This window comes from Isoptericola nanjingensis (genome assembly GCF_050311635.1).
GTDB classification, from domain to species: domain Bacteria; phylum Actinomycetota; class Actinomycetes; order Actinomycetales; family Cellulomonadaceae; genus Isoptericola; species Isoptericola nanjingensis.
Genome location: NZ_JBNOZL010000001.1, coordinates 281258 through 506352, shown reverse-complemented (window position 1 = coordinate 506352; position 225095 = coordinate 281258). Strand labels below are relative to the sequence as shown.

At 74.5% G+C, this 225095-nt stretch carries 218 protein-coding genes, 5 tRNA genes, 1 other RNA gene and 1 pseudogene (2 of these 225 running past the window's edge); 149 read left to right on the top strand and 76 right to left on the bottom strand.

Annotated features, from left to right (window positions below; translation table 11 throughout):
• Both ACQP6G_RS02455 and ACQP6G_RS02450 read right to left on the bottom strand, forming a co-directional pair.
• On the bottom strand, positions 1 to 364 hold the 5' portion of the coding sequence (locus ACQP6G_RS02455) for a 3-hydroxybutyrate dehydrogenase (RefSeq protein ID WP_429762579.1). 416 nt of this gene lie to the left of the window's left edge; the window shows 364 of its 780 coding nt (coding positions 1-364); its start codon is at positions 362 to 364; its stop codon lies off the left edge, out of view.
• Complete coding sequence (locus tag ACQP6G_RS02450; protein ID WP_429762578.1) at positions 361 to 1746, bottom strand: MFS transporter; 1386 nt, start codon at positions 1744 to 1746, stop codon at positions 361 to 363. The genes ACQP6G_RS02455 and ACQP6G_RS02450 overlap by 4 nt, the downstream gene beginning before the upstream one ends.
• A 148-nt stretch (positions 1747 to 1894) precedes the next feature.
• On the opposite strand from ACQP6G_RS02450, the gene ACQP6G_RS02445 reads away from it, so the two are divergent.
• Together ACQP6G_RS02445 and ACQP6G_RS02440 are read left to right on the top strand one after the other, a co-directional pair.
• The gene (locus tag ACQP6G_RS02445) at positions 1895 to 2812 is read left to right on the top strand and encodes a LysR family transcriptional regulator (protein WP_429762577.1); all 918 of its coding nucleotides are present in this window, start codon (positions 1895 to 1897) and stop codon (positions 2810 to 2812) included.
• Positions 2813 to 2908: 96 nt separating this feature from the next.
• The gene (locus ACQP6G_RS02440) at positions 2909 to 3676 is read left to right on the top strand and encodes a DedA family protein (RefSeq protein WP_429762576.1); all 768 of its coding nucleotides are present in this window, start codon (positions 2909 to 2911) and stop codon (positions 3674 to 3676) included.
• Here ACQP6G_RS02440 and nhaA read toward each other — a convergent pair.
• Together nhaA and ACQP6G_RS02430 are read right to left on the bottom strand one after the other, a co-directional pair.
• Positions 3642 to 4937: a Na+/H+ antiporter NhaA gene (nhaA, locus tag ACQP6G_RS02435; RefSeq protein ID WP_429762575.1), complete on the bottom strand. Its 1296-nt coding sequence runs from the start codon at positions 4935 to 4937 to the stop codon at positions 3642 to 3644. The two genes, ACQP6G_RS02440 and nhaA, sit on opposite strands and share 35 nt — an antisense overlap.
• Before the next feature lie 124 nt (positions 4938 to 5061).
• Complete coding sequence (locus tag ACQP6G_RS02430; protein WP_429762574.1) at positions 5062 to 5646, bottom strand: DUF1697 domain-containing protein; 585 nt, start codon at positions 5644 to 5646, stop codon at positions 5062 to 5064.
• Between the two features lie 345 nt (positions 5647 to 5991).
• Here ACQP6G_RS02430 and phoH2 point away from each other — a divergent pair, with 345 nt between their 5' ends.
• Complete coding sequence (gene phoH2 / locus ACQP6G_RS02425; RefSeq protein ID WP_429762694.1) at positions 5992 to 7275, top strand: RNA 5'-3' helicase PhoH2; 1284 nt, start codon at positions 5992 to 5994, stop codon at positions 7273 to 7275.
• A gap of 51 nt (positions 7276 to 7326) precedes the next feature.
• Here the strand turns inward: phoH2 and ACQP6G_RS02420 are convergent, their stop codons facing one another.
• The gene (locus tag ACQP6G_RS02420; RefSeq protein WP_429762573.1) at positions 7327 to 8649 is read right to left on the bottom strand and encodes an FUSC family protein; all 1323 of its coding nucleotides are present in this window, start codon (positions 8647 to 8649) and stop codon (positions 7327 to 7329) included.
• Positions 8650 to 8718: 69 nt separating this feature from the next.
• On the opposite strand from ACQP6G_RS02420, the gene ACQP6G_RS02415 reads away from it, so the two are divergent.
• Positions 8719 to 9207 (top strand): MarR family winged helix-turn-helix transcriptional regulator, encoded by a 489-nt coding sequence (locus ACQP6G_RS02415; protein WP_429762572.1) that lies wholly within the window; start codon positions 8719 to 8721, stop codon positions 9205 to 9207.
• Between the two features lie 191 nt (positions 9208 to 9398).
• On the opposite strand, the gene ACQP6G_RS02410 is transcribed toward ACQP6G_RS02415, so the two are convergent.
• On the bottom strand, positions 9399 to 10835 hold the full coding sequence (locus tag ACQP6G_RS02410) for a class II fumarate hydratase (protein ID WP_429762571.1): 1437 nt from the start codon (positions 10833 to 10835) through the stop codon (positions 9399 to 9401).
• 94 nt (positions 10836 to 10929) lie between these two features.
• On the opposite strand from ACQP6G_RS02410, the gene ACQP6G_RS02405 reads away from it, so the two are divergent.
• Positions 10930 to 11484 carry a DUF1697 domain-containing protein gene (locus ACQP6G_RS02405; protein ID WP_429762570.1) on the top strand — a complete coding sequence of 185 codons (555 nt, stop codon included), beginning with the start codon at positions 10930 to 10932 and terminating at the stop codon, positions 11482 to 11484.
• A 25-nt stretch (positions 11485 to 11509) separates the two neighbouring features.
• Here the strand turns inward: ACQP6G_RS02405 and ACQP6G_RS02400 are convergent, their stop codons facing one another.
• Genes ACQP6G_RS02400 through ACQP6G_RS02390 form a run of 3 tightly spaced genes read right to left on the bottom strand, consistent with a single transcriptional unit; the run spans position 11510 to position 13391 of the window.
• Positions 11510 to 12151, bottom strand: a complete 642-nt coding sequence (locus ACQP6G_RS02400) for a carbonic anhydrase (protein ID WP_429762569.1) — start codon at positions 12149 to 12151, stop codon at positions 11510 to 11512.
• A complete protein-coding gene (locus ACQP6G_RS02395; RefSeq protein WP_429762568.1) occupies positions 12148 to 13110 on the bottom strand; it encodes a carbohydrate kinase family protein in 963 nt (320 codons plus the stop codon). The genes ACQP6G_RS02400 and ACQP6G_RS02395 overlap by 4 nt, the downstream gene beginning before the upstream one ends.
• The gene (locus tag ACQP6G_RS02390) at positions 13107 to 13391 is read right to left on the bottom strand and encodes an exodeoxyribonuclease VII small subunit (RefSeq protein ID WP_429762567.1); all 285 of its coding nucleotides are present in this window, start codon (positions 13389 to 13391) and stop codon (positions 13107 to 13109) included. The genes ACQP6G_RS02395 and ACQP6G_RS02390 overlap by 4 nt, the downstream gene beginning before the upstream one ends.
• A 102-nt stretch (positions 13392 to 13493) precedes the next feature.
• Between ACQP6G_RS02390 and ACQP6G_RS02385 the strand changes: the two genes are divergently transcribed.
• Positions 13494 to 15113 carry an ABC-F family ATP-binding cassette domain-containing protein gene (locus tag ACQP6G_RS02385; protein ID WP_429762566.1) on the top strand — a complete coding sequence of 540 codons (1620 nt, stop codon included), beginning with the start codon at positions 13494 to 13496 and terminating at the stop codon, positions 15111 to 15113.
• Positions 15114 to 15116: 3 nt separating this feature from the next.
• On the opposite strand, the gene ACQP6G_RS02380 is transcribed toward ACQP6G_RS02385, so the two are convergent.
• A complete protein-coding gene (locus tag ACQP6G_RS02380; protein ID WP_429762565.1) occupies positions 15117 to 16265 on the bottom strand; it encodes an epoxide hydrolase family protein in 1149 nt (382 codons plus the stop codon).
• Between the two features lie 73 nt (positions 16266 to 16338).
• On the opposite strand from ACQP6G_RS02380, the gene ACQP6G_RS02375 reads away from it, so the two are divergent.
• Positions 16339 to 17301 carry a helix-turn-helix transcriptional regulator gene (locus tag ACQP6G_RS02375; RefSeq protein WP_429762563.1) on the top strand — a complete coding sequence of 321 codons (963 nt, stop codon included), beginning with the start codon at positions 16339 to 16341 and terminating at the stop codon, positions 17299 to 17301.
• On the opposite strand, the gene xseA is transcribed toward ACQP6G_RS02375, so the two are convergent.
• Positions 17267 to 18562: an exodeoxyribonuclease VII large subunit gene (gene xseA / locus ACQP6G_RS02370; RefSeq protein ID WP_429762562.1), complete on the bottom strand. Its 1296-nt coding sequence runs from the start codon at positions 18560 to 18562 to the stop codon at positions 17267 to 17269. The genes ACQP6G_RS02375 and xseA overlap by 35 nt on opposite strands.
• 63 nt (positions 18563 to 18625) lie before the next feature.
• Between xseA and ACQP6G_RS02365 the strand changes: the two genes are divergently transcribed.
• Positions 18626 to 19669 (top strand): 4-hydroxy-3-methylbut-2-enyl diphosphate reductase, encoded by a 1044-nt coding sequence (locus ACQP6G_RS02365; RefSeq protein ID WP_429762561.1) that lies wholly within the window; start codon positions 18626 to 18628, stop codon positions 19667 to 19669.
• 10 nt (positions 19670 to 19679) lie between these two features.
• Here the strand turns inward: ACQP6G_RS02365 and ACQP6G_RS02360 are convergent, their stop codons facing one another.
• The gene (locus ACQP6G_RS02360) at positions 19680 to 21254 is read right to left on the bottom strand and encodes a DNA recombination protein RmuC (protein ID WP_429762560.1); all 1575 of its coding nucleotides are present in this window, start codon (positions 21252 to 21254) and stop codon (positions 19680 to 19682) included.
• A 72-nt stretch (positions 21255 to 21326) separates the two neighbouring features.
• On the opposite strand from ACQP6G_RS02360, the gene ACQP6G_RS02355 reads away from it, so the two are divergent.
• The 6 genes from ACQP6G_RS02355 (at position 21327) to ACQP6G_RS02330 (ending at position 27307) form a co-directional block, all read left to right on the top strand.
• A complete protein-coding gene (locus tag ACQP6G_RS02355) occupies positions 21327 to 22151 on the top strand; it encodes an ABC transporter ATP-binding protein (protein ID WP_429762559.1) in 825 nt (274 codons plus the stop codon).
• On the top strand, positions 22121 to 23722 hold the full coding sequence (locus tag ACQP6G_RS02350) for a hypothetical protein (protein ID WP_429762558.1): 1602 nt from the start codon (positions 22121 to 22123) through the stop codon (positions 23720 to 23722). The genes ACQP6G_RS02355 and ACQP6G_RS02350 overlap by 31 nt, the downstream gene beginning before the upstream one ends.
• Before the next feature lie 79 nt (positions 23723 to 23801).
• The gene (locus tag ACQP6G_RS02345) at positions 23802 to 24842 is read left to right on the top strand and encodes a GNAT family N-acetyltransferase (RefSeq protein WP_429762557.1); all 1041 of its coding nucleotides are present in this window, start codon (positions 23802 to 23804) and stop codon (positions 24840 to 24842) included.
• A gap of 29 nt (positions 24843 to 24871) precedes the next feature.
• On the top strand, positions 24872 to 25672 hold the full coding sequence (locus ACQP6G_RS02340) for a DinB family protein (RefSeq protein ID WP_429762556.1): 801 nt from the start codon (positions 24872 to 24874) through the stop codon (positions 25670 to 25672).
• 25 nt (positions 25673 to 25697) lie between these two features.
• Positions 25698 to 26783 (top strand): redox-regulated ATPase YchF, encoded by a 1086-nt coding sequence (gene ychF, locus ACQP6G_RS02335; protein WP_429762555.1) that lies wholly within the window; start codon positions 25698 to 25700, stop codon positions 26781 to 26783.
• Positions 26784 to 26878: 95 nt separating this feature from the next.
• Positions 26879 to 27307 (top strand): hypothetical protein, encoded by a 429-nt coding sequence (locus ACQP6G_RS02330; protein WP_429762554.1) that lies wholly within the window; start codon positions 26879 to 26881, stop codon positions 27305 to 27307.
• Between the two features lie 6 nt (positions 27308 to 27313).
• Here ACQP6G_RS02330 and ACQP6G_RS02325 read toward each other — a convergent pair whose 3' ends face one another.
• Positions 27314 to 27655 (bottom strand): YciI family protein, encoded by a 342-nt coding sequence (locus tag ACQP6G_RS02325; RefSeq protein WP_429762553.1) that lies wholly within the window; start codon positions 27653 to 27655, stop codon positions 27314 to 27316.
• A gap of 43 nt (positions 27656 to 27698) precedes the next feature.
• A complete protein-coding gene (locus tag ACQP6G_RS02320; RefSeq protein WP_429762552.1) occupies positions 27699 to 28319 on the bottom strand; it encodes an ArsR/SmtB family transcription factor in 621 nt (206 codons plus the stop codon).
• A gap of 70 nt (positions 28320 to 28389) precedes the next feature.
• Between ACQP6G_RS02320 and ACQP6G_RS02315 the strand changes: the two genes are divergently transcribed.
• From ACQP6G_RS02315 to ACQP6G_RS02295, 5 genes are all read left to right on the top strand, one after another.
• Positions 28390 to 28965, top strand: a complete 576-nt coding sequence (locus tag ACQP6G_RS02315) for a dienelactone hydrolase family protein (protein WP_429762551.1) — start codon at positions 28390 to 28392, stop codon at positions 28963 to 28965.
• Between the two features lie 172 nt (positions 28966 to 29137).
• Entirely contained in the window at positions 29138 to 29557 is a 420-nt protein-coding gene (locus tag ACQP6G_RS02310) for a globin domain-containing protein (protein WP_429762550.1), read from the top strand.
• A 34-nt stretch (positions 29558 to 29591) separates the two neighbouring features.
• The gene (locus tag ACQP6G_RS02305; protein ID WP_429762549.1) at positions 29592 to 30047 is read left to right on the top strand and encodes an SRPBCC family protein; all 456 of its coding nucleotides are present in this window, start codon (positions 29592 to 29594) and stop codon (positions 30045 to 30047) included.
• A gap of 80 nt (positions 30048 to 30127) precedes the next feature.
• Positions 30128 to 30895 carry a phosphatase PAP2 family protein gene (locus tag ACQP6G_RS02300; protein WP_429762548.1) on the top strand — a complete coding sequence of 256 codons (768 nt, stop codon included), beginning with the start codon at positions 30128 to 30130 and terminating at the stop codon, positions 30893 to 30895.
• An 86-nt stretch (positions 30896 to 30981) separates the two neighbouring features.
• The gene (locus ACQP6G_RS02295; protein WP_429762547.1) at positions 30982 to 31356 is read left to right on the top strand and encodes a hypothetical protein; all 375 of its coding nucleotides are present in this window, start codon (positions 30982 to 30984) and stop codon (positions 31354 to 31356) included.
• Here the strand turns inward: ACQP6G_RS02295 and ACQP6G_RS02290 are convergent.
• Complete coding sequence (locus ACQP6G_RS02290) at positions 31320 to 32018, bottom strand: LysE family translocator (RefSeq protein WP_429762545.1); 699 nt, start codon at positions 32016 to 32018, stop codon at positions 31320 to 31322. The two genes, ACQP6G_RS02295 and ACQP6G_RS02290, sit on opposite strands and share 37 nt — an antisense overlap.
• A gap of 89 nt (positions 32019 to 32107) precedes the next feature.
• Here ACQP6G_RS02290 and ACQP6G_RS02285 point away from each other — a divergent pair, with 89 nt between their 5' ends.
• Positions 32108 to 32539, top strand: coding sequence for a GNAT family N-acetyltransferase (locus ACQP6G_RS02285; RefSeq protein WP_429762544.1), 432 nt, complete (start codon positions 32108 to 32110; stop codon positions 32537 to 32539).
• 141 nt (positions 32540 to 32680) lie between these two features.
• Here the strand turns inward: ACQP6G_RS02285 and ACQP6G_RS02280 are convergent, their stop codons facing one another.
• Positions 32681 to 32836 carry an NUDIX hydrolase gene (locus ACQP6G_RS02280; protein WP_429762543.1) on the bottom strand — a complete coding sequence of 52 codons (156 nt, stop codon included), beginning with the start codon at positions 32834 to 32836 and terminating at the stop codon, positions 32681 to 32683.
• 97 nt (positions 32837 to 32933) lie between these two features.
• Here ACQP6G_RS02280 and ACQP6G_RS02275 point away from each other — a divergent pair, with 97 nt between their 5' ends.
• The 18 genes from ACQP6G_RS02275 to ACQP6G_RS02190 all read left to right on the top strand — a co-directional run bounded on the left by ACQP6G_RS02275 (position 32934) and on the right by ACQP6G_RS02190 (position 57938).
• Positions 32934 to 33743: a GNAT family N-acetyltransferase gene (locus tag ACQP6G_RS02275; protein WP_429762542.1), complete on the top strand. Its 810-nt coding sequence runs from the start codon at positions 32934 to 32936 to the stop codon at positions 33741 to 33743.
• Positions 33744 to 33753: 10 nt separating this feature from the next.
• Positions 33754 to 33969 (top strand): hypothetical protein, encoded by a 216-nt coding sequence (locus ACQP6G_RS02270; protein ID WP_429762541.1) that lies wholly within the window; start codon positions 33754 to 33756, stop codon positions 33967 to 33969.
• A 37-nt stretch (positions 33970 to 34006) separates the two neighbouring features.
• A complete protein-coding gene (locus tag ACQP6G_RS02265) occupies positions 34007 to 36973 on the top strand; it encodes an FtsX-like permease family protein (RefSeq protein WP_429762540.1) in 2967 nt (988 codons plus the stop codon).
• Complete coding sequence (locus ACQP6G_RS02260; protein ID WP_429762539.1) at positions 36973 to 39711, top strand: FtsX-like permease family protein; 2739 nt, start codon at positions 36973 to 36975, stop codon at positions 39709 to 39711. Before ACQP6G_RS02265 ends, ACQP6G_RS02260 begins: the two co-directional genes overlap by 1 nt.
• An 82-nt stretch (positions 39712 to 39793) precedes the next feature.
• Entirely contained in the window at positions 39794 to 40738 is a 945-nt protein-coding gene (locus tag ACQP6G_RS02255; protein ID WP_429762693.1) for an ABC transporter ATP-binding protein, read from the top strand.
• Positions 40735 to 41460 carry an ABC transporter ATP-binding protein gene (locus tag ACQP6G_RS02250; protein ID WP_429762538.1) on the top strand — a complete coding sequence of 242 codons (726 nt, stop codon included), beginning with the start codon at positions 40735 to 40737 and terminating at the stop codon, positions 41458 to 41460. Before ACQP6G_RS02255 ends, ACQP6G_RS02250 begins: the two co-directional genes overlap by 4 nt.
• A gap of 211 nt (positions 41461 to 41671) precedes the next feature.
• Complete coding sequence (locus ACQP6G_RS02245) at positions 41672 to 43354, top strand: peptide ABC transporter substrate-binding protein (RefSeq protein ID WP_429762537.1); 1683 nt, start codon at positions 41672 to 41674, stop codon at positions 43352 to 43354.
• Positions 43355 to 43559: 205 nt separating this feature from the next.
• Entirely contained in the window at positions 43560 to 44486 is a 927-nt protein-coding gene (locus tag ACQP6G_RS02240; RefSeq protein WP_429762536.1) for an ABC transporter permease, read from the top strand.
• Complete coding sequence (locus ACQP6G_RS02235) at positions 44479 to 45456, top strand: ABC transporter permease (RefSeq protein WP_429762535.1); 978 nt, start codon at positions 44479 to 44481, stop codon at positions 45454 to 45456. The genes ACQP6G_RS02240 and ACQP6G_RS02235 overlap by 8 nt, the downstream gene beginning before the upstream one ends.
• Positions 45453 to 47234: a dipeptide ABC transporter ATP-binding protein gene (locus tag ACQP6G_RS02230; RefSeq protein ID WP_429762534.1), complete on the top strand. Its 1782-nt coding sequence runs from the start codon at positions 45453 to 45455 to the stop codon at positions 47232 to 47234. The genes ACQP6G_RS02235 and ACQP6G_RS02230 overlap by 4 nt, the downstream gene beginning before the upstream one ends.
• 51 nt (positions 47235 to 47285) lie before the next feature.
• Positions 47286 to 49031, top strand: coding sequence for a BCCT family transporter (locus ACQP6G_RS02225; protein ID WP_429762533.1), 1746 nt, complete (start codon positions 47286 to 47288; stop codon positions 49029 to 49031).
• A 57-nt stretch (positions 49032 to 49088) separates the two neighbouring features.
• Positions 49089 to 50999, top strand: coding sequence for a translational GTPase TypA (typA, locus tag ACQP6G_RS02220; RefSeq protein ID WP_429762532.1), 1911 nt, complete (start codon positions 49089 to 49091; stop codon positions 50997 to 50999).
• A gap of 10 nt (positions 51000 to 51009) precedes the next feature.
• A complete protein-coding gene (locus ACQP6G_RS02215) occupies positions 51010 to 52155 on the top strand; it encodes a PIG-L family deacetylase (RefSeq protein WP_429762531.1) in 1146 nt (381 codons plus the stop codon).
• Positions 52152 to 52568: a DUF6113 family protein gene (locus tag ACQP6G_RS02210; RefSeq protein ID WP_429762530.1), complete on the top strand. Its 417-nt coding sequence runs from the start codon at positions 52152 to 52154 to the stop codon at positions 52566 to 52568. The genes ACQP6G_RS02215 and ACQP6G_RS02210 overlap by 4 nt, the downstream gene beginning before the upstream one ends.
• A 210-nt stretch (positions 52569 to 52778) precedes the next feature.
• Positions 52779 to 55049, top strand: a complete 2271-nt coding sequence (locus ACQP6G_RS02205; RefSeq protein ID WP_429762529.1) for a VanW family protein — start codon at positions 52779 to 52781, stop codon at positions 55047 to 55049.
• On the top strand, positions 55049 to 55951 hold the full coding sequence (locus ACQP6G_RS02200) for a hypothetical protein (RefSeq protein WP_429762528.1): 903 nt from the start codon (positions 55049 to 55051) through the stop codon (positions 55949 to 55951). Before ACQP6G_RS02205 ends, ACQP6G_RS02200 begins: the two co-directional genes overlap by 1 nt.
• 11 nt (positions 55952 to 55962) lie before the next feature.
• Positions 55963 to 56922, top strand: coding sequence for a prephenate dehydratase (locus ACQP6G_RS02195; protein WP_429762527.1), 960 nt, complete (start codon positions 55963 to 55965; stop codon positions 56920 to 56922).
• Complete coding sequence (locus ACQP6G_RS02190; RefSeq protein WP_429762526.1) at positions 56919 to 57938, top strand: prephenate dehydrogenase; 1020 nt, start codon at positions 56919 to 56921, stop codon at positions 57936 to 57938. Before ACQP6G_RS02195 ends, ACQP6G_RS02190 begins: the two co-directional genes overlap by 4 nt.
• A gap of 34 nt (positions 57939 to 57972) precedes the next feature.
• Here the strand turns inward: ACQP6G_RS02190 and ACQP6G_RS02185 are convergent, their stop codons facing one another.
• Entirely contained in the window at positions 57973 to 58269 is a 297-nt protein-coding gene (locus ACQP6G_RS02185) for a putative acetyltransferase (protein WP_429762525.1), read from the bottom strand.
• A gap of 73 nt (positions 58270 to 58342) precedes the next feature.
• Between ACQP6G_RS02185 and fdxA the strand changes: the two genes are divergently transcribed.
• The 3 genes from fdxA (at position 58343) to ACQP6G_RS02170 (ending at position 61327) form a co-directional block, all read left to right on the top strand.
• Positions 58343 to 58660, top strand: coding sequence for a ferredoxin (fdxA, locus tag ACQP6G_RS02180; protein ID WP_429762524.1), 318 nt, complete (start codon positions 58343 to 58345; stop codon positions 58658 to 58660).
• Complete coding sequence (gene dapC, locus ACQP6G_RS02175; protein ID WP_429762523.1) at positions 58660 to 59811, top strand: succinyldiaminopimelate transaminase; 1152 nt, start codon at positions 58660 to 58662, stop codon at positions 59809 to 59811. Before fdxA ends, dapC begins: the two co-directional genes overlap by 1 nt.
• Positions 59812 to 60004: 193 nt before the next feature.
• Positions 60005 to 61327 (top strand): citrate synthase, encoded by a 1323-nt coding sequence (locus tag ACQP6G_RS02170; protein WP_429762522.1) that lies wholly within the window; start codon positions 60005 to 60007, stop codon positions 61325 to 61327.
• A gap of 61 nt (positions 61328 to 61388) precedes the next feature.
• Here the strand turns inward: ACQP6G_RS02170 and ACQP6G_RS02165 are convergent, their stop codons facing one another.
• Together ACQP6G_RS02165 and dapD are read right to left on the bottom strand one after the other, a co-directional pair.
• Entirely contained in the window at positions 61389 to 62306 is a 918-nt protein-coding gene (locus ACQP6G_RS02165; RefSeq protein WP_429762521.1) for a hypothetical protein, read from the bottom strand.
• A 1-nt stretch (position 62307) separates the two neighbouring features.
• Positions 62308 to 63276 (bottom strand): 2,3,4,5-tetrahydropyridine-2,6-dicarboxylate N-succinyltransferase, encoded by a 969-nt coding sequence (gene dapD / locus ACQP6G_RS02160; protein ID WP_429762520.1) that lies wholly within the window; start codon positions 63274 to 63276, stop codon positions 62308 to 62310.
• Positions 63277 to 63307: 31 nt separating this feature from the next.
• On the opposite strand from dapD, the gene dapE reads away from it, so the two are divergent.
• From dapE to ACQP6G_RS02140, 4 genes are all read left to right on the top strand, one after another.
• Positions 63308 to 64534: a succinyl-diaminopimelate desuccinylase gene (gene dapE, locus ACQP6G_RS02155; RefSeq protein WP_429762692.1), complete on the top strand. Its 1227-nt coding sequence runs from the start codon at positions 63308 to 63310 to the stop codon at positions 64532 to 64534.
• Positions 64531 to 65412 (top strand): LOG family protein, encoded by an 882-nt coding sequence (locus tag ACQP6G_RS02150; protein WP_429762519.1) that lies wholly within the window; start codon positions 64531 to 64533, stop codon positions 65410 to 65412. The genes dapE and ACQP6G_RS02150 overlap by 4 nt, the downstream gene beginning before the upstream one ends.
• Positions 65409 to 66392 carry a dihydropteroate synthase gene (gene folP, locus ACQP6G_RS02145; RefSeq protein WP_429762518.1) on the top strand — a complete coding sequence of 328 codons (984 nt, stop codon included), beginning with the start codon at positions 65409 to 65411 and terminating at the stop codon, positions 66390 to 66392. The genes ACQP6G_RS02150 and folP overlap by 4 nt, the downstream gene beginning before the upstream one ends.
• A 183-nt stretch (positions 66393 to 66575) precedes the next feature.
• Positions 66576 to 66743, top strand: a complete 168-nt coding sequence (locus ACQP6G_RS02140; RefSeq protein WP_111249454.1) for a DUF3117 domain-containing protein — start codon at positions 66576 to 66578, stop codon at positions 66741 to 66743.
• 65 nt (positions 66744 to 66808) lie between these two features.
• Here ACQP6G_RS02140 and ACQP6G_RS02135 read toward each other — a convergent pair whose 3' ends face one another.
• Positions 66809 to 67381 carry an O-methyltransferase gene (locus ACQP6G_RS02135; protein WP_429762517.1) on the bottom strand — a complete coding sequence of 191 codons (573 nt, stop codon included), beginning with the start codon at positions 67379 to 67381 and terminating at the stop codon, positions 66809 to 66811.
• Positions 67382 to 67572: 191 nt separating this feature from the next.
• On the opposite strand from ACQP6G_RS02135, the gene sigE reads away from it, so the two are divergent.
• From sigE to ACQP6G_RS02100, 7 genes are all read left to right on the top strand, one after another.
• The gene (gene sigE / locus ACQP6G_RS02130) at positions 67573 to 68214 is read left to right on the top strand and encodes an RNA polymerase sigma factor SigE (protein WP_429762516.1); all 642 of its coding nucleotides are present in this window, start codon (positions 67573 to 67575) and stop codon (positions 68212 to 68214) included.
• Positions 68211 to 69254 (top strand): zf-HC2 domain-containing protein, encoded by a 1044-nt coding sequence (locus ACQP6G_RS02125; protein ID WP_429762514.1) that lies wholly within the window; start codon positions 68211 to 68213, stop codon positions 69252 to 69254. The genes sigE and ACQP6G_RS02125 overlap by 4 nt, the downstream gene beginning before the upstream one ends.
• Positions 69251 to 70588, top strand: a complete 1338-nt coding sequence (locus tag ACQP6G_RS02120; protein ID WP_429762513.1) for a S1C family serine protease — start codon at positions 69251 to 69253, stop codon at positions 70586 to 70588. Before ACQP6G_RS02125 ends, ACQP6G_RS02120 begins: the two co-directional genes overlap by 4 nt.
• Before the next feature lie 9 nt (positions 70589 to 70597).
• Entirely contained in the window at positions 70598 to 70981 is a 384-nt protein-coding gene (locus tag ACQP6G_RS02115) for a twin-arginine translocase TatA/TatE family subunit (protein WP_429762512.1), read from the top strand.
• A 61-nt stretch (positions 70982 to 71042) separates the two neighbouring features.
• Complete coding sequence (trpS, locus tag ACQP6G_RS02110; RefSeq protein ID WP_429762511.1) at positions 71043 to 72110, top strand: tryptophan--tRNA ligase; 1068 nt, start codon at positions 71043 to 71045, stop codon at positions 72108 to 72110.
• Positions 72107 to 72661: a 2'-5' RNA ligase family protein gene (locus ACQP6G_RS02105; protein ID WP_429762510.1), complete on the top strand. Its 555-nt coding sequence runs from the start codon at positions 72107 to 72109 to the stop codon at positions 72659 to 72661. The genes trpS and ACQP6G_RS02105 overlap by 4 nt, the downstream gene beginning before the upstream one ends.
• A 9-nt stretch (positions 72662 to 72670) precedes the next feature.
• The gene (locus ACQP6G_RS02100; RefSeq protein WP_429762509.1) at positions 72671 to 73756 is read left to right on the top strand and encodes a YihY/virulence factor BrkB family protein; all 1086 of its coding nucleotides are present in this window, start codon (positions 72671 to 72673) and stop codon (positions 73754 to 73756) included.
• On the opposite strand, the gene ACQP6G_RS02095 is transcribed toward ACQP6G_RS02100, so the two are convergent.
• From ACQP6G_RS02095 to sdhC, 4 genes are read right to left on the bottom strand one after another with little or no spacing between them, the layout of a single operon-like run.
• Positions 73740 to 74507 carry a succinate dehydrogenase iron-sulfur subunit gene (locus ACQP6G_RS02095; RefSeq protein WP_429762508.1) on the bottom strand — a complete coding sequence of 256 codons (768 nt, stop codon included), beginning with the start codon at positions 74505 to 74507 and terminating at the stop codon, positions 73740 to 73742. The two genes, ACQP6G_RS02100 and ACQP6G_RS02095, sit on opposite strands and share 17 nt — an antisense overlap.
• Positions 74507 to 76342, bottom strand: coding sequence for a succinate dehydrogenase flavoprotein subunit (gene sdhA / locus ACQP6G_RS02090; RefSeq protein WP_429762507.1), 1836 nt, complete (start codon positions 76340 to 76342; stop codon positions 74507 to 74509). Before sdhA ends, ACQP6G_RS02095 begins: the two co-directional genes overlap by 1 nt.
• Before the next feature lie 16 nt (positions 76343 to 76358).
• Positions 76359 to 76823 carry a succinate dehydrogenase hydrophobic membrane anchor subunit gene (locus ACQP6G_RS02085; RefSeq protein WP_429762506.1) on the bottom strand — a complete coding sequence of 155 codons (465 nt, stop codon included), beginning with the start codon at positions 76821 to 76823 and terminating at the stop codon, positions 76359 to 76361.
• Positions 76823 to 77206, bottom strand: a complete 384-nt coding sequence (sdhC, locus tag ACQP6G_RS02080) for a succinate dehydrogenase, cytochrome b556 subunit (RefSeq protein WP_429762505.1) — start codon at positions 77204 to 77206, stop codon at positions 76823 to 76825. Before sdhC ends, ACQP6G_RS02085 begins: the two co-directional genes overlap by 1 nt.
• 179 nt (positions 77207 to 77385) lie before the next feature.
• Between sdhC and ACQP6G_RS02075 the strand changes: the two genes are divergently transcribed.
• The 15 genes from ACQP6G_RS02075 to ACQP6G_RS02005 all read left to right on the top strand — a co-directional run bounded on the left by ACQP6G_RS02075 (position 77386) and on the right by ACQP6G_RS02005 (position 93387).
• Positions 77386 to 78519, top strand: coding sequence for a mannose-1-phosphate guanylyltransferase (locus tag ACQP6G_RS02075; protein WP_429762504.1), 1134 nt, complete (start codon positions 77386 to 77388; stop codon positions 78517 to 78519).
• Positions 78516 to 79706 (top strand): amidohydrolase, encoded by a 1191-nt coding sequence (locus ACQP6G_RS02070; RefSeq protein WP_429762503.1) that lies wholly within the window; start codon positions 78516 to 78518, stop codon positions 79704 to 79706. The genes ACQP6G_RS02075 and ACQP6G_RS02070 overlap by 4 nt, the downstream gene beginning before the upstream one ends.
• 181 nt (positions 79707 to 79887) lie before the next feature.
• Positions 79888 to 80985, top strand: coding sequence for a BMP family lipoprotein (locus ACQP6G_RS02065; protein WP_429762502.1), 1098 nt, complete (start codon positions 79888 to 79890; stop codon positions 80983 to 80985).
• 175 nt (positions 80986 to 81160) lie between these two features.
• Positions 81161 to 82705 carry an ABC transporter ATP-binding protein gene (locus ACQP6G_RS02060; RefSeq protein WP_429762501.1) on the top strand — a complete coding sequence of 515 codons (1545 nt, stop codon included), beginning with the start codon at positions 81161 to 81163 and terminating at the stop codon, positions 82703 to 82705.
• On the top strand, positions 82702 to 84123 hold the full coding sequence (locus ACQP6G_RS02055; protein WP_429762500.1) for an ABC transporter permease: 1422 nt from the start codon (positions 82702 to 82704) through the stop codon (positions 84121 to 84123). Before ACQP6G_RS02060 ends, ACQP6G_RS02055 begins: the two co-directional genes overlap by 4 nt.
• Positions 84120 to 85418: an ABC transporter permease gene (locus ACQP6G_RS02050; RefSeq protein WP_429762499.1), complete on the top strand. Its 1299-nt coding sequence runs from the start codon at positions 84120 to 84122 to the stop codon at positions 85416 to 85418. The genes ACQP6G_RS02055 and ACQP6G_RS02050 overlap by 4 nt, the downstream gene beginning before the upstream one ends.
• A gap of 2 nt (positions 85419 to 85420) precedes the next feature.
• The gene (locus ACQP6G_RS02045; RefSeq protein WP_429762498.1) at positions 85421 to 85846 is read left to right on the top strand and encodes a cytidine deaminase; all 426 of its coding nucleotides are present in this window, start codon (positions 85421 to 85423) and stop codon (positions 85844 to 85846) included.
• Positions 85843 to 87150, top strand: a complete 1308-nt coding sequence (locus ACQP6G_RS02040) for a thymidine phosphorylase (RefSeq protein ID WP_429762497.1) — start codon at positions 85843 to 85845, stop codon at positions 87148 to 87150. Before ACQP6G_RS02045 ends, ACQP6G_RS02040 begins: the two co-directional genes overlap by 4 nt.
• A gap of 29 nt (positions 87151 to 87179) precedes the next feature.
• Positions 87180 to 88019 carry a hypothetical protein gene (locus tag ACQP6G_RS02035; protein WP_429762496.1) on the top strand — a complete coding sequence of 280 codons (840 nt, stop codon included), beginning with the start codon at positions 87180 to 87182 and terminating at the stop codon, positions 88017 to 88019.
• Positions 88020 to 88143: 124 nt separating this feature from the next.
• A complete protein-coding gene (locus ACQP6G_RS02030) occupies positions 88144 to 88398 on the top strand; it encodes a hypothetical protein (protein ID WP_429762495.1) in 255 nt (84 codons plus the stop codon).
• Between the two features lie 19 nt (positions 88399 to 88417).
• Positions 88418 to 89533, top strand: a complete 1116-nt coding sequence (locus tag ACQP6G_RS02025; RefSeq protein WP_429762494.1) for an adenosine deaminase — start codon at positions 88418 to 88420, stop codon at positions 89531 to 89533.
• Positions 89530 to 90261 carry a deoxyribose-phosphate aldolase gene (gene deoC / locus ACQP6G_RS02020; RefSeq protein WP_429762493.1) on the top strand — a complete coding sequence of 244 codons (732 nt, stop codon included), beginning with the start codon at positions 89530 to 89532 and terminating at the stop codon, positions 90259 to 90261. The genes ACQP6G_RS02025 and deoC overlap by 4 nt, the downstream gene beginning before the upstream one ends.
• Positions 90262 to 90271: 10 nt before the next feature.
• Positions 90272 to 90922, top strand: coding sequence for an ABC transporter ATP-binding protein (locus ACQP6G_RS02015; protein WP_429762492.1), 651 nt, complete (start codon positions 90272 to 90274; stop codon positions 90920 to 90922).
• A gap of 7 nt (positions 90923 to 90929) precedes the next feature.
• A complete protein-coding gene (locus tag ACQP6G_RS02010; protein ID WP_429762491.1) occupies positions 90930 to 92483 on the top strand; it encodes a hypothetical protein in 1554 nt (517 codons plus the stop codon).
• A gap of 73 nt (positions 92484 to 92556) precedes the next feature.
• Positions 92557 to 93387 (top strand): siderophore-interacting protein, encoded by an 831-nt coding sequence (locus tag ACQP6G_RS02005; RefSeq protein WP_429762490.1) that lies wholly within the window; start codon positions 92557 to 92559, stop codon positions 93385 to 93387.
• Between the two features lie 7 nt (positions 93388 to 93394).
• On the opposite strand, the gene ACQP6G_RS02000 is transcribed toward ACQP6G_RS02005, so the two are convergent.
• A complete protein-coding gene (locus ACQP6G_RS02000) occupies positions 93395 to 95242 on the bottom strand; it encodes a phospho-sugar mutase (protein WP_429762489.1) in 1848 nt (615 codons plus the stop codon).
• Between the two features lie 40 nt (positions 95243 to 95282).
• Entirely contained in the window at positions 95283 to 96134 is an 852-nt protein-coding gene (locus tag ACQP6G_RS01995) for a purine-nucleoside phosphorylase (protein WP_429762488.1), read from the bottom strand.
• 185 nt (positions 96135 to 96319) lie between these two features.
• Here ACQP6G_RS01995 and ACQP6G_RS01990 point away from each other — a divergent pair, with 185 nt between their 5' ends.
• A complete protein-coding gene (locus tag ACQP6G_RS01990) occupies positions 96320 to 97723 on the top strand; it encodes an NAD(P)H-quinone dehydrogenase (RefSeq protein ID WP_429762691.1) in 1404 nt (467 codons plus the stop codon).
• A 33-nt stretch (positions 97724 to 97756) separates the two neighbouring features.
• On the opposite strand, the gene ACQP6G_RS01985 is transcribed toward ACQP6G_RS01990, so the two are convergent.
• The gene (locus tag ACQP6G_RS01985; protein ID WP_429762487.1) at positions 97757 to 98281 is read right to left on the bottom strand and encodes an NUDIX domain-containing protein; all 525 of its coding nucleotides are present in this window, start codon (positions 98279 to 98281) and stop codon (positions 97757 to 97759) included.
• A gap of 29 nt (positions 98282 to 98310) precedes the next feature.
• On the opposite strand from ACQP6G_RS01985, the gene ACQP6G_RS01980 reads away from it, so the two are divergent.
• Positions 98311 to 99678 (top strand): MFS transporter, encoded by a 1368-nt coding sequence (locus ACQP6G_RS01980; protein WP_429762486.1) that lies wholly within the window; start codon positions 98311 to 98313, stop codon positions 99676 to 99678.
• A gap of 32 nt (positions 99679 to 99710) precedes the next feature.
• Here the strand turns inward: ACQP6G_RS01980 and ACQP6G_RS01975 are convergent, their stop codons facing one another.
• From ACQP6G_RS01975 to ACQP6G_RS01960, 4 genes are all read right to left on the bottom strand, one after another.
• Positions 99711 to 101501, bottom strand: a complete 1791-nt coding sequence (locus ACQP6G_RS01975) for an acetyl/propionyl/methylcrotonyl-CoA carboxylase subunit alpha (RefSeq protein ID WP_429762485.1) — start codon at positions 101499 to 101501, stop codon at positions 99711 to 99713.
• 176 nt (positions 101502 to 101677) lie between these two features.
• Positions 101678 to 102355 (bottom strand): Maf family protein, encoded by a 678-nt coding sequence (locus tag ACQP6G_RS01970; protein WP_429762484.1) that lies wholly within the window; start codon positions 102353 to 102355, stop codon positions 101678 to 101680.
• A gap of 17 nt (positions 102356 to 102372) precedes the next feature.
• On the bottom strand, positions 102373 to 103299 hold the full coding sequence (locus ACQP6G_RS01965) for an AEC family transporter (protein ID WP_429762483.1): 927 nt from the start codon (positions 103297 to 103299) through the stop codon (positions 102373 to 102375).
• Positions 103300 to 103323: 24 nt separating this feature from the next.
• Positions 103324 to 105066, bottom strand: a complete 1743-nt coding sequence (locus ACQP6G_RS01960; RefSeq protein ID WP_429762482.1) for a DUF885 domain-containing protein — start codon at positions 105064 to 105066, stop codon at positions 103324 to 103326.
• A 71-nt stretch (positions 105067 to 105137) separates the two neighbouring features.
• Between ACQP6G_RS01960 and ACQP6G_RS01955 the strand changes: the two genes are divergently transcribed.
• Positions 105138 to 106340 carry a glycerate kinase gene (locus tag ACQP6G_RS01955; RefSeq protein ID WP_429762481.1) on the top strand — a complete coding sequence of 401 codons (1203 nt, stop codon included), beginning with the start codon at positions 105138 to 105140 and terminating at the stop codon, positions 106338 to 106340.
• 4 nt (positions 106341 to 106344) lie between these two features.
• On the opposite strand, the gene ACQP6G_RS01950 is transcribed toward ACQP6G_RS01955, so the two are convergent.
• From ACQP6G_RS01950 to ACQP6G_RS01935, 4 genes are read right to left on the bottom strand one after another with little or no spacing between them, the layout of a single operon-like run.
• Positions 106345 to 106917: a hypothetical protein gene (locus tag ACQP6G_RS01950; RefSeq protein ID WP_429762480.1), complete on the bottom strand. Its 573-nt coding sequence runs from the start codon at positions 106915 to 106917 to the stop codon at positions 106345 to 106347.
• Positions 106914 to 107156, bottom strand: coding sequence for an acyl-CoA carboxylase epsilon subunit (locus tag ACQP6G_RS01945; RefSeq protein WP_429762479.1), 243 nt, complete (start codon positions 107154 to 107156; stop codon positions 106914 to 106916). Before ACQP6G_RS01945 ends, ACQP6G_RS01950 begins: the two co-directional genes overlap by 4 nt.
• Complete coding sequence (locus ACQP6G_RS01940; RefSeq protein WP_429762478.1) at positions 107153 to 107737, bottom strand: hypothetical protein; 585 nt, start codon at positions 107735 to 107737, stop codon at positions 107153 to 107155. Before ACQP6G_RS01940 ends, ACQP6G_RS01945 begins: the two co-directional genes overlap by 4 nt.
• A gap of 45 nt (positions 107738 to 107782) precedes the next feature.
• The gene (locus ACQP6G_RS01935; RefSeq protein WP_429762477.1) at positions 107783 to 109435 is read right to left on the bottom strand and encodes an acyl-CoA carboxylase subunit beta; all 1653 of its coding nucleotides are present in this window, start codon (positions 109433 to 109435) and stop codon (positions 107783 to 107785) included.
• An 88-nt stretch (positions 109436 to 109523) separates the two neighbouring features.
• Here ACQP6G_RS01935 and ACQP6G_RS01930 point away from each other — a divergent pair, with 88 nt between their 5' ends.
• Entirely contained in the window at positions 109524 to 110402 is an 879-nt protein-coding gene (locus ACQP6G_RS01930) for a biotin--[acetyl-CoA-carboxylase] ligase (RefSeq protein ID WP_429762476.1), read from the top strand.
• Between the two features lie 11 nt (positions 110403 to 110413).
• Here the strand turns inward: ACQP6G_RS01930 and ACQP6G_RS01925 are convergent, their stop codons facing one another.
• Positions 110414 to 111244, bottom strand: a complete 831-nt coding sequence (locus ACQP6G_RS01925) for an LLM class flavin-dependent oxidoreductase (protein WP_429762475.1) — start codon at positions 111242 to 111244, stop codon at positions 110414 to 110416.
• Positions 111245 to 111373: 129 nt separating this feature from the next.
• Between ACQP6G_RS01925 and ACQP6G_RS01920 the strand changes: the two genes are divergently transcribed.
• A complete protein-coding gene (locus ACQP6G_RS01920) occupies positions 111374 to 112435 on the top strand; it encodes an adenylate/guanylate cyclase domain-containing protein (protein ID WP_429762474.1) in 1062 nt (353 codons plus the stop codon).
• Positions 112436 to 112460: 25 nt separating this feature from the next.
• Here the strand turns inward: ACQP6G_RS01920 and ACQP6G_RS01915 are convergent, their stop codons facing one another.
• Positions 112461 to 113345 carry a helix-turn-helix transcriptional regulator gene (locus ACQP6G_RS01915; protein WP_429762473.1) on the bottom strand — a complete coding sequence of 295 codons (885 nt, stop codon included), beginning with the start codon at positions 113343 to 113345 and terminating at the stop codon, positions 112461 to 112463.
• A gap of 149 nt (positions 113346 to 113494) precedes the next feature.
• Between ACQP6G_RS01915 and ACQP6G_RS01910 the strand changes: the two genes are divergently transcribed.
• Positions 113495 to 114250, top strand: coding sequence for an SDR family NAD(P)-dependent oxidoreductase (locus ACQP6G_RS01910; RefSeq protein WP_429762472.1), 756 nt, complete (start codon positions 113495 to 113497; stop codon positions 114248 to 114250).
• A gap of 7 nt (positions 114251 to 114257) precedes the next feature.
• Here the strand turns inward: ACQP6G_RS01910 and ACQP6G_RS01905 are convergent, their stop codons facing one another.
• A complete protein-coding gene (locus ACQP6G_RS01905) occupies positions 114258 to 115070 on the bottom strand; it encodes an SOS response-associated peptidase (protein ID WP_429762471.1) in 813 nt (270 codons plus the stop codon).
• Between the two features lie 92 nt (positions 115071 to 115162).
• Here ACQP6G_RS01905 and ACQP6G_RS01900 point away from each other — a divergent pair, with 92 nt between their 5' ends.
• Complete coding sequence (locus tag ACQP6G_RS01900) at positions 115163 to 116392, top strand: multidrug effflux MFS transporter (protein WP_429762470.1); 1230 nt, start codon at positions 115163 to 115165, stop codon at positions 116390 to 116392.
• A 48-nt stretch (positions 116393 to 116440) separates the two neighbouring features.
• Here the strand turns inward: ACQP6G_RS01900 and ACQP6G_RS01895 are convergent, their stop codons facing one another.
• Both ACQP6G_RS01895 and ACQP6G_RS01890 read right to left on the bottom strand, forming a co-directional pair.
• The gene (locus ACQP6G_RS01895; protein WP_429762469.1) at positions 116441 to 117793 is read right to left on the bottom strand and encodes a permease prefix domain 1-containing protein; all 1353 of its coding nucleotides are present in this window, start codon (positions 117791 to 117793) and stop codon (positions 116441 to 116443) included.
• Positions 117793 to 118173 (bottom strand): PadR family transcriptional regulator, encoded by a 381-nt coding sequence (locus tag ACQP6G_RS01890; RefSeq protein ID WP_429762468.1) that lies wholly within the window; start codon positions 118171 to 118173, stop codon positions 117793 to 117795. Before ACQP6G_RS01890 ends, ACQP6G_RS01895 begins: the two co-directional genes overlap by 1 nt.
• A gap of 174 nt (positions 118174 to 118347) precedes the next feature.
• Here ACQP6G_RS01890 and ACQP6G_RS01885 point away from each other — a divergent pair, with 174 nt between their 5' ends.
• Positions 118348 to 120657 (top strand): esterase-like activity of phytase family protein, encoded by a 2310-nt coding sequence (locus ACQP6G_RS01885; protein WP_429762467.1) that lies wholly within the window; start codon positions 118348 to 118350, stop codon positions 120655 to 120657.
• A gap of 81 nt (positions 120658 to 120738) precedes the next feature.
• The gene (locus ACQP6G_RS01880) at positions 120739 to 122013 is read left to right on the top strand and encodes an LCP family protein (protein WP_429762466.1); all 1275 of its coding nucleotides are present in this window, start codon (positions 120739 to 120741) and stop codon (positions 122011 to 122013) included.
• A 24-nt stretch (positions 122014 to 122037) separates the two neighbouring features.
• Here ACQP6G_RS01880 and ACQP6G_RS01875 read toward each other — a convergent pair whose 3' ends face one another.
• On the bottom strand, positions 122038 to 122988 hold the full coding sequence (locus tag ACQP6G_RS01875) for a LysR family transcriptional regulator ArgP (RefSeq protein WP_429762465.1): 951 nt from the start codon (positions 122986 to 122988) through the stop codon (positions 122038 to 122040).
• Between the two features lie 84 nt (positions 122989 to 123072).
• Here ACQP6G_RS01875 and ACQP6G_RS01870 point away from each other — a divergent pair, with 84 nt between their 5' ends.
• A complete protein-coding gene (locus tag ACQP6G_RS01870) occupies positions 123073 to 123702 on the top strand; it encodes a LysE/ArgO family amino acid transporter (RefSeq protein WP_429762464.1) in 630 nt (209 codons plus the stop codon).
• Positions 123703 to 123798: 96 nt separating this feature from the next.
• Here the strand turns inward: ACQP6G_RS01870 and ACQP6G_RS01865 are convergent, their stop codons facing one another.
• Complete coding sequence (locus ACQP6G_RS01865) at positions 123799 to 125022, bottom strand: pyridoxal phosphate-dependent aminotransferase (RefSeq protein WP_429762463.1); 1224 nt, start codon at positions 125020 to 125022, stop codon at positions 123799 to 123801.
• A gap of 95 nt (positions 125023 to 125117) precedes the next feature.
• Here ACQP6G_RS01865 and ACQP6G_RS01860 point away from each other — a divergent pair, with 95 nt between their 5' ends.
• The 12 genes from ACQP6G_RS01860 (at position 125118) to ACQP6G_RS01805 (ending at position 133793) form a co-directional block, all read left to right on the top strand.
• Positions 125118 to 125822 carry a TetR/AcrR family transcriptional regulator gene (locus tag ACQP6G_RS01860; RefSeq protein ID WP_429762462.1) on the top strand — a complete coding sequence of 235 codons (705 nt, stop codon included), beginning with the start codon at positions 125118 to 125120 and terminating at the stop codon, positions 125820 to 125822.
• Positions 125819 to 126730, top strand: coding sequence for an alpha/beta fold hydrolase (locus ACQP6G_RS01855; RefSeq protein WP_429762461.1), 912 nt, complete (start codon positions 125819 to 125821; stop codon positions 126728 to 126730). The genes ACQP6G_RS01860 and ACQP6G_RS01855 overlap by 4 nt, the downstream gene beginning before the upstream one ends.
• 114 nt (positions 126731 to 126844) lie before the next feature.
• A complete protein-coding gene (locus ACQP6G_RS01850; RefSeq protein WP_429762460.1) occupies positions 126845 to 128107 on the top strand; it encodes a TadA family conjugal transfer-associated ATPase in 1263 nt (420 codons plus the stop codon).
• Positions 128107 to 128964 (top strand): type II secretion system F family protein, encoded by an 858-nt coding sequence (locus ACQP6G_RS01845; protein WP_429762459.1) that lies wholly within the window; start codon positions 128107 to 128109, stop codon positions 128962 to 128964. Before ACQP6G_RS01850 ends, ACQP6G_RS01845 begins: the two co-directional genes overlap by 1 nt.
• A complete protein-coding gene (locus ACQP6G_RS01840; protein ID WP_429762458.1) occupies positions 128961 to 129902 on the top strand; it encodes a type II secretion system F family protein in 942 nt (313 codons plus the stop codon). The genes ACQP6G_RS01845 and ACQP6G_RS01840 overlap by 4 nt, the downstream gene beginning before the upstream one ends.
• Positions 129903 to 129961: 59 nt before the next feature.
• Positions 129962 to 130162 carry a hypothetical protein gene (locus ACQP6G_RS01835; RefSeq protein WP_429762457.1) on the top strand — a complete coding sequence of 67 codons (201 nt, stop codon included), beginning with the start codon at positions 129962 to 129964 and terminating at the stop codon, positions 130160 to 130162.
• Between the two features lies 1 nt (position 130163).
• A complete protein-coding gene (locus tag ACQP6G_RS01830) occupies positions 130164 to 130568 on the top strand; it encodes a VOC family protein (protein ID WP_429762456.1) in 405 nt (134 codons plus the stop codon).
• A complete protein-coding gene (locus ACQP6G_RS01825) occupies positions 130565 to 130975 on the top strand; it encodes a TadE/TadG family type IV pilus assembly protein (protein ID WP_429762455.1) in 411 nt (136 codons plus the stop codon). The genes ACQP6G_RS01830 and ACQP6G_RS01825 overlap by 4 nt, the downstream gene beginning before the upstream one ends.
• On the top strand, positions 130972 to 131469 hold the full coding sequence (locus tag ACQP6G_RS01820) for a pilus assembly protein (RefSeq protein ID WP_429762454.1): 498 nt from the start codon (positions 130972 to 130974) through the stop codon (positions 131467 to 131469). The genes ACQP6G_RS01825 and ACQP6G_RS01820 overlap by 4 nt, the downstream gene beginning before the upstream one ends.
• Positions 131466 to 131951, top strand: a complete 486-nt coding sequence (locus ACQP6G_RS01815) for a hypothetical protein (protein WP_429762453.1) — start codon at positions 131466 to 131468, stop codon at positions 131949 to 131951. The genes ACQP6G_RS01820 and ACQP6G_RS01815 overlap by 4 nt, the downstream gene beginning before the upstream one ends.
• A gap of 106 nt (positions 131952 to 132057) precedes the next feature.
• Positions 132058 to 132501, top strand: a complete 444-nt coding sequence (locus ACQP6G_RS01810; RefSeq protein ID WP_429762451.1) for an RrF2 family transcriptional regulator — start codon at positions 132058 to 132060, stop codon at positions 132499 to 132501.
• A 77-nt stretch (positions 132502 to 132578) separates the two neighbouring features.
• Positions 132579 to 133793, top strand: coding sequence for a globin domain-containing protein (locus ACQP6G_RS01805; protein WP_429762450.1), 1215 nt, complete (start codon positions 132579 to 132581; stop codon positions 133791 to 133793).
• A gap of 9 nt (positions 133794 to 133802) precedes the next feature.
• On the opposite strand, the gene ACQP6G_RS01800 is transcribed toward ACQP6G_RS01805, so the two are convergent.
• Positions 133803 to 134351 carry a putative glycolipid-binding domain-containing protein gene (locus ACQP6G_RS01800; protein WP_429762449.1) on the bottom strand — a complete coding sequence of 183 codons (549 nt, stop codon included), beginning with the start codon at positions 134349 to 134351 and terminating at the stop codon, positions 133803 to 133805.
• 73 nt (positions 134352 to 134424) lie between these two features.
• Here ACQP6G_RS01800 and ACQP6G_RS01795 point away from each other — a divergent pair, with 73 nt between their 5' ends.
• The 8 genes and pseudogenes from ACQP6G_RS01795 to ACQP6G_RS01760 all read left to right on the top strand — a co-directional run bounded on the left by ACQP6G_RS01795 (position 134425) and on the right by ACQP6G_RS01760 (position 142560).
• Positions 134425 to 134808 carry an ankyrin repeat domain-containing protein gene (locus ACQP6G_RS01795; protein ID WP_429762448.1) on the top strand — a complete coding sequence of 128 codons (384 nt, stop codon included), beginning with the start codon at positions 134425 to 134427 and terminating at the stop codon, positions 134806 to 134808.
• A gap of 71 nt (positions 134809 to 134879) precedes the next feature.
• Complete coding sequence (prfB, locus tag ACQP6G_RS01790) at positions 134880 to 135995, top strand: peptide chain release factor 2 (RefSeq protein WP_429762447.1); 1116 nt, start codon at positions 134880 to 134882, stop codon at positions 135993 to 135995.
• A 208-nt stretch (positions 135996 to 136203) separates the two neighbouring features.
• Positions 136204 to 136881, top strand: a pseudogene (ftsE, locus tag ACQP6G_RS01785) (cell division ATP-binding protein FtsE); the annotation flags it as partial.
• Between the two features lie 371 nt (positions 136882 to 137252).
• On the top strand, positions 137253 to 138164 hold the full coding sequence (ftsX, locus tag ACQP6G_RS01780; RefSeq protein WP_429762446.1) for a permease-like cell division protein FtsX: 912 nt from the start codon (positions 137253 to 137255) through the stop codon (positions 138162 to 138164).
• An 8-nt stretch (positions 138165 to 138172) separates the two neighbouring features.
• Positions 138173 to 139636: a peptidoglycan DD-metalloendopeptidase family protein gene (locus ACQP6G_RS01775; RefSeq protein WP_429762445.1), complete on the top strand. Its 1464-nt coding sequence runs from the start codon at positions 138173 to 138175 to the stop codon at positions 139634 to 139636.
• Between the two features lie 102 nt (positions 139637 to 139738).
• Positions 139739 to 140239, top strand: a complete 501-nt coding sequence (gene smpB, locus ACQP6G_RS01770; RefSeq protein ID WP_429762444.1) for an SsrA-binding protein SmpB — start codon at positions 139739 to 139741, stop codon at positions 140237 to 140239.
• A gap of 131 nt (positions 140240 to 140370) precedes the next feature.
• Positions 140371 to 140738, top strand: a transfer-messenger RNA (tmRNA) gene (gene ssrA / locus ACQP6G_RS01765).
• 103 nt (positions 140739 to 140841) lie between these two features.
• Complete coding sequence (locus ACQP6G_RS01760; RefSeq protein ID WP_429762443.1) at positions 140842 to 142560, top strand: beta-N-acetylhexosaminidase; 1719 nt, start codon at positions 140842 to 140844, stop codon at positions 142558 to 142560.
• Between the two features lie 21 nt (positions 142561 to 142581).
• Here the strand turns inward: ACQP6G_RS01760 and ACQP6G_RS01755 are convergent, their stop codons facing one another.
• Positions 142582 to 143583 (bottom strand): DUF4349 domain-containing protein, encoded by a 1002-nt coding sequence (locus tag ACQP6G_RS01755; protein WP_429762442.1) that lies wholly within the window; start codon positions 143581 to 143583, stop codon positions 142582 to 142584.
• A gap of 224 nt (positions 143584 to 143807) precedes the next feature.
• Here ACQP6G_RS01755 and ACQP6G_RS01750 point away from each other — a divergent pair, with 224 nt between their 5' ends.
• The 9 genes from ACQP6G_RS01750 (at position 143808) to ACQP6G_RS01710 (ending at position 153847) form a co-directional block, all read left to right on the top strand.
• On the top strand, positions 143808 to 144959 hold the full coding sequence (locus tag ACQP6G_RS01750; protein WP_429762441.1) for an ROK family transcriptional regulator: 1152 nt from the start codon (positions 143808 to 143810) through the stop codon (positions 144957 to 144959).
• A gap of 85 nt (positions 144960 to 145044) precedes the next feature.
• Positions 145045 to 146394, top strand: coding sequence for an extracellular solute-binding protein (locus tag ACQP6G_RS01745; protein WP_429762440.1), 1350 nt, complete (start codon positions 145045 to 145047; stop codon positions 146392 to 146394).
• A 106-nt stretch (positions 146395 to 146500) separates the two neighbouring features.
• Positions 146501 to 147430: a carbohydrate ABC transporter permease gene (locus tag ACQP6G_RS01740; RefSeq protein WP_429762439.1), complete on the top strand. Its 930-nt coding sequence runs from the start codon at positions 146501 to 146503 to the stop codon at positions 147428 to 147430.
• The gene (locus ACQP6G_RS01735) at positions 147427 to 148368 is read left to right on the top strand and encodes a carbohydrate ABC transporter permease (RefSeq protein WP_429762438.1); all 942 of its coding nucleotides are present in this window, start codon (positions 147427 to 147429) and stop codon (positions 148366 to 148368) included. The genes ACQP6G_RS01740 and ACQP6G_RS01735 overlap by 4 nt, the downstream gene beginning before the upstream one ends.
• A 1-nt stretch (position 148369) precedes the next feature.
• The gene (locus tag ACQP6G_RS01730; protein ID WP_429762437.1) at positions 148370 to 149377 is read left to right on the top strand and encodes an ROK family protein; all 1008 of its coding nucleotides are present in this window, start codon (positions 148370 to 148372) and stop codon (positions 149375 to 149377) included.
• Positions 149374 to 150705: an extracellular solute-binding protein gene (locus ACQP6G_RS01725; RefSeq protein ID WP_429762436.1), complete on the top strand. Its 1332-nt coding sequence runs from the start codon at positions 149374 to 149376 to the stop codon at positions 150703 to 150705. The genes ACQP6G_RS01730 and ACQP6G_RS01725 overlap by 4 nt, the downstream gene beginning before the upstream one ends.
• Before the next feature lie 114 nt (positions 150706 to 150819).
• The gene (nagB, locus tag ACQP6G_RS01720; RefSeq protein WP_429762435.1) at positions 150820 to 151602 is read left to right on the top strand and encodes a glucosamine-6-phosphate deaminase; all 783 of its coding nucleotides are present in this window, start codon (positions 150820 to 150822) and stop codon (positions 151600 to 151602) included.
• A gap of 74 nt (positions 151603 to 151676) precedes the next feature.
• Positions 151677 to 151994: a DUF3039 domain-containing protein gene (locus ACQP6G_RS01715; RefSeq protein WP_380244530.1), complete on the top strand. Its 318-nt coding sequence runs from the start codon at positions 151677 to 151679 to the stop codon at positions 151992 to 151994.
• Between the two features lie 38 nt (positions 151995 to 152032).
• Complete coding sequence (locus tag ACQP6G_RS01710) at positions 152033 to 153847, top strand: DEAD/DEAH box helicase (RefSeq protein WP_429762690.1); 1815 nt, start codon at positions 152033 to 152035, stop codon at positions 153845 to 153847.
• Positions 153848 to 153860: 13 nt separating this feature from the next.
• Here ACQP6G_RS01710 and ACQP6G_RS01705 read toward each other — a convergent pair whose 3' ends face one another.
• Complete coding sequence (locus tag ACQP6G_RS01705) at positions 153861 to 155294, bottom strand: nicotinate phosphoribosyltransferase (protein ID WP_429762434.1); 1434 nt, start codon at positions 155292 to 155294, stop codon at positions 153861 to 153863.
• 95 nt (positions 155295 to 155389) lie between these two features.
• Here ACQP6G_RS01705 and clpS point away from each other — a divergent pair, with 95 nt between their 5' ends.
• The 5 genes from clpS (at position 155390) to ACQP6G_RS01680 (ending at position 158628) form a co-directional block, all read left to right on the top strand.
• On the top strand, positions 155390 to 155773 hold the full coding sequence (gene clpS, locus ACQP6G_RS01700; protein ID WP_429762433.1) for an ATP-dependent Clp protease adapter ClpS: 384 nt from the start codon (positions 155390 to 155392) through the stop codon (positions 155771 to 155773).
• Positions 155770 to 156477, top strand: a complete 708-nt coding sequence (locus ACQP6G_RS01695) for a DUF2017 family protein (protein WP_429762432.1) — start codon at positions 155770 to 155772, stop codon at positions 156475 to 156477. Before clpS ends, ACQP6G_RS01695 begins: the two co-directional genes overlap by 4 nt.
• A 119-nt stretch (positions 156478 to 156596) precedes the next feature.
• Entirely contained in the window at positions 156597 to 157400 is an 804-nt protein-coding gene (gene murI / locus ACQP6G_RS01690) for a glutamate racemase (RefSeq protein ID WP_429762431.1), read from the top strand.
• Positions 157397 to 158203, top strand: a complete 807-nt coding sequence (locus ACQP6G_RS01685; RefSeq protein WP_429762430.1) for an MBL fold metallo-hydrolase — start codon at positions 157397 to 157399, stop codon at positions 158201 to 158203. The genes murI and ACQP6G_RS01685 overlap by 4 nt, the downstream gene beginning before the upstream one ends.
• Positions 158204 to 158220: 17 nt before the next feature.
• Positions 158221 to 158628, top strand: a complete 408-nt coding sequence (locus tag ACQP6G_RS01680) for a DUF3054 domain-containing protein (protein ID WP_429762429.1) — start codon at positions 158221 to 158223, stop codon at positions 158626 to 158628.
• 74 nt (positions 158629 to 158702) lie between these two features.
• On the opposite strand, the gene rdgB is transcribed toward ACQP6G_RS01680, so the two are convergent.
• On the bottom strand, positions 158703 to 159374 hold the full coding sequence (gene rdgB / locus ACQP6G_RS01675) for an RdgB/HAM1 family non-canonical purine NTP pyrophosphatase (RefSeq protein WP_429762428.1): 672 nt from the start codon (positions 159372 to 159374) through the stop codon (positions 158703 to 158705).
• 2 nt (positions 159375 to 159376) lie between these two features.
• Complete coding sequence (rph, locus tag ACQP6G_RS01670) at positions 159377 to 160147, bottom strand: ribonuclease PH (protein WP_429762427.1); 771 nt, start codon at positions 160145 to 160147, stop codon at positions 159377 to 159379.
• A 37-nt stretch (positions 160148 to 160184) separates the two neighbouring features.
• Between rph and ACQP6G_RS01665 the strand changes: the two genes are divergently transcribed.
• A complete protein-coding gene (locus tag ACQP6G_RS01665) occupies positions 160185 to 161840 on the top strand; it encodes an ATP-binding cassette domain-containing protein (protein WP_429762426.1) in 1656 nt (551 codons plus the stop codon).
• 40 nt (positions 161841 to 161880) lie between these two features.
• On the opposite strand, the gene ACQP6G_RS01660 is transcribed toward ACQP6G_RS01665, so the two are convergent.
• Positions 161881 to 162522 (bottom strand): Pr6Pr family membrane protein, encoded by a 642-nt coding sequence (locus ACQP6G_RS01660; RefSeq protein ID WP_429762425.1) that lies wholly within the window; start codon positions 162520 to 162522, stop codon positions 161881 to 161883.
• Entirely contained in the window at positions 162519 to 163091 is a 573-nt protein-coding gene (locus ACQP6G_RS01655) for an NUDIX hydrolase family protein (RefSeq protein WP_429762424.1), read from the bottom strand. Before ACQP6G_RS01655 ends, ACQP6G_RS01660 begins: the two co-directional genes overlap by 4 nt.
• Before the next feature lie 111 nt (positions 163092 to 163202).
• On the opposite strand from ACQP6G_RS01655, the gene trxA reads away from it, so the two are divergent.
• Together trxA and ACQP6G_RS01645 are read left to right on the top strand one after the other, a co-directional pair.
• Positions 163203 to 163580: a thioredoxin gene (gene trxA, locus ACQP6G_RS01650; RefSeq protein ID WP_429762423.1), complete on the top strand. Its 378-nt coding sequence runs from the start codon at positions 163203 to 163205 to the stop codon at positions 163578 to 163580.
• Between the two features lie 87 nt (positions 163581 to 163667).
• Positions 163668 to 163749: transfer RNA gene (locus tag ACQP6G_RS01645), tRNA-Leu, on the top strand.
• Between the two features lie 19 nt (positions 163750 to 163768).
• Here ACQP6G_RS01645 and ACQP6G_RS01640 read toward each other — a convergent pair.
• The gene (locus ACQP6G_RS01640) at positions 163769 to 164269 is read right to left on the bottom strand and encodes a MarR family winged helix-turn-helix transcriptional regulator (RefSeq protein WP_429762422.1); all 501 of its coding nucleotides are present in this window, start codon (positions 164267 to 164269) and stop codon (positions 163769 to 163771) included.
• Between the two features lie 30 nt (positions 164270 to 164299).
• On the opposite strand from ACQP6G_RS01640, the gene ACQP6G_RS01635 reads away from it, so the two are divergent.
• The gene (locus tag ACQP6G_RS01635) at positions 164300 to 165385 is read left to right on the top strand and encodes a GNAT family N-acetyltransferase (protein ID WP_429762421.1); all 1086 of its coding nucleotides are present in this window, start codon (positions 164300 to 164302) and stop codon (positions 165383 to 165385) included.
• Positions 165386 to 165414: 29 nt separating this feature from the next.
• On the opposite strand, the gene ACQP6G_RS01630 is transcribed toward ACQP6G_RS01635, so the two are convergent.
• Positions 165415 to 165921 (bottom strand): peroxiredoxin, encoded by a 507-nt coding sequence (locus ACQP6G_RS01630; RefSeq protein WP_429762420.1) that lies wholly within the window; start codon positions 165919 to 165921, stop codon positions 165415 to 165417.
• Between the two features lie 167 nt (positions 165922 to 166088).
• Here ACQP6G_RS01630 and ACQP6G_RS01625 point away from each other — a divergent pair, with 167 nt between their 5' ends.
• From ACQP6G_RS01625 to ACQP6G_RS01580, 10 genes are all read left to right on the top strand, one after another.
• On the top strand, positions 166089 to 166385 hold the full coding sequence (locus tag ACQP6G_RS01625) for a GroES family chaperonin (RefSeq protein WP_429762689.1): 297 nt from the start codon (positions 166089 to 166091) through the stop codon (positions 166383 to 166385).
• Between the two features lie 40 nt (positions 166386 to 166425).
• Positions 166426 to 167619, top strand: a complete 1194-nt coding sequence (locus tag ACQP6G_RS01620) for an acyl-CoA dehydrogenase family protein (protein ID WP_429762419.1) — start codon at positions 166426 to 166428, stop codon at positions 167617 to 167619.
• An 81-nt stretch (positions 167620 to 167700) separates the two neighbouring features.
• Positions 167701 to 167776, top strand: a tRNA-Lys gene (locus tag ACQP6G_RS01615).
• A gap of 77 nt (positions 167777 to 167853) precedes the next feature.
• A tRNA-Lys gene (locus ACQP6G_RS01610) sits at positions 167854 to 167929 on the top strand.
• A 256-nt stretch (positions 167930 to 168185) separates the two neighbouring features.
• Positions 168186 to 172094 (top strand): metallophosphoesterase, encoded by a 3909-nt coding sequence (locus ACQP6G_RS01605; RefSeq protein ID WP_429762418.1) that lies wholly within the window; start codon positions 168186 to 168188, stop codon positions 172092 to 172094.
• Positions 172091 to 173362 carry a HupE/UreJ family protein gene (locus tag ACQP6G_RS01600; RefSeq protein WP_429762417.1) on the top strand — a complete coding sequence of 424 codons (1272 nt, stop codon included), beginning with the start codon at positions 172091 to 172093 and terminating at the stop codon, positions 173360 to 173362. The genes ACQP6G_RS01605 and ACQP6G_RS01600 overlap by 4 nt, the downstream gene beginning before the upstream one ends.
• Positions 173363 to 173379: 17 nt before the next feature.
• Positions 173380 to 173811: a pilus assembly protein CpaE gene (locus ACQP6G_RS01595; RefSeq protein ID WP_429762416.1), complete on the top strand. Its 432-nt coding sequence runs from the start codon at positions 173380 to 173382 to the stop codon at positions 173809 to 173811.
• A 91-nt stretch (positions 173812 to 173902) separates the two neighbouring features.
• On the top strand, positions 173903 to 174682 hold the full coding sequence (gene trmB / locus ACQP6G_RS01590; RefSeq protein ID WP_429762415.1) for a tRNA (guanosine(46)-N7)-methyltransferase TrmB: 780 nt from the start codon (positions 173903 to 173905) through the stop codon (positions 174680 to 174682).
• Positions 174683 to 174834: 152 nt separating this feature from the next.
• On the top strand, positions 174835 to 175182 hold the full coding sequence (locus ACQP6G_RS01585; RefSeq protein ID WP_429762414.1) for a DUF485 domain-containing protein: 348 nt from the start codon (positions 174835 to 174837) through the stop codon (positions 175180 to 175182).
• An 8-nt stretch (positions 175183 to 175190) separates the two neighbouring features.
• Positions 175191 to 176831: a solute symporter family protein gene (locus tag ACQP6G_RS01580; protein ID WP_429762688.1), complete on the top strand. Its 1641-nt coding sequence runs from the start codon at positions 175191 to 175193 to the stop codon at positions 176829 to 176831.
• 63 nt (positions 176832 to 176894) lie between these two features.
• Here ACQP6G_RS01580 and ACQP6G_RS01575 read toward each other — a convergent pair whose 3' ends face one another.
• The 3 genes from ACQP6G_RS01575 to ACQP6G_RS01565 all read right to left on the bottom strand — a co-directional run bounded on the left by ACQP6G_RS01575 (position 176895) and on the right by ACQP6G_RS01565 (position 179448).
• Positions 176895 to 177938: a glycine betaine ABC transporter substrate-binding protein gene (locus ACQP6G_RS01575; protein WP_429762413.1), complete on the bottom strand. Its 1044-nt coding sequence runs from the start codon at positions 177936 to 177938 to the stop codon at positions 176895 to 176897.
• A 119-nt stretch (positions 177939 to 178057) separates the two neighbouring features.
• Positions 178058 to 178771 (bottom strand): ABC transporter permease, encoded by a 714-nt coding sequence (locus ACQP6G_RS01570; protein ID WP_429762412.1) that lies wholly within the window; start codon positions 178769 to 178771, stop codon positions 178058 to 178060.
• Positions 178768 to 179448: an ABC transporter permease gene (locus tag ACQP6G_RS01565; RefSeq protein WP_429762411.1), complete on the bottom strand. Its 681-nt coding sequence runs from the start codon at positions 179446 to 179448 to the stop codon at positions 178768 to 178770. The genes ACQP6G_RS01570 and ACQP6G_RS01565 overlap by 4 nt, the downstream gene beginning before the upstream one ends.
• A 96-nt stretch (positions 179449 to 179544) precedes the next feature.
• Here ACQP6G_RS01565 and ACQP6G_RS01560 point away from each other — a divergent pair, with 96 nt between their 5' ends.
• Positions 179545 to 180621 carry an ABC transporter ATP-binding protein gene (locus tag ACQP6G_RS01560; RefSeq protein WP_429762410.1) on the top strand — a complete coding sequence of 359 codons (1077 nt, stop codon included), beginning with the start codon at positions 179545 to 179547 and terminating at the stop codon, positions 180619 to 180621.
• A 9-nt stretch (positions 180622 to 180630) separates the two neighbouring features.
• Complete coding sequence (locus ACQP6G_RS01555) at positions 180631 to 181536, top strand: ATP-grasp domain-containing protein (protein WP_429762409.1); 906 nt, start codon at positions 180631 to 180633, stop codon at positions 181534 to 181536.
• 25 nt (positions 181537 to 181561) lie between these two features.
• On the opposite strand, the gene ACQP6G_RS01550 is transcribed toward ACQP6G_RS01555, so the two are convergent.
• The 7 genes from ACQP6G_RS01550 to ACQP6G_RS01520 form a co-directional block, all read right to left on the bottom strand.
• Complete coding sequence (locus ACQP6G_RS01550; protein ID WP_429762408.1) at positions 181562 to 182173, bottom strand: ankyrin repeat domain-containing protein; 612 nt, start codon at positions 182171 to 182173, stop codon at positions 181562 to 181564.
• Positions 182174 to 182271: 98 nt separating this feature from the next.
• Complete coding sequence (locus tag ACQP6G_RS01545; protein ID WP_429762407.1) at positions 182272 to 183552, bottom strand: MFS transporter; 1281 nt, start codon at positions 183550 to 183552, stop codon at positions 182272 to 182274.
• A gap of 79 nt (positions 183553 to 183631) precedes the next feature.
• Positions 183632 to 184027 carry a DUF1801 domain-containing protein gene (locus tag ACQP6G_RS01540; protein WP_429762406.1) on the bottom strand — a complete coding sequence of 132 codons (396 nt, stop codon included), beginning with the start codon at positions 184025 to 184027 and terminating at the stop codon, positions 183632 to 183634.
• Between the two features lie 102 nt (positions 184028 to 184129).
• Positions 184130 to 184205: transfer RNA gene (locus tag ACQP6G_RS01535), tRNA-His, on the bottom strand.
• Positions 184206 to 184276: 71 nt separating this feature from the next.
• Complete coding sequence (gene orn / locus ACQP6G_RS01530) at positions 184277 to 184915, bottom strand: oligoribonuclease (RefSeq protein ID WP_429762405.1); 639 nt, start codon at positions 184913 to 184915, stop codon at positions 184277 to 184279.
• 165 nt (positions 184916 to 185080) lie between these two features.
• Entirely contained in the window at positions 185081 to 185260 is a 180-nt protein-coding gene (locus tag ACQP6G_RS01525) for a hypothetical protein (protein WP_429762404.1), read from the bottom strand.
• Positions 185261 to 185461: 201 nt separating this feature from the next.
• Positions 185462 to 185535 (bottom strand) — tRNA-Arg (locus ACQP6G_RS01520).
• A gap of 98 nt (positions 185536 to 185633) precedes the next feature.
• On the opposite strand from ACQP6G_RS01520, the gene ACQP6G_RS01515 reads away from it, so the two are divergent.
• Positions 185634 to 186068 (top strand): group I intron-associated PD-(D/E)XK endonuclease, encoded by a 435-nt coding sequence (locus ACQP6G_RS01515; RefSeq protein ID WP_429762403.1) that lies wholly within the window; start codon positions 185634 to 185636, stop codon positions 186066 to 186068.
• 4 nt (positions 186069 to 186072) lie between these two features.
• Here the strand turns inward: ACQP6G_RS01515 and ACQP6G_RS01510 are convergent, their stop codons facing one another.
• Positions 186073 to 186453: a winged helix-turn-helix transcriptional regulator gene (locus tag ACQP6G_RS01510; RefSeq protein WP_429762402.1), complete on the bottom strand. Its 381-nt coding sequence runs from the start codon at positions 186451 to 186453 to the stop codon at positions 186073 to 186075.
• Between the two features lie 127 nt (positions 186454 to 186580).
• On the opposite strand from ACQP6G_RS01510, the gene ACQP6G_RS01505 reads away from it, so the two are divergent.
• From ACQP6G_RS01505 to ACQP6G_RS01475, 7 genes are all read left to right on the top strand, one after another.
• Positions 186581 to 187477 carry an NAD(P)-dependent oxidoreductase gene (locus tag ACQP6G_RS01505; RefSeq protein WP_429762401.1) on the top strand — a complete coding sequence of 299 codons (897 nt, stop codon included), beginning with the start codon at positions 186581 to 186583 and terminating at the stop codon, positions 187475 to 187477.
• The gene (locus ACQP6G_RS01500; RefSeq protein ID WP_429762400.1) at positions 187474 to 188340 is read left to right on the top strand and encodes an NAD(P)-dependent oxidoreductase; all 867 of its coding nucleotides are present in this window, start codon (positions 187474 to 187476) and stop codon (positions 188338 to 188340) included. The genes ACQP6G_RS01505 and ACQP6G_RS01500 overlap by 4 nt, the downstream gene beginning before the upstream one ends.
• Positions 188341 to 188400: 60 nt before the next feature.
• Positions 188401 to 190077, top strand: coding sequence for a GTPase (locus tag ACQP6G_RS01495; RefSeq protein WP_429762399.1), 1677 nt, complete (start codon positions 188401 to 188403; stop codon positions 190075 to 190077).
• A complete protein-coding gene (locus tag ACQP6G_RS01490; RefSeq protein ID WP_429762398.1) occupies positions 190074 to 191663 on the top strand; it encodes a GTPase in 1590 nt (529 codons plus the stop codon). Before ACQP6G_RS01495 ends, ACQP6G_RS01490 begins: the two co-directional genes overlap by 4 nt.
• Positions 191664 to 191711: 48 nt before the next feature.
• Positions 191712 to 192140, top strand: a complete 429-nt coding sequence (locus ACQP6G_RS01485) for a single-stranded DNA-binding protein (protein ID WP_429762397.1) — start codon at positions 191712 to 191714, stop codon at positions 192138 to 192140.
• A 128-nt stretch (positions 192141 to 192268) separates the two neighbouring features.
• Positions 192269 to 193951, top strand: a complete 1683-nt coding sequence (ettA, locus tag ACQP6G_RS01480; protein ID WP_429762396.1) for an energy-dependent translational throttle protein EttA — start codon at positions 192269 to 192271, stop codon at positions 193949 to 193951.
• Positions 193952 to 194081: 130 nt separating this feature from the next.
• Positions 194082 to 195053 carry a phosphotransferase gene (locus ACQP6G_RS01475; RefSeq protein WP_429762395.1) on the top strand — a complete coding sequence of 324 codons (972 nt, stop codon included), beginning with the start codon at positions 194082 to 194084 and terminating at the stop codon, positions 195051 to 195053.
• A 12-nt stretch (positions 195054 to 195065) separates the two neighbouring features.
• Here ACQP6G_RS01475 and ACQP6G_RS01470 read toward each other — a convergent pair whose 3' ends face one another.
• Entirely contained in the window at positions 195066 to 195851 is a 786-nt protein-coding gene (locus tag ACQP6G_RS01470; RefSeq protein ID WP_429762394.1) for an SDR family NAD(P)-dependent oxidoreductase, read from the bottom strand.
• Positions 195852 to 196006: 155 nt separating this feature from the next.
• Between ACQP6G_RS01470 and ACQP6G_RS01465 the strand changes: the two genes are divergently transcribed.
• The 3 genes from ACQP6G_RS01465 to ACQP6G_RS01455 are packed head-to-tail and all read left to right on the top strand — an operon-like array spanning position 196007 to position 200364.
• On the top strand, positions 196007 to 198070 hold the full coding sequence (locus ACQP6G_RS01465) for a dynamin family protein (RefSeq protein ID WP_429762393.1): 2064 nt from the start codon (positions 196007 to 196009) through the stop codon (positions 198068 to 198070).
• The gene (locus ACQP6G_RS01460) at positions 198067 to 199806 is read left to right on the top strand and encodes a GTPase (protein ID WP_429762392.1); all 1740 of its coding nucleotides are present in this window, start codon (positions 198067 to 198069) and stop codon (positions 199804 to 199806) included. The genes ACQP6G_RS01465 and ACQP6G_RS01460 overlap by 4 nt, the downstream gene beginning before the upstream one ends.
• A gap of 54 nt (positions 199807 to 199860) precedes the next feature.
• Positions 199861 to 200364, top strand: coding sequence for an acyl-CoA thioesterase (locus ACQP6G_RS01455; RefSeq protein ID WP_429762391.1), 504 nt, complete (start codon positions 199861 to 199863; stop codon positions 200362 to 200364).
• A gap of 70 nt (positions 200365 to 200434) precedes the next feature.
• Here the strand turns inward: ACQP6G_RS01455 and ACQP6G_RS01450 are convergent, their stop codons facing one another.
• The 3 genes from ACQP6G_RS01450 to ACQP6G_RS01440 form a co-directional block, all read right to left on the bottom strand.
• Positions 200435 to 201412 (bottom strand): DNA topoisomerase IB, encoded by a 978-nt coding sequence (locus tag ACQP6G_RS01450; RefSeq protein WP_429762390.1) that lies wholly within the window; start codon positions 201410 to 201412, stop codon positions 200435 to 200437.
• Positions 201413 to 201471: 59 nt separating this feature from the next.
• Positions 201472 to 202395: an acyl-CoA thioesterase gene (locus tag ACQP6G_RS01445; RefSeq protein ID WP_429762389.1), complete on the bottom strand. Its 924-nt coding sequence runs from the start codon at positions 202393 to 202395 to the stop codon at positions 201472 to 201474.
• A gap of 61 nt (positions 202396 to 202456) precedes the next feature.
• Positions 202457 to 202864, bottom strand: a complete 408-nt coding sequence (locus ACQP6G_RS01440; RefSeq protein ID WP_429762388.1) for a globin — start codon at positions 202862 to 202864, stop codon at positions 202457 to 202459.
• A gap of 104 nt (positions 202865 to 202968) precedes the next feature.
• On the opposite strand from ACQP6G_RS01440, the gene ACQP6G_RS01435 reads away from it, so the two are divergent.
• Positions 202969 to 203217: a PTS sugar transporter subunit IIB gene (locus ACQP6G_RS01435; RefSeq protein ID WP_429762387.1), complete on the top strand. Its 249-nt coding sequence runs from the start codon at positions 202969 to 202971 to the stop codon at positions 203215 to 203217.
• 1 nt (position 203218) lies between these two features.
• Here ACQP6G_RS01435 and ACQP6G_RS01430 read toward each other — a convergent pair whose 3' ends face one another.
• Positions 203219 to 204280, bottom strand: coding sequence for a mechanosensitive ion channel family protein (locus ACQP6G_RS01430; RefSeq protein WP_429762386.1), 1062 nt, complete (start codon positions 204278 to 204280; stop codon positions 203219 to 203221).
• Positions 204281 to 204530: 250 nt separating this feature from the next.
• On the opposite strand from ACQP6G_RS01430, the gene malQ reads away from it, so the two are divergent.
• Positions 204531 to 206624 carry a 4-alpha-glucanotransferase gene (gene malQ, locus ACQP6G_RS01425; protein ID WP_429762687.1) on the top strand — a complete coding sequence of 698 codons (2094 nt, stop codon included), beginning with the start codon at positions 204531 to 204533 and terminating at the stop codon, positions 206622 to 206624.
• A gap of 204 nt (positions 206625 to 206828) precedes the next feature.
• Positions 206829 to 207800 carry a type IV toxin-antitoxin system AbiEi family antitoxin domain-containing protein gene (locus ACQP6G_RS01420; protein ID WP_429762385.1) on the top strand — a complete coding sequence of 324 codons (972 nt, stop codon included), beginning with the start codon at positions 206829 to 206831 and terminating at the stop codon, positions 207798 to 207800.
• 148 nt (positions 207801 to 207948) lie between these two features.
• On the opposite strand, the gene pepN is transcribed toward ACQP6G_RS01420, so the two are convergent.
• Complete coding sequence (gene pepN, locus ACQP6G_RS01415) at positions 207949 to 210513, bottom strand: aminopeptidase N (RefSeq protein WP_429762384.1); 2565 nt, start codon at positions 210511 to 210513, stop codon at positions 207949 to 207951.
• 234 nt (positions 210514 to 210747) lie between these two features.
• Between pepN and ACQP6G_RS01410 the strand changes: the two genes are divergently transcribed.
• Positions 210748 to 211854 carry a hypothetical protein gene (locus ACQP6G_RS01410; protein ID WP_429762383.1) on the top strand — a complete coding sequence of 369 codons (1107 nt, stop codon included), beginning with the start codon at positions 210748 to 210750 and terminating at the stop codon, positions 211852 to 211854.
• A gap of 100 nt (positions 211855 to 211954) precedes the next feature.
• Here ACQP6G_RS01410 and ACQP6G_RS01405 read toward each other — a convergent pair whose 3' ends face one another.
• Positions 211955 to 213967, bottom strand: a complete 2013-nt coding sequence (locus tag ACQP6G_RS01405; protein ID WP_429762382.1) for a M13 family metallopeptidase — start codon at positions 213965 to 213967, stop codon at positions 211955 to 211957.
• Between the two features lie 75 nt (positions 213968 to 214042).
• On the opposite strand from ACQP6G_RS01405, the gene ACQP6G_RS01400 reads away from it, so the two are divergent.
• Both ACQP6G_RS01400 and ACQP6G_RS01395 read left to right on the top strand, forming a co-directional pair.
• Positions 214043 to 214510, top strand: a complete 468-nt coding sequence (locus tag ACQP6G_RS01400) for a ribose-5-phosphate isomerase (protein WP_429762381.1) — start codon at positions 214043 to 214045, stop codon at positions 214508 to 214510.
• Between the two features lie 14 nt (positions 214511 to 214524).
• Positions 214525 to 215538, top strand: coding sequence for an Fpg/Nei family DNA glycosylase (locus ACQP6G_RS01395; protein WP_429762380.1), 1014 nt, complete (start codon positions 214525 to 214527; stop codon positions 215536 to 215538).
• Here ACQP6G_RS01395 and ACQP6G_RS01390 read toward each other — a convergent pair.
• The gene (locus tag ACQP6G_RS01390) at positions 215529 to 216548 is read right to left on the bottom strand and encodes an aminoglycoside phosphotransferase family protein (protein ID WP_429762379.1); all 1020 of its coding nucleotides are present in this window, start codon (positions 216546 to 216548) and stop codon (positions 215529 to 215531) included. The two genes, ACQP6G_RS01395 and ACQP6G_RS01390, sit on opposite strands and share 10 nt — an antisense overlap.
• Before the next feature lie 2 nt (positions 216549 to 216550).
• Entirely contained in the window at positions 216551 to 217855 is a 1305-nt protein-coding gene (locus ACQP6G_RS01385) for a GNAT family N-acetyltransferase (protein WP_429762378.1), read from the bottom strand.
• A gap of 122 nt (positions 217856 to 217977) precedes the next feature.
• Here ACQP6G_RS01385 and ACQP6G_RS01380 point away from each other — a divergent pair, with 122 nt between their 5' ends.
• The gene (locus ACQP6G_RS01380) at positions 217978 to 218391 is read left to right on the top strand and encodes an MGMT family protein (RefSeq protein WP_429762377.1); all 414 of its coding nucleotides are present in this window, start codon (positions 217978 to 217980) and stop codon (positions 218389 to 218391) included.
• 21 nt (positions 218392 to 218412) lie between these two features.
• On the opposite strand, the gene ACQP6G_RS01375 is transcribed toward ACQP6G_RS01380, so the two are convergent.
• Positions 218413 to 219549 carry an LLM class F420-dependent oxidoreductase gene (locus tag ACQP6G_RS01375; RefSeq protein ID WP_429762686.1) on the bottom strand — a complete coding sequence of 379 codons (1137 nt, stop codon included), beginning with the start codon at positions 219547 to 219549 and terminating at the stop codon, positions 218413 to 218415.
• A gap of 137 nt (positions 219550 to 219686) precedes the next feature.
• Between ACQP6G_RS01375 and ACQP6G_RS01370 the strand changes: the two genes are divergently transcribed.
• Entirely contained in the window at positions 219687 to 220076 is a 390-nt protein-coding gene (locus ACQP6G_RS01370) for an MmcQ/YjbR family DNA-binding protein (protein WP_429762376.1), read from the top strand.
• Between the two features lie 12 nt (positions 220077 to 220088).
• Here ACQP6G_RS01370 and ACQP6G_RS01365 read toward each other — a convergent pair whose 3' ends face one another.
• The 4 genes from ACQP6G_RS01365 to cysK form a co-directional block, all read right to left on the bottom strand.
• Positions 220089 to 221108 carry a DUF1648 domain-containing protein gene (locus ACQP6G_RS01365; RefSeq protein WP_429762375.1) on the bottom strand — a complete coding sequence of 340 codons (1020 nt, stop codon included), beginning with the start codon at positions 221106 to 221108 and terminating at the stop codon, positions 220089 to 220091.
• Positions 221105 to 221455 (bottom strand): GntR family transcriptional regulator, encoded by a 351-nt coding sequence (locus ACQP6G_RS01360; RefSeq protein WP_429762685.1) that lies wholly within the window; start codon positions 221453 to 221455, stop codon positions 221105 to 221107. Before ACQP6G_RS01360 ends, ACQP6G_RS01365 begins: the two co-directional genes overlap by 4 nt.
• 114 nt (positions 221456 to 221569) lie before the next feature.
• Positions 221570 to 222181, bottom strand: coding sequence for a serine O-acetyltransferase EpsC (epsC, locus tag ACQP6G_RS01355; RefSeq protein WP_429762684.1), 612 nt, complete (start codon positions 222179 to 222181; stop codon positions 221570 to 221572).
• Positions 222182 to 222260: 79 nt separating this feature from the next.
• Positions 222261 to 223196, bottom strand: a complete 936-nt coding sequence (gene cysK / locus ACQP6G_RS01350; RefSeq protein WP_429762374.1) for a cysteine synthase A — start codon at positions 223194 to 223196, stop codon at positions 222261 to 222263.
• A gap of 904 nt (positions 223197 to 224100) precedes the next feature.
• Between cysK and ACQP6G_RS01345 the strand changes: the two genes are divergently transcribed.
• The 3 genes from ACQP6G_RS01345 to ACQP6G_RS01335 all read left to right on the top strand — a co-directional run.
• Positions 224101 to 224391: a hypothetical protein gene (locus tag ACQP6G_RS01345; protein ID WP_429762373.1), complete on the top strand. Its 291-nt coding sequence runs from the start codon at positions 224101 to 224103 to the stop codon at positions 224389 to 224391.
• 12 nt (positions 224392 to 224403) lie between these two features.
• Complete coding sequence (locus tag ACQP6G_RS01340) at positions 224404 to 224862, top strand: hypothetical protein (protein WP_429762372.1); 459 nt, start codon at positions 224404 to 224406, stop codon at positions 224860 to 224862.
• A 194-nt stretch (positions 224863 to 225056) separates the two neighbouring features.
• Positions 225057 to 225095: the beginning of a DUF6221 family protein gene (locus ACQP6G_RS01335; protein WP_429762371.1), read on the top strand. 255 nt of this gene lie beyond the right edge of the window; the window shows 39 of its 294 coding nt (coding positions 1-39); it begins with the start codon at positions 225057 to 225059; its stop codon lies beyond the right edge, outside the window.

Sequence of the window (225095 nt, the reverse complement as noted above, 5' to 3'; positions counted from 1 at the left end):
GCACCAGCAGGAACGGCGCCTCGAGCATGAGGCGGTGGACGAGCCGGAAGTCGTCGGGCGCGAAGTCCTCGACCGGGCTGACCCGCTGGACGCCGGCGTTGTTCACGAGCACGTCGACGTCGAGCCGCAGGTCGTCGAGGGCGCGGGTGTCGGCGAGGTCGACGACCCACGCCTCGCCGCCGAGCTCGTCGGCGAGACGCTTCGCGCCGTCGGGCTCCACGTCCGCGACGACCACGTGGGCGCCGCGCGCGGCCAGCTCGCGAGCGCAGGCCGCGCCGATGCCGGACGCGCCGCCGGTGACCAGGGCCCGGCGCCCGGCGAGCGCGGGCCCGCCGGGCGCCGGGCGAGCGGTACCGCCCGTCATGCGACCGCCCCGGCGGCGGCGCGGTCGCGGGCGTCGAGGTCGCGCAGGGAGATGCCACGGGTCTCGCGCATGCTCAGCACGGCCACGGTCGTGATCGCGCCGGCCACCAGCAGGTACACGGCGGTGGGCCACCACGAGCCGGTGGTCTTGAGCCAGGTCGTGGCGAGGATCGGGGCCAGGGAGCCCGCCACGATCGACGTCACCTGGTACGAGATGGACACCCCCGAGTACCGCATCCGGGTCGGGAACATCTCGGCCATGATGGCCGGCTGCCCGGCGTACGTGAGGGCGTGGAACAGCAGGCCCACCATGATGACCACCAGCGCCACGACCGTGCTCCTCGTGCCGAACGCGGGGAACGCCCACAGGCCCCAGGTGCCGCCGAGGACCGCCCCCGCGAGGTACACCGGCTTGCGCCCGAGTCGGTCGGCCAGGCGCCCGACCCAGAGGATCACGACGAAGTGGAACGCGTGCGCGATCGCGACGACGCCGAGGATCGACGCCGTGTCCATGCCCAGCCCGGTGCCGAGGTAGACGATCGAGAAGCTCACCACCAGGTAGTACATGATGTTCTCCGCGAACCGCAGGCCCATGCCGGTGAGCACGCCGCGGGGGTACCGCCGGACGACGTCACGGACGCCGTAGCCCGACGTCTTGCCCTCCTCGAGCTCGGCCTTCGCCTCCTCGAAGATCGGCGCGTCCGTGATGGTCGTGCGGATCCAGTAGCCGACGAGCACGACGACGGCCGACAGCCAGAAGGCGACGCGCCAGCCCCACGAGAGGAACGCGGCGTCGGACAGCGTGGTGGACATGACCCACAGCACGGCGGTGGCGAGCAGGTTGCCCACCGGGACGGCGGCCTGCGGCCACGCGGCCCACCGGGCACGGCTGCTGTCGGGCGCGTGCTCCGCCACGAGCAGGACGGCGCCGCCCCACTCGCCGCCCAGCGCGATGCCCTGCACGAAGCGCAGCAGCACGAGGAGCGCCGGCGCGGCGAGGCCGATCGCGTCGTAGCTCGGCAGGCAGCCCATGAGCACGGTCGCGGCGCCGATCATCATGATCGTCACCTGCAGGGTGTGCTTGCGGCCCAGCTTGTCGCCGAGGTGGCCGAAGACCACGCCGCCCAGCGGGCGGGCGAGGAAGCCGATCGCGTACGTGACGAAGGCGGCGATGATGCCGTCGTACTCGTTGCCCATGGCGGGCATCAGCACCTTGTCGAAGACGAGCGCCGCGGCGGTCGCGTAGAGGAAGAAGTCGTACCACTCGACGACCGTGCCGGCCATCGAGGCGGACACGATCCTGGTGAGCAGCGAGCGGTCGCTGCCGCCGTCGCCCGTGCCGTGCGTCGCGCCGTCCGGCGCCGTGTTCTGGCCCGCGGCCATGGTTCCTCCGTGTCGTCGTTGACACCGTGGCGGTCGCCACCTGACGCCGAGGATGCTGCCGGGCGCAGACGTGTGCGCGCAACGACCAACCGAGCACGCGTGGTGTGCACGGATGCAGATCGGGCGCGGCGGGCAGTAGGGTGCCGGCGTGCCGACGACGCCGCCCTCGCCCGACCAGCTCCTCGTGCTGCTCGAGGTCGCCCGCACCGGCCGGTACACGACCGCGGCCGAGGTGCTCGGCGTCAACCACACGACCGTCGCGCGCAACGTGGCCGCGCTCGAGCGCGCGCTCGGCGGCCGGGTCCTGGTGCGCGGCGCCGACGGCTGGGAGCTCACCGGGCTGGGGGAGCGCGCTGCCCGTGCCGCCGAGGCCGTCGCGGCAGCGGTCGCCGGCCTGGCCGCCCCGGACGGCGAGCCCGACCCGGTCACGGGCGTCGTGCGGATGACGGCGACCGACGGGTTCAGCGCGTACGTCGCGTCGCCGGCCGTGGCCGCGCTGCGCCGCCGCCACCCGGACCTGTCCGTCGAGCTGGTCACCGTCACCCGGCACGCCACGCAGCACCGCTCCGGCGTCGACGTGGAGGTCGTGGTCGGCGAGCCCCAGGTGGGCCGGGCCAAGGCGGCGCGGCTCGGCGACTACGAGCTCGGCATGTACGCCTCGCGGGACTACCTCGCCCGCCGCGGCGTCCCGGCGTCGGCCGCTGACCTGGCGGACCACGGGCTGGTCTACTTCGTGAACTCGATGCTCCAGGTGGACGCCCTCGACGCCCCGCGGCGCCTGGTGCCGGGGATGCGCGACGCGCTCACGTCCACCAACGTCTTCGTGCACGTCGAGGCCACCCGGGCGGGCGCGGGCGTGGGGTTCCTGCCGTGCTTCATGGCCGACCGGCACGCCGACCTGGTGCGGCTGCTCCCGGGCGAGGTGCGCGACCGGCTGCCCTACTGGGCCGTCGTGCACCCGGAGTCCTGGCGCCGGCCCGCCGTCGCCGCGCTGCTGGGGGCGCTGCGCGAGCAGGTGGAGCGCAGCCGCGACCTGCTGCGCGGCAGCCCGGCGCGCGACGCCTGACCCCGGCCCGACCGGGGCGGCTCAGGGTTCCCCCAGGGTCGAACCGGGGGCACACCCCATGGTGGCGGGCGGCCCCGACGCCGGAGGGTGGGAGGCATGATCGACGCGATCGCCTCGCTCTGGGGGCAGCTGGAGAGCACGCTGTTCGCGCTCGTGTCCTCCGCCTGGGCGTTCCCCGCCCTGTTCGGGGCGACCGCGGCAGACGGCTTCTTCCCGCCCGTGCCCGGCGAGACCGTGATCATCATGATGGCGGTGGGCGCCGAGACCGGGCAGGCGGTGAACCTCGCGCTCGTGATCCTCGTCGCGGCCCTCGGCGCCTGGTGCGGCGACCAGATCGCCTACGCCCTCGGCCGCGCGCTCGGCACGTCCCGGGTCCCCTTCCTGCGGGGCCCGCGCGGTCAGCGTGCCGTGGCCTGGGCAGCGCGCTCCTTCGAGCGGCGCGGCGCGTCCGTCGTCCTCGGGGCGCGGTTCGTGCCCGTGGGACGGATGGCGGTCAACGTCACCGCCGGCGCGGTCGGGTTCTCGCGGCGCCGCTTCATGGGGCTGTCGGCCGTCGCGTCCCTCGCGTGGGCGACGTGGTCCGTGCTCCTCGGGGTGGTGGCCGCCCAGCCGCTGGGCGACCACCCGCTGCTCGCCGTCGCCGTCGGGATCGTCGTGGGCACGGTGCTCGGGTTCGTCGTCGACCGGGCCCTCACGGCCTGGGCCGCCCGCGGACGCCGCGCCGCTCCGGCGGCGCGGACGGCACCGCGGGCGGTCGCCGTGGCGCAGCGGGAGCCGGCGCTCGCGGCGGCCAGCGCCCCGCGGATCCCCGCCCGCGGAGCGGCCGCCCTCAGTGCTCCTTGCGGTCCTTCTCGTCCCCGATGAAGTCGGTGACGGCGTCGTCGATGTCGTCACGGTTCATGTCGGAGGTGCGTGCCTGACGGGCGTCCCACCGAAGCATGAGCGCCCCGAGGATTGCGGCGATGACGGAGGCGATGAGGATCGCCGACTTCGCGCCGAGGGTGTGCTCGGACTCGTGGCCGAAGGAGAGCTCCGAGATCAGCAGGGAGACGGTGAACCCGATCCCGGCGAGCAGCGCGACCGGCAGGAGGTCGCGCACGCCGATGCCCTGTGCGAGCCGCAGCGGGGTCACGCGGGTGACGAGCCAGGTGGTGCCGAGCACGCCCAGAAGCTTGCCGACGACCAGCCCGCAGACGATGGCGAGGACCACGGGCTGGCCCAGGATCTCGGCGACGCCGCCACCGTCGCGCAGGTCCACGCCTGCGGCGAAGAACGCGAAGATCGGCAGCGCCAGCCCCTGCGACCAGGGCTTGACCGCGTGCTCGTAGCGCTGCGTGCGGCTGATCTCCTCGCCGTGCGTGGGGCGCGCCGCCACGGTGAAGCCCATGAGCACGCCGGCGACCGTGGCGTGCACCCCGGACGCGTGCATGAAGGCCCAGCCGACGACGAACAGGGGGATCAGCAGCCACCAGCGAGGCTTGCGGGAGCGCACGTACCAGCCGAAGACGGCGATCACGACCAGCGCCGCCGCGAGGTACCCGAACTGCAGGTCGTCCGTGTAGAAGACGGCGATGACGATGATCGCCAGCAGGTCGTCGACGACCGCCAGCGTGAGCAGGAACGTACGGATCGCGACGGGCAGGCCCTTGCCGAAGACGGCGAGCACGGCGAGCGCGAAGGCGATGTCGGTGGCGGTGGGGATCGCCCAGCCCTCCAGCGCCCCGGAGTCGCCCAGCGTGACGACCAGCACCGAGTAGATGATCGCGGGGACCGCCATGCCGCCGACGGCGGCGATCATCGGCACCCCCGCCTCCTTGGGACTGCGGAGGCTGCCCGCGACGAACTCGTGCTTGAGCTCGAGGCCTACCACGAAGAAGAAGATCGCCAGCAGACCGTCTGCAGCCCACGCGGCGACGGTGAGGTCGAGGTGGATGTGCAGCGGACCCAGGTACGCGAACCCGAGGACCGTCTCCGACAGGTCGAGGTACCACTGGCGCCAGCCGGAGTTCGCGAGCACCAGCGCGACGAGCGCGGCGCCGATGAGGAGCGCGCCGCCGGTCGTCTCGCGCGAGACGAAGCGGCTCAGGCGGGCGGGGAAGGACGGCGCGGTGACGTCGGTGCTCATGGGCTCCCTGTCGGGTAGGGGTCGTCGTGGGTCACCGGCGTCCCAGCCGGTGCCACCGACCAGACTTCCCGGCTCACCGCGGGCCAGCCTAACGTCCGTCGGGCCGTCCGCGTGCCGGTGCCCGTCATGAGGCGTCGTGGGCCATCGTCACCAGCCTGGAGAAGGTGTTCCAGTTCCGCGCGGTGGTCCAGGTGCCCGCGGCCCTGTCGACCAGCCCGGGGGTGAGCTTCGACCGGCCGATGCCCGCCACGTAGTCCACGTAGAGCACGCCGTCGACGACGGCGAAGCGTTCGGGCCGCCCCTCGGCGAGCCGCGCGAGGGCATCGGCGTCCACGGGCTCGGGGGAGACGTGCACCTGCACGTGGGACGGGTGGTCGGCCACGGCGTCGGGGAACGGGTCGGCGGCGAGGACGGCGGCCGCGCGCTCCGCCGTCAGCGCGACGACGCGCAGGTCGCCTTCGAGGCGGTCGGCCAGCGCGGCCGCGACGCGCCCGGCGACGTCGCCGTCGTCCGCCGCCCCGACGGCCACGAGGTTGCCGCTGTTGGCGTAGGTCCGGGCGTCGGCCAGGCCCGCCGCGGCGGCGGCCTCGCGCAGGTCGGCGGAGGTCACGCGACGGGAACCGCCGACGTTCACGCCGCGCAGCAGCACGACCCAGGCCGTCGCGTCGTCGCCGGCAGGCGTGGGGGGCGTCGAGGGCTTCGGGGTCACGGCACCATGGTGCTCGCCCTTCCTGCCCGCGTCGCGGCGGGGTCCGGCGCGTGAACGGCGGGTGACAACTTCCCGACCCGCCGACGTGGGGGTGGTGGCGCGAATCACAGCGTCGTAGTTTGGCGGCAGGGACGGTGTCCAGCCGTCCTCGGGGAGGCCAGCCGATGGGGTTCACGCTCCGTGCGGGAGGGCCGGCTCCGGCCCGGCGCCGCACGGCGCCCCCGGGGCGGCCGCCCGTCCACCTGGAGGGAGCTCGCCGTGGCCCGAACTGCACCCGTCCCTGAGCGCGACACCGTCGACGACCCGGACGGCACCACCCCCCGCACGTTCGTCGTCGACACGTCCGTGCTGTTGTCCGACCCGCGGGCGATCCACCGCTTCGCCGAGCACGACGTCGTCCTGCCGGTCGTCGTCATCACGGAGCTGGAGGCCAAGCGGCACCACGCCGAGCTCGGCTACTTCGCGCGCAGCGCGCTGCGGATGCTCGACGAGCTGCGCCTCAAGCACGGCCGTCTCGATGCGCCCATCCCGGTGGGCGAGGCGGGCGGCACGCTGCGGGTGGAGCTCAACCACACCGATCCGCAGGTGCTGCCCGCCGGGTTCCGGCTCGGCGACAACGACACCCGGATCCTCTCGGTCGCGGCGAACCTCGCGGCCGAGGGCTGCGACGTCACCGTGGTCTCCAAGGACCTGCCGATGCGGGTCAAGGCGTCGGCCGTGGGCCTGCGCGCGGAGGAGTACCGCCACGAGCTCGCCGTCGACTCGGGCTGGACGGGGATGCGCGAGATCGACGTCGCCGACGAGCAGGTGGGCACCCTGTACGAGGGCGGCGAGGTGGAGCTGGCCGCCCTGGACCCGGCGGTCGTCGAGGCCGCCTCGCCGCTGCTGTGCCACACCGGGCTGGTGATCCACTCGCCAGGCGGGTCGGCCCTCGGGCGGGTCACGGCCGACAAGACGGTCCGGCTCGTGCGCGGGGACCAGGACGTCTTCGGCGTGCACGGCCGTTCTGCGGAGCAGCGCATCGCCATCGACCTGCTGCTGGACCCGGAGGTCGGGATCCTGTCGCTCGGCGGGCGCGCCGGTACCGGCAAGTCGGCGCTGGCGCTGTGCGCCGGCCTGGAGGCGGTGCTCGAGCGCGGGCAGCACCGCAAGGTGATCGTGTTCCGCCCGTTGTACGCGGTGGGCGGGCAGGAGCTCGGCTACCTGCCCGGATCCGAGTCCGAGAAGATGAATCCCTGGGCGCAGGCGGTCTACGACACGCTCGGCGCGCTCGTCTCGCCCGACGTCGTCGACGAGGTGATCGACCGCGAGATGCTCGAGGTGCTGCCGCTGACCCACATCCGCGGGCGCTCGCTGCACGACGCGTTCGTCATCGTGGACGAGGCCCAGTCCCTCGAGCGGAACGTGCTCCTCACGGTGCTGTCCCGCATCGGGCAGGACTCGCGCGTGGTCCTCACGCACGACGTCGCGCAGCGCGACAACCTGCGGGTCGGCCGGCACGACGGCGTCGCCGCCGTGATCGAGGCGATGAAGGGGCATCCGCTGTTCGCGCACGTGACCCTCACACGCTCCGAGCGGTCGCCCGTCGCGGCGCTGGTCACCGAGATGCTGGAGTCGCTGGAGATCTGACCCGGCCGCCGGTCGAGCCTGTCGAGACCCGGGGACGTGGTGTCGACAGGTTCAACCGGCGGTGCGGCGGCGCGGGTGCACCAGGACGACGGCGAGCACCCCCACCACGGCGCCGAGCACGGTGTCGAGGGCGCGCGACGCCGCGATCCCGGCCGGGTCGACCGACCCGCCGAGGGACGTCATCAGCAGCGCCATCGGCGTGATGGTGAGCATCGCCAGGCCGTAGTGGCGGCCGACGACGACCTCCGTGACGACCTGCAGCACCACGACGACGACGCAGGTCGCGGCGAAGGACAGGTGCGCCGCGAGCAGCGGCCAGGCGAGCAGGGCGCCGAGCACCGTGCCGCCCCCGCGCTGCAGCGCGCGGACCACGGCGTGGTGCGTGCTCGCTCCCTGCAGGGTGGCCGTGGCGCCGAGCTGCGCCCACGCGGGGTGGCTCAGCCCGGCGGCGAGCGTGCCCGCGCCGGCGACGACGCTCGCCAGCACCACGCGGACCCCGGCGAGGCGCCAGCCGGGGACGCGCCAGCCGGCGCGGACGTCGTCGCGCAGGCGGCGACGCGGCGGCAGGGCCTCGGCGGGCGCCCCGCCCGAGCCGTGGCCGGGGGCCCCGGGCTCGAGTGCCGCATCGACAGCGGCGAGCTCGGCGGCGAGCACCCGCGCGGTGTCCCGGGTGCGCCGGCGGGACAGGTCGTCCGCCAGCACCTCGCGGGCCCGGGCGACGGAGGCCGACGCGGCCCGCGCGGCGCCGGGGGCGTCGGGTCCGGCGTCGAGCGACGTCCGCACCGCGTCCGCGGCCCGGCGGACGGCCAGGCGGGCCGGCGCGCTCGGGCGCACGAGCCAGCCGCTCATCCCGACGAGCCAGGCGACCGCGGCGCCGAGCGTGAAGGCGACGCCACGCTCGGCGACGTCGGCCCACGCCAGGGGGCCGACCATGCCGCCCGCCGCGGCGAAGACGACGATGCTTGCCCCGGGCGGCCCGGTGCGGACCAGGGTGCACAGGGCGGTGGCCACGCCGGCCACCAGGGCCACGACCACGAGGACGACGAGGGTCGGCGCGCCGGCGGCGGTGAGGGAGGCCGTGAGCAGGAAGGCCACGACGAACACGGCGGAGACGCCGGCCAGCAGGGACGCGCGCCGCCGGTACGGCTCGTACCGGCCGTACAGGATGACGAGCGCACCCAGGGAGGCGAAGGCCGCCAGGTCGGTGCGGCCGACGGCGGCGCTCAGCGCGAGGACGACGGCGGCCGCGGCGCCGACGCGCAGGGCGGCCGCGAGCGTCGCGTCGGCGGGGTTGATGCGCAGCGCCGCGCGCAGGTGGGCAGGGTCGAGGACGTCGCGGGCGCTCGTCAGGACCGGGGAGGAGGTGGGAGGCATTGCCGACGATGATAGTTCACAGGTAAATCATCATGGAAGTAGTTGCGGTGTGACCTCTATCCTGTCGCCGTGGACTACATCGAGCGCGTGCGCGCGCAGTGGGCCGAGCGGCTCCCCGCCGTCGACACGTCCCCGGCCGACGTGGGCGCGCGGGTGCGCCGGATCGCCGCCCTGCTGGAGGCCGAGGTGTCCGACGACCTCGCCGCCCGCGACGTCACGCGGGCCGAGCTCGACGTCCTCACCGCGCTGCGCCGGTCCGGGCGCCCGCTGCGCGCCGGCGAGATCACCACGATGACGGGCTCGCCCGGGGCGTCGATCACCAAGCGCCTGGACCGGCTGGAGCGCGCCGGCCTGGTGGGACGTGCCGTGCACGAGCGCGACAAGCGCGGCGTGCTCGTGGCGCTGACCGAGGAGGGGGAGGCGCTCGTCGACGAGCTGTTCCCCCGGCAGATCGAGCACGAGCGCGCGGCCCTGGCGGACCTGTCCGGGGCGGAGCGGGCCGAGCTCGGCCGGCTGCTCGCCGTCGTCCTGCGTCGCCTGGACCCGAAGGACTACTGATCGCGGGGAGGCGCCGCACGTCTCAGGTGGAACCCCCCAGCCCCGCGCCCCGAGGGGCGCCTCCCCGCGTACGCCGACAGTAGCAGGTGAGGTTAGCCTTACCAACCCCGAGCTCAGGATGCGGTCGCTTCCCGGGAGACGCCGACGGCGGCGCTCCCCGAGGGGAGCGCCGCCGTCGCGGGGCAGGGACGTCAGGCCTGCGGGGGCTTCGTCATCTTGAGGACGTCGAGGGTCGAGTCGAGCTGGGCCTCGGTGACCTCGCCGCGCTCCACGAAGCCGAGGTCGATCACGGCCTCGCGGACCGTCATGCCCTGCTTCACCGAGTGCTTCGCGACCTTGGCCGCGGCCTCGTAGCCGATCACGCGGTTGAGCGGCGTGACGATCGACGGCGACGACTCGGCGAACGCGCGGGCGCGGTCCACGTTGGCGGTGATGCCCGAGACCGTCTTGTCGGCCAGGACGCGCGACGCGTTGCCGAGCAGGCGGATCGACTCCAGCACGCCCTGCGCGATGACGGGGATCTGCACGTTGAGCTCGAACGAGCCGCTGGCGCCGGCCCACGCGACGGTGGCGTCGTTGCCGATCACCCGGGCGGCCACCATGAGCACGGCCTCCGGGATCACCGGGTTGACCTTGCCCGGCATGATCGAGGAGCCCGGCTGCAGGTCGGGGATCGCGATCTCGCCCAGGCCGGTGTTGGGGCCCGAGCCCATCCAGCGCAGGTCGTTGCAGATCTTCGTGATCGACACGGCGATGGTGCGCAGCGCGCCCGAGAGCTCCACGAGGCCGTCGCGCGCCGACTGCGCCTCGAAGTGGTCCCGCGCCTCGGTCAGCGGCAGGCCCGTGTCCTCGCGCAGCAGCTCGATGACGCGCTGCGGGAAGCCGGCCGGGGTGTTGATGCCGGTGCCGACCGCGGTGCCGCCCAGCGGGACCTCGGCCGCGCGGGGCAGCGCCGCCTCGACGCGCTCGACGCCGTAGCGGATCGCCGCGGCGTAGCCGCCGAACTCCTGGCCCAGCGTCACCGGGGTGGCGTCCATGAGGTGCGTGCGGCCGGACTTCACGACGCCCCCGAACTCGTCGGCCTTCGCGCCCAGGGCGTCGGCCAGGTGCTTCAGACCCGGGATCAGGTCGTGGATCGCGCCGGCGGCGGCGGCCACGTGCACCGACGTCGGGAAGACGTCGTTGGACGACTGCGAGGCGTTGACGTGGTCGTTCGGGTGCACGTCCTTGCCCAGCGAGCGCGTGGCGAGCGTGGCCAGCACCTCGTTGGTGTTCATGTTCGACGACGTGCCAGAGCCGGTCTGGAAGACGTCGATCGGGAAGTGCGCGTCGTGCGCGCCCGAGGCGACCTCGTCGGCCGCGGCGACGATCGCGTCGGCGATGTCCTGGTCGAGCACGCCCAGCTCGGCGTTGGCGCGCGCGGCGGCCTTCTTGATGCGCGCCAGGGCCTCGATGTGCCCGCGCTCGAGCGTGGTGCCGGAGATGGGGAAGTTCTCCACGGCCCGCTGCGTCTGCGCGCGGTAGAGCGCGTGCGCCGGGACGCGCACCTCGCCCATCGTGTCGTGCTCGATGCGGTACTCGGTCTCGCCCGCGCCGGACGCGCCGGGGACGACGGTGTCGGAAGTCATGCCTCTATCGTGCCGCACCCGCGCGGGCGGTCCGTCGTGAGCCGGGTCACTCCGGACGGGTGCCGCTGTCGGTGCGGTGGTGGAGGATCGCGGGGTGACGTTCACCCACGTGGTGCTCTACCGCGCGATGAACCTCGGGCACCGGGGCAGCCCGGTGCGCGACGTCCTCGAGCGCGCCCTGGTCGACGGCGGCGGCGCCGCGGTGCGGTCGTTCCAGACCAACGGCACGGTGCTGCTCGACGTCGGCCCGGGCGGCGGCGCGGCGGAGGCCGTCGTCCGGGCCGCGGCGCCGCTGCTCGCCGAGCGGTGCGGGTACTCCGGCGCGGCGCTGGTGCGCCCTCTCGACGACGTCACCGCGGCGATCGACGGCGACCCGTTCGCGCTCACCCGCGACGGGCGGACGTACCGCGAGACCCTGACGTTCGTGGACGGCGGGCACCCGCTGCCGCTGGACCTGCCGTGGACCGACGAGCGTGACCTGCTCGACCTCGTCGCCGCGCGGCCGGGCGTCGTCCTCGGCGTGGTGCGGGGCGGGCCGGGCACCTGGGCCGACCCGAACTCGCTCGTCGAGCGGCTCACCGGGGGCGTCGCGACGACGCGCACCCTCGGCACCGTGCGGCGGCTGCTGGCGGCCGCCGCACGGGCCTGAGCGGGCGGGACCCGGGTCGTCGCCCTCAGGCGGCGGCCGGCTCCTCGCCGATCTCGCCGTCGACCGCCACGAGGTGCGCGCTGCCGTCGTCCAGGTCGTAGACGACGCCGACGACGGCCAGGCGGCCCTCGTCGATGGCCGCGGCGATCGCTGCCGAGTAGCCGCGCAGCAGCGCGACGGTGTGCTTGACGTGCTCCGTGCGCAGCACGGCCGGGTCGATCGGCCCGGTGACGCCCTGGCGGCTCGTGAGCTCCGCGACCGAGGGGATGACCTTGTCGACGACGGCGCGCACGAAGCCCGGGGGCTGCTCGCCGGTCGCGAGGGTGTGCGCGGTCGCCGCGACGGCGCCGCACGAGTCGTGCCCCAGCACCACCACGAGGGGAGTGTGCAGCACCTCCGTGCCGTACTCGATGGAGCCGAGCACGGTCGTGTCGACCACGTGCCCCGCGGTCCGCACGACGAAGACGTCGCCCAGGCCCTGGTCGAAGACGATCTCCGCCGCCACCCGCGAGTCGGAGCACCCGAAGATCACGGTGTGCGGGTGCTGGACCGAACGCAGCTCGCGCCGGCGGACGGCGTCCTGGTCGGGGTGGTCCGGCTCGTCGCGGACGAAGCGGCCGTTGCCGGCCCGCAGCCGGGCCCAGGCTTCGGTGGGGGTCAGGGTCATGAGTGCTCCTCTGTTCCGTGCTCGCCGACCCGCACGCGGTCCGGCCCGATGAGATCGCGGGGCCACGGCGGGTTCGCGCCGGCCCGGGAGACGGTGACGGCGGCCACGGCGACCGCGCGCACGAGCATCCGGGCCGTCGCCGCGCGGTCGATGGCGCGCAGCGCGTCGCGGCGGTCCGCGCCCAGCAGGTCCGCGCCCCACAACCAGTCCAGGAGGGCGCCCATGAACGAGTCGCCGGCACCGACGGTGTCCACGACGTCGACCCGCGGCGCGGCGACGGCGACCTCGCCGGCCGCCGTCATCGCCGTCGCTCCCTCGCCGCCGAACGTCACCACGACGACCGCCGGGCCGGTGGCCTGCCAGCCGCGCGCGACGTCGAGCGGCGCCCGGTCGGGGTAGAGCCACGCCAGGTCCTCGTCGCTGACCTTCACCACGTCGGAGAGCGCGACGATCTCCTCGACCCGCGGCCGGACGACGTCGGCGTCGCCCATGATCGCGGGCCTCGCGTTGGGGTCATAGGTCACGGTCGACGTCGCCCGGGCGACCTCCACCAGCCCCCGCACGTCGGCGTCCCCGGGCGGGAGCATGGCGGCGATGGAGCCGGTGTGCACCGCGAGCGTCTCGGGGATGGCGCCCGCGCCTGCGGGCACCTGCCACTCGAGGTCGAACTCGTAGGTCGCGGCGCCGGTGTCGTCGAGGGTCGCCTGCGCGACGCTCGTGCGCGCCGCGCCGTCGCTGCCCGGGGCCAGGGCCACGCGGGACTCCGCGAGCCACGACCGGACGACGTCGCCGCGCGCGTCGCGGCCGAGCCAGGTCGCGAGCCGCACGTCGCGGCCGAGACGGCCGAGCGTGAGCGCGACGTTCGCCAGGCTGCCGCCGGGGTGCTCCTCGCTGCTCCCGTCGGGGCGGTGCACCGCGTCCACCAGCGCCTCGCCCACCGCGAGGACGTGCGCGCTCACGCGTCGTCCTCCTCGGCGTCGTCGTCGCCGTCGGCGCCGGACGAGATCGCGGACGAGGCGGCCTGCGCCGCCGCGAGCCGCTGCCGCGCTCCGTCGAGCCACTGCTGGCAGCGGGCGGCGAGGGCCTCGCCGCGCTCCCAGAGGGCGAGCGACGCCTCGAGGGGCTCGCTGCCGGCCTCGAGCCGGGCGACCACCTGGACGAGCTCGTCGCGGGCTTCCTCGTAGGTCAGGTCGGAGACGTCGGCGGGCAGGTCCGGGGCACCGGGGTTCGCATCGGTCACGGGGGACAGTCAACAACACCGGGCCGACACGCCGTCGACGTCGTCCGCGCAGCGGGCGGAAATGCCTTGCGGGCGGACGGGTGGTCGGGCAGCGTGCGCCGCATGGGTCATCTGGAGGTGGCGCACGTCGAGCACGTGCTGCCGGACGGACGCACGCTGCTCGACGACGTCTCGTTCCGCGTCCCCGAGGGGAGCGCCACCGCGCTGGTGGGGCCCAACGGCTCCGGGAAGACCACCCTGCTGCGCCTGCTGTCGGACGACCTCGTGCCGCAGGCCGGGTCGGTCACGGTGACGGGCGGGCTCGGCGTCATGCGGCAGTTCGTCGGCTCCGTGCGGGACGAGTCGACGGTGCGCGACCTGCTCGTCTCCGTCGCGCCGCCCAGGATCCGCGACACGGCCCGCGCGGTCGACGCGGCCGAGCTGGCGATCATGGAGGTCGACGACGAGCCGGCGCAGCTCGCCTACGCGCAGGCGCTCGCCGACTCGGCCGAGGCGCAGGGCTACGAGGCCGAGACGCTGTGGGACGTGTGCACGGTCGCCGCGCTCGGCGTCCCGTACGAGCAGGCGCGGTGGCGCGAGGTGCGCACGCTCTCCGGCGGCGAGCAGAAGCGGCTCGTCCTCGAGGCGCTGCTGCGCGGCCCCGACGAGGTGCTGCTGCTCGACGAGCCGGACAACTACCTCGACGTACCCGGCAAGCGATGGCTCGAGGACCAGCTCCGCGCCACCCGGAAGACCGTGCTCTTCGTCTCGCACGACCGCGAGCTGCTCGCCCGCGTCGCGGACCGCATCGTCTCCCTCGAGCCCGCGCCGTCCGGCGCCGACGCGTGGGTGCACGGCGGCGGTTTCGCGACGTTCCACGAGGCACGCCGGGAGCGGTTCGCGCGGTTCGAGGAGCTGCGCCGGCGCTGGGACGAGAAGCACGCCCAGCTCACGAGGCTCGTGCGCGAGCTGCGGCAGGCGGCCGCGAACAGCGACGCGATGGCCTCCCGGTACCGGGCGGCCCAGACCCGACTGAGCAAGTTCGAGGAGGCCGGCCCGCCGCCCGAACCCCCGCGCGAGCAGGACATCCGCATGCGCCTGCGCGGCGGCCGCACGGGCGTGCGGGCGCTGACCTGCGAGCGGCTCGGGCTCACCGGCCTGATGCAGCCGTTCGACCTCGAGGTCTTCTACGGCGAGCGCGTCGCCGTCCTCGGGTCGAACGGGTCGGGCAAGTCGCACTTCCTGCGGCTGCTCGGCGGCGACGACGTCGCGCACACGGGGGAGTGGCGGCTCGGCGCGCGCGTGGTGCCGGGCGTGTTCGCGCAGACGCACGCCCACCCGGAGCTGTTCGGCCGCACGCTCACCCAGATCCTGTGGGAGGACCATGCCCGCGACCGCGGGGCGGCGATGTCGGTGCTGCGCCGCTACGAGCTGACCGTCGCCGCCGACCGCGCGTTCGACCGGCTGTCGGGCGGGCAGCAGGCGCGGTTCCAGATCCTGCTGCTCGAGCTCGCCGGCTGCACCGCGCTGCTGCTCGACGAGCCCACCGACAACCTCGACCTCGCCAGCGCCGAGGCGCTGCAGGAGGGCCTGGAGGCGTTCGACGGCACCGTCCTCGCGGTGACGCACGACCGCTGGTTCGCGCGGTCGTTCGACCGGTTCCTGGTGTTCGGCGAGGACGGCACCGTGCGCGAGACGCCCGAGCCCGTCTGGGACGAGGGGCGGGTCGTCCGCGCACGGTGACGGTCAGGACCGGCCGTCGAAGAAGGCGTGCAGGTCGTCGGCCAGCAGCCGCGGCTCCTCCATCGCGGGGAAGTGCCCGCCCTCGGCGTGCTCCACCCAGCGGTCGATCGCGCCCCAGCCGTTGAACACCTTGGCCATGAGCGGGTGGGTGTCGAACACGGACCACGCGGAGGGGACCTCCGAGGCGGAGAGCCAGTCGAGGCCGGAGTGCGAGGCCTCGTAGTAGAACTGCGCGCTGGACGCCCCGCTGCGGGTGAACCAGTACAGCGCCACGTTCGTGAGGAGCTGGTCGCGGTCGACGGCCTCGTCCGGCGTGCGGGACGCCGGGTTCGTCCACGTCTGGAACTTCTCGGCCATCCACGCGAGCTGCCCGACGGGGGAGTCCGTCAGGGCGGCGCCGATCGTGTCCGGGCGGTGGTTCTGCATCTCGAAGTAGCCGTGCTCGGCGGCGTCGGCCGCGCGCACCGCGTCGATCTGGGCGATCTCGTCGTCGGTCAGCCCGTCCGGCATCGGGTAGGCCGCGCCCACCATGCCGAGCGACCGGCCGTCGCTGCCGACGTGGGTGCCGATCACGCGCTCCGGGTAGAGCGCGGCGAGCCGGCCGGTGGTGCCGGCGCCGATGTCGGTGCCGTGCACGGCGAACCGCTCGTACCCGAGCCGCGTCATGATCTCGGCGTAGGCCTCGGTGGTGCGCGCGACCTCCCAGCCCGTGCCGGACAGGGGCGTCGAGAACCCGAAACCGGGCAGCGAGGGCACGACGACGTGGAACGCGTCGGTGAGCAGCGGGAGCAGCCGCTGGTACTCGACGAACGACCCCGGCCACCCGTGGCACAGCAGCAGCGGGGTGGCGTCCGGGTTCGCGGAACGGGCGTGGACGACGTGGAACGTCTGGCCGTCGACGACGGTCGTGACCTGCTCGTGCGCGTTCAGCGCGGCCTCCTGCGCGCGCCAGTCGAAGCCGTCGCGCCAGTACTCGGCGAGCTCGCGCAGGTACGGCAGGGGGATGCCGCGGCTGAAGTCCGTGCGGTCGTCGCGACCGGGCACGGGCAGGGGCCAGCGGGTGCGCGCCAGCCGGTCGCGCAGGTCGTCGAGGTCCGCCTGCGGGACGTCGACGCGGAAGGGGACGAGGGCGGTGTCTGCGGTGGGGCTCATGACTCGGTTCATGGCTCCACGCTCGCAGCAATAGCGGAAGACCTGCTTCCGCGATCGGTGAGATGCTCCGAAGATGCTCGAGACCTCGGCCCGCCTGCTCCAGCTCCTGTCCCTGCTGCAGCTGCGGCGCGACTGGACCAGCGGCGACCTCGCCGAGCGGCTCGAGGTGAGCACCCGCACCGTGCGCACCGACGTCGGCAGGCTGCGCTCGCTCGGCTACCCGGTCGAGGCCCGCCCCGGCGTCGCCGGCGGCTACCGGCTCGCCGCCGGGTCGGCGATGCCGCCGCTGGTGCTGGACGACGACGAGGCGGTCGCGGTCGCGATCGGGCTGGCCGCGGCCGCGCACGGGCAGCACAGCGAGGGGGAGACGGCCCTCACCGCGCTCGCGAAGGTCGAGCAGGTCATGCCCACGCACCTGCGGCGCCGCGTCGAGGCCGTCCGGGAGGCGACGAGCGTCGTGCCGGGCGGGGACCCGGCGCCGGACCTGCAGGTGCTCGGGGGTGTCGCCGCCGCGATCCGTTCCGGTGAGCGGCTCCGGTTCCGCTACGCCTCCCACGACGGCGCCGAGTCCTCCCGGCACACGGAGCCGCACCGCCTGGTGCGCTGGGGGTCGCGCTGGTACCTGCTGGCCTGGGACCTCGACCGGCTGGACTGGCGTGTCTTCCGGGTCGACCGGATCACGCTGCGCCCGCCCACCGGGGCCCGGTTCCGGCCGCGCGTCATCCCCGAGGACGCGGTGCTGCGGCACGTCGTGGCGCGGGTGGGCCGGGCGACCTGGCGCTACCGGGCGCGGATCCTCGTGCACGCCACCGCCGCGCAGGTCGTGGCGAAGGTCGGCTCCCCGCTGGAGGTCGAGGAGGTCGGGCCGTCCACCTGCCGGATCGAGGTGGGCAGCGACGACCCCGACCAGCTCGCCCTGTGGGTCACCCGGCTCGACATGGACGTCGAGGTGCTCGAGGGGGAGGAGCTCGCCGCGGCGTTCGGCCGGCTCGCGGACCGGTTCAGGCGGGCGGCGCGGGTGCCGCCGTCGCGGTGACGGCGGCCTCCAGCGAACCCTCGGCCACGCGCACGTGCACGGCGTCGCCGGCCGTGACGTCGTGGCTCGCCCGCACCACGTGCCCGTCCGCGCGCTGCACGACGGCGTACCCGCGCTCCAGCGTGGCCTGCGGGGAGAGCGCCCGGACCTGGGCCGCGAGGCGGCCCACCTCTCCGGACGCGCGCAGCAGCGCGGCGTCCAGGCAGTGGCGGGCGTGCCGCACGTGCTGGGCGATCTCGCGCTCGCGGACGTCGACCGTCGTCTGCGGCCGGGCCAGCGCCGGGCGCGACCGCAGGGCGTCCAGCCCGTGCTGCTCGCGCTCGACCCGACCGGCCACCGCGGCGCGCATCCGCCGTCGCGCCTGGTCGAGGCGCAGCCGCTCCTCGGCGACGTCGGGCACGACCTGCTTCGCGGCGTCGGTCGGCGTGGACGCGCGGTGGTCCGCGACGAGGTCGAGCAGCGGGGTGTCCGTCTCGTGCCCGATGGCGCTGACCAGCGGGGTCGTGCACGAGGCCGCCGCCCGCACCAGGGCCTCGTTGCTGAACGGCAGCAGGTCCTCGACGGAGCCGCCGCCGCGCGCCACGACGATCACCTCGACCTCGGGGCGGGAGTCGAGGTCGGCGATCGCGGCGCTCACCTCGCGGACGGCGTCGACGCCCTGCACCGCGACCTCGCGGATCTCGAACCGGACCTGCGGCCAACGCGCCCGCGCGTTCACGACGACGTCGTGCTCCGCCTTCGACTCGCGCCCGCACACGAGGCCCACCACGGCGGGCAGGAACGGCAGCGGGCGCTTGCGGTCGAGGTCGAACAGGCCCTCCGCGGCGAGCACGCGGCGCAGCTGGTCGATGCGGGCGAGCAGCTCGCCGACGCCCACCTGACGCACCGCCGTCGCGCGCATCGAGAGGCGGCCCGTCTTGACCCAGAACTCGGGCCTCGCCTGCACCACCACGTGGTCGCCCACCTCGGGCTTGTGGTGGAGGCCCTCGTAGATCCGCGACAGCAGGTGCACCGGCAGGGAGGCCTCGGCGTCGGTGTCCCGCAGGGTGACGAACTGCATGCCGGCCCGGGGGCGGTAGGTGTGCTCCACGACCTGGCCCTCGACCCAGACCGACGACATCCTCGCGACGTAGTCCCGGATCTTCGCGGACAGCAGCCGCACCGGCCACGGGCGGTCCGCGGTCGTGTCGCGGGCGAGCTCGGGCAGGGGCTGCGGCTGGGGGGCTTGCGGCTGGGACTGGTCCGACACGGCGTCCAGCATGCCCCACGCCCCCGACGGAGCCTCGTCACCGGTTGTCCACAGTCCGTACCTAGACTGTTGCCCGTGACTGTGACCAGCCCGGCCCCCGCCACCCCGACGTCCACCAAGCGCGTGCTCCTGGCCGCGCCGCGCGGCTACTGCGCGGGGGTGGACCGCGCGGTGGTCGCGGTCGAGAAGGCGCTCGAGACGTACGGCGCGCCCGTGTACGTGCGCAAGGAGATCGTGCACAACAAGCACGTCGTCGAGACGCTGCGCGACCGCGGCGCGATCTTCGTCAACGAGACCGACGAGGTGCCCGAGGGCGCCCGCCTGGTGTTCTCCGCGCACGGCGTCTCCCCGGCGGTGCGCGCGTCCGCCGTGGCCCGCCGCCTCGACACCATCGACGCGACCTGCCCCCTGGTGACCAAGGTGCACAAGGAGGCCGTCCGGTTCGCCCAGGACGACTACGACATCCTGCTCATCGGCCACACCGGGCACGAGGAGGTCGAGGGCACCGCCGGCGAGGCTCCCGACCACGTGCAGGTCGTCAACTCCCCGGACGAGGTCGACCAGGTGCAGGTCCGCGACCCGGAGAAGGTCGTGTGGATCTCGCAGACCACCCTGTCGGTGGACGAGACCATGGAGACCGTCCGCCGCCTGCGCGACCGGTTCCCCGAGATGCAGGACCCGCCCAGCGACGACATCTGCTACGCCACGCAGAACCGCCAGGTCGCGGTGAAGAAGCTGGCCCCGGAGTGCGACGTCGTCATCGTCGTGGGCTCCGCGAACTCGTCGAACTCGGTGCGGCTCGTCGAGGTGGCGCTGCAGGCCGGCGCCCGGACGTCGTACCGCGTGGACCGCGCGACCGAGATCGAGGACGCCTGGCTCGACGGCGCGACGACGGTGGGCGTCACGTCCGGCGCGTCGGTGCCGGAGATCCTCGTGCAGGACGTCATCGCGCACCTGGACAGCCACGGCTTCGGCGAGGTCGAGGAGGTGCGCACCGCCACCGAGGACCTGATGTTCTCGCTGCCGCGCGAGCTGGCGCGGGGCCTCAAGGCCGCCGGCCAGCAGGAGAAGCGGCCCCGCCGCGGCGCGCGCACCGCGCTGCCCGTCGAGCCGGCCTGACGCCGCCGACTCAGCCCGCGGCCGACTCGCCCTTCTCGTCCGCCTCGGTCGCGCGCTCGAGACCGTCCTGGTCGGCGTCCACGAGGGAGTCGACGGACGAGCGGTCGCCCGGCGCGGTGAGGTCCGCCAGCTCGACGAACGACCCGTCGGTCCCGGCCAGGAGCTCGGGCTTGGTGATCTCGCGGGTAGCGCCGTCGACCACCTTGAGCGCCTCGAGCCCCACGGTCGCGTCCACCACCTTGAGCTCGACCATCTTGCGCGCTGACGGCACCACCCGGGTCTCGAGCGTGGCGATGAACTTGTTGTAGTCGTTCGTCACCGTGGTGATCGACCGGCCCAGCTTGGTGACCTTCTCGGTCATGCCGACGAGGCGGCCGTACAGCTCCTTGCCGACCTGCAGCACCTTCTGCGCGTCCTCGGCGATCGCCTCCTGCTGCCACGCGTACGCGACGGTCCGCAGCATCGCGACGAGCGTCATCGGCGTGGCGACGAGCACCCGCTTGCGGATGGCCGTCTCGAGCAGGTCCGGCTGGTGCTCGACGGCCGCCGCCAGGATGGGCTCGGCCGGGACGAACAGCACCACGAACTCGGGGGCGGCGTCGAACTGCGCCCAGTAGGCCTTGCCCGCGAGCACGTCCACGTGCTTGGCGAGGTCCTTGGCATGGGCGCCGAGCTCCTTGTCGCCCTCGGCGGAGCTCTCGGCCTGCTGCGCCCGCAGGTACGCGCTGAGCGGCACCTTCGCGTCGACGACGATGTTCTTGCCGCCCGCCAGGCTGACGACCAGGTCGGGGATCAAGGTCTCGCCCTCGGCCGTCGTGCGGTGCACCTGGGCCTCGAAGTCGACGTGGTCCACCATCCCGGCGGCCTCGACCACGCGCTTGAGCTGGAGCTCGCCCCACACGCCGCGCGTCTGGTTGGAGCGCAGGGCCGAGACCAGGTCGCTCGTGCCCACGCGCAGCTGCGAGTTGACCGTCTCGAGCTGGCGCAGCTGCTCCGTGAGGGCCGTGTGCCCCTGGAGGCGCGCCTGCTCGGCGGTGTCCACGCGCGCGTTCACCTTGTCGAGGGTCTTGCTCATCGGGTCGAGCAGCGCGCGGATCGCCTGCTCCCGCTGCGCGAGCGTCTCGTCGTTCTTCTGCGTGCTGCGCCGCAGCCGCTCGTCCGCGAGGTCGAGGAACTGCTTCTGGTTCGCAGTGAGGACGTCGTTGGCGAGCGCGCGGAACCGCTGCGCCGCGGCCTCCTGGTCGCCCTTCGCCTCGGCGAGCTGCTCCTCGAGGTTCTCGCGCACCTGGGCGAGCAGCCGGTCGGCCTGCTCGCGGGCCTCCGTCGCGCGCCGGTCCGCCTCCTCGCGGGCCTGCGCGCGCTGCTCGGCCAGACGCCGCTCGCTCTCCTGCGTCGCCTGAGCGAGGCGGCTGCGCAGCTCCGCGGCGTCGCGGCGCAGCACCTCGAGCTCGCCGTGCTCCTGGACCCGCTGCAGCTCGTCCGACCGGCCCGCCTTCGCGGCGCGGGTCGCGTGCCACAGCCAGCCCACCAGCACTCCCACGCCCAGGGCGCCGAGGATGAGGATCACTGCGAGGCTCGTCGTCATGCGGCACACGGTGTCATGGGGCACCGACACGTCCCAGCCCCCACGCGGCGCCCCGCGCACTACGGTTGACCCGTGAGCGACCAGACCGGGCCGCCGCCCGCCGCCCCCGCCCCCGTCCCTCCGCCCGACGTCTCCGCCGCCCTGAGCCTGCGCGGCCTGTGGAAGAGGTTCGGTCAGAAGATCGCCGTCGCCGGCGTCGACCTCGACGTGCCGACCGGCTCGTTCTTCGGCCTCGTCGGCCCCAACGGCGCGGGCAAGACGACGTCCCTGTCGATGGCGACCGGCCTGCTGCGGCCGGACTTCGGCACGGTGCACGTGCACGGCACGGACCTGTGGGCGCTGCCCGAGCGGGCCAAGGCCGAGCTCGGCGTGCTGCCGGACGGCGTCCGCCTGTTCGACCGGCTCACCGGCGCACAGCTGCTCACCTACGCGGGCCTCCTGCGCGGGCTGGACCGTGACACCGTCTTGGAGCGCACCGAGGACCTGCTGCAGGCGATGGACCTGGTCGGAGACCGCGACACGTTCGTCGTCGACTACTCCGCCGGCATGACGAAGAAGATCGGCCTGGCGTCGGCGATGATCCATGCGCCGCGCGTGCTCGTGCTGGACGAGCCCTTCGAGGCGGTCGACCCCGTCAGCGCCGCGAACATCCGCGACATCCTGCACGGGTACGTGGCCGACGGCGGCACGGTCGTGGTGTCGAGCCACGTCATGGACCTGGTGCAGCGGATGTGCTCGCACGTGGCGGTCATCGCCGGCGGGCACGTGCTCGCCGCCGGCACCGTCGCCGAGGTGCGCGGGGAGCAGAGCCTCGAGGACCGCTTCGTGGACCTCGTCGGCGGGCGTCGGGAGTCGGAGGGACTGGCGTGGTTGCGCAGCTCGTCCGCCTCAAGCTGACCCTCCTGGCCAACACGTTCCGCCGGAGCGTGTGGCAGACGATCGGCCTGGTGGTCGGGTCCCTGTACGGGCTCGGCGTGCTGGTCCTGGTGGTGGCCGCCGCCGTGGCGGGCGGCACCGCGGACCCGGTCGTGACCGGCCACGTGCTCACCCTGGCGGGCGCGCTGGTGGTCCTCGCGTGGTGGGTGGTGCCCGTCTTCGCGTTCGGCGTCGACGCGACCCTGGACCCGCGGCGCTTCGTCACCTTCGCCATCCCGCGGCGCACGTTGCTGGCCGGGCTCGCTCTGGCGGGGCTCGTCTCCATCCCGGCGGCCGTCACGACGCTCGGCGCGCTGGGCGTCTCCTTCGCCTGGTGGCGGCAGCCGGCCGCGCTCGTCGCCGCGCTGGTCGGAGGCGTCCTCGCCACCGCGCTGTGCGTCGTGGGCTCCCGGGCGGCGACGACGGCCCTCGCGCCGCTGCTCGACTCGCGGCGGTACCGCGAGGTGCTGGCGATCGTCGCCGTCGTGCCGCTCCTGCTCATCGGGCCCGCGGTCGGCTGGCTGGCGGACGGGGTCGAGGTGACCGTCGACGGGGCCGGCTCCGACGCGCTGGGGGCGGCGATCGCGCCGCTGGCCGGCGTCGTGGGCTGGACGCCGCTGGGGGCGCCGTGGGCGCTGGCCTCGGCGGTCCACGACGGCGCGTGGGCCCTCCTCGCGGCCCGGGTCGCGATCTGCCTGGGCACGCTCGCCCTCGCGGGGGTGGTGTGGGACCGCGCGCTCGCCCGCGAGCTCGTGACGCCGCGCGGCGGAGGCTCGTCGGCCACGGCGGCGAAGGGCCTCGGCTGGTTCGGCCGGCTGCCCGCCACGCCGCTGGGGGCGGTCGCCGCGCGGACCGCGACCTACTGGGTGCGCGACCCCCGGTACGCGGCGTCGATCGCGATGGTGCCGCTGCTGCCGCTGGTGCTGCTCGCCGTGGGGACGACGAACGGCGCGGGCGGCGTGGTCCTGCTCCTCATGGCGCCCCTGGCGGCGTGGCTGCTCGGGTTCGGCATCTCGAACGACGTCGGCTACGACAACACGGCGTTCGCGCTGCACGTCGCGACCGGCGTCCGGGGCCGGGTCGACCGGTGGGGTCGCGTGCTGCCCGTGCTGGTGGCGGGGCTGCCCCTGTGCGTCGCGTTCGCCGTGGTCGGGTGCGCCGTCGCGGGCCGCTGGGACGCGCTGCCCGCCATGCTCGGCCTCACGGCCGGCACGCTGGGCGCGTCGCTCGGGATCTCGAGCGCGGTGTCCGCGCGGCTCGTCTACCCCGTGCCGAAACCGGGGGAGAGCCCGTTCAAGTCCCCGCAGGGCGCCACGATGGCGACCATGCTCGCCCAGATGGCGACGATGGGGATCATCCTCGCGGTGAGCGTGCCCACGCTCGCGCTCGCCCTGCCCGCGATCCTGCTGCCGCAGGCCGCGCTCGGCTGGGCGGCGCTCGGCGTCGGCCTCGTCACCGGCGTGCTCGTGCTCCTGCTGGGAGTGCGCTGGGGCGCCCGGACGTACGACCGCCGCCTGCCCGAGCTGCTGCAGCAGGTGATGGCCTTCGGGTGACGTCCCGACGGGCTCCCTCGGGGCTTCGTGACGGGGCGGTCATGGGGAGCCCAAGGGACCCTTTGCGACAATGGGACGCGTGACCTCCGAGAACCTCGAGCACCTGCCCCTGCCTGACGGCTGGACGACGTCGGCCCCCGACCTGGCCGACCTGCCCCGCCTCGGCGAGCTGCGCGGGGCCGTCGCCGCCCCGTTCACGGGCTCGTCGGTCGTGAACCAGGACGCGCTCGCCGCGGAGGTCGCGGGCCCGGTGTCGTGGACGCGCCGCCAGGTCGTGGCGCGCGACCCCGAGGGCGTGGTCCAGGGCTGGGCGTGGGCGCACGACCGTGCCGCGGGGCGCGTCGTCGTGGGGGTCGACGTCGACCGTGCGACCTCCGCGGCCGACGAGCTGGCGGCCGCGGGCTACGCCTGGGCGGCCCGGCAGGGGCGGGAGCTCGCGGCACAGCGCGGGGTGGGCCGCACCCAGCTCGATGCCGGCGCGTTCGCGGGCGACACGACCCAGCAGGCCTGGCTCGCCGCGGCCGGGTACGCCAAGGCCCGCTCCTGGCTGCAGATGTCCCGGCCCGTCGTGGCGGAGGAGGCGCACCGGGGCGTGCTGCCGGACCCGCGCCCGGGCGTGACCGTGCGGCGGGTCGCGACGCACGACGACGGGATGCCCGTCGCCGAGGAGCTGCAGACCGTGCACCGGGTGCTCGAGAGCGCGTTCGAGGACCACTTCAACTCCTACCGGGAGAGCTTCGGCGAGTTCCTGGTGCGGCTGCGCTCGGACCCGGGGCACCGGTGGGACCACTGGTGGCTGGCGTTCGTCTCCGACCCGCAGCAGCCCGACGCGGCCCCCGAGCCGATGGGCGCCCTCGTGGGCGCCGTCCTGCCCTCCGGCGCGTCGGGCAAGGAGGGCAGCTACATCGAGTACCTGGGCGCCGACCGCCGGGCCCGTGGCCGCGGGGTCGCGACGGCGCTGCTGTTCGCCGTCGTGCGCGACGCGGCGGCGCGGGGCCGCGACCGCGTGGGGCTCGAGGTCGACGCCGACAGCCCCACCGGCGCCGCGTCGTTGTACGAGAGCTGGGGCTGGCGCACCTCCTACGTCACGGAGTCCTGGCACCAGGACGTCGACGTCTGAGTGTCGGTGCCCGGTCCTACGGTCGTCGCATGACCAGCGCTGAGGCACGGTTCGGGTCGGACGACGAGCTGCGGGGCGCCCGCTTCGTCGAGGCCGACATGACGGGCTCGACGTTCCGCCTCGTGCAGCTCGACGGCGCACGGTTCGACCAGAGCTTCATGCCGGGGGCCGTGATGCGCGGCGTCGACCTCACGGACGCCGACCTCGACGGCGAGATCACCGGCCTGCGCGTCAACGGCGTCGACGTCGCGCCGCTGGTCGAGGCGGAGCTGAACCGGCGGTACCCGGGGCGCGAGCAGGCCCGGTCCGCGGACCTCGCCGAGCAGCGGGCGTCGCTGGACGCGGCGCTGCGCGCCTGGGACGCGCACCTCGCGCGGGCGGCGGCGCTGGCGCCCGGCGCGGTGGACGAACAGGTCGACGGCGAGTGGTCGACGGCGCAGACCCTGCGGCACCTGGTGTTCGCGATGGACGGCTGGATCCGGTACGGGCTGCGGGGGATCGACGACCCGTTCTGGTACGCCGGGCTGCCGTTCACGGAGTACGAGCCCGAGGTGGCGGCGCTGGGCGTCGACCTGGCGGCGACGCCGCCGCTGGAGGAGACCCTCGCGGCGCACGCCGACCGGATCGCCCAGGTGCACGCCGTCTACGACGAGCTCGCCGGCAGCGACGTCACGGTCGAGGCCACGCGCCTCCCGCCGTGGGCGCCCGAGGGCCTCACGCGCGCGGTGCACCAGAGCCTCGGCGTCGTCGCCCGGGAGCACTGGGCGCACCTGCAGTTCGTCGAGCGCGACCTCACGACGCTGGAGCAGCGCGCTCGGGCGGCCCGCTGACCCCCGCCACGTAGACTCTCCCGACGTGGCACTCACCATCGGCATCGTCGGCCTGCCCAACGTCGGCAAGTCCACGCTCTTCAACGCCCTGACCCGCAACCAGGTGCTCGCGGCGAACTACCCGTTCGCGACGATCGAGCCCAACGTCGGCGTGGTCCCGCTCCCGGACCCGCGGCTGGACAAGCTCGCGGAGATCTTCGGCAGCGAGCGGATCCTGCCCGCGACGGTGTCGTTCGTCGACATCGCGGGCATCGTCAAGGGCGCCTCGGAGGGCGAGGGGCTGGGCAACAAGTTCCTCGCGAACATCCGCGAGGCGGACGCGATCTGCCAGGTCACGCGGGTGTTCGACGACGGCGACGTCGTCCGTGTCGAGGGCTCGGTGGACGCCGAGGGCGACATCGAGACCATCTCCACCGAGCTGATCCTCGCGGACCTCCAGACGCTGGAGAAGGCGCTGCCGCGGATGGAGAAGGAGGTCAAGATCAAGCGGGGCGACGCCGCGCTGTTCGCGGCCGCCACCACCGCGCAGAAGATCCTCGAGTCCGGGACCACGCTCTTCCAGGGCGCGAAGGCCGAGGGGCTCGACCTCGCCGACGTCGCGTCGCTGCAGCTGCTCACGGCCAAGCCGTTCATCTACGTGTTCAACACCGACGAGGCCGGCCTCGCCGACACGGGGATGCAGCAGCGCCTGCGCGACCTCGTCGCCCCCGCGGACGCCGTCTTCCTCGACGCGAAGTTCGAGTCCGAGCTCGTCGAGCTCGAGCCGGAGGACGCCAAGGAGATGCTCGCCGACTCGGGCCAGGAGGAGGCCGGCCTCGACCAGCTTGCCCGCGTCGGCTTCCACACGCTCGGCCTGCAGACCTACCTCACGGCCGGTCCCAAGGAGTCCCGCGCCTGGACGATCCGCAAGGGCTGGACCGCCCCGCAGGCCGCCGGCGTCATCCACACCGACTTCGAGCGCGGCTTCATCAAGGCGGAGGTCATCTCGTTCGACGACCTCGTCGAGGCCGGTTCCGTGCAGGCCGCCCGCTCCGCCGGCAAGGCGCGCGTCGAGGGCAAGGACTACGTCATGCAGGACGGCGACGTCGTGGAGTTCCGCTTCAACGTCTGACGTCCCGTCCCGATGCCACGGCTCACCCGCGAGGGTGAGCCGTCTGCCCCCTGCGGAGGATCCCGGGGGCGCGCTGAGCCGGTCAGCCTGGAGGCATGGACACCACGACCGACACGCGCCCCCTCGACCGGACCCTCCCGTTCTCCCGCCCCCGCCGGATCGCCGGTGGTGTCGGGGCGCTCGCCCTGGCGGGGCTGGGCGTCGCGCACACGGTCACGAACGCCGTCGGCTTCGCCGCCGACCCGGAGGCCTCCTGGCCGCTCTTCCTGATCTTCGGGGCGGGGCTCAGCCTCGCGCTGTGGGCGATCGCTGCCGTCGCGTGGCGGTACTCGCGTCGTGGGGCCGGGCGGGGCGCGCGCGTCGTCGTCCTCGTCGCCGGAGTCCTCTGCGGCGCTCTGGCCGTCAACGTGCTGCGGGTGCACCCCGAGGTCGTGCTCTCTCCCGCCGGCCCCGGTCCGTGGTCCCTCGTCGCCGGTCCGGCGCTCCTGGTCGCGGCGGCGCTGCCGCGGCGACGGCGGTCGTGAGCGCGCTCAGACGACCCGACGGACCTCCTGAGGCCAGCCGCAGGCTGCGGCGACCCGGCCGCCCCACGCCTTCGCGTCGTCGTCGTCCGCGACGTCGATGATCGTCAGACCGCCGATGCGCTGCTCCGCCGGGGCGAACGGCCCGGCGGTGACCACCGGCGTGCCGCTGGTCGCGTCGGCGGTGAAGGCCGCGGCGTCGTCCTCGTCCACGCCGGCGGCGAACACGAGGACGCCCGCGTCCCTCATGTCGTCCACGACGGCGTTGGCGAGCGGCCCGCGCTCGGCGAACCACGCGGGGTCGTGGTCGCCCACCCACTGCTGGTTGAAGTAGATGAGGTAGTGACTCATCGTCGCTCGTCCCGTCGCGGTCGTCGGACACCTGGGCAGGACGCTACTCCGACCGCCGTCGTCCGGCGACGGCTCCCGTGCCCCGCTCGTCGTGCGACGCCGGTGGGAGCTGCGGGTAGTCCGCGACCGGGTAGACGCCGACGGCGAACCCGTGCACGACGTCGCCGCGGCGGGGGAGGGCGTCGAACTCCTCCACGAGCGCCGCCATGCGCTGCCAGAACTCCTGCTTCTGCGCCTCGTCGATCCGCGCGTGCCGCAGGAAGCCCCACAGCTCTCCCTCGAGGTACGCGGGCCGGGACTCGCGGGCCGCGACCTCGAAGTCGTTGAAGTCCACCGGCCTCGCGCCGTCGGCCCTGTCGCCCGATCCCTCGAGCGCGACGTAGAACAGCCGGGCGGTCCGGCCGTAGAAGGCCTCCTCGACGGCGCGGACCCGGCGCGTCCTGACCACCCGCAGCAGCCCGGCGTCGGCGAGGACCTTCACGTGGTGGGCGACCGTGCTCTTCGGGCGCCCCACCGCGCCGGCGAGCTCGGTGACGCTCGCCGCGCGCTCGTGGAGCAGGCCGAGGATCGTGGTGCGGAGCGGGTTGCCGAGAGCCCGGACCTGGTCGGGGCTGGTCAGGGTGATCCGGTCCTCGAGCTCGTAGTCGGGGGTCTTGCCGTCCATGGTCGACGATACTAACGTTCTGGAACGTTCGATATTTTTGGATCGTACTGCGGATCCTCGAGGAGGGGCCATGGCCGAGATCGTCCTGTTCCACCATTCCCAGGGGCTGACGCCGGGGATCCGGGCGTTCGCCGACGAGCTCGCCGCGGCGGGGCACGTCGTGCACGTGCCGGACCTGTTCGACGGCCGGACCTTCGACGACGTCGAGACGGGCGTCGCCCACGCCCAAGACCTCGGGTTCGACACGGTGATGGCCCGGGGTGTCGCCGCCGCGGAGGACCTCCCCGCGGAGCTCGTCTACGCGGGGTTCTCGATGGGGGTCATGCCGGCGCAGCGGCTCGCCCAGACGCGGCCGGGCGCCGTCGGCGCGCTCTTCGTCGACGCGTGCCTCCCGGTCGAGGAGTTCGGCACCTGGCCGGACGGTCTGCCCGTCCAGATCCACGGCGGCGTGGACGACGACTGGTTCGCGGAGGACCTCGAGTCCGCCCGCGCGCTCGCGGGCTCCGTGCCGACGGCCGAGCTCTTCCTCTACTCGGGCACGGCGCACCTGTTCGCCGACCGGTCGCTGCGGGGGCACGACCCCGCGGCGGCCGCGCTCCTGGGTGAGCGCGCCCTGGCGTTCCTCGGCAGCGTGGCCGGTCGTTGAGGCCTGCGAAGTCGTCGACACCGGGTCGAGCAGGTCGGGCATCGTGGGCTCCCTCGCGCCGTCTCGTCCGCCGTCGTGCCCGAGTGAGGCAGTGCGCCGGCCGGAAATCACCGATCGTGTGAATCCCGATTCACACGGTGTCGACGGGTGCGCGGAGTGGATACTGGGAGGCATGACCCTGTACGACGACGTCGGGGGTTTCGACGTCCTGCTGGCGGTGTGCCGCCGCTGGAACGCGCTCTGCCTCGCCGACCCGGTGGCGGCGCACCCGTTCTCGCACGGCACGCTGCACCCGCAGCACGACGAGCGCCTCGCCGCGTACCTGGCCGAGGCGCTCGGCGGACCGCGCCTGTACACCGGCGGCTACGGGGACGAGTCGACGGTGCAGCGGATGCACGCGGGCAACGGGGAGCACGCGGAGCTCGACGAGGCGTGCGTCGGACTGTTCCGCCGGGCGCTGGACGACGTCGGCGTCGCGGCGCCCGTGGCCGCGAGGCTGGGCGAGTTCTTCGAGCGGCAGACGGTCGCGATGCGCGTCTACGGCCGCAGCCGCGACGACGTGCCCGCGAGGCTGCCCTTGCCGCGGGCGTGACGGCGCTCGGGAGCGGTGGGCCTACCATCGCCGGGTGCCGACCATCACGCTGACCACCGAGATCCCGGCGTCCCCGCAGGCGTGCTTCGCGGCGAGCCTGTCCGTGGACGCGCACACGGCGTCGATGCGCCGCTCGGGGGAGCGGGCGGTGGCGGGCGTGACGTCGGGCGTCATGGGGCCCGGCGACACGGTGACGTGGCGGGCGCGTCACTTCGGCATCCCGTTCCGCATGACGTCGCGCATCAGCGCCCACGACGCCCCGCACTGGTTCGTCGACGAGCAGGTGGCCGGGCCGTTCCGCCGCTGGTGGCACGAGCACCGGTTCGAGGCGACGCCCGGCGGCACCCGGATGACGGACACGGTGGAGTTCGCCGCCCCGGCCGGGCCGCTGGGGCGGCTGGTGGAGCGGCTGGTGCTCACCCGGTACATGACGCGCCTGCTGCGCACCCGCAACGCGTGGCTCGCGTCGGCGCTGGCGCCGCGCGCCTGACCGGGGCTGACGGAGGACGTGCGGCACACCACACGCGCTCGACCAGGTGATGCCCAGCCGGGCTGCTTACCCTGGGCGCGATGTTGCTCCAGGCTCCTGATGCGCCCGCGCGCGCCCTCGACAGCTCGCGCGTCGCTACCCGAGCCGGGCACTCCCGGCAGCCGGAGGACCCGCTCGGCCGGCTGACCTCGGCGCCCGCCCTCCTCGTGGGGCTGGTGGTGGTGACGCTCCTGGCGGCCGGCCCGTTCCGGGGCGTCGACGAGGACGCGCACGGGTACTGGGCCAGGTTGTTGACGCCGGGGCTGCAGCCCTTCATCCAGCACGTGCTCGACCCGATCGCCGGGCAGGCGGTCTGCCTGCCGGTCCTGCTGGCCGTCGCGGCCACCCTCTCGTGGCGGCACCGCACGTGGCGCCCGTTGTGGTGCGCGGCCATGGCCGAGCTGGCGTTCTACGGAGGTGTGGGGTTGCTCAAGGTGGTCCTCGCGCGGCCGGCGCCCACGACGGACGACGCCGACCTGTTCGACGGCGGGCTGCGCCCCCTCGGCTGGGCCGGCATCAGCTTCCCGTCGGGCCACGCGGCCGAGGCGGTGCTGATCTACGGCACGGCCGTCTACCTCGTCGGGCGCTGGACGAACGCGTCGTCGCGCACGATGACGACCCTGCGCCTCGGCGTCGGCCTGGTCGCGCTCAACGCGGTCGCGGTGTCCTACTACCTCGGCTGGCACTGGATCAGCGACCTGGTGGGCGGGCTGCTGGTGGGCGGGCTGCTGCTGCGCCTGCTGGTCGAGGCGGACCGGCGCGGCTGGTGGCTGCGACCCCGGCGCGCGGTCGTCGCCCGGCACCTCTGAGCGCCGCTGCCGGACCGGCCCCCCGACGCCGTCTCCGTGCGTCGGACGGGCTTGCGCGGCCTCCGCAGGCCTGGGAACGTCGGCGGATGAGCCGACCCGCACCCGTGCCCCCGACGCGGGGCCGTCATCTCGCCTCGTTCGTCGGCGGACTCCTCGTGGCCAACAGCGCGCCGCACCAGGCGTCGGCCGCGACGGGACGGGAGCACCTCACCCCGCTGGCGGGACGCGGGTCGTCGCCGCTGGTCAACCTCGTGTGGGGCGCGGCCAACCTGGCCGGCGGCCTGGCGCTCGTGCGTGCGGCGACCGGCCCGGGCCGGCGCTGGGACCGGCGGCTCGTGGCGTTCGAGCTGGGTGCCGTGACGTTCGCCGCCTGGATGGCCGCGAGCGAGGGGTTGGCGCCGATGAACTCGGTGCCGCGCGGCGATCAGACCACGACCGCGGTGCCGGCCAGCGCCAGGTAGATCCCGCCGGACGCGCGGCCCAGCCTGCGCCGGGCGCGCTCCGACCCGCGCAGCCGCCACGACATCCGGTCGGCGAGCAGGACGTACGAGGAGTCCACCAGGGCGGCGAGACCGACGAAGAGGCCGCCGAGGAGCGCCAGCTGCGGCGCGACGGCCCCGCGCGCCGGGTCGGCGAACTGCGGGAGGAAGGCCAGGAAGAACAGGGCGGTCTTCGGGTTGAGGACGTCGACCAGGACGCCGTCCGCGAAGAGCCGCCAGCGGCGCGGCGACGCCGGCGCGGCGCCCTCGCCGGTGGCGTCGCCCGGGGCCGTGGCCCGGGTCCGGGCCGCGCGCAGCTCGCGGACCCCGAGCCACACCAGGTAGGCGGCGCCGGTCCAGCGCACCACGTCGAACAGCGCCGGCGACCGCGCCAGCAGGGCGGCCAGCCCGGCCGCCGCGGCCACCACGTGCAGGGCGGCACCCGTCTCCAGGCCGGCCATCGAGTACAGGCCGGCGCGGCGTCCGTGGGCGGTGGAGCGCGCGACGACGTACACGATCGACGGGCCGGGGGCGGCCAGCGTCGCGAGGGAGGCGCCGAGGAAGCCGAGCAGCGCGGCGTAGCTCGGCAGCAGCGCCGTCACCGACTCCACCGCCTGCGTCACCTGCATCGCCTGCACGGTCATGGTGGGGAAGGAGGGTGCCGGACTGTTGTCGGTGACATCCTTCGGCGTTCGCGTGGCCCGCGCGGGCGCCCCGGGCGAGGATCGTCTCCATGGCGGGATGGACGGTCGTGCAGGTCACGGACCCGGCGGAGCTGGTCGCGGCGTCGTACCTCTTCGATCGCCCGGTCTCGCCGGAGGGCGCGGCGGACACGCTGCGCCGCCCGGGCCACGTCGTGCTGCTGGCGCGCGCGGCCGACGGGAGCGACGTCGGGTTCGTGTCGGGGGTGGAGATGCGCCACCCGGACAAGGACGCGGAGCTCTTCCTGTACGAGCTGGGCGTCGATGCGGCGTGGCGCCGCCAGGGGGTGGCGACCGCGCTGCTCGCGGCGCTGCGGGACGTGGCCCTCGCCCGCGGCTGCCGCGGCATGTGGACCGGCACCGAGGCGGACAACGCCGCGGCGCTCGCCACCTACCGCGCGGCGGGAGCCGAGATCGACGCCGGGTCGGTCTTCGTGGTCTGGGACGACCTGGCCGGGGACTGAGAACCCCGAACGGGTCGTGCCGGGTCAGTCCCAGACGCCGCGGCTTCCGGCCGCGAGGGCGTCGAGCACCGGCACGTGCGGGTCGAGGAGGGGGTGGGGCAGCGACCGTCTCGCCCAGGCCCAGGCCGCCAAGGGCAGGCCTCACGGCCCGCCGGGCTCGCCGCGCTGCTGCAGCAGGACGCGCGTGGCGCCGTCCCCGTCGTGCCGCAGGACGGCGCAGCAGGCGGCGGGCAGGAAGACGGGGGCGTGGCCGACCAGGGCGCGCAGACGGTCGACGTAGCCGTCGCGCTCGGTCATGGTCGCCGATGCTCGCGGGCCGGAAGCCCATGCCCGCTCCATGCATCCCTGTGAAAACCGTTGCCCCGCGTGCCCGGGCTCTGGAAGGGTGTCCGCCGTGAATGCACCTGCTGCCGACGTCGACGTCGCGCGCCTCCTCGCCGCCTACGACGACCAGCTGAGGACCGACGCCGAGACACCGAGCGCCGTCGCCGTGACCCGCCTCGGACCGTTGCGCCTCGTCACGTTCACGGGCGGGCGCGGCTTCGTCACCTACCGCGATCTCGGCGGCGCCGACGCGGCGACGATCCGGGGGTTCGTCGCCGCGGCCCTCGCGCACTTCCGCGACGACGCGACGGTCACGAACGCCGAGTGGAAGACCCGTGGTCACGACGTCGCCCCCGGCCTGCACGAGGCCCTGGTCGACCACGGCTTCCTGCCCCAGGAGCCGGAGTCGATCATGATCGGCGACGCGCGGCTCCTCGTCGCGGACGTCCCGCTGCCGGCCGGCGTCACCCTGCGCCGCGTCACCGCGGAGGCGGACGTGCGCGCCATGTCCGCGATGGCGGACGAGGTCTTCGGGGACGACCCGGCCACGTCGGGGCACGCCGACCAGATCCTCCGGCGCCAGGAGCGCGACCCCGAGATGGAGCTGTGGGTCGCGGAGGCGGACGGGCAGATGGTCAGCGCCGGCCGGCTCGAGCCCGTGCCCGGCACCGAGTTCGCCGGGCTCTGGGGCGGGTCGACCCGCCCCGAGTGGCGGGGGCGCGGCATCTACCGCGCGCTGACCGCGGCGCGCGCCCGATCCGCCGTCGAGCGCGGCAAGACGTACCTGCACAGCGACTCGACCGAGTTCTCCCGCCCCATCCTGGAGCGCTCCGGCCTGGTCAAGGTCTCCACCACCACGCCCTACGAGTGGCGTCGCTGAGGGGGACTCCGTGGGCCTCGAGGACGACCCGTTCGAGCACCGGGTCACCAAGGACGGCAAGGTGCTCGTGAGCCGCGGCGGCCGCCCGGTCGTCACGGTCGCGGGGGCGCGCGCCGCCCGCCTGGCCGCGTTGCTCGGCCGCGACCCCGAGACCGACCAGGAGCTGCTGGCCCGCGCGACGGGCGACTACCGGCGCGGCAACGAGAAGCGGGGCCACCGCCCGTGACCGTGGCCCGCGGGGCGCACGCCGTCGGGGCGGGCCGGTGAGCCGCGCCCGGCTGCTGGCACGCCGCTCGGGCGCACGCCGCGGGCTGTTGGTCCTCGTCGCGCTGCTGGTCGCCACCGTCGCGGCGGCGCTCGGCACCGCCGTCGGAGCGGTCCGCGCCGCCGAGGCGGACGTCGTCCACGACGGGCTGACCCGGGGCGGCGTCCCGGCCGACGTGCAGGTGACCACCCGGCTCGCCCCGGAGGCCGACGCGGAGGCGCAGGACACGGCGCTGCGCCACGACGTCGACGCGCTCTTCGCCCCGGCGCCGTACGACCTGGTCCGCGAGGAGGTGCCCGACGACGACTCCGACGACCCGTTCGTGCGCTGGACGCTGACGCCCGACGTCGCCGCCACCGGCACCGCCGACCTCGCCGTCCTCGCCGCCGGGTCCGACGCGCTCCTCGAGGCGGTCCTCTCCGACGACGCCGTCGCCGTGCGCGGCGCGACGGTGACCGGGGACCTCGGGGAGCGGGCCGCCGACGCGGCCGCGGCGGCTGCCGCGGCGTCGGCCGTGGCCCTCGTCCCGATGCTCGTGCTCGCGCTGGCGGGCGCGGTCGCGGTCGCCCAGGTGGCGCGGCTGCTCGCGGCCACCCGGGCGGGGGAGGTGCACCTCCTGGTCTCGCGCGGGGCATCGGCGGGCCAGCTGACGGCGGCCGCGGCGTCCGAGGCGGTCCTGGTGGTGGTGGTCGGCGCGGCGCTGGGTGCGGGCGCGGCGGCGGCCGTGCTGGCGGCCCAGGGCACCCCCGCCGGATCCTTCGCGGGGACGCTGGCGCCCTCGGTCGTGGCGACGGCGGCGGGTGCGCTGCTCCTGCTGGTGGCGGTCGGCGGCCTGCAGGCCCGGGCCGCCGCGGCGCTGCGGGACACGGACCGGTCGGGTCGTGCGCGGCGGGCCGCCACGTGGGGGACCGTCGTGCTGGTGGCGGTGGCCGCCGGGGTCACCACGTGGCTGCTGCGGCGGTACGGCTCGCCCCTCGTCCCCACGCCCGACGGCGGCCAGACCGACCCGGCGGCCGCCGCGGCGCCCGCTCTCGTCCTCGCGGCCGCGGCCGTCGTGGCGGTGGCGCTGCTGGGCCCGCTGTCGCGGGCCTGGGCGGCGCTCACCGCGCGCCGCCCGGGCACGCGGGTGCTCGCGGCGCGGCAGGTGGCCCGGCGGCTCGCGGTCACGGCGGTGCCCGTGGTCCTGGTGGTGGTGGCCACGGGGAGCGCGGTGCTCGCGTCTGCGTACACAGGGACCGGTCAGCACCTGCGGGCGGCGGCCGCCGGCGTGGCCGCGGGCAGCGACGTGCGGGTCGTCGCGACGGAGGGGACGCCCGGGCCGGCCGCGATGTACGCGGCGCTGCCGGGAGCGGCGGACGCCGCCCCCGTGCGGGTGTCCGAGGCGGTCGTGGACGGCATCCCCCTGACCACCACGGGCGTGCCGCCCGACCGGGTCGCCGCGGTGGCCCGCGGGCCGCACGGGCAGCAGGGCGTCGACGAGATCGCGGCGGCGCTGGACGGCCCCGGCCCGTACGCGGACAACCCCCGGCTCCCGGCCGGCACGACGGCGCTGGTGCTGCGCGCCACCGGGCAGTACTACGTCGTCGACGAGGCGGCCACGGCAGAGGCGGCCACGGGCGCGGCGGGCGGCGAGCCCGCGACCTGGGCGTCCCTCGAGGAGGCGACCGCGTCGGCGCCGTCCGAGCGGGGGCAGCTCCTCGTGCTCGAGGACTCGACGATCTCCCTCCGGCTCTGGCTCGCCGACGCGGACGGACAGGTCGTCGGCGTCGACGTCGAGGAGCTCGACGTGGACCTCGACGGCGACCCCGGCGGCGGGCGGGTCGACACCCGTCCCATCGGCCCCGACGAGAGCACGGTCGAGCTCCGGGCCGACGTGCCGGCCGCGCCCCCGGGCACCGACGGAGGGCCGGGAGCGTGGACCGTCGTCGCGCTCGACACCCGGCTGCCGAGCTCGCCGAGCGCGCTCACCACGCTGCGGCTCTCCGTGGACGGGCTGGACGCCACCACCGAGGAGGGCGCGACGGCCGAGATCGACGTCGCCGGCGCCGACTGGGCCCCCGCCCGCGACGACCCGAACGTCGCCTTCGGTGCCCGACCGGGCACGGGCCTGAGCTTCGCGGCCCAGGCCGACCACGAGGCGATGCCCTCGCCGTCCCGCGCCATGGTGGCGGGCTCCGGACGGCAGCCGGCCCGCGCCGTCCTGTCCCAGGACCTGGCCAGGCTGCTCGACGTCACCACCGGGGGCACGACGGAGGTGCCGCTGGGCGAGGGCGGGCGGCTGCCCGTGCAGGTGGTCGACGTCGTGGACGTCGTGCCGGGCTCCCTGCACCAGGGTGCGGCGATGGTGCGGCTCGACGAGCTCCAGGCGGCGTCCCTGCGCCTCGCGACGGTGGTCCCCGGGGCCGCCGAGACGTGGGTCCGTGGCGCGCCCGGCACCGACGTCGACCGGCTGGCGGCGGCCGCCCAGGACGCCGCCAGGACGGTGCCGGTCCAGATCACGACGTCGACCGGGTCGGAGGGGGCCGACGCCGCGGGGCCGGTGCGCCAGGCGTTCGCGGTCGCCGCGCTCGCGGCCGCGGCGCTCGCCCTGGTCGGCGTGGGTGCCGTGAGCGTGGCCGGCGTGCGGGAGCGGCGCGGCGAGGTCGCGGTGCTCCGCGCCGTCGGGCTCCCGCCCCGGGCGCAGGGGGCGAGCCGCGCGACGGAGCTGGCCGTCGTCACGGCCGCCGCGCTGGTCGCGGGGCTCCTGGCCGGGTGGGCCCTGGCGGCCGCGACGGTGCCGGGCCTGGCCGCGGCCACGCTCACCGGGTTCGCCGTCGTCCCGACCCCGGACACGGCGTACTCGCCCGAAGCGGCGCTCGTGCCCGGCGGCGTCCTCGTCGCGGGTCTGGCCGCCGTCGCGTTGGTCGTGGGGGCCGCGGTCGCCGCGCAGGCGCGCGACGGCGGCTACCGGGAGGAGGTGCGCTGATGCTGTGGCTGCTGCTGCGCCGCCACCTGCGCTCCGCGTGGGGGACCGCGCTGGTCCTCGCCGTCGTGACCGTGCTCGGGGCGGGCGCCGCCACCGTCGCCACCCGCGCGATCGGCGAGATGCGCTCGGAGCAGGTCACCTACGCCACCGAGCAGCTCTCGCCCCAGCGCCGGGACGTCTCGTCCCGGTCGTCGGTGGTCCCCGGCGGGGGGCTGTCGGCCACCGACGCCGTCATGACCGGGCCGGCGAGCGAGCCCGCCGTGCCGCCCGAGCCCCGGTGGGACGAGTTCCTCGACGGCATGGTGCGGCTGCGCGACGAGCGGCCGCAGCCGCTGCGCGACGTGCTCGGCGAGCCGTCGTTCGCCGTCTCCTCCCGGAAGACGGTGACCGAGCAGGTGCCCGGGTCCGGGATCCAGGTCCCGCAGGTCGTGATGCGGGCGTCGGCGCGGATGACCGAGGACCTGCGGCTCGTCGAGGGCGAGTGGCCCGCCGCGACCCCGGTGGTCACGAGCTTCAACGGGCCGGAGGGCGACGAACCCGTGCAGGTGGTCCTGTCGAGCTCGGCCGCCGAGACGCTCGGGTGGGAGCTCGGCGGCACCTACGCCGTGGACGTCTGGAAGTTCCCCCCGCTGCGCGTCGTCGGGCTCACCGAGCCCGTCGACCCCGGTGCGAGCACCTGGTACCACCAGCCGTTCGGTCGCGACGCCCAGCTGAGCGTGACCGCGGACGGCGCCACCATCGCGACGGCGGCCGTCTACGTCGACCCGGCGATGATCGGCTCCCTCGCCTTCCGGGAGGCGCAGACCGAGCTCTGGTACCCCGTGACGGTCGCAGGGCTCCGGTCCGACGACGTCGCGCTCCTCGCCGACCAGGTGCGCGGTCTCACGCACGAGACGCTGGCCGTGGTGCCCGGTGACCCGGTGGTCCTGCAGGCGCGCACCGCCCTCTCGGACGTGCTCGACGCGCTCCTGCGGGAGCGCGTGACCACCGACGCCGTCCTCGCGGTGCTGGTGGTGGGCCCGCTCGGCGCGCTCGGCGCGGTCGTGGTGCTGGCGGCACGCCTGGTCGTGGAGCGGCGCCGGTCGGCGCTCGCGGTGCTGCTCGCGCGCGGCGCGACCGGCGCCCGGCTGCGGCTGCTCACGGCGTGCGAGGGCCTCGCCGTCAGCCTGCCGGCCGCCGTCGTCGGCGTGCTGCTCGGCCTCCTGGTCCGCCCCGGCGCCGTGACCGGGACCCAGCTGACGTGGGCCGTCGCGGCGGCGCTGGCGCCGGCCGTGGCGGCCGCCGCCGTGACGGTGCCGCGCTCGCTGCGGGGCGAGCGGAGGGACCTCGCCGCGGGCAAGAGCGGACCGTGGCGGCGGACGGCGGAGCTCGCGGTGGTCGGCGTCGCGGCGCTCGCGGCGGTGCTCCTGGCGCGCCGCGGCGTCGTCGGGGGCGCGGGAGACGGCGGGGTCGACCCGCTGGTGGCGGCCACCCCGCTGCTCGTGGCCGCCGCTGCCGCCCTGGTCGCCGTGCGCCTGATCCCGCTGCTGGCGCGCGGCCTCGAGCGGCTGCTGTCCCGGCGCCGCGACCTGGTGCCGTTCCTGGGGGCGGCCAGGGCGACCCGTGCCCCGGCCGGCGGCGTCGTGCCCGCGCTCGCCCTGGTGCTCGCGGTCTCCGTGGGGGCCTCGTCGGCGGTGCTGCTGTCGACCGTGGACGCCGGCGTGGCGCGCCAGGCGCACGTCGAGCTGGGGGCCGACCTGCGGGTCTCGGGACCCGCGCTGGGCGAGGAGACCGTGACGACGCTGCGCGAGGTGGACGGCGTCACGGCGGTGGCGACGGCGTCCCGCGTGCCCGAGACCGGCCACCTGAGGTCGGCCGACGGACGGACCCGCTCGGTGCAGGTGGTCGCCGTGGACGCGGTGGAGCTCGCCGCCGTGCAGGCCGAGGTGCCGGACGCCCCGCTCGACGTCGCGGAGCTGTCCCGCCCGGCCGCAGACGGCGCCCTGCCGGTCCTCTCGCTGCGGGTCCCGGACGTCGCGGCGGGCACCACCGGGCTCGTCCTCGACCTGCAGGACGAGAGCGCCGACGTCGTGGTGGCCGGCGCGACGGACCGGGTGCCCGGCGTGATCGACGCGCCGTCGACCCTCGTGCTCGACGCGGGCGTCCTCGCCGGCCCGCTCGACTACGCGACCGAGCCGCGCACCGCCCTCGTGGCGCTCGACGCTGGCGCGGACCCGGCGCGGGTCGCCGCGGCGCTGCGCGACGCCGTGCCGGGCGCCACCGTCGACGACCGCACGACGGTCGCCGCGGAGCTCCTGGAGTCGCCGGCGGCCCGGGGGATCGCGACCGGGGCGCGGGTCTCCGTCGCCCTGGCGGGCGTGCTGGTCGCGCTCACCGTGGCCCTCACCCTGGTGCTGGCCGCCCCGGACCGGGAGCGCCTGCTCGCGGTGCTGCGCTCGATGGGGGTGCGGCGCTCGGAGGCGCGCGGGCTGGTCGCGTGGGAGGTGGCGCCCTGGGCCCTGGGCGCGCTCCTCGTGGGGGCGCTGGTCGGGGTCGCGGTGCCCGCCCTGCTGCGTGCCCGCGTGGACCTGACCGCGCTGACCGGGGGCGGGCCGCAGCCCGCGCTCACGGTCGACCCGGTGCTCGTGCTGGGGGGAGCGGTCGGCTTCGTGGCGACGGTGGTCGTCGGGGCCGTGCTGGCGGCGGTCGCGGGGCGTCGCGGCGCGACGCCGGAGCGGTTGCGGGAGGCGGCGGAATGAGGGAGGACGGCTGATGGGCGACGGCGACGACGATGACGACACGGTGGCGACGACACGGTGGCGACGGGACGGTGGTGACGCGATGGTGGTGGCCGAGGAGGGGGCAGGCCGGCCTGCGGCCGACGCCGCCCGGTCGGAGCCCGGCGAGATCCGCTGCCGAGGGCTGGTGCGCATCTTCGCCACGGACGGCATCGAGGTGCAGGCGCTGCAGGGGCTGGACCTCACCGTCGACCGCGGGGGACTGGTCGCCGTGGTCGGGGCGTCGGGCTCGGGCAAGTCGACGCTGCTCAACATCCTGTCCGGCATGGACCTGCCGACGGCGGGCTCCGCGGTGGTCGCGGGCACGGACCTGCTGGCGATGACGCGGCGCGACCGCGTGCGCTACCAGCGCTCCACCGTCGGGTTCGTCTGGCAGCAGACCGGGCGGAACCTGCTGCCGTACCTCACGGCGGCCGAGAACGTCCGGGTGCCGCTCGAGATCGCGCGCTCCGGCTCCCGGGCCGCGCGCGCGGCGCGCGTCACCGAGCTGCTCGAGCTGCTCGACGTCGGGCACGTGGCGGACCGGCGGCCGGGCCAGATGTCGGGCGGGCAGCAGCAGCGGGTCGCGATCGCCGTCGCGGTGGCGGGCGCGCCGCGCGTGCTGCTGGCGGACGAGCCCACGGGGGAGCTGGACGAGGCGACGAGCGTCGAGGTGCTCGAGGCGCTGCGCGGGGTGAACGCGGCGACCGGGGTGACGACGCTGATCGTCACGCACGACCCGGCCGTCTCGGAGCACGTCGCGCGGACGGTGCAGATCCGTGACGGGCGCACGTCCACGGAGGTGCTGCGCCGCACGGAGGTGGACGAGGACGGCGCGCAGCGGCACGTCGCGGAGGAGTTCGCGGTGCTGGACCGCGTGGGGCGCCTGCAGCTGCCGCAGGACTTCGTCAGCGCCCTGGCCCTGCGGGACCGGGTGCGCCTCGCCCTGGAGCCCGACCACGTCGAGGTCCGGCCGGACGGCCGCCGGGGACCGGGGGAGCGGCGATGAGCGTCACGACGACGACGGTGCTGCGCGCGGAGGGCGTCTCGCGCGTCTACGGCAGCGGCGCGGGCGAGGTGCGGGCGCTGGAGGACGTGTCCGTCGAGGTCGGAGCCGGCGAGCTCGTGGTGGTGGTGGGGCCGTCAGGCTCCGGCAAGTCGACGCTGCTGCACCTGCTCGGCGGGCTCGACCGCCCGACCACGGGGACGGTGCACCTCGGCGCCGACCCCGCGGCACCGGGCGGCCCGGGCGTCGTCGAGCGCGAGCTGGGCGGCCTGGACGAGGACGAGCTGCACGCGGTGCGCCGCACCGAGATCGGCTTCGTGTTCCAGTCGTTCGGGCTGATCCCGGTGCTGTCGGCGGCCGAGAACGTGGAGGTGCCCCTGCGCCTGGCACGGGTCGACGCCGCCGAACGGGCGGCCCGGGTCGCGGAGGCGCTCGAGGCGGTCGGCCTCGCGGACCACGCCGAGCAGCGCCCGGACGAGCTCTCGGGCGGGCAGCAGCAGCGGGTCGGCGTGGCGCGGGCGCTCGTCGCCCGTCCGCGGGTGCTGCTCGCCGACGAGCCGACCGGCCAGCTGGACTCGACGACGGCCGCCCGCGTCATGGCGCTGCTGCGCGACCTGGTGCACTCGCGCGGGGTGGCCGCCGTCGTGGCGACCCACGACCCGGAGCTGGTGGCCATGGCGGACCGCGTCCTCGTGGTCCGCGAGGGCCGGTTGGTGACGGTATGACGGCGTCCGGGGCCGGCCGCCGGTCGTGTCCCTGAGGTTGCGCCCAGATACCGGATTGGTCACGGTTCCGGGCGCAAAGCGGGCGAAGGGTATGTCCGGGCCCTGAACCGTGACTAGAGTCACCCGCGCACAGTGCAGTGCGCGGGCACACGCGCCTGCACCTCACCGAGGGGTGATCCCCGCCGGTGAGCGACTCAACTCAGGAGGACACGTGACACCTCGACGACGACTTGCAGGCATCGGGGCCTTCACCCTCGCCTCGGCCCTGCTGCTGTCCGCGTGCGGTGGCGGTTCGGGCGATGACACCGGGGAGGGCACGGGCAGCGGCTCGGGCGCCGGGATCATCACCGTGCAGAACGGCGAGCCGCAGAACCCGCTCATCCCCACGATGACGAACGAGACCAACGGCTCGCTGGCCATCTCGAACATCTTCGCGGGCCTCGTCTACTACGACGCCGACGGCCAGACGCAGAACGACATGGCGGAGTCCATCGAGTCTGACGACAACCAGACGTGGACGATCACCATCAAGGACGGCTGGACGTTCACCGACGGCTCGAAGGTGACGGCGCAGAGCTACGTCGACGCCTGGAACTACGGCGCGTACGGGCCCAACGCCCAGAACCTCAGCTACTTCTTCGAGCCGATCGAGGGCTTCGCGGACGTGAACTTCGCGGAGGACCAGCTGCAGGAGGACGGCAGCCCGAAGGAGGGCGAGAAGCCCGCCTCGGAGACCATGAGCGGCCTCAAGGTCGTCAGCGACACCGAGTTCACGGTCAAGCTCGCCCAGCCCGAGTCGGACTTCCCGATCCGCCTGGGTTACTCCGCGTTCATGCCGCTCCCGGAGGCGTTCTTCGACAACCCGGACGCGTTCGCCGACAAGCCGATCGGCAACGGCCCGTACCAGGTCGAGAACTGGACGCACAACGAGGTCATCGAGCTGCGCCCGAACCCCGACTACCAGGGCGAGCGCAAGGCGCAGAACGACGGCGCCGACCTGGTCGCGTACACCGAGGAGGACACGGCGTACAACGACCTCCTCGGCGGTCAGCTCGACATCGTGAAGAACGTGCCGTCGTCGTCGTTCGCGACGTTCGAGGACGAGCTGGGCGACCGCGCGGTCAACCAGCCCGCGGCCGTCATCCAGGTCGTCAACGTCCCGGAGTACGTCAAGGAGTTCCAGGGCGACGCGGGCGTGCTGCGCCGCCAGGCCATCTCCATGGCGATCGACCGTGACCAGATCACCGAGACGATCTACAACGGCACCCGCACCCCGGCGAAGGACTTCACGTCGCCGGTCATCGACGGCTGGTCCGACCAGATCGAGGGCAACGAGGTGCTCGAGTACAACCCCGACGAGGCCAAGAAGCTCTGGGACCAGGCCGAGGGCGAGGACCCGGTCGGCAAGGACTTCACGCTGCAGATCGCCTCGAACGCCGACTCCGACCACCAGACCTGGGTGGACGCCGTCTGCAACAACGTCCGCAGCACGCTCGGCATCGGGTGCGAGTTCGACCCGTACGCCACCTTCGACGAGTTCCTTGACGCGCGTGACAACAAGGAGATCAAGGGCCTCTTCCGTGGCGGCTGGCAGGCCGACTACCCGGCGCTGAGCAACTTCCTCGGGCCGATCTACGGCACGAACGCCGGCTCGAACGACATGGGCTACTCGAACAAGGAGTTCGACGCCAAGCTCAAGGAGGGCAACGGCGCGACCGACCCGGAGGCCGCGATCAAGGCCTACCAGGAGGCGCAGACCATCCTGTTCGGTGACATGCCTGGTATCCCGCTGTGGTACCAGAACGCCACCGGCGGCTTCGGCGAGGACGTCGAGAACGTCACCTTCGGCTGGGACAGCGACCCGATCCTGTACCAGGTCACGAAGCAGGGCTGACGCCCGATTCGGTGACGGCCGGCCGCGTCCGGTAGGTTCGCGGCCGGCCCGCCGACGTCCGGAGGGCAGGGTGTGCCGACGCAGCACACCCTGCCCCCTATCCTTGTCCTGGCCACACCCCGTCGTGGCCGTCGTCCTGGCAACGAGGCCCGAAACTTGAACCCGTGGCCCTGGGAATCCCGGGGCGAACGAGGAGACAACACACATGCTCTGGTATCTCGGACGCAGGCTCCTACAGGTGATCCCTGTGTTCCTGGGAGCGACGCTCCTGCTCTACGCACTCGTGTTCCTGCGGCCCGGAGACCCCGTGGCAGGCCTGGGCGGGGAGCGCGGTCTCCCCGAGGCCGTGCAAGCCCAGATCCGCGAGCAGTACAACCTGAACGAACCGTTCATCGTGCAGTACCTGCTGTTCCTCAAGGGCGTCTTCACGCTCGACTTCGGCGTCGACTTCCGAGGTCAGGACATCATGGACGTCATCGGCGCGGCGCTGCCGGTCACGTTCCAGCTCGCGATCATGGCGCTCGTCATCGAGGCCGTCTTCGGCGTCCTCTTCGGCCTCTTCGCCGGCATGCGCAAGGGCGGCTGGTTCGACGGCACCGTGCTGGTGATCAGCCTGCTCGTCATCTCCGTCCCGACGTTCGTCATCGGCTTCGTGCTGCAGTTCGTGATGGGTGTGAAGCTCGGCTGGTTCCCCGTCACCGTCGGCAGGGACCCCAACTTCTACAGTCTCCTGCTACCGGCGATCGTGCTGGCAGCGACGTCGTTCGCGTACGTGATCCGCCTGACCCGCACGTCGGTCGCGGAGAACCTCAGTGCCGACTACGTCCGCACCGCGCGGGCCAAGGGGCTCCGTCGCTCGCAGGTCACCGGCCGCCACGTGCTGCGCAACTCGCTCATCCCCGTCGTGACGTTCCTGGGCGCCGACCTCGGCAACCTCATGGGCGGCGCGATCGTGACGGAGGGCATCTTCAACATCAACGGCGTCGGGGGGACGCTCTACCAGGCGATCATCCGCGGCGAGAACATCACCGTCGTCTCGCTCACGACCGTGCTGGTCATCGTCTACATCCTGGCGAACCTGCTCGTCGACCTCCTCTACGCCGCCCTCGACCCGAGGATCCGTTATGCCTGAGAACCGATACGAGACCGTGCCCGGCGGACGGCGACCGCGCCCCGGGCAGGAGCACTTCGCCGCCGAGGTCGACGAGGGCGGCCTCGGTGCCGTCGACGCGGTCAAGACGGACGAGGCGCCGTCCAGCCTCTGGCGCGACGCGTGGCGCCAGATGCGCCGCCGCCCCATGTTCTGGGTCGCGGCCGTGATCATCCTGCTCGTCATCACGGTGGCGGCGTTCCCCGGCTGGTTCACGTCCGTGCACCCCCGCTTCGACTGCGAGCTCGCCAAGTCGCTCGACGGCCCCGAGCCCGGGCACCCGTTCGGCTTCGACAAGCAGGGCTGCGACATCTACGCGCGCACCATCTACGGTGCCCGCGCGTCCGTGCTCGTGGGCGTCATGTCCACGGCGATGGTCGTGATCCTCGGCACCATCATGGGGGCCGTCGCCGGCTACTTCGCCGGCTGGTTCGACGTCATCCTGTCGCGCATCACCGACATCTTCTTCGCGATCCCGCTGGTGCTGGCCGCCATCGTCATCATGTCGATCACCACCAACCGGACCAGCTTCACGGTGGCCCTGGTGCTCGCCGCCTTCGGGTGGACGTCGATCGCCCGCATCACGCGCGGCACCGTGATGTCCGTGAAGAACAACGAGTTCGTCACCGCCGCCCGCTCGCTCGGCATGGGGCGCGGCAAGATCCTGCTGAGGCACGTGCTGCCCAACTCGGCCGCACCGATCATCGTGTACGCCACGGTCGCGCTGGGCACGTTCATCGTCGCGGAGGCGACGCTGAGCTTCCTCGGCATCGGCCTGCCGCCCAGCACCGTGTCGTGGGGTGGAGACATCGCGCAGGCCCAGCGGGCGATCCGCCAGGCCCCCGAGATCCTCTTCTACCCGGCCGCCGGCCTGGCCATCACGGTGCTCGGCTTCATCATGATGGGCGACGTCGTGCGCGACGCCCTCGACCCGAAGGCACGGAAGCGATGACGACACAGTTCCCAGTGACGAACGGCAACCAGCCCGTCGGTGAGGGCGCCGGCCGCAGCTACGAGGCGGGGACCGACAAGCCCCTGCTCGAGATCCGCGACCTCGAGGTGTCGTTCACGACCTCCGAGGGCGTCGTGCACGCCGTCCGCGGTGCCGACATCACCGTGTACCCCGGTCAGTCGGTCGCGATCGTCGGCGAGTCCGGGTCGGGCAAGTCGACCACCGCGCACGCCGTGATCGACCTGCTGCCCGGCACCGGCAAGGTGACCGGCGGCAGCATCACGTTCGACGGTCGCGAGATCGTGGGCCTGCCCCGCACGGAGATCGAGGCGATGCGCGGCCGGGACATCGGCCTCGTCCCGCAGGACCCGATGTCCAACCTCAACCCGGTGTGGCGCATCGGCACCCAGATCGAGGAGGCCCTCAAGGCCAACGGCTTCGAGGGCGGCAAGCGGGAGCGCAAGGAGCGTGTCGCCGGCCTGCTCCAGGAGGCCGGGCTGCCCGACGCCGAGCGGCGGGCGCGCCAGTTCCCGCACGAGTTCTCGGGCGGCATGCGCCAGCGCTCGCTCATCGCGATCGGGCTGGCCTCGCGGCCGAAGCTCCTCATCGCGGACGAGCCGACGTCGGCCCTCGACGTCACGGTGCAGCGGCAGATCCTCGACCACCTCGACGTGCTCACGCAGGAGCTCGGCACCGCCGTCCTGTTCATCACGCACGACCTGGGCCTGGCCGCGGAGCGCGCCGAGCACCTCGTGGTGATGTTCAAGGGACGTGTCGTCGAGTCGGGCCCGGCCCAGCAGATCCTCGCGAACCCGCAGCACCCGTACACGCAGCGGCTGGTCGCCTCGGCGCCGTCGCTCGCGTCCCGCCGCATCCAGGTGGCGCACGAGCAGGGCGAGGAGTCGGACGAGCTGCTGGCGCCCGACCTCGAGGCGACGGTCCCGCTCCGGGCTGCCGGCAAGGCGGCGCAGTCGGACATCGTCGTGGCGAAGAACCTCACGAAGGTCTTCAGCATCCGTGGCGGACGCCCGGGGGCGTCGACGGACTTCAAGGCCGTCGACGACGTGAGCTTCACCCTCCAGCGTGGCCACACGCTGGCCCTGGTGGGCGAGTCCGGCTCCGGCAAGTCCACGGCGGCGAACATGGTGCTGGGCCTGCTCGACCCGACCTCCGGGGTCGTCGAGTTCGACGGCGCGGACGTCGCGAAGTACTCGCCCAAGGAGGCCTTCGCGTTCCGGCGGCGCATCCAGCCGGTGTTCCAGAACCCGTACGGCTCGCTCGACCCGACGTTCTCCATCTTCCGGTCGATCGAGGAGCCCCTGGCCCTCCACAGGGTCGGCGGCAAGAGGGAGCGCGAGAAGCGGGTGCGGGAGCTCCTCGACATGGTGTCGCTGCCCCAGTCGGCGATGCGCCGCTTCCCGAACGAGCTCTCCGGCGGTCAGCGGCAGCGCATCGCCATCGCGCGTGCGCTCGCCCTGCGTCCCGAGGTCATCGTGCTCGACGAGGCCGTGTCGGCCCTCGACGTGCTCGTCCAGGCGCAGATCCTGGAGCTCCTCGGGAACCTTCAGGAGGAGCTGGGGCTCTCGTACCTGTTCATCACCCACGACCTCGCGGTCGTGCGACAGATCGCCGACTCGGTGGTCGTGATGCAGAACGGTCGGGTCGTGGAGCAGGCCACCACCGACGAGGTGTTCGACAACCCGCGCCAGCAGTACACGCGCGACCTGCTCGCCGCCATCCCCGGTGCGGGGCTGGAGGGCGCGGCGATCGCGGGCTGACGCCCCGTCGTCCGTTTGCCGATGGGCGGACCCGGCGTCAGGGTGAAGGGCATGGCAGGGGCATCGACGCTGGCCCGCGGGGTCTTCTATCCGGCAGCAGGCATCATCCTGCTGTTCGTCCTGGTCGCGGTCCTCTTCACCGACGCCACCGACGCCGTGATGACCACGCTCCAGGGCGAGGTGATCGGCGCCTTCGGCTGGTACTACGTGCTCCTGGTGGCCGCCTTCGTCATCTTCGCGATCTGGATGGGGCTGAGCCGCTTCGGCGACATCGTGCTCGGCCCGGACGACGAGGCGCCCGATTTCAAGCTCCCCGTGTGGTTCTCCATGCTCTTCGCCACCGGCATGGGCATCGGGCTCGTCTACTACGGCGTGTCCGAGCCGCTGTCCCACTTCGTCACCCCGAAGCCCGGCGTGACCGGCGACGACGCCGCCCTCGCCCAGGCGGCGATCTCGCAGACGTACGTGCACTGGGGCATCCACGCCTGGGCGATCTACGTGGTGGCCGGTCTCGCGCTGGCGTACGCGATCCACCGCAAGGGCCGTCCCGTGTCGATCCGCTGGGCCCTCGAGCCGGTGCTCGGCGACCGCGTCAAGGGCTGGCTGGGCAACGTCATCGACGTCGTGGCGATCATCGGAACCGTCTTCGGCGTCGCGACCTCCCTCGGCCTGGGCGTGCTGCAGGTGGCGCACGGCCTGGGCTATCTCGACGTCGTGGAGCCGAGCACCGCCCTCGAGCTCGGCCTGATCGCGGCGATCACCGCGCTCGCGGCGTTCTCGGTGGCCTCGGGCCTGTCCAAGGGCATCAAGTGGTTGTCCAACGGGAACATGGTGCTCGCAGGAGTCGTGCTGGCCGTCGTGCTGGTGCTGGGCCCCACCCTGTTCATCCTGCGCAGCTGGGTGCAGTCGTTCGGGTACTACTTCGCGAACGTCATCCAGATGACGTTCGACACCCTGGCCTTCCGGGGCGACGAGGGCCTGGCCTGGGAGTCGAGCTGGACGATCTTCTACTGGGGCTGGTGGATCTCCTGGGCACCCTTCGTGGGCGTCTTCATCGCGCGGATCTCGCGCGGGCGCACGGTGCGCGAGTTCGTCCTCGGCACGCTGGCCGTCCCGATGGCCGTCGCCACGATCTGGTTCAGCGTGTTCGGGGGAGCGGGGCTGCACCAGGAGATGACGGAGCCCGGCAGCATGCTGGACCCCGCGACCGGAGGCGTGAACACCGACACGGCGATGTTCCAGCTCTTCGACAGCCTGCCGGGTGCCGGGACGTGGCTGTCCGTGGCGGGCATCGTGCTGGTGGTCATCTTCTTCGTGACGTCGTCCGACTCGGGGTCGTTCGTGGTCGACATGCTCGCGAACGGCGGCGACCCGAACCCGCCGCTGTGGAGCCGGCTGTTCTGGGCGATCCTCGAGGGCCTGGTCGCGGCAGCGCTGCTCCTGGCGGGCGGGCTCACGGCGCTGCAGACGGCCGCGATCCTCATCGCCCTGCCGTTCTCGCTGGTCCTCATCGGGATGGCGGTGTCCATCGTCAAGGAGCTCAGCGTGGAGCACCGGCAGATCGTGCGCGCCGAGCGTCGCGCCGCCCGGGCGGAGCTCACGGAGCACGTCACGGAGAAGGTGGCGACCACGCTGGCCGGCCGGTGGGAGAACGTCCTGCCGCCCGCGCCGGGCGCGCTGCGGCTGCGCGTGCCGCGCCGTCGGGAGGCGAAGGGACCACCCGGAACAGCGCCCGGAAGTGCGCCTGGGAAGCCGCGGGAGGCGGGCGGGGACGAGCAGCCTGGACCGGGCGGGTAAGATAGCGGCGGCCCGATTGACGGGTCGCCTCCCCACCCCAGGAAATGAGACCCGTAGATGTCTGTGCGCTCCGACCTGCGCAACGTGGCGATCGTCGCCCACGTCGACCACGGCAAGACGACCCTCGTGGACGCCATGCTGCGCCAGGCAGGCGCCTTCTCCGCCCACCAGCACGTGGACGACCGCGTCATGGACTCCGGTGACCTGGAGCGCGAGAAGGGCATCACCATCCTCGCGAAGAACACCGCGGTCCGGTACGCCGGCCCGGCGGCGGCGGAGGCGGGCGAGCCCGACGGCATCACCATCAACGTGATCGACACCCCGGGGCACGCCGACTTCGGCGGCGAGGTCGAGCGCGGCCTGTCCATGGTGGACGGCGTCGTGCTGCTGGTCGACGCGTCCGAGGGCCCGCTGCCCCAGACCCGCTTCGTGCTGCGCAAGGCGCTCGCCGCGAAGCTGCCCGTGATCGTCGTCGTGAACAAGGTCGACCGCCCCGACGCGCGCATCACCGAGGTCGTGGGGGAGACCACCGACCTGCTGCTCGGCCTCGCGAGCGACCTGTCCGACGAGGTCCCCGACCTCGACCTGGACGCCATCCTCGACGTGCCCGTCGTGTACGCGTCGGCCAAGGCCGGCCGCGCGTCGATCGACCAGCCCGCCGACGGTGCGCTCCCCGCGAACGAGGACCTCGAGCCGCTGTTCGGCACCATCCTCGAGAAGATCCCCGCGCCGACCTACGAGGCGGACATGCCGCTGCAGGCGCACGTCACGAACCTCGACGCGTCGCCGTTCCTCGGCCGGCTCGCGCTGCTGCGCATCTTCAACGGCACCCTGCGCAAGGGCCAGACGGTCGCCTGGGCCCGCCACGACGGCACCCTGTCGAGCGTGCGGATCACCGAGCTGCTCGAGACCAAGGCGCTCGACCGCGTGCCCACCGAGTCCGCGGGGCCCGGCGAGATCGTGGCCGTGGCCGGCATCTCCGACATCATGATCGGCGAGACCCTCACGGACGTGGACGACCCGCGCCCGCTGCCGCTCATCACGGTGGACGACCCGGCGATCTCGATGACCATCGGCATCAACACCTCGCCGCTGGCGGGCAAGGGCGGCAAGGGCCACAAGGTCACGGCGCGCCAGGTCAAGGACCGCCTCGACTCCGAGCTCATCGGCAACGTGTCGCTCAAGGTGCTCCCCACCGAGCGCCCGGACGCGTGGGAGGTGCAGGGCCGTGGCGAGCTGGCCCTGGCGATCCTCGTCGAGCAGATGCGCCGCGAGGGCTTCGAGCTCACGGTCGGCAAGCCGCAGGTCGTCACGAAGCAGATCGACGGCAAGCGGCACGAGCCGATGGAGCGCATGACCATCGACGTGCCGGAGGAGTACCTCGGCGCCGTCACCCAGCTGCTCGCGCAGCGCAAGGGCCGCATGGAGACGATGAGCAACCACGGCACCGGCTGGGTGCGCATGGAGTTCATGGTCCCGGCGCGCGGCCTCATCGGCTTCCGTACGCAGTTCCTCACCGAGACGCGCGGCACCGGCATCGCGGCGTCCATCTCCGAGGGCTTCGAGCCGTGGCACGGCCCGATCGAGTCGCGCAACACGGGCTCCCTGGTCGCCGACCGCGCGGGCAAGGTGACGCCGTTCGCCATGATCAACCTGCAGGAGCGCGGCTCGTTCTTCGTCGACCCCACGCAGGAGGTCTACGAGGGCATGATCGTCGGCGAGAACTCCCGCAACGAGGACATGGACGTCAACATCACCAAGGAGAAGAAGCTGACGAACATGCGGTCCTCGACCGCCGACAACTTCGAGAACCTCATCCCGCCGCGCCACCTCACGCTCGAGGAGTCCCTCGAGTTCGCGCGCGAGGACGAGTGCGTCGAGGTGACGCCGGAGGTCGTGCGGATCCGCAAGGTCGAGCTCGACGCCACGGCGCGCGCCCGGGCGACGGCGCGGGCCAAGCGCGCCTGACCCGCTCCCGGTGACCGGCCCCGCCGCGCCCGCCCCGGAGCAGCCGGTGCCCGACGGCGGGCTGCTCGCGGTGCACGCGCACCCCGACGACGAGACCCTCGCGACCGGCGCGCTCCTCGCGTCGTGGGCGGCCGCGGGTCGGCCGGTCGCCGTCGTCACCTGCACGCGCGGCGAGCGCGGCGAGGTCATCGACACGCCGTCGCACCCCACCGGCCTGGCGCGCCTCGAGGGCGACGGCCCGGCGCTCGCTGCGCACCGGGAGACCGAGCTGGCCGCGGCCCTGGCCGCGCTCGGTGGCGGGCCGGGCGTCGTCGGGCACGTGTTCCTCGACGCCGTCGACCTGTCAGACGCTCAGGTCACCGGGGTGCGCCCCGGGTCTGACCCCGCCGGCGAGGCGCGCGCGGTGTCGGACGTCCAGCCCACCGGGATGCGCCCAGGATCCGACACGCGGTTCGAGGACTCCGGCATGGCGTGGGTCGCGCCGGGAGTGGCCGGGCCGGCGGACGACGCGCCCGCGACCGCGTTCGTGCGCGTCCCGCTCGACGACGCCGCCGCGCGTCTGGCGGCCGTCGTGCGCGCCCGCCGCCCCGACGTGGTGGCGACGTACGAGGAGCAGGGCGGGTACGGGCACCCGGACCACGTCCGCACGCACGAGGTCACGGTGCGGGCGCTCGCCCTCGCGGCCGACCCGGACGCCCCCGTGCCCGGCGAGCCCTGGGGCGACGCCGAGCTGTGGCGTGCGGTGACGCCGTCCGCCGCGCTCCGGGCGGGGCGCCGCGCGCTGGCCGCCGCGCCCGCGGTCCAGGACCTCGCGGCCCGCACCGGGCTGACGTTCCCCGACCCGGACGAACCTCTGCCCCCGCTCGCGCGCCACGACGCGGAGCTGCGCGACGCCGGGCCGCACGACGTCGCCCAGGTCGCCGTCGCCCCGGTGCTCGACCGGGTGCTCGCCGCGATGCGCGCGCACGCCACCCAGGTGCAGCACGCCACCGGGGCCCCGGAGGCGGCGCTGCCCGGTGCCGACCTGCCCGGCTGGTACGCCCTCAGCAACGCCGTGCTCGCCCCGGTGCCGGCGCACGAGGTCTACCTCGTGTCCTCGTCGCCCACGGCGCCGGACGTCGCGGCACGCCGGACGCCGGTAGGCTCGCGCCGATGACCAGCCCCGAGCACGCGACGTCCACCTCGCCCGTTCCCCCTGCGGGTGCGGGCCGGTGGTGGAGGTCCGCCGCGCGGACGCTCCTGGCCGTCGCGCTGGGCGGCGTCGTCGGGGTGCTCGGCACGGTCGCGCACCGCACCCAGTGGCACGACCTGCCCGCCGGCATCGTGCTGGCCCTCGCGATCACGCTGTCCACGGCGGTCCTGTGCCGCGCGTGGGCCGGGCTGGGCCCGCTGCTCGCCGCCGGCGCCGGCTGGGTCGTGGCCGTGCAGGTGCTGGCCGTCGCGGGGCCCGGCGGGGACGTGCTGGTCCCTGCCCAGGCGGTGGGCCTGGTGTGGACCTACGGCGGCCTGGCGATGTTCCTCGTCGCAGCCTTCCTGCCCCGGTCCTGGTTCTCCGACCGGCGGGGCTGACGCCCGGTCCACGCGGCCGCCTGTGAGCGTCCCGTGCGCGCCACCCGGCCGGGCGTGACGAAGCTGTGCGGACCGGCGTCCGATTTGGCGCTTTCACCCCGGACTTGCGCCGAGGCGGTCGGTGCCGCCCGAGTAGGATCCCCCAGGCGGGTCTGCCCGCTCACCTGTCCCCCGGGGCGTCGCCCCGCACCCCACCCTGACGGAGCATGCATGGGTCACCCGACCGAGCGCGAGCCGGACCCCGCCGGGTCCGCACCCGCCGAGCCTGCGCGCCCCGAAGCCGAGCCCGAGCCCCAGGCCGGAGTGCCCGCCGCGGCGCCCGAGGAAGCCGGTGCCGCCGAGCCGTCCGCCGCCGAGCCGTCCGCCGCGCCCGAGGCTCCCGCCGCCCCCGAGGTCGCGCAGCCCCCGGTCGCGCAGCCCCCGGTCGCGCAGCCCCCGGTGGCTCAGGGGCCCGCCGCGACGGCGCAGGCTCCCGGGCAGCCGGCCGACGACGAGCCGGAGACGCCGTACGAGCCGCGCGTGCGGCTGTACGAGCAGCGCGTCATCGCGACCGTGCCGGCACCGTCGGGACCGCCGACGCAGGCGCTGCCGGCGGTGGCGGCCTCGGTCGCCGGCCCTTCGGCGGCCCCGGCCGGCCCGGCGTTCGCCGGCGGCCCTGCGGACCCGGCCGGGGCGGCCACGCCGCCGCCCGCGGACCCGGGCTCCCCGCTCGACGGCCTGGCCGGCGACGGTGCGCCCAGCCGCGCACCGAAGGTCGCGCTGTGGGCCGGCGTCGGGCTCGTGGTCGTCGCGGGCCTCTACGCGGGGGCGCAGTGGGCCGTCGCAGGGACGGTGCCGAAGGGCACCAGCGTCGCCGGGGTCGAGATCGGCGGGATGGACACCGGGCCCGCGGTCGCGGCGCTCGACGACGGCCTGGGCGAGCGCGCCGCCGAGCCGATCGACGTCCGGGCGGGCGAGGCCTCGAGCACGATCGACCCGGCCTCCGCGGGCCTGTCGTTCGACGCGCAGGCGACCGTCGACGGGCTCACGGGGTTCTCGCTCAGCCCCGCGCACCTGTGGGAGCACCTCGTCGGCGGCGACGCCGTACCGCCCGTCGTCGACGTCTCCCGGCCCACGCTCACCGAGGCGGTCTCCGGCCTGGAGGACTCCCTGAAGGTCGAGCCGGTGGACGGCTCGGTCGGGTTCAAGGGGGCCAAGGCCGTGTCCACGGACGCGGTCGAGGGGTCCAGCGTGCTGGTCGACGACGCCGTGGACGCCGTCGTGGACGCCTGGCTCGTCACGTCCGGGCCGGTCGACCTGCCGACCGAGGTCGTCGAGCCCGCGGTCACGCAGGCGGAGACGGACGCCGCCCTCGAGCAGGCGCAGCAGGTGGTGAGCGGTCCCGTCACGGTCGACGTGGGGGAGCAGTCCGCGGAGCTGACCCCGAAGCAGCTCGCCAAGGCGACGTCGTTCAAGAACTCCGACGGTGAGCTGAAGGCGCGGTTCGACGGCGAGAAGCTGGTCTCCGACGTCGTGGACGACACCGACGACCTGCTCACCGAGCCGGACGACGCGCACTTCGTGTTCGCCGGCGGCAAGCCGGTCGTCGAGGGCGGGGAGCAGGGCACGACGCTCGACCCGGACGACACCGCGTCCGCCGTCGGCGACGCCGCCCTCTCGGACGACCGGACGACCGAGGTGAAGCTCGTCGAGCGCGAGCCGGAGCACACCAAGGAGGCCCTCGAGGACATGGGGGTCAAGGAGGTCGTCTCGTCCTTCTCGACCCCGCTCACGAGCGAGCCGATCCGCACCCGCAACCTCGAGCGGGGCGCCCAGATCGTCACCGGCACCCTCGTGGCACCGGGGGAGACCTTCTCGCTGCTCGACACCCTGTCACCGATCGACGAGTCGAACGGCTTCGTCGCGGCCGGCGTCGTGAGCAACGGCGTGCACACCGACGCCGTGGGCGGTGGCCTGTCCCAGATGGCCACCACCACGTACAACGCCGGCTTCCTCGCCGGGTACGACGACGCGGGCCACCAGCCCCACAGCTACTGGTTCAGCCGGTACCCCGCGGGGCGCGAGGCGACCATCTACGTGGGCGCCATCGACATGAAGTTCACCAACGACACCCCGTACGGCGCCGTCATGCAGTCGTGGGTCTCGGGCGGCGAGCTGCACGTGCAGATCTGGTCGACGAAGTACTACGAGGTCACGAAGCAGGCGGGCGACAAGCGCAACGTCGTGCCGGCCACGGCCGTGCACAAGTCGGGTGCGGGCTGCGAGCCGTACCCGGGCGGGAACGACGGGTTCACGATCACGAACTACCGGCAGGTCTTCCACGACGGCAAGCAGGTCAAGGACGAGTCGAAGACCTGGACCTACAAGCCCGACAACCCCGTCGTGTGCGACCAGCCGAAGGCCGACCGCGACGACGACCGCCAGCCCAAGGACGACGGCAAGGACGACGCCGCCGACGACGGGAAGGCCGAGGAGGACTGATGCTCGGACGCTCGGAACGCGAGTCCCCGGCGCACGCCGCGCAGGCGGCGCACGACGCGGGCTGGTCGGGGGTCGCCCCCGGGTCCGCGGTGGCCACGGCCGTGCCGGACGAGTCGATCGAGCTGCTGGACCTCGGCACGACGTCGGACACGCTGGCCACGGTGGCGACCATCGACGACCTGGCGGCGGTGGTGCACCTGGGGCATCCGGAGCAGCCGTCGCCGGGGCTCGAGGAGGCGCTGCTCGCCGGTGAGCCGTCGCTCATCGTCACGGCCGCCGTGCCGGTCGCGCCCCAGTGGGTGTGGGTGGCCCCGGCGGGCGCGACGGGCGGCCAGGTGGTCATCGACGAGGCGGGGATGCGGGACTGCCAGGACCTGCTGCGCGCCATGGGCGTGAGCCCGCGGCTGGTGCCGACCCGCACCCCGGTGGACGAGCGTGTCGCGCTGGCGGGTGCGGCCGGCTCGCTCGTGGTCGAGCGGTCCCGGGTGCCCGCGGGCTGGGTCGAGGTACCCGGCAGCGAGCGGCTCGCCGGGAGGCGGCCGGTCTGGTACGGGCTCCTCGAGGCGCGGGCGGCATGGCCGCGGTTCGACGTTCCCGCCCAGGTGTGGCTCGCCGTCGGGCCGTCGGACGACCACCGCGGGTCCCTGCAGCACACGCTGGCGGTCCTGTCGGCGGCGGGCGTCGACCTGCAGCACCTGCGCAGCCACCCCTCGGCCCACGGGCCGCACGTCTTCTTCACCTCGTTCGGCTGCGCGAGCGTCGACGTGCTCGACGGGCTCGTCGCGGAGCTCGACGGGCGCGGCGTCGCGCACCGCACGCTGGCCGTGCTGCCGGGCGAGGGCTTCGTGCCCGGCCCCGTGCCGCTGGCGCCACGGTGGGCCACCGGCCCCGCCGGGGCGTGAGGGGGCGGCGGATGAGGATCGCGTACCTCGGGCCGGAGGGCACGTTCACCCACGAGGCGGTCCGGCGCTGGGCCGGCGCACGGACGAGGGGCGGCGACGCCGCGCAGCTGCCGCTGGCCACCGTCCGGGAGGTGCACGACGCCGTCGCGTCGGGCGCCGCTGACCGCGGGGTGGTGGCGATCGAGAGCTCCGTCGAGGGGTACGTCGTGCCGTCCCTGGACGCGCTCGTGGGCAGCCCCGACGTGGTCGCGGTGGACGAGGTCGTGCTGGACGTCTCCTTCGACGCGTTCGTCCGTCCCGGGCACGCCGACCCGTCGGGGCTGCGCGAGGCGACGGCGCACCCGCACGGCCTGGCGCAGTGCACGCGGTTCGTCGCGGAGCACGACCTGCTGCCCGTGCCGGCGTCGTCGAACGCGGCCGCGTGCCGCGACCTCGCCGACCACCAGGTCGCCTTCGGGCCGAGGCTGTGCGGAGAGCTCTACGGGCTGGAGACGCTCGCGACGGGGGTGGAGGACTTCGCCGGCGCGCGCACGCGGTTCGTCGTGCTGTGCCGCCGGGACGACGCGACCGCCGCGTGGGCGCCGGTGCGCGCGGCGGGGCACGCCCGCGACGCGTGGCGCACCATGGCCGCCGTGACCCCGGTGGTCACCGGGCCGGGCGTGCTGGCGCGGGTCACGGCGGAGTTCGCCGAGCGCGGCGTGAACATGTCGAGCCTCGTGGAGCGCCCGTTGAAGGTGCGCGAGAGCCAGTACGTGTTCGTCGTGACGCTCGACGGCGCCCCCTGGGAGCCGCAGGTGCGCGACCTGTTCGCCGCCCTGCTCGGCGCGGGCGACTCGCTCAAGGTGCTCGGCGCGTTCCCCGTGGCGCCCGGCGGGCCGGGCCTCGACGGCGTGCTGCCCGACCACGTGCCGACGGGCAGCGTGCTGGGCTCGGACGACGACGCGACGGTCGCGCGGGGCCTGCTGTGGTGAACGACGCGCGGGACGGCCGGGTCGGGGTCGTCGGCCTCGGCCTGGTCGGCGGGTCGCTCGCGCGGCTGCTCGCCGCGCGCGGCGTGGACGTCGTCGCGACGGACACCGACGCCGGCACCCGCGGCGACGCGCGCGCCGTCGGGCTGCGCGTGGCGGACGACCTGGCGGACCTGTGCGCCGAACGTCCCGGTGTCGTCGTGCTCGCCGTCCCGCTGCGCGCCGTGCGCGCCACGGCCGCCGAGCTCGCGCCGCTGCTGGCGGGTGGCGACGCGACCGTGACCGACGTCGGCTCGGTCAAGGGCCCGGTCCGGGCAGCGGTCCTCGCCGCGGGGCTGGGCGACCGGTACGTCGGGGCGCACCCGATGGCCGGCACCGAGCACAGCGGCTTCGCCGCGTCCGACGCCGGCCTGCTCGACGCGGCGCCGTGGGCGGTGACCGTGGCCGAGCCGGGGGGTGCTGCGCCCGACGAGCCCCGGCGTCTGGCGCAGGTGCTGCGCCTGGTGACGGGTCCGCTGGCCGGCACCGCCGCCGTCGTCACCGACGACCGGCACGACGAGGCGGCCGCCCTGGTGAGCCACGTGCCGCACGTGCTCGCCACCCAGCTGCTCAACGCCGTGGCGGGCGCGCCGGTCCGCGACCTCGCGCTGGGCCTCGCCGCCGGCAGCTTCCGCGACGGCACCCGGGTCGCGCTCACCGACCCGGCCCGCACGGAGGCGATGGTCACCGAGAACGCTGCGTGGGTGGCGCCCGCGCTGCGCAAGGCGGTGCGCGACCTCGAGGTCGTGATCGGCGCCCTGGAGACGAACGGCTCGCTGCACGACGTCTTCCACGCCGCCGACGACGTCCGCGAGCTGCGCGCGGGGGGCCGCGCGCGCCCGGCGGGTCCCGAGGAGTCGCTGCCGGTCGGCGACGCCTGGACGTCCGGCCTGGTCGACGACCTCGTGGCGCGCTGCACGGCGGGCGCCGTCGTCGTGGGCGTCGACGACGGCGCGGTCCGGGTGCGCGCGCCGCGCTGAGCGGTACGACAGTCTCGCAGGCTCGGGCCGCGGCTCAGGTCTGGTCGGGCCGCCCCCGCCGCGGTCGCCGCGGCGGGACCGGCTTCACGGCCTCGACGTCGTCGGCGGCGACGGCCACCTCCGGCAGGTCGGGGGAGCGGTCGGGACGCACGCGCAGGCCGGCGGGCCCGACGGCCGTGAGAATCCCCACGACGTCCGCCCACCGGGCCCCGTGCTCGGCCGCCTCGGCGGGGGACAGGCGCCGCCGCACGACGACGCGGGTGCCCGCGGGCACCCCGCGCCAGGCGGGCGGGGGTACGGCAGGTGGGACGGCTGACGGCGGAGGCACCACGTCAGCGATACTAGAGTTGGTTCGGCGCCCGGCTCTCCGGCGCGCGCCCTCGTCACCTGGAAGGTAGCCCGCAGTGACCTACGTGATCGCTCAGCCGTGCGTCGACGTCAAGGACAAGGCGTGCATCGAGGAGTGTCCCGTGGACTGCATCTACGAGGGCTCGCGCTCCCTGTACATCCACCCGGACGAGTGCGTGGACTGCGGCGCCTGCGAGCCGGTGTGCCCGGTCGAGGCCATCTACTACGAGGACGACGTCCCCGAGCAGTGGAAGGACTACTACCGCGCCAACGTCGAGTTCTTCGACGACCTCGGCTCGCCCGGCGGCGCCGCGAAGATGGGGCTCATCGAGAAGGACGACCCCATGATCGCCGGCCTGCCGCCCCAGGCCTGATGGGGTTCGCCGACCTCAGCGGACTGCCCTACCCCTGGGACACGCTCGAGGACGTGCGGGCGACCGCCCGTGCGCACCCCGGCGGCGTCGTGGACCTGTCGATCGGCACGCCGGTCGACCCGACCCCGCAGGTCGTGCGCGACGCGCTCGCCGCGGCGTCCGACGCCCACGGCTACCCGCTGACGCACGGCACGCCCGCGCTCCGGGAGGCCGTGACGGGCTGGTTCGCCCGCCGCCGCGGGGTCCCCGGTCTCGACTCGGACGCCGTGCTGCCCACCGTCGGCTCCAAGGAGCTCGTCGGCCTGCTGCCGTCGCTGCTGCGCCTGGGCCCGGGCGACGTCGTCGTGCACCCGGCGGTCGCCTATCCCACCTACGACGTCGGGGCGCGGCTGGCCGGTGCGACGCCGCTGGCCACGGACGACGTCGACGCCTGGGCGGGGCGCCGCGACGTGCGCCTGGTGTGGGTCAACTCGCCCGGCAACCCGACCGGCGAGGTCGCCGACGTCGCGCACCTGCGCCGCGTGGTGGAGGCGGCGCGGGAGATCGGCGCCGTCGTCGTGGGCGACGAGTGCTACGCCGAGCTGCCGTGGGCCGACGCCTGGGTCGGCGACGACGGCGTCTCGCGGGTGCCCAGCCTGCTCGACCCGCGAGTCACCGGGGGTGGCACCGAGGGTCTGCTCGCGGCGTACTCGCTGTCGAAGCAGTCCAACGTGGCCGGGTACCGCGCGGCCTTCGTGGCCGGCGACCCCACCCTCGTGTCGGGTCTCCTGGCCACCCGCAAGCACCTCGGGATGATCGTTCCCGCGCCGGTCCAGGCGGCGATGACCGCCGCCCTGGGCGACGACGCGCACGTCGCGGCCCAGCGCGAGGTCTACCGCGGCCGCCGCGCCGCGCTGCTCGGCGCGCTCGGGACGGCGGGCTTCGTCGTGGACGGTTCCGAGGCCGGCCTCTACCTGTGGGCCCGCCCGGCGGACGGGACGCCGCTCGCGGGCGCGACGTCGCGCGACCTCGCGGCGTGGTTCGCCCGCCGCGGCATCCTGGTGGGGCCGGGGGAGTTCTACGGCGACGCGGGGCGGTCGCACGTCCGCGTCGCGCTCACCGCACCCGACGGGTCCGTGGCCGAGGCTGTGGCGCGCATCACAACTCTGTGACCCGACGGATGGCTGCGGCTGGGTGAGGGATTGGAACACCTTGGTGTTGGGGGGTAGGTTCGACCGCAGGCCGAGGTAGCCCTGGAGGATGCCACGGCCGGCGTGCCCCGGGCCGCCCCCGTCCCAGAGTCACGAGTCACGCGCCCACCGGTCCCGTCGTCGGGAGTCGGCAGGCCCGTCACGGAAGGAAGACATGACGTCCACCACGCCTGCCGCAGGCACCACGGGCGACTCCGCCTCGGTCGAGCTCGTCGTCGACGGTACCGCTCGCCAGCTGCCCGTCGTCCCCGCCACGGAGGGCAACGACGGCATCGTCGTGTCGTCCCTGCTGAAGGACACCGGGCTCGTCACGGTCGACCCCGGGTTCACGAACACCGCGTCGTGCCAGTCGGAGATCACGTACATCGACGGCGACCAGGGCATCCTGCGCTACCGCGGGTACCCCATCGAGCAGCTGGCCGACTCGTCCACCTTCCTCGAGGTGGCGTACCTGCTGATCCACGGCGAGCTGCCCTCCCCGGCCGAGCTGTCGGCGTTCGAGGAGCGGGTCAACCGCCACACGCTGGTGCCGGAGGGCTTCCGTGCCTTCCTGTCGTCGTTCCCGCGCGGCGGCCACCCGATGTCGATCCTGGCCTCGGCGGTCAACGCGCTCGCGACGTACTACCCCGAGTCGCTGGACCCGCACGACCCGGAGGCGGTCGAGCTCGCCACGGTGCTGATCCTCGCCAAGATCCGCACCATCACGTCGTACCTGCACCGCGCCACGCGCGACGAGCCGCTGATGTACCCGGACTACGCCCGTGGCTACGTCGACGACTTCCTGCGCATGACGTTCTCGCGGCCGTACGAGCAGTGGGAGTCCGACCCGGTGCTCGTGTCCGCGATGGACAAGCTCCTCATCCTGCACGCGGACCACGAGCAGAACTGCTCGACGTCCACCGTCCGCATCGTCGGCTCGTCGAACGCGACGCTCTACGCGTCGGTCGCCGCCGGCATCAACGCGCTGTCGGGCCCGTCGCACGGCGGCGCCAACGAGGCAGTGCTCACGATGCTCGAGAGCATCCGCAGCGGCGACGACTCCGTCGAGACCTTCATGAAGAAGGTCAAGAACAAGGAGGCCGGCGTCCGGCTCATGGGCTTCGGCCACCGCGTCTACAAGAGCTACGACCCGCGCGCCGCGATCGTCAAGAAGCACGCGGACGCCGTGCTGGGCCAGCTCGGCGCCAAGGACGAGCTGCTCGACATCGCCCGCGGGCTCGAGGAGATCGCGTTGCACGACGACTACTTCGTCGAGCGCAAGCTCTACCCGAACGTGGACTTCTACACCGGGCTCATCTACAAGGCCATGGGCTTCTCGCCGGCCATGTTCACGCCGCTGTTCGCGCTGGGCCGCATGCCCGGCTGGATCGCCCAGTGGCGCGAGATGATGAACGACCCGCAGACCAAGATCGGCCGCCCGCGGCAGGTCTACACCGGTCCGACCGAGCGCGACTACGTGCCGCTCGAGCAGCGCTGAGGCTCTCGCCTCCAGGACGGGTACCGCACCGACGCCGGCCGTCGGCCCGCGACCAGGACGATCACGACAGGACGATCGTCACCTGGCCGTCGGGCCGGCGGTCGGCGTCGTCGTCCACGACGGACCACGTGCCGTCCTCGCGGGTCCACACCTGTGCGTCGGCCCGCACCTCCTGCGCCCCGGAGACGGACGCCGTCGCGACCGCCCAGTGCGCGACGGCCCACGTGGCGCGCTCGCCGTCGAGCGGCACCGCGGTCGCGTCCACGACGACGGCGTTCACGTCCTGGTCGGACGTGTCGGCGCGCAGGGCGTCGGCGGGCAAGCCGAGGTCGCGCGCGCCGCGCTCGGCGAGCAGGTCCCGGGCGGCGGCGCCGGACGGGGCCTCGTCGTCCTCGGTGGGCGGCAGGTCGCAGGTGATCGCCCCGGGGGAGTGGCCGGTGAGCGCGGACGCCCAGGCCCGCGACCGGGTCTCGTGCTGCGCGTACGCGTCGGGGAACCCGGAGCGCTGCACCGCCTGGGCGGCGACCGTGACCTCCAGGTTCTCGTAGCCGTCGACCTCGACGAGGCCGTCGTAGAACTTCCCCGTCGAGTAGACCGGGTCCATGATCTCGTCGACGGTGCCCCACCCCTGGGAGGGGCGCTGCTGGAAGAGGCCCACCGAGTCCCGGTCGCCGTAGTCGATGTTGACCAGCCGGGACTCCTGCAGCGCCGTCGCCAGCCCGATCGTGGCCGCCCGGCCCGGCAGCCCGCGCTGCACGGACGTCCCGACGATCAGGGCGGCGTTGTCCGCCTGGACCGGCGTGAGGTACCACGACGTGCCGTCCAGCTCGGCCGCGCACCGCTGCACCGAGGGCGTGTCGACCCGGTTGAGGAACCAGACGACGCCGGCCGTCGCCCCGGCGCCGGCGACGAGGACCACGGCGAGGGCTGCGCCGGCAGCCCCCCGCCGGCCTCTCCGCCGGCCCCGTCGGCCGGACACCTCAGTTGGCGTGCAGCGCGGCGTTGAGCTCGATGCCCACGCCGCCCCGCTCCAGCACCTCGACCGCGCCGGTGCGCGAGTTGCGGCGGAACAGCAGGTTGTCGCGACCGGCGAGGTCGCGGGCCTTGACCACCAGCGGGTCGCCGTCGGCGCCCATCTCGCCGAGCACGGTGACCTTGGTGCCCGCGGTGAGGTAGAGGCCGGCCTCGACCACGCAGTCGTCGCCGAGCGGGATGCCGAGGCCGGCGTTGGCGCCGAGCAGCGACCGCTCACCCACGCTGATGACCTCCTTGCCGCCGCCCGACAGGGTGCCCATGATCGACGCGCCGCCGCCGACGTCGGACCCGTCCCCCACGACGACCCCGGCGGAGATCCGGCCCTCGACCATGGAGGCACCGAGCGTGCCGGCGTTGAAGTTGACGAAGCCCTCGTGCATGACGGTGGTGCCCGACGCGAGGTGCGCGCCGAGGCGCACGCGGTCGGCGTCGGCGATCCGCACGCCGGCGGGCACGACGTAGTCGACCATGCGCGGGAACTTGTCGATCCCGTACACCGTGACGGCGCGGCCGGTGTCGGCGCGCAGGCGCAGGCGCGTGGCCTCGAAGCCCTCGACGGCGCACGGGCCGTGGGACGTCCACACCACGTTGGTCAGGACGCCGAAGAGGCCGTCCAGGTTGAGGCCGTGGGGGTGGACCAGGCGGTGGGAGAGCAGGTGCAACCGCAGGTACGCGTCCCGGGTGTCCTGGGGGGCGGCGTCGAGGTCGATCACGGTGCGCACGACGACGACGTCCACGCGGCGTGCGTCGTCCCGCTCGGTGAGGGCGTCGAGCTCGGCCGGGATGTCGACGTCGGTCTCCGGCGGCGCGCCCAGCACGGGCGCGGGGTACCAGACGTCGAGCGTGGTGCCGTCGTCGGCGACCGTGGCGAGACCGAGGCCCCAGGCGGGGCGGGAGAAGGCAGGCGTCGTCATGCGGCCCAGCGTAGTCGGCGCGTCTGCCACGATGGTGCGCGTGACCACGGACAGCACACCCCCTTCTCGCGACCCCCACCCCGGCCCCCGCGCGGACGCCCGCCTGGACGCCCTGCTCGACCCGGAGACGGTCGCGACGTCGGACCTCGTGGACCTGCTGGCCGCGATCTGCGACGTCCCGTCGGTCTCCGGCGACGAGGCCGCGCTCGCGGACGCCGTCGAGCGGGTGCTGCGCGCCCAGCCCCACCTCGACGTGCTGCGCGACGGCGACGCCCTCGTCGCCCGCACCCGCCTCGGCCGCGCCCGACGCGTGGTGCTCGCGGGCCACCTGGACACCGTGCCGCTGACCGACCCGCCGAACCTCCCCACGCGCCTCCAGGCGGCCGCGGACGGGACCGTCGAGATGTGGGGCCGCGGCACCGTGGACATGAAGGGCGGCGTGGCGATCATGCTCGCGCTCGCCGTCGAGCTGGGTCGCGCGGGCAGCGAGCCCGCCCACGACGTCACGTACGTCTTCTACGACCACGAGGAGGTCGAGGCGTCGCTCAGCGGGCTGGGCCGTCTGGTGCGGAACCACCCGGAGGCGCTCGAGGGGGACGTCGCGATCCTGGGCGAGTCGAGCAACAACGGCATCGAGGGCGGCTGCAACGGGACGCTGCGCGTCGAGGTCCGCACCCACGGCGTCGCCGCGCACTCGGCGCGCGCCTGGGCCGGGGTGAACGCGATCCACGCGGCGGCGCCGGTGCTCGAACGGCTCGCCGCCTACGAGGCGCGCGAGGTCGAGGTGGACGGGCTGGTGTACCGCGAGAGCCTGGGCGCCGTCGGCATCCGCGGCGGCATCGCGGGCAACGTGGTGCCGGACGCCTGCACCGTCACGGTGAACTACCGCTTCGCCCCGTCGCAGGGCGTCGCCGAGGCGGAGGCGCACGTGCGCGAGCTCTTCGAGGGCTTCGAGGTGGTCGTCACGGACGCCGCCCCCGGGGCCCGGCCGGGCCTCGACGACCCGCTCGTGGCGGACTTCGCCGCGGCCGTCCAGGCCGCGACCGGTACCGCGCCGACGCCCAAGTACGGCTGGACCGACGTCGCGCGGTTCGCCGAGCTCGGCATCCCCGCCGTGAACTTCGGCCCGGGGGACCCCGTGCTGGCGCACAAGGACGACGAGCGCCTGCCCGTGGCCCGGCTCGCGGTGGGTCGCGACGCCCTGCGCGGCTGGCTGCTCGGCGGGCCCGCGGGTGGCGTGGATAGTCTCGAGTCATGACGCGAGCGACGACCTCCCCCAGCGCCCACGGACCCGAGCGCGGCGACGACGGGGTGCCCGAGAAGGGCAAGGGCTACCGCAAGGGGCCCGTGCTGCTGCGGGGCAAGGAGATCCCGGCCCAGACCACCGACCAGAGGCTCCTCTCCGGCGGCGGCGACTCCGACTGGGTGCACTCCGACCCGTGGCGCGTGATGCGGATCCAGTCGGAGTTCGTCGAGGGCTTCGGCGCCCTCGCCGAGGTGGGCCCCGCGGTGTCGGTGTTCGGGTCGGCCCGGACGTCCCCCGACCACCCCGACCACGCGCTCGCCGTCGAGGTCGGGCGGCTGCTCGCCGAGGCCGGCTACGCGGTGATGACGGGCGGCGGCCCGGGGATCATGGCGGCGGCCAACGAGGGGGCGCACCACGCGGGCGGCACGTCCATCGGGCTCGGCATCGAGCTGCCCTTCGAGCAGGGCATGAACGAGTTCGTGAACCTGGGCGTGAACTTCCGCTACTTCTTCGCCCGCAAGACGATGTTCGTCAAGTACGCGCAGGGCTTCATCGTGCTGCCGGGCGGCTTCGGCACCTTCGACGAGCTGTTCGAGGCCCTCACGCTCGTGCAGACCCACAAGGTGACCGAGTTCCCGATCGTGCTGGTCGGCTCCGACTACTGGGGCGGGCTGCTGGAGTGGCTGCGCACCGCCGTGGCGGACCGCGGGATGATCGGCCGGGCCGACCTCGACCTGCTGCACCTCACGGACTCGCCGGAGGAGGCCGTGCGGTACGTGATCGAGCGCGGGCGGGCCCTCGCCGCCTCGGAGCGCGAGGCGTTGGACGAGCTCGTCGAGGACCAGCGGGACGCGGCTGACGACGCGGGCGAGGCGGCCGACGCCTCGTGACGACCGACGCCCCGTCCCCGGCCGGCGTCCCGGCGGCGGGGACCCCGCTGGTGCTGCGCGGGCGGGAGGTCGGCCGCGGCCCCGACGGGGTGCTGCGGCCCGTGGTGATGGCGATCGTCAACCGCACCACGGACTCCTTCTACGCCCCGGCCCGGCGGCCCGACGACGGCGCCGCGCTCGACGCGGCGCACCAGGCCTGGGCGGACGGCGCGCAGATCCTCGACGTCGGCGGGGTGCGCGCCGGCGTCGGCCCGGACGTCGACGAGGCGGAGGAGATCGGCCGCGTGGTCCCGTTCGTCGCGCGGGTGCGCGAGGAGCTGCCCGACCTGCTGGTGTCGGTCGACACGTGGCGCTCCGGCGTCGCCCGCGAGGTCGTCGCCGTCGGGGCGGACCTCGTCAACGACACCTGGGCGGGGCACGACCCCGCGCTCGTGGAGGTGGCCGGCGCGGCGGGGGTCGGGGTCGTGTGCTCCCACACCGGCGGGGCGGTGCCGCGCACCGACCCGTACCGCGTCGAGTACCCGCCCGTCGACCACCCGTCCGTCGACCAGGCCGGGCCGGGGGAGGCCGCCGACCCGCGCGACGGCGTCCTGGACGACGTCGTCGCGACGCTGCGCGCGGCCGCCGCGCGGGCCGTCGCCTGCGGCGTCCCGCCACGGTCGGTGCTCGTGGACCCCACGCACGACTTCGGCAAGAACACCTGGCAGTCGCTGCACCTCCTGCGCCGCACCGCCGCGCTCGCGGGGCTCGGCTACCCGCTGCTCATGGCGCTCAGCCGCAAGGACTTCGTCGGGGAGACGCTGGGGCTGGCCCCCGACGACCGGCTGGAGGGCACCCTCGCGGCCACCGCGCTCGCGGCATGGCAGGGCGCCACCGTCTTCCGCGCCCACGACGTCGTCGCCACGCGGCGCGTGCTCGACCTGGTCGCCGCCGTCCGCGACGAGGCCCCGCCCGCTGCGGCGCTGCGCGGCCTCGCCTGAGGCCGCCTGACCTGGCCGGGCCGGGCCGGGTCTCGCCAGTCGACCCCTGACGTCCGGGGTGTGGAAGTCAGGGGTGGGTTCTGACCTAGAATGGTGGGGCGCGCCTCGTCTCGCCCCCGCCGACCGGCGGGCAGCGGGCAGGGGGCAGGCCGAGGAACCGGACAACGGAATGGAGAGCCACAGATGGCTGCGATGAAGCCGCGGACGGGCGACGGGCCGCTGGAGGTCACCAAGGAAGGACGCGGCATCGTCATGCGGGTCCCGCTCGAGGGTGGCGGCCGTCTGGTCGTGGAGCTGAACGCCACCGAGGCGACCGAGCTGGGTGAGGCACTCCAGGCCGTCGTCGCGTGACGACGGCGCGGTAGGAGCAGGACGGCGGGCGCCGGGCGACGAGGTCGCCCGGCGCCCGCGGTGTCTCACTGCCGTACGGCGAGGAGCAGTCCGTCCCCCGACGGGGCCAGGGCGGACAGCACCCGGTCGTCGGAGCGCAACGCCCGCCCGACGTCGCGCACCACGGTGGTCACCTCGTCGCGCCGCGCAGGATCGGGCACGCGCCCGCCGTGGAGCGCGCCGTCGACGGCGAGGACGCCGCCGGGGCGCAGCAGCCGCAGGCCGGCCTCGACGTACTCGGGATAGGAGTGCGGCTCCGCCCCGACGAGCACGAGGTCGTACGCGCCGTCGGTGAGCCGGGGCAGGACGTCGGCGGGCCGGCCGGGGATGGCCCGGGTGCGCCCCGGCGCGACCCCGGCCTCGGCGAAGGCCCGCTTCGCGGCGCGCTGGTGCTCGAGCTCGGCGTCGATGGTCGTGAGCACGCCGTCGGCGGGCATGCCGCGCAGGAGCCAGAGGGCGGCGACGCCGGTGCCCGTGCCGACCTCCACGACGGCCCGCGCGCCGAGCGCCGCGGCCACGACCTGCAGCAGCGCCCCCGTGCCGGGGGAGACGGCCCCGCAGCCGAGCTCCGCCGCGCGCTCGCGGGCACGGAGCAGCACCTCGTCCTCGGGGACGAAGGACTCGCTGTAGGCCCAGGCTGCGGTGCGACCGCTGCGGGCGTCGACGTCGGTGGTGATGGCGGTCCTCCACGGCGGGGTCGCCGGCGGACGGCCGGCGCGGGTGATGCTGCGGTGATCGTACGCGGGAACGCCGCGGCGCGCCCGGACGTTGCCGTGGGACGATGGTGATGATGACGACCGACCCCGCTCCCGTGCAGGACGTGCCCGAGGCCCCCGCCGAGGCGACCTTCGGCGCGCCCGAGGACGCCGCGTCAGCGCCGGCATGGACGCCCCCGACGTGGGACGAGATCGTGCGCGAGCACTCGGCGCGCGTGTACCGGCTCGCGTACCGGCTGAGCGGCAACCGGCAGGACGCCGAGGACCTCACCCAGGAGACGTTCCTGCGCGTGTTCCGGTCGCTCTCCAGCTACACCCCGGGCACGTTCGAGGGTTGGCTGCACCGCATCACGACGAACCTGTTCCTCGACCAGGTGCGGCGCAAGAAGCGCATCCGCATGGAGGCGATGGGCGACGACGCCGCCCGCGTCGCCGCCCCCGAGGACCACGGTCGCCCCGAGCGCGGGTTCGAGCACGCGAACCTGGACCACGACGTGCAGGCCGCGCTCGACGCGCTGCGCCCCGAGTACCGCGCCGCGGTCGTCCTGTGCGACATCGAGGGCCTCAGCTACGAGGAGATCGCCGTCACCCTGGGCATCAAGCTCGGCACGGTCCGCTCCCGCATCCACCGCGCCCGTGCGCAGCTCCGCGACGCGCTGGAGCACCGGCGCGCGGAGGTGACCGCGCGGGACGCGAACGGCGGGGCGGCGTCGTGACGGGGTACGCCGGGTCCGGGCACCTCGGGGCCTGGGTGAGCGACCTGGCCGACGGCCAGCTCGACGCCGCGGCGACCGAGCGCGCGCTCGCGCACGTCGCGGGCTGCCCCCGGTGCGCGACCGAGCTCGACGCGGCCCGGGCCGCGCACCGCGCGCTCGCGGCAGCCTGCGACGTCGCGCCCGACCCGGAGCTCACGAACCGCCTGCTCGCGCTGTCGGCGTCCATCCCGTCGACGACCGGCGACCCGCTGCGCGACCGCGGCCGGTCCGCGGACTGGGAGCGTCCCCGGGCGTGGGAGCCGTCCCTGTCGGGCGACCTGGGTTCCCGACGGCGGCACCGGACCCGGCGGCTGGTCGCCGCGGGGGCGGGCGGCGTCGGCGTGCTCGGCGTCGCGCTGTTCGTGCTGGGGCAGGCCCCCGTGGTGACCCCGGACCCGTCGCGGGTCGCGGCGCTGACGCTGCTGGCGGACGCCGAGCCGGGCGGGCACGACGTGGCGGCCGGCCGCGCGGCCACCGCCGACGCACTCACCTGGCTGGCCGACCACGGCTGGTCCGCGCCCGCCGCGCTGCCCGAGGGGTACGCCGTGACCGCGCTGCGCACGGACGGCTGCGCCGGCGCCGGCGGCTCGGACGCGGCGGCCGTCGAGCTGGACCTGTCCGGGCCGGACGGCAGCGCCGTCGCGTGCCTGCGGCAGGGTCGGCTCGCGGACCTGGGCACGGCCGCCGCCGGCACCATCGACGGGGCCGCCGACGGGTCGGCGGGCGGGCTCGCCGTCCGCGGCCACGACGTGCGGGTGCTCTCCGCCGATCCGTGGCACGTGGCCTGGCAGTCGGGGGACACCGTCGTCGACGTGGCGACCGACGTCGACGCCGACGCGCTCGCCGAGATCGTGGCGGCGTTCCCGGGCTCCGCCGAAGGGGACGACGCGGGCGTGCTGCGCGAGATCTCCCGCGGCTGGACCATCATGACCGGTGCGATGTCCGGCGCCATGTCCGACGCGATGTCCGGAGCGATGACAGGAGCCGTCTGGCGCCGATGACCGAACCGTCCCGCCCCGCCGACGACCTGTTCGCGCCGCCCGAGCCTCCGGCCCGCGCGCCGGAGCCCGACCCGTACGTGCCGCCGCCGGCGGCGACCCTGTTCCCTGCCACGGTGTCGGCGGTGCCGGCACCGGCCGACATCGAGCCGCCGACCGCGGCGGTGCCGGAGACGGCGCCTCCCGCGCGGCCGGCGCGCCGTCGCCGCCCGGGGGCGGCGGCGGTCGTGGTGCTGGCCCTCGTCGCGGGTGCCGTCGGCGGCTTCGCGGGGGACCGCGTGTCGGACGCCCTGGACGACGGGAGGCCCGCGGACGCGGCGCTGCCGACGTCGGGCGGGCAGGACGCGGACGAGGGCACGGCCGCCGGGGCGTCCGCCGGCGCGGACCGGTCGGACGGCTCCGTCGCGGCGCTCGCCGCCGACGTGCTGCCGAGCGTCGTCTCGATCCAGGTGCAGGGCGCGAACGGGGCGTCCAGCGGGTCGGGCTTCGTGCTGCGCGAGGACGGGTACATCCTCACGAACAACCATGTGGTCGCCCCTGCGGCGGCCGCGGGGGGCTCGGCGGTCGTGGTCTTCGCGGACGGCCGCAAGCGCGACGCCGAGGTGGTGGGCCGCACCGCGGACTACGACCTGGCCGTGGTGAAGGTGGACGCCGACGGCCTGGAGCCGCTGGTCCTCGGGGACTCCGACGCCGTGGTGGTCGGCGACCCCGTGCTCGCCGTCGGCGCCCCGTTGGGCCTGGACTCCACGGTGACGACCGGCATCGTCAGCGCCCTGCACCGGCCGGTGCAGGCGGGGGACGAGACCGGGGGAGGCGCGGCGACGGCGTTCATCGACGCCATCCAGACCGACGCGGCGATCAACCCGGGCAACTCGGGCGGCCCGCTGATCGACTCGGGCGGCGAGGTGGTCGGGATCAACTCGGCGATCGCGCAGCCGCCGGGCGCGATGTCCGCCACCGGCAGCATCGGCCTCGGCTTCGCGATCCCCGCGTCCCAGGCGCGGCACACCGCCGAGCAGCTCATCGAGTCGGGCCACGCGACGTACCCGGTGATCGGGGCGCTGCTCGACACCACGTACACCGGAGAGGGTGTGCAGGTCTCGTCCGGGCCCCAGCAGGGCCAGCCGGCCGTCACCCCTGACGGCCCGGCCGACCGGGCCGGCATCCGCCCCGGCGACGTCATCCTGGAGATCGACGGCCGGCCCGTGACCGTGAGCGACGCCCTCATCGTGGCGATCCGCGCCCGCCAGCCCGGGGACGCGGTGACGCTGCGCGTGCGCACCGACGGCGAGGAGCGCGACGTCCGGGTGGTGCTGCAGGAGCGCGAGAGCGAATAGGCTGTCCGCGTGTTCGACATCAACGGCGGTGAGCTCATCATCATCGTGGTGCTCGCCGTCCTGCTCATCGGGCCCGAGCGCCTCCCCGGGTATGCCGCCCAGCTGGCCTCGCTCGTGAAGCGCGGCAAGCGCCTGCTGCAGGACACCAAGGCGCGCGTGGACACCGAGCTGGGGCCGGAGTTCAAGGACGTCGACTGGTCCAAGCTCGACCCGCGCCAGTACGACCCCCGTCGCATCGTGCGCGACGCGCTCATGGACGACGACGACGACGGTCCTGCCCCCGCGCCCCGCGCCGCAGCGGCGGCGGGCGGCACCGCGACCGCCGCCGCCACCAGCTCCTCCGACGAGCGCCGCGCCGCCGTGCCCGCCCCGTTCGACGACGAGGCCACGTAGCCCGTCGGGCCGGGGCGGACGAGTTTCCGAGCGGTCCGGCCGACCTGCCACAATGGACGGCATGTCCGACGTCGCCACCTCACCGTCCCTCCAGCGCGGAGCGTCCGCGCCGGGACTGCCCCGCATCTTCTCCGGCATGCAGCCGACCGACGGATCGCTGCACCTCGGGAACTACCTGGGCGCGCTCGCCCAGTGGGTGGCGCTCCAGGACGGCCACGAGGCGCTGTACTGCGTCGTCGACCTCCACGCCCTGACGGTGAACCCGGACCCGGCGGCGCTGCGTGAGCGCACCCGCCGCACCGCCGCCCAGTACCTGGCCGGCGGCATCGACCCCGAGCGGTCGATCCTGTTCGTGCAGTCGCACGTGGCCGAGCACGCGGAGCTGGCGTGGCTCCTGTCCTGCCAGACCGGTTTCGGCGAGGCCGGGCGCATGACCCAGTTCAAGGACAAGTCCGCGAAGCAGGGCTCCGAGGGCACCACGGTGGGCCTGTTCACCTACCCCGTGCTGATGGCCGCGGACATCCTCCTGTACGACACGGCGCTCGTGCCGGTCGGCGAGGACCAGCGCCAGCACCTCGAGCTCACCCGCGACCTGGCCGAGCGGCTGAACGCGCGCTTCGGCGAGGGCACCGCCGTCGTCCCCGAGGCGCACATCGTCAAGGCCGTGGCGAAGATCCAGGACCTCCAGGAGCCGACGGCGAAGATGAGCAAGTCGAACGCGGGCGGCAAGGGTGTCGTCTGGCTGCTCGAGGACCCGAAGAAGGCCGTCAAGGCCATCAAGTCGGCCGTCACGGACGCCGACGAGACGTACGGGGTGCGCTACGACCCCGCGGCCAAGCCGGGGATCTCGAACCTGCTCACGATCTTCTCGGCCGTCACCGGCCGCGGCGTCGACGAGATCGCCGCCGAGTACGACGGCCGCGGCTACGGCTACCTGAAGGTGGACCTCGCCGACGCCGTCGTCGCGTTCCTCGAGCCGTTCCAGGCGCGGGCGCAGACCTACCTGTCCGACCCGGCGCAGCTCGACAAGGTGCTCGCCGACGGCGCCGAGCGCGCGCGGGACATCGCGCGCCCGGTGCTCGACCGCGTCTACGACCGGTTCGGCCTGCTGCCCCGGGGCGCCCGGTGAACCTCCCCGACCGCGGCCCGGCCCAGGTGCGGATCGGCGTCGCCATCGCGGTGCCCGAGCCGTTCGGCTCGCGGCTCCAGGAGGCCCGTGCCTCGCTCGGCGACCCGCTGGCCCACGCCATCCCGCCGCACATCACGGTGATCGGCCCCACGGTCGTCGACGAGTCCGTGCTGGACGCGGTGGTCGAGCACCTCGAGAAGGTCGCGTCGGAGACCGCCCCGTTCCGGGTGCACCTGCGCGGGGCCGGCACCTTCCGCCCGATCTCGCCGGTGGTGTTCGTGGCCCTCGCCGAGGGCATCGCGGAGTGCGAGCAGCTCGAGACCGCCGCCCGCTCGGGCGTGCTGGCCCAGGAGCTGCGGTTCAACTACCACCCGCACGTCACCGTCGCGCACGAGGTCGCCGAGGCCGACCTGGACCGCGCCTTCGTCGAGATGGCGGACTTCGACGGCGTCTTCGAGGTGGACCGGCTCTGGCAGTACGAGCACGGCGACGACGGCGTGTGGCGACCGCAACGTTCGTTCCGGCTCGCGGGGGAGCACCCCGCTCCCTAGGGTCGCGGTGTGAACGACCGACTCGAACAGGCGAAGAGCCGGTCCCTCGTCGCGTACCAGTGGTTCAAGAGCCTGCGGCCGGTGCGGTCGTGGTACTGGTACGTCGACCGTCGCGGCGCCCTCCTGTGCGGCGGCATCGCCTACACCGCGATCTTCTCGCTCTTCGCGGCGCTGACGATCGGCTTCACGGTGTTCTCACGCACGCTCGCCGACCGGCCCGAGCTCCAGGACGCGGTGTTCGAGCAGATCAACACCTGGCTGCCCGGGCTCGTGGGCGAGGGCTCCAAGTACGTCATCCAGCCGTCGGAGCTGGTGCTGCCCAGCGTGATCACCTGGTACAGCGTGACCGCCACCGTGGTGTTCCTCTGGACGGCGATCGGGTTCATGCGCGCCCTGCGGATCTCGGTGCGCTCGATGTTCGACCAGCCCGTCGTCGGCGTCAGCCCCGTGCTGTCGAAGATCTGGGAGCTGCTCGGCTTCGTCATCCTCGGCGGGATGGTCGTCGCGTCCGCGGCCGCGAGCATCGTCTCGCGGACCGTGAGCCGGCGGGTCGAGGACCTGTTCGGCAGCAACTTCCTCGTCGCCCAGCTCACCGCGATCGGGACGGCCGCCGTGGGGATCCTCCTCGACGCGCTCCTCGTCTACCTCATCGTCCGCGTGGTCGCCCGCGTCCGGCCCCGCAAGCGGCGGGACTTCGTCCTGGGCTGCCTCGCGGCGGGCGTGGTCGCCGGCGGGCTGCGCTGGCTGGGCACGTCCGTGGTGGCCGCGGGCGCGTCGCGCAACGCGCTGCTGGCGGCGTTCGCCGGCCTGGTGACGGTGCTGGTGCTCGTGAACTTCGTGGCCCGGGTGCTGCTGCTGGTGTGCGCCTGGGTGTACGACCCGCCCCGGCTGGACGAGATCGCCTACGCCGAGGCGGAGGTCGCCGCGCGCCGCGACGCCGCGGAGATCGAGCGCGTGGTGCGCCGGGGGCAGGGCTCCGGAAAGCCGTGGAGCCCCGTCGTCCGCGGGGTACGACGGGGCTCCTACGCCCTGCGGATGTCCAGCGTCCGCAGGGTCGGCCAGAGGAACGGGCCGGGGGTCAGAACGCGCGCGTGATCATCGCGCGCTTGACCTCCTGGATCGCCTTGGTGACCTCGATGCCGCGCGGGCAGGCCTCGGTGCAGTTGAAGGTCGTGCGGCAGCGCCACACGCCCTCCTTGTCGTTGAGGATCTCCAGGCGCTGCGTGGCGCCCTCGTCGCGGCTGTCGAAGATGAACCGGTGCGCGTTGACGATCGCGGCCGGGCCGAAGTACTGGCCGTCGGTCCAGAACACGGGGCAGGACGACGTGCACGCGGCGCACAGGATGCACTTGGTGGTGTCGTCGAAGCGCTCGCGGTCCTCGGCAGACTGCAGGCGCTCGCGCGTCGGCTCGTTCCCCGAGGTGATGAGGAACGGCATGATCTCGCGGTAGGAGGCGAAGAACGGCTCCATGTCCACGACGAGGTCCTTGACCACGGGCAGGCCCTTGATGGGCTCGACCGTGATCGGCTTGTCCGGGTTGACGTCCTTGAGGAGCGTCTTGCAGGCGAGCCGGTTGCGGCCGTTGATCCGCATGGCGTCGGAGCCGCAGACCCCGTGCGCGCAGGAGCGGCGGAAGGTCAGCGACCCGTCCTGCTCCCACTTGATCATGTGCAGCGCGTCGAGGACGCGGTCCGTGCCGTGCACCTGGACCGTGAAGTCGTCCCAGGTCGACTCCTCGCCGTGCTCCGACTCGGGGTTGTACCGCCGGATGCGGAGCGTGACCTCGAAGCTGGGGACGGCACCGGCCTTCGGCTCGGTGGCGGGGTTCTCGAGTACAGCAGTCATCAGTACTTCCGCTCCATGGGCTCGTACCGGGTCTGGATGACGGGCTTGGACCCCAGGACGACCTTGTAGTCCCCGAAGTCCTCGACGTGGTCGAAGTAGCCCGGGACGTGGCCGTCGCCGGCGTCGGGAGCCGACGTCGGACGGCGGTACGCCATCGTGTGCAGCATGTAGTTGGCGTCGTCGCGGTCCGGGTAGTCCTCCCGGTAGTGCCCGCCGCGCGACTCCTTGCGGTTGAGGGCGGCGACGACGGTCACCTCGGCGATGTCCAGCAGGAAGCCGAGCTCGATCGCCTCGAGCAGGTCCGTGTTGAACAGCTTGCCCTTGTCCTGGACGGAGACGTTCCGGTACCGCTTCTGCAGCTCCCGGATCTCCGCCAGCGCCTCGTTGAGGGAGTCGCCGGTGCGGAACACCTGGGCGTTCGCGTCCATGGTCTCCTGCAGCGCCTTGCGGACGTCCGCGACGCGCTCGCCGTCGGGGCGGTCGCGCATCTCGGCGAGCTGCGCCTCGACGCGGGCGGTCGGGTTCTCCGGGAGCTCCCGGTGCGGGCCCGCCGTCTTCGCGTACGCGGCGGCGGAGCGGCCGGCGCGCTTGCCGAAGACGTTGATGTCGAGCAGCGAGTTGGTGCCGAGGCGGTTCGAGCCGTGCACGGACACGCACGCGACCTCGCCGGCCGCGTAGAGGCCCTTGACGACGTTGTGGCTGTCGCGCAGCACCTCGCCCTGGATGTTGGTCGGCACGCCGCCCATCGCGTAGTGCGCCGTGGGGTAGACGGGCACGGGCTCGGTGTACGGCTCGATGCCGAGGTACGTGCGGGCGAACTCGGTGATGTCCGGGAGCTTGGCGTCGATGTGCGCGGGCTCCAGGTGCGTCAGGTCGAGCAGCACGTAGTCCTTGTTCGGGCCGGCGCCGCGGCCCTCGCGCACCTCGTTGGCCATCGAGCGGGCGACGATGTCGCGCGGCGCGAGGTCCTTGATGGTGGGGGCGTAGCGCTCCATGAAGCGCTCGCCGTCGGAGTTGCGCAGGATGCCGCCCTCGCCGCGCGCCGCCTCCGACAGGAGGATCCCGAGGCCCGCGAGGCCCGTCGGGTGGAACTGGAAGAACTCCATGTCCTCCAGCGGCAGGCCGCGGCGGTACGCCAGCGCCATGCCGTCGCCCGTGAGGGTGTGCGCGTTCGACGTCGTCTTGAAGATCTTGCCCGCGCCGCCGGTGGCGAAGATGATCGCCTTCGCCTGGAACACGTGGATCTCGCCGCTGGCCAGGTCGTAGGCGACGACGCCGGTCGCGTTGACCTCGGCACCGTCCTCGATCTGCTCGGTGGTGAGGTCGTGGTCCGTGAGCAGGTCCAGCACGTAGAACTCGTTGTAGAACTCGACGTTCTGCTTCACGCAGTTCTGGTACAGCGTCTGCAGGATCATGTGGCCGGTGCGGTCCGCGGCGTAGCAGGCGCGGCGCACGGCCGCCTGGCCGTGCTCGCGGGTGTGCCCGCCGAACCGGCGCTGGTCGATGCGGCCCTCGGGCGTGCGGTTGAACGGCAGGCCCATCTTCTCCAGGTCGAGGACCGAGTCGATGGCCTCCTTCGCGAGGATCTCCGCCGCGTCCTGGTCGACCAGGTAGTCACCGCCCTTGACGGTGTCGAACGTGTGCCACTCCCAGTTGTCCTCCTCGACGTTCGCGAGGGCCGCCGCCATGCCGCCCTGGGCGGCACCGGTGTGGGAGCGGGTGGGGTAGAGCTTCGAGATCACCGCGGTGCGGGCCTCGCCGGAGGCCTCGAGCGCCGCGCGCATGCCGGCGCCGCCTGCGCCGACGATGACGACGTCGTACTGATGTGTCTGCATCGGGGGGTGCCTGTCCTTAGTTCGAGAAGCAGATCGACGGCAGGAGCTCGGCCGGGGCGCCCGGCGGGCAGGGGTTGAACGTGAAGATCACGAGGGTGCCGAGCACGACCACGATCGTGAACGCCAGGTACAGCAGCACCTTGAGCACGCCGCGGGTGGAGTCCTTCTGGGCGTAGTCGTTGATGATGGTCCGCACGCCGTTGGTCCCGTGGATCATCGCGAGCCACAGCATCAGCAGGTCCCAGACCTGCCAGAAGGGGCTGGACCACTTGCCGCCGACGAAGGCGAAGTCGATCGCGTGCACGCCCTCGCCCACCATGAGGTTGACGAAGAGGTGGCCGAAGATCAGCACGACCAGCACGACGCCGGACGCCCGCATGAAGACCCAGCTGTACAGCTCGTAGTTGCCGCGGGTCGTCCTGCGGCGGGCGTAGGGGGACCGCGGGGCCGCGATGGCGGACGGGGTCTGGGTCGAGGCCATCAGTGCCCACCTCCGAAGACGTTCATCAGGTGCCGCGGCAGGAAGCCGGCCATGGTCACGACGAACAGGCCGACGACGACCCAGAGCATCGTCCTCTGGTACTTCGGGCCCTTGGCCCAGAAGTCGACGAGGATCACGCGGATGCCGTTGAACGCGTGGAAGACGATCGCGGCGACGAGGCCGGCCTCCCCGAGTCCCATGATCGGCGTCTGGTACGTCCCGATGACGGCGTTGTAGGCCTCGGGCGACACCCGGACGAGAGCCGTGTCCAGGATGTGCACGAGGAGGAAGAAGAAGATGAGCACGCCGGTCACGCGATGCGCGACCCAGGACCACATGCCTTCACGGCCGCGGTAGAGCGTGCCAGCAGGTGCTGTAGGCACGGGGGGAGCCTCCGTTGGCGGATTCTGTGTGGATTCCGTTCACGGTCACTGTAGTGACATCCGGTCGTCTCACGGCACACGAGGTCCGGCAAACCGGGACGGTCCGGTGCCTTTCGTGACCTATTCCACAGGGTTGACGTCGCCGACGGCCGCGTCGTCAGCACGCTTATGCTGCGGGGATGAGCACTGCGGCGCACCCCTCCCGTTCACCGGTCCCCGGGTTCTACGCCGTGATCCCCGCCGGGGGCGCCGGCACCCGGCTGTGGCCGCTCTCCCGCGCGGGCGCGCCGAAGTTCCTGCACGACCTCACCGGCGCGGGCCGCACGCTGCTGCAGGGCACGGTCGACCGGCTGCGTCCGCTCGCCGGCGGCGGGGTCGTGCTCGTCACCGGTGAGCCGCACGTCGCGGCCGCGCGCGAGCAGCTGCCCGAGCTGGCCGAGGACGCCGTGCTCGCCGAGCCCTCCCCGCGCGACTCGATGGCGGCCATCGGGCTGGCCGCGGCCGTGCTGGAGCGACGGCACGGCGACGTCGTCGTGGGCTCGTTCGCCGCGGACCAGGTGGTGTCCGGCGCGGCGTCGTTCGACGCCGCGGTGCGGGAGGCGGTCGCGGCCGCGCGCGCCGGCTACGTCGCGACCATCGGCATCGCCGCCTCGCGCCCGTCCGTGGCGTTCGGCTACGTGCGCAGCGGCGAGCCGCTCGGCGTCGAGGGCGCGCCGAGCGCCCTGCACGTGCGCGGCTTCACGGAGAAGCCCGACGCCGCGACGGCCCGCGAGTACGTGGCGTCCGGCGAGTACCGCTGGAACGCCGGCATCTTCGTGGCCCGCAGCTCCGTGCTCCTGGGCCACCTCGCGACGCACCGCCCCGCCCTGCACGACGGGCTGCGGGAGATCGCCGCCGCCTGGGACACGCCCGACCGTGCGCCCGTGGTCGCCCGGGTGTGGCCCGGCCTCGAGAAGATCGCGATCGACCACGCCGTCGCGGAGCCCGTCGCGGCCGAGGGCGGCGTCGCCGTCGTGCCCGGCACGTTCGGGTGGGACGACGTCGGCGACTTCAACTCGCTCGCCGCGCTCCTGCCGTCGGACGACGAGGGCGGCTCCAAGGTGCTGGGCGACCCGGCCGACGTCGTGCGGGTCCAGTCGGCCGGCTCGGTCGTCGTGCCCGGCGGCGACCGTGTGGTCGCGCTGCTCGGCATCGACGACGTCGTCGTGGTCGACACCCCGGACGCGCTCCTCGTGACCACCCGCGCCCGCGCGCAGCAGGTCAAGGACATGGTCGACGCGATGCGTACCCACGGCCGCGAGGACGTCCTGTGAGCGCCCGCGAGGCCGGGGCGCGGCTGGACGAGATCGTCACGGCGCTCGAGGACGAGCTGGTGGCGATCCGGCGCGACGTGCACGCGCACCCCGAGCTCGGCCGGCAGGAGGTCCGCACCACGGCGCTCGTGGCCGACCGGCTGCGCGCCGCCGGCCTCGCCCCGAGGCTGCTCGAGGGCACCGGCCTGGTCTGCGACGTCGGCCCCGACCGGTCGCCCGACGGCCTGGGCCGGGTGGCGCTGCGCGCGGACATCGACGCGCTGCCCCTCGACGACTCGTGCGGCCTGCCGTTCCGCTCGGTGGTGCCGGGCGTGGCGCACGCCTGCGGGCACGACGTGCACACCACCGTGGTGCTGGGCGCCGGCCTGGCGCTCGCCGCGCTGCACTCCGAGGGCCTGCTCGAGCGCGGCGTCCGGCTCGTGTTCCAGCCGGCCGAGGAGATCATGCCCGGCGGCGCGCACGACGTCGTCGCCCAGGGCGCGCTCGACGGCGTCGACCGCATCGCGGCGGTGCACTGCGAGCCCAAGCTGGACGTCGGGCAGGTCGGCACCCGCATCGGGCCGATCACCTCGGCCTCCGACAGCGTCACGGTCACCCTGTCGTCCTCGGGCGGGCACACCTCCCGCCCGCACCTCACGGGCGACGTCGTGTACGCCCTGGGTCAGGTCATCACGCAGGTGCCCGCCGTGCTGGGCCGCCGGCTGGACCCGCGCTCGGGCGTGAACCTCACGTGGGGCGCCGTGCACGCGGGCAACGTGCACAACGCGATCCCGGCGACCGGCACGGTCGCCGGCACGCTGCGCTGCCTCGACGTGCGCGCGTGGGAGCGTGCCGGGCAGGTGCTGCACGACGCGGTGGAGCAGGTCGTGGCGCCGTACGAGGTGGACGTGACCGTGCGGCACGCGCGCGGCGTCCCGCCCGTGGACAACGACGCGGCCGTGACGGGCGCGCTCGAGGCGGCGGGGACCGCGGTGCTCGGCCCCGAGGGCGTCGTGCTCACCGAGCAGTCGCTCGGCGGCGAGGACTTCGCCTGGTACCTCACCAAGGTGCCGGGCGCGATGGCGCGCCTCGGCACCGGGACCCCGGGGGAGCGGCGCTACGACATCCACCAGGGCGACCTCGTCGTGGACGAGCGGGCGATCGCCGTCGGTGCCCGATTGCTGGGACGTTTCGCGCTGCAGCCGTGAGACGCCGGAAAGTGACCGGCGTGTTGCGGGAAGCCCCGGTGACCGGGGGCGTCGATACCGCTTCGGTAACGACTCCTGCGGCTTTGTCGCCTGCGGTTCTCGGCGTGGGCACCGATGGCTAGGCTTCGGTCGGTGACGGGCCGGACGACCCTGGCCCGACGAACGATCGACAGGAGCGACTGTGAAGAGAGCGATCCAGCTCACCGCCCTCGCCGGTGTCGCCGCGCTCGCGCTGGCGGCCTGTGCGGAGGCCCCCGAGGAGTCCGGCGGCGGTAGCAGCGCCGCGACCGCGGTGGAGGGCTTCAAGCCGTGCATCGTCTCGGACCAGGGTGGGTTCGACGACAAGAGCTTCAACCAGCTCAGCTTCGAGGGGGCGACCGCGGCGGCGGACGAGTTCGGCGTGAAGCTCACGTCCGTCCAGTCGCAGTCGGAGAGCGACTTCAAGCCGAACGTCGAGTCGCTCGTCGGTCAAAGCTGCAGCCCGATCGTCTCGGTCGGGTTCGCGCTGTCGGCCGCGACGATCGAGTCCGCGAAGGCCAACCCCGAGACCGAGTACATCATCATCGACGACGCGGCGGACGCGGACTTCGACGGCAAGACGGACGCCGAGAACATCAAGCCGCTGCTGTACGACACGGCGCAGGCCGCGTTCCTCGCCGGCTACCTGTCCGCGGGCTACTCGCAGACGGGCAAGGTGGGCACCTTCGGCGGCCAGCCGTACCCGACCGTGACCATCTTCATGGACGGCTTCAAGCAGGGCGTCGACTTCTACAACGAGACCAAGGACGCCGAGGTCGAGGTCGTCGGGTTCTCCGGCGGCGAGGAGGGCTCGTTCACGGGCGGCTTCGAGGCCAACGAGACCGCGAAGACCACGGCGCAGAACATCATCGACCAGGGCGTCGACGTGCTCCTGCCCGTGGGTGGGCCGATCTACCAGTCCGCGATCGCCGCGATCCAGGACTCGGGCAAGGACATCGCGCTCATCGGCGCGGACGCGGACCTCTTCGAGTCCGACCCGTCCACGCAGGACTACGTGCTCACGTCGGTCCTCAAGGCGATGGACCTGTCCACCGAGGAGGCCGTCACGGCCGCGGGCAAGGGCGAGTTCGACGCGACGCCCTACATCGGCACCCTCGAGAACGAAGGCGTGGGCATCGCCCCGCTGCACAACTTCGAGGACAAGGTCGACCCCGCCCTCATGGACGAGGTCAACGCCCTCAAGGAGCAGATCATCGCCGGCGACGTGACGGTCGAGTCGTACCTCTCCGGCCAGGAGTGACCGGCTCCTCGACCTACCGGTGACGCTCGTGCGCGGGCCCGCGGGAACCACCCCCGGGCCCGCGCACGACGTATGCGGGGCGGCGACGACGGCGCCCCGGTGAGAGGCTGACGACGGTGCGTCGACCTGGCCCCGGACGGCCCTCGACTGATCCTCGACGGATGGAAGGCAGAGCATGAGGCTCGAGCTGCGAGGCATCACGAAGCGCTTCGGCGCGCTCGTGGCGAACGACCACATCGACCTGGTGGTGGAACCGGGCGAGATCCACTGCTTGCTGGGCGAGAACGGCGCCGGCAAGTCCACCCTGATGAACGTGCTCTACGGGCTCTACCAGGCCGACGAGGGCCAGATCCTGCTGGACGACGCGGTCCAGGACTTCGACGGGCCCGGCGACGCGATGGCCGCCGGGATCGGCATGGTGCACCAGCACTTCATGCTCGTGCCGGTGTTCTCCGTGGCCGAGAACGTGATGCTCGGTCACGAGTCCACCCGCGCCGGCGGGGTCCTCGACCTGGAGAGCGCCCGCACGAAGGTCCGGGAGATCTCGGCGCGGTTCGGCTTCCAGGTGGACCCGGACGCGCTGGTGGAGGACCTCCCGGTCGGGGTCCAGCAGAGGGTCGAGATCATCAAGGCGCTCTCGCGCGACGCCGACGTGCTGGTGTTCGACGAGCCGACCGCCGTGCTCACCCCGCAGGAGACCGACGAGCTCATGGCGATCATGCGCCAGCTCAGGGACGAGGGGGCGGCGATCGTCTTCATCACCCACAAGCTGCGCGAGGTGCGCGCCGTCGCCGACCGCATCACCGTCGTCCGGCACGGCAAGGTCGTCGGCGAGGCCAGCCCGGGGGCGACCGACGCCGAGCTCGCGTCGCTGATGGTGGGCCGCGCGGTCGAGCTGACGGTCCGCAAGGACGCGCCGCGCACCACCGAGAACGAGCTGGCGGTGACGGGCCTGCGGGTCACCGGTCCCGACGGCCAGGTGCTGGTGGACGACGTGAGCTTCACCGTGCGCGGCGGCGAGGTGCTCGTCGTGGCGGGCGTGCAGGGCAACGGGCAGACCGAGCTGACCGAAGCCCTGGTCGGTCTCCAGGAGCAGGTCACGGGCAGCGTGCGGCTCGACGGCAAGGAGCTGGTGGGGCGCTCGGTGCGCCGGATCCTCGACGCGGGCGTGGGCTTCGTGCCGGAGGACCGCAACGAGGACGGCCTGGTCGGCGAGTTCACCATCGCCGAGAACCTCGTGCTCGACCGCACGGACGGCCCGCCGTTCGTCCGCCGGGGCACCCTGCAGCTCGCGGCGCGCGACGACTTCGCCCGCGAGAAGGTCGCCGAGTTCGACGTGCGCACGCAGGGCATCGAGACCCGCGTGGGTCGCCTCTCCGGCGGCAACCAGCAGAAGGTCGTCCTCGCCCGCGAGCTGTCCCGCGAGCTACGCCTGCTGGTCGCGGCGCAGCCGACGCGCGGGGTCGACGTCGGGTCGATCGAGTTCATCCACAAGCGGATCGTGGAGACGCGTGACACCGGCATCCCCGTGGTCGTGGTCTCGACCGAGCTCGACGAGGCCGTCGCGCTCGCCGACCGCATCATGGTCATGTACCGCGGCCGCGTGGTCGGGATCGTCCCGGCCGCCACGCCCCGTGACGTGCTCGGCCTCATGATGGCCGGCATCGCGCCCGAGGACGCGTCGCCGACCGGGCCCCAGAACGAAGGAGACGCGGCGTGAGCGGCGAGACGCCCCAGGACCGGGGGCAGGACCCGGCACAGGACCAGGGGCTCGACGTCGACCCCGACTCGCGCCTGGGCGAGGCGCTGGAGCAGGTCGACGCGACCGCAGAGCCCGGTCTCGCGGAGGAGCTGGAGCAGGAGGCGGCGCGCGAGCAGGCGGCCGTCGTCGAGGACTCCGGCCAGCGGTGGCGGGACGCGGTCCGCCGCGCGACGTCGGGCGGCTGGGCCGTCGCCCTGGGCGCGATCGTGCTCGCGGTGCTCGCGGGCTCGATCCTCATCGTCGTCACCGACGAGAGCGTGCAGGCCGCGGCACCGTACTTCTTCTCGCGGCCGAGCGACACGCTCAGCGCGATCGGCCAGGCCGTGGGCGGTGCGTACTCCGCGCTGTTCCAGGGCGCGGTCTACAACTTCGGGGCCGACACGTTCGCGCAGGGCATCCGGCCGCTCACGCAGACGCTCACGAACGCCACACCGCTCATCGCGGCGGGCCTCGGCGTCGCCCTCGCCTTCCGGGCCGGGCTGTTCAACATCGGCGGCCAGGGGCAGATGCTGGTGGCCGCGACCGCCGCGGGCTGGATCGGCTTCGGCGTCACCGGGCTGCCGTTCCCGTGGCACATGCTGCTGTGCCTGGTGGCCGGCGTGGCGGCGGGTGCGCTGTGGGCCGGCATCGCGGGCCTGCTCAAGGCGCGCACGGGGGCGCACGAGGTGATCGTCACGATCATGCTCAACTACATCGCGTTCTACCTGCTGTCGTACCTCCTGGCCACCCCCGGCCTGATGCAGGCCCCCGGCTCGGCGAACCCGAAGACCCCGCCGATGCAGGACAGCGCCGTGCTGCCGCCGCTCCTCGGAGACCGCTACAACCTGCACTGGGGCTTCGTCCTGTCGGTCCTGGCCGTCGTCGGCGTGTGGTGGCTCCTCAACCGCTCCAGCACGGGCTTCGCCTTCCGCGCCGTGGGGGAGAACCCCAAGGCGGCACGCGTCGCGGGCATCGACGTCCCCCGGACCACGGTGCTCGTCATGCTGGTCGCCGGTGGCCTGGTGGGGCTCGCGGGCACCCAGCAGGTGCTGGGCACCGTGACGACGGGCTTCAGCGCCGACATCGACGCGGGCATCGGCTTCGACGCCATCACCGTGGCGCTGCTCGGCGGCTCCTCGCCGTGGGGCGTGCTCGGTGCCGGCATCCTGTTCGGCGGCTTCAAGGCCGGCGGCTCCGCGATGCAGGCCGCCCAGGGCATCCCGATCGAGATCGTCCTGGTCGTGCAGTCCCTGATCGTGCTGTTCATCGCCGCACCGCCGCTGGTGCGCGCCATCTTCCGGCTGCCGCAGCCGGAACGCACACCCCGACGACGAGACAGCCGACGGGACCGCCGCCGCGCCGAGGCCGCGCGCGGCACCGAGGAGGGACAGGCATGACCGCCACGACCGTCGACGCCGCGGGGCCCGCGGCCGCGGCGCCCGCGCCGCGCGCCGGCGCCCCGGTGAGCTGGAAGGCCGCGATCGGCCTCGCCGTCGTCCTCGCGCTGTACGCGCTGCTGCTGCTCCTGGCGCCGCACGAGGGTTCCTCGCGCTTCGCGCTCTCGACCAGCACCGACTTCGTGGTGCTGTCCACCCTGGTGCTCCCCGCGATGGGCACGGCCTGGGTGTGCGGCGCCATCGGGCTCGCCGTGCTCGCCTACGCGGTGGTGCGCACCCGGGCCGGGCGGCGCGTCCCCGCGTGGGCGATCGCGATCTTCGCGGCCGCGCTGCTCGTCGGCTTTCTCGCGTGGGCCGCCGCGGGCAGCCCGCGCGACCTCTCCGTGGTCGGCCTCCTGGGCGGCGCGGTGGGCCTGTCCGTCCCGCTCGTGTACGGCGCGCTCGGCGGCGTCATCGGCGAGCGCGCCGGCGTCGTGAACATCGCCATCGAGGGCCAGCTGCTGGCCGGCGCCTTCGTCGCGGCGATCGTCGGGTCGCTCACGAACAGCCCGTGGGCGGGGCTCGTCGCGGCGGTGGTCGCCAGCGCCCTGGTCGCCCTCGTGCTGGGGCTCTTCACGATCACCTACCGGGTGAACCAGGTGATCGTCGGCGTCGTGCTCAACGTGCTGGTGATCGGGCTGACGAGCTTCTTCTACTCCGAGCTGCTCGTGCCCAACGCGGAGACGCTCAACTCGACCGTGCGGTTCCCCCGCCTGCCGATCCCGGGGCTGGAGAGCATCCCGGTGATCGGGCCGGTGCTGTTCAACCAGACCATCGTCGTCTACCTCATGTACGTGGCGGTGCCGGCGGTCTGGTACGCCCTGTTCCGCACGAAGTGGGGCCTGCGGGTGCGCGCGGTGGGCGAGCACCCCAAGGCGGCCGACACGGTGGGCATCGACGTGCTCCGCGCGCGGTACCGGGCCGTGCTGATCGGCGGTGCCGTGGTGGGCTTCGGCGGCGCGTTCTACACCGTGGTGTCGATCAACCAGTTCGGGCGCGAGATGACGGCAGGCGCCGGCTTCATCGCCCTCGCCGCCGTGATCTTCGGCAAGTGGGACCCGCTGCGGGCGGCCCTTGCGGGCCTGCTGTTCGGCTTCGCGACGAACCTGCAGAACGTGCTGTCCGTCGTGGGGTCGCCCGTCCCGAGCCAGTTCATGCTGATGCTCCCGTACGTGGTGACGCTGCTGGCCGTGGCCGGGCTCGTCGGCAAGTCCCGCGCGCCCGCCGCGTCGGGGACGCCCTACACCAAGGAGTAGCGATGACCAGCACTGGTCCGACCGTCGACTGGGAGGCGCTGCGCGCCGCGGCGCGGGACGTCGTCGGGCGGGCCTACGCGCCGTACTCCGGCTTCCCGGTCGGTGCGGCCGCGCTCGTGGACGACGGACGCGTCGTGGTGGGCTGCAACGTGGAGAACGCCGCCTACGGGGTGACGCTCTGCGCGGAGTGCTCCCTCGTGTCCGCCCTGGTCACGGGCGGCGGCGGCCGCCTCGTCGCGTTCACCTGCGTGGACGGCGCGGGGCGGACCCTCATGCCGTGCGGGCGGTGCCGGCAGCTCCTGTGGGAGCACGGCGGCCCCGACCTGCTGGTGGAGTCCGTGCGGGGCGTCGTGCCCATGACCGAGGTGCTGCCCGACGCGTTCGGCGCACCGGACCTGGATCGTGACCGCGAGGGGAGCGAGGCATGACCGTGCCGGGCAGCGAGCCGTTCGACGCCGTCGACGTCATCCGGACCAAGCGCGACGGGCGGCCGCTCGAGGCGGCGCAGATCGACTGGGTGGTGGACGCCTACACACGCGGCGCCGTCGCCGAGGAGCAGATGTCGGCCCTCGCGATGGCGATCCTGCTGCGGGGGATGACGCGCCCGGAGGTCGCGCGCTGGACAGGGGCGATGATCGCGTCCGGCGAGCGGATGGACTTCTCGGGCCTGTCGCGGCCCACCGCGGACAAGCACTCGACCGGCGGCGTGGGGGACAAGATCACGCTGCCGCTCGCGCCGCTCGTCGCGGCCTTCGGGGTGGCCGTGCCGCAGCTCTCGGGCCGCGGCCTCGGGCACACGGGCGGCACGCTCGACAAGCTCGAGGCGATCCCGGGCTGGCGGGCGGCGCTGAGCAACGCGGAGCTGATGGACCAGCTCGAGGACGTCGGCGCGGTGGTCTGCGCCGCCGGGGCGGGGCTGGCCCCCGCGGACAAGAAGCTGTACGCGCTGCGGGACGTGACGGGCACGGTCGAGTCCGTGCCGCTCATCGCGAGCTCGATCATGAGCAAGAAGATCGCGGAGGGCACCGGGGCGTTGGTCCTCGACGTCAAGGTGGGCTCCGGCGCGTTCATGAAGGACCTGGACTCCGCGCGGGAGCTCGCCCGCACCATGGTCGACCTCGGCACCGACGCGGGCGTGCGCACGGTCGCGCTGCTCACCGACATGGCCGTGCCGCTCGGCCGCACCGCGGGCAACGCGCTGGAGGTGCGCGAGTCGGTCGAGGTGCTCGACGGCGGCGGCCCGTCCGACGTCGTCGACCTCACCGTGGCGCTGGCCGTGGAGATGCTGGCCGGCGCGGGGCGGGCCGTCCCCGAGGCCGAGGTGCGCGCGGCGCTGGCCGACGGCCGCGCCAAGGACGTCTGGCGCCGGATGATCGCGGCGCAGGGCGGCGACCCGGACGCGGCGCTGCCGCGCGCCCGCGAGCGGCAGGACGTGCTCGCGGACCGGTCCGGCGTCCTCACCCGGCTCGACGCGTACGCCGTGGGCATCGCGGCGTGGCGCCTGGGCGCGGGACGCTCGCGCCGGGAGGACCCGGTGCAGGCCGGGGCGGGCGTCGAGCTGCACGCGAAGCCGGGGGACGAGGTCGCCGCTGGCCAGCCGCTGCTCACGCTGCACACCGACACCCCGGAGCGGTTCGACCGCGCCAGGGCGGCGCTCGAGGGGCAGTGGGCGGTCGACGACGCGGCGAGCGGCGACGCGGCCCGACCGCTCCTGCTCGACCGGATCGGCTGACCGGGCCGGGCGGTCGGGAGGTCCTGGCGATGGTGGCGCGGGCGCTGCGCGCGACGGACGTCCTCGCGCTCCTGGGCGCGTTCGCGGGGCCGGCGCCGGAGCCTCCGCCCGCCGGACGGTTCGCCCGCCCGGAGGTGCCCGAGGACCTCGTCCCGGCGCTCGCCGCGCTCGCCCCGGCGGTGCGGGCACGGGTGCTCGACCCGCTCGGCCGACTCGGTCCGCAGCCCGCCCCGGGGCGCCCGCGCACGCTGACGCTCCCCGCGGCGGACGGCGTGGTCGCCACGGCCCGGCAGGTCGACGAGCGCACCTGCGGCGCGGCGGTGCTGGCCCTGCTCGCGCTCGCGGGCGACCCGCGCCGGGCGCTCGAGCTGAGCCGCCGGCCGCCGGGCGCCGCCGAGATCTTCGCCGGGTCCCAGCGGACGCTGCACGCCCGCGCCACGCGAGGGCCGGGCGGCCTGCCGGCCTGGCCCGTCGCGCTCGGCACGCCGCCGTGGGGAGCGGCCCGCGCCGCCCGGTACGGGCCGGTCCGCTACACCCATCGCGTGGTCGGCGGGCGCTCGGGCGGGCGCGTGCTCGCCGCCGCGGTGGAGGCTGCGGCCGCGGGCGTGCCCGTCCCGCTGTACTCGGGCGGCGACCTCGCCGGAGGCGTGTCGACCGCGGTGCCCCGGCACGTCGTCCTCCTCACGACCGTGCGGGGCGGCGTCGCGACCGTCTACGAGCCGTCGGCCGGCCGGCTGCACGGGGTGCCGGTCGCGCGGCTCGTCGCCGCCGGCGCCCGGGAGCGCGGGAACGACCCGCTGGTCGCCGCCGCGCTGGGGGGCTGGCCGCACGTGGTGTGGGCGCTGCTGCCGCGGGACGCGCGGGGCTGAGGTCCGGCCGCCGCCGAGCCGTCAGACGCACGGCCTGCTGACAGGTCCCCCGGCTCCTCTGGCGCGCCACGGGGCCGGGGTCCACGATGGGAGCGCACCGCCGTCGAGCGAAGGGACAAGTCCCATGAGCACCGCCCCGGACGACGCCTGGCGGGACGCCGGGCTCGAGAATCCCGACGACACCACGAGCCTGGTCGAGGACGCCCTGACGGACGACGCGGAGGCGGGCGACGCCGCGGAGGCCGGTGGCCGCGTGGAGGAGTACAAGCCGCGCCACGCTCGGCCCGACCTGGACGGCGAGGCCGCGGAGGCCGACGTCGTCGAGCAGAGCCAGGAGGTCCCCGGGCTCGACGATCCTGAGGCCTCCGGCGACGCCTGATCGCCGGTAGGTTGGCCCCATGACGCAAGCCCTCGTCGACCTGATCCCCGCCCTGCCCAAGGTGCTCCTGCACGACCATCTCGACGGGGGCCTGCGACCGCAGACCGTCCTCGAGCTCGCCGCCGAGGTGGGCCACGAGCTCCCGGCGTCGGACGCCGAGTCGCTCGGCACCTGGTTCGTCGAGTCCGCCGACTCGGGGTCGCTGGTGCGGTACCTGGAGACGTTCGACCACACCATTGCCGTCATGCAGACGGCCGACGCCCTGGCCCGCGTGGCGCGCGAGGCCGTGCTGGACCTGGCTGCGGACGGCGTCGTGTACGCCGAGCAGCGCTGGGCGCCGGAACAGCACCTGGCCCGTGGGCTGACGCTGCCGGAGACCGTCGAGGCCGTGCAGGCGGGCATCGACGAGGGCATCCGCGAGGCGGCGTCGCGCGGCCAGATCATCCGCGTCGGGCAGCTGGTCACCGCGATGCGGCACACCGACCGCTGGCAGGAGATCGCCGAGCTCGCCGTCGCCCACCGCGACCGCGGCGTGGTCGGTTTCGACATCGCCGGCCCGGAGGACGGGTTCCCGCCCTCGCGGCACGTGGAGATCTGGCGCTACCTGGCCGAGCAGGACTTCCCGACGACGATCCACGCGGGGGAGGCGGCCGGGCCGGCCTCGATCGCCGAGGCCGTGCACCTCGGCCAGGCCGACCGGATCGGCCACGGCGTGCGGATCGTCGAGGACATCACGTTCCACGAGGGCTTCGACGACGACGGCGAGCGGCGCGCCGAGCTGGGGCGCCTCGCGCACTGGGTGCGCGACCACCAGATCGCGCTCGAGGTGGCGCCCGTGTCGAACCTGCAGACGGGCGCCACGTCGGCGACGTCGGTGGGCGACCACCCGATCACACGCCTCAAGGAGCTGGACTTCGCGGTCACGCTCAACACGGACAACCGCCTCATGTCCCGCACGTCCATGACGAACGAGATGACGCGGCTCGTCACCGAGGCCGGCTGGACCATCGACGACCTGGCCGACGTCACCCTGACCGCCGCGTGGAGCGCGTTCATGCACCACGACGAGCGCCGCGCGCTGGTCGACGACGTCATCCTGCCGGGGTACCAGCAGGTCGAGGGAGCGCAGCGATGAACGACGCCGCCCGGTCCGGCAAGGCCGACGTGCCCGCCGACGCCCTCGCGCTCGCGCGGTTCGTCGATCACACGCTGCTCAAGCCGGAGGCCACGACCGCCGACGTCACGGCCCTGGTGGAGGAGGGCGTCCGCCTGGGCGTGTTCTCCGTCTGCATCTCGCCGACGTTCGTCGCGCACGCCGCGCGCGTCGCGGCCGGCCGGATCGCGGTGGCGACCGTGTGCGGCTTCCCGTCGGGCAAGCACGTCAGCGCGGTGAAGGCGGCCGAGGCGGCCCGCGCCGTCGCCGACGGCGCCGACGAGGTCGACATGGTGATCGACGTCGGCGCGGCCAAGGAGGGCGCGTTCGACGCGGTCCGGGCGGACATCGCCGCGGTCCGCGCGGCCGTGCCCGCCGAGCACCTGCTCAAGGTCATCATCGAGGCGGCCGCGCTCACGGACGACGAGATCGTCGCCGTCTGCCAGGCCGCGCAGGACGCCGGCGCCGACTTCGTGAAGACCTCGACGGGCTTCCATCCGGCCGGGGGCGCGTCCGTGCACGCGGTGGAGCTCATGGCGCAGACGGTCGGGGGCGCGCTGGGGGTCAAGGCCTCGGGCGGGGTCCGGACGCTGGACGACGCGCTCGCCATGATCCGCGCCGGCGCCACGCGGCTGGGTCTGTCCGGGACCGCGGGCGTGCTCGCAGGGTTCTCCGGGCAGGCCGCGCCCGCCGGCGACAGCGGCTACTGAGGGCCGCCGGGTGGCCGCCGAGCCGCTCGTCGACGTCCGCGCGGCCGCGCGCACGCACGGCACGGTCCAGGTCCTGGCGCCCACGTCGCTGACGCTGGCGCCGGGCGAGGCGGCCGCCGTCGTCGGGCCCAACGGCAGCGGCAAGTCGACGCTGCTGCGCCTCGTCGCGGGCAAGGACGAGCCGACCTCGGGCGACGTGCGGGTGCTCGGCCTGCCCGCCGGGCAGGCGCGCCTGCGGCGGCGGGAGGACGTCGCGCTGCTGCTGGGCGGCCTGTCCGCCTACCCCGATCTCACGGTCGCCGAGCACCTGCGCCTCGTCGCGTCGGCGTGGGCGGGCCGGCATCCGGGCCCCGACGTCGAGACGGCGCTCGCGGCGGCCGAGCTGGACCGGGTGCGCGACCAGCTCCCCGGGGAGCTGTCGTCGGGGGAGGGGCAGATGTTCGCCCTCGCGACGACGCTCTACCGGCCCGCCCGCGTGGTGCTGCTCGACGAGCCGGAGCAGCGGCTCGACGCCCGCTGGCGGGCGGTGGCGCGGCGCCTCGTCTCCGGCGCGCTGGACGCCGGCCGGGCGCTCCTCGTCGCGACGCACGACCCCGACCTGCGCGCCGACCTCGCACGCCGCGGCCGGGAGGTCGAGCTCGCGGCCCCGGGTGCTCGGTGAGCGCGTCGTGAGCGTGACGGCGCACGTCGACGACGGCGCCCGCGTGCCGTACCCGCGCTGGCGGCGCTGGGTCGCGTCGCTGCGGCGCCGGACGCTGGTCGTGCGGGCTGCGGAGTCCGGCGGGGACCCGCACGACCGGGTCTACCTCGGGTACGGGGTGGTGCTGCTCGCGCTCGTGTACGGCCCGATCCTGTGGAGCGCCCTCGTCCAGGCGGCCGCGGCGGTGCCGGCGCCCGACGCGGCGGACGGGCGGGCGGCGCTGCTCGTCGCCGGGTCGGCGCTGGCGCTCGGTGTCGCCGGCCTCGCCGGGCTGGCCGCGTCCCGGGCGGGAGGGCCGCTGTGGACGAGCCGCGCGGAGACAACCTTCGCGCTGTCCGGCCAGTTCCGCCCTCGCGACGTCCTTCGCCGCCGCGCGCTGCTGCTCACCTTCGGCGCCGCGGCCGTCGGCGCCTTCGCCGCGACCGCGGGCGCCGCGGGCCTCGCGGGCGGGCCAGAGGCCGCCGAGCCCGGGGCGCTCCTCGGCGCGGGGGTGGGGGCCGCGCTGCTGGCGCAGGTCCCGCTGGCGGTCGGCGCGGCGGCGCAGGCGCCGGGACGACGACGCGCCGCCGTCGGGGTCACCGTCCTTCTGCTGGTGCTCGGGCTGGTCGCGGCCGTGGGGGCGGCGACGCCCCTGGCGCTGCCCGCCCTCGCCCCGGCACCGTCGCCCGCGACCCGGGCCGGAGTCCTCGTGGGCGGCGCGCTGGTCGTCGCCGTCGGGCTGGCGTCGGCGTGGCTGGTGGTGCGGGTGCTGCCGGACGAGCTCGACGTCGACGCGGCCGCCGCGGGCCAGTCGCGGACCGTGACGGCCGGGCGCGGCCTGGTGGGCGGCGACTCCGGGGCGGCGGCCGACGTGCTCGGGCCCCGCACGTACCGCGGACGCCGGGCGCGTCTCCCACGGCCTCTGCTGCGCGCGGCGCCCCTGGTGGCGCGGGACCTCCTCGGCCTCCGACGCCGGCCCGCCGCGGCCGCCGCCGCGCTCGCGACGGGAGTCGTCGGCGCGCTCCTCGTGCGGTGGGGGGCCGACGGCGGCCCCGCCGTCGTGACGGTCGCCGGAGCCCTGGCCCTGTACGCGGCGGCGCGGACCTGGTCCGACGGCCTGCACGCGTTCGCCGCCCAGCCGCAGCCGGGCGCGCTCCTGCCCGGCTCGGCCGGGCGCGCCGTCGCGGGCCACGCGGTGGTCCCCGCGGTCCTGGCGCTGGTCGCCGCCGCGGCGGGGACGGCGGGAGCGGGGGCGGGCGGCGTCGTGGCGTCGCTCCTCGTGGTCGCCCTGGTGCTCGGCGCGCGCGTCTGGGTGGCCGGCGCGACGGCGGCGCCGCCCGGGCTCTTCACGCCGATGATGACGCCGAACGGCGACATGTCGATGCTGGTGCTGGGCGCCTGGTACCTGCGCGGGTGGCTCGTGGTGGCGAGCGCGGCCTGGCTGCTCCAGCGGGTCGGCCCCGGCGCGACGGCGGCGGTGCTCGTCCTGGCCCTCGCGGCCGGGCTCGCGGCGGCCGGGGTGAGTCGGTTCGCGCGGGCGTGAGCCGGCGCGGGCCGACAGGGTGAGCGACGTCACACGCGGAGTGGCGACCCGGGGAAGTTAGGCTCGCCTCACCATGTCTGACTCGCAGCCCCAGGCCCCCGCCGGCCCGCCCGCCCGCAAGCGCACCCCTCGGCACGCGACGGTCACGGCCGTCCGCCGGGTCACCCCGCACCTGGTGCGGGTCACGATCGCCGGCCCCGAGCTCGCGGCGCTCGAGCCCACCGGGCACACCGACACCTATGTCAAGCTCGTGCTCGGCGAGCTGGCGGACGGCCGCCCCCTGCTGCGCGCGTACACGGTGCGGTCCCGGCGCGACGCGGACGTCGCCGCGTCGGGCGAGGCCGAGTGGGACCTCGACCTCGTCGTGCACGGGGACGAGGGCGTGGGCGGGCCGTGGGCGACGGGGGTGCAGCCGGGGGAGCCGGTGACGTTCCTCGGTCCGGGCGCCGGCTACGCGCCCGACCCGGAGGCGCCGTGGCACCTGCTCGTCGGGGACGACGCCGCGCTGCCCGCCATCGCGGCGGCGCTCGAGGCGCTCCCCGCCGGCGCCGTCGCGCACGCCGTCGTCGAGGTCCCCGGGCCCGAGGACGAGCAGGAGCTGGTCAGCGCCGCCGACCTCACGCTCACCTGGGTGCACCGCGGCGCCGGCGACCTCGCCGGCACCGTGCGCGCCGCGCACGCCGCCGGAGAACTCCCCACGGGCGCGCCGCACGTCTTCCTGCACGGCGAGGCCGGCATGGTGCGCGACCTGCGCCGGTGGGTCCGCACGGAGCTGGACGTGCCGCGCGAGCTGCTGTCGGCGTCCGGCTACTGGCGTCGTGGCAGCGACGACGAGGACTGGCGCGCCCGCAAGGGCGAGTGGAAGGCCGCCGTCGACCAGGACGACGCCGCCCTGGTCGGCTGAGACGGGGTCAGAGGCCGAGCGCCGTCCGGAGGTCGGCCTTGATCCGGTCCAGCTTCTTGTGCGCCGCGACGCGCAGCCGACCGACGTCGATCGCCGACGCGTCCGGGGCCACGGGCTCCACGACCTCCAGGTAGCACTTGACCTTCGGCTCGGTCCCGCTGGGCCGCACCACGACGCGCGTGTCGTCCGCGCCGAGCAGCACGATGCCGTCCGTGGGCGGCAGTCCGTCGACGCCGTCGGAGAGGTCGAGCACCTCGGCGACGCCGGCCCCCGCGAGCGTGCGCGGCGGCGCCGTGCGCAACCGCGCCATCGTGTCGGGGATGCGGGACAGGTCGTCGAACCGGACGGAGAGCTGGTCGGTGACGAAGAGGCCGTTCTCGCGGGCGACGTCGTCGAGCGCGTCCACGAGGGTGCGGCCGGCGGCCTTCTCCCGGGCGGCGAGCAGCGCCACGAGCACGGCGGTGCTGAGCCCGTCCTTGTCGCGCACGCGGGCCGGGTCCACGCAGTAGCCCAGCGCCTCCTCGTACCCGAAGACCAGCCCGGGGGTGCGGGCGATCCACTTGAAGCCCGTGAGGGTCGTCGCGTGCCCGACCCCGTAGCGGACCGCGATCGAGGACAGCACCCGCGACGAGACGACCGAGGACGCCACGACCGGGCCCGTGCCCGAGCCGTCCGGCGCGGGCACGTCGCCGCGGGCGATGCGGCGCACCGCCTCGCGCCCGAGGAGGGCGCCCACCTCGTCGCCGTGCAGCATCCGCCAGCCGTGCGAGCGGGCCGTCTCGGCGCCCTGGTGCGTGCCGTGGCTCGGGTCGTACACGGCGACCGCGCACCGGTCGGCGTCGGGGTCGTTGGCGATGACCACGTCGGCGTGCGCCTCCGCGAGGGCGACCGCCATGTCGATGGCGCCGGGCTCCTCCGGGTTGGGGAAGCGGACCGTGGGGAACGCCGGGTCCGGGTCGAGCTGCTCCTCGACCGGCAGCACGCGCGTGAACCCCGCGTCGGCCAGCACCCGGGCGAGCACACGACCGCCGACGCCGTGCAGGGACGTCGTGACGACGCGCAGCGCCGCCCGCTCCGTCGGACCGGTGGACGTGCCGGCGCGTTCGGCCAGGTCATGAACCGACGCGACGTACGCGTCGACCACCTCGCGGCCCAGGACCCGCCAGCCGGACTCGACGCGCGGGACGCCCGACGGCGGCCCCGCGGCGGCGATGGCCTCGGCGATGCGGGCGTCGTGGGGCGGCACGATCTGCGCACCCTGGCCGGCGTCGGTGACGACCCGCCCGCCCAGGTACACCTTGTAGCCGTTGTCCTGGGCCGGGTTGTGGCTCGCGGTGACCATGACGCCCGCGTCGGCGTCGAGGTGGCGCACCGCGAACGACAGCACCGGGGTGGGCAGGGCGGAGGGAAGCAGCAGCACCTCGTGGCCGGCGGCGGTGAGGACCGCTGCGGTGTCCGTGGCGAATGTCGACGACCGGTCGCGGGCGTCGTAGCCGACCACCACGCGCGCCGCCACCCCCCGGCCCAGCACCGACGTGAGGTACGTGCCGAGCCCGGACGCCGCGGTCGTCACGACCGCGCGGTTCATCCGGTTCGGGCCGGGTGCCATCGCGCCGCGCAGCCCCGCGGTGCCGAACTGGAGCGGACCGGCGAACCGGTCGCGCAGCAGCGCGACGGCGTGCTCGCGGGTGCTCGGTCGCTCGGACGACGTCTGCTGGGCGAGCCGTGACAGCTCGGCCTTGTCGTCGTCGTCGACGTCGTAGCGGATCCAGCGCTCCACCGCGTCGAGCAGCGTGGGCAGGTCGGTCGCCGTCGCGGCCGGCTCGAAGGCCGGGTCGTCGGTGTCCAGGCTCATGGCGGGGTCCCCTCCGTCGGGTGCTCGGCTCGGTGCGCGCTTACAGGGCGGTGACGATGCGGGCGAGGAGCTCGCTGATGCGCGGGCCGGCGGCCTGGCCGGCCTCCAGCACCTCCTCGTGCGACAGCGGCTGCGGGCTGATGCCCGCGGCGAGGTTCGTCACGAGGGACACGCCGAGCACCTCCATGCCGGCGTGCCGGGCGGCGATGGCCTCCAGCGTGGTCGACATGCCGACGAGGTCCGCGCCCATGAGGCCGGCCATCTTCACCTCGGCGGGCGTCTCGTAGTGCGGCCCGTGGAACTGCGCGTACACGCCCTCGGGCAGCTCCGGGTCGACGCCGCGGGCGATCTCGCGCAGCCGCGGCGAGTACAGGTCGGTGAGGTCGACGAACGTGGCGCCCTCGAGCGGCGACGTGGCCGTCAGGTTGAGGTGGTCGCGGATGAGCACCGGCTGGCCGGGCCGCCACGCGATGTGCAGGCCGCCGCAGCCGTTGGTGAGCACGACGGTCTCGCAGCCCGTGGCCGCCGCGGTGCGCACCCCGTGGGCGACGCGCCGCACGCCCTTGCCCTCGTACAGGTGCGTGCGTCCGCCGATGACGAGCGCGTGCCGCACGGCGCCGTCGGGCCGCTCCACGCGGATCGAGCGCGTGGTCGCCGCGTGCCCCGCCACGGCGGGGCGGGCGAAACCGGGGATCTCGTGCGTCGGGATCTCCGCGACGACGTCGCCGACCAGCTCGGCGGCGCCGCCCCAGCCGGAGCCCAGCACGAGGGCGACGTCGTGACCGGGCACCCCCGTCGCCTCGGCGATGTGGTCGGCCGCGGCGCGGGCGACGTCGAACGGGTCGGTGGTCGGGTCGTCGAGGTCCCCGACGCTGCGGCTCGTGGTGCTCATGGTCCCGAGGGTAGTCCGGGCCGCGACCCGTCGCCGCGCCGACGCCGGGGGCCCGGCGGCCTGACACAATGACCCCCGTGCCCTCCGTGAACACCCCTTCCCCGGACACCTCGCCGGCCACCACCCCCGACAGCCCGGCCTCCACCGTCGCCGCCACCCCAGGCGTCCCCGAGACCGACCCGCGCCTGCCGCACGTCGTCGTCGTCGGCGGGGGCCCGGGCGGCTACGAGGCCGCTCTCGTGGCCCGCCGGCTCGGCGCCCGCGTCACCGTGGTCGAGCGCCACGGGCTCGGCGGCGCCGCCGTGCTCACCGACGTGGTTCCCTCCAAGACCCTCATCGCCACCGCCGAGTGGTTCACCACGGCCGAGCAGGGGCCCGAGCTCGGCGTCCGCGGGGAGGCCCCCGCGGGTGAGCGTCGCGACCTGGTCGACCTCGAGGCCGTGAACGCCCGTGTGCTCGCGCTCGCCGACGCGCAGTCGCGCGACATCCACTCCCGGCTCGAGCGCGAGGGCGTCGAGATCGTCGCCGGAGCGGGCCGCCTCGACGGCCCGTCGCGGGTCGTCGTCGACACGGAGACGGGCACGACGACGCTCGACGCCGACACCGTGCTGCTCGCCGTCGGCGCCACGCCGCGCACGCTGCCGACCGCCGTCCCCGACGGGGAGCGCATCCTCACCTGGACGCAGCTCTACGGCCTCGCCGAGCTGCCCGAGAAGCTGATCGTCGTGGGGTCCGGCGTCACCGGCGCGGAGTTCGCGGGCGCCTACCAGGCACTGGGCTCGCAGGTGGTGCTCGTCTCCTCCCGCGACCGGGTGCTGCCCGGCGAGGACATGGACGCCGCCGAGCTGCTGGAGGGCGTCTTCCGCGCCCGCGGGATGACCGTCATGTCACGGTCGCGTGCGGCGTCCGCCGTGCGCACCGAGGACGGCGTCGCCGTCACGCTGACCGACGGGCGCGTCGTCGAGGGCTCGCACGTGCTCATCGCCGTCGGCGGGGTGCCGTCCACCGCCGGCATCGGCCTCGAGGAGGCGGGCGTGCGCCTGTCGGCGAGCGGCCACGTCGAGGTGGACCGCGTGTCGCGCACCTCCGTTCCCGGCGTCTACGCCGCGGGCGACTGCACCGGCGTGCTGCCGCTCGCGTCCGTCGCGGCCATGCAGGGCCGCATCGCGATGTCGCACGCCCTGGGCGACGCCGTCGCGCCGCTCAAGCCTGGTCGCGTCGCCGCCAACATCTTCACCGCTCCGGAGATCGCGACGGTCGGCCTCAGCGAGTCGACGCTCCGCGAGCGGGGCTACCGGTACGTCACGACGACGCTGCCGCTGGCGCGCAACCCGCGCGCCAAGATGCTGGGCATGCGCGACGGCTTCGTGAAGCTCTTCGCCCACCCGGACGCCGGCGTCGTGCTCGGCGGAGTCGTCGTGGCCCCGCGAGCCAGCGAGCTGATCTTCCCGATCACCCTCGCCGTCGCGCACCGCCTCACGGTGGACGACGTCGCCGACTCGTTCACCGTCTACCCGTCGCTGTCCGGGTCGATCGCCGAGGCCGCCCGCGTGCTGCACGGGCAGTCGGGGGAGGACGCCGCCGTCTGACGGCCCGTGCCGGGCGCGTCGGGACGGACCGGGTCAGGACCTGCCGTCGAGCCGCGCCCGCAGCGCGGGCCACGCCGTCGCGAACGCGGGCAGCAGGGGGAGGGCCGTCACCTCGTCGACGGCGACCCATCGCACCTCCAGGCTCTCCGGGTCGGCCGCGCCGGGCGTCACGCGGGCGCCCGGCGCGACGTCCGCGAGCACGGTCGTGTAGGCCCAGGGGCCGTGGTCGAGCACGTGCGTGCCCAGCACGTGCACCGCGCGCGGCTCGACGGCCGCCTCCTCGAGGCTCTCGCGCAGCGCCCCGTCGACGGGCGTCTCGTCCGGGGCCAGCGCGCCGCCCGGCACGCCCCACGTGCCGCCCTGGTCCGACCAGACCGCGCGGTGCTGCAGCACGACGTCGGTCACGGGGCCGAGCGCGCCCGGGGTGCCCGGCCCGCGCCGCGCGAGCAGCAGCCCCGCCGCGCCGTAGAGGCCCCAGTGCCGGTGGTCGCCGCAGGTCACCCAGCCGTCCCCGGGGTGCCGGTGGAGGGTCTCGCGCGGGGGAAATCGGCTGGGCACGCGGTCAGGCTACAGGCGACGATGGCACCGTGAGCGCGCACGGCACCGATGAGTTCCCCGACCCCGCACCGTCTTCCACCACCATGAACGACGAGGCGGCGGACCCGCGCGACGAGATGCCCGGGTGGAAGCGGAACGTCGCGATCTTCCTCACCGGCCAGACGATCTCGCTGCTCGGGTCGATGCTCGTGCAGTTCGCCGTGATGTGGCACCTGACGATCGTCACGCAGTCGGGTTCCGTGCTCATGCTCAGCATCGTGTTCGGCATGCTGCCGCAGGCCTTCATGTCGATCTTCGGCGGGGTGTGGGCGGACCGGCACTCCCGCAAGCTGCTGATCATCGGCGCGGACAGCGCCATCGCGGCGATCACGCTGGCGCTCGCGCTGCTCATGCTCTCCGGCGTCGACGACCTGTGGCTGATCTACGTGGCGCTCGCCGTCCGCTCCACGTTCGCGGGGATACAGACCCCCGCGGTGAACGCGATGGTGCCGCAGATCGTGCCGGCGCCCCAGCTCATCCGCATCAACGGGATCAACCAGTCCATCCAGTCCGGCATGATGCTGCTCGCCCCCGTGGTCGCCGCCGCGATCTACGCGAGCTTCGACATCGTCGCGGTGTTCTTCGTGGACGTCGTCACCGCGGTGCTCGGCATCGGCATGCTGATGCTGGTCACCGTGCCGCGACTGGTCCGGCTCGACGGCGCCGCGCCCGAGGGGGCCGGTCCGGAGAAGCCGAGCTACTTCGGCGACCTGGCCGCGGGCGTCCGCTACATCCGTGGCCACGGCGCCGTGAAGTGGCTCATGACGATCTTCGCCACCACGATGGTGCTCATCGGCGCGCCGTCCTACCTCACGCCGCTCATGGTGACCCGCACCTTCGGCGACGAGGTCTGGAAGCTCACCACCAACGAGGTGTTCTGGGCGGCCGGCATGCTCGCGGGCGGGCTCGCGATGGCGTTCGTCGGGACCCGCGTGACCCACCGCGTGGCGCTGATCGTCGGGAGCACCCTCGCGGCGGGGGTGCTCACCGCCGGGCTCGGCCTGTCCACGAACATGTGGGTGTTCTTCGTCCTGGGACTGCTGATCGGCGTCACGTTCACACTCATGTCCGCGCCGAGCATGGCCATCCTGCAGGAGACGGTCGAGCCCGAGATGCAAGGGCGCGTCTTCGGGTTCGTCGGCATCGTCATGACCGTCGCCATGCCGCTGAGCATGGTGGTCTTCGGCCCGCTCGCCGATCGGTACTCCGTGCAGGTGCTGCTCGTCGTCGCCGGCGCGCTGCTCGTCGCCTTCGTGGCCGCGGTGCTGTCGGTGCCGTCCGCCCGCCGCTCCCTCGCCGCCATCGCGCGGCCGGCGACGTCCGAACCCGCCGAGGTCGTGCGAGATCCCGCGAGGTAGGACGAGAGCCCGCGACGGACTACTCCCTCGGGTCAGTCGACGATCTCGCAGATGGCGGCGCCGGCGGTGACGCCATCGCCGGGGGTCGCGGACAGGGACCGCACGGTGCCCGCCTTGTGCGCGAGCAGCGGCTGCTCCATCTTCATCGCCTCGAGCACGACGACGAGGTCGCCCTCGGCCACCTGGGCCCCGTCCTCGACCGCGACCTTCACGATGGTGCCCTGCATGGGCGAGGCGAGGGTCGCGCCGCTCGCGGCGGAGGACGTGCGCCCGTTGCCGCGGCGGGCGGGGCGGCGGGCGGCGTTCGCGCGGCGGGCGCGCCCGGCGGCCACGCCGAGCCCGGCGGGCAGCACGACCTCGAGACGGCGGCCACCGACCTCGACGACGACGCGCTCGGCGAGCTCCTCGGCCGGCTCCTCGGCGTCGGGCACCGGGGCCGGGGCGGCCGGCGCGAGCCTGCCCAGCTCGTCCGCGAAGTCGGTCTCGATCCAGCGGGTGTGCACGCGGAAGGGGGAGTCGTCGGTGGGGACGAAGTCCTCGGCCTCCATCACCGCGCGGTGGAACGGCACGACGGTGGGGATGCCCGCGACCTCGAGCTCGCGCAGCGCACGGCGGGCACGCTGGGCCGCCTGCTCGCGGGTGGCGCCCGTGACGATGAGCTTGGCGATCATCGAGTCGAAGGCGCCCGAGATCGTGTCCCCCTCGACGACGCCGGTGTCGACGCGCACGCCCGGGCCGGACGGCCAGCGCAGCGTGGAGACGGTGCCGGGGGAGGGCAGGAAGCCCGCGGCCGGGTCCTCGCCGTTGATGCGGAACTCGAACGAGTGACCGCGGACCGTGGTGGAGTCGTACCCCAGCGGCTCGCCCGCCGCGATGCGCAGCTGCTCGCGCACCAGGTCGAGGCCGGTGACCTCCTCGGTGACCGGGTGCTCCACCTGCAGGCGGGTGTTGACCTCGAGGAACGACAGGGTGCCGTCCGTCCCGACGAGGAACTCGCACGTGCCGGCGCCCACGTACCCGGCCTCGGCGAGGATGGCCCGCGACGCCCGGTCGAGCTCGGCCTCCTGCTCCGGCGTGAGGAAGGGCGCGGGCGCCTCCTCGACGAGCTTCTGGTGCCGGCGCTGCAGCGAGCAGTCGCGGGTGGAGACCACCACGACGTTGCCGTGCGCGTCGGCCAGGCACTGCGTCTCGACGTGCCGCGGCCGGTCGAGGTACCGCTCCACGAAGCACTCGCCGCGGCCGAACGCGGCGACCGCCTCGCGCACCGCGGACTCGTACAGCTCGTCGATCTCGTCGTCCGTGCGGGCGACCTTGAGGCCGCGGCCGCCGCCGCCGAACGCCGCCTTGATGGCGATCGGCAGCCCGTGCTCGGCCGCGAAGGCGTGCACCTCGTCCGCGCCCTGGACCGGGTCGGACGTGCCGGGCACCAGCGGCGCGCCCGCGGCCTGCGCGATGTGCCGCGCGCTCACCTTGTCGCCGAGGGACTCGATGGCGGCGGGCGGCGGCCCGATCCACACCAGCCCGGCGTCGAGCACGGCCTGGGCGAACTGGGCGTTCTCCGACAGGAACCCGTAGCCGGGGTGCACCGCGTCCGCGCCGGAGCGGCGCGCGACGTCGAGCAGCTTCTCGACGTCGAGGTAGGTGTCGGCGGCGCGCTGGCCCTGCAGCGCGAACGCCTCGTCGGCGAGCCGGACGTGCAGCGCGTCCCGGTCGGAGTCGGCGTAGACGGCGACGGAGGCGATCCCGGCGTCGGTGCAGGCACGGGCGATGCGGACGGCGATCTCGCCGCGGTTCGCGACGAGGACCTTGCTGATGGTGGGCACGGCTCACGGTAACGCGTGCGCCGCCGTCCTCCGGCACCCGCGCGACGCCTGCGGAGAAGTCTGTGCCGGGTACCAACGACGATCCGGGCCGTTTGGAGGGATCCCACATGGACCCGGGCGGTAGGTAGTGCCGGAGGCGCCCGGAGTTGGTGGTTTCGGCAGTGGGTCTGAGCCGCTCAGCGGGGGTCGCGGAGCGAGCGCCAGGGGATCTCCAGCTCGCCCAGCAGCTCTCGCAGCAGCGGCAGGCTCAGCCCGACGACGCCGTGGTGGTCGCCCTCGACCCGGTCCACGTACGGGCCTCCGAGGCCGTCGATCGTGAACGCGCCGGCCACGTGCAGGGGCTCGCCCGTCGCGACGTAGGCGTCGATCTCCTCGTCGTCGACGTCGGCGAAGTGCACGGTGGTGGACGACGACGCGCCGAGCGTGCCGCCCGTGCCGCCGTCCTCGGGGTCGCGGGCGTCCACCAGCCAGTGGCCCGTGTGCAGGACGGCCGCGCGGCCGCGCATCGCACGCCAGCGGCGGCGGGCGTCCTCGGCGTCCGCGGGCTTGCCGAGGATCTCCCCGTCCAGCTCGAGCATCGAGTCGCAGCCGAGCACGAGGGCGGACGCCTCGTCCTCGCCGCCGTCCTCGAGGCGGGCGCTGACCTCCTCCGCCTTGGCCTGGGCCAGGACGAGGACGGCGTCGGCGGGGTCGAGGTCGCCGCCGAACCCGGCGCGCGCGGCGTCGAGCACGGCCGGCTCGTCGACGGACGAGACGACGACCCGCGGCGTGACGCCGGCTGCCGCCAGGGTGGCCAGGCGGGCGGGGGACTGCGAGGCGAGGACGAGGCGCACGGGCGCGGTGGAGGCAGGCACGTGCGCACCCTAACCAGTCAGCCGGTGTGCAGCAGCAGCGACGACACCAGCAGGACGACGGGCGACGCGACGGTCGTGACCAGGATGGTGTCGCGCGCGAGCAGCTCGCCGGTACGGAACCGCGCCGCGTAGTTGTACACGTTCTGGGCCACGGGGAGCGCGGCGAGCGTCACCGCCGTCGCCACCTGCGCGGGGTCCAGCCCGAACGCGTACCGCGCGAGGACGAAGGCGACCGCCGGCATGACGACCGCCTTGAGCACCGATGCCACCACGACGGCCGTGCGCCCGCCGGGCTGCTGGAAGGGACGCGACCCGTGGAGCGACATCCCGAAGGCGAGGAGGATCATCGGCACGGCCGCGCCGCCGAGGATCTCCAGAGGTGCGAGCACCGGGGCCGGGACGCTCCAGCCGGTGAGCGAGACGACCGCGCCCGCGAGCGAGCCGAGGATGATCGGGTTCCGCACCGGCTGGGCCAGCACGAACCCCACCGACACCCGCCCCGACGTCTGGGCGTCGAGCACCAGCAGCGTCACCGGGGCGAGGATCAGCAGCTGCAGCAGGATCACCGGCACGACGGCGGCGGGGTCGCCCAGCACGTACACGGCCACGGGCAGGCCGATGTTGTTGGCGTTCACATAGCCGGCCGAGACCGCGCCGATCGTCGCCTCCGTGGCGGGGCGGCGCAGCCAGAGCAGGTTGACGACGACGAACACCGCCGCGACCGCCACCGCGGCGATCGCCTGCACCAGCAGCGGCGCCTGGAAGAGCTCGCCGACGTCGGCGTCCGCGATGACCGTGAACAGCAGCGCGGGGCTGGCGACGAAGAACCCGATGCGGTTCAGCGCGGTCCGGGCGTCGGGCCCGCCGAGGCGCAGGCGCGCCGCGACGTACCCGACGGCGATGACCACGCCGATGATCGCGAAGCCGGTGAGGATGCCTTCCATGCGGGGCGGGGGGAGCGCGCCGCGTCAGCGGGCGTCGCGCAGGGCGCCGGTCAGCACGTCCAGGCCGACCGAGCCGAGGCCGAGCGCCCTGGCGTGGAACGCCCGCAGGTCGAACTCCTCGCCGCGCGCCCGCGCCGCCGTCCGGGCGTCGTCGCGCGCCTGCTCCCACAGCCGCTGGCCCACCTTGTACGACGGCGCCTGGCCGGGCCACCCGAGGTACCGGTTGAGCTCGAACCGCACGAACGACTCGGGCATGTTGACGTTCGCCTTGAGGAACGGCCACGCCTTCTCGGCGTCCCACACCCCGCCGCCCCACTGCTCGGGGGCTGGCTTGCCGAGGTGCACGCCGATGTCGAGCACCACGCGCGCCGCGCGCATCCGCTGCGCGTCGAGCATGCCGAAGCGGTCGCCCGGGTCGTCGAGGTGGCCGAGGTCGGCCATGAGCCGCTCGGCGTACAGGGCCCAGCCCTCGCCGTGCCCGGAGACCCAGCACATCAGGCGGCGCCACGAGTTCAGCGTGTCGCGCGCGACGACGGCGGCCGCGCACTGCAGGTGGTGGCCGGGCACGCCCTCGTGGTAGACGGTCGTCTTCTCGCGCCAGGTGTTGAACTCGGTGACGTCGGCGGGCACCGACCACCACATGCGCCCGGGACGGGAGAAGTCGTCGCTCGGGGGCGTGTAGTAGATGCCGCCGGTCTGGGTGGGGGCGATGCGGCACTCGATGGTGCGCACGGGCCCCTCGATGTCGAAGTGCGTGCCTGCGAGGTCCTCGATGGCGGCGTCCGCGGTCTCCTGCATCCAGCGGCGCAGCGCGTCGGTGCCGTGCAGCGTGCGGGCCGGGTCGGCGTCCAGCGCGGCGACGGCGTCCTCGACGCTCGCGCCGGCACCGGCGATCTGGCGGGCCACGGACTCCTGCTCGGCCACGATCCGGGCCAGCTCGTCCAGACCCCACTCGTACGTCTCGTCCAGGTCGACCTCGGCGCCGAGGAATTCGCGCGAGAAGCGCGCGTAGCGGTCGCGGCCCACGGCGTCGCGCTCCGGCGCCTGCGGCGCGAGGTCGCGCTCGAGGAACTCGGCGAGGCGCGCGTAGGCGTCGCGGGCCGCGGTCGCGCCGCGCTCCAGCTCGGCGCGCACGAGGCTGCACGCGCTCGACTCGTCCAGGACGGCGGCGGCGTCGTCGCTGCGCACGAGGCCGTCGAAGAACGACTCGTGCCCGTCGAGGCCGGCGAGCTCGCGCGACTGGGACACGCCTTCGCGCACCTGGCGGATCGCGGCGACCTGGCCGCGCCGCGCCGCCTCCGTGAGGGACGCGACGTAGCCGTCGATCGCGTCGGGTACCGCGTTGAGGCGCGCGGCGACGTCCTCCCAGGCCTCGACCGAGCCGGTGGGCATGAGGTCGAAGACGTCGCGCAGCTGCTGCACCGGCGACTCGATGTTGTTGAGGCTGGCCAGCGGCTCGCCGGCGTCGTGCAGCTCGAGCGCCAGGCCCACCCGCTCGCGCATCGCGGCCAGGGTGACCCGGTCGACGGCGTCCAGCGGGCCGCCGTCGCGCTCGGCCGCGTCCAGCTCGCGCAGGACGGCGCGGTCCGACTCGGCCCGCGCCTCGTGCCCGGCGGGGGACAGGTCGGTCATGCGGTGGTCGTGACCGGGCAGCCCGATCGCGGTGGCGAGCAGCGGGTCGAGCTCGGCGGACCGGGTGACGTACGCGTCGGCGACGGCGTCGACCGCGGAAGGGGTGCGGGGCGTGGTGGGGGTGCTCGAGGTCACAGCACGCACCCTATCGACCCGCCCCGAGACGGCGCGCCGTCATTCCGGCCCTCCGGGTACGGTCTGTGCCCGTGCACAGTGTCGTGAAGAACGAGGACGTGAATCCCCCCGCCGCCCACGCGCCCCTCCGCGTCGTGGTCGCCCCCGACTCGTTCAAGGGCAGCGCCACGGCGACGCAGGTGGCCGCGGCGCTCGCGGCCGGGGCCCGCGCCGCTCTGGGCGGCGACGCCGACGTGCGCGCCGTGCCGTTCGCCGACGGCGGCGAGGGCACCCTGGACGCGATCCTCGGGGCGTGGGGCGAGGAGCCCCGCACCTGCGTCACGACCGACGCCCTCGGGCGCCCGACCACGGCGCGCTACGGCGTCTCGCCCGACGGCCGCACCCTCGCGGTCGAGGCGGCGGAGGCCTACGGCCTGCCGAAGGTCTCGGACGTCGCGCTGCGGCCGCTCGACGCGACCAGCCACGGCGTCGGCACCGTGGTGCTCGCCGCGCTCGACGCCGCCCCGGACGTCGAGGAGGTCGTCCTGTTCGTCGGCGGGTCGGCCTCGACCGACGGAGGGGCGGGGCTCCTGTCCGACCTCGGCGCCCGGTTCCACGACGCGGACGGCGCCCCCGTCCCTCCGGGGGGTGGCGGGCTGAGCGCCCTGGCCGCCGTCGACCTGTCCGGCCTCGACGCCCGCGCCGGCGCGTTGCGGTGGCGCATCGCGTGCGACGTCGACAACCCGCTGCTCGGGGCGCGCGGCGCGGCGGCCGTCTTCGGGCCGCAGAAGGGCGCGACTCCGGAGGACGTCGCGGTGCTCGACGACGGGCTCGCGCACCTCGCCGACGCCCTCGCCGCCGCGACCGGTCACGACGCGCGCGACCTGCCGGGCGCCGGTGCCTCCGGCGGGCTGCCGGTGGGCCTGTCGGCCGCGCTCGGGGCGGAGCTGGTGCCCGGCGGCGAGCTCGTCGCCGAGGCGGTGGGGCTCGCGGAGGCGCTCGAGGGCGCCGACCTCGTGCTCACCGGGGAGGGCCGCCTCGACGAGCAGTCCCTGCACGGCAAGGTCGTGGACACCGTGGTGCGGCTCGTGGCGGGCCGCGCGGCGGTCGTCGTCGTGGCGGGCGGCGTGGAGCTCACGCCCGCCCAGGTCGCGGAGGCCGGGATCGCGGCGGCCTTCTCCCTCGCGCCGGGGCCGCGCACGCTCGCCGAGCTCTCCCGCGACGCCGTGGTCGAGCTGGAGCACACGGCCGCGCACGCGTGCCGCCTGTTCGCGGCGGGGCGCGCGTCGCGCTGACGCGTCAGCGCTTGCGGGTGCGGCGGCGGACGGCGTCGGCCCAGTCGCGGTGGTACCGCACCACGACGGTCTCGGTGCCCGGTGCCCACCAGACGGCGACCGGGTCGCCGTCGCGCGGGGGAGGCAGCCGCTCTTCGTCGTCCGGCCGCACCAGGGACGAGTAGGGGCGGTCGGCCGTGCCGTCGTCCGTCGGGTAGGACACCACGCCGCTGAGCAGGAGGCCGGAGCTCGTGCGGCGCTCGTTCACGGAGACCGACCCCGTGGCCGACCGCCTGTCCGCGCCGAACGCCGCGGCGTCGCGCCCCTCGGTGGCCTGGCGCTGGTCGTCCCGGTAGCGGACCAGGGCGGCGACGGCGGTGACCATGAGGCCGGCGAGCATGCCCATGAACAGCCACAGCTCGAGCTCGCCGGACGGGTCCTCGATCGTGCGCCGCAGCACGTAGAGGCCGGCGGTCACCACGAGGGCGGGCGCCCACAGCCACCGTCGCAGCCAACCCGGGCGCGGGGGAGCGGGCAGCTCCTCCAGCGGCGCGTCGACCTCGTCGGGGCCCTCGACCTGCTGCCAGACGACGCTCACGAGTGCAGGCTCCAGCGCCACGCGTCGGCGTTGTGGCGGCCCCAGCGACCGCCGAAGCTCTTCGCGGTCACGCCCGCGCCGTTGCCGCGCACCGTGCGGGCGCGGTTGGTCCACTCCTCGACGGGGGCCTCGTCGTCGGGCAGCCCGCTCGCCGACGCGACCGCCGCGAGCCCGGCCACCAGCGCGGCGACCTCGACGTCGTCGGGCCGACCGCGCACCACGCGCACCTCGTTGCTCATCGCGCACCCCCGAGCGGGTCGTCGCCGTCCTCGTCGTCCAGCTGGTCGTCCAGCTCGTCGTCGAGGTCGTCGTCGCCGAACTCCACCGCCGCGCCGCGCGACGTCGCCCACTCCGCGACCTCGTAGCCGCCGTCGAACAGGCGCTGCGCGACGTCCCCGCCGGCCTCGTCGAGCAGCTCGACGACGCCGTCCAGGGTGCCGGGCGAGCCGGGCGTCGGGTCGGCCACGACGAAGCCGAGGTAGAACACCTCCGCCGGCACGGCGCCCTCCGGGGCGTCGTGGGTGTGCTCGTCCTCCTCCTCGCCGCCCTCCCACACGGAGCTCGTCAGGTCGGGGTGCATGCCCAGCCCGTCGTGCAGCGCGTCGAAGACGGCGGCGTTGAGCTGGCCCACCCGGCTCTCCAGCGCGAGCACGCGCGGGTCCTCGTCCGCCTCGGAGGCGCCGAACTCGGCGCGCACGCCGACCGCGGTCTGCACGTACTCGTGCAGGGCGGCCGCCAGCGCGTCGACGGCGCGGTGCATCGGCTCGGGGTCGACCGACCCCAGCGGGGCGGGTCCGTGCGTGGCGTCCTCGTGGCTCATCTGCTCATTCTTCCCGGTTTCGACGGCGCTCAACCACCGACGGTGTCACAGGGGGATGTTGCCGTGCTTCTTGGGCGGCAGGCTTGCGCGCTTGGTACGCAGCGCCCGCAGCGCGCGGACCACCTGCACGCGCGTCTCGGACGGGCGGATGACGGCGTCCACGTAGCCGCGCTCGGCGGCGTCCCACGGGTTGACGATCGCCTCCGTGTACTCGTCCGTGAGGCGCTGCCGCTCCGCCTCGACGTCGCCGCCGGACTCCGCGACCTCCTTGAGCGTCGAGCGCTGCAGGATGTTCACCGCGCCGGACGCGCCCATCACCGCGACCTGCGCCGTCGGCCAGGCGAGGTTGACGTCCGCCCCGAGCTGCTTGGAGCCCATGACGATGTACGCGCCGCCGTAGGCCTTGCGCGTGATGACGGTGACCAGCGGGACGGTCGCCTCGGCGTACGCGTAGATGAGCTTGGCGCCGCGCCGGATGATGCCCTGGTGCTCCTGGCCGACGCCGGGCAGGAAGCCGGGGACGTCGACGAAGGTCAGCACGGGCAGGTTGAACGCGTCGCAGGTGCGCACGAACCGGGCCGCCTTCTCGGCGGCGTCGATGTCGAGGGTGCCCGCCATGGACAGCGGCTGGTTGGCGATGATGCCCACCGACTGGCCCTCGACGTGGCCGAACCCGATCAGCACGTTCTGCGCGAACAGCGGCTGCACCTCGAGGAACGACTCGGGGTCGAGGACCGTCTCGACGACGGCGCGCATGTCGTAGGGCTGGTTGTCGCTGTCGGGGACGATGACGTCGAGCGCCTCGTCGTCCTCGGTGACCTCCAGCGGCGTCTCGTCCTCGGGCGGGAACGACGGCGCGTCGCCCAGGTTGTTCTGCGGCAGGTAGCCCACGAGGTGGCGCACGTAGTCGATCGCGTCGTCCTCGTCCGCACCCAGGTAGTGCGCCACGCCGGACGTCGCGTTGTGCGTGCGGCCGCCGCCGAGGGTCTCGAAGTCGACGTCCTCGCCCGTCACCGTGCGGATCACGTCCGGGCCGGTGATGAACATGTTGGACGTGCCGTCCGCCATGACGATGAAGTCGGTCAGGGCGGGGGAGTAGACGGCGCCGCCCGCGCTGGGACCGAGGATGAGCGAGATCTGCGGGATCACGCCGGAGGCCGCGACGTTGCGCCGGAACATCTCGGCGAACTGCGTCAGCGCCGCGACGCCCTCCTGGATGCGCGCCCCGCCACCGTCGGAGATGCCGATGATCGGCACGCCGGTGCGCAGCGCGAGGTCCTGCACCTTGGCGATCTTCTCGCCGTGCACCTCGCCGAGCGAGCCGCCGAAGACCGTGAAGTCCTGGCTGAACACGCACACCTGGCGCCCGTCGACCGTGCCGTGGCCGGTCACGACGCCGTCGCCCGCGACGCGCCGCTTGTCGAGGCCGAAGTTGCGGCTGCGGTGCATGGCCAGCGCGTCGAGCTCGACGAAGCTGCCCTCGTCCAGCAGCGCCTCGATGCGCTCGCGGGCCGTCTTCTTGCCGCGCGGGTGCTGCCGCGCCTTCGCCTTCTCCTCGGCGTCGGTCACGGCCTCGGCCCGCCGGCGCTCCAGGTCGGCGAGCTTGGCGGCGGTGCCGGAGGCGGCGGGCGGCTCGATGTCGGTCGAGGAGGTGGCGTCGTTCACCCGACCGACCCTAGTTGGTGGGTTGCCACGCATCGATGCGCGACAGGCTGCGGCCCGCCCGGATTCTTTGGAGGGACCCCACAAAGGGTCGGTGGCGGTGAGATGCGGGACGATCGGGGACGTGAGCCACGACCCCCGCGACGACCCCCGCCGAGACCCCCTCGATCTCCCCTCCGTGCGCCGCGACCTGCTCGCGCCCGCAGGCCCCCTCGCCCGCCTCGACGTCGTCGAGGCGTCCGGTTCCACGAACGCCGACCTGGCCGACGCCGTCCGCCGGGCGCCGGGGGAGTGGCCCGCGCCCGCGGCGCTCGTCGCCGAGCACCAGACGGCGGGGCGGGGGCGTGCGGGGCGCGGGTGGCAGACGCCGCCGCGCGCCGCGCTCACCGTCTCGGTGCTGCTGCGCCCGCGGCTCGAGCCCGCCCGGCTGGGCTGGCTGCCGCTGCTCGCCGGCCTCGCCGTCGCGCGCGCGGTCGACGCCGCCGGGGTGCCCGGGGCCGCGGTGAAGTGGCCCAACGACGTGCTGCTGCCGGCCGCCGACGACGCGGCCGGGCTGGGGCCGTTCCGCAAGGTGGCGGGCGTGCTGGCCGAGGTGGTGCCGGCCCTCGACGGTCAGGGGCCGGCCGCCGTCGTCGTCGGCGTCGGGCTGAACGTGGACCAGTCCGCGGCGGAGCTGCCCGTGCCGACCGCGACGTCGCTGGCGCTCGAGGGGGCGCGGGCCGACCGCGGCGCGCTGCTCGGCACGCTCGTGCGCGAGCTGGTCGGCGTCGTGGCGGACCTGGAGGCCGCCCGCGGGGACGCCGACGCGGCCGGGCTCGCGGCACGGTACGCGGCGGCGTCGGCCACGCTCGGCACGGCGGTGCGCGCCGAGCTCGCCGGCGGCCGCGACGTGGTGGAGGGCGAGGCGGTGCGCGTCGCCGCCGACGGCGCGCTGGTGCTGGCGACGGCGGGCGGGGAGCGGACGGTGACGGCCGGGGACGTGCACCACCTGCGCACGGCATGACCGTGGTCGCGTCAGCGGCCGGCGAGCTCGGCGACCACGGGAGCGAGCCGGTCGGCGGCGTTCGCACCGACGACGACGTAGGAGAAGCCGCCCTCCTCGCGTCGCCGCAGGATCTCCTCGGCGGCCGCCCCGGGGTCGGCGGGCAGCTGCAGCAGCGAGTCCGCCGCGCGCAGCGCGCCGGTGTCGGTGTCGGGCGGCGCCATGAACGGGGAGATGGCATCGCCGACCACGGCCGCGTGGAACGCCAGCTCGAGGTCGGCGCGTGACCGGAGGTCCGCCGCGATCTCCATCGTGACGGCCCGCGGGTCGTCCGGCATGATCGCGACCGCCGCCGTGTCCGCGAGGTCGGCGGCGAGGGCGCGGGCCTTCGGGCCTCGCACCGCCATCACGACCGGCGTGCGCCGCGCCGCGCCGTCGAGCCGGCGGAGCAGCGCGACCGCCTCGCCCATGTGCGCCAGTCGTCGCCCGGCCGGGAGGACCGGCATGCCCAGCTCCCGCAGCTCGTCCTCGATGCCGGGCCTCCCGGCGCCGAGGCCCATCTCGAAGCGGCCCTCGGTGAGCACCGACAGGGAGTGCGCCTCCCAGGCCACGGCGCGGGCCGTGCGCAGCGGCGAGGCGTACACCCAGGTGCCCACGCGGACGTCGGCGAGCGTCGCCGCGACCGCCAGGGTGGGGCCGGGTGCCGGCTGCCACTGCTGGACGTCGGGCATCAGGAGGGTCGAGTACCCGTGGTCGGCGATCCGGCGCACCTGGTCCCGCCACGCGGGGAGGTCGGCGCCGACGGGGGCGACGACCCCGAAGCGAAAGCGCCGTGCCGGCCTGGTCGTGTGGTCGTGGGGCATCGTCGCGGTCCTCTCGCGCAGGCGTCGTGGTCGGGACGTGCTCATCGACCGCCGGCGGGGCGCGAACTCATCGGGCGCCGGCCCGGGGCTCCCAGCCGGGGCACAGCCCGCGCTGACTACAGTGGGGGCGTGACGAGCGACACCACGACGGGACCCGGTCTGCCGACGGACGACGACGCCCGGCGGGCGGGGGACACCGCGGCCCGCCTGGACGAGGCGATCCTCGGCGGACCGCGCCGGTACACGCTGTCCGACCTCGTGGAGGGCACCGGCCTGTCGCAGGAGTTCATCGAGAACTACTGGCGCTGGCTGGGGCTGCCCGTCACCCACCCCGCCGAGGTGGGGTTCACCGACGCGGACATGCAGGCGCTGCGCGAGATCGGCGAGCTCGTGGACGCCGAGCGGCTCGACGAGCAGGCCCAGATGACGCTCATCCGCTCCCTCGGGCACACCACGGACCGGCTCGCCCTGTGGCAGGTGGAGGCGTTCGTCGAGCACCTCAGCCGCCGCGACGGCCTGGACGACGTGAGCGCGCGGCTCGCCGCCATCGACCGCATGCCGGACCTCACCTCGCAGCTCTCCCGCCAGCTCGAGCACGCCTGGCGGCGCCAGCTCGCCGCGCTCACGGGGCGGCTCGCCACCGAGTTCGGCGGCGCGCGTCGCGGCACCCAGGAGGCGCACGACGACGAGCTGCCGCTGCCGCGCGCCGTCGGGTTCGCCGACATCGTCTCGTTCACCAAGCGCACCGCGGGCCTCGGGTCGCAGGAGCTGTCGGAGTTCGTGCAGCTCTTCGAGTCCCGGGCCCGCGACGTCATCACCGAGGCCGGCGGCCGCGTCGTCAAGACCATCGGCGACGCCGTGCTGTTCGTGGCCGACGACGTCACGACGGGCGCCGAGGTGGCACTCGGCCTGGCCGCGCCGCACGCGACCGACCCCGAGATCCCCGTGCGCGTCGCGTTCGTGTGGGGGCGGGTGCTGTCGCGGTTCGGCGACGTGTTCGGCTCCGACGTCAACCTCGCCTCCCGCATCACCGAGCTCGCCGAGCCGGCCACCGTGCTGGTGGACCCGCACACGGCGTCCCTGCTCGCGTCGTCGTCCCGCTACGCCCTGACGGCGCAGCCGCCGCAGGAGGTGCAGGGCATCGGCGAGATCACGCCGGTGCGGCTGCAGCGCGCCTACACCGGGGGCTGACCCTCCGCGCGCTCACCGCGCCACCTCAGGAGGCGTCCGAGCGCACCACGCGCAGCGTGCGGTCGCCGGCGGCCAGGTCGTCCAGCGCCCGCTCGGTCGCCTCGTCGGCCGGGAGCAGCAGCTCGATCCGCAGGTGCTCGCCCCCGCCGGGCACCAGCACCTGCGGCTCCACGCGCAGGGCGCCGGCCTGCGGGTGGGCCAGCCGCAGCACGGCGTCCCGTCCCCGGTCGGCGACCGGGCGCGCCCACCGCTCGGTGAACGCGGCCCCCGCCAGCACCGTGAGGGCGTCCACCAGCTCGCCGAGGACCGGGTCGGACGGCACCGACTCGCGCTGCAGGTCGGCGACCACGCGGTCCGCGACGGCGTCCCAGTCGGGGAACAGGTCGCGGGCCCGCGGGTCGGTGAGGACGACGGGTGCCAGCCGCGGCTCCCCGTGGTCGAACAGGCCGGCGGGCGCGAGGAGCGCCCGGTAGGCGGGGGTGCAGGCGAGCACCGTGCCGAAGCGGTCGAGCAGGGCGGCGGGGGCAGGGGCGAGACGGTCCAGCACGGCGCGGGTGCCCGCCGGGATGTCGTCGCCCGGCGCGGTCGCCAGGCAGACGCCGGCCCCCTGAGCGTCCTTGGAGGCGAGCAGCAGCACGCGCCGCTCGTCGTGCCCGAGCCGGAGCGCGTCGGCGAGCGCGCCCACCACGGCGGGCGACGGGTGCCGGTCGCGCCCCTGCTCCAGGCGGGTGAGGTACTCGACGCTCACGCCCGCGAGCACCGCGAGCTCCGCGCGACGCAGGCCGGGGGTGCGGCGGCGCCCGACCTCGGGCATGCCCACGTCCCGGGGGCGCACGTCCTCGCGGTACGCGCGAAGCAACGCGCCGAGGTCACGGTCGATCCGGTCGGCGGTCCGGTCGGCGTCGGTCATACGGCCAGCCTAGGCACGCGGCGGCGGCGGAGGGTGGCCCTGGCGCGGCCAGGCTCGCGGCGGCCTCCCGCCGGCGCGGCAGCCGGGCGACGGTGGACGCGTCGGCACCGACCCGGTGGCCGGCGCACAGCCGTCACGAGGAGCACAGCATGGACCTGGGACTGGAGGGGCGCACCGTCGTCGTCACGGGGGCGTCCGGGGGGATCGGGCGGCACGTCGCCGCCCAGTTCGGCGCCGAGGGGGCCGACGTCCTCCTCACGTACCGCGAGTCGAAGGACGACGCCACGCGCGTCGCGGAGGAGATCGGCGGGCGTGCGCTCGTCGTCCGCTACGACCAGACCGAGGAGGGCGCGGCCGAGGGCCTGCGCGACGCCGTCCTCGCGTGGACCGGCCGCGTCGACGTGCTGGTCAACAACGCGGTGACCTGGAGCCCACCGGGGGCGGACGGCCCGCGTGGCTTCGAGCACGTGCCCGACGGCGCCTGGCTCGAGACCGTGCGCGCGAACGTCGAGGGGGCGGTGCGGCTGACCCGCGCGGTCGCCCCGTCGATGCGCGCGCAGCGGTGGGGGCGGCTGGTGCACCTGTCGTCCAGCCTGGTGCGCGACGGCGACGAAGGCACGGCGTACTACGCCACCGCCAAGTCGGCGCTGCACGGGTTCAGCCGGTCGGTCGCGTTCGCGCTCGGGCGCGAGGGCGACATCCTGTCGAACGTGGTGCTGCCTGGCCTCACCAGGACGGTGCGCAACGGGGGGATCGTCGAGGCGTTCGGCGAGTCCGCGGCGGCGCGCGCCCCGCTCGGCCGCCTGCTGGACGCACGCGAGGTGGCGACCGCGATCGTCTACCTCGGGTCGGCCGCCAACACGGGCATCACCGGCCAGGAGGTCGCCGTGACCGGCGGCGCCTGACCGCGGCTCAGCCGCGCCCCGCGGTGACCACGTCCGGGTCCCGCGGGTCGGGGTCGACGTCGATGAGCGACGGCCGGTTGTTCTGCACCGACCCGACGGCGTCGCCCACCGGCCGCGTCGCCATCCCGACCTGCGGGCCGGTGACGATGCCCATCGCCTGCTCGGCCCCGACCGCGGGGTCGAGCCAGGCGTCCCACGACGCCCGCGGCAGCACCACGGGCATCCGGTCGTGGATGCGCTCCAGGTCCTGCGACGCCGCCGTGGTGATCACCGTCGCGGAGACGAGCCAGCGGTCGGGGTCGTCGTCGGCCTTGGTCCGGTCCCGCCAGAACTCGTACAGGCCGGCGAGCGCCGCGACGCCGCCGTCGTCCGGGTGGATCCAGTACGGCTGCTTCGGCACCTTGCCCTTCGACCCGCCCTTCGACCCGCCCCGCGCGGGGGCGCCGGGCGGGAGCTCGAGCTTGCGCCACTCGTAGTACCCGTCGGCCGGCAGCAGGCAGCGCCGGACGCCGAGGGGCTTCGCGAACGCGGACTTGTCGAGGAGGGTCTCGGTGCGCGCGTTGATCATGCGCGCGCCGATCGACGGGTCCTTCGCCCACGACGGCACGAGCCCCCAGCGCGCCAGCCGGAGCGAGCGGGTGATCTCCCCGGTCTGCCCGCCCTCGAGCCGCTGCGGGCGCTCGACGACGATGCGCACGGGGTCGGTGGGGGCGACGTTCCACGACGGGGGCAGGAGGCGCGCGTCCTCCGCGATCTCGGCGACGGCGAGGTCGTCGGCGATGTCCTGGGCGTCACGGAAGGACGCGTAGCGGCCGCACATGGGTCCATCGTGACGCATCCCACCGACACCCGGGCGGCCGGCCGGGGGATTCTCCCTGGGCCTGGTCGTAACGATTCGATACGATGGTGGCCATGCCCGACGACTCCGCGAGACTTCCGCGCGCCCGCTCTCCGTACCGTTGGGTCATCATGCTCGGGGCGCTCGCGGCGCTGCCGGCGTTCACCGTCGACATGTACCTGCCGTCGCTGCCCGAGGTGGCGGCCGACCTGGGCTCCTCCGCCTCGTTCGCGCAGCTGTCCGTCTCCGTGATGCTCATCGGCGGCGCCCTGGGCCAGCTCACGATCGGCCCGCTGTCCGACCGCTTCGGGCGCCGGGCGCCCCTCATGTGGGGCCTCGCGCTGCACGTCGTGACGTCGATCCTGTGCGCGTTCGCGCCGAACATGACCGTCCTCGTCGGGCTGCGCCTCCTGCAGGGCTTCTTCAACGCCGCGTGCGGCGTCGCGGCGATGGCGGTCGTGCGCGACCGGTTCGTCGGCGCGGAGGCCGCGCGCATCCTGTCCCGGCTGATGCTCGTCATCGGCGTCGCGCCCATGCTGGCGCCGACCTTCGGCTCCGCCGTCGCCGCGGCGGCCGGCTGGCGCTGGGTCTTCGGCTTCCTGGCGCTCGCGGGCGTGGCGATGGGCCTGGTCGTGTGGCGGTTCATGCCGGAGACGCTCCCCGCCGGACGACGCCAGACCGGCGGTGCGCGCAGCGTGTTCGCCGGCTACCGCACGCTGGTCAAGGACAAGCAGTTCATGGCGCTCGCCGTCATCCCCGGGCTCGGGCAGGCCGTGCTGATGAGCTACGTGGTCGGCTCGCCGTTCATCTTCCAGGAGGGCTACGGGCTGAGCCACGGGCAGTTCTCCGTGCTGTTCGCCGTCAACGGCCTGGGCCTGGTGCTGTCCGCGCAGGTGAACGCCGCCCTGGTGCGGCGGGTGGCGCCCATCCGGCTGCTGCGGGCCGCGCTCGCGATCCAGGGCGTCGTCGCGGTCGGGCTGCTGGCGGTGGCCCTCACCGGGGCCGGCGGGCTGATCGGCCTCCTCGCGATGCTGTGGCTGGTGCTCGCCTTCCAGGGGCTGATCCCGGCCAACGCGTCGGCCATCGCGCTGTCCCGGCACGGCGAGCGCGCGGGCACCGCGGCCGCCGTCATCGGCGCCGTGCAGTCCGGGGTCGCCGGCCTCGTGTCGCCGCTGGTGGGCGTGCTCGGCGGCGACGCCGTCGCGATGTCCTGGGTGATGCTCGTCGCGCTGGCCGGCGCGATCGCCGTGCTCGCGTTCGCCACGCCCGCCTACCGCAAGGACGGCTGGGTCAAGCTGGCCTGACGGTGAGGGTCGGGTTCGCGGCCTGATGGTGCCGGGCCGTGGGGCGTCCTAGGCGAAGCCGAAGACCGGCCCGAACGCCACCACCACGAGCGCCGCCCACACCGCGTACACGGGCAGGAAGCGGGTCTGCCACCGGACCAGCGCGCCGAACGGCTGCCGCTCGCGCAGGAAGCCGAGCAGGAGCAGCCCGGACCGGGCCAGGTGCACCAGCAGCAGCAGGTTGAGCCCGAGCGCGGCCACCTTGTTGGGGCTGAAGCCGAACTCGGCGATACGGGTGAGCATCGCCGTGAGCGCGACGGCGTCCACGGCGAGCGCGGCCGCGACGAGCACCAGCTGGAGGCCGTCGAACCAGCCCGGGCGGGCGAGGGAGTCGCGGGCCGAGACGGAGTACAGCAGCAGGCAGAGCACCAGCACGAGGATCGCGTCCATGAGGATGAGCAGCTCGCGCTCGACGTCGGCCAGCCCGCCGGCGCCGAGCAGGACGACGAGCGTCACCAGCAGCATCACCGTGGTCAGCGGCGTGAAGACGCGCGTGAGGACCGGGGCGATGTTCTCCACGACGTCCTGCTTCGCCTCGACGAGCCAGGCCCCGACGACGACGGCGCCCGGCACCGCGAACGGCATGATCCAGCTCTCCATCGCGGGCTCGATGTCCACGCCGACGAGGCTCAGGGTCGCGGCCGTGAGGCCCAGCAGCACCCCGCCGCCGATCGCGAGCAGCGTCACGTAGACGACGAGCTCGCCGGTGAAGCGCGCGAAGTCCATCCGCGGGTCCTGGTCCCGCCAGCGGCCACCCACGTAGACCACGCCGACCAGCGCCCACAGCACGACGGGGGCGTGGATCGCCGCGAGGACGACGGTCGACCCCGTGTCGACGTACGGGTAGACGTTGAGCACGACGGCGAGCAGCGCGTACGGGACCAGCAGGGCGCCGACCACGCGCCGTGCGACGCGGCGCTTCCACACGAAGTAGGCGGCCAGGAACGGCGCCGTCATGAGCGGTACGTTGCGCAGCAGCGCCGAGTCCGTGTCGAAGGCCGCGAGCGCCACCTTCACCGCGATCCCCGCGCCGACGGCGAGCGCGAGGACGACGGCGAGCTCGCGCCACGCCGGGCCGGACGCCTGCGCGGCATCGTCGTCCGGGACGAGGACGAGCTGCTTCCACAGCCGCTCGGAGTGCTCGCGCGCGAACTCGTGCGAGACGGCGTCGAGGTTGCCCATGCGGCGCACCGCGACGAGGAACGCCTCGTCGTCGTCGAGGCCCGTCGCGGTGAGGTCGTCGACCCGGCCGCGCAGGTGGTCCTCCATCTCGTCCACGTCGGCGGGCGCGATGGCGCGGTGGCGCTGCACGTACGAGCGCCACTGGTCGATCTGCGCCTCGAGGCGCTCGCGGGAGGCCATCAGGCCCAGCCCTCCGCGACGGCGGGGCGGGCCGGGGCCTGGGCCGCCTGCTGGGCGGACCGCCAGACCTGGTGCAGCACGTCCGCGACGACGGACCACTGCTCCTGGCGCTCGGCGAGCGCGTCGTGCCCGGCCGGGGTGAGGGCGTAGTGCTTGCGGCGCCGGCCGGCCTCGGAGGTGCCCCAGGTCGCGGCGACCAGGCCCAGGCGCTCGAGGCGGTGCAGCAGGGGGTAGAGCATCCCGTCCGTCCACTGCATGCGGCCGCCGGAGAGCTCCGTGACCCGCTTGAGGATGGCGTACCCGTAGGACTCGCCCTCCGCGAGGATGCCGAGCACCAGCGGGGTGGCGGACGCCGCCACCAGGTCCTTGTCGAAGCGCACCTCGAGCTCCTATGTCTAGATCTGCTAGGGGTGCTGAACCTAGCAGATCTAGGCATCGCTCGGGAGGGGTCGACCGGGTGGTTCGGCGCCGCGGCCTTCAGGCGCCACGGGATCGTCGCCCGGCGTTCATCCAGGGTTCGTCGAGCCGTCGCGGAGCGCCGGTGGGATCGGGCCATGACTCGCTCACCGAACCAGGCCCGCGCCCTGCGCCTCGTCGCGGCCGGCGCCGCCGCGGCGGTCGCGCTCACCACCGCGGCCGGCACCGCCGCCCTCGCGGACGGGCGCCCCGGCGGCCACGGCACGCATCAGCCGACGCCCGGCCACGGGCGACCGGGCGCCGTCACGACCCACCTCGTCCCGACGCTCGAGGGGCGCGCGACGCTGTCCGCGGACTTCCTCGCCGAGGGACCGTCGTCCGGCGCCCAGGCCTCCGCCGCCAACGGCCGGCAGGGGCCGTGGGACGGTCAGGTGATCCCGGGCTTCTCGGCGATGGTCGACAACGGCGACGGCACGTTCTGGGCGCAGCCGGACAACGGCTTCGGCAGCCAGGGCAACTCGGCGGACTTCCTGCTCCGCAGCTACCTCGTCGAGCCGGACTGGGACACCGGCGGCGGCCGGGGCAGCGGCTCGGGCGAGATCGAGGTGCTCGACCACATCTCCTACGACGACGAGAACCACGTGCTGGACTTCGACATCGTCAACGAGGGCACGGACGAGCGGCTGCTCACCGGCGCCGACTTCGACGTCGAGTCCGTGGTGCGTGCCGACGACGGCACGCTGTGGGTGGGCGAGGAGTTCGGTCCGTTCCTGCTGCACTTCGACGCGGACGGGACGCTGCTCGAGAAGCCCTACCCGCTGCCCGGCGGGCTGCGGTCGCCGCAGAACCCGTACCTCGCCGACGGCGAGGAGCCCACCGTGCGCGCCAGCCGCGGCTTCGAGGCGATGGCGGGGGTCAAGGGCGGGCGCTACCTGTACCCGGTGCTCGAGGGCGCCCTGGTCGACGACACCGACCAGCGACGCCGCGTCGTCCACGAGTTCGACACCCGCCGCGGCGCGTACACCGGCCGCACCTGGGACTACCAGACCGACCAGGAGGCCAACGTGCTCGGCGACGCGTTCGCCGTCGGCAAGGACTCGTTCTGGGTCGTGGAGCGGGACGACTTCGAGGGGCCGGCGTCGGTCACGAAGCGGGTCTACGAGATCGACCTGAGCGAGACGGACCGGGAAGGCTTCGTCCGCAAGGAGCTCGTCCTCGACGCGCTGCGGGTGGAGAACCCTGACGGCATCGACGCGGGGGAGGGCTACGGGCTGGGCGAGACGTACGCGCTGCCCGTGCAGTCGTTCGAGACGGTGCTCCGGCTGCGCGACGGCCGCATCCTCATCGGGAACGACAACAACTACCCCGGCAACGCGGCGCGGAACCCGGGCACGCCCGACGACACCGAGATGGTCGTGATCGACCTGGAGAAGCAGCGCACGCGGGACGACGGCGTCACCGTCGTCGGGCACCGCGGCGCGTCCGGGGACCGGCCCGAGCACACTCTCGCCGCCTACGAGCAGGCGATCCTGCAGTGCGCGGACGTCATCGAGCCCGACGTCGTGCCGACCAAGGACGGCGTGCTCGTCGCCCGGCACGAGAACGAGATCGGCGGCACGACCGACGTCGCCGAGCACCCGGAGCTCGCCGACCGCCGCACCACGAAGACGATCGACGGGAAGGCCGTCACGGGCTGGTTCACCGAGGACTTCACGCTCGCCGAGCTGCGGACGCTGCGCGCCACGGAGCGGCTGCCCGAGCTCCGCCCGGACAACACCGCCTACGACGGCCTGTACCAGGTGCCCACCCTCGACGAGGTGCTCGATCTCGCCCGCCACTCCGAGACCTGCGACGGCCGGACCGTCGGCGTGGCGCCCGAGACGAAGCACCCCACGTACTTCGCGTCCATCGGGCTGCCGCTGACGGACCCGCTCGTCGCGGAGCTCGCCGCGAACGGCCTCGACTCGCGGCGCGCGCCCGTCGTCGTGCAGTCCTTCGAGACCACCAACCTGCGCGAGCTCGACCGGCGCACCGACGTGCGCCTCGCGCTCAACGTCTCCGCGAGCGGAGCGCCGTACGACCTGGTGGCCGCCGGTGACCCGCGCACCTACGCCGACCTCGTCACCCCCCGAGGCCTGCGCGACCTGGCCCGGTACGCCGACATCGCGAGCCTGGAGAAGAACGTCGTCGTCCCCCGCGCGGCCGACGGCACGCTCGGCCGCCCGACCTCCGTGGTCCGCGACGCGCACCGCGCGGGGCTGGAGGCCTACGCCTGGACGTTCCGCGCCGAGAACCAGTTCCTCCCGGCCGAGCTCCGCTCGTCGGCGGACCCGGCTGCGCACGGCGACCTGGGGGCGGAGCTCGACACGTTCCTCGACACCGGGCTCGACGGCGTCTTCGCGGACCAGCCCGGCATCGCGGTCGAGGCCGTCGCCGCTCGGCGCTGACCGGTCGCGCGGGGGGTGATCCCGTGGTCGCACGGGGCACCCCTCGCGCGAACATGCTGCTCAGGCCCTAGGATCGCGCTTGTGCGGACCCTGCCACGGCACGCGTCAAGCCTCGCCTCGCACCGGGTCGTCCGTACGATCGCCCTCGTCGTCACCGCGGTGGTGGCCTTCGTGGCGGCGACCGCGGTCGCGTCGTTCGTCGACCTGCGCTCCCAGATCGGGGTCTCCGACGTCGACGACCTCCTCGCCGGCGACGACCGTCCGCCCGAGGTCCCGGCCGAGCAGGACCCGACCGACCCGTTCGCGGGCAAGGACCTCAACATCCTGGTGATGGGCACCGACTTCCGGGACGAGGCCAACGCCAAGATCGCGGGGTCCGGCGACGAGTTCCACTCGGACACGACGCTGCTGGTGCACCTGTCGGGCGACCGCAGCCGCATCGAGGCCGTGTCCATCCCGCGCGACTCCCTCGTCGACATCCCCGCCTGCAAGCTCCCCGGCGGCGGCGAGACCGCACCGCAGACGAACGCCATGTTCAACTCCTCCTTCGCGCTCGGCGGCGGGCCGGACAAGGACGTCACCGGCGCCGCCGCGTGCACCATCCGCACCGTCGAGAAGCTCACCGGGGTGCGCATCTCGGACCACGTCGTCGTGCAGATGACCGGCGTGATCGGCGTCGTCGACGCCATCGGCGGCGTCACCATGTGCCTCCCCGAGCCGGTCAAGGGGCAGCGCGTGGACCTCGACCTGCCGGAGGGGAAGCAGAAGCTCGACGGGTACACCGCGATCAACTTCCTGCGCGCCCGCAAGGGCGAGGGCATGGGCCTGGAGATCGGCAGCGACCTCAAGCGCATCGAGCGGCAGCAGGCGTTCTTCGACGCCGCGATGCGCGAGATCCTGTCGCAGAACATCATCACCGACTCGCCCCGCCTGTACCGGATGGTGCGCGAGATCCTCGGCTCCATCTCCACGGACCCCGAGCTCGCGAGCCCGACGGCGCTCGCGGGCCTCGCGTGGAGCATCCGCGACCTCGACCCGTCGCAGATCGTGTTCACCTCGGTGCCCGTCGTGGACTCGGTGAGCCAGCCCGGCCGGGTCGAGTGGACATCGGAGGCGGACGCGATCTGGGAGCGGATCCGCGCCGACGAGGCGCCGCCCGGGACCGCCCCGGCCAAGGAGAGGCCGAGCGGCACGGCGTCGGCCTCGCCGGACGGCGCGACGGCCGTCGACGACGAAGTCGCGTCGCCCGACGCCGTCGACGGCGAGGACGGCGGCACCCGTGGCGGCAAGGACGGCGAGGGCGCCTCGCCCGACCCGTCGCCCAGCCCGTCCGTGCTGCCGGGCGTCTGCGCCTGACCGCCGCCGTGCGGTGACGGAAGGTCAGCGCTGGGGCAGGGCGCGGCGTGCCTCGAGCCGCAGGGCCTCGGCGACCCGGTCGAGGACCGTCGAGCGCAGCTTCCACTGCTGCAGGTAGACCGGGACGTCGACGACGGCGTCGCCCTCGAGCAGCGCGACCTGTCCGCCGGCGTGGCCCGGCCCGCCGTCGAGCATGCCGAACCGGGATCCCGGGCCGGGGAGCGGGCCCCACATGCCCCACCCCAGGCCGCGGCGGATGCCGTCGACGTACTCGGTGGTGCTCGGCACGTGGTGGCGCGGCGGGTCCGGGACGGCGGCGCCCGCCGCGGCGGCGCGCTCGCGCAGCCAGGCGTCCTGGAGGTCGTCGGCCCGGTTGAACACGAGCATCGGGGCGCGGCCCAGCGCCTCGATCGTGGGGCCGTCCGGGAACCAGCGGTCGATCACCTCCCGGGTGGCGGCCGGGCGGTAGCGGGTGACGCCGAGGAACGTCGAGGTGCAGCCCTGCACCGGGTCGCGCTGCGACGTGATCGCGGCCATCACGACTCCGGCCGGCAGCAGGTCCACGGTGCGGTCCTGGTCGTCGCGGTGGAGGTCGAAGCAGACGCCCTCGACGCGCGCCAGCGCCGGCATCACCCAGGTCGCGAGGGAGTCGGCATTGACGGCGATCGGCACCGTGACCGGGCGGGGCGGGGCGCCGGTGCCGTCGTCGTCGGCGTCCCGGGGTCCGAGCTCGCGGACCGCCTCCGCGCCGAGCAGCTCGACCTGGCGCGCCAGGCGCAGCAGCGTGCGCCCCGGCTCGGTGGGCGCGACGGGGCGGGTGCGGCGGACCAGCACGGAGCCCGCGGTGCTCTCCAGCGCGCGGACGCGCTGGCTCACCGCCGACGGCGTGACGTGCAGCGCGTGGGCCGCGGCCTCGAACGAGCCCTCGGTGACGACGGCGGCGAGCGCCTCGAGCTGGCGGGAGTCCCATCGCATGGTGACACCATAGATGAAGGCGCGCTTCATCAGATGAAGGAACCGTAGATGGACTTCATGTCACAGCCGACCTAGCGTCGAGGGATGCTCACGCTCCTCGCCGGCCTCGGCTTCGGCCTGTCCCTCATCGTCGCCATCGGCGCGCAGAACGCCTTCGTGCTGCGCCAGGGCGTGCGCCGCGAGCACGTGGGCCTCGTCGTCGCGGTGTGCGCGGCGTCCGACGTCGTGCTGTACCTCGCCGGGACCGCTGGGCTCGGGGCGCTCGTCGTGAGCCACCCCGCCGTCGTCGAGGTGGCGCGGTGGGCCGGCGCCGCCGTCGTGCTCGGGTACGGCGCGCTCGCGGCGCGCCGGGCGTGGCGCGGGGACGAGGCGGGGCTGGCGGCCGCGTCGGACGGCGCGGTCGCCGACGCCGGACGGCGCGCGCGGCCCGTGCTGGTCACGGCGCTCGCGCTCACCTGGCTGAACCCGCACGTGTACCTCGACACGATCGTGCTGCAGGGCTCGCTCGCCGCGTCGCACGGCGACGGACGCTGGCTGTTCACGGCCGGCGCGATCGTCTCCAGCGTCCTGTGGTTCGTCGGCCTCGGCTACGGCGCGCGGCTGCTCGCGCCCGTGCTCGCCCGCCCCGGCGCGTGGCGCGTCGTCGACGGCGTCGTCGCCGCGATCATGCTCGTCGTCGCCGTGAGCCTGGTGCTGCCGGCGCTCGCGGCGTAGAGCCCGTCACTTCGGCATCTCCTCCATCTGTTCGGCATGGCCTCGTGCCGAACAGACGGACGCGGTGCCGAACAGATCGGTGCCGGCGTGGCGGGGTCAGCGGGCGAGGCGGCGTAGGCGGTCGACGGCGTCGCGCAGCACGTCCTCCCGCTTGACGAACGTGAACCGCACGCGCGAGGCGAGCGCGTCGGCCGTCCTCGAGCCGGCACGGCAGAACGCGGAGACGGGGACGCCGACGACGCCCGCGAGCTCGGGCAGGCGGCGGCACAGCTCGTGCCCGTCGGCGGCGCCGAGCCGCTCCAGCAGGTGCGTGCCGTCCGCGACGACGAAGTAGGTGCCCTGCGGGACGACGACGTCGAAACCGGCGGCGATGAGCCCCTCGCACAGCAGGTCGCGGCGCGAGGCGAGCGAGGCCGCCAGCGCGCGCGGTGCGTCGTCGTCGGCGAGCGCCCGGGCGATGGCGGGCTGGAAGGGCGCGCCGGACGTGTAGGTGAGGAACTGCTTCACCGTGCGCACGGCCGTGACGAGCTCCGCGGGGCCGTGCAGCCATCCGACCTTCCAGCCCGTGAGGCTGAACGTCTTGCCGCTGGAGGAGACCGTGAGGGTCCTCTCCGCCATGCCGGGCAGGGTCGCGACCGGCACGTGCACGGCGTCGTCGAAGGTGAGGTGCTCGTAGACCTCGTCGGTGAGGACGACGGCGTCGGCCTCGCGCGCGACGGCCGCGACCTGCTCCAGCTCGGCCCGCGTGAGCACCGTGCCCGTGGGGTTGTGCGGGGTGTTCAGCACGATGAGCCGGGTGCGCCGGGTGACCGCGGCGCGCAGGGCCGCGGCGTCGAGCCGGAAGCCCTCGGCGGTGAGCGCCACGGGCACGTGCGTCGCCCCCGCGAGGGCGATGCTCGCGGCGTGCGAGTCGTAGAACGGCTCGAGCGTGATCACCTCGTCGCCCGGCCCCGCGAGCGCGAGGATCGACGCGGCCAGCGCCTCCGTGGCGCCGGTCGTGACCAGCACCTCGCCGTCCGGGGCGACGTCGAGCCCGTAGCGGCGCCGCTGGTGCTCGGCGATCGCGCGCCGCAGCTCCGGCACGCCGTCGCCGGGCGGGTACTGGTTGCGGCCGGCGTCGATCGCGTCCTTGGCGGCGTCACGGATGAACGCGGGGCCGTCGACGTCGGGGAAGCCCTGCCCCAGGTTGATCGCGCCGGTGCGCGCGGCGAGCGCCGTCATCTCCGCGAAGATCGTCTGCGCGACGGCGCCGTCTGCCCCGAGCAGCCCGGTCGCGCGGGCGACGTCGTTCCAGCGGCCAGGCGGGGGAGAGGTCGGCATGGTCCTCGACCCTAGCCCCGGCCGGTCGCGGGTGCTGCCCGCGTCCGGCTACGGTAGTGACCAGAATCGACTCCATAGTCACTACGGAGGTGCCCGTGCCCCGTCCGCGCGTCCCCGACCGTCGTGCGCGCATCCTCGACGCCGCCCACGACCTGATCCTCGAGAACGGCTGGCCCAGCACGACGGTCGCCGGCGTCGCTGCACGAGCCGGCATCGGCAAGGGTGCCGTCTACCTGGAGCTCCCCGACAAGGCCGCGATCCTCGACGCCGTCCTGCGGCGCAGCACCCGGGACCTCACCGCCGAGGTGCGGCGTCGCGTCGTCGGGGCGGACGGACCTGTCGACCTGCCCACCGTGTACCGGTTCGGCACGGAGGCGCTGCTGGCCGACCCCCTCATGAGGGCGCTGTACGTCGGCGACGCGTCGCTGCTCGGTGACCATGTGCGCGACGTGGCCGGCGGTGCCGGGGGCGACCGGTACGCGGAGCGGTTCGGGTGGCTGGCCGAGTACGTCGCGCGGCTGCAGGACGCGGGCGTCGTGGACCCCGCCGTCCCCACCGCGGCGGTGGTGCGCGTGCTCGGGATCTTCAGCGTCGGCCTGGTGCACGCGCCGGGCACGCTCGGCGCGACGTCGGACGACGCGCTGCGCGACGCGGTCGCGCTCTTCGCCGACCTCGTCGGCCGCGGGCTCGCCGCCGACCGTCCAGCCGACCTGCCCGCCGACGTCGAGGCCGCCCGCGCCGCGCAGCTCGGCCTCCTCGCCCGCCTCGACCATCAGCTCGACCTCCTGGAGGAACCGTGACCGACCGTGCCGTGACGGGCGTCTTCGCCACCTGGACCGACCTGACCGTCGCCGGCGGACCCGTGCGCCACTACCGCGCCGGCGACACCGGGCCGCCGGTGCTGCTGCTGCACGGCGGCATGCTCGACACGGCGGCAGGGGTGTGGCGCCGCGTCGCGGGCGACCTCGCGGCGGACCACCGGGTGCACGTCGTCGACCTGCCGCGGCACGGCGGCAGCCGCCCGTGGGAGGGGCTGCTCGACGACGCGTTCTACCGCGCCTTCCTCGGCGAGCTGCTGGACGCCCTCGGGCTCGAGCGCGTCGCGCTGGTGGGGCTGTCCCTGGGAGCCGGCGTCGCGGTCGGGTTCGCCCTGGACCACCCGGAGCGCGTCGACGCGCTCGTGGCGATCGGGCCCGGCGGCATCGGTCGACGGCGCCCGGCCCAGCTGCTCACGTGGCTCGCGCTGCGCACGCCCGGCCTGCTCCGGCTCACCAGCCGCTGGCTGGCGCGGCGGCCCGCCGTGGTGCGCCGGTCGATGGCGGGCAACCTCGTGGCCGGCGAGACCACGGAGGGCTTCGAGGAGATCGTCGCGCTCGTCGTCCAGGAGGCGCGGGCGAAGGCGGCCCACGGGGAGCCCGCCCTCGACGACTGGATGGTCCGCGCCTACGGGCCGTTCGCCATGGCGCTCGACCACCTGCCCCGCCTGCCGGGGCTGCGGGTGCCGTCGCTGTGGGTCCGTGGCGACCGCGACCCGCTCGTCGGGCACGAGGAGCTGACCGCGGCCGCCGCGGCCGCCGCGGCCGCCCCGGGCGCCCGCCTGACCACCATCCGAGACGCCGGCCACATCGTCACCTACGACCAGCCCGACGCGGCGTCGTCGCTGGTCAGAGGGTTCCTGGCAGCGTCCCGCGGAGGCGGTCCCGGGTAGCGGTACGAGGCCTTCGCCCGGGTTGTCCACAGGGCGGACCCGGGCGATTGCCCGGGTCCCCTACTCTGGTGCCGCTTTCGCCGCCGATGAGGGCACCGACGAGAGGACGGATCAGTGTCGATCGACACGCTGGCGCCCGCCGACGCTGCCGCGCTCCTCGAGCACGAGGTGCGCGAGCTCGTGCGCCGTCGAGCCCTCGACCCCGTCCGCGACCGGGCCGGGCTGGAGCGCCTCGTCGCGGAGGCCTCCGCCGACTACACCGAGCGCGCCACGCGCGGCGTCGTCCCGGCGCTCGCGGACCCGCAGGGCACCGCGCGCGCCGTCGTCGACGCGCTCGGCGGCCTCGGCCCGCTGCAGCGCTACCTCGACGACCCCGAGGTCGAGGAGATCTGGATCAACTCTCCCGCCAAGGTGTTCGTCGCCCGGCGTGGCGTCCCCGAGCTCACGACGACGATCCTCACCGCCGGCCAGGTGCGCGACCTCGTGGAACGGATGCTCAAGGCGTCCGGCCGCCGCCTCGACCTGAGCAGCCCGTTCGTCGACGCCTCGCTCCCGGGCGGCGAGCGCCTGCACGTGGTCATCCCCGACGTCACGCGCGAGCACATGGCCGTCAACATCCGTAAGCACCTGGTGCGCGCGGACCACCTCGACCACCTGGTGCGGCTGGGCTCCCTCACCACCCACGCGGCCGCCTTCCTCGACGCCTCGGTGCGCGCGGGGCTGAACGTGCTCGTCTCGGGCGCGACGCAGGCGGGCAAGACGACGATGCTCAACGCCCTCGCCGGCTCGATCCCCGCGGGGCAGCGCGTGATCTCCTGCGAGGAGGTCTTCGAGGTGCGCTTCGCCGCCCGCGACCACGTGGCCATGCAGTGCAGGCAGCCCAGCCTGGAGGGCACGGGCGAGATCCCGCTGCGCCGGCTGGTCAAGGAGGCGCTGCGGATGCGGCCGGACCGCATCGTCATCGGCGAGGTGCGCGAGGCCGAGAGCTTCGACATGCTCGTGGCCCTCAACGCCGGCATCCCCGGGATGTGCACCGTGCACGCGAACTCGGCGCGCGAGGCGGTCACGAAGATGTGCACGCTGCCGCTGCTCGCGGGCGAGAACGTCTCCGACCGCTTCGTCGTCCCGACGGTGGCGTCGGCGATCGACCTGGTGGTGCACCTGGACGTCGCCGCGGACGGCGCGCGACAGGTCCGTGAGGTCGTCGCCGTCACGGGTCGCGTCGAGGGGGACCGGGTCGAGACCGCCGGACTCTTCCACCGCCTACCCGCCGAGCAGGGCGGCGAGCTGGTGCGCGGCGACGGCTTCCCGCCCGGCGAGGAGCGCTTCGCGCGTGCCGGCCTCGACGTCCGGGCCCTGCTGGTCGGGGGCCGCTGATGGGCGTCGTCGTGGGGCTGCTGCTCGGCGCCGGGTTGGCGTGCGTGTGGTTGTCGTGCTGGGAGACGCCCGCACGCCCGCGGCGGCGTGCCGGGCGGTCCGCGGCCGTCCAGGACCTGCTCGTCCAGGCGGGGGCTCCGTCGGTGACCCCGGCCGCGCTGTGGTGGCTCAGCGCGGCGGCGGGCGTCGTCGTGCTGCTCGCCGGGCTGGCGCTGACCCGCTCGCCCGCCATCGCGGCCTGCTTCGCGCTGATGGCGGCGGCAGCGCCCGAGCTGCTGGTGCGGGTGCGGGCCAGGAAGCGGCGACGGGACCTGCGCGAGGTCTGGCCCGAGGTGGTCGACCACCTCGCGTCCGGCGTGCGGGCCGGGCTCTCGCTGCCGGAGGCGGTGGCACAGCTGAGCGAGCGCGGGCCGGTGGAGCTCCGCGAGCCGTTCGCGCGGTTCGCGGCGGACTACCGCGCGACCGGGCGCTTCGGGGAGTGCCTCGACCTGCTCAAGGCCCGTCTCGCCGACCCGGTGGCGGACCGGATCGTGGAGGCGCTCCGGCTGACGCGCGAGGTGGGTGGCACGGACCTGGGCCGCCTGTTGCGCACCCTGTCGTCGTTCCTGCGCGAGGACGCGCGGACGCGGGGCGAGCTCGAGGCGCGGCAGTCGTGGACGGTCAACGGCGCCCGGCTCGCGGCCGCCGGCCCCTGGGTGGTCCTGGCGTTCCTCGCGACGCGGCCTGAGACGGCGCAGGCGTACAACTCGGCGGCGGGAGTCGCGGTCCTCGCGGCGGGGGCGGCCACGTCGGTGCTCGCGTACTGGCTGATGCGTCGGATCGGGCGGCTGCCCGAGGAAGGCCGGGTGCTGCGATGACGGTCCCTGGAGTCTCCGGCGTCGGCGCCGTCGTGGGGCTGCTCGGTGGCCTCGGCCTCCTGCTCGTGATCTCCCGGATCCGTGCCCGCCGGGCGACCCTCGACGAGCGGCTGGCCCCGGCGCTGCGCCCGCGTGACGCCACGTCCGGGCTGCTCCGCGAGCAGCCCGCCCACACCCCGTTCCCCGTGGTCGAGCGGCTGCTGGCTCCCTGGGTCGCGGACGCCGCGCACTGGTTCGAGCGCCTCGGGTCGTCCCGCGCGGACGTGCGCCGGCGGCTCGACCGTGCGGGCTGGCGCGAGAGCGTCGAGGCGTTCCGGGCACGGCAGGTCGTCTCGACGGCGCTGGGGCTCGCGGGCGGGCTCGTGCTCGCGCTGATCCTCGCCGCGACGCGCGGGTCCGCACCCGTCCCGCTGGCGGCGCTCGTGCTGCTGTTCGGCGCCGGCGGGTTCGTCCTGTGCGACCAGTGGCTGAGCCGTGCCGTCCACCGGCGCGAGGAGCGGATGCTCGCCGAGTTCCCGACCGTCGCCGAGCTGCTCGCCCTGGCCGTCACGGCGGGCGAGGGGCCGGTGCCCGCGCTCGAACGGGTCGCCGCCACCGCCCGAGGCGAGCTGTCCGGCGAGATCTCCACGATGCTCGCCGACGTCCGCGCCGGGGCGCCCATCGCGAGCGCCCTCACGGCCATGGCCGACCGGACCGGGTTGCCGTCGCTCACCCGCTTCGCCGAGGGCGTCGCCGTCGCGCTGGAGCGCGGCACCCCGCTCGCCGACGTGCTGCGCGCGCAGGCGCAGGACGTGCGTGAGTCCGGGCGCCGGGCCCTCATGGAAGCAGGTGGCAAGAAGGAGGTCGCGATGCTCGTGCCCGTGGTCTTCCTCATCCTGCCGATCACCGTCGTCTTCGCCGTCTTCCCGTCACTCGCCACCCTGCAGATCGGGTTGTGAACGTGCGCGCCGACACCCGACCCCGCCGCCTCCGCGCGGTGCCACCGAAAGGACCGACCATGCACGATGAGACGCACGACCAGAACGACGACCTGGCGCCCGGGCGCCCCGAGGTCGACGACCCGGAGCGCGGCGACGTGCCGGGCTGGGTGCTCGTGACGCTGATGACGGCGGGGCTGGTCGTGGCGCTGTGGGCGATCGCGGGCCCGCTGCTCGAGGACACGTTCACGCGGGCGATCACGAGCGTCACGGGTCCGTGACGTGGCGATCGGCCGGCTGCACCACCTGATCATCGACTGCCCGGACCCGCGGGGCCTCGCGGAGTTCTGGTCGGCCGTGCTCGGCCAGGACGTGACGTACGCGGACGACGACTTCGTCGTGGTGGCGCCCAGCGACCGGCACTCCGGCCTCGCGTTCCAGCGCGCCCCGGACCACCAGGCACCGGACTGGGGCGACCCGGCACGGCCGCAGCAGATGCACCTGGACGTCATGGTCGACGACGTGGCGGACGCGCACGCGCGGGTGCTCGCGCTCGGTGCCCGCCGGCTCACCGCCGCCGCGCCGGGCGCGGGGGAGGGTGACGTGTACGCCGACCCCGCCGGTCACCCGTTCTGCCTCATCCCGCGGCCCGGATGGGCGCCGCCGGTCGAGGAGGACAGCACGTGACGGCACCGGCCGCGCCCGCACCCGCCACGGGGCGGCGGGACGGCGAGTGGGGATCCGCCGTCGCGGAGTTCGTCATGGTGTCCGCGCTGGTGCTCGCGCTGTTCCTCGCCGTGGTGCAGGTCGCGCTGGCGATGCACGTGCGCGCGCTCGCGATCGACGCCGCCGCGGAGGGCGCGCGCGTGGCCGCGCGCGCCGACCGCGACCTGGCGAGCGGTGCCACCCGGACGCAGGAGCTGCTGACCGCCGCGCTCGGGTCCCGGTACGCCGACGACGTCTCGGTGCGCCGCGCCGTGCAGGACGGCCTCGACGTCGTGGAGGTGACGGTGCAGGTGCCGCTCCCGGTGGTCGGTCTGATCGGACCGTCCGGGGTGCTCACGCTCCAGGGCCACGCGCTGGAGGAGGCGTGAGCGCGCCGGCTCAGCGGCCGTCGCGCGGCCCCCGGGCGGAACCGCTACAGGAGCCCGAGGGGCCCGACCCCGAGGCGGGCGCCGCGCTGGTGGAGTTCCTCGGCACGGCGGTGCTGCTCCTGGTGCCGCTGGTGTATCTGGTGCTCACGGTCGCGCAGGTGCAGGCCGGCGCGTTCGCCGTCGAGGGCGCGGCGCGCGAGGCGGGCCGGGCGATGGTGACGGCCGACTCCTCGGAGTCGGGCGCGGAGCGGGCCCGTGCGGCGGCCGGGCTCGCGTTCGAGGACCAGGGGTTCGCCGTCGCCGACGGCTCCGTGTCGCTGGAGTGCTCGGCCGACCCGTGCCTCACGCCGGGCGCGACGGTGGGGGTGCGGACGCGGCTGGCGGTGCCGCTGCCGTTCGTGCCCGAGGCGCTGCGCGGCTGGCTGCCGCTGGAGATCCCGGTCACCGCGACGCACGTCGCGACGGTCGACGAGTACGGGACGGCGCGGTCGTGACCCGGCGACACCCGCAGCGCGGCGCGCAGGCCGGGGCGGGCCCGGAGGACGGCCGGATCATGCTGCTCACGGCCGGCGTGGTGGCGTTGGCGCTGATGCTGGTCGGCACGGTGGCGTCGGCGACCGCCGTGCACCTCGACCGCAAGCACCTGTACGACCTCACGGACGCCGTCGCGGCGGACGCGGCCGACGCCGTGCCCCCGGAGCGGTTCTACGACGACATGCCGTCCTCGCAGGGAGAGGCGGTACTGACGCTCACCGACGCCGACGTCGAGGAGTCGGTGCGCGACTACCTCGCCGCGCACCCGGGGGAGGCGGAAGGGCTCGACGGCCTGCGCCTGGTGGAGGCGACCTCGCCGGACGGGCGGACGGCGCAGGTCGGGCTGGCGGCCACGTCGCGCCCGCCGCTGCTGCGGTGGTTCACGGATGCGTTCGGCGGCGGGTTCACCGTCGCCGCGACGTCGTCAGCCCGCGCGGGCTGAGCCCGGGGGCGGCTCACCGCGGCCCGCGAGAGCCCGTCGACGGAGTGTGGAACTTCCCACACCGCAAAAGGCGCATCCAAGATGCCGATTTGGCTAGCCTGCGGGTGTGCAGCTCACCGCCTTCACCGATCTCGGCCTGCGGATCGTCATGCGCCTCGCCGTGCTCGACGCCGAGCAGACGGCGACGACGCGCGCGCTCGCCGAGCAGCTGAACGTGCCGGCGACGCACGCCGCGAAGGTCGTCACGCGGCTGGGCCATCTCGGCGTCGTCGACGCCCGCCGAGGCAGGGCCGGGGGGTTGCGCCTCGCGGACGGCGCCCGCGACCTGTCCGTCGGGTTCGTCGCGCGCGCCCTCGAGGGCGACGGCGAGGTCGTCGAGTGCGAGGGTGCGAACCCGTGCCCGCTGCGCGGCGGCTGCCGGCTGCGTGGCGCCCTGGCGCGCGCCCGCGAGGCCTTCTTCGCGGCCCTCGACCCGGTGACGATCGCCGACGTCTCCGCCGCACCCACCCGGGACCTGCTGCTCACCATCGGTGCGCGCCCGCCCGGCTGACGTCCGCGCCGGCCGCACCCACGAGGCGCACCCACCGGGCGCGGAGATCCCCGAAGGAAGAGACAGGAGAGTCACGCATGCTCACCCCCGAGTCCGCCGCCGTCGTCCGCGCCACGCTGCCCGTGATCGGCGGCGCGATCGGCGACATCACGCCGATCTTCTACCGGCGCATGTTCGCCGCGCACCCCGAGCTGGAGCGCGACCTGTTCAACCGGGGCAACCAGGCCCGCGGCGACCAGCAGCGTGCCCTCGCCGGGGCCATCGCCGCCTACGCGACCCTCCTCGTCGACGACGGCCCGGACCCGCGCGCCGTCCTGGCCCGGATCGCGCACAAGCACGCCTCGCTCGGGATCCTCCCGGAGCAGTACCCGATCGTGCACGAGCACCTGTTCGCCGCCATCGTCGAGGTGCTCGGCGACGCCGTCACGCCCGAGGTCGCGGCGGCGTGGGACGAGGTCTACTGGGACATGGCCGACGCGCTCGTCGAGATCGAGCTCGGCCTGTACGCCGAGGCGGGGGTGGCGCCCGGTGACGTCTGGCGCACGGTCTACGTCCGCCGCCGGGTCCAGGAGTCGCCCGACACGATCTCTCTCGAGCTCGTCTCCTCGGACGGCGCCCCGCTCCCCGCCGCGCGCCCCGGGCAGTACGTCTCGGTGGCCGTCACCCTGCCCGACGGCGCGCGGCAGATCCGCCAGTACAGCCTCACGGGCGGCGGGTCGCCCGGCGCCTGGGCCGTCTCGGTGAAGGCGATCCTCCCCGGGCTCGACCCGGCGCGGGTCGCGCCCGCCGGCGAGGTCTCCAACCACCTGCACGACAACGTCTTCGAGGGCGACGCCCTCGAGGTCTCGACCCCGTTCGGCGAGCTCACCCTCGTCGACGGGGAGAACCCCCTGGTGCTGGTCTCCGCGGGCATCGGCATCACGCCGATGATCGGCTTCCTGCACCACCTGCGCGACGTCGGCACCGCGCGCCGCGTCGTGGTGCTGCACGCCGACCGCTCGCCCGCGCGGCACGCGCACCGCGCCGAGCTCCGCGCGCTCGTCGACGACCTCCCGACGGCCGAGCTGCACCGCTGGTACGAGGACCTCGGGACCCGCCCGGTGCAGGACCGGCTGCGCTCGGGCTACATCGACCTGGACGGCGTCGACGTCCCGCACGACGCCGACGCCTACCTCTGCGGCCCGGCCCCCTTCATGGCGGTGGTGCAGTCGGCCCTGCTCGGCCGCGGCGTCACCGCCGACCGCATCCACCACGAGGTCTTCGGCCCGGGCCGGGAGATCGTCGCCGCCTGACCGGTCCGCTCATCCGTCGTCGGCGAGGCGGGTGAACAGGCCCGGGTAGTCCACGACGAGGCCGTCGGCGTCCACGGAGATCTCGCGGTGGAAGTCGCCGTCGCGGGACTCGTAGACGTACCGGTCGGCGTCCAGCCGGGTGTACCGCTGCGGGTCGGGAGAGACCTCGAAGGTCTCCCCGTCGACGTACGCCGTGACGATGTCGGCCGCCGCCCCGACCGCGAGGTCGAGGCGGCGGATCGGCAGCGTGTTCGTGAACGGGCTGAACGAGAGGTCCACGTCCACGGCCTCGGAGAGGTCGGGCCGGGCGGCGCCGTCCACCCGCCAGTCGTCGTCGGCCTCCCGGCTCAGGTCGAGCTGGCGGCCGTCCGACGACCGCAGCCGCAGCACCCGGAACGTCCAAGAGTCGCCCGGCCCCGTGCCGAGCTCCATCGCGTACTCGAGCCGCACGGGCCCGAGGTCGACGACGGAGCGGGCGCGGAGCCTGTCGTCGCGCGCCAGCAGGTCGAGGTGCTCGACGCTGCCGGTCCCGAGCCCGCGCCACCGGTACGTCGTCATGGTCGACCTCCTCCACGGCTCCCATCCTCAGCATCGACCCGGACAGGAAGCCCCGCCCGGTAGATTCGCGCGCATGACCGACGAGACGCCGCCCGCCGACAAGCTGCCGGTGGACCTGGACCAGATGTTCGACCTCGCGCGCGCGGGCGCCGACCTGCTCCTGGAGTTCGTCGACGCCGGCGTCCCGGCCGACCACGACGACGCGGCGGGGAACACCCTGCTCATGCTGGCGGCGTACCACGGGCACGCCGCCCTGGTGCGCGGGCTCGCCGAGCGGGGCGCCGACGTGGACCGGGTCAACGCGCGCGGCCAGTCCCCGCTGGCAGGCGCCGTCTTCAAGGGCTCCGACGACGTGGTCGCGGCGCTCGTCGCCGCGGGCGCCGACCCCGACGCCGGCACGCCCAGCGCCCGCGACACCGCGCAGATGTTCGGCCGCACCCTGCCCGAGCGGGGCTGACGCCGGCGGCGGGCAGCCGACGGGCAGCCGACGGGCGGGGGAGCCTCGCGTGGCGGGTAACCTTGAGGATCGTGGCCACCATCGACTTCCCCGCAGAGATCAAGGCGCTGCGCGCCACCCTCGAGTCCATCGAGGCCGTGAGCGACCCCACCGCGCTGCAGGCGAAGATCGACGACCTCACGCAGCAGGCCTCCGCCCCCGACCTGTGGGACGACCCGGAGAAGGCGCAGCAGGTCACGTCCGCGCTGTCCACCGCGCAGGGCGAGCTGCAGCGGGTCGAGAAGCTCGGCAGCCGGATCGACGACGTCGAGACGCTGGTCGAGCTGGGGCTCGAGATGGAGGACGAGGACTCGCTGACGGAGGCCGAGACCGAGGTCGCCGTCATCCGCAAGGACCTCGACGCGCTCGAGGTGCGCACCCTGCTGTCCGGCGAGTACGACGCCCGCGAGGCCGTCGTGACGATCCGCGCGGGCGCCGGCGGCGTCGACGCCGCGGACTTCGCCGAGATGCTCATGCGGATGTACCTGCGCTGGGCAGAGCGGCACGGCTACCCGACCAAGGTGATGGACACCTCCTACGCGGAGGAGGCCGGGCTCAAGTCGGCCACGTTCGAGGTGAACGCCCCGTACGCGTTCGGCAACCTGTCCGTCGAGGCGGGCACGCACCGCCTGGTGCGGATCTCGCCGTTCGACAACCAGGGCCGCCGCCAGACGTCGTTCGCCGCGGTCGAGGTGGTGCCGCTCATCGAGCAGACCGACTCCATCGAGATCCCCGAGTCCGAGCTCAAGATCGACGTGTTCCGCTCGTCGGGCCCCGGCGGGCAGTCCGTGAACACGACGGACTCCGCGGTGCGCATGACCCACCTCCCCACGGGCACGGTCGTGTCGATGCAGAACGAGAAGTCGCAGATCCAGAACCGCGCCGCGGCGCTGCGCGTCATGCAGTCCCGCCTGCTGCTCATCCGGCAGCAGGAGGAGGCGGCGAAGAAGAAGGAGCTCGCCGGCGACATCAAGGCGAGCTGGGGCGACCAGATGCGCTCGTACGTGCTGCAGCCGTACCAGATGGTCAAGGACCTCCGCACCGAGCACGAGTCCGGGAACACGCAGGCCGTGTTCGACGGCGCCATCGACGACTTCATCGAGGCCGGGATCCGCTGGCGCCGCTCGGGCGGCGCCGACGCCGCCTGACGGGCTTCGTCCGGCCGACGACGCCGCCGGGAGACCCTGAACGGGTGCCTCGGGCGTCATTCCTGACCCACGACACACCGGCGTGTCCTTCGCGCCACCCTCCCCACCGGGTGCGACTCTCGGGAATCGGGCGGCCCCGGCCCAGGTGCGACGTGACGTCGTGCCGTCGCGGGTGCCGCACGGTCGACTGGCAGGGGAGAGGCACGTCGTGATCCGGTTCGAGAACGTCTCGAAGGTCTACGCCCGAGGGGCGCGGCCCGCGCTCGACGACGTCTCCGTCGACGTCGCGCGCGGTGAGTTCGTCTTCCTCGTGGGTGCCTCCGGCTCGGGCAAGAGCACGTTCCTGCGGCTCGTGCTGCGCGAGGAGCGGCCCACGGGCGGCACCGTGTACGTCGCGGGTCGCGACCTGTCCCGGCTGTCGAGCTGGAAGGTGCCCTCCCTGCGACGCAGCATCGGCGTCGTCTTCCAGGACTTCCGCCTGCTGCCCGGCAAGACGGTCTACGAGAACGTGGCCTTCGCCCTGCAGGTGATCGGCAAGCCGCGGCACACGATCCGCACCACCGTGCCCGAGGTGCTGGAGATGGTGGGCCTCGACGGCAAGGAGAAGCGGCTCCCGCACGAGCTGTCCGGCGGCGAGCAGCAGCGTGTCGCGATCGCGCGGGCGTTCGTCAACCGGCCCCAGATCCTGCTGGCCGACGAGCCGACGGGCAACCTCGACCCGACCACGTCCCTCGGCATCATGCGGCTGCTCGACCGGATCAACCGCACCGGCACCACCGTGGTCATGGCCACGCACGACGACGAGATCGTCAACGAGATGCGCAAGCGCGTCGTCGAGCTGTCGACCGGGTCGGTGGTGCGCGACGAGGTCGACGCGGTCTACGGCGAGCGGGAGTCGATCCTGCCGCAGGTGGGGCAGACGCCGGTGCTCGACGCCCCGGGTCGCGGAGAGCGGGCGGTGCAGCGCGTCCAGGTCTCGCCCGAGCCGGCGGACCTCGAGGCCGAGCGGGCCGCCGAGGCGGCGGCCGCGAGAGCAGCGGCGCAGGAGGCTGCGCACGAGACCGAGCAGGGGATCGTGCAGGAGAGCGTGCAGGAGACCGGGCAGGGTCAGGGTCCCGTGGCCCCCGAGGCGCCGGCCGCGCCGCCCCCGGCCCCGAGGCGCTCGGTTCCCGAGCCGGCGGGCGCGTCCGCGGACGAGGTGGTGCAGCAGGTGCTGCGCGAGCACGAGCGCGTGCGCGCGGGACGGGAGGCCTGAGGGTGCGGCTCCAGTTCGTCCTCACCGAGGTCCTCCAGGGCCTGCGGCGCAACCTGTCGATGGTGGTCTCGGTCGTCCTCGTGACGTTCGTGTCCCTGACCTTCGTGGGCGCGGCGGCGCTGCTGCAGACGCAGGTCACCAAGCTCAAGGGCGACTGGTACGACCTCGTCGAGGTCTCCGTCTTCCTCTGCCCGGACGGCTCCACCGCGCCGACGTGCGCGGACGGCGAGGCCACCGAGGACCAGATCGCCGGGCTCGAGAAGGTCATCGACACCGAGCTGTCCGACGTCGTCGCCGCCACCTACTTCGAGAGCAAGGCGGACGCGTTCGAGGCGTTCACGGAGCTCTACCCGGACGGCTACCAGGGCACCCAGCTCACCGAGGACGACATGCAGGCGTCGTTCCGGCTCAAGCTGGTCGATCCGGAGCAGTACCAGGTGGTCGACGACGTCCTCGAGGGTCGCGCGGGCGTCGAGGTCGTCGAGGATCAGCGCGAGGTGTTCGAGCCGTTGTTCCTCGCGCTCGGGCGCGCGTCGCTGCTGGCCGCGGGGCTCGCGGGCGTGATGCTGCTCGCGGCGGTGCTGCTCATCACGACGACGATCCGGCTCTCCGCCGTCTCGCGCCGACGCGAGACCGGCATCATGCGCCTGGTTGGCGCGTCGAACCTCTTCGTGCAGCTGCCGTTCATGCTGGAGGGCGCGATCGCCGCGCTGGTGGGCGCGCTGCTCGCCGTGGGAGGGCTCTGGCTCGCCGTGCAGTACCTGGTGACGGACTGGCTGCAGGACTCCGTCGACTGGGTCGCGTACGTGGACGTGGGAGACGTCCTGTTCGTCGCGCCGCTGCTCATCGGCATCGCCGTGCTCCTGGCGGTGGTGTCGTCCGTGGTGACGCTCAACCGGTACACGAGGGTGTGAGATCGCAGATGACGACCCTGAGGACATCCCCCGGCGTCGGCCGGCGCGCGGTCGGCGGGCTCGTGGCCGCCGTCCTGGTGCTGGGCGGTGCGACGACGTCGGCGACGGTGTCCGCCGGTGTGTCCGCACGCTCGGCGGCCGCGGACGACATCGACGACCAGCGGGCCGCCGCCGAGGCGAAGCAGCGCGCGAAGGAGCGCGAGCGCGACAGCCTGCAGGAGGAGCTCGAGGACACCAACGCCAAGTACCGGCAGGCGGTGCTGGACCTCAACGAGGTCGAGGGCCGCCTCCCGGTGGCGCAGGCAGAGCTGGCGGCCGCGGAGGCACGGCTCGAGGAGGCGCGGCGCAAGGCCGCGATCCTGGCGCAGCGCCTGTCCGACGCCGAGGCAGAGGAGGCCGCCGTCTCCGGCCAGATCGAGGCCGGCAAGGGCAAGGTCGATGCGGCGCGCGCCGACGTCGTGCAGATGGCGCGACAGGCGTACCGCAACGGCGACGACACGAGCACCCTGGGCATCGTCACCGGGGCCCAGTCCACCGAGGACTTCCTCGAGGAGTTCGCCGTCTCGTCGTCGGCGGCGCGCAGCCAGGCGCGCACCCTGACCGACCTGCAGGACGCCGAGGCGGTGGCCCGCAACCAGCAGGCGCGCCTCGACGCCATCCGGTCGGCGATCGAGGACCTCAAGCGGGAGGCCGACGCCAACGTCGTCGCCGCGGAGAAGGCGCAGCGGGAGGCCGCGGACCGCAAGGCCGAGGTCGAGCGCCTCATCTCGAAGCAGCGCAAGCTCAAGGCGTCGATCGAGGCGCAGAAGGCGAACGCCCTCGAGGAGCTCAAGGCGAACGAGCAGGCGCAGCAGAGCCTCGAGGCGCAGCTGAAGGACATCATCGCCAAGCAGAAGGCCCGCGACGCCCGGCTCGCCGAGGAGCGCCGCAAGGCCGAGGAGGCGGCCCGCAAGAAGGCGGCTGCCGAGCGCCGGAGCAACGGCGGCGGCGGTGGGGGCGGCGGCTCCAGCAACGGTGGCGGCTCCGGCGGCGGTGGGGGCGGCGGTGGCGGGGGGTCGTCCTCGTCCGGGCCGTTCCTCGGCTGGCCGACGAACTACCACGTGGTGACCAGCTCGTACGGGATGCGGTTCCACCCGACGCTGCACTACTGGCGGCTGCACGCCGGGACCGACATCCGCACGTACTGCGGGACGCCCATCTACGCGGCCCAGAGCGGCTACGTCGAGCAGGCGCACTACACGTCCGGCGGCGGCAACAACGTGCTCATCAACCACGGCTCGTACCGGGGTGACAACGTGATGTCCCGGTACCTGCACCTGACCTACGACACGGTGAGCGTGGGCGAGAAGGTCGGCAAGGGCGAGATCATCGGCTACTCCGGGTCCACGGGGACGTCGGCGGCGTGCCACCTGCACTTCGAGGTCTACGTCAACGGCAGCACCACGGACCCGATGGGCGGCTGGCTGAACTGACGCCCCGCCGAGCGTTCGCGGGGCGAGGAAAAGCCCTGGCCGCGGCGCCAGGCTCCCGTATCCTGGATCGTCGCGAGACCGCGAACCCGGGAGGAGGAGACCGTGTCCAACAAGGCCAAGGGCGCCAAGAAGAAGCAGGGCGACCCGCGCACGATCGTGGCGAACAACAAGAAGGCCCGCCACGACTACGTGATCGAGGACGTGGTCGAGGCCGGGATCGTGCTGTCCGGCACCGAGGTGAAGGCGCTGCGCATGGGCCGTGCGTCGCTGCTCGACGGGTACGCGGCGATCGACAACGGTGAGGCGTGGCTCGAGAACGTGCACATCCCCGAGTACTTCCAGGGGACCTGGAACAACCACGCGCCGCGCCGCAAGCGCAAGCTGCTGCTGCACCGCGAGGAGATCGACCGGCTGGGCGTGAAGTCCCGGGAGAAGGGCCACACGCTCGTCCCGCTGAGCCTGTACTTCCTGGACGGCCGCGCCAAGGTGGAGATTGCGCTGGCACGCGGCAAGAAGGAGTACGACAAGCGGCAGACGCTGCGCGAGCAGCAGGACATGCGCGAGGCGCAACGCGCCATCCGGCACCAGGAGCTGCTCGGCTGACCGGGTCCTCCTCGCTGCGCGGCCAGCGGAAATAAGAGCGCACCCGCGGTGGTTGATCCACTAGACTGGACGGCGTCGGCACGGTTCGCTGTGGCCGTCGGGGTCGGCAGACCCGGTTTGACAAATGCATAGGGGCTGATCGGTTTCGACGGTGGTCGTGCTTCGAGGAGAAGCGGGCCGAGGATGCAGGCTCATCTCGTGAACGCTTGCCTGCAAACCTATAGGTGCCGATAACAAGCGCACCGACTTCGCCCTCGCCGCCTGAGCGAGCTCCGAAGTCCGTGAGCCCGGGATCGCTCTCGACCCGGTAGCTCACGTCATCTAGAGAGCCACTGCTCGTCGCCCTCGTCACCGGGGCGGCGGGGACTTTTAGGTGACTGGGCCCGTCCGCACCTTGTCTGCGTGAGTGCGGGGGCCGAGAAAATCACAGCAGACTGCGCCCGGAGAAGTCCTCGAATAGCGCCACCGGACCCGGGTTCGATTCCCGGCAGCTCCACCCCTGCGAACAGGCGGGCCACCCCTCGGTGGCCCGCCTGTCGTGCGTCCGGCCAAGAGCGGAGACCCCATTGCTTCGGAGCCCGAACATTTCCTAGGGTGGCCGGATGCCGTACGCCGCCGACGTCGTCCCCGCCCCCGTGTCCCTGCGCACCGACGGAGAGGCGCTGGCCCTGCGCGACGGCGCGCGCATCGCCGCCGACCCGGACCTGCGCGACGCCGCCCGGTGGTGGCGCCGGGCGAGCGAGGACGCATTCGGCCTGGACCTGGTGCCGACGGGCCCGAGCGACCCGGACGCGGACGTGACCTTCGGCGTCGACACCTCCCTCCCCGCGGACGGCTACCGCGTGACCGTCGCCGACGGCGGCGGTCACGCCGTCGTGCGGGTCGCGGCGGGCGCCGCCGCGGGGGCCCACGCGGCCGCGCAGACGCTGCGGCAGCTGGCCGGCCCCCAGGCGTTCCGCCGCGCCGGCCGCGCGGCCCTCGCGCTGCCCGTCGTGACCGTCGACGACGCGCCCCGGTTCGGCTGGCGCGGCGTGCTGCTCGACGTGGCGCGGCACTTCCTGCCGAAGGCGGACGTGCTGCGCTTCGTCGACCTCGCCGCCGCCCACCACCTCAACGTGCTGCAGCTCCACCTCACCGACGACCAGGGATGGCGGATCGAGGTGGAGCGGTACCCGCGGCTCACGGAGGTGGGGTCGTGGCGGCACGAGTCCGGCGTCGGCACCTGGCGCGCAGAGCGCTACGACGGCCGGCCCCACGGCGGCTGCTACACGCGCGACGACCTGCGGGAGATCGTGGCCTACGCGCGCGAGCGCGGCGTCACCGTGGTCCCCGAGATCGGCTCGCCCGGCCACGTGCAGGCGCTGCTCACGGCCTACCCGGAGCTGGCCGCGCGCCCCGGCACGCACGAGGTGCGCACCACCTGGGGCATCAGCGAGGACGTGATCGACCCGTCCGACGCCGCGGTCGACTTCTTCGCGGGCGTGCTCGACGAGGTGTGCGAGGTCTTCGACTCGCCGTTCGTCGCGCTCGGCGGGGACGAGGTGCCGACGACGGCGTGGCGCGAGCGCCCCGACATCGTGGCGCGCGCCGCCGGCCTCGGCCTCGTCGGGCCCGACGGCGAGGGCGACGTGGCCCGCCTGCACGGGTGGTTCCTCGCGCGGCTCGCCGAGCACCTGCGGTCGAAGGGGCGCCGCGCCGTCGTGTGGGACGAGGCGTTCGGGCCCGACCTGCCGCGCGACGTCGTGGTCACCTGCTGGCGCGGCCACGCCGTGGCCGCGGACGCCCTCGCGGCCGGGCACGACGTCGTGATGGCCCCCGAGCAGCAGGTGTACCTCGACCACCGCGCCGCCGACGGCGACGACGAGCCCGTCCCCGTCGGCTTCGTGCGCACGGTCGCCGACGTGCGGGCGTTCGAGCCGCTGCCGGCCGGGCTGCTGGAGGCGCGCCCCGAGCTGGCCGGCGACCTGCCGGGCACGGTGCTGGGTGCCCAGGCGCAGCTCTGGAGCGAGCACCTCGACTCGGCGCGGCGGGTCGACTACGCGGCCTTCCCGCGCCTCGCCGCGTTCGCGGAGGCGGTGTGGAACCCCGCGGCGCCGGGGTTCGACGAGCGGCTGCGCGACGGTCACCTCGCCCGGCTCGACGCCGCGGGCGTCGAGTACCGTCCGCTCGACGGGCCGCGGCCCTGGCAGCAGCGCCCGGGGGTCGCGGGCTGGCCGCGGGACCTCGGCGCCGAGCGCGCGGCCGCCGGCTGGGCCGGGATGGGCGGCTGGGTCGAGGGACGCGACGGCGCGGAGCCGGGGGAGCGGCCGGGCCGGGGGTGAGCCGCAGCAGCGGCCGACCGGTCAGCGGCCGGCGGGCACCGGCTCGGGGGCCTCGTCGGGCGAGGCCGGGCGCGGGGCGTCCGGGTCGCCGGGGCCGCCGTCGCCCGGGCGGTCCGTCGGGCCGCCGTCGGCGCCGGCCTCGGGCCGCGTGCGCCTGCGCAGCCAGCGGTAGCCGAGGTAGCCGATCCCGCCGAGGGCGAGCCAGGGGAGCAGCACGCCCAGCACCAGCACGACCGTCTGGACCGTCGTGACGAGGGCGCCCCAGCCCGAGGCGAGGCCGCCGAGGAACCCGCCGCGCGACTGGGCCGCGGCGACCGGCTCGGGCACGATCTCGACGTCGAGCGTCGACATCGCCACCTGGTCGGACAGGCGCTGGCGCTGCGCGGTGAGCGCGTCGAGGTCCGCCTGGCGCTCGGACAGCTCCTGCTCCACCTGGAGCAGGTCCTCCGTGCTCCCGGCGGACTTCATGAGCTCGCGCAGCCGGTCCGTGGAGGTCGTCAGCGCGGCGATGCGGGCGTCGAGGTCCTGCCCCTCGCCGGTGACGTCCGTGCTGTCCACGTCGACGCTCTCGACGGTGCCGAGCTTGTCGAGGGCCTCGACGGCGCCGGTCATCCGGTCGGCGGGGACCCTCAGGGTCAGCGACGCCGATCCCGGGGAGTCGTCGGTGGCGGCCGTCTCCGAACGTCGCTCGACGCGGCCGCCGGCCTCCTCGACCAGTCGCGCGAGCCGCGTCGCCGCCGCCGCTGGGTCGTCCGCGACGACGGTCGCGCGGCCGGTGGTGACGATCTCGCGGGCCGCGGCGGCGCCGGGCTCCGCGGCGCCCTCCGCGACGGCACCCCCGTCCGCCGCCTGCTCCGGGGCGCCGACGTCAGCGACGGTGCCGTCGGCCTCCACGCCGGAGGACGCTCCGCCTGCGTCGCCGCCGCCCGACGAGCAGGCCGTCATGACCAGCAGGAGCATCGCTGCCAGGGCCGAGCGGAGCGGTGCGCGGCGGGTCCGGGCCTGGCGCGGGGTGGCGGGCATGGCTCCGAGCGTAGGGTGCGGCGGCCACGCATCCGGGGGCGGTCCGCTCGATCGTGACCCGACCGTGCCGAGACCGTGACCTTGGCCGATGTCGTCCTGCAGGTCGTCCCGTCGTTCTCGCGCGGGCCCCGGCACGGGTCGTCCGTCACGATCCGGTCACGCCTTCCCGCGCGCGGGAGATCGCAGATTGACAGAGGGCTAGTTAAGACGCTGTACTAACAAACATGTCCACGCCGACGACGCGCACAGCACGACGAGGTCTGGGTGCCGGCCTGCGAGCCACCTCCAAGGTGCTCCCCGAGCACGCCCGGGCGCACAACCGCTCCCTGGTGCTCCAGCACCTCTTCCACGAGGGGCCGACCTCCCGGGCCGACCTGGCACGAGCCACCTCCCTGACCCGCGTGACCATCTCCGACCTGGTGAACGTCCTCCTCGCCGAGGGGCTCGTCGAGGAGCTGGGCGTGCAGCCGGGCCGCCGCGTCGGCAAGCCCGCGATCCTCGTGGGGATGCGCACCGACGCCTACCAGATCGTGGCCGTCGACCTGTCGGACGACGCCGTCATGCGCGGCGCGGTCATGACGCTCACGGGCGAGGCCGTCGTGCGCCGCTCGTTGCCGGTCGCCGGCCACGTCGGCGACGAGCTCGTGGACCTGCTCACCCGCTTCGCGCGGACCCTGATCTCCGCCGCCACGCGCCCCGTCATCGGGGTGGGCGTCGGCTCGCCGGGCGTCGTGGACGACTCCGGCCGTGTCGTCGAGGCGCCCAACCGGCAGTGGACCGACCTGCCGCTGGCCGCGATCCTCACCGACCGGCTGGCCCTTCCTGTCCACGTGGCCAACGACGCGAACTCCGCCGCCCTCGGCGAGTACACCTACGGAGGCGCCGCCGACTCGATGCTCGTCCTCACGGTCGGGCAGGGCGTGGGCGCCGGCGTGATGGTGGACGGCTCCCGGGTGCACGGCTCGGCCGACGCCGCGGGCGAGCTCGGCCACGTCACGGTCGTGGACGACGGCGAGCCGTGCGCCTGCGGGCGCCGCGGCTGCCTCGAGACCGTGCTCGCCGCACCGGCCCTGCGCCGCGCCGTCGCCGGGCTGGACCCGGCCGCCGCCGACGAGGCGCTCGCCGGCGTCGGCCGCACCCTCGGCGTCGCGCTCGCGCCCGTCGTGGGCGCCCTGAACCTCGGCGAGGTGCTGCTCAGCGGCCCCGCCGACCTGCTCGACGGCGCGCTGCGCACCGCCGCCCTGCAGACCCTGACGGACCGCACGATGCCGGCCACGGCCGCCGGGCTGCGGTTGCGGATGGCCACGCTCGACGAGGACGTCGTCCTCGCCGGTGCGGCCGTCCTGGTGCTGGCCGCCCAGCTCGGCGTCTCCTGACCCCGACGAACTGCCCGCACCGCGCGCGCCGCCCCCGGCGCCGCGGTGCTCGGATCGACCCCAGAAAGATCGAGAGGAATCCCCAGTGAAGAGGACCCGTGTGGTCGCCACCGGCGTGGCGACGAGCCTGACCCTGGCGCTCGCGCTCGCCGCGTGCGCGCCCGCCGACGACGAGGGGACCGGCGAGTCCGGCGGCACCCCCGAGGCCGGCGACATCACCCTGTGGCTCGCCGGCGCCGACACCAACGACGACCTGCGCAAGTACCTGGTCGACACGTTCGCCGAGGAGAACCCCGGCTCGACGCTGACGATCGAGGAGCAGGACTGGACCGACCTGGTCACCAAGCTCACGACCGCGCTGCCCGACGCCGCCAACACCCCGGACGTCGTCGAGATCGGCAACACGCAGGCGCCGACGTTCACCTACGCGGGCGCGTTCCGCGAGATCTCGCCGGAGCTGTACGACGAGCTGGGCGGCGACAAGCTGCTGCAGTCGTTCGTCGACGCGGGCTCGATCGACGAGACCAAGTACGCGCTGCCCTACTACTACGGCTCGCGCTACATGTTCTACCGCAAGGACATCTGGCAGAAGGCCGGCCTCGAGGTCCCCAAGACGTTGGAGGAGTTCGGCGACTCGGTCAAGGAGCTCACCTCCAAGAAGCAGTCCGGGTTCGCGATGGGCGGGCAGGACTGGCGCAACGGCATCTCCTGGGTCTTCGCGAACGACGGCGAGCTCGCCGTCAAGGACGGCGACCAGTGGACCTCCACGCTGTCCGACCCGAACACGGTCAAGGGCCTCGAGCAGTGGCAGGACGTCTTCGAGAACGCGTCGAACCTGCCGGCGACGGCCAAGGACGAGGCGTACTGGGACTTCATCAACGACGGCACCGACGGCGGCGCGCCCGAGGGCGCGACCATCATGGCGCCGGGCTGGGCCCGCTGGTCCATCGGCGACCTGACGAAGGGTGACGACGGCAAGGAGGTGCGCGACGGCATGGCGGACGACAAGAAGTTCGACATCTTCGCCCTGCCCGGCGTCGACGGCGGCGTGGCCCCCGTGTTCGCCGGTGGCTCGAACGTCGCGGTGTCCGCGAAGTCGCAGCACCCGGAGCTCGCCGAGAACCTGCTGCGGATCATCTACTCGGACGAGTACCAGACGATGCTCGCCAAGGCGGGCCTGGGCCCGGCCAACACGGACTTCAACAAGCTCATGACCGTGGACGCCGACGGCAACCCGGACAAGTTCGGCGAGGTCGCCGTGGCGACCGCCGAGGCGTCGAAGCTCACCCCGGCCGCACCCGGCTGGGCCGCCGTGGAGGGCGCCTCGGTCTACGAGGAGCTCTTCCAGAAGATCGCCGAGGGCGGTGACGTGACGGCTCTCGCCAAGCAGTACGACGAGAAGCTCACGCCGATGCTCAACGGCCAGGCGGGCTGACCCCTTCAGCCCCACCCCTGACGGGCGGAGCGGTGCCACCTCGCTGGTCCCCCCACCAGCTCCACCGCTCCGCCCGTCATCCACGACCACCGGGAAGGAGGACCGCATGACCATCGCGACACCCGCGTCCACCATCGCGATCCGCCGTCGGCGCCAGCCGGCCACCCCCTACCTCCTGCTGCTCCCCGCGGTGCTGATCCTCCTCGTCGGTCTCGGTTACCCCGTGTACTGGCAGGTCGTGACCTCGCTGCAGGAATACGGGATGATGCAGCAGTTCGGCGCGCCCCCCACCTTCGCCGGGCTGGACAACTACGCGCGGATCTTCTCCGACGAGCGGCTGCTGCCCGTCGTGACCCGCTCCCTGATCTTCTGCCTCGTGAACGCGTTCCTCACGGTGGCCATCGGGCTCGGCCTCGCGCTGCTCATGAAGGCGGTGCACGGCGCGGTGCGCATCACCATGCAGGTCGTGCTCCTGCTGGCCTGGGCGACGCCGCTCGTGGCCGCGGTGACCGTCTTCCGGTGGCTGTTCGACTACCGCGCCGGCGTCGTCAACTGGCTGCTCGTGCAGATCGGCCTCGACCAGTACCAGGGCTACGCCTGGCTCGCGCAGCCGCTGACGTTCTTCGTCGTCGCGACCCTGGTCATCGTGTGGATGTCGGTGCCGTTCGTGGCGATGTCGCTGTACGCCGGCCTCACGCAGGTCTCCGAGGAGGTCCTCGAGGCCGCCCGGCTCGACGGCGCCAGCCCCGCGCAGATCCTGCGCCACATCCTGCTGCCGCTGGTGCGCCCGGTGCTCGCCATCGTGCTGCTGCTGCAGATCATCTGGGACCTGCGCGTGTTCGCGCAGATCCGCCTGCTGCAGGACGCCGGCGCCCCGATCTCCGAGACGAACCTGCTGGGCAACTTCATCTACGAGCTCGGCATCGGCAGCCAGGACTTCTCCGGCGCCGCCGCCGTCTCGATCTTCGTCCTGCTGCTCACGGTGCTGCTCGCCGCGCCGTACGTGCGCAGCCTCATGAAGGAGGACGCCGCGTGACCGCCGCGACCGAGACCGGAACCGGGGTGGCGGCGCCGGCCGCCGCGCCCGCCGTGCGCGACGCCGCCGCGGTGGCGCGCCGCCCCCGACCGCGGGTCGGCAAGATCCTGCTGGGCGCCCTGGGCGTGGTCCTGTCCCTCGTGTGGGCGTTCCCCGTCTACTGGATGCTGCTGTCGGCCGTGACGCCCGACGCGCGGCTGCGGGCGGACACGCCGAGCTTCCTGCCCACGCACTTCACCCTCGCGAACTTCGGCAGCGTCCTGACAGGCTCCGGCTTCGGCGGCGCGCTGCGGATGAGCCTCATGGTCACGCTCGTGACGATCGTGCTCGTCCTGGCCTTCGCCTTCCTCGCCGCCCTCGCGATCAGCCGGTGGCGTTTCCGCGGGCGGACCAGCTTCGTGCTGGCGGTGCTGTTCATCCAGATGCTGCCCGCCGAGGGCCTGTTCATCGCCCAGTACAAGATGCTGTCGACCGTCGGCGCGAGCGCGCCCGTGCTCGGCCTCAACTCGGTGCTCGGCATCTCGGTCCTGTACACCGCGATGCTCGTGCCGTTCACGATCTGGATGCTGCGCGGCTTCGTCGCCGGCATCCCGGCCGAGCTCGAGGAGGCGGCCATGGTCGACGGCCTCTCACGCACCAAGGCCTTCCTGCGGATCACGTTCCCTCTGCTCGCGCCGGGACTCGTGGCGTCCGGGGTGTACGCGTTCCTGCAGGCGTGGAACGAGTTCACGACGGCGCTCGTGATCCTCCCGGCCGAGAGCCGGCAGACGCTGCCGATCTGGCTGCGCAGCTTCCTGTCGGCGTCGGCGAACCGCGGCATCGATTGGGGCGAGGTCATGGCGGCCTCGACGCTCATCGCCGTGCCGGTGATCGTCTTCTTCCTCTTCGTGCAGGGCCGGATGACGTCCGGCCTGGTCGCCGGGGCGGTGAAGGGCTGACGTGGACGACGCCACACCCCTGAACCCGCCGGGCCCCGCGGGCCCCACCGTCGGTCTCGACATCGGCGGGACCAAGACCCTCGCCGTCCTGCTGGACGCTGCCGGCGCCACCGTGGCGCAGGCCCGGCTGGCCACCGAGCGCGGCCCCGCCGGCGTCGTCGCGGGCGCGGCCCGCGCCGTGCGCGGCGTCGCGCGGCAGGCCGGCGTCGAGCTCGCGGACGTCGTCGGCGTGGGCGTGGGCATGCCCGGTCTCGTCGACCCGGCCGCCGGGACGGTGCGGCACGCCGTGAACGTGGGCGTGGACGCCTCGCCGCTGGCGCTCGCCCGGCTGCTGGGCGACGAGCTCGGCGGCATCCCCGTCGGGCTGGAGAACGACCTCAACGTGGCGGCGCTCGGCGCCGCGCACCTGGAGGCCGCCGCGGCGGGCACGCCGCGGGCGCGGGTCGACCTCGCGTTCCTCGCGCTCGGTACGGGCCTGGCCGCGGGCCTCGTGCTCGACGGCGAGCTGCGGCGCGGCTTCGGCGGCGCGGCCGGCGAGATCGGGCACGTCCCGGTGGACCCGTCCGGCCCCGTGTGCCCGTGCGGGCAGCGCGGCTGCCTCGAGCTGTACGCGTCCGGGACGGCCGTCGCCCGGCTCTGGCCGGTCCGCACCGGCCGCCCCGCGCCGGTGGAGCTGTTCGAGGCGGCGGAGCGCGGCGTCCCCGCGGCGCTCGAGGCGCGCGACGCCTACGCCTCGGCCGTGGCCGCGGCCGTGCGCATGCTGGTCCTCACGGTCGACGTCCAGCACGTCGTGCTGGGCGGCGGCGTCGCGCAGCTCGGCGAGCCTCTCCTCGACGCCGTGCGCGCCGCGCTGGTCCGCGAGTCGCGGGACTCCGGGTTCCTCGGCTCGCTGCACCTGGCCGACCGCGTCCGGCTGGCCCCGGGCCGCGTGCCCGTGGGCGCCGTCGGCGCCGCCGTCGTGGGGCGCACGGTCGCCGGCCGTGCCCCGCTGAACGGGGTGGCGTCGTGACCGCGCGCCGGACCGGGGCCATCGCCGCGGCCGTGACCGCGGGCCTGCTCACGGTCGCGCTGACCGGGTGCTCCGTGCTCGGCACGGGGGCGGAGCCGGCAGCGCCGGACAAGGACCTCACGATGTGGCTGGTCGGCGAGGACACGACGCCGGAGCTCCGCGAGTTCCTCGTGCAGAAGTTCGAGGACGAGCACCCGGGCGCCACCCTGACGATCGAGCAGCAGGAGTGGGGCGACCTCGTCGCCGACCTCACCGAGGCGCTGGAGGACCCGGCCACCACGCCGGACGTCGTCGAGATCGGCAACACGCAGTCCCCGACGTTCACCACCACGGGCGCGTTCCGCGAGATCTCGCCGGAGCTGTACGACGAGCTGGGCGGGGACAAGCTGCTGCAGTCGTTCGTCGACGCGGGGTCGGTCGACGGCCGCCACTACGCGCTGCCGTACTACTTCGGCTCGCGGTACGTCTTCTACCGCAAGGACGTGTGGGGCGCGGCGGGGCTCGAGAAGCCGACGACGCTGGCCGAGTTCGGCGAGTCCGTCAAGGCGCTCACGGACGACGACCACGCCGGGTTCGCGATGGGCGGCCAGGACTGGCGCAACGGCATCTCCTGGGTGTTCGCCGCCGGCGGAGACCTCGCTGTGAAGGAGGGCGACGGCTGGGTCTCGACCCTGTCCGACCCGAAGACCGTCGAGGGCCTCGAGATGTGGCAGGACGTGTACGAGAACGCGTCGTACCTGCCGTCCACGGAGAAGGACGTCGAGTACTGGGACTTCCTCAACGACGGTGTCGAGGAGGCGCCGCCCGCCGCCGCCACGATCATGGCTCCCGCGTGGGCGCGGTGGTCGATCGGCCACCTCGTGCGCAACGACGAGGGCGAGCTGGTGCGCGACGGGATGAAGGACACCGACACGTTCGGCATCTTCGCCCTGCCCGGCCTGGACGGCGGCCCGGCACCCGTCTTCGCCGGCGGGTCGAACATCGCGGTCTCGGCCACGTCGCCGAGCCCTGACCTGGCCGAGGACGTGCTGCGCGTCGTCTTCTCCGACGAATACCAGGAGAAGCTCGCCGCCGCCGGGCTCGGGCCCGCGAACGAGGACGCCCAGGAGCTCATGAAGGGCGACAGGTACGGCCGGCTCATGGTCCGCACGGCCGCCGCGTCGAAGCTCACCCCGCCTGCGCCCGGGTGGGCCTCGATCGAGGACGCCGGGGTGTACGAGGACCTGTTCGGCCGCATCGCCGACGGCGGTGACGTCGCGACCCTCGCGCAGGAGTTCGACGCGCGCCTCACGCCGATGCTCAACACGCCGGCGGTGGCCGAGGACTGACCCGTCCGCGGGCACCGGCGCGGACCGCGCACGGACCGCGCACGGACCACGCACGATGACGGCACGACGACGGGATGATGGACCTCATCCCGCCCCCGAGAGACTGGAGCCCCCATGGAAGTCGTGATCGCCCCCGCGGAGGAGCTGGCCGTGCTGGCGGCCGACGCGATCGAGGCGCTGCTGCGCCGCAACCCGGGCACGGTGCTGGGGCTGGCGACGGGGTCGAGCCCGTTGAGGGTGTACGACGAGCTCGCGCGTCGTCACCGCGAGGACGGGCTGTCGTTCGCCGAGGCCCGGGGCTTCATGCTGGACGAGTACGTGGGCCTGGACGCGGGGCACCCGCAGCGGTACCGCAACGTGATCGAGACGGAGATCGCCTCGCGGGTCGGGTGGCCCGCGGAGCAGGTGTCGGGGCCGGACGGCCTCGCGGAGGACATCCCGGCGGCGTGCGCCGCGTACGAGCGGGCGATCGAGGACGCGGGCGGGGTGGACCTGCAGATCCTGGGGATCGGCACGGACGGCCACATCGCGTTCAACGAGCCGGGGTCCTCGCTGGCGTCGCGCACGCGCATCAAGACGCTCACGGCGCAGACTCGCGTGGACAACGCGCGGTTCTTCGACGACGACGTGGAGCAGGTGCCCACCCACTGCCTCACCCAGGGGCTGGGCACGATCATGCAGGCACGGCACCTGGTGCTGCTGGCCACCGGGCGGCAGAAGGCCGAGGCGGTGCACCAGCTGGTGGAGGGCCCGATCTCCGCGATGTGGCCCGGCACCGTGATGCAGCTGCACCCGCACGCCACGGTGCTGGTCGACGACGCGGCCGCCTCCCGGCTCCAGCTCGGCGACTACTACCGCCAGACGTTCGCCTCCAAGCCTGGTTGGCAGGGCCTGTGATCCGTGCCCGGATCCGCGGCACGGGGGCCGGCGGGGCGGGGGAGCGTCGGGGGGTCCGTCGTAGACTGCCCGGCATGAGCGATCCCCTCTCCACCCCGCCCGCCGACCCCTCGCAGGACACCGGGGCCGGCACCAGCGTGCTGGAGCGCCCCGACACCCGCGAGCAGGCCGCGGAGCCGGGCGACCACGAGCGCTTCGCGCACTACGTGCGCAAGGAGAAGATCATGGAGTCGGCCCTGTCGGGCAAGCCCGTGATCGCGCTCTGCGGCAAGGTGTGGGTGCCGGGTCGTGACCCGTCGAAGTTCCCGGTCTGCCCGGTCTGCAAGGAGATCTACGACGGCCTCCGCGACCCGCAGGACGGCGAGGGCGGCGAGGGCGACTCCGGCAAGTGAGCGCGCAGCCGCTTCCCGAGCCCGAGTCCACCCCTGATCTGTTCGCCGCCGCTGCGGAACCGGTCAAGCCGCTGCCGCAGTCGCCGTCGTCGTCCGCGGCGTCGCACCTCAGCCCGGCGTTCCCGCGCCGCGCGCCCTGGGGCACGGCGTCCAACCTGCGTGCCTGGCAGGCCGAGGCGCTCGACCTGTACCGGCGCCGCGACCCGCGGGACTTCCTCGCGGTCGCGACGCCCGGAGCCGGCAAGACGACGTTCGCCCTGCGCGTGGCCACGGAGCTGCTCGAGGCGGGCATCGTGCGCCGCGTGACCGTCGTCGCGCCGACCGAGCACCTCAAGCACCAGTGGGCGGACGCCGCCGCGCGCGTCGGCATCCGGATCGACCCGTCGTTCAAGAACAGCCAGGGCCGGCACGGCTCGCACTACGACGGCGTCGCCCTGACGTACGCGCAGGTCGCGGCCAAGCCGGCGCTGCACCGCGCCCGGACCGAGGCGGCGCGCACGCTCGTCATCCTCGACGAGGTGCACCACGGCGGCGACGCCCTGAGCTGGGGCGAGGCCGTCCGCGAGGCGTTCGAGGACGCCACGCGCCGTCTGGCGCTGACCGGCACGCCGTTCCGGTCGGACACCGCGCCGATCCCGTTCGTCACGTACGAGGAGGACCGCGAGGGGATCCGCCGGTCCAAGGCCGACTACACGTACGGCTACGGCGACGCGCTGCGCGACCACGTCGTGCGGCCCGTGCTGTTCATGACGTACTCGGGCAACATGCGCTGGCGCACCAAGGCCGGCGACGAGGTCAGCGCCCGCCTCGGCGAGGCGATGACGAAGGACATGCACGCCCAGGCGTGGCGCACCGCGCTGGACCCGAACGGCGAGTGGATCCCGTCGGTGCTCGCCGGGGCCGACAAGCGGCTCACGGAGATGCGCCGCGCCGTCCCCGACGCCGGCGGCCTCGTCATCGCGACCGACCAGACGGACGCGCGCGCCTACGCGGGCCACCTGGCCCGGCTCACCGGTCAGAGCCCGACCGTCGTCCTGTCCGACGACGACGGCGCCAGCGCCCGCATCGACGAGTTCGCGCAGGGCGACTCGCGGTGGATGGTCGCCGTGCGCATGGTGTCCGAGGGCGTGGACGTGCCGCGCCTGGCGGTGGGCGTGTACGCGACCAGCACCTCGACGCCCCTGTTCTTCGCGCAGGCGGTCGGCCGCTTCGTGCGGGCCCGCAAGCGTGGCGAGACGGCGTCCGTGTTCCTGCCGAGCGTGCCGCTGCTGCTCGAGCTGGCCAACGGCATGGAGCTCGAGCGCGACCACGCGCTCGACCGCCCCAAGACCGCCGAGGAGCAGGGCATCGAGTACGACCCCGAGGCGGCGCTCCTCGCGGCGGCGAACAAGGAGGAGAAGGCGTCGGGAGAGCTCCTCGGCTCCTTCGAGGCGCTCGAGGCGCAGGCCTCGTTCGACCGGGTCCTGTTCGACGGCGGCGAGTTCGGCACGGGCGCGGACGTCGGCTCCGCGGAGGAGCTCGACTTCCTCGGCCTGCCGGGCCTGCTCGAGGCCGACCAGGTCACCACGCTGCTGCGGCAGCGGCAGGCGCAGCAGGTGCGCGGGCGCGGCGGCGCGACGGCGTCGGAGGCCGCGCTCGAGCAGTCGGAGGCGGAGCACCGCCGGGCCGCCGACCTGCGCAAGGAGCTGTCCAAGCTGGTGTCCGCGTGGGCGCGCAAGAGCAGCACCCCGCACGGCTCCGTGCACAACGAGCTGCGTCGCCGGTGCGGCGGGCCCGAGGTCCCTCTGGCCACGGCCGACCAGCTCGCCGCGCGCGTCGAGATGGTGCGGGGCTGGTTCGTCGGGAAGCGATAGCCGCACCCCACCTCTAGCGCAGGACGAGGTCCACGGTGGGGATGGCCGGGTCGCCGGCGGACAGCCGGCGGCCGCCGCGCGGCAGCTCCGCGCGCGCCTGGAGGTGGTGGCGGGCCGCGTTCTGCACGCCGTAGGCACCCACCCAGCGGGAGTCGACGGCGCCGTCCACGACGAGCGGCACGAGCAGGCTGCGCAGGTCGGGGCGCTCGCCGTCGGCGGTCTCGCCGACCTGTCCGCCGTCCTCGGGGGACCAGGACACGACGAGGTCGTCCGGGCCGGTGACGAGGACCTCCTCGACCGCGCGCCCGTCGGGCCCGTAGCGCCGCGCCGCCCCCTTGCGACCGCCCTGGCTCGTCTTGTGCGTGGACGCCTTCGCCACCGGCTGCAGCACCCCGGACGGGTCGGCGCGCGCGACGAGCTTGTAGACCATGCCGCAGGTGGGCGCGCCGGAGCCCGTGACGAGCGACGTCCCGACCCCGTACACGTCCACGGGCATCGCCGCGAGCCCGGCGATCGCGTGCTCGTCGAGGTCGGACGTCACGACGATCTTCGTGCCGGTGGCGCCCAGCTCGTCGAGCTGGCGGCGCACCTCGACGGCGAGGACGCCGAGGTCGCCCGAGTCGAGGCGGACCGCGCCGAGCGACGTCCCGCCCGCGGCGACGGCGTTCTCGACGCCGCGCCGGACGTCGTAGGTGTCGACCAGCAGGGTGGTGCCCGACCCGAGCGACGCGATCTGGGAGTCGAACGCCGAGCGCTCGTCGTCGTGCAGGAGCGTGAACGCGTGCGCTGCGGTGCCGATGGTGTCGAGGCCGTACCGCATGCCCGCCTCGAGGTTCGACGTGCCCGTGAAGCCGCCGACGACGGCGGCGCGCGCGGCCGCCACGGCCGCCTGCTCGTGCGCGCGGCGCGAGCCCATCTCGAGCACGGGGCGGTCCACGGCGGCGCTGGTCATCCGCGACGCGGCCGACGCGATGGCGGAGTCGTAGTTGAGGATCGACAGGATCAGCGTCTCGAGCAGCACGGCCTCGGCGAACGTGCCCTCGACCTGCAGCACCGGCGAGCCCGGGAAGAAGATCTCGCCCTCCGCGTAGCCCTGGATCGTGCCCGTGAAGCGGTAGCCGCGCAGGAAGTCGAGGGTCCGGTCGTCGACGACGCCGGCGCGTTCGAGGTAGGCGAGCTCGGCGTCGCCGAAGCGGAAGTGCGCGAGCGCCTCGAGGATGCGCCCGGTGCCAGCGAGGACCCCGTACCGCCGCCCGGCCGGCAGCCGCCGCGTGAACACCTCGAACACGCAGTGGCGGTGGGCGGTGCCGTCCGCGAGGGCCGCCTGCAGCATCGTCAGCTCGTACCGGTCGGTGAGGAGGGCGACCGACGGGCGGACGGACGGGAGCGGGGCGGCCGGGACGGCCTGCAGCGACGGGGCGGCGCCGCCCCGGGGCTCGTCGGTCATGGGGACACGGTAGGGCTCCCGCGCTGGTCCGGCAGGGTGAAGCCCGCCAGGCGGACGGTCGACGACCGGTGGACGGCTGTGCCTACGCTGGGCGCGTGAACGGGCAGACGACGAGGGGCGCGAGGCTCGCGACAGCGGCCGCGGCGACCGAGGCGGCGGGGGACACCCAGGTCGACACCCGGGAGGACGCGGCGGCCGCCGTCGCGGACCCCTGGGTGACGATCGTGTGGAACGACCCGGTGAACCTCATGTCGTACGTGAGCTACGTCTTCGAGAGCTACTTCGGCTACCCGCCGGCGAAGGCGCAGAAGCTGATGCTGCAGGTGCACCACGACGGGCGCGCCGTGGTGTCGTCCGGGCCGCGCGAGCGCATGGAGGTCGACGTGCAGGCGATGCACGGGTTCGGGCTGTGGGCCACGCTGCGGCAGTCGGGCGCCTCGGACGGCGGCGCCTCCGGCCACGACGGGGGTGCGGCATGACGCCGTTCCGGTCCGCGCCGGCGGGCTACGTCGCCCGGTGGGACGACGTCGAGCGGGAGGTGCTCGGGCGCGTCGCGCGGGACGTCGCGGAGCTGGTGCGCGCGGAGTCGGGCCTGGAGCCCGGGATCGAGGTCGGCGACGGCGTCGCGTTCACGGGCGTCGCGCGGGTGCCGCAGGACCCGGCGGTGCAGCGCCTGCTGCCCGACGCGCACGACGAGGACGCCGACGTCGCCGCCGAGTTCCGGCACCTGACGCAGACGGACCTCGCGGCCGGGAAGGTGGCCCGGCTCGTCGCGTTCGCCGACGCGATCGACTCCCCGGACGAGCTGCCGGACGACCCGCGCGACGGGGCGGAGCTCGTCGTGCCGCGCGAGTCCGCGCAGGAGTTCGCGGGCGCGCTCACCGACGTGCGGCTCGTGCTGGCGGAGCGGCTGGGGCTGGTCGACGACGCGGACGTCGAGACGCTGCACGACGACGTCCTGGCCGGCATCGACGACGACGTCGACGACACCGACGATGCGGACGACGACCCGGACGAGGACTCCGACGACGCCCCGGACGAGTACGCCGGCTGGGAGCGGGTCGGGTTGTCGGGCCGCGAGCGCCGCTACTGGGGCGGGGTGTTCGTGGCCGCCGGGTTCGCGCAGGAGTCGCTGGTCGACGAGATGCTCGCGGAGCTGAGGGCGGGGCGCGCGGAGGCGTGACGGCGCGGGTGGCGGGCGGCGTATCAGCGCAGGCGGGAGCATCGCTGTGGCGGGCGCCACGCCGTGTCGCCGCTCACTCCCCGGGGTCGTGACGGTCCGTCGCGACTAGGCTTCCTCGCGTGAACGACGCCCCCATCGGGATCTTCGACAGCGGCGTCGGCGGGCTGACCGTCGCGCGCTCCATCCTCGACCAGCTTCCCCACGAGCAGGTGCTCTACCTGGGGGACACGGCGAACAGCCCGTACGGGCCGAAGCCGCTCGCTGCCGTGCGCGCGATGGCGCTCGCGGTGATGGACCGGCTGGTCGACGAGGGCGTGAAGATGCTGGTCATCGCCTGCAACTCCGCCACCGCGGTGGCGCTGCCCGACGCCCGCGAGCGGTACACCGTGCGGCGCGGCATCCCCGTCGTCGAGGTGATCCGGCCCGCCGCGCGACGGGCGGTGCTCACGTCCCGGACGGGCCGCATCGGCGTCATCGGCACGAAGACCACCATCGACTCCCGCGCGTACGACGACGCCTTCCACGTGACGCCGGGGCTGGAGATCACCACGCAGGCGTGCCCGGACTTCGTGCCGCTCGTCGAGCGCGGGCTGACGTCCGGGCCCGAGGTCCTGGAGGTCGCCCACCGCTACCTCGACCCGGTGAAGGCCGCGGGCGTGGACACGCTCGTCCTGGGGTGCACGCACTACCCGCTGCTGGCGGGCGCCGTCTCCTACGTGATGGGCGAGGACGTCACGCTCGTGTCCAGCGCCGAGGAGACGGCGAAGGACGTGTACCGCAACCTCGTGCAGCACGGGCTGGAGCGCTCGCCCGACGCGGCCCCGCCCGTGCACCGGTTCCTGGCCACCGGGGACACCGAGCCGTTCGAGCGGCTCGCACGCCGGTTCCTGGGGCCGGAGGTGACCCTGGTGGAGGCCGCATGAGGCTCGTCACCGTGGGGGTCTCGGGGTCCTTCCCCGGGCCGGCGTCACCCGCGTCCGCCTACCTGCTGCAGGCGCACGACGGCGAGCGCGACTGGAACGTCGTGCTCGACCTCGGCAACGGGGCGCTCGGCGCCCTGCAGCGGCACGTCGACCCGCTCGACCTGGACGCCGTCGCGCTGTCCCACCTGCACCCCGACCACTGCGCGGACCTGTCCGGGCTGTACGTGTACCTGCGGTACCACCCGGAGCGGGGCGGCACCCGCACGGGCGTCGGGCGCCGGCTGCCGGTGCTCGGGCCGAGCACGACCGCGGACCGCGCGGCGGCGATGTACGGCCTGGCCGCGGGGGAGTCGATGGACGGCGAGTACGACGTCCGCGCCTGGCAGCCGGGGACGCCGGTGCAGGTCGGCCCGTTCGAGCTGGAGCCGTTCGCGGTGTACCACCCGGTCGAGGCGTACGGCATCCGCGTGACGGGGCCGTCGTCGGTGCGCCCGGGGGAGCGGGTCACGCTCGTCTACTCGGGGGACACCGACGCGTGCGACGGCCTCGTCGAGGGCGCCCGCGGCGCCGACCTGTTCCTGTGCGAGGCGGCCTTCCAGGAGGGGCGCGACGACGGCGTCGAGCGCGGCATCCACCTCACCGGCCTGCGGGCGGGCGAGGCCGCCGCGGCCGCCGGGGTGCGGAGCCTGCTGCTCACCCACCTGCCGGTGTGGAACGCGCCGGACGTCGCGATCGCCGAGGCCCGGTCGGCCTACGACGGACCGGTCGCCGTGGCGACGGCCGGCGGGGTGCACGCGCTGTGAGCGGTAGCCTCGGCCCCGTGAACGCTGCCCCGGCCCCCGCCTCCCCGACGACTCCGACGGCACGGCCCGCCTGGCCCGCCGCCGTCTGCGACCTCGTGTGCGTGCTCGTGTTCACCGTGGTCGGCACGCTCAGCCACGACACCGCAGGCGTCGGGCACGTCGCGCTGGTCGGGCTGCCGTTCGTCGTCGGCCTCGCCGTCGGCTGGCTCGCGACGCGGGCCTGGCGCGCCCCCGCGCAGGTCTGGCCCACCGGCGTGGCCGTGTGGTTCGCCACGGTCGTGCTGGGCCTGGTGCTGCGGCCGGTGCTCGGCATCGGCGGCGTCGAGGTGTCGTTCGCGGTCGTCACCGCCGTCTTCCTGGGCGTGACCATGCTGGGCTGGCGCGCCCTCGCGTCCCTCGCCGCCCGCCGAGGCACCACTCCCTGATCGTTGTGAGCGTGATTTTGGCCCTGTTTCGGACTCGAAACAGGGCCAAAATCACGCTCACAACGATCAGGTGGTCAGGCGAGGGCCTCGGCGACCGCCGGCGCGAGGGCGCGGAACGCCTTGCCGCGGTGGCTGATGGCGTTCTTCTCCGCCGGGGTGAGCTCGGACGACGTGCGCGCGCCGGGCGTGCCGTCGGCGGCCGGGGCCTGCTCGACGGGCACGTGGATCGGGTCGTAGCCGAAGCCGTTGCTCCCGCGCGGGGCGCGCACGAGGGTGCCGGGCATCTCGCCGAGGCACACCTCCTCGCGGCCGTCCGGGGTCACGAGCGCGGCCGCGCACACGAACGCCGCCGCGCGGTGCTCGTCGTGCACGTCGCCCAGCTGGGCGAGGAGGAGCCGGAGGTTCGCCTCGTCGTCGCCGTGCCTTCCCGACCAGCGGGCGGAGAAGATGCCGGGCGCGCCGCCCATGACGTCCACGCTCAGGCCGGAGTCGTCCGCGACGGCGGGCAGGCCGGTCGCCGCGGCCAGCGCACGGGCCTTGATCAGCGCGTTCTCGACGAACGACACGCCGTCCTCGACCGGCTCGGGGGCGCCGACGTCGGCCGCCGACACCACGGCCTCGTCGGGCAGGGCGTCCAGGCCGGGCTGATCGCGCAGGATCGCGCGCAGCTCGGTGAGCTTGCCGCGGTTGTGCGTGGCCAGCACGAGGCGGGCGCCGGCGGGGACGGTCACGGTCGCGTCGGGCATCGTCACAGCTCCTGCGCCAGCGCGGCGCGCTGGCGCTCGGTGAGCTCGGCGGTGCCGGCGACGGCGAGGTCGAGGAGGGCGTCGAGCTCGGCGCGGTCGAACGGCGCGTGCTCGGCGGTGCCCTGCACCTCGACGAACGTGCCCGAGCCCGTCGTCACGACGTTCATGTCCGTCTCGGCCCGCACGTCCTCGACGTAGGGCAGGTCGAGCATCGGGCTGCCGTCGATGATGCCGACGCTGACGGCCGCGACGGAGTCCGTGAGGACCTTCTTGCCGCCGGTGACGTGGCCGTGGCGGGTGCCCCACGCGACGGCGTCGGCGAGCGCGACGTACGCGCCCGTGATGGCCGCGGTGCGGGTGCCGCCGTCGGCCTGGAGGACGTCGCAGTCGAGGACGATCGTGTTCTCGCCGAGGGCGGAGACGTCGACGACGGCGCGCAGCGCGCGGCCGATGAGGCGGGAGATCTCGTGCGTGCGGCCGCCGATCTTGCCCTTGACCGACTCGCGCTGGCTGCGCTCGTTCGTCGCGCGGGGGAGCATCGCGTACTCCGCGGTGACCCAGCCCTCGCCGGACCCCTTCTTCCAGCGCGGCACGCCCTCGGTGAACGAGGCCGTGCACAGCACGCGGGTGCTGCCGAACTCCACCAGCACGGAGCCCTCGGCGTTCTGGGTCCAGCCGCGCGTGATCGTGACGGGGCGGAGCTGGGAGGGCGTGCGACCGTCGGCGCGGAGGGTGACATCAGGCGTGGCGGCCTCGGAAGCGGGGGAAGTCATGCGGCCACCCTATGCGAGCCGCACGTAGGGTTGTCCGGTGCAGCTCACCGCCACGGACCTCGCGTTCGCCTACCCCGGCCGACCGGTGCTCGACGGCGTGAGCCTCCGCGTCTCCGACGGCACCCGCCTCGGCGTCGTGGGGGAGAACGGGTCCGGCAAGTCGACCCTGCTGCACCTCCTGGCCGGCGACCTCAGGCCGGGCCGCGGAGAGCTCCGGCGCAAGGGGAGCGTCGCGCTGGTGGAGCAGGAGCTCGCGACGACGTCGGGGGAGACGGTGGGCGACCTCGTGCGGCGCACGCTCGCCGACCTGCGTGCGCTCGCGGCCGAGATCGAGAAGGAGGCCGCGTCGTTCGACCACGAGACCGGGGACCTTCGCCGCCTGTCCGGGCTGCTGGCCCGTGCCGAGCACCTGGCCGCGTGGGACGCGGACCGGCGGGTCGACGTCGCGCTCACCCGCCTCGGCGCGGTGCGCGACCCCGACCGGCGCCTCGACACCCTGTCCGTGGGGCAGCGGTACCGGGTGCGCCTCGCGTGCCGGCTCGCGGAGCGCGCCGACCTCCTGCTCCTCGACGAGCCCACCAACCACCTCGACGACTCCGCGATCGAGTTCCTCACCGGCGAGCTGGTCGCGTGGCAGGGCGGCGTCGTGGTCGTGACGCACGACCGCGAGCTGCTCGACGACGTCGCGACCGCCATCCTCGACCTCGACCCGTCGATGGACGGCAAGCCCGTCCTGTACGGGCAGCCGGGCTACCTCGCGTACCGGTTCGCGAAGAACCAGGCCCTGCACCGGTGGCGGCAGCGCTACCGCGCGGAGCAGGAGCGCGCCCGCGTGCTCGCCGAGCGGCTGGACGCGTCGTACGAGGGGCTGTCCGACGAGTGGCGGCCGCCCAAGGGGTCGCAGAAGCACCGCCGCGCGACGCGGGCCCGCATCCACGTCAAGGCCGCCGACCGGCTGATCGAGAAGCTCGAGGCCGAGGCCGTCGAGGTCCCCGTGCCGCCAGCGCGACTCACGTTCCCGGACCTGCCGTCGATGTCGCCGGGGTGGGACCCGGGCGATCCCCTGGTCGAGCTGCGCTCGCCGCGGGTGCTGGCCGACGACGGCGGCGTGCGGCTCGACCTGCCCGGCACCCGCGTCGCGGTGCCGCCGTCGGGCCGGCTGCTGGTCGTCGGGCCGAACGGGACGGGGAAGTCGACGCTGCTCGCGGCGCTCGCGGGCCGGATGGCGCTGGCCCGCGGCACCCGCTCGGTCACGCCCGGCGCCCGGCTGGGCGTCGTGGTCCAGGAGGCGGCGCCCGCGCGTCCCTCCGGCGCCACGCGGGGCGAGGACGCGCCGCAGACCGGATTCGACGCCTACGCCGCCGAGGCGCTGGGGCTGCTGGAGCGCGGCGAGCTGGACCCGGAGCACGTCGTGCCGGTGGCGGCGCTGGGGCTGCTGAGCGAGGAGGACCTCGAGCGGCCGCTGGCGGAGCTGTCGGCCGGGCAGCGGCGTCGGTTCGAGCTCGCGCGGGCGCTGCTGCACGCGCCGCACCTGCTGCTGCTCGACGAGCCGACCAACCACCTGTCCGTGGACCTCGTGGACGAGCTGACCCGGGCCCTGGTCGCCACCCCCGCCGCCGTCGTCGTCGCCACCCACGACCGGCGGATGCGCGCGGACCTGGCGGACTGGCCCGTGCTGGACCTGGGGGCCTGACCCGGTCCGCCCCGGGTGGGGCCAGCGCGGGACCGGGAACTCATCGCCCGCCCGGCGCGGCGGGCAGCCGCCGGTCCGCCCAGCGCGCGACGAGCGCGAGCAGGAGGAACATCGCCGCGACGAGGCCCGCGTTGACGAGCGCCCGCGCGAGGCCCAGCGCGCCCACGTCGAGGAAGGGGTACGGGTACCAGCCGACCATCCCGCCGCGCACGAAGGTGTACGCGATCCAGGCGAGCGGCCCGACGACGGACCAGCCCACCGTCCGCGCGTCCACCCGCGGCCGCGGGCCGGCGAGCAGCCACACGACCACCGCGAGCACGGGGGACGCCACGTGCAGCAGCACGTTGGACAGCTGGCCCGCCTGCGTGAGGCCCTCCACCGTGCCCGCCAGGACGGTGTTGTAGACGATGCCGGTGACGACGATGCACAGCAGGGCGTCGAGGTGCGCGACGCGCAGCAGACGGCCGTCGCGGGTCGGGTCGACGGCGAGGAGCACGGACACGACGCCGATGCCGACGTTCGACAGGATCGTGAAGTACGAGAACAGCCGGACGAGCCGCTCGGCCGTGGTGCCTGCCGCGCCCGGCCCGTCGACCAGCGCGACGACGAGCTCCATGAGCACTCCGCCGAGCGCGGAGACAGCGACGAGCAGGTGCGCGGCGCCCGCCGCCCGCCGGCTCACGACAGGCGACCCACCCAGGCCATCGCCTGCTTCACGATCGTGCCCTGCCCGTGGATCATCTCCGCCTGCACGGTGTCGCTGCACGCCTCCTCGGGGGTGAGCCACGCGAGGTCGAGCGCGTCCTGCTGCGGGCGGCAGTCGCCCGTCACCGGTACGACGTACGCCAGGGAGACGGCGTGCTGGCGGGGGTCGTGGTACGGCGTGATACCGGGCGTGGGGAAGTACTCCGCCACCGTGAACGGCTGCGGCGACGCCGGGACCTGCGGCAGCGCGACCGGCCCGAGGTCCTTCTCGATGTGCCGCAGCAGGGCGTCGCGCACCCGCTCGTGGTACAGCACGCGTCCGGAGACGAGCGCGCGCGTCATGGTGCCGAGCGGGGTGACGCGCAGCAGCAGCCCGACGGCGACCACGTCGCCCGAGTCGTCCACGCGCACGGGCACGGCGTCGACGTAGACCAGCGGGAGCTGCGCCCGCACGGCGGCGAGGTCCTCCGGCGTGAGCCAGCCCGCGGGCTGCGACTCGTCGGGATAGAACTCGTCGTCGGGGGGGAACTCGGCCGTGTCCGTCACATGTCGTTTCTACCAGCCCGGACGGCGGGCCAGCGCGCGGGCAGGCCGCGACGGGAATACTGGGGGCGGCGCCGATGCTGTGCCGAGGAGACCCCCATCGGAAGGACACCCATGGCCACCGTCGAGCTCACCGACGACACGTTCGAGAAGACCGTCACCGACAACGACATCGTGCTGGTCGACTTCTGGGCCGAGTGGTGCGGCCCGTGCAAGCAGTTCGGCCCCGTCTTCGAGGCCTCGTCCGAGGAGAACACGGACGTCGTGCACGCGAAGCTCGACACCGAGGCGAACCAGCGCATCGCCGCCGCCGCGGGCGTGAGCGCCATCCCGACGCTCATGGCGTTCCGCGAGGGGGTGCTCGTCTTCAACCAGGCCGGCGCGCTGCCCGCGCCTGCGCTCAAGCAGGTCGTGGACGCCGTCAAGGGCCTCGACATGGACGAGGTCCGCGCCCAGATCGCCGCCGCGAACAACGGTTCGCCCCAGGCCTGATCGCCGCACCGCCCGCAGCACCCGCGACGGCCGCCCCGCAGAGATCCGGGGCGGCCGTCGTCGTTCGCCTAGACTGACGCGCGCCAAGCCGGAGTGATGGAACAGGCAGACATGCGGCGTTTAGATCGCCGTGCCCCAGGGCGTGCGGGTTCGACTCCCGTCTCCGGCACCGGGCCCGCCCGACGCGGTCAGCCGTCGAGGGGAGCGGCCTCCTCAGACCTGTCACCGAGCTTGTCCGCGATGCGCAGCAGGTCGCGCAGGTCGTCCGCGTCGAGGCGGTCGGCGAACCGTCGGCGGACGGACTCCAGGTGGGTCGGCGTCGCGGCGCGCAGCGCCTCGCGCCCGGCCGCCGTGAGGACGAGCAGGCAGCCTCGGCCGTCCGCGGGGTCGGGTGCCCGGGCGATGAGCCCACGGACCTCCATGCGGCTCGAGTGCCGCGACAACCTGCTGCGCGACCACCCCATCTTCGCGGCCTGCTCGTGCAGGGTGCTGGTGGTCCCGGGGCGCTCGACGAGCGTGCTCAGCACCTCGTAGTCGGGCTCCGAGAGGCCGGTGTCGGCGAGGTCTCGCGCGGTGCCCGCGCGGACGGAGGTCGTCATCCGCCGGAAGGCCCGCCAGGCGCGTTCCTGGTGCTCGTCGAGCCAGGGCGCGGCCGACCCGGGCCGCGCGTCACGCGAAGTCGTTGACATGTCATCATTCTAGGATCTACGTTCATCAACGTGTCAACGAATCCTGTGCGCGTCATGCTCCTCACCTGCAGCACCCGGCCCGGGGCCCTGGGTCCGGCGGTCGCGGAGTGGTTCGGCCGCACCGTCGCACCGGACGCGGCGCGCCTCGGCGTCGAGCTGGTCCCCGTGTCGCTCGCGGATCTCGCCCTGCCCCTCCTCGACGAGGAGGAGCACCCGTCGTCGGGCGTCTACCGGGAGGCGCACACCCGGAGGTGGAGCGCGCTGGTGGATGCGGTGGACGGCTTCGTCGTGGTGACGCCCGAGTACAACTTCGGCATGCCGGCCACGCTCAAGAACGCGCTGGACTACCTGGGCCGGGAGTGGGCGTGGAAGCCGATCGGCTTCGTCAGCTACGGAAACACGTCGGCCGGGACCCGCTCCGTCCAGCATGCCAAGCAGGTCGTGACCACGCTGCAGCTCGTACCGGCCGGGGCGACCGTCGCGCTCCGGATCGGCGACGCCGTCGAGGACGGACGCGTCCGGCCCGACGCGCGGTGGGACGGCGCGGCCCCCCGCGTGCTGCACGAGGTCGCCCGGCTGGCGCAGGCCCTGCGTCCGCTGCGCGAGGCGGCGGCCGACGGGGCCGACGAGGGCCCGGTCCCGGGCTCGTACGTCCGGCGCCTGACGCCCCGCGACGCGGCGGAGGTGGTGGTGCTCCAGCGCTGCTGCTGGGTCGAGGAGGCGCTGGCCAACGACACCCTCGCGCTGGCGCCGCTGCACGAGACCCTCGGCGACGTGCGGCGCTGGCTGTCGGACTGGGACGTCACGGGGCTGTGGCGCGACGGGCGGCTGCTCGGGATGGTCCGCACCCGGCGCGAGGGCACGGAGGCGCACGTCGGCCGCCTCGCCGTGGCGCCCGACGTGCGCGGCGCCGGCGTCGGGCGATGGCTGCTGCGTCGCGCTCAGGCCGGCCTCGCGCCGGGGTACGAGCGGGTGGTGCTGAGCACCGGCGCGCGCAGCGAGCGCAACCTCAGGCTCTACGAGAGCGAGGGGTTCGCGCGGCAGGACGATGCCGTGGACGGCGTCGTCCGGCTCGGCAAGCCCGTCCCGCCCCCGAGCGCCGTGCTCGCGTCCTGAGGGCGCGGCGGCTGCCCGCGCCCGCTCGCTCAGTCCAGGCCGAGCGTCTTGCGCACCCGGGCGACGTGGCCGGTGGCCTTGACGTTGTACTGCGCGACGGCGACCTTGCCCTCCGGGTCGACGACGACCGTGGAGCGGATGACGCCCACGTACGTCTTGCCGTAGTTCTTCTTCTCCCCCCACGCGCCCCAGGCCTCGAGCGCCTCGTGCTCGGTGTCGGCGAGGAGGGGGAAGGTCAGGGCGTCGCGCTCGGCGAACGTCGCGAGCTTGTCGACGCCGTCCGGCGAGACGCCGACGACGGCGTAGCCGGCGCCCTGCAGGGAGGCGAGGGAGTCGCGGAAGTCGCACGCCTCGGTGGTGCAGCCCGGCGTCATCGCGGCGGGGTAGAAGTACACGACGACGCCCTGGCGGCCGGGCTCGGCGAGCGCCTCGGCCAGGGAGAACGTGCCGGTGGTGCGGCCGGTGCCGTCGGGGTCGGGCAGGACGGCGGGCAGCTCGAGGGCGGGGGCGGCGTCGCCGACGGCGAGACGGGTCACGGGTGCTCCAAGGTGTCGGGGTCGTGCGGTGCGCGGCCACAGGGTTCGCGGCAGGTTCGCGGGCGCGCGCTCGGCGTCGAGCCTAGACGCCCAGGTCGTCTAGCGTGGAGCCCGTGACCGACCGCGCGCCCCGCACCACGCCCGACAGCAAGCCGCTGCCCATCCGCATGCTGCACGACCGCCTGCTGGTGCAGCCGGAGGTGGACTCGGCCGAGCGGCAGTCGACGGCGGGCCTCGTGATCCCCGCGACCGCGGCAGGGGCCAAGCGCCTCGCGTGGGCGCAGGTGGTGGCCAAGGGCGAGCACGTGCGCCAGGTCGCCGTGGGCGACCGCGTGCTCTACGACCCGGAGGACCGGGCCGAGGTGGACCTCGGCGGCACGGACTACGTGCTGCTGCGCGAGCGCGACGTGCACGGCGTCACGGAGACCGAGGACGAGGGCGGCGCGACCGGCCTGTACCTCTGACGTTCGCCGCCGGCACGGTGGCGTCTGCCACAGTGACGTCATGACGGGTGACCCCCTGGACCTGCTGGCGCTCGACGACGAGCTCAGCCCGACCGAGCGCGAGACCCGCGACCGGGTGCGGGCGCTGGTCGACGAGCACGTCCGCCCGCACGTCGCGCGCTGGTTCGCGGACGGCGTGTTCCCGCTCGACCTGGTGCCCCGCCTCGCCGAGGCGGGGCTGCTCGGCATGCACCTGCACGGCCACGGCTGCGCGGGCCGGTCGGCGGTCGAGTACGGCCTGGCGATGGCGGAGCTGGAGGCGGGGGACTCCGGGATCCGCACCTTCGTCTCGGTGCAGGGCTCGCTCGCGATGACCGCGATCGCGAAGCACGGGTCGCCCGCGCAGCGGGAGCGCTGGCTGCCGGGGATGGCGGCGGGCGAGACGATCGGGTGCTTCGCGCTCACCGAGCCCGGCGCCGGCTCCGACCCCGCCTCGATGACGACGACGGCGGCGCGCGTCGGCGACGAGTGGGTGCTGTCGGGACGCAAGCGGTGGATCGGGCTCGCGTCGGTCGCCGACGTCGCCGTGGTGTGGGCGCGTGCCTCCGACCCGACCGAGGGCGTCGAGGAGGCGCGGCCGCGGGTGCGCGGCTTCCTCGTCCCGACGACGACGCCCGGCTTCGTTGCGACGCCCATCGAGCCGAAGCTGTCGCTGCGTGCGTCGGTCCAGTGCGACATCGTGCTCGACGACGTCCGGCTGCCCGCCGACGCCGTCCTGCCGGAGCACCCCGGCCTAGCCGGGCCGTTCGCCTGCTTGGCGGAGGCGCGCTACGGCATCGCGTGGGGCGCGGCCGGGGCCGCGCGCGACAGCCTCGACGCCGCCCTGCGGCACGCGGGGGAACGGGTCCAGTTCGGCCGCCCGCTCTCGGCGTTCCAGCTCACGCAGGCGAAGCTGGTCGACATGGCCCTGGAGGTGTCCCGGGCGCAGCTCCTGGCGCTGCGGCTCGGGCGGCTCAAGGACGACGGGCGGCTGGAGCCGCACCAGATCTCGGCCGGCAAGCTGGCGAACGTGCGGTCCGCGATCGAGGTCGCCCGGACCGCCCGCACCGTGCTCGGGGGCGACGGCATCACCCTGGAGCACTCGCCGATGCGGCACGCCGCGAACCTCGAGGCGGTGCGCACGTACGAGGGCACCGACGAGGTGCACACCCTGATCCTGGGCCGGCACCTGACCGGCCACCAGGCGTTCCGGTGACCTGTCGTGCAGGTCACAGCGCTGACCGGCTGCGACGGTTTCTCTGCAGCCCCGCACGGCTGGTAATGTTTCACCCCGCCAGCGCCATTAGCTCAATTGGCAGAGCAGCTGACTCTTAATCAGCGGGTTCGGGGTTCGAGTCCCTGATGGCGCACCAGCACGAGGTCCCCGTACCGCGGGGACCTCGTCGCGTGAGGACCTCCTGGTGCGAGCCTGCGGGCGTCCTCTGGCCACGCGCCATTAGCTCAATTGGCAGAGCAGCTGACTCTTAATCAGCGGGTTCGGGGTTCGAGTCCCTGATGGCGCACCACCAAGCCCCGTCCGGCAGCGCCGGGCGGGGCTTCGTCGTGCCCGGAGCAGGTGGCGTCCAGTGGTCGTCCAGAGTTCTCCCGGTCGCCCCCGGCATGCACCGGGGAGTTCACCCGCCGCCGCCACGCTGTGGTCCCGGGTGAGCCCGGGCTGCCTGGCGGGAGCGCCCTTCCCTCATCGACGACAGGAAGGACGGCACGCTGATGCGGCCGAACCCCTCGCGACGCCTACGGGCGTCCACCCTCGCCGCCGGTCTGGTGGCTGCGGCGCTGGCGCTCCCTGGCGCCGGCGTCGCGCCCGCCACGGCGGCTCCCGAGACACCCGACCAGGTCGCGACGGCGGCGGCCGACCGGTTCCCCGGCTTCCCCGGCTGGCCGGAGGGCGCGCCCGCGGAGCGCGGGAAGAAGCCAGGCAAGCCCGGGAATTCCGGCACGGCGCCCACGCTGGCCCCGTGGGACGGCGCCCACGTCGAGGGCACGGTGCGGTTCGCGGCCGACCCGACCACCGCGGGCGACCCGGTCGGCCGGATCACCGTGGACGGTGCGGACCTGCCCGGCCTCCAGGCGACGACGGGCACGTCCGCCCTGACGTTCGACGTCGGGAGCAACTCCGCGGACGTCGCGTTCGGCAACTACCTCGTGGTCAACGGCCATCGCGTCGAGCAGGACCGCACCTGGGTGTCGGAGCGCGTCTCCGTCCCCGTGCCGAACGAGTGGCTCGTCCAGGGCACCAACACGGTCGAGGTCCACGCGGGCGGCCTGGACTCGTCGTGCGGCGTGAACTTCGACGACTTCGTGATCTCGGAGCTGCAGCTCGAGCTGCTCGGCGAGACCGCCGGTGACGCCGGGAACTCCTTCGGCTACTCGATGGGCGACGGCTCCTGCGGCAGCAACACCTCCTCCGTCAAGGAGGCGACGGCGACGTTCGAGGTCGGGTCCGCGCCGGGTGCGACCACGGGGCTCGCCACCGACGTCGACACGACGACGCTCGCCAACGGCGCGCACGAGGTGGTCGCGACGACCCGCTCGGGGGCCACCGCCACCCACACGGTGCGCGTGAACAACTCCCCGGTCGGCGCACCGGCGCTTGCCCCGGAGGACGGGACGCTCACGCGCGGGGTGCAGAGCGTCACGGCATCCGCACCCGCCGACGGCGACGGCGGCACCGCCGCGCTGACGGTCGACGGCGAGCCCGCCGCCGGCCCGACGACCCTCGGCGACGGGGTGTCGGTGTTCGCGTTCGACGTCGGCACGAACGCGATCGAGACGCGCTACCAGAACCACCTGCTCGTCAACGGCACCCGGCTCGACCTGCGCGGCGACGGCGGCCGCGACCTCGTCTCCGAGCGGGTCCAGGTGGGCGTGCCGAACCGCCTGCTGCACCCGGGCGAGAACACGATCGCGCTGGTGGCGGGCGACGTCTCCGCGTCGTGCGGGGCGAACCTCGACGACTTCACGGCGTCGGGCCTGGCGCTGAGCCTCGCGGACGGCACGGTCACCCCGCCGGCCGACCTGCAGGCCTCCTACGCCATGGGCGACGGGAGCTGCGACTCGTCCGGCACCGCGCTGGCGAAGATCGAGCTGGTGTGGACGATCGACGCGCCCGGCGTGACCGCGTTCCCCGCCCTGGGGCACGGCGAGGCCACGGTCTCGTTCGTCGTCGGGTCCAACTCGCTCGACGGCTCCGCGACCAACGCGCTGCGGATCAACGGCATCGAGCGCCGCATCGACCAGACCATCGTCGGCGGGCGCGGGGAGATCACGTTCCCGAACGAGTGGCTCCTGCCCGGCTGGAACGAGATCGACGTGGTCACGGGCGCGTTCGCGAACGACTGCAACCTCGACGACTTCACCGTCTCCGACGTCGTCCTGGCGCCGGCGGACGGCACGGCGCAGCAGCAGAACGCGGCGGCGTCGTACGGGCTCGGCGACGGCACCTGCGGCTCGAACCTCAACTCCTTCCGCCAGGTCGACCTGCACTTCCTGGTGGACGCCCCGGCGCGCGGCGTGCGCGCGGACGTGGACACCGCGGACCTGAAGGACGGGGAGCACGAGCTCGCGGCGGTGTCCACCACCGGCGAGACCGCCACGCGCGTCCTGGAGACGGACAACTCGGCGCCGCGGGTCGCGTCGTCCGCCCCGGCCGACGGCGCGCGGATCACGTCCGCCGTGCCGCTCGCGGTGGAGCTCGACGACGCGCACGGGGTGGTCGGGGACACGGCGGTCACGCTCGACGGCGAGGCCGTCGCGCTGGGCGCTCCGGTCGGCCCGGGGCTGACCGCGGGCGAGCACACCCTCGAGGTGGCGACCGCGGACTCGCTCGGCAACACGGCGACGCGCGAGATCACCTTCACGAGCGCCGGAGTGCCCGACGTCCCGACCGACCTCGCCCCCGCCGGCGGCACGTCCGACGTCGACTCTCCGGTGACGCTGTCGGCGCGTGTCGCCGGCCCGGACGACGGCACCGTCACGGCGACGTTCGCCCAGGCGGACGTGCTGCTGCCGGGCGAGGTCCGGCAGGGTACGGCCGACGCCGTCCCGACGGAGCTCGACCCCCGCGGCGCGAAGAAGGCGTCCGCGAAGGGCCTGGCGGCCGGCGACGGGAAGACCCTCGCCTCCCCGCAGGCCGACGCCGTCGCCTACCAGCGGTTCGACGTCCGCGTGAAGTCCCGCGAGGAGCACCCGGTGGTGCGCTGGAGCGGCACGGCCGACCCAGCGCGCGAGGTCTCGCTGCTGGTGTGGGACACGAAGGCGAAGGCGTGGGACGCGCTCGCGGCGTCGCGCGGTTCCGCCGACGGCGACACGGTGCTGGTGGCGCCGGCCGGTCCGGAGCACCGCGACCGCGGCGTCGTGCACGTCATGGTGACGGCCACCGACCCGTTCGCCGACGACCTCGACGCCGGCCCCGAGGGCTTCGCCGACCCCGCGGACTTCGACTTCTCCATCGCGCACCTGACGGACACCCAGTACCTGTCCGAGGGCGCGGTCGAGCAGGAGACCGCCGAGGAGCGGGAGATCTGGGAGTCCGCGTACGCGGGCGTGACCGAGTGGATCGCCGCGAACGCCGACGAGCGCAAGATCTCGTTCGTCTCGCACACCGGTGACCTCATCGAGAACAACATCCGTGAGCCGCAGGACGACGCCATGCGGGACCAGGTCACGGGCGAGTTCGAGGTCTCCTCGCGTCAGCAGGCGAAGATCGACGGCATCCCCAACTCCGCCGTCGCGGGCAACCACGACAACTGGTCCGGGGCGGACGGCGGCGCCGACCTGTACAACCAGTACTTCGGCCCCGACCGGTACGAGGCCGCGGCCGAGTCCTGGGAGGACGCCGAGTACCGCTCCTGGCGCGAGGGCGACAACTCCAACCACTACGTCCTGTTCTCCGCGGGCGGGCTGGACTTCGTCGCCGTCGGCATGGGGTACGGCGTCACCCGCGAGGAGGCCGAGTGGGCCGACGGGATCTTCGAGCGGTACCCCGACCGCAACGGCATCCTCATGACCCACGCGTACCTCGCCGCCAGCACGCAGAAGGACGGCCGGAACGCGGGCTTCGCCGCCCCGGACGGCTCGCCGCTGTACAAGTACGTGGTCGAGCCGAACGACAACGTGTTCCTCGTGCTGGCCGGGCACGTGCACGGCGTCACGACCAACGTGAAGCCAGTCGGCGAGATCGCGAACGGCGTGGTGGAGCTGCTCGCGGACTACCAGGCCTTCACGGTGCCCGCCGAGCGGGTGGGCCTCGGCACGATCGGCGGCTACGACCCGGCCGAGCGGCTGCGGTTCGGCGCCTCGTACTTCCGGCTGCTGCAGTTCGACGTCGCCCGGGCCGAGATGAGCGTCGACACCTACTCGCCGTTCCTCGACGACTTCGGGGCCGACGAGTGGGACCCGCTGGCCAGGTACGACTCGACGGCCGACAACATGGTGCTTCCCGTGGACCTCACCACCCGCACCACGTCGCTGGTCACCGACTCGCTCGCGGTCTACGCCCCGACGCGGGTGATCGGGACGAAGGCCGTGGCCTCGGGGGACGTCGCGTCCGTCCGCTGGGACCGGCTCGAGCGGGACAGGCAGTACGCGTGGATCGTCACGGCCACCACGCGCGGCGGCGGCGTCGCCGCCGCCGAGCCGGCCTTCTTCACCACCCGGGGCGGCAAGCGGTGACGTCCACCACCCCGGCCAGGACGGCGTCGCGTCGCGGCGCCGTCCTGGCGGTCCTCGGGCTCACCGTCGTCGGCACGGTCGTCGGCACGGTCGTCGGCACGGTCGTCGCGGCCGGCCCGGCCGTGGCCCACGACGCCACGACCGACGCGTACGCGCGGGTCACGGCGGGCGATGACACCGACGTGCACGTCGAGCTCGACCTCGAGTACGACCTGCTCATGAAGTCCGCGTGGCTCACGGCCGAGGCCTATGACGCGCGCGGCCCGGCAGCGCAGGAGGCCCAGCTCGCCGAGCACGCCGACGAGGTCGCCGCCTACGTCACGGAGCGGTTCCAGGTGGCGGCGGGCGACGACCTCTGCGCCCCGGCGCTCGCGGCGGCCCCCACGGTCGGCGACCGGGGCGGGAAGGCCTACGCCACGGTCGCGCTCGATTACGCGTGCCCCGCCGGGGACGGCGGACGCCCCGGGACGCACACGCTGTTCAGCGCCCTCTTCCCGGACGCCGAGTCGTTCGTGCACACCACCGAGACGATGGTGACCTACGACCTCGACGGCGAGGCGGGCTCGGCGGTGCTCACGCCGGCCCACCCGACCGTCACGACGGGCGGGCAGGGCACGTGGCACCGGCTGGGGGAGTTCTTCGTGCTCGGCGCGGAGCACCTGCTGCTCGGCCCCGACCACCTGCTCTTCCTGCTGGCCCTGATCGTCGGTTCCCGTCGCCTGCGCGACGTCGTCCTGGTGGCGACGTCGTTCACCGTGGCGCACTCCGTGACGTTCCTCCTCGCGGCGACCGGCGCCGTGAGCGCGCCCGGCGCGGTGGTCGAGCCGGTCATCGCGCTCTCGATCGCCGCCGTGGCCGCCGGGCACCTCTGGGCCGTGCGGCCGGGCGCGCCGCCGCGGCTCGAGGTGCTGGGCGACGTCGCGACCGAGCCACGTCGGCAGGTCTGGCGGCGCTGGCACGACCTGTCGAGGTCCGACGTCACCCGGATCGCCGTCGTGTTCGCCTTCGGCCTCGTGCACGGGCTGGGCTTCGCGGGCGCGCTGGGCCTCGACGAGCCCTGGTCGTGGGGGCTGCTCGGGTCGTTGCTCGTCTTCAACGTGGGCATCGAGGCGGTGCAGCTCGGCATCATCGCCGTGCTCTTCCCGCTGCTGGTGCTGCTGCGTCGGCGGGCGCCGCGGGCGGGGCGGTGGGTCACGGCGGTGGTCGCCGCCGCCGTCGCCGTCGTGGGGCTCGTCTGGTTCGTGCAGCGCGTGCTCGGTCTCGGGTGAGGGGCCAGGATGGGGCGATGATCTCCACCGAGCTCGCGGCCCGGCTGCGCGACGCGGGGCTGGTGTGGCGCCCCGCCGACGGCGACCGGTTCCGCATCGACGCCGCCGACCTGTCCGCCGAGGTGTTCACCGTCAGCACGATGACGATCGAGGCGCACGACTATCCGACCGGCACCATCCTCGGGTTCAACGGCACCACCGAGTGGGCGCTCGACTCGGTGGCCATCGAGGACGCGCTGTGGCTGCCGCGCGAGGACCAGCTGCGCGACCTGCTGCGCTCCACCTTCCGGGGGCTGACCCGCACCACGCCGGGCGCGGGGGAGCAGGGCGGGGCGGAGCGCTACGACGTCGAGGTGGAGCTGCTCGGCGAGGCGCAGACCTTCACGGCGGCCGACCCCGCCGAGGCGTACGGCACGGCGTTGCTCGCGCTCGTGGAGCTCAGCTCCTGAGCACCGGCGCCTGACACTCGGTGCCTGATTCTGGGTGCCTGATTCTGGGTGCCTGATTCTGGGCGCCCGGTGCCCCGCTTACCCTGGGGGCGTGCCTGATCCCGTGACGTCCGAGCCCGTCGACCCGCGCTACCGCCGCCAGCCCGTGAGCTTCGTGCGGCGCAGCGCGCGCCTCACGACCGCGCAGGGCAAGGCGTGGGACACCCGACGCGACCGGTACCTCGTCGACGTGCCGCGCGGTGCCGCGGTGACGTCCGTCGACCCGTCCTGGACGTTCGACCCGGCGCGGGTCTTCGGCCGCACCGCCCCGCTGGTCGTGGAGATCGGGTCCGGGCAGGGCGAGGCGATCGTCGCGGCGGCCGCCGCGCACCCCGAGCGCGACCACCTCGCCGTCGAGGTGTACACGCCTGGCCTGGCCCAGACGATCGTGCGCGCCGGGCACGCGGGTGCCGACCCCGGACGGGACGGCGGCGCGCCCGGCAACGAGCTCGACAACCTCCGGCTGGTCCAGGCGGACGCCGCGGAGCTGCTGGCCACGGCGCTGCCGGAGGCGTCGGTCGACGAGCTGTGGGTCTTCTTCCCCGACCCGTGGCACAAGTCCCGGCACCAGAAGCGGCGGCTCGTCACGCCGGCGTTCGCCGAGGTCGTCGCCCGCGTGCTGCGGCCCGGCGGGGTGTGGCGGCTCGCCACCGACTGGTCGCACTACGCCGACCAGATGCTCGAGGTGCTCGAGGCCTCCGACGCCTTCCGCAACGCCCACGGGCCCGGGGAGCGCGCGCCGCGCTTCGAGGGGCGCGTGCTCACGAGCTTCGAGAAGAAGGGCTCCGCCGCGGGCCGGGGCGCGACCGACCTGGAGTACGTGCGCCGCTGAGCCCGGCTCCCGGACCGACGCGCCGCCGACCTGCGGACGCGCCCGGGAAGTGACTTGCGCCACACGGCTCGGCTCTAGCAAGGTGTGCCACGCGAAACGTTCTCGAACGGGGCAGCGTGGCCCCGTCGGACGCCTGAGCCAACGGAGGCATCATGAGCGACCTGTCCACCGCGGGGCCGCCACCGGGAGAGACCGAGTACCAACGGGTGCAGCGGTCGGACGAGTTCCAGGGGCTGCGGCGCGCCTTCCGGAACTTCGTGTTCCCGATGACGGCGCTGTTCCTCGTCTGGTACTTCGTCTACGTCCTGCTCGCCAACTACGCCCACGACTTCATGAGCATCCGGCTGGGCGACAGCAACATCACGGTGGGGCTGCTGTTCGGGCTCGGGCAGTTCGTCTCCACGTTCGTCATCACCATGCTCTACGCCCGCTGGGCGAACAAGAAGTTCGACGCGCGGGCCGACGCGCTGCGCCGTGAGATCGAGGAGGGCGAGCTGTGAGCGGCATCGTGACCCAGACCCTCGCGGGGACCCCCGTCGTCTCCGCCGCCGAGGCCACGGACATCGGCAACCCCTGGGTGAACATCGGCATCTTCGGGGCGTTCGTCCTGGTCACCCTGGTGATCGTGTTCCGGGCCTCCCGGCAGAACAAGTCCGCCGCCGACTTCTACGCCGGCGGCCGCAACTTCACCGGCCCGCAGAACGGCACCGCCATCGCGGGCGACTACCTGTCGGCCGCGTCGTTCCTCGGCATCTGCGGCGCCATCGCGCTCAACGGCTACGACGGCTTCCTCTACTCGATCGGCTTCCTCGTCGCGTGGCTCGTGGCGCTCCTGCTGGTGGCGGAGCTGCTGCGCAACACCGGCAAGTTCACGATGGCCGACGTGCTCTCCTTCCGGCTGCGTCAGCGCCCGGTGCGGATGGCGGCCGCCCTCGCGACCCTGCTCGTGGTCTTCTTCTACCTGCTCGCCCAGATGGCCGGCGCCGGCGGCCTCGTCGCGCTGCTGCTGGGCGTCGACAGCCGCGCCGGGCAGAGCCTCGTCATCGCCGTGGTCGGCGCGCTGATGATCCTCTACGTGCTGGTCGGCGGGATGAAGGGCACCACCTGGGTGCAGATCATCAAGGCCGTGCTGCTCATCGCGGGCGCCGCCATCATGACCGTCTGGGTGCTGGCCAAGTTCGGCTTCAACCTGTCCGACCTGCTCGGGGGCGCCGTGGAGGCTGCCGGTCCGGGCGGCCAGGCGCTGCTCGAGCCGGGCAAGCAGTACGGCGTGGACGGCACGTCCAAGCTGAGCTTCCTGTCGCTCGCGCTCGCCCTGGTGCTCGGCACCGCGGGCCTGCCCCACGTGCTCATGCGCTTCTACACCGTGCCGACGGCCAAGGAGGCGCGACGCTCGGTGGTCTGGGCGATCTGGCTGATCGGCATCTTCTACCTGTTCACGCTGGTGCTCGGCTACGGCGCGGGCGCGCTGGTGGGGCCGGAGGCGATCAACAACGCCCCCGGGGGGGTGAACTCGGCGGCACCGCTGCTGGCCTTCGCCCTGGGCGGCGAGATCCTGCTCGGGCTCATCTCCGCGGTCGCCTTCGCGACGATCCTGGCCGTGGTGGCCGGGCTGACGATCACCGCGGCGGCGAGCTTCTCCCACGACATCTACGCGAACGTCATCAAGAAGGGGGACGTCAAGCCCGACTCCGAGGTGCGGATCGCCCGGTGGACCGTGGTCGTGATCGGCATCATCGCCATCGTGGGCGGCATCTTCGCCCAGAACCAGAACGTCGCGTTCCTCGTGGCGCTCGCGTTCGCGGTGGCGGCGTCGGCCAACCTGCCGACGATCGTGTTCTCGCTGTTCTGGAAGCGGTTCAACACCTCGGGCGCGCTGTGGAGCATCTACGGCGGCCTGATCTCCTGCATCGTGCTGATCGTCCTGTCGCCCACGGTGTCCGGGAACGAGAAAGCGATGTTCCCGTCGGCGGACTTCGACGTCTTCCCGCTGACGAACCCGGGCCTCGTGTCCATCCCGCTGGGCTTCCTGCTCGGGATCGTCGGCACCTTCCTGTCGAAGGAGAAGCCGCACCCGGAGAAGTTCGCCGAGATGGAGGTCCGCTCGCTCACCGGCGCCGGCGCCGAGAAGGCCGTCGCCAAGCACTGACGGCACCCCGGCACGACGAAGGGCCCCGAGCTCGCTCGGGGCCCTTCGTCCGTCTCGGAACGGTCAGCCTGCCGAGGTCGACAGGGAGCCGTCCGAGCTGAAGACCAGGCCGAGGGTGATCTCGCCCTTCTGCAGCGCCGCCTTGGTGAGCGGGCCGCCCGCGTCCAGGGAGCGGAACTCGGAGAACGTCAGGCCGTACGTCTCCTCGAGGCCCGGCTGGCAGAACGGCCGCTCCGTGCACTCGGGCCCGGCGCCGAGCACGAGCCCGCCGCAGGCCTCGGCGAGGTCGCTGAGCGTGGTGAGGGAGTGCTCCTCGGCGAACGCCTGCGTGACGGCGAACGCGTTCTGGTCCTGCGCCGGGGACGGCGTGCCGAACGTCAGGCCCGCCGCGTCGCCGAGCTCGGTGAGCGCGGCCACGGTCGCGTCCAGGTCGCCGCTCGCCTTCGGCTCGGCGTCGGCCCCGTTGGCGTCCTTGTTGAGGAACTCCGTGAGGGTGCCGACGTACTCGGGCACCATCTGCACCTGCTTGCCCTCCAGCAGGGCCGGCAGGTAGGTCTCGCGGTTGCCGATGGTGGTGACGGTCGCGTCGTAGCCCGCGCTCGTGAGCACGTCGGCGTAGATGTTGCCCAGCGTGGCGCTCTCGGCGAAGTCCGCCGCGCCGATCGCGACCGTGACGCCCTCGCCCTGCGACGCGTCGTCGGCGGCGAGCCCGGCGTCCTCGACGAACTGGGCGGCGACGTCCTCCGACGTCTTGCGGTCGATGTCGACCGCCTTGTTGAGCCCGATGAGGGTGTCGGTGTCGAGCGCGGCCGACACGGTGTCGAGCAGCGGGATCAGGTCGGGCGCCTCGGACGCGAGGTCCGCGTTGACGGCCGGGATGATGTTGTCGACGGTCTGCAGCTTCTTGTCGTCCTCGAGCACCACGAGCGCGTCGCCCGGGACGGCCTCGCAGGTGGCCGCGGCGGTGTCGCCCGAGGCGGCGGACGTGGATCCGCCGCCCCCGGCCGAGCCGGGGTCGCCGCAGGCGGCGAGCAGCCCGGCGGCGCCGACGACGGCGGCCAGGGCGGCCGTCGTGCGGCGCAGGGTGGTGGTGCGGTGGGGGGTCATCGTGCTCTCCGTCCGTGGGAGGGGACCGGCGTGGGTGGTGCGGGTGGAGATGAGGGGAACCGCCCTATTCGACCGCGGGGGTCCGGTGGCGGCAACCGGTTTGTGGTGGATCGGCCTGCTCAGCGCCGGGCAGCGGCCCGCAGGGGCGCGGGAGTGACGAGGCGTTGCACCACGGCGAACACGCCGTCGAGCACGAGGGCGAGGGCGGCGACGAGGATGCCGCCCGCGAGGACCTGCCCGTAGCGCTGGGTGCCCATCCCGAGCGCGATGATCTGCCCGAGCCCGCCGCCGCCGGCGAGCGCGGCGAGCGGCACGGTGGCGCTGACCTGCACGACGGCGGTACGCACCCCCGCCGCGACGAGGGCGGTGGCGAGCGGGAGCTCCACCCGGGTGAGCACCTGCCGGCCGGGCATGCCGAGGCCCACCGCGGCGTCGCGCGCCGACGGGTCGGCCCCGCGCACGCCCTCGTAGGTGTTGACGAGCAGCACGGGGACGGCGAACAGGGCCGCGGCCACGACGGTGGCGCCGTCGCCGAACAGCCCCGCCGTGGCGAGCAGCAGGATGATGCCGAGGGTCGGGACGGCGCGGCTGGCGTTGGTGAGCCAGACGGTGACGCCGCCGCCGCGGCGGCCGTGGCCCAGCCACGCGCCCACGGGCAGTGCCACCGCGGCGGCGACGAGCACCGCCGCCGCCGTGAGGGCCAGGTGCTCGCGGCCGAGCTCGAGGATGCCGCCCGGCCCCGTCCAGCTCAGCGGGTCGTTGAGGTAGGTGATCGCCTCGCCGACGACGCCCGTGCCCTCCGCCGCGACGAAGGGTGGTGCCAAGGCGCTCATGCGGACCTCCCGCGCAGCCAGGGGGTGAGTGCCCGTCCCGCGGCCCACAGCAGCAGGTCGAGGACGAGGGCGAGCAGCACGCAGGCGATCGTCGCCGTCATGATCTCCGCCCGGTAGAAGTTGTTGCGGAAGCCCTGGAACATCAGCTGGCCGAGGCCGCCGTAGCCCACCACGACGCCCACCGTGACGAGGGCGACGGTGGTGACGGTCGCCAGGCGGAGCCCGGCCACGATGCTCGGCAGGGCGTTCGGCAGCCGCACCCGCGCCAGCACCTGCAGCGGTCCGTGCCCGACGCCGCGGGCCGCGTCCACGGCGGCCGGGTCCACGCCGTCGAGCCCGGTCACCGTGTTGCGCAGGATGACGAGCAGCGCGTACAGCACGAGGCCGAGCAGCACCGGCTGCCGGCCGATCCCCATGATCGGCGCGAGGATCGCGAAGAGCGCGAGCGACGGCACCGTGTAGAGGATCGAGGCGGTGCCGAGCAGGGGGCCCGCGAGCCAGCGCACCCGCGACGCGAGCAGCCCCAGGGGGATCGCGACCAGAGCGGCGATGGCGACCGCCTCGATCGTCAGCAGCGCGTGCTCGGTGGTGCGCGCCCACAGCACGTCGGCGTTCTCGGTCACGTACGACCAGGAGAACCACGGGTTGTCCGCGGCGGTGGCGGCGGCGGTGACCATGGGCTCGACCGTAGCGGCAGCCCCCGACGCCGGGCCGGGCACCGCCCCGGCGCGCCGCGGGCCGGGGTGTGGGACGCCCTCGATAGCCTCGCAGCCATGCCCGCCCCCGCCACCGTGCCCACCCGGTCGCCCGCCCGGCTGTCCGCCGGCATCGAGCTCGACGCCGTCCGCAAGGCCTACCCGGACGGCACGGTCGCGGTCGAGGGGCTGAGCCTCACCGTGGAGCCCGGGGAGGTGCTCGCCCTGGTCGGCCCGTCGGGGTGCGGCAAGTCGACCACGCTGCGGATGATCAACCGCCTCGTGGAGCTCACGTCGGGACGCGTGCTGGTGGACGGGGAGGACGTCACGCACGTGGACCCCGTGGCGCTGCGGCGCCGCACGGGCTACGTCATCCAGGACGTCGGCCTGCTGCCGCATCGCACGGTCGCCGCGAACGTCGCGACCGTGCCGCGGCTGCTCGGCTGGGAGCGGCAGCGCGTGCGCGACCGCGTGGACGAGGTGCTCGGGCTCGTCGGCCTCCCTGCGGAGCAGTACGGCCGGCGCTACCCGCACCAGCTCTCGGGCGGCGAGCGGCAGCGGGTCGGCGTGGCCCGGGCGCTGGCCACCGACCCGCCCGTGCTCCTCATGGACGAGCCGTTCGGCGCCGTCGACCCGGAGCGGCGCCGGGACCTGCAGAACCAGGTGTCCCGCATCCTCGCGGAGGTCGGCTCCACCGTGGTGCTGGTGACGCACGACGTCGACGAGGCGGTGCGCCTGGGCGACCGGGTGGCCGTGCTCTCCCGCGGCGGGCACCTGGAGCAGGTCGCGTCCCCGCTGACCGTCCTCGCCCACCCCGCGACCGACCGCGTGCGGGACTTCGTCGGCGCCGGCGCGCACCAGCGGATGCTCGCGCTCGCCGCCGTGCAGCGCGCGGACCTGGAGGACGCCTCCCTCGTCGTGCAGCCCACGCCGCCGGCCGTGCCCCTCGGCGCCAGCCTGGCCGACGCGTTCGAGGCCGTGGCGGCGCTGCCGACCTCGTCCCAGGGGCGGGTGCCGGTGGCCGACGCCGACGGAACCGTCGTCGGCTCCCTCACCGCGGCCGGCATCCTCGGCGGCCTGCGCCGTGCCGCGGACGCCGCGGCGCCCACCGACGGCACGGGTGGCACGGCGGGCACGGCGGCCGTCGCCGACTAGGCTCGGCGCGTGACCACGACGCGCATCGGCCTCGCCACCTGCTCCGCCCTGCCCCGCCTCGACAGCGACGACCGCCCCCTCCTCGCGACGCTCACCGACCGCGGCGTGGTGGCCGAGGCCGTCGTGTGGGACGACCCGGACGTGGACTGGTCGGTCTACGACCTCGTCGTCGTGCGCTCCACCTGGGACTACTCGCCGCGCCGCGACGAGTTCCTCGACTGGGCCCGGCAGGTGCCGCGCCTGGAGAACCCGGCCGACGTGCTCGCCTGGAACACCGACAAGGGCTACCTGCGCTCCCTCGAGGAGGCGGGCGTGCCCGTCATCCCCACGATCTGGCTCGACCCCGACCGGCACCTGTCGAAGCGCGCGGTGCACACGCGCATGCCCGCCTTCGGCGACTTCGTCGTGAAGCCGGTGGTCAGCGCCGGTGCCCAGGACGCGGGCCGCTACCAGCCGGTCTCGGCGCAGTCGCGGGCCCTCGCGATCAAGCACGCGGTGGACCTGCTCGACCGGGGACGCGCGGTGATGATCCAGCCGTACGTCACGTCGGTGGACACCACGGGGGAGACCGGGCTCGTCTTCGTGGACGGCGAGCTGCGGCACGCGGTGCGCAAGCACGCGCTGCTCACGGGGCCGGCGGAGGCCAGCGAGGCGCTCTACGCCGCCGAGCGGATGGAGCCCGCGGTCGCGTCCGCCGAGCAGGTCGACGTCGCGGAGAAGGCGCTCGCGGTCGCGCGCGAGCAGGTCGGCGGCGAGCAGCCGTTCCTCTACGCCCGCGTGGACCTCGTGACCGGCGACGACGGCACGCCGATGGTCATCGAGCTCGAGCTCGCCGAGCCGTCCCTGTGGATGCAGCACTCCGGCACGGCCGCCACGCTCGACGCGTTCGCCGACGCGATCGTCGCCCGGGCCTGAGCGGGCGCCCCTCGGGGGAGCGGGGTCAGCGCGGCCGGTCGAGCTCCGCGACGATCGCGTCGTACCCGCGCTCCGAAGCCAGGTCGCGCGGGAGCACGCCCTGCCCGTCGCGGACGGTGGCGTCGGCCCCGGCGTCGAGCAGGAGGCGCACCACCTCGACCTGGTCCGCGGACCCGTCGCCGAGGACGATCGCCTCGTGCAGCGCCGTCCACGACAGGTCGTTGACGTGGTCGACCGGCACGCCGGCGTCCAGCAGGATGCGCACCGTGGTGACGTGCCCGTGCTCGCTCGCGGGGATGAGCGCGGTGCCGCCGTACCGGTTGGTGCTCGTCACGTCCGCGCCGTGCTCGAGGGTGAGCCGCAGGATGTCGTCCAGCCCCTCCGCGCCCGCGTAGAGGAACGCCGAGTCGCGGATGCCGTCCTGCGCGTCCGGGTCGGCGCCCGCCTCCAGCAGCAGGCGGGCGAGCTCGGTGGAGCCCTGCCGGGTGGCGGCGAGGAGCGGGGTGCGCCCGTCCGCGTCGCGGGCGTCGACGTCGGCACCTGCGCGCAGCGCCGCCGCGACGGCGTCGGCGTCGTCCTGCGCGACGGCGCGGTGCAGGCCGGCCGCGCCGGACGGTGCGCTCGGGGTCGAGGACATGCCTTCCTCCTGGGGACGAGGGGAGTCTGGTGCGGGCGTCGTGCAGGCGCCGAGCGCGGCCGCGAGGGTCACGCCGAGCATCGCGGCGGCGAGGCGCCTCACGCGCCCGCCCCGACGTCGTCGGCCCGGCCGATCCGGAGCAGGGCGGGGACGGCGAGCATGAGGAGCGCCAGGCACACGACGAGCGCGAGGCTGGCGCCGAGCGTGGTGTGCGGCACCCCGACGCGCTCGGCGACGGCGCCGATCACGAGCGTCGCGGCGGGCATGACGCCGATGACGAGCTCCTGCAGGCCGAGCGCACGACCGTGCACCGCGGGCTCGGTGACCATGAGCAGGAGCGTGGTCTGAAGCACGCCGAACGCCGCGCTGGCCAGCCCGATGACGCCCATGAGCACGAACGCGGGGGCGGGCGACGTGGCCAGCGAGAACGCCGCCCAGGCCAGCCCCCACACGGTCGTGCCGAGCACGAAGAGCGCGCCCTTGAACCGGAAGTCGCCCAGCGCGGCGATGACGAGCGAGCCCACGAGGCCGCCCGCGCCGGCACACGTCAGCAGCGCCCCCAGGCCCGCGGCGTCGAGCCCGAACGACTCGGCGGCGAAGACCGGCATGAACGACTGGAACACCGGCCACAGGAAGACGTTCGCGGCCAGGGTCACCAGCAGGACGGCGACGGCGAGCCGGTTCCCGGCGAGGGCGCGGAAGCCGCCCGCCACCATGGCGAGCACCGACGTCGAGGCGTGGCCGCCCGGGCCGGTGCGCGTGCGCAGGCGCCGCAGCGGCAGCAGGAGCAGGAGGGACGCCACGTACCAGGCGGTCGAGACCCACAGGGCCGCGGGCGCGCCGATCGCGGCGATCATGCCGCCGCCCAGCGCCGGCCCGATCACCTGCGTCATGTTCATCGCCATCGAGTTCAGCGCGTTCGCGTTCGAGAGGTTCTCGCGGCCCACCAGGTCGAGCACCAGCGACATCCGGGCCGGCTGGGACGGGGACTGCGCGATGCCGATGGCGAAGCCGCCCGCGACGAGCGCCCAGTACGGCAGCAGGTCGGCGGTCGCGAGGGCGGCGACCACGGCCACGGCGCCGGCGGCCCAGGTGCAGGCGACGAGCAGGAGCCGGATGCGGTCGTAGCGGTCGGCGAGCGCCCCCGCGACGGGCCCGAGCAGCATGGGCGCCAGTCGCGCCGCCGTGTAGACGGCGACGAGGAGCTCGGACCCGGTGAGCTCGAAGGCGAGCCAGCCGAGCACCAGGGTCTGCGTCCAGACGCCGCCGAAGAAGAACAGGTTCGACGCCCACAGGAGCTGGAAGGGGCGGTTGCCCCGCAGGGAGGAGAACGCGCCGGAGGGTCCGCCCGGTCGGGCGAGGGCGGCCTGTCGTGCCACGGCGGCGGTGTCTCCTTCGGGTCGCGGGGACCGCGTCCCGCGGCCGGGACGATGGTATACCGGGAGGGGGGTGCCGAGGTCAGGGCCGCGGGGTGCGCCGCGCCGCGGCGAGCAGGAGCTCGCGGACGCCGGGCCGGTCGACGTCCTCCTCCGTGCGGAACGCGACGTGCCGCGCCCGCCTGCCCGCGCCCTCCAGCAGGCCGTGCGGGTCGTCGTCGACGAGCGCGGCACCGTGGGCGAGCATGAGGTTCACGTGTGCGCGGTAGGGCGCCACCGCCGCGACCAGCCCCCCGTACGTGCCGGGCCGGTAGGTGTAACCGAGGAGGCGGGCCGACGGGTCCGGCTCCTCGACGGCGTCGGGCAGCACCTCCGCCACGAGGGCGCGGAGCCGCTCCGTGACGGCGCGGACCGGGGGAGCGAGGCCATCGAGCACGGCGGCGACGTCGCCCTGGTCGTCCCGACCGTCCTCGCCCATGACGTCGACGCTAGCGCCCGGGCTCCGCGCACGCCGGATCCTCACCCCGGGACGCCGAGAGGCCCTGCAGCGTCCGACCGGACGCTGCAGGGCCTCTCGTGGTGGGGTGGCTAACCGGGCTTGAACCGGCGACCTCCTGGACCACAACCAGGCGCTCTACCGACTGAGCTATAGCCACCATGGCCCTGTGTCTGCGACAGATGCCGAAGCACCGGGCCGTCGAAAAGTGTACATGCTCCGCGGAGCGGTTCAGGCCTCCGTGCGGTGCCGGGTGACCGACGTCTCGCTGACGCGCTCGGCGACCGCGCGCGCCGTCTTCGTGTCGGGCCCCGGCTGGGGCACGAACAGGGCCTCGCGGTAGTAGCGGAGCTCGTCGATGCTCTCCAGGATGTCCGCGAGCGCGCGGTGGCCACCGTCCTTCTTGGGCGAGGCGAAGTACACGCGCGGGTACCAGCGCCGAGCGAGCTCCTTGATCGACGACACGTCGACGATCCGGTAGTGCAGGTGCCCCACCAGCTCGGGCATGTCGCGGTCGAGGAACATCTTGTCCGTGCCGACGGAGTTGCCGGCCAGCGGCGCCTTGCCCGGGTCGGGCACCCACTCGCGCACGTAGTCGAGCACCGCCTGCTCGGCGTCGGCGAGCGTCATGCCGCCGGAGAGCTCCTCGATGAGGCCGGACGTGGTGTGCATGTCGCGGACGAAGTCGTTCATCTGCTCGACCGCTTCCGCGGGAGGCGCGACGACGACGTCCACCCCCTCGCCGAGCACGTTCAGCTCGGAGTCCGTGACCACGGCGGCGACCTCGACCAGCGCGTCCGCGCGCAGGTCCAGGCCGGTCATCTCGCAGTCGATCCACACGATGCGTTCGTTCGGGTTCGCGGGGCTCACGGGATCAGCCTACGGTCCGCGTGACCAGGAGCGGCCCGGGGAACGGGCGGGGACATGACGAGGGCCCCGCTGCTCCGGAACGTTCGGGGAACGGTCCGGGCCGCGGGGCCCTCGTGGCGGTGTCGTCGCCGGGTCGGTACCCGGCGGGCGCTCGCCCGGCGGGTGTCATGCGGTCAGCCAGTCGAACAGCCAGCGGGCGACGCTGGTGCGCTGTCGACGGGCGTGCGGCTGCCGGTGCAGCTTGCGCTGCTGCTGCAGTCGGTGGACGGTACGTTCGCGCTCGGCCTCCTCGAGGCGCTCGCGCTGGATGACCTGCACGAGAAGCAGGTTCTCCGGGGGAAACATGGTGATGGTGTCCTTCGTGACGTGGGGTCGTCGGTCCGGGCCAGGGACCACCCGTGCGACCGGTGTAGGACCGGCCGCGCGTCACCGCGGTGCATGGACGAGTCTGCCGGGCGGCGCACGCTCGGCGCACGGCTTTTTCCCCGGTCATCACGTCGGGTGGCGCGACGTCGGTGTCGGCCACGTGCCGCCGTTGCGTATCGGTGCCCCCGGCAGGATTCGAACCCGCGACCCGGTCATTAGAAGTGACCCGCTCTATCCAGCTGAGCTACGGAGGCAAGCGAGCAGAGTTTAGCCCAGTCGGTGCTGGTCACGACCGTGCCGGGCGCACCCCGGATCCTGGAGCTTTGGAAGACCCATCCATTAGTCTGGACGGATGGCGCCGCACCACACCAAGGACAAGGGCGATCTTGGCGTGGCGAAGGCCCATGCCGACATCGTCAGCCAGGGCTACGTTGTGCTCTTCCCTGCTACGGAGCACGCTCCCTTCGACCTCGTCGCCTACGCGGACGGCGTGTTCTGCAGGCTGCAGGTGAAATACCGCGCGTCGCGTGCCGGCGCGATCACCGTCCACTTCCGATCTGTCTGGAACGACCGCCAGGGCACCCACGCCAAGCCGACGGACAAGACCGCGATCGACGTCGTCTGCATCTACTGTCCCGAGACCGACGAGTGCTACTACGTCCGACCGGGCGATCACGGGGCATCGGTCACGCTGAGGATCACGCCAAGCAGGAACGGTCAGCGCAACGGTGTGCTCGACGCGGCCACGTTCCGAGACCTTGCCGTCCTCGCACGACGGCGCCAGTGACAGGTCAGGGCCGGGGCATCGCCGCCGCGTCGGCGTGGTCGACCAGCTCGCGGCGCTCGCGCCGGATCCGTTCGGAGCCCCACTGCCCCAACGGCGCGAGCGCGGCGTTCAGCGCCCGGCCGTGGTCGTTCAGGGAGTACTCGACGCGGGGCGGCACCTCGGCGTAGACGGTGCGCACCACGAGGTCGTCGGCCTCCATCTCCCGCAGGTGCTGGGTGAGCATCTTCTCGCTCACGCCCGGCAGGCCGCGGCGCAGCTCGGCGAACCGGCGCACGCCGTGCTCCTCGAGCTCCCAGAGGATGAGGCCCTTCCACTTGCCGCTGACGACGTCGAGCGCGGCGTCGATGCCGCAGACGTAGGGGCCGCGACGGGTGCTGACGGTCATGGGTGCTCCTCTGCCGGGGTACTTCCCTCGAGGTAAGTACCGCAGTAATAAGTGCGTACTTCTCAGGGTCTCGGTACCCCCAGAGCATGGAGGCACACCGCCACGACGCACAAGAGGAGCACCGCGCATGACTGCACAGCCCGTACCGGTCACGGTGATCGGCCTCGGCCCGATGGGGCAGGCGATGGTCCGCCGCCTCCTGGCCGGAGGCCACCCCGTCACCGTCTGGAACCGCACGGCCTCCCGCGCCGACGGCGTGGTCGCCGCCGGTGCGGCCCTCGCCCCCACGCCGCGTGCGGCGCTGGAGGCGGCGGACCTCGTCCTGTTCAGCCTCACCGACTACGCGGCCATGGACGCGATCCTCGACGGCGCGACCGACGCCCTCGACGGCCGCACGCTGGTGAACCTCAGCTCGGACACCCCGGAGCGCACCCGCGAGGCCGCGGCGTGGGCGTCCGTGCACGGTGCGGCGTTCCTCACGGGGGGAGTGATGAGCCCTGCGCCCACGGTCGGCACCGACGATGCGTACGCCTACTACTCGGGCCCCCGGGACATGTTCGACCGCCATCGCGAGGTGCTGGCGGAGCTCGCGGCGCCGCGGTACGTCGGCGCGGACCCCGGGCTGGCGCAGCTCATGTACCAGGCGCAGCTCGACGTCTTCCTCACGGCGCTGTCCGCCCTGATGCACGCCACCGCCCTGGTGGGGAGCGCCGGCATCCCGGCGCGGGACTTCCTCCCCGAGGCGCTGACGACGCTCGCCGACATCCCGGCGATGCTCGCGGCGGGGGAGGGCGGGCGGGAGAGCACCGGCGCGCGGATCGACGCCGGGCGCCACCCGGGCGACCTGAGCACGGCGACCATGATGGGCGCCACCGCCGACCACCTGGTCGCCGCCAGCGCGGCGGCCGGGATCGACGTCGGCCTGCCCCGGGCGGTGCAGGAGCACTACCGCCGCGCGATCGACGCGGGGCACGGGGCGGACGGCTGGACCCGCATCGTCGACGGCATCCGGGACCCGCGATGAGCCGCGGGACGGAGCCGGTCGCGCTGCTCGGGCTCGGCGTCATGGGACGAGAGCTCGCCGCGGCGCTGCTGGACGCCGGTCACGGGGTGACGGTGTGGAACCGGTCGCCCGGCCGGGACGCGGAGCTCGTGGGGCGCGGCGCCCGGCGCGCGTCCGACGCCCGGGACGCGGTGCTCGCGGCGTCGACCGTCGTCGTCTGCCTCTACGACCACGCGTCGGTGCACGAGACGCTCGACCCGCTCGCCGAGCAGCTGCGTGGCCGCGTCGTGGTCAACCTGACCACGACCACCCCGAACGAGGCCCGCGAGGTCGCCTCCTGGGCGTCCGAGCACGGGGTGCGCTACCTCGACGGCGCGATCATGGCGACCCCGCCGATGATCGGCCGCCCCGGCGCGGAGATCCTGTACAGCGGCGACGAGGGCGTGTTCCGCGAGACGCGCGGCGTCCTGGACCGCTGGGCGACGAGCACCTTCGAGGGCGCGGACCCGGGGCGGGCGTCGCTGCTGGACCTCGCGATGCTCTCGGGGATGTACACGATGTTCACGGCGTTCCTGCACGGCGCCGCGATGGTGGGAGCCGACGGTGTCGACGCCGTGAGCTACGCGCGGCGGGCGGCGCCGTTCCTCGCGGCGATGACCGAGTACCTCGTGCTCGACGCGGAGGCGGTCGACCGCGGCGACTACTCCGACCCGGTGCAGAGCCTGGACTGGTCCGACCTCGGGCACCTGGTGCGCGCGAGCGAGGAGCAGGGCGTGGACCCGGCGCCGATCGCCATGGTGGAGGCGCTGCGCCGGCGCCAGGTGGACGCCGGGCACGGGGCGGACGGCTTCGCGCGCATCTACGAGAGCCTGCGGCGCCGCTGAACCCGCGGGCGACCGGCGCGCGCGTTTGGCACGGAACGCGCCAACGGGAAGGATGTGCCCGTGACACCTTCCCTGGAGACCCGTGCCTCGCGCCGTGCCGCGAGCAGGAAGGACGCCGGGGCGGGCGAGGAGATCGGCGTCACCGTCCACGACGTCGCCCGCGACCTGCGTCGCGACGTCGCGGCGGTCGAGCTCCCCCTCCCGATCGACGGGGCCGAGGACGCCGCGGCCTCACGCGACCGGCTGCTCGCCCAGCTCGACGAGCACCTGCTGCCGCGCCTCAAGGAGTTGTCGTCGCCGGCCGTCGTCGTCGTCGCGGGCTCGACCGGCGCGGGCAAGTCCACGCTGTACAACTCGCTGCTGGGGGAGGCCGTCTCCGAGGCGGGCGTCCTGCGCCCCACCACGCGCGAGCCGGTCCTCGCCCACCACCCCGCCGACGCCGACGTCATGGCGGCCGGGCCCGTCACGGAGCTGTCGCGCGTGGTGCAGCACGAGGGGGTGCCGCGCGGGACGGCCCTGCTGGACGCGCCGGACCTCGACTCGTTCGTGCAGCAGAACCGCTCGACGGCGCAGCAGCTGCTCGAGGCCGCCGACCTGTGGCTCTTCGTCACCACCGCCGCGCGCTACGGCGACGCGCTGCCGTGGCAGGCCCTGGCCCGCGCCACGGAGCGCGGGGCGTCGGTGGCGATGGTGCTCAACCGGGTGCCGAAGGAGACGCTGACCACGGTGCGCGGCGACCTGCTGCAGCGCCTGCGCGAGCACGGCATGACCGACGTCCCGCTGTTCGTCGTCCCCGACGTCGGTCCGCACGAGGGGCTCCTGGACCCGTCGGTCGTGCAGCCGGTGCGGCGCTGGCTCACCATGCTCGCCGGGCCGGACCGCTCGCGGGCCGTCGTCGTGCGCACCCTCAAGGGCGCGCTGGGCGCGCTGCCCGGCTGGGTCACGTCGCTCGCGGACGCGATCGACGCGCAGCAGGAGGCCGTGCACGTGCTGCGCCGCCGGGTCACGGAGGAGATCCCCGCGGCGGAGCGGCTCGCCCGCGACGCGGTCGCGGCCGGGGTCGTCGCCGGGGCGTCGGTCGAGGCGCGGTGGCGCGAGCTGTCCGGCACCGTCGGCGTCGACCGCGTCAAGGTCCGCGGCGACCGCGCGCGCAGCACGCGCCGCGCCGGACGCGCGCGCGAGGCCGCGCTGGAGGGGCTCCGGTCCGACGTCGTCGACGCCGCGTCGCGCACCCTGGCGGCGTCGGGGGCCCGGGTCGAGGAGCGGCTGCGCGCCGTCCTCGCCGGCCCGGGAGCGCCCGCCGGCGGCGAGGCCGTCGCCCCCGACGGCGCGGCCCGCACCGCGGCGCGCGAGGCCGACGTGCCGGGGCGGGTGGCGCAGTGGGCCGGCCGGGCCGACGCCGTGGTCTCCGACCTGGACGGGGAGCTCACCGGCGACGCCGCATCGGGCGCCCGCGTCGAGGCCGCCGTCAAGGCGTTCGGGGCGCGCGGGCTCGCCACGCTGTTCCTCGCCTCCGCCGCGGGCAGCGGCGACGCCGACCGCCTGCTGGAGCGCGTCCTGGGGGACCTGGCCGCCGCGCCCGTCGCCACCCTGCGCGACGACCTCGGCGACCGCGCGGCTGCCGTCGTCGACGCCGAGGTGCAGGCCGTGCTGGACGACCTCGGTCCGTCCGAACCCGCCGACGACGCGGCCGCGGGGCTGCGCGTCCGGCTCGCCGAGCTCAGGAGGCTGACATGACCGAGAGCCCGTCCCACGACGCGACGCTGCGCGCCCGCACCGAGGACCTCGCGCAGGCGCTCGAGATCGCCGGGCCCCGGCTCGACGACGCCACGTCGCAGCGCGTGTCGGCCGCGGTCGAGGGGGTGCGGGAGCGGCTCGCGCTCGGCGTCGACCACACGGTGGTGGCGTTCGCCGGGGGCACGGGCTCGGGCAAGTCCAGCCTGTTCAACAAGGTGTCGCGGCTGAGCTTCGCCGACGTGGGCGTGAAGCGGCCGACGACGGCGCGCGTGACGGCGTGCTCCTGGTCGGACGGCGCGGAGGCGCTGCTGGACTGGGTGGGCGTGGACCGCGAGCGCCGCATCACCCAGGGCGGCGAGCTCGACGGCGAGGACGAGGAGAAGCTCGCCGGGCTGGTGCTGCTCGACCTGCCGGACCACGACTCGGTCGAGCCGGCGCACCGCGAGGTCGTGGACCGTGTGCTGCCGCTCGTGGACCTGCTGGTCTGGGTCGTGGACCCGCAGAAGTACGCGGACGACGCCCTGCACTCGGGGTACCTGCGCGAGTCCGTGGGCTCCGAGTCGTCGATGGTGGTGCTGCTCAACCAGGTGGACACCGTGCCGGACGCGCAGCGGGAGAACCTGCTGGCCGACCTGGCGCGACTGCTCGAGGACGACGGCCTGACCGGCGTGTTCGTGCTGGGGGTGTCCGCGAAGACGGGCGAGGGGATCGACCGGGTCCGGGGGCTGCTGGAGGAGGCGTGCGCGCGGCGGTCGGTCGCGGCCGGGCGTGCGGCCGCGGAGCTGGACGTCGCGGCGCGGCTGCTGCTGGCCCAGACGCCGGCGGAGGTGCCGTGGCAGATGGGGCCCGCGGTCGAGCGTGAGCTGGACGCCCTGGTGACCGCGACCGGGCTCGACGCGGTCGCGAGCCAGGTGGGCAACGCGGTGCGCAACGGCTACGGGCGGCCGGAGGTGCCGCCGCCGGACCGCGACGCCGTCGCGCTCTCGCGGGCCCGCTGGCTGACCCGCGCGGGCGCCTCGTTGCGGCCGGGGTGGCAGCGCTCGCTCGCGTCCTCGGTGGCGGGGGCGGACCAGCTGCGCACGTCGGTGGCGGGCGCGCTGCGCGGCATCGCGCTCGACACGCGGGGGCCGTCGGCAGCCCGGGCGCTGCGCCGCACGGCGTGGGTGCTCGGCGCCGTCGCGGTGGTGTCGGCGGTCGTGGGGGTCCTCGCGCTCACGGGCGTGCTCGACGTGGCCTCGCCCTGGCCGGCCGTCGTGCTCGCGCTGGCCGGCGTCGCGGCCGTGGCCGCCGTGGTGGTGGCGTTCGCGGGCACGGCCTCGCGGCGCGCGCTGGCACGCAGGCGCGAGCAGGCCGTGGCCTCCGCGGGCCGGGCGGCGCTCGAGCGGGTGCTGTCCGAGGGGCTCGGCGAGCCGACGCAGAAGCTGCTCCACGAGCACCGGCGGGTGCGCGAGCTGGCGCAGGCGGCGACCGAGCTCCCGACGTCGCTGCCGCTCACCGGGTCCCTGAGGCTGCCCACAGGCTCCGAGCTGGCGCCGTCGTCCACAACCACGCCGAAGGCGGGGGCGCACCGGGCCTCGGGCGACTGATCCTGGGGGCCCGCCGGCGCCTGCCGGCGGCGGACCCAGGAGGAGCGCATGAACGAGGTCAGCATCACGGTGAACGGGTTCGTCGGGACGAAGCCGACGCTGCACCGGTCCGACGGCGGGGTCGAGTGGACCACGTTCCGCGTGGCGAGCACGCGGCGGCTGCGCGACCCGCGCAGCGGCGAGTGGTCCGACGGCCAGACCCTGTGGTTCACGGTGAAGTCCTTCCGTACCGGCGCCCGCCACGTGGCGGAGTCGCTGGCGCAGGGCGACCCCGTGGTCGTCACCGGCAGGCTGTCCACGGAGGAGTGGACGGACAAGGAGGGCAAGGACCGCTGGCAGCTCGTGATCGACGCGCACGGCGTGGGCCCGGACGTCACCCGCGGGCTGGCGCGGTTCACGCGCGTGGTCGACCGTGCGGACCCCGAGGACCTGCCCGAGCCCGATCGGGAGCCCGAGCCGGTGCCGGTCGGCGTGTGAGGCCCGAGGTCGCGTAGGCTGGTGGACCGGCCGCCATGCCGGTCCTCCAGCCTGCCCGCTGGAGCCTCGAACCTCTCGGACCCGATCCCTCGGGTTCGCCGCGCGATCGAACGGTGGAAGCAGAGCCAGTGGCTGAGTTCATCTACTCCATGTACAAGGCGCGCAAGGCGCACGGCGACAAGGTCATCCTCGACGACGTCTCGCTGAACTTCCTGCCCGGCGCCAAGATCGGCGTCGTCGGCCCCAACGGCGCCGGGAAGTCGACGATCCTCAAGATCATGGCGGGCCTCGAGCAGCCGTCCAACGGCGAGGCGCGGCTCTCCCCGGGGTACACGGTCGGCATCCTCCTGCAGGAGCCGCCGCTCAACGAGGACAAGACCGTGCTCGGGAACGTCGAGGAGGCGGTCGGCCCGCTCAAGGCGAAGATCGACCGGTTCAACGAGATCTCCGCCCTCATGGCGGAGCCCGACGCCGACTTCGACAGCCTGCTGGCCGAGATGGGCACGCTGCAGGAGGACATCGACGCCGCCGACGCCTGGGACCTCGACTCCCAGCTCGAGCAGGCGATGGACGCCCTGCGCTGCCCGCCGCCGGACGCCGACGTGAAGGTCCTCTCCGGTGGTGAGCGCCGTCGCGTGGCGCTGTGCAAGCTGCTGCTGGAGAAGCCCGACCTGCTGCTGCTCGACGAGCCCACCAACCACCTCGACGCCGAGTCGGTGCTGTGGCTCGAGCAGCACCTGGCCACCTACCCGGGCGCCGTCCTCGCCGTCACCCACGACCGGTACTTCCTCGACCACGTCGCGGAGTGGATCTGCGAGGTCGACCGCGGCCGCCTCTACCCGTACGAGGGCAACTACTCCACCTACCTGGAGAAGAAGCAGGCCCGCCTCGAGGTGCAGGGCAAGAAGGACGCCAAGCTCGCCAAGCGCCTCAAGGACGAGCTCGAGTGGGTGCGCTCCAACGCGAAGGGCCGCCAGACCAAGTCGAAGGCGCGCCTGGCCCGCTACGAGGAGATGGCCGCGGAGGCGGAGCGGACGCGGAAGCTCGACTTCGAGGAGATCCAGATCCCCGCCGGCCCGCGCCTGGGCAGCGTGGTCCTCGAGGCCAGCAACCTGCAGAAGGGCTTCGACGGCCGCCAGCTCATCGACGGCCTGAGCTTCACGCTGCCGCGCAACGGCATCGTCGGCGTCATCGGCCCGAACGGCGTCGGCAAGACCACGCTGTTCAAGACCATCGTCGGCCTGGAGCCGCTCGACGGCGGTGACCTCAAGGTCGGCGAGACCGTCAAGATCTCCTACGTCGACCAGTCGCGCGGCGGCATCGACCCGAAGAAGACGCTGTGGGAGGTCGTCTCCGACGGGCTCGACTTCATCAAGGTCGGCAACGTCGAGATCCCCTCGCGCGCGTACGTGGCGTCGTTCGGGTTCAAGGGCCCGGACCAGCAGAAGCCCGCGGGCGTGCTGTCCGGTGGTGAGCGCAACCGCCTCAACCTGGCGCTGACCCTCAAGCAGGGCGGCAACCTGCTGCTCCTCGACGAGCCCACCAACGACCTCGACGTCGAGACCCTCGGCTCGCTGGAGAACGCGCTGCTCGAGTTCCCCGGCTGCGCCGTCGTGGTCTCCCACGACCGGTGGTTCCTCGACCGGGTCGCGACGCACATCCTCGCGTACGAGGGCACGGAGGAGGACCCGGCGAACTGGTACTGGTTCGAGGGCAACTTCGCCTCGTACGAGGAGAACAAGGTCGAGCGCCTGGGCGCTGACGCCGCGCGCCCGCACCGCGTGACGTACCGCAAGCTCACGCGCGACTGAGCGCGCGGGCCCCGAGCCCGCACAGCGAGCCAGCACGGCCCGCACGACGCCCCCGGCACCCGTGGTGCCGGGGGCGTCGTGCGTCTGAAATGCGTGGGGTGCGGGACCGCTCGTCGGAGATACTCCTGCGATGACCACGACGACCACCCGCGCCCGCCCCACCTGGCCCGACCTGCCCGCCGCCGTGCGCGCAGGGATCGAGGCGCGGCTGGGGGCGCAGGTGACGGGGTGGACCAGCCACGACGGCGGGTACTCCCAGGGCCTGGCGTCCACGCTGCGCACCGACCGCGGCGCGGCGTTCGTCAAGGCGGTCGGTCCGGAGCACTCCTTCACGGTGGGCCTGTACCGCCAGGAGGCGGAGCGCGTGGCCCTGCTCGGCGACGGCGTGCCCGCGCCGCGCCTGCGGTGGCTCGCCGAGGTCGGCGTCGCCGGGGGCCTCGACTGGGTCGTGCTGGCCTTCGACGCCGTCGACGGGCACGCGCCGGCGCAGCCCTGGCGCGAGTTGGAGCTGCGTGCCGTGCTCGATCTCGCGGTCGAGGTAGGGACGCACGAGGTCGGCGCGGGGGTGCTCCCCGAGTTCGCCGCCGAGCTGCCCGCGCATCTCACCGGGCGGCTCGCGGCGGAGCGCCCGGAGGGCCTCGCGTCGTACGACCCGTGGCTCGCGCAGCACCTGGACCGCCTCGCGACGCTCGAGCTCGAGGCGCCGGCGGCCGTCGCCGGGAACCGGCTCGTCCATGGCGACCTGCGCGGCGACAACGCGCTGCTGGTCGGCGGCGGATCGGGCCGCGGAGCGGCCCGGGTCCGGGCGGTCGCCGTCGACTGGGCGTACCCGGGACGGGGCGCGGCGTTCTGCGACCTGGTGGGCATGCTGCCGGCCGTGCAGGTGGAGGGCGGGCCGGCGCCGGAGGAGGCGCTGCGGCTCCGCCCCCTGCCGGCGGGGACCGACGGGGACGCGGTGACGGCCTACCTCGTCGCGCTCACCGGATACTTCGTGCACTCGTCGCTGCAGCCACCCGTCCCCGGCATCCCGCACCTGCGGGCGTTCCAGCGCGCCCAGGGCGAGGTGTGCGTCGCGTGGCTGCGCCGTCGTCTGGGGGGCTGACCTCGCCGTCGGTCAGGTGGCGACCCGGGCGGCCAGCGGCACGACGAGGGAGCGGGGGAGCAGCCGCCCGAGGCCCGCACCGAACCGGTTGAGCGCCCCGGGAACGACGCTCGACGGCGTGCGTCGCGCGTCGAGCGCGCGGATCCCGGCGGCCACCACCTCGGGAGCCGACTGGAGGCTCGCCGAGGCGGCGAGCGGCGACTCGGCGACATCGAAGAACTCCGTGCGGGTCGGGCCGGGGCACAGGGCGGTGACTCGCACGCCCGTACCGCGCAGCTCGTGGGCCAGCGCCTCGGTGAAGCTCAGCACGAACGCCTTGGTGGCGCCGTACACGGCCATGGTCGGGACGGGCTGGAAGGCCGCCATGCTGGACACGTTGAGGACGAAGCCCCGTCCCGAGGCGGTGATCGGGCCGAGCAGCGCGTGGGTGAGCGACACGACCGCGCCGACGTTGAGCCGGACCTCCCGGTCCAGGCGGTCGCCGTCGGCGTCGACGAAGGCGCCCGAGGTGGCGAACCCGGCGTTGTTGACGAGCGAGTCGACCGTGATCGACCGCTCCTCCAGGAACGAGGTCAGCGCTGCGGCGGCGCCGCCGTCCGCGAGGTCGAGCGGGAGGACGTGCGCGCGCACGCCGAACCCGTCCTCGAGCTCCCGGGCGAGCGCGGCGAGCCGCTCGGCCCTCCGCGCGACGAGGACCAGATGGGAGCCGCGCGCGGCCAGCACCCGCGCGAACTCGGCGCCGAGGCCTGAGCTCGCGCCGGTCACGACGGTGGTGGTCTCGTGCAGGTCGAGGGGCATCAGGCGAGTTCCTTCCGACGGTGGCGGTGACGCCCCACTCTCTCGTGGACGTCCTCACCCGTGGTGTTCGACGCCGGCGCGCCCGCGGACCGGTCGGGTGCGCCCTCTCGGAGGTCGGCTCTGCACGGATCGTCCCTGATGGGCAGACTGGGCACATGACCGACCCGGACACGACCGCCGCCCCCGACCCGCGGGACGAGGCGGCGGCCCGGGGGCTGGTCGACGCGCTCGAGACGCTGCGCGCCCGCCTGGGTGCCCTGCGCCTGCCGCTCGAGACGCCCGGGGTGGGTGCGGCGCGGGCCGACCTGCACCAGGCCGTCGACCAGCTCGACGACTACCTGCTGCCGAGGCTGCGGGCGGAGCGCGCGCCGCTGCTCGTCGTCGTCGGCGGGTCGACCGGCGCGGGGAAGTCCACCCTGGTCAACTCGCTGCTCGGGGAGCCGGTGTCCGCCCCGGGGGTGCTGCGACCTACCACCCGCGCGCCCGTCCTCGTGCACCACCCCCTCGACGCCCGGTGGTTCACCACCGACCGGGTGCTGCCCGGGCTGGCGCGCGTGACCTCGTCGGGCCGTCTGCCAGACACCCCGCCCACCGGGGCGCCAGGGGCGTCCGACAGGTCTCCGGCGCCGACGCACGCGTCAGACGTCGGCCGCACCGGGGTGCGCGGTACGCCTGACATGTCCGGGGCGGAGGGGGCCGCTGCGCTGCGGCTGGTCGCGAGCGAGGCGCTGCCGCAGGGGCTCGCCCTGCTCGACGCCCCCGACATCGACTCCGTGGAGACGGCCAACCGCGAGCTGTCCGCGCAGCTGCTGGGGGCCGCCGACCTGTGGCTCTTCGTCACGACGGCGGCGCGGTACGCGGACGCCGTGCCGTGGGACCTGCTGGGCCAGGCCGCGCGCCGGCGGGCGCAGGTCGCGATCGTCCTCGACCGCGTGGACCCCGGCGCGGAGGTCGTGGCCGACGACCTGCGTCGCATGACGGTGGAGCACGGGCTGGGCGACGCGCGCGTCTTCGTGCTCGGCGAGGCGGCCGAGCAGGGACCCGGAGCCCTGGTGGACGGGCTGCTCCCGGAGGCGGCCGTCGCGGAGGTCGCCACGTGGCTGTCCGGGCTGGGTGGCGACCCCGAGGCGCGGGCACGGGTCATCGCCGCCACGCGAGACGGCGTGGTGGACGACCTGGTGCGGCGCGCGGTCGCCCTCGCCGAGACCGCGGACGGGCAGGAGGTGGCCGACGCCCGGCTGCGCGACGCCGTCCGGCGGTACCACGCGGAGGCGCTGGAGCAGGTGGAGGTGGCGACGTCCGACGGCGCGCTGCTGCGCGGCGAGGTGCTCGCCCGCTGGCAGGACTTCGTCGGGACGGGCGAGTTCTTCAGGTCCGTCGAGGCGGGCGTGGGGCGCGTGCGGGACGCGGTCGTGCGCTTCTTCCGCGGCCGCCCGAAGGAGGCGCCGCAGGTGGAGCAGGCCATCGCGCACGGGCTGGAGTCGGTGATCCTCGACGCGGCGGAGCAGGCCGCCGAGCGCACGTTCGCCGCCTGGCGCAGCGACGGCGCGGGCGCGGCGCTCCTGGACGGCCTCGACCTGGCGCGCGTCCCGGCGGCCCTGCGCACCGAGGTGGCGGAGCAGATCCGGGGCTGGCAGGAGGACGTGCTGGCGCTCGTGCGCGAGCAGGGCGAGTCGCGGCGCGGCACCGCCCGGGCGGTCTCCTTCGGGGTGAACGCGCTCGGCGTGAGCCTCATGGTCATCGTCTTCGCGTCGACCGCCGGCCTGACGGGCGCCGAGATCGGCATCGCCGGCGGCACGGCGATCGTCGCGCAGAAGCTGCTCGAGGCGGTGTTCGGCGACGAGGCCGTGCGCCGCCTCGCGGCCCAGGCCAAGGAGCGGCTGAACGGCCGCGTCGACGCGGTGCTGCGCGGGCAGGCCGCCCGGTACACGGCGCAGCTCGACGCGCTCGGCACGCAGGAGACCGGGGCCGACGGCGTCCGGGACGCCGCCCACCGGGTCGCCGCGGCCGCCCGCGCCGAGCGGGCGGCCCGGTCCGTCCCGACCGAGGGCGTCACCCGGCCGTGGAGCGGCGGGCTGCTGCGCGGCGCCGGCACGTTCCGAGCGCCCGAGGCACCGGCGGGCCCCGGCGAACCGCCCACCGCCGACGAGGCGGCACCCGCCCGGCGGGGCGGCTGGTGGTCGCGCCGCCGGTCCCGGCGCGAGGAGGGCGACCGGTGAGCCGGATCGACCTCGCGGACCGGACCGCGGCGCTGGAGTCGGCCGTCGTCGCGGCGAGCGGCCGCCTCGACCGCGAGCTGCTCGACGACGCGCGCGCCGTCGTGACGCGGGCCCGCGAGCGCGGCGGGCTCTCCGCGGAGCACACGGTCGTGGCGCTCGCGGGCGCCACCGGCTCCGGCAAGTCGAGCGTGCTCAACGCCGTCGCGGGCTCGGAGATCGCGACCGTCGGTGTGCGCCGGCCCACGACGTCCCACGCCGTCGCGGCGGTCTGGGGCGACGGCGCCGGGCCGCTGCTCGACTGGCTTGAGGTCCGGCGGCGCCAGGAGATGCCGACGCCGGCTGACGACGACCCGGGCGACGACTCCGGTGCGGCGCGCCCGCGGCGCGGGCTCGCCCGGCTGCGGGGGAGGCGCGGCCCGGCGGGGATCTCGACCGGTCTGGTGCTGCTCGACCTGCCCGACCACGACTCGGTCGTCGTGGAGCACCGGGTGCGGGCCGAGCGGCTGGTGGAGCGGGCCGACCTGCTGGTGTGGGTCGTGGACCCGCAGAAGTACGCCGACGCGGCGCTGCACGAGCGGTACCTGCGCCCGCTGGCGGGCCGGTCGGAGGTCGTCGTCGTGGTGCTCAACCAGGCGGACCGGCTGTCCGACGCCGAGACCGACGCGATGCTCGCCGACCTGCGCCGGCTGGTCTCCGCGGACGGTCTCGACGGGGCGCGGGTGCTGGCCGTGTCGGCCGCGACGGGGCGGGGGATCGACCAGCTCAAGGGGCTGCTCGCGGAGGCGGCGGCGCGCCGCGAGGCGGCGACCGCGCGGCTCGCGGCGGACGCCCGCGCGGCCGCCCAGCGCATCGCGGACGCGTGCGGGTCCAGCCCGGCGTCGCGCGCGGGGGAGCGGGCGGCCGACGCGCTGGTGGACGCGCTCGAGGCTGCCGCCGGGGTGCCGACGGTCGTCGACGCGGTGGCGGCCGCGCACCGTCGGGACGCCCACCTCGCCACGGGATGGCCGGTCACCCGGTGGGTGTCGCGGCTCAGGCGCGACCCTCTGCGACGGCTCGGGCTGCGGCGCGGCCCCGACGGCACGGCGACCGACGGGTCGGGAACCGCGACGGGGCCCGAGCGACCCGACCTGGTGCGCAGCTCCCTGCCGACGACGCGCCCCGCCGTCCGCGCGGCGTCGGCGTCGGCGGTGCGCCGGTACGTCGACGAGGTGACCGAGGGCGCGCCCGACCCGTGGGTGCTGGTGGCGCGCGACCGGGCGCAGGACGCGATCGACCGGATGCCCGGGGACCTCGACCAGGCGGTCGTCGGCACCCGCCTGGAGGCGGCGCGCAGGCCGCGCTGGTGGGCGGCGGTGGGCGCCGTGCAGTGGCTGCTCCTCGCGGCCGCGGTCGTGGGCCTGCTGTGGCTCGGCGCCGCCGCGGCGGTCGAGTACTTCCGGCTGCCGCCGCTGATCCTGCCGGTGCTCACCGTGGACCTCACGGCCTCGGGCGGCGGGGTGCTCGAGGTGCCGTGGCCCACCCTGCTGGCGATCGGGGGGCTCCTCGCGGGGCTGCTGCTCGCGCTCGTCGCGCGGGTCTTCACGGCGTGGGGCGCGCGGCGTCGTGCGTCGCGCGTGCGCCGCCGGCTGCGCGAGTCCGTCTCGGGCGTCGCGGACCGGCTGGTGCGCGTGCCGGTGGGGGACGAGCTCGCCGCCCTCGCCCGCTGCCGCGCCGCGGCGGCGATCGCAGCCGGCTGACGGCGGTCCCGGGCGATGCCGTTCGGGAGGCGACGCCGTGCGACGATGCGGACCATGACCCGTCTGCACGTGCCCGTCCCCCTGCGCTGGTCGGACCTCGACGCCTACCAGCACGTCAACAACGTCGCGATGCTCCGCCTCCTGGAGGACGCGCGCATCACGGCGTTCTGGCGGCACCCGGAGGCCGCGGACGGCGAGGAGTGGCCCACCGCGGTCCTCGACACCGGCCCGCACGCCACGTCGCACACGCTGGTCGCCGGGCAGCAGATCGAGTACCTGCGGCCGCTCGCCTTCTCCCGCACCCCGGTCCGGGTGGAGATGTGGATCGGCGCGATCGGGGGCGCGAGCCTCGAGGTCTGCTACGAGGTGCACGACGGCGTCCCCGGCGGGTTCGACCGCACCGGCCCGGCGTCCGGCGGCAAGGCGTACGTCAAGGCAGCGACGACGATCGTCGTCGTCGACGCCGCGACCGGCGCCCCGCGGCGCATCGCCGACGACGAGCGCGCGGCCTGGGAGGCCTACCTCGAGGAGCCGGTGGCCTTCCGCCGCCGCGGCTGACCGCGAGGTAGTACGGATCGCGCCGAGGTAGTACGGATCGCGCCGAGGTAGTACCGGTACCACCTCGCGGTCAGCCGAGCAGGTCCAGCACCGCGCGCTCGGCGGCGGAACGTGTGCGCGTCGGGCCGATCGTCTCGCCGTGCTCCCACAGGTCGACCAGGCGCGGGTCGATGTACGACGCGCGGGCGACCGCCGGGGTGTTGCCGAGCTCCTCGGCGACGTCGCGCACGATCTCCGCGACCACCCGCCGCCGCGCCCGCTGCGACCGCGGCGGCGCGCCGACGTCGGCCAGGGCGCGCGCGGCGAGCACGGTGGCGTGCCAGGTGCGGAAGTCCTTCGGCGTCGCGTCGTCGCCGAGGCGCTTCTTGACGTCGGCCTGCACGTCCGCGCTGGTGACGTCGTGCCAGTCGGCCTCGCCGTCCTCCCGCCACGCGAGCAGGTCGTCGCCCCCGCGGCGCCGCTTGAGGGTCGTGACCAGGGACGCGACCACCGGGTCCTCGACGAGGACGTCGCGCAGCTGCCCCGACTTGGCGGGGTAGCGGAAGTGCACGCTCCCGTCGCGCCGCACGGTGGCGTGCTCCTTGCGGATCGTCGCGAGTCCGTAGCTGCGGTGCCTCGCGGCGTAGACCTCCCCGCCGGCGCGGAAGTACGCGTCGTCGAGCAGCCGGAACGCGAGCGCGAGCACCCGGCGGCGGCCGACGCCGTCGCGGCCCAGGTCGCGCGTCACCCCGGCGCGGGCGGCGGGCAGGCGCCGGCCCACGTCGAGCACGTGGTCGTGCTTGCGGCGGGCGCGCCGCGCCTGCCACTCCTCGTGGTACAGGTACTGGCCGCGCCCGGCGTCGTCGCGGCCGAACGCCTGCAGGTGGCCGTCGGCGTACCGGCAGATCCACACGTCGGTCCAGGCCGGCGGCACCGCCAGGCGGGTGCACCGCGCCACCTCGGCCTCGTCGTCCAGGGGCGCGCCCTCGACGTCGAGGAACACCCAGCCGCCGCCCTTCGCGCGGCGCGAGTAGCCGGGAGAGGACGCGGAGACGCGGCGCAGTCGCACGCGCACAGTGTGCGGCGACCGCGCGTTCCCCGCAGCGCCTCGGCCCGTGGCGCCCGACGTCAGCCGGGCAGCCGGATCATGCCCTCCTGCGCGATGCTCGCCACCAGCCGGCCCTCGCGGTCGTACACGCGGGCCAGGCCCAGGCCGCGCCCGCCCTGCGCGCCCGGCGACTCCTGCACGTACAGCAGCCAGTCGTCGGCGCGCGCGTCGCGGTGGAACCACATGGCGTGGTCGAGGCTCGCCATCGGCACGGCGCCGCCGACGTCGATCCACGACCTGCCCGCCTGGCGCAGCACCGGCTCGAGCATGACCTGGTCGCACGCGAAGGCGAGCAGCGCGCGGTGCAGCAGCGGGTCGTCGGACGCGATCGCGTGCCGGGCGCGCACCCACACCTGCTGGGTGGGCTTCGGCTCCGGGTCGGGGCCCAGGTACAGCGAGCCGCCGACGTGCCGCAGGTCGAACGCCGACTCGTGCGACCAGAACTTCGCGGCCGGGTGGTCGATGCCGTGGAGCACCTCGATCGCCGACGGGACGTCCTCCGGCGCCGGGACGCCGGCCGGCACGGGCTCCGCGGCCTCGTAGCCGGGCTGGTCGGTCTGGAACGACACCGTCAGCGACAGGATCGGCTTGCCGTGCTGGATGGCGTGCGTCCGGCGCGCGCTGAACGACCGTCCGTCGCGCAGCCGCTCCACGGCGAAGTCGATCGGTGTGTCCAGGGCGCCCTCGCGCAGGAAGTAGGCGTGCAGCGAGTGGGGCAGCCGGTCGTCGTCCACCGTGCGCCCGCAGGCCAGCAGGGCCTGGGCGAGCACCTGGCCGCCGTACACGCGCCGGCCGGGGCCGGGCACGCTGTCGCCGCGCCACAGGTCGTCCTCGCCGCGCGGGCCCCAGCCGTCGACCTCGCGCAGGTCGAGCGCCGACAGCAGGCGGTCCAGGGCGTCGGGGATGCCCGCGGCGGCGGGCGTGGTGGTGGACGTCTCGCTCACACGCACTCCAGGTCGATTCGCAGGGTGGGTCGCGGGGTGTGCCGCGCGGACCGCGGCGGGGTCACTCGTCGAACGTGTTGATCATGCTGTACGCCGCGCGCTCCAGGTAGTCCCACAGCTGGGACTCGTGGATCGGCGCCAGGTCCAGCGCGTCGACGGCGGCGCGCATGTGCGCCAGCCAGCGGTCGCGGGCGTCCGGGTTGACCTTGAACGGCGCGTGCCGCATGCGCAGGCGCGGGTGGCCGCGCTGCTGGCTGTACGTCGTCGGGCCGCCCCAGTACTGCTCGAGGAACAGCGTGAGCCGCACCTTCGCCGGCCCGAGGTCCTCCTCCGGGTACATGGGGCGCAGCACCTCGTCCGTGGCGACGCCCTCGTAGAACACGTCGACGAGGCGCTCGAACGTGGCGTGCCCGCCGACGGCGTCGTAGAACGTCTCCGGCGGGGTCACGGGTGAAGTCTGGTCCGTCACCGGGCCATCCTCCCAGACACCCGCGGTGCTGCTCCTCCCGCTCGGCGCCCGGGAGCGTTACGCTGGTCACGGACCTGCAACGACGCATTCCACGGGAGGCCCCCATGACCATCGCCCCGCACAAGGCCGACGACATCCTTGCGGCGCTCGGCGGCAGCCGGAACGTCGTCGACCTCGAGCCCTGCATCACGCGGTTGCGGGTCGAGGTGAGCGACCCGGCCCTCGTGGACGACCAGGGCCTCAAGGCGTCGGGCGCGTTCGGCGTGGTGCGCTCGGGCCGCGTGGTCCAGGTCATCGTGGGCCCGGAGGCCGACGACCTCGCCGCTCAGATGGACCCCCTGCTCGTCTCCTGACTCAGCCCTCGGTCCCCTGCTCGATCACCGCCGGCTCGACGTCGGCCGGCGGCAGGAGCACGCCCGCCGCGCGCAGCTCCGCCTGCGCGCGGCGGCGCAGCTCGCGCGAGACCTCCCACTGGTCGCCCGGCCGGGTCTGCGCGTGGAGGGTGAACGACATGGTGATGTCGTAGACGGCGTCCACGCCGCGGACCGACGGCGCCTCGAGCAGCAGCGGGGCCAGCTCCGGGTCGGCCTGCACGCCGTCGGCCGCGCGGCCGAGCGCGGCCCGCACGGTGTCGAGGTCGGCGTCCAGCGGCACCCGGACCTCCGCGACGGCGCGCGACCACTGCTGCGTCATGTTGCCGGCGCGCAGGATCTCGCCGTTGCGCACGTACCAGAGCGTGCCGTCGAAGGCGCGCACCTGCGTGACGCGCAGCTGGACCTCCTCGACCGTGCCGAGCGCGCCCGAGCCCAGGTCGACCACGTCGCCCACGCCGAACTGGTCCTCGACCAGCAGGAAGATGCCGGAGATGAAGTCCTTCACGAGGGCCTGGGCGCCGAAGCCCAGCGCGATGCCGACGACGCCGGCAGAGGCGACCAGCGGGCCCACGTTGACCTGGAGCTCCGCCAGGATCATCAGCGCGATGATCGTGCCGACCACGATGTTGGCCGTCGAGCGCAGCACCGACCCGACGGTGCGTGCCCGCTGCGCGCGCCGCTGGCTGGCCAGCGGGTTCGCCATCGCCAGGGCGTCCTCGACGAACGGCGTGCGCTGCAGGTAGCGGCGCCAGGCGGGGCCGCCCTCGGTGGTCGTCGTGCCCGAGCCGGTGGCGATGCGCTCGGTGACGTGGCCGATCACGCGACGCAGCAGCGCGAGGACGAGCAGCCCCACCACCAGGATGATGAGGATGTGCAGGGGCCAGCCGGTGAACCACTCCCAGAAGGACGAACCGGCGTCCGCGGCGGCCTGGATGGTGTCCTCGACGGCGGACTCGGTGGTCGTCGTGCTCGGGCTGGGCGTGGGGGCGGGGGTCACCGCCGTCGGGGCAGCGGTCCGGAGCGTGGAGATCACGGGGGTCACCCGCCCACGGTAGCGAGCGGGGGCGTCGCGGCGAAACGTCGGCGGGCGTGACGTCGTGCCGCGTGGGCGGACGCCCTGGTGGGACGGGGATGGCAGGATCGTCTCCGTGAGCAAGGACCAGCCGACCACCCCGGACGACGCCCGCGACGAGACCCCGGACGACGCCCGGGACGATACGGGCGGCACGTCCGAGGCGGCGCACGCCGACGAGCCGAGCGCCGAGCTGCGCGAGCTCGCCGAGGCGTACGGCGTGCTCGGCGAGCACCACGGCTTCGGCGGCGAGGTGGTGGTCGCCCCCTCGTCGACCCTCGTGGCCGTGCTGGGCGCGCTGGACGTGCCGGCGGGCACGCCTCAGCAGGTGACGCACAGCCTGCAGCGCGCCCGCGACGACGAGTGGCGGGCCGTCCTGCCGCCCACGGTCGTGGTGCGCGAGGGCGACGGCGCCCAGGTCCCTGTGCACGTCACCGACGGCGCCGCCGTGCACGTCTGGCTCGAGCTGGACGGCGCGGAGCCGGCGGCGCGCGAGCACGCGGTGCGCCGCCGCCGCGACCTGGAGCAGCTCGACGTCCTCGTGGAGCCGCGCTCCGTGGACGGGCGCCGCGTGGGCCGCGCGACGTTCGCGCTGCCGGACGACCTGCCGCTGGGCTGGCACTCGCTGCACGCGCTCACCGAAGGCCACGAGTCCCGCGTCACGGTCGTCGTCACCCCGCGGCGGCTGGAGCTGCCGGCAGGGCTCGAGGACGACCAGTGGTGGGGGTTCCTCCTCCAGCTCTACTCGGTGCGCTCGCGCACGTCGTGGGGTGTGGGCGACCTGGCGGACCTCGCCGACCTGGCGTGGCTGACGGCGCACCGCGCGAGGGCGGACTTCGTCGGCGTCAACCCGCTCTCGGCGACCGAGCCGGTGACCCCGGTGACCCCCTCGCCGTACCTGCCGACCAGCCGGCGGTTCCTCAGCCCGCTGTACGTGCGGGTGGAGGACATCCCGGAGACGGCGTACCTGTCGGCGGCCGACCGCTCCCTCGTGGAGTGGGCGGCCGACCCGGTGCGCGACCTCGTGGCCGATCCCGGTGCGCTGGACCGCGACGCGGTGTGGGAGGCCAAGAAGGCGGCCCTCGAGGTGGTGTTCACCGCGCCGCGGCGTGCCGCGCGCGAGGCCGCGTACCAGGAGTTCGTCGCGGAGGAGGGCGCGGGCCTGCGCGACTTCGCCACGTGGTGCGCGATCGTCGAGCACCTCGGCTCCCGTCCGCGACCTGACGAGCTCGGGGACCCGGCGTCGCCCGCGGTCGCCGCGCTGCGCGAGCAGCTCGCCGAGCGCGTGGAGTTCTACGTGTGGCTGCAGTGGGTGGCCGACGAGCAGAAGCAGACCGCCCAGCGCGTGGCCCGCGAGGCGGGGATGCGGATCGGCATCATGCACGACCTGGCCGTCGGCGCCCACCCCCAGGGCGCGGACGCGTGGGCGCACCGCGACGTGCTCGCCCGCGACGTGTCCGTGGGCGCGCCGCCGGACATGTACAACCAGCAGGGCCAGGCCTGGTCGCAGCCGCCGTGGAACCCGCGGGCCCTGGCGCGCGCGGGATACGCGCCGTACCGCGACATGCTGCGCACGGTGCTGCGGCACGCCGGCGCGCTGCGGGTCGACCACGTGCTGGGCCTGTTCCGGCAGTGGTGGGTGCCCGAGGGGTCGTCGCCGGCCGACGGCGCGTACGTGCGCTACGACCACGAGGCGCTGCTCGGCATCCTGTGCCTGGAGGCGCACCGCGCGGGCGCCGTCGTCGTGGGGGAGGACCTCGGCGTCTTCGAGCCGTGGGTGCGCGACGAGCTCGCCGACCGCGGCGTGCTGGGCACCTCCGTGCTGTGGTTCGAGAAGGAGGACGGCCGCCCCCTGGAGCCGGAGAAGTACCGGCGCGCGTCGCTCGCGACGGTCGGCACGCACGACATGCCGCCCGCCGCCGGGTACCTCGCGGGGGAGCACGTGGACCTGCGGGAGCGCCTCGGGCTGCTCGCCGACGACGCGCAGGAGCTGCGCGCCGCCGCCCGCACCGAGCGCGACCAGGCGGTGCTGGCCCTCGCCGTGCGCGGGCTGGTCTCCGAGCACCCGTCCGAGCGCGAGATCGTGGAGGGGCTCCACCGGTACCTGCGCAAGACGCCCGCCGCCCTCGTGGGCGTGCAGCTCACCGACGCGGTCGGCGAGCGGCGCACGCAGAACCAGCCCGGCACCGACCAGGAGTACCCGAACTGGAAGGTGCCGCTGGCCGACGGGTCGGGCAACGTCGTCCTGGTCGACGACCTCTTCGACAACGCCCGCCTGATCTCCCTGGTGCACGCCGTCCGCACCGCGAGATAGAGAACCTTCCGCCTGAGATAGAGAACTGTTCGGCTCGAGATAGAGAACTGTGCGGCTCGAGATAGAGAACCTCCCGCTCGAGATAGAGACCTGTGTCGGACGAGATGAAACCTGACGCAGTCCACAGGCGAGCGGCCCGGCAGGCTGTCCACAGATCCGCCCTGCGGCGGCCTGCTCTGACAACCGGTGCCCCATCGTGGGCCGATGGAACTCGCCCGCCCGGCTCCGCCGCCGCTCGTACCGCCCACGCTCCCCAGGCTCCTGACCGCGCGGAGCATCCCCGACGCCGAACGCATCGCGGACCTGGAGGACGAGCTGGTGCGGGTGCGTCCCGGCCTCTTCACGACGACGGACCCGGCGTCGCCGGTCGCGATCGCGCAGCGCGACGTCCTGCTCGCCCGGATCGCCGCTGCCCGCGCCCACCTCGACAGCGAGTATTGGTTCAGCCTCGACTCCGCGGCGGCCCTGCACGGGCTCTGGACCTACCGGCTCTCGCGCCGTGTGCACCTCACGCAGCTGTACCCGCCACAGGTCCGCCGCGAGGACGACTCTTGGGACCACCGTTTCCACCTGACGCGCCACTGGACGGCGCTGCCGCTGCGGGACCGCACGCTCGTCAACGGCGTCCCCGTCACGACGATCGAACGGACCGCCGCGGACTGCGCGCGGCTGCTGTCACTGCCGGCGGCGCTCGTGGTGATGGACTGCGCGCTGCACCACCGGGCGGACCGTGAGCTCATCGCGCGCATCATCGACGAGTCGCGGGGTAAGCGCGGCGTCGTGCAGGCACGCCGCGTGCTCTCCCTGGCCGATGCTGGCTCCGAGTCACCGGGCGAGAGCCTCACCCGTCTGGCCGTGATCGACTGCGGGCTGCCCCGACCGTCGACGCAGATCCCGGTGGAGACCACGCTCGGAACCAAGTGGATCGACCTGGGTTGGGAAGAACCCAAGGTCGGGATCGAGTTCGACGGCGAGGTCAAGTACACCGATCTCGCCGATGGCGACCCGGACGCCGTGCGACGTCGTGAGCGCGAGCGTCACGAGGCGATTGAGGCCGAGGGCTGGAACCTCGTGCGCAACGCGTGGCCCGACATCGACGCGCCGCACGGCTTCGACGTCCGCGTCCGGCGTGCACTCGCGGGGAGGTGGCGCCTTCTGCCCGACCGTGACGACTGACCGAAAGACCGTCGTCCGGGACGCCGATGCCCCTCGAGACCTGGTCTCGAGGGGCATCGGCATGTCCGGTCGAGATCTCGCGGACCTCGCCTCTCTATCCCGCAGCTCCCGCCTCTCTACCTCGGCGGGGCGGTTCTCTATCTCGCGGTCAGGCGTCGACGGCCTGGGCGGCGAGCGCGCGCTCGGTGCCGGCGAGCTGCTCCACGACCATGCGGCGCAGGGCCGCGGGGGCGTCGGCGTTCGCGTCCAGCCAGCCGCGCACGGCGTCGCGCAGCGCGGCCGACGCGAGCGGCGCCGGGTAGAGCCCCTCGATGAGCTCCTCCGCGATGTGGTAGCTGCGCGTGGTCCAGATCGGCAGCAGCGCGTCGACGTAGCGGGCGGCGAACGGCTCGAGCACGGCCGGGTCGGTCACGTGCACGAAGCCGGCGGCCGTGGAGCGGATGATCGCGTTCGGCACGTCCGCCCGGTCGACGACGGACGCGAACGCGGCCTCCTTGCCCGCGACAGTCGGCGTCGCCGCACGCGCCCGGGCGGCCGCCTGCCGGCCGGTGGCCGTGTCGTCCTGCGCGAGGGCCGCGTCGATCTCGGCCTCGTCGGCCGCGCCGAGCAGCACGAGGCTCTCCAGCAGCTCCCACCGCAGGTCGGTGTCCACGGTGAGCCCGTCGAGCGCGACCGTGCCGTCGAGCAGGCCCCGCAGCGGGGCGACGTGGTCCGGCGTCGACGCGAGCTGCGCGAGGAACTTCACCAGCTGCAGCTGCAGGTCGGAGCCCGCGGCCGCCTCCTGCGCGAGGCCCCAGAGCCGGTCGCCGATCCGCGCCAGCGTGGCGGCGCGACGCTCGGGCGCCACGTACGAGCGGGCGGCCAGGCCGAGCTGGTTCAGCGTGGTGCGGACCGTCGTCGACTCCGTCTCGGCGGCGATGTTGCCGAGCACGAGGTCCACGTACGACGACGCCGGCGTCTCGCCGTCGCGCACTGCGTCCCACACGGAGCCCCACACGAGGGACCGGGCCAGCGGGTCGGAGATCCGCGACAGGTGCTCCACGGCCGCCGCGAGCGACGCCTCGTCGAGGCGGATCTTCGCGTACGCGAGGTCCTCGTCGTTGAGCAGCACGAGGGCCGGGCGCTCGCGGCCCACCAGGTCCGCGACCTCGGTGCGCTCGCCGTCGACGTCGATGACCACCTGGTGCGTGCGGGTCAGCACCCCGTCGACGAGGTCGTAGAAGCCGATCCCGAGCCGGTGCGGGCGGATGGTCGGGTAGTCGGCCGGGGCCGACTGCAGCACCGCGAAGCCGGTGATGCGGCCCTCGGCGTCCACCTCGATCTCGGGGCGCAGGGTGTTCACGCCGGCCGTCTCGAGCCAGGCCTTCGACCAGGCGGTCAGGTCGCGGCCGCTGGTGGCCTCGAGCTCGACCAGCAGGTCGCTCAGCTCGGTGTTGGACCAGGCGTGCTTGCGGAAGTACGCGGAGACGCCGGACAGGAACTCGTCCCGCCCGACCCACGCCGCGAGCTGCTTGAGCACGGACGCGCCCTTGGCGTACGTGATGCCGTCGAAGTTGACCTGCACGTCCTCGAGGTCGCGGATCTCGGCGACGATCGGGTGCGTGGAGGGCAGCTGGTCCTGCCGGTAGGCCCACGTCTTCTCCATCGCGGAGAACGTGGTCCAGGCGGCCTCCCACTCGGTGGCCTCGGCGGTCGCGAGCGTGGACGCGTACTCCGCGAACGACTCGTTGAGCCAGAGGTCGTTCCACCACTTCATGGTGACCAGGTCGCCGAACCACATGTGGGCCAGCTCGTGCAGGATCGTCACGACGCGGCGCTCGCGGACGGCGTCGGTCACCTGGGAGCGGAAGACGTACGACTCGGTGAACGTGACGCAGCCCGGGTTCTCCATCGCGCCCATGTTGTACTCGGGCACGAAGAGCTGGTCGTACTTGTCGAACGGGTACGGCACGCCGAACGTCGACTCGTAGAACTCGAAGCCCTTGCGGGTGGTCTCCATGATGTAGTCCGCGTCCAGGTGCTCGGCGAGCGAGGAGCGGCAGAAGACGCCGAGCGGGATCGTGCGGCCGTCGGAGGACGTCAGCTCGCCCCGCTGCACGGCGTAGGGGCCGGCGACGAGGGCCACGAGGTAGGACGAGATGCGCGGCGTCGGCTCGAACGTCCAGGTCGCGGCCGGGACGTCGGCGTCCGTCGCGTGCGTGGCCGGCGTCGGTTCCGGCGTCGGCTGGTTCGAGACGACCTGCCAGGCCGCGGGCGCCGTGACGGTCACCTGGTAGGGCGCCTTGAGGTCGGGCTGCTCGAAGGTCGCGAAGACGCGGCGGGCGTCCGGCACCTCGAACTGGGTGTAGAGGTAGACCTCGCCGTCCACCGGGTCGACGAAGCGGTGCAGGCCCTCGCCGGTGTTCATGTAGGCGCAGTCGGCGACGACGCGCAGCTCGTTCGTCGCGGCCAGGCCGGTCAGGGCGATGCGCGAGTCGGCGAACACCTCGGCCGGGTCCAGGGCGACGCCGTTGAGCACGACCTCGCGCACCGACGGCGCGACCAGGTCGACGAACGTGCTCGCGCCGGGGGTGGCGGAGAACCGGATGACGGTGGTGGACGCGAACGTGGTCGGTCCGGTGGTGAGGTCGAGGTCGACGGCGTACGACTCGACGTCGGTGACGACGTCGGCGCGCTCGATCGCCTCGGCGCGGGTGAGGTTCTCTCCGGGCACGGGTTCTCCCTTGTCTCCAGGTGGTGCAGCGCGTGATGGGCGCGCAGGCTCGCGCACGATGATGCCACCTCGGGCCTGCCGGGACGCACGGGATTCCCGGCCTCGGCCGCGCACGGGGCGGGGGCGGGTTCGACCGCCGAGACCCGATCGTGACATCCTGCCCGGTGCGTCGCCGCCGTGCGGGTCCCCGCCACCCGGCGCACGACGCCCGAGGAGTGACTGGAGGGAGTCCAGATGTCCGGCACCGTTCCGCCGCCCCCGCCGGGGTCCGACGGCAGGCCGTCGACCGTGCCGTCGAGCGTGCCGCCGGCAGTGCCGCCGACGTCGCCGGCCACCGGGGTGCGCCGCGTCGCGTCCGCGTACCAGCGCCCGGTCGGCGCCGACCCGGTGGCCGAGGTGCCGCTGCAGCAGGTCACGGCGCCCGCGCCCGCCACGCCCCCCGCGGGGGCGGCGACGGTGCACGCCCCCGTGCCCCCGCCCCCGGACGCCGGGGTCACGGCGCCGCAGGTGTCGCAGCAGCAGGCCGCGTACCCGCCGGCCGCCCAGCACACCCAGCAGCTGCCGCCGGCCTACGCGGCACAGCCGGCGCACGCGCCCCAGCCCGCCTACGCGCCCCAGCCCGCCTACGCGCCCCAGCCCGCCTACGCCGCGGCCCCGGTCCCTGCCGTGGAGGCGACGCAGGTGCACCCGCCGTACGCGCAGCCTGCGCCGCAGGCCGCGGCCGGGTACGCGGCTCCGGCGGGGTACGCCGCGCCGGCGGCGGTCGGCGCGCCACCGCCCCCGCCCGCCGCGCCGCGCCGACGACGTCGGCTCTCGGCCGGGTGGATCGCGTTCATCGCGGTCGACGTGGTGCTCATCGTGACGATGGTGGTGCTCGCCGTGCAGATGTTCGGCGCGCCGTCGCCCACCGCTCCGCAGGCGGGCGGCGCCCCCGTGGCATCGCAGGAGCCGTCGGCGTCCGCGTCCGAGGAGGCGCCGATGCAGGGCGAGGTGCTCGCGCGGTTCGCGGCCCCGTCGAAGAACATCACGTGCTCGATCTACGACGACGGCGTCTCCTGCGGGATCGCCCAGCTCAACCAGCAGCCGGCCCCGATGGAGGGCTGCGACGGGACCACCGGGTACGTGGTGACGGTCGACGGCGAGGGGAAGGTCGCGCAGCCGTGCGTCCCGAAGGACCAGCAGCCGAAGGCCGCCGGGGACGACGCCGACGTCCTGGAGTACGGCGACTCGATCACCGAGGGCGACTACACCTGCACCAGCGAGGACACGGGCATGTCGTGCACGCACGACCCCACCGGCAACGGCTTCTCGCTCGCCCGGGCGGGCATCGGCACCAGCTGACCCCGCCGGCCCCGGCCGGGTCCTGAGACGACCCCCGACGCGGCGAGGCCGCCGACCGTCCTCCGGTCGGCGGCCTCGCCGCGTCAGGACGTCCGGCGGGTCACCAGATGCGCACGCGCTCCTCGGGGGCGAGCCACAGGGCGTCGTCGGGGCCCACGCCGTAGGTGGCGTGGAACTCGTCGATGTTGCGGATCACGCCGTTGCAGCGGAACTCGTTGGGGGAGTGCGGGTCCGTGGCGATGCGCCGCACCACCTCCTCGTCGCGACCCTTGGACTGCCACACCTGCGCCCAGCCGAGGAAGACGCGCTCCAGACCGGTGAGGCCGTCGACGACGGGCGCGTCGTCCAGCGTCGTGCCGAGCGCGATGCGGTACGCCTTGATCGCGATGGACAGCCCGCCGAGGTCGCCGATGTTCTCGCCGATGGTCAGCGCGCCGTTGACGTGCGGTCCGTCCGCAGCCAGCTGCGCCGGGCGGAAGGCGTCGTACTGCGCGATGAGGGCCTGGGTGCGCTTCTCGAACTCGGTGCGGTCCGTCTCGGTCCACCAGTCCTCGAGGCGGCCGTCGCCGTCGTACTTGGAGCCCTGGTCGTCGAAGCCGTGGCCGATCTCGTGCCCGATGACGCCGCCGATGCCGCCGTAGTTCACGGCGTCGTCGGCCTCGGGGTCGAAGAACGGCGGCTGCAGGATCGCCGCCGGGAAGACGATCTCGTTCATGCCAGGGTTGTAGTAGGCGTTGACCGTCTGCGGCGTCATGAACCACTCGTCGCGGTCGATCGGGCGCCCGATCTTGCCGAGCTCGTGGTCCTGCTCGAACGCGTGCGCGCGACGCACGTTGCCGACCAGGTCGGCGGCGTCGACCTCGAGGGCGGCGTAGTCGCGCCACTTCACCGGGTAGCCCACCTTGGGCGTGAACCGCTCCAGCTTGGCGAGCGCCTTCACCTTCGTCTCGGGCGTCATCCAGTCCAGCGCCTCGATGGACTCGCGGTACGCAGCCACGAGGTTCGCGACGAGCGTGTCCATCCGCTCCTTGTGCTCCGGCGGGAAGTGGCGGGCCACGTACTGCTCGCCCACGGCCTCGCCGAGCGCCCGCTCGACGAGCGCGACGCCGCGCTTCCAGCGGTCGCGCACCTCCTGGGCGCCCGACAGCGTGCGGCCGTAGAAGTCGAAGTTGGCGTCGACGGTTGCGTCGTCCAGGTAGGCCGCGCGGGCGGTGACGAGGTGGTAGGCGGCCCAGAGCCTCCAGTCGGAGAGCGGCTCGGTCCGCCACAGCTCGGCGAATCCGGTCGCGAACGACGGCTCCCGCACCACCAGGGCGTCCAGCGAGCCGGCGGGCGCGCCGAGCGCCGCCCCCCACGCCCGCCAGTCGAAGCCGGGCGCCCGCTCGACGAGGTCGGCGAGCGTCATCGGGTTGTAGGTGAGGTCGGCGTCGCGGTCGCGCACCACGTCCCAGTGGTGGGCGGCGAGCTTCGTCTCGAGGGCGAGCACGCGCTGCGCGGCGTCCTCGGGGTCGGCGCCCCACCCGGAGGTGGCGCTGACGCCCGCGATGCGCAGCATGCGTGCGAGGTGCGGCAGGTACTTGTCGCGGACGGGCGCGTACTGGTCCTCGCGGTAGTACGCCTCGTCGGGCAGGCCGAGGCCGCCCTGCACGAGGTAGGTCACGTAGGTCTCGGGGTCCTTGGCGTCGTTGTCGACGTAGAAGGCGACGGCGCCGCCCCCGCCCGTGCGCTGCAGGGCGCCGAGCACGTCGACCAGCTCGGCGGGCGACGTCGCCGCGGCGATCTGCCCCAGCTCTGCGGCGATCGGCTCCGTGCCGAGCTGCTGGACGCGGTCGGCGTCGAGGAAGCTCGCGTACAGCGCGCCGATCTTCGCGGGGGTGGACGCGGGGTCGAGGTCGTCGGTGGCGGCGAGGTCGGTGATGATCTCCCGCACGCGCTCCTCCGACAGGTCGTGCAGCGCGCGGAACGCGCCGTCCATGGCGCGGTCGGCGGGGATCTCGTGCTGGGCGATCCAGCGCCCGTTGACGTGGCGGTACAGGTCGTCCTGCGGTCGGACGGCCTGGTCGAGGGCGCTGAGGTCGATGCCGGACCGCAGCCCGGTGGCGTCGGCAGTCATGGCGTCACCCTACGGCGCGCCGCCCACGTGCGGCGCGGGTCGAACCCCGCGGGCGACCTGGGGGAGAATGTGGTCATGCGTCTGCACATCGCCGCCGATCACGCCGGCTACGAGCTCAAGACCCACCTCGTCGACCACCTGCGCGCCGCCGGGCACGACGTCGTCGACCACGGCGCCCACGAGTACGACCCGCAGGACGACTACCCGGCCTTCTGCATCGCCGCGGGCGAGGCCGTCGTCGCGGAGCCCGGCTCGCTCGGCATCGTCATCGGGGGCTCGGGCAACGGGGAGCAGATCGCGGCGAACAAGGTCGTCGGCGTGCGCGCCGTGCTGGCCTGGTCGCTGGAGACGGCGACGCTCGGTCGTCAGCACAACGACGCCAACGTCATCGCCGTGGGCGGCCGGATGCACAGCGTCGAGGAGGCGACGTCGTTCGTCGAGGCGTTCGTCGCGGAGCCCTTCAGCGGCGACGCCCGCCACCAGCGCCGCATCGACAAGCTGGCCGCGTACGAGGCGTCGCACGACGTCTCCGCCATCGCCTGACCCGACCGCCCGACGTGCCAGAGGGTCACACCGTCCACCGCCTCGCGCGGGCGCTGGACGGGCTGTTCGGCGGCGAGACGCTCGCCGTGTCCAGCCCGCAGGGCCGGTTCGCGGGCGGCGCCGCGCTGCTCGACGGCCGCCGGCTGGTGGCCGCGGAGGCGTGGGGCAAGCAGCTCTTCTGCGGCTTCGCGCACGACCTGTCAGACGCCTGGCCCACCGGGGTGGACGGTACGTCTGACAGGGCGGGAGACGTGCGCTGGCTGCGGGTGCACCTGGGGCTGTACGGGGCGTGGTCGTTCGCCGGCGACGGCAGCGCCGACGTGGTGCACGCGATCGGCGCGCCGCGCCGTCGCATCGGGGAGCGCGAGTCGACGCCGGCCGACGGAGGCGAGGCGGGTGTCGCCGTCGACGCCACGGGGGAGTGGGCGCCGCCCGCCCCGCGCGGCGCCGTCCGGCTCCGGCTGCTGGGCGCGCACGCCGTCGCCGACCTCACCGGGCCGACGGCGTGCGAGGTGCTCACCGGCGCGGAGAAGGCCGCCGTCGAGGCGAGGCTCGGGCCGGACCCCGTCCGCCACGGAGGTGACGCGGCCCGCACGGCGTTCGTCGAGCGCGTGCGGCGCTCGCGCGTGACGGTCGGCCAGCAGCTCATGGACCAGGCGGTGATCGCCGGGGTCGGCAACATCTACCGGGCCGAGGCGCTGTTCCGTGCCGGCGTGGACCCGCTGCGCCCGGGCCGCGACGTGCCGGCGGCGGTGCTCGCCGCGGTCTGGGACGACCTGGTCGTGCTCATGCGCGACGGCGCCGACCGCGGGGCGATCGTCACCACCCGGCCCGAGCACCGGGTGGCGGACGGCGGCGGCCGGGTCACCCGGCAGAACACCGACGGCGACGCCGACGCCGTGCCCCGGGACGCGTCGTTCTACGTGTATCACCGCGACGGCCTGCCGTGCCGCGTCTGCGGTGCCCCGGTGCTCAGCAAGGAGCTCGCCGGTCGCAACCTCTTCTGGTGCGACGTCTGTCAGGTCTGAGGACCCGGCACCGGATCCAGCACCGTCGCCAGGTGCCGACCCGGTGCCTCGCCCCAGTCCGCCCACTCGGCCTCGGTGGCCTCGGCCAGCGCGCCGCACCACGTCCAGGCGCGGTTGACGGCGTGCGTGACGCCGGCCGCGCGTCGCAGGTCGTCCCACGCCGGGGCGTCGTCCGCCGCGCCCACCGGGGGCAGGCCCCGCGCGGCGCACCAGACGTCCCACGCGCGGCGGTACGCCCGCTCGACGGGTTCCCAGTCGGCGCCCCCGTCGCGGGCGACCGCGGACGACACCTCGAGCACCTCGAGCGGGTGCGCCCACTGCGCGTCGCCGAGGTCGAACACGCGCAAGGCGCCGTCGACCTCGAAGACGTTGCCCGGGTGCAGGTCGCCGTGCTGCAGGCTGCTCGGCAGCGGGCTCGCCGCCAGGGTCGCGGCCGCCGTGGCCACCGCGTCGCGGGCCGCGTGGAGGCGCTCGAGCGTGCGTTGGTCCGGCCGGGCGGGGTGGCCGGCCGGGACGCCCTGCAGCAGGGCGAGGACCGCGTCGAACCGGGCCGGCACCGTGCCGGGGGAGCAGTCGGGGAGTCCGGTGGCACGCAGCGCGTCGCCGTGCCCGAGGAGCTCCTGCTGCAGGTGCGCGGATCGCGTCAGCAGCGCGTCCCAGTCGGACCCGGTGGGCTCCCGGCGGTCGCGGAGCGTGGCGCCGCGGTCGGCCGTGAGCATCCACCCGCGGTCGGCGTCGACGGCGGCCGGGGCGTCCGCGGCGTCGGGGGCGACCTCGGCCAGCAGCGCCTGCAGTGCGGGCTCGAAGGACGACGAGCGGCAGGTGGCCTTGAACCAGTACCGGCCCGAGTCCGTGGCGACGACGAGCTGCGTGGACCACGGCCGCACGCGCGGCTGCTCGGGCGGGGCGAGGACGCGCACGCCGCGGCGGGCGAGGACGGCGGTGATCCAGGCCGTGGCCTCGGCGCGCCAGGCGTCCGACGTGACCGTGTCCGAGAACGCCGCCGCCACGGTCAGAACACCCAGCCGCAGGCGGGGGCGAGCGGCCAGCCGAACGCCGCGCTCGTGCGGCCGAGCGCGCCGGCCGACCGCTCGTCGACGAGCCCGGCGCCGGCGAGCGTCACGAGCGACGTGCCGCCCAGGTAGGCGGCGCCGAGCTCGCGCACGTCGAGCCGCAGGTCGGGTTCCGCGTCGGTGCGCTCGCACGTCGCCGCCCCGAACGCCGTCGCCCGCAGGCGCCACGACCCGGCGTTGTCGGCCACCCGGGGGTCGTCGACCCCGAGCACGACGTCGACGTCGGCCTGGTAGCGACGGCCCGCGAGCGCGCCGGGCACGTCGACGACGCGCACCCACACGTTGTCGGCGACGCGGGCGCCCGCGGCCCGCGGGTCGACGAGGAGGCTCATGACCGCGTCGTCGACCGGCAGCAGGAACGGGTCCGTGCTGCCCATGAGGTCGAGGTCGAGCAGCACGCCCCACAGGGACCGCGCCGCGGCGGCGTCGAGGGCCACGACGTCGCCCAGGTGCACGGTGCCGCGCGGACCGGTGACCTGCCAGTCCAGGGTGCGGCGGAACGTCGCGTAGCCGCGCGCCTCGCCGTCGCGCTCCACGACGACGATCCGCAGCGACTCGCGCCCGGCCGCCCGGAACGACTTCGGGTCCGCCCAGTAGCTCTCCCACAGCGCGTCGGTCTCCCGAGCGGCCCAACCGGGCCGGTTGATCCCCGCCGGGCCGGCGGGCAGGCCCGGAGCGCGGTGCAGGCGGGCGACGAGGTCGCCGTGGCGCGCGCGGTCGGCGTGCTCCACGCGCACGGTGTGGTCCGCGGCGCCGGGGACGTCGCGCAGCGCCGCGCCCCGCGGGACGGTGATGCGCAGGTCGTCGGCCGCCTTGCCGTACCCGAACCGTCCGTAGATGGCGGCCTCGGCGGCGAACAGCGCGGACAGCGGCTCGCCCCTCCGCCGGCACGCGTCGAGGTGATCGTCGATCATGGCGGTGAGCAGCCCGCGGCGGCGGTGCTGCGGGTGCACGCCCACCCAGGTCAGCCCCGCCGTCGGCAGGGTGGCGCCCGGCACGGGGAAGCGGGAGAACGGGTACGACGCGTGGATCGCGGCGAGACCGTCGCCGGGCGCGCCCTCTACCTCGACGCCGACCGCCCGCTCCCACGTCAGGGGCAGCGGCAGGTCGTCGAACTCCGCCACCGAGTGCGGGTCGGGGAAGGCCCAGGTGTCCAGGTCGAGCAGCGCGCCGCGGTCGTCGGCGGTGAGCGTGCGGCTGCGGTAGCCGGCGGGCAGGGCTGAGCGGGAGCGGTCGGAGGTCACCTGCCGATCGTGGCCCGGTCCGGGGCGCTGGGCCAGCGGATTTCCGGACCGCCGGACGGGCCACCGGGCGACCCACGGTACGGTCCGCCGCCGAGGTCGGCGGTGGGCCGTAGGGTCGCGGTGTGCCAGCCCGCGCCTCGACGTCCGACGAACCCCTCGACGCCCCCGACGAGTACGCCGCAGAGGTGCTCGCCCTGGTGCGCCGCATCCCGTCCGGCCGCGCCATGACGTACGGCCTGATCGCCGAGATCGTCGGCGAGCAGCTCGGGCGCGGCGGGCCTCGACAGGTCGGGAACGTCATGGCCGGCTCCGGCGACCGCTACGCGCACCTCGTGCCGGACGGCGCCGCCGTGGTCGGCCCCGTGCAGGACAACCACCCCGTGCCCTGGTGGCGCGTGGTGAACGCGTCCGGCGCCCCGCCGGCGCGGCACCTCACCGCGGCCCTCGACGCGCTGCGGGCCGAGGGCTGCCCGCTCTCCCGCGACGGCCGGCGCGTGGACCTGCGCCGGGCCGTCTGGTTCCCGCAGGAGCGCTGAGCCCAGGAGGGCCGACGGCCGTCAGGCCTTCTTCGGCGCCACGCGGGCGGCGGCCGCGCCGGCGGTCGCGCGCACGCGAGCACCCAGGGGAGTGCCGCCGTCCGCGTCCTTGCGGGCCGCCTGTGCCGCGGCGAGCACCGTGAGCATCGACGACGGGTCGCCCTGCAGCAGCATCGTGGTCAGCGCCGTGCCGTCCCAGCGGGCCAGGTCGCGCGCGACCTTGTCCGCCGGGCCGACCAGCGCGACCTCCTCGACGAGCTCGGTCGGCACGGCGCGCGCGGCGTCCTCCCGGCGGCCCGCGAGGAACAGCGCCTGGACCTCGTCGAGCTCGGTCGCGTAGCCGAGGCGGTCCAGCGACGCCTTGTGGAAGTTGGCCTCCTTCGAGCCCATGCCGCCGGCGTACAGCGCGATGTGCGGGCGGATGACGTCCGCCGCGGCCTCGACGTCGTCGCGCACGACCACGGGCACGGTCGCGAGCACCTCGAACGCGGACGACGGCGCGCGCTCGTCGGAGCGCTGCGCGAACCCGGACGCCAGCAGCTCGCGGTGCTCGGCGTCGGCCCGCGGCGCGTAGAAGCCCGCCATCCAGCCGTCGGCGATCTCGGCGGCGAGCGTCACGTTCTTCGGGCCCTGGGCCGCCAGCACGATCGGGATGTCGGCGCGGCGGGGGTGCACGGTCGGCTTGAGGGCCTTGCCGAGGCCGGTGGCGCCGGGAGCGTCCGCGGGGAGCGGGAGGCGGAAGAACTCGCCGTCCGCGGTGACCGGGCGCTCGCGGGCGAAGACCTGGCGCACGACGTCGACGTACTCGCGGGTGCGCGCCAGCGGGCGGCGGTACGGCTGGCCGTACCAGCCCTCGACAACCTGCGGCCCGGAGGCCCCGAGCCCGAGCACGAACCGGCCGCCCGAGAGGTGGTCGAGGGTGATCGCCTGCATGGCCGTCGCCGTCGGGGTGCGGGCCGCCATCTGCGCGATGCCGGTGCCGAGCCGCAGGCGGCGGGTGCGGGAGCCCCACCAGGCGAGCGGGGTGAACGCGTCGGAGCCGTACGCCTCCGCGGTCCAGACCGAGTCGAGGCCCAGCGCCTCGGCCGCGACGAGCGCGGGCACGATGCCCTTCGGGGGCTTGCGGGACCAGTAGCCGGTCTGGATGCCGATGCGCAGGGTGCTCATGGGGCGGGGTGCTCCTCGTCGAGATGGTGCGGTCGTGCCGATGTGTCCGGTACCGGGAGTACGGGGTAATGCCCGTCACACCTTAGCCGACGTCGTGCGTGCGACGGGACCGACAGTAGGTTCGGGGGATGGCGACGATCGACGACGCGGCCCGCCTCGCCGCGGGGCTGCCTGAGGTCACCGAGACGACGACGTTCCGGAACCGGGCGTGGGCGGTGTCCGGACGGGTGTTCTCCTGGCTGCGGCCGTTCAGCAAGGCCGACGTGCGGCGGTTCGGGGACGAGCCGGTGCCGGACGGGCCGATCCTCGCCGTCATGGTCGACGACCTCGGCGAGAAGGAGGCCGTGCTCGCCGCGCGCCCGGAGACGCTGACGATCCCGCACCTGGACGGCGTGCCCGTCGTGCTCGTCCGGCTCGAGGCGGTCGACGGCGCCGTGCTGCGCGAGCTCCTCGTCGACGCCTGGCTCGCCAAGGCGCCGCGCCGCGTGGCGGCCGCCCACCCGGAGCTGCTCGCCTGAGGTCGCGGGCGGTCAGCGGCTCCGGGCGCGGTCGGCCATCGTGTTCAGCAGCGCGGCGGCCTCGGCGGCGTCGTCGACGGTGACGGCGAACGACCGCCCGCCCGTCCGCTGGACGAGCAGCGCCTGCCCGCCGCGCAGCACGACGCCCACGCGCCCGTCGCGGGCGGTGCGCCAGCCCCAGCCGCCGTAGTCGCGCAGCGGGCGCACCTGCGTCACCGAGGCCCGGACCACCTCGTCCGCGGGGACGTGGGTCCCCGGCCAGCGGGCCGCGGAACGCACCGTGAGCCCGCTCGGGTCCACCCGCACGGTGAAGGCGAACATCGTGACGAACAGCGCGGCGAGGAGCACCGGGACGACCAGCATCGTCCACTCGGCCGTCAGCGCCGCCGCGAGCGCGGTCAGGGCGACGGCGACAGCCCCGACGGCGAGGCCCGGCCCGCCGGTCGCGCGGCGCAGCCAGACCGCGCGCTCGCCGTCGCGGAGCGCGGTCCGGGGCGCGTCTGCGGGGACCGCCTCGGCTGCGGGCATCGCGGGGTCGCCCGGCACGAGGGCGGCCGCGATCCCGGCGGGGACGAGCGGCAGGAGGACGGCCGTCAGCAGCGCGGCGCCGGACAGCCCGACCTGGGACGGGTCCGCCAGGCCGCGCTGCGGCGCGAGCGTGCCGACGACGACCGCGGCCATGAACGCGCCCGACCACACGCACCCCGCGGCGGTGATCCGTCGGGTCGAGGCGGCGGAGCCCTGCGTCAGCCCGATCGCCGCGAAGAGCCCGCAGAGCGCGACGGTGCTCACGAGGCCGACCAGCACCAGCGCGGTCGGCGACATGAAGCCGTCGGGCACGCCGCCGCGGCTCCAGTGCGACGCGACCTGCGCCGGCAGCTCGTCCCGCCACGCCCGGACCACGACCGCCGCGCCGAGCGCGAACAGCAGCCCGACGAGCGCCGACCATGCCGTCGCGCGGCGCGCGCGGGGGCGCCACGCCTCGGTGCCGGAGCGTGCTCGCGGGGTGCCGGGCGGGGGAGCGGTGGTCATCGGTGCATCGCCTCCGTGACGAGGGTGGTGGTGGTCTGGACGGACAGCCCCGCCCGGCGGGCCGCGGCGGCCAGGTCGGCCACGGCTCGTTCGACGTCGGTCAGGTCGGTCGCGGTGGACGCGACGACGGCGCCGCGCCCGCGCCGCAGCTCGAGCGTGCCGTCGTCGCGCAGCACCTGGTAGGCCCGCAGCACGGTGTGCATGTTGAGCTCGAGCGAGGCGGCGAGCTCCCGGGCCGAGGGCAGCCGTTCCCCCGGGCGGAGCGTCCCGTGCGCGACGCCGAGGCGCACCTGGGCGACGAGCTGCGCGTACAGCGGGTCGTCGCTCGCCGGGTCGATGCGCCACATCACGGACGCAGGCTACTTGTTCTACGACTACTAGAACAAACGTCGCGGCCCGACGACGACGGCCCCTGCGCCCGCCGCCGGGAGCGGTGGGTGCAGGGGCCGTCACGGGGGCCGTCAGATGACGTACTCGAGCAGCTCCGAGGCGTCCTCGACGTGCTGGCCGTGGTCCGGCCGGTGGCCGGGGGTGCGGGCGTGGGCGGGCACCCCGACGGCCACCATGCCGTTCGGCACGTCGCGGGTGACGACGGCGTTCGCGCCGATCTGCGCGTCGTCCCCGATCCACAGCGGGCCGAGGATCTTGGCCCCGGCACCCACCATGACCCGGTCGCCCAGGGTCGGGTGCCGCTTGCCCCGGGTCATCGAGCGGCCGCCCAGGGTGGAGCCGTGGAACAGGACGCAGTCGTCGCCGACGACCGCCGTCTGCCCGATCACCACGCCCATGCCGTGGTCGATGAAGAGCCGCCTCCCGATCCGCGCGCCGGGGTGGATCTCGATCCCCGTGACCCACCGGGCGGCCTGCGACACCAGGCGTGCCGGCAGGCGCAGGCCGGGCCGGTGCCACATGCGGTGCGACAGGCGGTGCGCCCACACGGCGTGCACGCCCGGGTACGCGAGCGCGACCTCGAACCGGGAGCGCGCCGCGGGGTCGTGCGCGTGCGCGGCCTCGAGGTCCTCGGCGAGGATCTCGACCAGGTGGCGCAGGCCCGGGCGGTGCCCGGCCGGCATCGGGTGGTCGACGTCGCCGTCGAGGTCCTGGTGGCCGGGTCCGGCGGTGGCGGTCGGAGCGGTGCGGCGGCTCGTCACGTCAGTCCAGCAGGTCCGAGTACAGGATCGTGGACAGGTACCGCTCGCCGAAGTCGGGGATGACGACGACGATCAGCTTCCCGGCGTTCTCGGGCCGCTTGGCGACCTCGAGCGCCCCCGCGATCGCGGCGCCGGAGGAGATGCCGACCAGCAGGCCCTCCTCCTTCGCGGCGCGGCGGGCGAGCTCCACGGAGGTCTCCGCGTCGATGTCGACGACCTCGTCGTAGACGGAGGTGTCGAGGATCTCCGGCACGAAGTTCGCGCCCAGGCCCTGGATCTTGTGCGGGCCGGGGTTCCCGCCGGTGAGGATGGGCGACTCGGCCGGCTCGACCGCGACGATCTTCACCTCCGGCTTGCGCTCCTTGAGGACCTGGCCGACGCCGGTGATCGTGCCGCCCGTGCCGATGCCGGCCACGACGATGTCGACCTCGCCGTCCGTGTCGGCCCAGATCTCCTCGGCCGTCGTCTCCCGGTGCACCTTCGGGTTGGCCTCGTTGGCGAACTGGCGGGCGAGGATCGCGCCGGGACGCTCCGCGGCGATCTTCTCCGCGGCGGCGACGGCGCCCTTCATGCCCTCCGCGCCCGGCGTGAGCACGAGCTCCGCGCCGTACGCGCGCAGCAGGGCGCGGCGCTCCTTCGACATCGTCTCGGGCATCGCGAGCACGACCTTGTAGCCGCGCGCGGCGCCGACCCAGGCCAGCGCGATGCCGGTGTTGCCGGAGGTGCCCTCGACGATGGTGCCGCCCGGCTGCAGGGCGCCGGAGGCCTCCGCGGTGTCGATGATCGAGACGCCGATGCGGTCCTTGACGGAGTTGGCGGGGTTGTAGAACTCGAGCTTCGCGACGACCGTCGCGTCGAGGCCGGCGGCGAGACGGTTCAGCCGGACGAGCGGGGTGCGGCCGATGAGCTTCGTCGCGTCGTCGTAGATGCGTGCCATGGGTGTTCCTTCTCCAGGAGTGCGTGCGGGCGAGGTGCTGCGGGTGTGCCGCCGCGTGCGGGGCGGGCCCCCGAGCGGGTGCTCGGAGGGGCGCGGCGCAGGGGCGTCGGCGAGGTCGGTGCGAGCGCCGCACGGTCGCCGGGGACCCGCCGTCGGGCGGGTCGGACGTGACGTGGACGCTCTATCGACAGCATCGCGGCGTCGTCGCCGCGGCGCACGCGGGGGTGCGGAGCGTCGACGCCGGCACCGTCCTCCGGTGTGACGAGAGGGCGGCCGAGGGGGCGACGCGGCGGACGATCGTCATGGCCGGCCCTCCTCGTGAAGCTTCCTGGTGCGTCGTCGTGCAGCTGCCGCGCGGTCGCGCCTGTCGCAGGCTGCGGCGCCGAGCCTAACCAGGTCGCCACCGATCGACAAGGAGCATCTCATCCATCGGCGTCGTCGATCGGTCGGGCGACGCCTGTCCCCGGGGGCGCGGTCGGGCCGCCGGGGGAGGAGGGGAGAGGAGGAAGGGAGCGGGCGACGGGAATCGAACCCGCGTAGCCAGTTTGGAAGTCGCCAGCCGAGACCCCTCTGACCTGGGCGAATGCGCCCTGACCTGCGGGGATGCTTGCGGTAGGTGTTCCTAACTATACCTAACTTGCGCTCTCTACTGGCACGGACTGGCACGGACTGGCATGCCAGAAGCGACTGTCACCACCTGTTCGAACGGGCCGAACAGCGTCCACGCCAGCAGCAACGTGCGCGACGACTGGACGCGCCACACACTGCCGAACTGCGGCCTTGCTGCCCATTGCGGTCGCGGACGTCTCTGTTGGGTGAATCTTGCGTGTGCGATGGGGGAGTAGCGCCCGATATGGCCGGGTTCCGGCCTGCGTGGCTCTGTCGGTGTGGCACTATCACGTCCATGGACGACTTCCAGGTTGCGCGCGACTCGCTCGGCAACTGGTCTGTGGCCAACCTCCCGGGCGTCGTGGAGGTGCGCATCTACGCGGACGAGAAGGACCGCTCGGCCCACATGGAAATCTGCCTTGAGCAGGACACCTGGCAGGCGCGGGACGCCGTCATTGACGAGATGGTCGAGATCGAGGCCATGTTCTTCGACGACTTCGCCATCACGTACTCGTTTGGCGAGAGCCGGTCGCCGGAGTTGGCGGCGGTCGAGGGTCTGTCCACGCGCACCTTCGCGGCTGTGTGAGCGGCTGTAGTCATGGACGTCGCGAAGCATCTGGAGCGGGCTGAGCGGCACAAGGTCGTCGGCGATGCGCTCGCCGAGGCAGGTGATGAGTGGGCGGCGGTCTGCTACTTTTACGCTGCCTACCACCTCATGCGGCACGCGCTGCGGACCGATCCGATTTTCGACGATCCGACCCGTCTCGCGGCCGTCTCGCCGGACCTTGCGCCGGAACTACGCGAGGTTGCGCGGCACCAGGGCCGCCGGGGGGCCACCAGGGAGTACGGGGTCAACGATCTGGTGCGCCTGCTCTACGGCAATGAGACGGCGAAGGTGTACGGCCGTCTCCACTACGCGAGCATCGCCGTGCGGTACGAGGACGGACTGAGGGGGAAGCCCCTCGGCCAGTTGCGCGAGGAGCTCGACACGATCCGGCTCGCCCATGCCCAGGGTCAACTGAAGTGCCAGGGCGCAGCGGCACGACTTGAGCCCTAGCGGTCGTCGTCGCGCGCCGATCCATGGCCATCAGCCCGCTCGTGCATGCTCTGGCTGGGCTCGGCCCGAATGCTTCAGCGTTCAACCTTTGCAGAGAGAAATAACCATTGGCACGGGGTCGCCCGGCCCCCTCGCTCAAAAAACCACCCCCCTCGTCCGGCGACGCGGCGCGCTCGGCGCGCGAGCATGGAGCGATGGAACCCAGAGACATCGACGCCCTGCCCGACTTCGTG

Bases quoted from the DNA above. Each gene is read 5' to 3' on its own strand.
- xseA (WP_429762562.1), bottom strand. From the start codon at position 18,562: ATGCTGGACGCCGTGTCGGACCAGTCCCAGCCGCAAGCCCCCCAGCCG.
- ACQP6G_RS02075 (WP_429762504.1), top strand. From the start codon at position 77,386: ATGAGCACTGCGGCGCACCCCTCCCGTTCACCGGTCCCCGGGTTCTAC.
- sdhA (WP_429762507.1), bottom strand. From the start codon at position 76,342: ATGCAGACACATCAGTACGACGTCGTCATCGTCGGCGCAGGCGGCGCC.
- ACQP6G_RS01835 (WP_429762457.1), top strand. From the start codon at position 129,962: ATGCACGATGAGACGCACGACCAGAACGACGACCTGGCGCCCGGGCGC.
- ACQP6G_RS01420 (WP_429762385.1), top strand. From the start codon at position 206,829: ATGGAACTCGCCCGCCCGGCTCCGCCGCCGCTCGTACCGCCCACGCTC.
- nhaA (WP_429762575.1), bottom strand. From the start codon at position 4,937: ATGAGCACCGACGTCACCGCGCCGTCCTTCCCCGCCCGCCTGAGCCGC.
- nagB (WP_429762435.1), top strand. From the start codon at position 150,820: ATGGAAGTCGTGATCGCCCCCGCGGAGGAGCTGGCCGTGCTGGCGGCC.
- dapD (WP_429762520.1), bottom strand. From the start codon at position 63,276: ATGACGACGCCTGCCTTCTCCCGCCCCGCCTGGGGCCTCGGTCTCGCC.
- ACQP6G_RS01800 (WP_429762449.1), bottom strand. From the start codon at position 134,351: ATGACGACGTACCGGTGGCGCGGGCTCGGGACCGGCAGCGTCGAGCAC.
- ACQP6G_RS01910 (WP_429762472.1), top strand. From the start codon at position 113,495: ATGGACCTGGGACTGGAGGGGCGCACCGTCGTCGTCACGGGGGCGTCC.
- trpS (WP_429762511.1), top strand. From the start codon at position 71,043: ATGTCCGACGTCGCCACCTCACCGTCCCTCCAGCGCGGAGCGTCCGCG.
- ACQP6G_RS02280 (WP_429762543.1), bottom strand. From the start codon at position 32,836: ATGACCGAGCGCGACGGCTACGTCGACCGTCTGCGCGCCCTGGTCGGC.
- ACQP6G_RS02005 (WP_429762490.1), top strand. From the start codon at position 92,557: ATGTCTGACTCGCAGCCCCAGGCCCCCGCCGGCCCGCCCGCCCGCAAG.
- ACQP6G_RS02290 (WP_429762545.1), bottom strand. From the start codon at position 32,018: ATGACCGTGCAGGCGATGCAGGTGACGCAGGCGGTGGAGTCGGTGACG.
- ACQP6G_RS01505 (WP_429762401.1), top strand. From the start codon at position 186,581: ATGACTGCACAGCCCGTACCGGTCACGGTGATCGGCCTCGGCCCGATG.
- ACQP6G_RS02240 (WP_429762536.1), top strand. From the start codon at position 43,560: ATGCTCTGGTATCTCGGACGCAGGCTCCTACAGGTGATCCCTGTGTTC.
- ACQP6G_RS01410 (WP_429762383.1), top strand. From the start codon at position 210,748: ATGTCCGGCACCGTTCCGCCGCCCCCGCCGGGGTCCGACGGCAGGCCG.
- ACQP6G_RS02205 (WP_429762529.1), top strand. From the start codon at position 52,779: ATGGGTCACCCGACCGAGCGCGAGCCGGACCCCGCCGGGTCCGCACCC.
- ACQP6G_RS01870 (WP_429762464.1), top strand. From the start codon at position 123,073: ATGCTCACGCTCCTCGCCGGCCTCGGCTTCGGCCTGTCCCTCATCGTC.
- ACQP6G_RS01475 (WP_429762395.1), top strand. From the start codon at position 194,082: ATGACCACGACGACCACCCGCGCCCGCCCCACCTGGCCCGACCTGCCC.
- ACQP6G_RS02030 (WP_429762495.1), top strand. From the start codon at position 88,144: ATGAGCACCGCCCCGGACGACGCCTGGCGGGACGCCGGGCTCGAGAAT.
- ACQP6G_RS01945 (WP_429762479.1), bottom strand. From the start codon at position 107,156: ATGAGCAACGAGGTGCGCGTGGTGCGCGGTCGGCCCGACGACGTCGAG.
- ACQP6G_RS01540 (WP_429762406.1), bottom strand. From the start codon at position 184,027: ATGGGCGAGGACGGTCGGGACGACCAGGGCGACGTCGCCGCCGTGCTC.
- ACQP6G_RS02230 (WP_429762534.1), top strand. From the start codon at position 45,453: ATGACGACACAGTTCCCAGTGACGAACGGCAACCAGCCCGTCGGTGAG.
- ACQP6G_RS01885 (WP_429762467.1), top strand. From the start codon at position 118,348: ATGACTCGCTCACCGAACCAGGCCCGCGCCCTGCGCCTCGTCGCGGCC.
- ACQP6G_RS01795 (WP_429762448.1), top strand. From the start codon at position 134,425: ATGACCGACGAGACGCCGCCCGCCGACAAGCTGCCGGTGGACCTGGAC.
- ACQP6G_RS01345 (WP_429762373.1), top strand. From the start codon at position 224,101: ATGGACGACTTCCAGGTTGCGCGCGACTCGCTCGGCAACTGGTCTGTG.
- ACQP6G_RS01550 (WP_429762408.1), bottom strand. From the start codon at position 182,173: ATGTCCTCGACCCCGAGCGCACCGTCCGGCGCGGCCGGCCTGCACCGC.
- ACQP6G_RS02420 (WP_429762573.1), bottom strand. From the start codon at position 8,649: ATGCCTCCCACCTCCTCCCCGGTCCTGACGAGCGCCCGCGACGTCCTC.
- ACQP6G_RS01965 (WP_429762483.1), bottom strand. From the start codon at position 103,299: ATGGAAGGCATCCTCACCGGCTTCGCGATCATCGGCGTGGTCATCGCC.
- ACQP6G_RS02120 (WP_429762513.1), top strand. From the start codon at position 69,251: ATGACCGAACCGTCCCGCCCCGCCGACGACCTGTTCGCGCCGCCCGAG.
- ACQP6G_RS02450 (WP_429762578.1), bottom strand. From the start codon at position 1,746: ATGGCCGCGGGCCAGAACACGGCGCCGGACGGCGCGACGCACGGCACG.
- ACQP6G_RS01560 (WP_429762410.1), top strand. From the start codon at position 179,545: ATGCCCGCCCCCGCCACCGTGCCCACCCGGTCGCCCGCCCGGCTGTCC.
- ACQP6G_RS01515 (WP_429762403.1), top strand. From the start codon at position 185,634: ATGGCGCCGCACCACACCAAGGACAAGGGCGATCTTGGCGTGGCGAAG.
- ACQP6G_RS02235 (WP_429762535.1), top strand. From the start codon at position 44,479: ATGCCTGAGAACCGATACGAGACCGTGCCCGGCGGACGGCGACCGCGC.
- ACQP6G_RS01565 (WP_429762411.1), bottom strand. From the start codon at position 179,448: ATGGTCACCGCCGCCGCCACCGCCGCGGACAACCCGTGGTTCTCCTGG.
- ACQP6G_RS01340 (WP_429762372.1), top strand. From the start codon at position 224,404: ATGGACGTCGCGAAGCATCTGGAGCGGGCTGAGCGGCACAAGGTCGTC.
- ACQP6G_RS02150 (WP_429762519.1), top strand. From the start codon at position 64,531: ATGACGCGAGCGACGACCTCCCCCAGCGCCCACGGACCCGAGCGCGGC.
- ACQP6G_RS01525 (WP_429762404.1), bottom strand. From the start codon at position 185,260: ATGTTTCCCCCGGAGAACCTGCTTCTCGTGCAGGTCATCCAGCGCGAG.
- ACQP6G_RS02385 (WP_429762566.1), top strand. From the start codon at position 13,494: ATGGGTCATCTGGAGGTGGCGCACGTCGAGCACGTGCTGCCGGACGGA.
- ACQP6G_RS02085 (WP_429762506.1), bottom strand. From the start codon at position 76,823: ATGGCCTCGACCCAGACCCCGTCCGCCATCGCGGCCCCGCGGTCCCCC.
- ACQP6G_RS02285 (WP_429762544.1), top strand. From the start codon at position 32,108: ATGGCGGGATGGACGGTCGTGCAGGTCACGGACCCGGCGGAGCTGGTC.
- ACQP6G_RS02260 (WP_429762539.1), top strand. From the start codon at position 36,973: ATGCTGTGGCTGCTGCTGCGCCGCCACCTGCGCTCCGCGTGGGGGACC.
- ACQP6G_RS01465 (WP_429762393.1), top strand. From the start codon at position 196,007: ATGACCGACCCGGACACGACCGCCGCCCCCGACCCGCGGGACGAGGCG.
- ACQP6G_RS01405 (WP_429762382.1), bottom strand. From the start codon at position 213,967: ATGACTGCCGACGCCACCGGGCTGCGGTCCGGCATCGACCTCAGCGCC.
- cysK (WP_429762374.1), bottom strand. From the start codon at position 223,196: ATGGCACGCATCTACGACGACGCGACGAAGCTCATCGGCCGCACCCCG.
- ACQP6G_RS01360 (WP_429762685.1), bottom strand. From the start codon at position 221,455: ATGTGGCGCATCGACCCGGCGAGCGACGACCCGCTGTACGCGCAGCTC.
- ACQP6G_RS02360 (WP_429762560.1), bottom strand. From the start codon at position 21,254: ATGACGACGAGCCTCGCAGTGATCCTCATCCTCGGCGCCCTGGGCGTG.
- ACQP6G_RS02340 (WP_429762556.1), top strand. From the start codon at position 24,872: ATGACCAGCGCTGAGGCACGGTTCGGGTCGGACGACGAGCTGCGGGGC.
- ACQP6G_RS02380 (WP_429762565.1), bottom strand. From the start codon at position 16,265: ATGAGCCCCACCGCAGACACCGCCCTCGTCCCCTTCCGCGTCGACGTC.
- ACQP6G_RS01370 (WP_429762376.1), top strand. From the start codon at position 219,687: ATGGCGACGATCGACGACGCGGCCCGCCTCGCCGCGGGGCTGCCTGAG.
- ACQP6G_RS01620 (WP_429762419.1), top strand. From the start codon at position 166,426: ATGACGGGTGACCCCCTGGACCTGCTGGCGCTCGACGACGAGCTCAGC.
- ACQP6G_RS01510 (WP_429762402.1), bottom strand. From the start codon at position 186,453: ATGACCGTCAGCACCCGTCGCGGCCCCTACGTCTGCGGCATCGACGCC.
- ACQP6G_RS01900 (WP_429762470.1), top strand. From the start codon at position 115,163: ATGCCCGACGACTCCGCGAGACTTCCGCGCGCCCGCTCTCCGTACCGT.
- rdgB (WP_429762428.1), bottom strand. From the start codon at position 159,374: ATGCCCGACGCGACCGTGACCGTCCCCGCCGGCGCCCGCCTCGTGCTG.
- trxA (WP_429762423.1), top strand. From the start codon at position 163,203: ATGGCCACCGTCGAGCTCACCGACGACACGTTCGAGAAGACCGTCACC.
- ACQP6G_RS02050 (WP_429762499.1), top strand. From the start codon at position 84,120: ATGACCGCCACGACCGTCGACGCCGCGGGGCCCGCGGCCGCGGCGCCC.
- ACQP6G_RS02000 (WP_429762489.1), bottom strand. From the start codon at position 95,242: ATGAGCCTGGACACCGACGACCCGGCCTTCGAGCCGGCCGCGACGGCG.
- dapC (WP_429762523.1), top strand. From the start codon at position 58,660: ATGGGGTTCGCCGACCTCAGCGGACTGCCCTACCCCTGGGACACGCTC.
- ACQP6G_RS01715 (WP_380244530.1), top strand. From the start codon at position 151,677: ATGAGCGATCCCCTCTCCACCCCGCCCGCCGACCCCTCGCAGGACACC.
- ACQP6G_RS02225 (WP_429762533.1), top strand. From the start codon at position 47,286: ATGGCAGGGGCATCGACGCTGGCCCGCGGGGTCTTCTATCCGGCAGCA.
- ACQP6G_RS01865 (WP_429762463.1), bottom strand. From the start codon at position 125,022: ATGCCGACCTCTCCCCCGCCTGGCCGCTGGAACGACGTCGCCCGCGCG.
- ACQP6G_RS02195 (WP_429762527.1), top strand. From the start codon at position 55,963: ATGAGGATCGCGTACCTCGGGCCGGAGGGCACGTTCACCCACGAGGCG.
- ACQP6G_RS02210 (WP_429762530.1), top strand. From the start codon at position 52,152: ATGACCAGCCCCGAGCACGCGACGTCCACCTCGCCCGTTCCCCCTGCG.
- rph (WP_429762427.1), bottom strand. From the start codon at position 160,147: ATGACTTCCCCCGCTTCCGAGGCCGCCACGCCTGATGTCACCCTCCGC.
- typA (WP_429762532.1), top strand. From the start codon at position 49,089: ATGTCTGTGCGCTCCGACCTGCGCAACGTGGCGATCGTCGCCCACGTC.
- ACQP6G_RS01775 (WP_429762445.1), top strand. From the start codon at position 138,173: ATGACGACCCTGAGGACATCCCCCGGCGTCGGCCGGCGCGCGGTCGGC.
- sigE (WP_429762516.1), top strand. From the start codon at position 67,573: ATGACGACCGACCCCGCTCCCGTGCAGGACGTGCCCGAGGCCCCCGCC.
- ACQP6G_RS02025 (WP_429762494.1), top strand. From the start codon at position 88,418: ATGACGCAAGCCCTCGTCGACCTGATCCCCGCCCTGCCCAAGGTGCTC.
- ACQP6G_RS01490 (WP_429762398.1), top strand. From the start codon at position 190,074: ATGACCGAGAGCCCGTCCCACGACGCGACGCTGCGCGCCCGCACCGAG.
- ACQP6G_RS02255 (WP_429762693.1), top strand. From the start codon at position 39,794: ATGGTGGTGGCCGAGGAGGGGGCAGGCCGGCCTGCGGCCGACGCCGCC.
- ACQP6G_RS02440 (WP_429762576.1), top strand. From the start codon at position 2,909: ATGATCGACGCGATCGCCTCGCTCTGGGGGCAGCTGGAGAGCACGCTG.
- ACQP6G_RS02300 (WP_429762548.1), top strand. From the start codon at position 30,128: ATGTTGCTCCAGGCTCCTGATGCGCCCGCGCGCGCCCTCGACAGCTCG.
- ACQP6G_RS02035 (WP_429762496.1), top strand. From the start codon at position 87,180: ATGGTGGCGCGGGCGCTGCGCGCGACGGACGTCCTCGCGCTCCTGGGC.
- ACQP6G_RS01805 (WP_429762450.1), top strand. From the start codon at position 132,579: ATGCTCACCCCCGAGTCCGCCGCCGTCGTCCGCGCCACGCTGCCCGTG.
- ACQP6G_RS01485 (WP_429762397.1), top strand. From the start codon at position 191,712: ATGAACGAGGTCAGCATCACGGTGAACGGGTTCGTCGGGACGAAGCCG.
- ACQP6G_RS01740 (WP_429762439.1), top strand. From the start codon at position 146,501: ATGACCATCGCGACACCCGCGTCCACCATCGCGATCCGCCGTCGGCGC.
- ACQP6G_RS02060 (WP_429762501.1), top strand. From the start codon at position 81,161: ATGAGGCTCGAGCTGCGAGGCATCACGAAGCGCTTCGGCGCGCTCGTG.
- ACQP6G_RS02330 (WP_429762554.1), top strand. From the start codon at position 26,879: ATGGACACCACGACCGACACGCGCCCCCTCGACCGGACCCTCCCGTTC.
- ACQP6G_RS02250 (WP_429762538.1), top strand. From the start codon at position 40,735: ATGAGCGTCACGACGACGACGGTGCTGCGCGCGGAGGGCGTCTCGCGC.
- ACQP6G_RS01455 (WP_429762391.1), top strand. From the start codon at position 199,861: ATGACCCGTCTGCACGTGCCCGTCCCCCTGCGCTGGTCGGACCTCGAC.
- ACQP6G_RS02315 (WP_429762551.1), top strand. From the start codon at position 28,390: ATGGCCGAGATCGTCCTGTTCCACCATTCCCAGGGGCTGACGCCGGGG.
- ACQP6G_RS02140 (WP_111249454.1), top strand. From the start codon at position 66,576: ATGGCTGCGATGAAGCCGCGGACGGGCGACGGGCCGCTGGAGGTCACC.
- ACQP6G_RS01750 (WP_429762441.1), top strand. From the start codon at position 143,808: ATGTCCACGCCGACGACGCGCACAGCACGACGAGGTCTGGGTGCCGGC.
- ACQP6G_RS02400 (WP_429762569.1), bottom strand. From the start codon at position 12,151: ATGACCCTGACCCCCACCGAAGCCTGGGCCCGGCTGCGGGCCGGCAAC.
- ACQP6G_RS01435 (WP_429762387.1), top strand. From the start codon at position 202,969: ATGACCATCGCCCCGCACAAGGCCGACGACATCCTTGCGGCGCTCGGC.
- ACQP6G_RS01640 (WP_429762422.1), bottom strand. From the start codon at position 164,269: ATGTCAACGACTTCGCGTGACGCGCGGCCCGGGTCGGCCGCGCCCTGG.
- ACQP6G_RS01570 (WP_429762412.1), bottom strand. From the start codon at position 178,771: ATGAGCGCCTTGGCACCACCCTTCGTCGCGGCGGAGGGCACGGGCGTC.
- deoC (WP_429762493.1), top strand. From the start codon at position 89,530: ATGAACGACGCCGCCCGGTCCGGCAAGGCCGACGTGCCCGCCGACGCC.
- dapE (WP_429762692.1), top strand. From the start codon at position 63,308: ATGGTGCGCGTGACCACGGACAGCACACCCCCTTCTCGCGACCCCCAC.
- ACQP6G_RS01760 (WP_429762443.1), top strand. From the start codon at position 140,842: ATGCCGTACGCCGCCGACGTCGTCCCCGCCCCCGTGTCCCTGCGCACC.
- ACQP6G_RS02325 (WP_429762553.1), bottom strand. From the start codon at position 27,655: ATGAGTCACTACCTCATCTACTTCAACCAGCAGTGGGTGGGCGACCAC.
- ACQP6G_RS01400 (WP_429762381.1), top strand. From the start codon at position 214,043: ATGCGTCTGCACATCGCCGCCGATCACGCCGGCTACGAGCTCAAGACC.
- ACQP6G_RS02045 (WP_429762498.1), top strand. From the start codon at position 85,421: ATGACCAGCACTGGTCCGACCGTCGACTGGGAGGCGCTGCGCGCCGCG.
- ACQP6G_RS01470 (WP_429762394.1), bottom strand. From the start codon at position 195,851: ATGCCCCTCGACCTGCACGAGACCACCACCGTCGTGACCGGCGCGAGC.
- ACQP6G_RS01935 (WP_429762477.1), bottom strand. From the start codon at position 109,435: ATGCGTGGCAACCCACCAACTAGGGTCGGTCGGGTGAACGACGCCACC.
- ACQP6G_RS01995 (WP_429762488.1), bottom strand. From the start codon at position 96,134: ATGAGCACCACGAGCCGCAGCGTCGGGGACCTCGACGACCCGACCACC.
- ACQP6G_RS01585 (WP_429762414.1), top strand. From the start codon at position 174,835: ATGAGCGACCTGTCCACCGCGGGGCCGCCACCGGGAGAGACCGAGTAC.
- ACQP6G_RS01940 (WP_429762478.1), bottom strand. From the start codon at position 107,737: ATGAGCCACGAGGACGCCACGCACGGACCCGCCCCGCTGGGGTCGGTC.
- ACQP6G_RS02320 (WP_429762552.1), bottom strand. From the start codon at position 28,319: ATGGACGGCAAGACCCCCGACTACGAGCTCGAGGACCGGATCACCCTG.
- ACQP6G_RS01875 (WP_429762465.1), bottom strand. From the start codon at position 122,988: ATGCGATGGGACTCCCGCCAGCTCGAGGCGCTCGCCGCCGTCGTCACC.
- ACQP6G_RS01915 (WP_429762473.1), bottom strand. From the start codon at position 113,345: ATGACCGACGCCGACCGGACCGCCGACCGGATCGACCGTGACCTCGGC.
- ACQP6G_RS01575 (WP_429762413.1), bottom strand. From the start codon at position 177,938: ATGACCCCCCACCGCACCACCACCCTGCGCCGCACGACGGCCGCCCTG.
- ACQP6G_RS02410 (WP_429762571.1), bottom strand. From the start codon at position 10,835: ATGACTTCCGACACCGTCGTCCCCGGCGCGTCCGGCGCGGGCGAGACC.
- ACQP6G_RS01845 (WP_429762459.1), top strand. From the start codon at position 128,107: ATGGGCGTCGTCGTGGGGCTGCTGCTCGGCGCCGGGTTGGCGTGCGTG.
- ACQP6G_RS02200 (WP_429762528.1), top strand. From the start codon at position 55,049: ATGCTCGGACGCTCGGAACGCGAGTCCCCGGCGCACGCCGCGCAGGCG.
- ACQP6G_RS01705 (WP_429762434.1), bottom strand. From the start codon at position 155,294: ATGACCGACGAGCCCCGGGGCGGCGCCGCCCCGTCGCTGCAGGCCGTC.
- epsC (WP_429762684.1), bottom strand. From the start codon at position 222,181: ATGCCGGCCGGGCACCGCCCGGGCCTGCGCCACCTGGTCGAGATCCTC.
- ACQP6G_RS02295 (WP_429762547.1), top strand. From the start codon at position 30,982: ATGAGCCGACCCGCACCCGTGCCCCCGACGCGGGGCCGTCATCTCGCC.
- ACQP6G_RS01925 (WP_429762475.1), bottom strand. From the start codon at position 111,244: ATGCCCCACGACCACACGACCAGGCCGGCACGGCGCTTTCGCTTCGGG.
- ACQP6G_RS01685 (WP_429762430.1), top strand. From the start codon at position 157,397: ATGAGGCTCGTCACCGTGGGGGTCTCGGGGTCCTTCCCCGGGCCGGCG.
- ACQP6G_RS02310 (WP_429762550.1), top strand. From the start codon at position 29,138: ATGACCCTGTACGACGACGTCGGGGGTTTCGACGTCCTGCTGGCGGTG.
- ACQP6G_RS01500 (WP_429762400.1), top strand. From the start codon at position 187,474: ATGAGCCGCGGGACGGAGCCGGTCGCGCTGCTCGGGCTCGGCGTCATG.
- ACQP6G_RS01755 (WP_429762442.1), bottom strand. From the start codon at position 143,583: ATGCCCGCCACCCCGCGCCAGGCCCGGACCCGCCGCGCACCGCTCCGC.
- ACQP6G_RS01595 (WP_429762416.1), top strand. From the start codon at position 173,380: ATGATCTCCACCGAGCTCGCGGCCCGGCTGCGCGACGCGGGGCTGGTG.
- ACQP6G_RS02095 (WP_429762508.1), bottom strand. From the start codon at position 74,507: ATGACTGCTGTACTCGAGAACCCCGCCACCGAGCCGAAGGCCGGTGCC.
- ACQP6G_RS01905 (WP_429762471.1), bottom strand. From the start codon at position 115,070: ATGTGCGGCCGCTACGCGTCCTTCCGTGACGCCCAGGACATCGCCGAC.
- ACQP6G_RS01840 (WP_429762458.1), top strand. From the start codon at position 128,961: ATGACGGTCCCTGGAGTCTCCGGCGTCGGCGCCGTCGTGGGGCTGCTC.
- ACQP6G_RS01625 (WP_429762689.1), top strand. From the start codon at position 166,089: ATGCTGCACGACCGCCTGCTGGTGCAGCCGGAGGTGGACTCGGCCGAG.
- ACQP6G_RS01695 (WP_429762432.1), top strand. From the start codon at position 155,770: ATGACGCCGTTCCGGTCCGCGCCGGCGGGCTACGTCGCCCGGTGGGAC.
- ACQP6G_RS02170 (WP_429762522.1), top strand. From the start codon at position 60,005: ATGACGTCCACCACGCCTGCCGCAGGCACCACGGGCGACTCCGCCTCG.
- ACQP6G_RS01895 (WP_429762469.1), bottom strand. From the start codon at position 117,793: ATGGCCTCCCGCGAGCGCCTCGAGGCGCAGATCGACCAGTGGCGCTCG.
- ACQP6G_RS02375 (WP_429762563.1), top strand. From the start codon at position 16,339: ATGCTCGAGACCTCGGCCCGCCTGCTCCAGCTCCTGTCCCTGCTGCAG.
- ACQP6G_RS01365 (WP_429762375.1), bottom strand. From the start codon at position 221,108: ATGACCACCGCTCCCCCGCCCGGCACCCCGCGAGCACGCTCCGGCACC.
- ACQP6G_RS02040 (WP_429762497.1), top strand. From the start codon at position 85,843: ATGACCGTGCCGGGCAGCGAGCCGTTCGACGCCGTCGACGTCATCCGG.